This is a genomic window from Paenibacillus sp. P2(2022), from assembly GCF_029522175.1.
In the GTDB taxonomy this organism is placed as follows: Bacteria; Bacillota; Bacilli; order Paenibacillales; family Paenibacillaceae; genus Paenibacillus; species Paenibacillus polymyxa.
In genome coordinates this window covers 519043-749728 of sequence record NZ_JAKWFI010000001.1, presented here as the reverse complement: position 1 = coordinate 749728, position 230686 = coordinate 519043, and the positions used below count along the sequence as shown (strand labels likewise).

At 45.7% G+C, this 230686-nt stretch carries 166 protein-coding genes, 2 tRNA genes, 1 other RNA gene, 1 pseudogene and 1 other annotated feature (1 of these 171 cut by a window edge); of the genes and pseudogenes, 26 read left to right on the top strand and 144 right to left on the bottom strand.

Going from position 1 to position 230686, the window contains the following annotated elements:
• Window positions 1-11: 11 nt before the first annotated feature.
• On the bottom strand, window positions 12-341 hold the full coding sequence (gene nirD / locus MMB75_RS03105; RefSeq protein ID WP_016822403.1) for a nitrite reductase small subunit NirD: 330 nt from the start codon (window positions 339-341) through the stop codon (window positions 12-14).
• 12 nt (window positions 342-353) lie between these two features.
• Complete coding sequence (gene nirB, locus MMB75_RS03100) at window positions 354-2786, bottom strand: nitrite reductase large subunit NirB (RefSeq protein ID WP_090889984.1); 2433 nt, start codon at window positions 2784-2786, stop codon at window positions 354-356.
• A gap of 443 nt (window positions 2787-3229) precedes the next feature.
• Here nirB (MMB75_RS03100) and MMB75_RS03095 point away from each other — a divergent pair, with 443 nt between their 5' ends.
• Window positions 3230-3832, top strand: coding sequence for an ANTAR domain-containing response regulator (locus tag MMB75_RS03095; RefSeq protein ID WP_045244414.1), 603 nt, complete (start codon window positions 3230-3232; stop codon window positions 3830-3832).
• A gap of 20 nt (window positions 3833-3852) precedes the next feature.
• Window positions 3853-4926 carry an anthranilate phosphoribosyltransferase gene (locus MMB75_RS03090; protein WP_045244413.1) on the top strand — a complete coding sequence of 358 codons (1074 nt, stop codon included), beginning with the start codon at window positions 3853-3855 and terminating at the stop codon, window positions 4924-4926.
• Between the two features lie 132 nt (window positions 4927-5058).
• On the opposite strand, the gene nasC is transcribed toward MMB75_RS03090, so the two are convergent.
• Both nasC and nirB (MMB75_RS03080) read right to left on the bottom strand, forming a co-directional pair.
• Complete coding sequence (gene nasC / locus MMB75_RS03085) at window positions 5059-7239, bottom strand: assimilatory nitrate reductase catalytic subunit NasC (protein ID WP_045244412.1); 2181 nt, start codon at window positions 7237-7239, stop codon at window positions 5059-5061.
• Window positions 7240-7283: 44 nt separating this feature from the next.
• Complete coding sequence (nirB, locus tag MMB75_RS03080; RefSeq protein WP_045244411.1) at window positions 7284-9458, bottom strand: nitrite reductase large subunit NirB; 2175 nt, start codon at window positions 9456-9458, stop codon at window positions 7284-7286.
• A 433-nt stretch (window positions 9459-9891) separates the two neighbouring features.
• Here nirB (MMB75_RS03080) and MMB75_RS03075 point away from each other — a divergent pair, with 433 nt between their 5' ends.
• From MMB75_RS03075 to MMB75_RS03060, 4 genes are all read left to right on the top strand, one after another.
• Window positions 9892-11133 carry a nitrate/nitrite transporter gene (locus MMB75_RS03075; protein WP_045244410.1) on the top strand — a complete coding sequence of 414 codons (1242 nt, stop codon included), beginning with the start codon at window positions 9892-9894 and terminating at the stop codon, window positions 11131-11133.
• 377 nt (window positions 11134-11510) lie between these two features.
• Window positions 11511-13229, top strand: a complete 1719-nt coding sequence (locus tag MMB75_RS03070) for an NAD-dependent malic enzyme (RefSeq protein ID WP_045244409.1) — start codon at window positions 11511-11513, stop codon at window positions 13227-13229.
• A gap of 100 nt (window positions 13230-13329) precedes the next feature.
• Window positions 13330-14289: an AEC family transporter gene (locus tag MMB75_RS03065; protein ID WP_016822411.1), complete on the top strand. Its 960-nt coding sequence runs from the start codon at window positions 13330-13332 to the stop codon at window positions 14287-14289.
• 324 nt (window positions 14290-14613) lie between these two features.
• Complete coding sequence (locus MMB75_RS03060) at window positions 14614-16377, top strand: methyl-accepting chemotaxis protein (protein WP_019687983.1); 1764 nt, start codon at window positions 14614-14616, stop codon at window positions 16375-16377.
• 93 nt (window positions 16378-16470) lie between these two features.
• Here MMB75_RS03060 and MMB75_RS03055 read toward each other — a convergent pair whose 3' ends face one another.
• From MMB75_RS03055 to MMB75_RS03025, 7 genes and pseudogenes are all read right to left on the bottom strand, one after another.
• Window positions 16471-17523 carry a glycoside hydrolase family 53 protein gene (locus tag MMB75_RS03055; protein ID WP_016822413.1) on the bottom strand — a complete coding sequence of 351 codons (1053 nt, stop codon included), beginning with the start codon at window positions 17521-17523 and terminating at the stop codon, window positions 16471-16473.
• A 97-nt stretch (window positions 17524-17620) separates the two neighbouring features.
• Window positions 17621-19708, bottom strand: coding sequence for a beta-galactosidase (locus MMB75_RS03050; protein WP_103042516.1), 2088 nt, complete (start codon window positions 19706-19708; stop codon window positions 17621-17623).
• 28 nt (window positions 19709-19736) lie between these two features.
• The gene (locus MMB75_RS03045) at window positions 19737-20615 is read right to left on the bottom strand and encodes a carbohydrate ABC transporter permease (RefSeq protein WP_016822415.1); all 879 of its coding nucleotides are present in this window, start codon (window positions 20613-20615) and stop codon (window positions 19737-19739) included.
• A 27-nt stretch (window positions 20616-20642) separates the two neighbouring features.
• Entirely contained in the window at window positions 20643-21533 is an 891-nt protein-coding gene (locus MMB75_RS03040) for an ABC transporter permease (protein WP_016822416.1), read from the bottom strand.
• Between the two features lie 189 nt (window positions 21534-21722).
• A complete protein-coding gene (locus MMB75_RS03035; protein ID WP_017427838.1) occupies window positions 21723-23405 on the bottom strand; it encodes a type 2 periplasmic-binding domain-containing protein in 1683 nt (560 codons plus the stop codon).
• 120 nt (window positions 23406-23525) lie between these two features.
• Window positions 23526-25151 carry a response regulator transcription factor gene (locus MMB75_RS03030; protein WP_039276118.1) on the bottom strand — a complete coding sequence of 542 codons (1626 nt, stop codon included), beginning with the start codon at window positions 25149-25151 and terminating at the stop codon, window positions 23526-23528.
• A pseudogene (locus tag MMB75_RS03025) lies at window positions 25126-26947 on the bottom strand (sensor histidine kinase). The gene MMB75_RS03030 and the pseudogene MMB75_RS03025 overlap by 26 nt, the downstream one beginning before the upstream one ends.
• A 114-nt stretch (window positions 26948-27061) precedes the next feature.
• Between MMB75_RS03025 and MMB75_RS03020 the strand changes: the two are divergent.
• On the top strand, window positions 27062-27238 hold the full coding sequence (locus MMB75_RS03020; RefSeq protein ID WP_016822419.1) for a hypothetical protein: 177 nt from the start codon (window positions 27062-27064) through the stop codon (window positions 27236-27238).
• On the opposite strand, the gene MMB75_RS03015 is transcribed toward MMB75_RS03020, so the two are convergent.
• Window positions 27231-27668 (bottom strand): NucA/NucB deoxyribonuclease domain-containing protein, encoded by a 438-nt coding sequence (locus MMB75_RS03015; protein ID WP_016822420.1) that lies wholly within the window; start codon window positions 27666-27668, stop codon window positions 27231-27233. The genes MMB75_RS03020 and MMB75_RS03015 overlap by 8 nt on opposite strands.
• A 141-nt stretch (window positions 27669-27809) precedes the next feature.
• Between MMB75_RS03015 and MMB75_RS03010 the strand changes: the two genes are divergently transcribed.
• Window positions 27810-28004: a hypothetical protein gene (locus tag MMB75_RS03010; RefSeq protein ID WP_016822421.1), complete on the top strand. Its 195-nt coding sequence runs from the start codon at window positions 27810-27812 to the stop codon at window positions 28002-28004.
• A gap of 385 nt (window positions 28005-28389) precedes the next feature.
• Window positions 28390-28692 carry a hypothetical protein gene (locus MMB75_RS03005; RefSeq protein ID WP_013371923.1) on the top strand — a complete coding sequence of 101 codons (303 nt, stop codon included), beginning with the start codon at window positions 28390-28392 and terminating at the stop codon, window positions 28690-28692.
• Between the two features lie 77 nt (window positions 28693-28769).
• On the opposite strand, the gene MMB75_RS03000 is transcribed toward MMB75_RS03005, so the two are convergent.
• The 20 genes from MMB75_RS03000 to MMB75_RS02905 all read right to left on the bottom strand — a co-directional run bounded on the left by MMB75_RS03000 (window position 28770) and on the right by MMB75_RS02905 (window position 99500).
• Window positions 28770-30656, bottom strand: coding sequence for an Ig-like domain-containing protein (locus tag MMB75_RS03000; RefSeq protein ID WP_019687986.1), 1887 nt, complete (start codon window positions 30654-30656; stop codon window positions 28770-28772).
• Between the two features lie 120 nt (window positions 30657-30776).
• Entirely contained in the window at window positions 30777-31199 is a 423-nt protein-coding gene (locus MMB75_RS02995; protein ID WP_016822423.1) for a YolD-like family protein, read from the bottom strand.
• Between the two features lie 16 nt (window positions 31200-31215).
• Window positions 31216-31884, bottom strand: coding sequence for a uracil-DNA glycosylase (locus MMB75_RS02990; RefSeq protein WP_016822424.1), 669 nt, complete (start codon window positions 31882-31884; stop codon window positions 31216-31218).
• A gap of 259 nt (window positions 31885-32143) precedes the next feature.
• Entirely contained in the window at window positions 32144-32806 is a 663-nt protein-coding gene (locus MMB75_RS02985) for an S-layer homology domain-containing protein (protein WP_019687987.1), read from the bottom strand.
• A gap of 225 nt (window positions 32807-33031) precedes the next feature.
• Window positions 33032-34801: an aspartate--tRNA ligase gene (gene aspS / locus MMB75_RS02980; protein ID WP_103042518.1), complete on the bottom strand. Its 1770-nt coding sequence runs from the start codon at window positions 34799-34801 to the stop codon at window positions 33032-33034.
• 167 nt (window positions 34802-34968) lie between these two features.
• On the bottom strand, window positions 34969-37320 hold the full coding sequence (gene fabD / locus MMB75_RS02975) for an ACP S-malonyltransferase (RefSeq protein WP_404303983.1): 2352 nt from the start codon (window positions 37318-37320) through the stop codon (window positions 34969-34971).
• 31 nt (window positions 37321-37351) lie between these two features.
• Window positions 37352-38305 (bottom strand): acyltransferase domain-containing protein, encoded by a 954-nt coding sequence (locus tag MMB75_RS02970; protein ID WP_016822428.1) that lies wholly within the window; start codon window positions 38303-38305, stop codon window positions 37352-37354.
• Between the two features lie 62 nt (window positions 38306-38367).
• Window positions 38368-39243, bottom strand: coding sequence for an SDR family NAD(P)-dependent oxidoreductase (locus MMB75_RS02965; RefSeq protein WP_016822429.1), 876 nt, complete (start codon window positions 39241-39243; stop codon window positions 38368-38370).
• A 59-nt stretch (window positions 39244-39302) separates the two neighbouring features.
• Window positions 39303-48221 (bottom strand): hybrid non-ribosomal peptide synthetase/type I polyketide synthase, encoded by an 8919-nt coding sequence (locus MMB75_RS02960; protein WP_016822430.1) that lies wholly within the window; start codon window positions 48219-48221, stop codon window positions 39303-39305.
• Window positions 48222-48252: 31 nt separating this feature from the next.
• Entirely contained in the window at window positions 48253-61659 is a 13407-nt protein-coding gene (locus MMB75_RS02955; protein WP_103042522.1) for an SDR family NAD(P)-dependent oxidoreductase, read from the bottom strand.
• A 50-nt stretch (window positions 61660-61709) separates the two neighbouring features.
• The gene (locus MMB75_RS02950; RefSeq protein ID WP_103042523.1) at window positions 61710-81479 is read right to left on the bottom strand and encodes an SDR family NAD(P)-dependent oxidoreductase; all 19770 of its coding nucleotides are present in this window, start codon (window positions 81477-81479) and stop codon (window positions 61710-61712) included.
• A complete protein-coding gene (locus tag MMB75_RS02945) occupies window positions 81463-92592 on the bottom strand; it encodes a non-ribosomal peptide synthetase (RefSeq protein ID WP_103042524.1) in 11130 nt (3709 codons plus the stop codon). Before MMB75_RS02945 ends, MMB75_RS02950 begins: the two co-directional genes overlap by 17 nt.
• A gap of 232 nt (window positions 92593-92824) precedes the next feature.
• Window positions 92825-93574: a polyketide synthase gene (locus MMB75_RS02940; protein WP_031461756.1), complete on the bottom strand. Its 750-nt coding sequence runs from the start codon at window positions 93572-93574 to the stop codon at window positions 92825-92827.
• Window positions 93575-93620: 46 nt separating this feature from the next.
• Window positions 93621-94382 carry an enoyl-CoA hydratase/isomerase gene (locus MMB75_RS02935; RefSeq protein WP_019687993.1) on the bottom strand — a complete coding sequence of 254 codons (762 nt, stop codon included), beginning with the start codon at window positions 94380-94382 and terminating at the stop codon, window positions 93621-93623.
• A complete protein-coding gene (locus MMB75_RS02930) occupies window positions 94379-95641 on the bottom strand; it encodes a hydroxymethylglutaryl-CoA synthase family protein (protein WP_016821483.1) in 1263 nt (420 codons plus the stop codon). The genes MMB75_RS02935 and MMB75_RS02930 overlap by 4 nt, the downstream gene beginning before the upstream one ends.
• A 15-nt stretch (window positions 95642-95656) precedes the next feature.
• Window positions 95657-96904, bottom strand: a complete 1248-nt coding sequence (locus tag MMB75_RS02925) for a beta-ketoacyl synthase N-terminal-like domain-containing protein (RefSeq protein ID WP_019687994.1) — start codon at window positions 96902-96904, stop codon at window positions 95657-95659.
• Window positions 96882-97121 carry an acyl carrier protein gene (locus MMB75_RS02920; RefSeq protein ID WP_016821485.1) on the bottom strand — a complete coding sequence of 80 codons (240 nt, stop codon included), beginning with the start codon at window positions 97119-97121 and terminating at the stop codon, window positions 96882-96884. Before MMB75_RS02920 ends, MMB75_RS02925 begins: the two co-directional genes overlap by 23 nt.
• A gap of 25 nt (window positions 97122-97146) precedes the next feature.
• A complete protein-coding gene (locus MMB75_RS02915) occupies window positions 97147-97902 on the bottom strand; it encodes a 4'-phosphopantetheinyl transferase family protein (RefSeq protein WP_225164909.1) in 756 nt (251 codons plus the stop codon).
• 113 nt (window positions 97903-98015) lie between these two features.
• The gene (gene loaP / locus MMB75_RS02910) at window positions 98016-98546 is read right to left on the bottom strand and encodes an antiterminator LoaP (protein WP_206704151.1); all 531 of its coding nucleotides are present in this window, start codon (window positions 98544-98546) and stop codon (window positions 98016-98018) included.
• Window positions 98547-98864: 318 nt separating this feature from the next.
• The gene (locus MMB75_RS02905) at window positions 98865-99500 is read right to left on the bottom strand and encodes an MBL fold metallo-hydrolase (RefSeq protein ID WP_019687996.1); all 636 of its coding nucleotides are present in this window, start codon (window positions 99498-99500) and stop codon (window positions 98865-98867) included.
• Between the two features lie 464 nt (window positions 99501-99964).
• On the opposite strand from MMB75_RS02905, the gene MMB75_RS02900 reads away from it, so the two are divergent.
• Window positions 99965-100525, top strand: coding sequence for a carbohydrate binding domain-containing protein (locus tag MMB75_RS02900; RefSeq protein WP_019687997.1), 561 nt, complete (start codon window positions 99965-99967; stop codon window positions 100523-100525).
• A gap of 221 nt (window positions 100526-100746) precedes the next feature.
• Here the strand turns inward: MMB75_RS02900 and MMB75_RS02895 are convergent, their stop codons facing one another.
• The 3 genes from MMB75_RS02895 to MMB75_RS02885 are packed head-to-tail and all read right to left on the bottom strand — an operon-like array spanning window position 100747 to window position 101962.
• The gene (locus MMB75_RS02895) at window positions 100747-101019 is read right to left on the bottom strand and encodes a barstar family protein (protein ID WP_016821490.1); all 273 of its coding nucleotides are present in this window, start codon (window positions 101017-101019) and stop codon (window positions 100747-100749) included.
• A gap of 13 nt (window positions 101020-101032) precedes the next feature.
• Window positions 101033-101473 (bottom strand): ribonuclease domain-containing protein, encoded by a 441-nt coding sequence (locus tag MMB75_RS02890; protein WP_017428096.1) that lies wholly within the window; start codon window positions 101471-101473, stop codon window positions 101033-101035.
• A gap of 51 nt (window positions 101474-101524) precedes the next feature.
• The gene (locus tag MMB75_RS02885) at window positions 101525-101962 is read right to left on the bottom strand and encodes a GNAT family N-acetyltransferase (protein WP_031461761.1); all 438 of its coding nucleotides are present in this window, start codon (window positions 101960-101962) and stop codon (window positions 101525-101527) included.
• An 84-nt stretch (window positions 101963-102046) separates the two neighbouring features.
• Here MMB75_RS02885 and MMB75_RS02880 point away from each other — a divergent pair, with 84 nt between their 5' ends.
• Entirely contained in the window at window positions 102047-102865 is an 819-nt protein-coding gene (locus MMB75_RS02880) for a MerR family transcriptional regulator (protein WP_019687998.1), read from the top strand.
• A 394-nt stretch (window positions 102866-103259) separates the two neighbouring features.
• On the opposite strand, the gene MMB75_RS02875 is transcribed toward MMB75_RS02880, so the two are convergent.
• A tRNA-Leu gene (locus tag MMB75_RS02875) sits at window positions 103260-103345 on the bottom strand.
• A 248-nt stretch (window positions 103346-103593) separates the two neighbouring features.
• Here MMB75_RS02875 and MMB75_RS02870 point away from each other — a divergent pair.
• Together MMB75_RS02870 and MMB75_RS02865 are read left to right on the top strand one after the other, a co-directional pair.
• The gene (locus MMB75_RS02870) at window positions 103594-103752 is read left to right on the top strand and encodes a hypothetical protein (RefSeq protein WP_013311032.1); all 159 of its coding nucleotides are present in this window, start codon (window positions 103594-103596) and stop codon (window positions 103750-103752) included.
• A gap of 125 nt (window positions 103753-103877) precedes the next feature.
• Window positions 103878-104069: a hypothetical protein gene (locus MMB75_RS02865; RefSeq protein WP_025365320.1), complete on the top strand. Its 192-nt coding sequence runs from the start codon at window positions 103878-103880 to the stop codon at window positions 104067-104069.
• A 35-nt stretch (window positions 104070-104104) separates the two neighbouring features.
• Here the strand turns inward: MMB75_RS02865 and MMB75_RS02860 are convergent, their stop codons facing one another.
• The 3 genes from MMB75_RS02860 to MMB75_RS02850 form a co-directional block, all read right to left on the bottom strand.
• Window positions 104105-104257, bottom strand: coding sequence for a hypothetical protein (locus MMB75_RS02860; RefSeq protein WP_164964474.1), 153 nt, complete (start codon window positions 104255-104257; stop codon window positions 104105-104107).
• A 95-nt stretch (window positions 104258-104352) separates the two neighbouring features.
• Window positions 104353-104679: a YnfA family protein gene (locus tag MMB75_RS02855; RefSeq protein WP_013371956.1), complete on the bottom strand. Its 327-nt coding sequence runs from the start codon at window positions 104677-104679 to the stop codon at window positions 104353-104355.
• Between the two features lie 43 nt (window positions 104680-104722).
• On the bottom strand, window positions 104723-104905 hold the full coding sequence (locus tag MMB75_RS02850) for a hypothetical protein (RefSeq protein ID WP_016821496.1): 183 nt from the start codon (window positions 104903-104905) through the stop codon (window positions 104723-104725).
• A gap of 663 nt (window positions 104906-105568) precedes the next feature.
• Here MMB75_RS02850 and MMB75_RS02845 point away from each other — a divergent pair.
• A complete protein-coding gene (locus MMB75_RS02845) occupies window positions 105569-106600 on the top strand; it encodes a glycosyl hydrolase (RefSeq protein ID WP_044785305.1) in 1032 nt (343 codons plus the stop codon).
• Window positions 106601-106671: 71 nt separating this feature from the next.
• On the opposite strand, the gene MMB75_RS02840 is transcribed toward MMB75_RS02845, so the two are convergent.
• The 6 genes from MMB75_RS02840 to MMB75_RS02815 all read right to left on the bottom strand — a co-directional run bounded on the left by MMB75_RS02840 (window position 106672) and on the right by MMB75_RS02815 (window position 111269).
• The gene (locus MMB75_RS02840; protein WP_013371960.1) at window positions 106672-106887 is read right to left on the bottom strand and encodes a hypothetical protein; all 216 of its coding nucleotides are present in this window, start codon (window positions 106885-106887) and stop codon (window positions 106672-106674) included.
• Between the two features lie 189 nt (window positions 106888-107076).
• Window positions 107077-108177, bottom strand: a complete 1101-nt coding sequence (locus MMB75_RS02835) for a glycerol dehydrogenase (RefSeq protein ID WP_016821499.1) — start codon at window positions 108175-108177, stop codon at window positions 107077-107079.
• A gap of 133 nt (window positions 108178-108310) precedes the next feature.
• Entirely contained in the window at window positions 108311-108844 is a 534-nt protein-coding gene (locus MMB75_RS02830) for a GNAT family N-acetyltransferase (RefSeq protein WP_016821500.1), read from the bottom strand.
• A 216-nt stretch (window positions 108845-109060) separates the two neighbouring features.
• On the bottom strand, window positions 109061-110047 hold the full coding sequence (locus MMB75_RS02825; protein ID WP_016821501.1) for a ketoacyl-ACP synthase III: 987 nt from the start codon (window positions 110045-110047) through the stop codon (window positions 109061-109063).
• Window positions 110048-110078: 31 nt separating this feature from the next.
• Window positions 110079-110429, bottom strand: a complete 351-nt coding sequence (locus tag MMB75_RS02820) for a hypothetical protein (protein ID WP_016821502.1) — start codon at window positions 110427-110429, stop codon at window positions 110079-110081.
• A gap of 186 nt (window positions 110430-110615) precedes the next feature.
• Window positions 110616-111269: a cell wall hydrolase gene (locus tag MMB75_RS02815; RefSeq protein ID WP_016821503.1), complete on the bottom strand. Its 654-nt coding sequence runs from the start codon at window positions 111267-111269 to the stop codon at window positions 110616-110618.
• Window positions 111270-111725: 456 nt separating this feature from the next.
• Here MMB75_RS02815 and MMB75_RS02810 point away from each other — a divergent pair, with 456 nt between their 5' ends.
• Together MMB75_RS02810 and MMB75_RS02805 are read left to right on the top strand one after the other, a co-directional pair.
• Window positions 111726-112397: a cupin domain-containing protein gene (locus tag MMB75_RS02810; RefSeq protein ID WP_016821504.1), complete on the top strand. Its 672-nt coding sequence runs from the start codon at window positions 111726-111728 to the stop codon at window positions 112395-112397.
• A gap of 109 nt (window positions 112398-112506) precedes the next feature.
• Window positions 112507-112734 carry an LSm family protein gene (locus tag MMB75_RS02805; RefSeq protein WP_016821505.1) on the top strand — a complete coding sequence of 76 codons (228 nt, stop codon included), beginning with the start codon at window positions 112507-112509 and terminating at the stop codon, window positions 112732-112734.
• 187 nt (window positions 112735-112921) lie between these two features.
• Here the strand turns inward: MMB75_RS02805 and MMB75_RS02800 are convergent, their stop codons facing one another.
• Window positions 112922-113050: a hypothetical protein gene (locus MMB75_RS02800; RefSeq protein WP_016821506.1), complete on the bottom strand. Its 129-nt coding sequence runs from the start codon at window positions 113048-113050 to the stop codon at window positions 112922-112924.
• A 169-nt stretch (window positions 113051-113219) separates the two neighbouring features.
• On the opposite strand from MMB75_RS02800, the gene MMB75_RS02795 reads away from it, so the two are divergent.
• Window positions 113220-113486, top strand: a complete 267-nt coding sequence (locus tag MMB75_RS02795; protein ID WP_045244401.1) for a DUF2642 domain-containing protein — start codon at window positions 113220-113222, stop codon at window positions 113484-113486.
• A gap of 70 nt (window positions 113487-113556) precedes the next feature.
• Here the strand turns inward: MMB75_RS02795 and MMB75_RS02790 are convergent, their stop codons facing one another.
• Together MMB75_RS02790 and MMB75_RS02785 are read right to left on the bottom strand one after the other, a co-directional pair.
• The gene (locus MMB75_RS02790; RefSeq protein WP_045244400.1) at window positions 113557-115101 is read right to left on the bottom strand and encodes a GH25 family lysozyme; all 1545 of its coding nucleotides are present in this window, start codon (window positions 115099-115101) and stop codon (window positions 113557-113559) included.
• Window positions 115102-115337: 236 nt separating this feature from the next.
• On the bottom strand, window positions 115338-116363 hold the full coding sequence (locus tag MMB75_RS02785) for a YeiH family protein (RefSeq protein ID WP_016821509.1): 1026 nt from the start codon (window positions 116361-116363) through the stop codon (window positions 115338-115340).
• A gap of 117 nt (window positions 116364-116480) precedes the next feature.
• Between MMB75_RS02785 and MMB75_RS02780 the strand changes: the two genes are divergently transcribed.
• The gene (locus MMB75_RS02780; protein WP_025365328.1) at window positions 116481-117368 is read left to right on the top strand and encodes a LysR family transcriptional regulator; all 888 of its coding nucleotides are present in this window, start codon (window positions 116481-116483) and stop codon (window positions 117366-117368) included.
• A gap of 58 nt (window positions 117369-117426) precedes the next feature.
• Here MMB75_RS02780 and MMB75_RS02775 read toward each other — a convergent pair whose 3' ends face one another.
• From MMB75_RS02775 to MMB75_RS02745, 7 genes are all read right to left on the bottom strand, one after another.
• Entirely contained in the window at window positions 117427-119004 is a 1578-nt protein-coding gene (locus tag MMB75_RS02775) for a glycoside hydrolase family 43 protein (protein WP_045244399.1), read from the bottom strand.
• On the bottom strand, window positions 118998-119978 hold the full coding sequence (locus MMB75_RS02770; RefSeq protein WP_045244398.1) for a pectinesterase family protein: 981 nt from the start codon (window positions 119976-119978) through the stop codon (window positions 118998-119000). Before MMB75_RS02770 ends, MMB75_RS02775 begins: the two co-directional genes overlap by 7 nt.
• Before the next feature lie 25 nt (window positions 119979-120003).
• The gene (locus tag MMB75_RS02765) at window positions 120004-120888 is read right to left on the bottom strand and encodes a dienelactone hydrolase family protein (protein WP_045244397.1); all 885 of its coding nucleotides are present in this window, start codon (window positions 120886-120888) and stop codon (window positions 120004-120006) included.
• Between the two features lie 24 nt (window positions 120889-120912).
• Entirely contained in the window at window positions 120913-122274 is a 1362-nt protein-coding gene (locus MMB75_RS02760) for a glycoside hydrolase family 28 protein (RefSeq protein WP_025365332.1), read from the bottom strand.
• A 134-nt stretch (window positions 122275-122408) separates the two neighbouring features.
• Window positions 122409-123929: an extracellular solute-binding protein gene (locus tag MMB75_RS02755; protein WP_016821515.1), complete on the bottom strand. Its 1521-nt coding sequence runs from the start codon at window positions 123927-123929 to the stop codon at window positions 122409-122411.
• A gap of 28 nt (window positions 123930-123957) precedes the next feature.
• Window positions 123958-124581: a YesL family protein gene (locus tag MMB75_RS02750; protein ID WP_016821516.1), complete on the bottom strand. Its 624-nt coding sequence runs from the start codon at window positions 124579-124581 to the stop codon at window positions 123958-123960.
• 21 nt (window positions 124582-124602) lie between these two features.
• Window positions 124603-125568 carry an ABC transporter permease gene (locus MMB75_RS02745; RefSeq protein ID WP_016821517.1) on the bottom strand — a complete coding sequence of 322 codons (966 nt, stop codon included), beginning with the start codon at window positions 125566-125568 and terminating at the stop codon, window positions 124603-124605.
• A gap of 269 nt (window positions 125569-125837) precedes the next feature.
• Between MMB75_RS02745 and MMB75_RS02740 the strand changes: the two genes are divergently transcribed.
• Window positions 125838-126737, top strand: a complete 900-nt coding sequence (locus MMB75_RS02740; RefSeq protein WP_016821518.1) for a carbohydrate ABC transporter permease — start codon at window positions 125838-125840, stop codon at window positions 126735-126737.
• Here the strand turns inward: MMB75_RS02740 and MMB75_RS02735 are convergent.
• Window positions 126734-128995 carry a helix-turn-helix transcriptional regulator gene (locus tag MMB75_RS02735; protein ID WP_045244396.1) on the bottom strand — a complete coding sequence of 754 codons (2262 nt, stop codon included), beginning with the start codon at window positions 128993-128995 and terminating at the stop codon, window positions 126734-126736. The two genes, MMB75_RS02740 and MMB75_RS02735, sit on opposite strands and share 4 nt — an antisense overlap.
• 165 nt (window positions 128996-129160) lie before the next feature.
• Here MMB75_RS02735 and MMB75_RS02730 point away from each other — a divergent pair, with 165 nt between their 5' ends.
• The gene (locus tag MMB75_RS02730) at window positions 129161-130657 is read left to right on the top strand and encodes a GDSL-type esterase/lipase family protein (RefSeq protein WP_045244395.1); all 1497 of its coding nucleotides are present in this window, start codon (window positions 129161-129163) and stop codon (window positions 130655-130657) included.
• Window positions 130658-131014: 357 nt separating this feature from the next.
• On the top strand, window positions 131015-131275 hold the full coding sequence (locus MMB75_RS02725; RefSeq protein WP_016821521.1) for a hypothetical protein: 261 nt from the start codon (window positions 131015-131017) through the stop codon (window positions 131273-131275).
• Window positions 131276-131377: 102 nt separating this feature from the next.
• On the opposite strand, the gene MMB75_RS02720 is transcribed toward MMB75_RS02725, so the two are convergent.
• The 12 genes from MMB75_RS02720 to lspA all read right to left on the bottom strand — a co-directional run bounded on the left by MMB75_RS02720 (window position 131378) and on the right by lspA (window position 144132).
• The gene (locus MMB75_RS02720; RefSeq protein ID WP_045244394.1) at window positions 131378-132481 is read right to left on the bottom strand and encodes a fibronectin type III domain-containing protein; all 1104 of its coding nucleotides are present in this window, start codon (window positions 132479-132481) and stop codon (window positions 131378-131380) included.
• Window positions 132482-132874: 393 nt separating this feature from the next.
• Window positions 132875-132948: transfer RNA gene (locus tag MMB75_RS02715), tRNA-Ile, on the bottom strand.
• Window positions 132949-133070: 122 nt separating this feature from the next.
• The gene (locus tag MMB75_RS02710) at window positions 133071-133235 is read right to left on the bottom strand and encodes a hypothetical protein (protein ID WP_010345444.1); all 165 of its coding nucleotides are present in this window, start codon (window positions 133233-133235) and stop codon (window positions 133071-133073) included.
• A 148-nt stretch (window positions 133236-133383) separates the two neighbouring features.
• Window positions 133384-134025, bottom strand: a complete 642-nt coding sequence (gene pyrE / locus MMB75_RS02705) for an orotate phosphoribosyltransferase (RefSeq protein ID WP_040103340.1) — start codon at window positions 134023-134025, stop codon at window positions 133384-133386.
• A complete protein-coding gene (pyrF, locus tag MMB75_RS02700; RefSeq protein ID WP_016821524.1) occupies window positions 134022-134816 on the bottom strand; it encodes an orotidine-5'-phosphate decarboxylase in 795 nt (264 codons plus the stop codon). The genes pyrE and pyrF overlap by 4 nt, the downstream gene beginning before the upstream one ends.
• 66 nt (window positions 134817-134882) lie before the next feature.
• Window positions 134883-138098 (bottom strand): carbamoyl-phosphate synthase large subunit, encoded by a 3216-nt coding sequence (gene carB / locus MMB75_RS02695; RefSeq protein WP_016821525.1) that lies wholly within the window; start codon window positions 138096-138098, stop codon window positions 134883-134885.
• Between the two features lies 1 nt (window position 138099).
• Window positions 138100-139236, bottom strand: a complete 1137-nt coding sequence (carA, locus tag MMB75_RS02690) for a glutamine-hydrolyzing carbamoyl-phosphate synthase small subunit (protein WP_016821526.1) — start codon at window positions 139234-139236, stop codon at window positions 138100-138102.
• A 61-nt stretch (window positions 139237-139297) separates the two neighbouring features.
• Entirely contained in the window at window positions 139298-140620 is a 1323-nt protein-coding gene (locus MMB75_RS02685; protein ID WP_031461768.1) for a dihydroorotase, read from the bottom strand.
• A 60-nt stretch (window positions 140621-140680) separates the two neighbouring features.
• A complete protein-coding gene (locus tag MMB75_RS02680; RefSeq protein WP_016821528.1) occupies window positions 140681-141595 on the bottom strand; it encodes an aspartate carbamoyltransferase catalytic subunit in 915 nt (304 codons plus the stop codon).
• A gap of 2 nt (window positions 141596-141597) precedes the next feature.
• A complete protein-coding gene (gene pyrR / locus MMB75_RS02675; protein ID WP_016821529.1) occupies window positions 141598-142158 on the bottom strand; it encodes a bifunctional pyr operon transcriptional regulator/uracil phosphoribosyltransferase PyrR in 561 nt (186 codons plus the stop codon).
• A 509-nt stretch (window positions 142159-142667) separates the two neighbouring features.
• Window positions 142668-143639 (bottom strand): RluA family pseudouridine synthase, encoded by a 972-nt coding sequence (locus tag MMB75_RS02670; protein WP_031461769.1) that lies wholly within the window; start codon window positions 143637-143639, stop codon window positions 142668-142670.
• A 1-nt stretch (window position 143640) separates the two neighbouring features.
• Window positions 143641-144132 carry a signal peptidase II gene (gene lspA, locus MMB75_RS02665; RefSeq protein ID WP_013372070.1) on the bottom strand — a complete coding sequence of 164 codons (492 nt, stop codon included), beginning with the start codon at window positions 144130-144132 and terminating at the stop codon, window positions 143641-143643.
• Between the two features lie 234 nt (window positions 144133-144366).
• Between lspA and MMB75_RS02660 the strand changes: the two genes are divergently transcribed.
• On the top strand, window positions 144367-145107 hold the full coding sequence (locus tag MMB75_RS02660) for a TraR/DksA C4-type zinc finger protein (RefSeq protein ID WP_016821531.1): 741 nt from the start codon (window positions 144367-144369) through the stop codon (window positions 145105-145107).
• A gap of 12 nt (window positions 145108-145119) precedes the next feature.
• Here the strand turns inward: MMB75_RS02660 and MMB75_RS02655 are convergent, their stop codons facing one another.
• The 37 genes from MMB75_RS02655 to MMB75_RS02475 form a co-directional block, all read right to left on the bottom strand.
• A complete protein-coding gene (locus MMB75_RS02655; protein ID WP_026065489.1) occupies window positions 145120-145512 on the bottom strand; it encodes a DUF5665 domain-containing protein in 393 nt (130 codons plus the stop codon).
• 140 nt (window positions 145513-145652) lie between these two features.
• Window positions 145653-148742 carry an isoleucine--tRNA ligase gene (gene ileS / locus MMB75_RS02650; protein ID WP_045244393.1) on the bottom strand — a complete coding sequence of 1030 codons (3090 nt, stop codon included), beginning with the start codon at window positions 148740-148742 and terminating at the stop codon, window positions 145653-145655.
• 78 nt (window positions 148743-148820) lie between these two features.
• Window positions 148821-149099, bottom strand: a binding site (T-box leader).
• A 170-nt stretch (window positions 149100-149269) separates the two neighbouring features.
• The gene (locus tag MMB75_RS02645; RefSeq protein ID WP_013311075.1) at window positions 149270-149779 is read right to left on the bottom strand and encodes a DivIVA domain-containing protein; all 510 of its coding nucleotides are present in this window, start codon (window positions 149777-149779) and stop codon (window positions 149270-149272) included.
• A gap of 172 nt (window positions 149780-149951) precedes the next feature.
• Window positions 149952-150734 carry a YlmH family RNA-binding protein gene (locus MMB75_RS02640; RefSeq protein WP_017428125.1) on the bottom strand — a complete coding sequence of 261 codons (783 nt, stop codon included), beginning with the start codon at window positions 150732-150734 and terminating at the stop codon, window positions 149952-149954.
• An 8-nt stretch (window positions 150735-150742) separates the two neighbouring features.
• On the bottom strand, window positions 150743-151000 hold the full coding sequence (locus tag MMB75_RS02635; RefSeq protein ID WP_013372075.1) for a YggT family protein: 258 nt from the start codon (window positions 150998-151000) through the stop codon (window positions 150743-150745).
• A 7-nt stretch (window positions 151001-151007) separates the two neighbouring features.
• Complete coding sequence (locus MMB75_RS02630; RefSeq protein WP_013372076.1) at window positions 151008-151460, bottom strand: cell division protein SepF; 453 nt, start codon at window positions 151458-151460, stop codon at window positions 151008-151010.
• Window positions 151451-152152 (bottom strand): YggS family pyridoxal phosphate-dependent enzyme, encoded by a 702-nt coding sequence (locus MMB75_RS02625; protein ID WP_017428126.1) that lies wholly within the window; start codon window positions 152150-152152, stop codon window positions 151451-151453. Before MMB75_RS02625 ends, MMB75_RS02630 begins: the two co-directional genes overlap by 10 nt.
• An 8-nt stretch (window positions 152153-152160) precedes the next feature.
• Window positions 152161-153045 carry a peptidoglycan editing factor PgeF gene (pgeF, locus tag MMB75_RS02620; RefSeq protein ID WP_026065490.1) on the bottom strand — a complete coding sequence of 295 codons (885 nt, stop codon included), beginning with the start codon at window positions 153043-153045 and terminating at the stop codon, window positions 152161-152163.
• An 82-nt stretch (window positions 153046-153127) separates the two neighbouring features.
• Window positions 153128-153472, bottom strand: coding sequence for a YlmC/YmxH family sporulation protein (locus tag MMB75_RS02615; protein WP_173426158.1), 345 nt, complete (start codon window positions 153470-153472; stop codon window positions 153128-153130).
• A 112-nt stretch (window positions 153473-153584) separates the two neighbouring features.
• Window positions 153585-154367, bottom strand: a complete 783-nt coding sequence (gene sigG, locus MMB75_RS02610) for an RNA polymerase sporulation sigma factor SigG (protein ID WP_013372080.1) — start codon at window positions 154365-154367, stop codon at window positions 153585-153587.
• Window positions 154368-154463: 96 nt separating this feature from the next.
• A complete protein-coding gene (gene sigE / locus MMB75_RS02605; RefSeq protein WP_013372081.1) occupies window positions 154464-155204 on the bottom strand; it encodes an RNA polymerase sporulation sigma factor SigE in 741 nt (246 codons plus the stop codon).
• Between the two features lie 104 nt (window positions 155205-155308).
• On the bottom strand, window positions 155309-156295 hold the full coding sequence (gene spoIIGA / locus MMB75_RS02600; protein WP_031461773.1) for a sigma-E processing peptidase SpoIIGA: 987 nt from the start codon (window positions 156293-156295) through the stop codon (window positions 155309-155311).
• A gap of 191 nt (window positions 156296-156486) precedes the next feature.
• A complete protein-coding gene (gene ftsZ, locus MMB75_RS02595; RefSeq protein ID WP_013372084.1) occupies window positions 156487-157611 on the bottom strand; it encodes a cell division protein FtsZ in 1125 nt (374 codons plus the stop codon).
• A gap of 67 nt (window positions 157612-157678) precedes the next feature.
• Window positions 157679-158950, bottom strand: coding sequence for a cell division protein FtsA (gene ftsA / locus MMB75_RS02590; protein ID WP_031461774.1), 1272 nt, complete (start codon window positions 158948-158950; stop codon window positions 157679-157681).
• 199 nt (window positions 158951-159149) lie between these two features.
• The gene (locus tag MMB75_RS02585) at window positions 159150-159914 is read right to left on the bottom strand and encodes a cell division protein FtsQ/DivIB (RefSeq protein WP_017428129.1); all 765 of its coding nucleotides are present in this window, start codon (window positions 159912-159914) and stop codon (window positions 159150-159152) included.
• 56 nt (window positions 159915-159970) lie between these two features.
• Entirely contained in the window at window positions 159971-161281 is a 1311-nt protein-coding gene (gene murA / locus MMB75_RS02580) for a UDP-N-acetylglucosamine 1-carboxyvinyltransferase (RefSeq protein WP_013372087.1), read from the bottom strand.
• Window positions 161271-162176 (bottom strand): UDP-N-acetylmuramate dehydrogenase, encoded by a 906-nt coding sequence (gene murB / locus MMB75_RS02575; RefSeq protein WP_016821542.1) that lies wholly within the window; start codon window positions 162174-162176, stop codon window positions 161271-161273. Before murB ends, murA begins: the two co-directional genes overlap by 11 nt.
• Before the next feature lie 146 nt (window positions 162177-162322).
• Window positions 162323-163432, bottom strand: a complete 1110-nt coding sequence (gene murG, locus MMB75_RS02570; RefSeq protein WP_045244392.1) for an undecaprenyldiphospho-muramoylpentapeptide beta-N-acetylglucosaminyltransferase — start codon at window positions 163430-163432, stop codon at window positions 162323-162325.
• A gap of 6 nt (window positions 163433-163438) precedes the next feature.
• Complete coding sequence (spoVE, locus tag MMB75_RS02565; RefSeq protein ID WP_031461775.1) at window positions 163439-164536, bottom strand: stage V sporulation protein E; 1098 nt, start codon at window positions 164534-164536, stop codon at window positions 163439-163441.
• A gap of 49 nt (window positions 164537-164585) precedes the next feature.
• Entirely contained in the window at window positions 164586-166007 is a 1422-nt protein-coding gene (gene murD / locus MMB75_RS02560; RefSeq protein WP_031461776.1) for a UDP-N-acetylmuramoyl-L-alanine--D-glutamate ligase, read from the bottom strand.
• A 4-nt stretch (window positions 166008-166011) separates the two neighbouring features.
• On the bottom strand, window positions 166012-166980 hold the full coding sequence (gene mraY, locus MMB75_RS02555; protein WP_045244391.1) for a phospho-N-acetylmuramoyl-pentapeptide-transferase: 969 nt from the start codon (window positions 166978-166980) through the stop codon (window positions 166012-166014).
• 22 nt (window positions 166981-167002) lie between these two features.
• Complete coding sequence (locus MMB75_RS02550; protein WP_031461777.1) at window positions 167003-168406, bottom strand: UDP-N-acetylmuramoyl-tripeptide--D-alanyl-D-alanine ligase; 1404 nt, start codon at window positions 168404-168406, stop codon at window positions 167003-167005.
• Complete coding sequence (locus tag MMB75_RS02545; protein ID WP_045244390.1) at window positions 168406-169893, bottom strand: UDP-N-acetylmuramoyl-L-alanyl-D-glutamate--2,6-diaminopimelate ligase; 1488 nt, start codon at window positions 169891-169893, stop codon at window positions 168406-168408. Before MMB75_RS02545 ends, MMB75_RS02550 begins: the two co-directional genes overlap by 1 nt.
• 55 nt (window positions 169894-169948) lie before the next feature.
• Window positions 169949-171865 carry a stage V sporulation protein D gene (locus MMB75_RS02540; protein ID WP_016821547.1) on the bottom strand — a complete coding sequence of 639 codons (1917 nt, stop codon included), beginning with the start codon at window positions 171863-171865 and terminating at the stop codon, window positions 169949-169951.
• Between the two features lie 81 nt (window positions 171866-171946).
• Window positions 171947-174301 (bottom strand): penicillin-binding transpeptidase domain-containing protein, encoded by a 2355-nt coding sequence (locus tag MMB75_RS02535; protein ID WP_019688030.1) that lies wholly within the window; start codon window positions 174299-174301, stop codon window positions 171947-171949.
• Window positions 174302-174361: 60 nt separating this feature from the next.
• Window positions 174362-174742, bottom strand: a complete 381-nt coding sequence (locus tag MMB75_RS02530) for a type VI secretion system membrane subunit TssM (protein ID WP_013372097.1) — start codon at window positions 174740-174742, stop codon at window positions 174362-174364.
• 24 nt (window positions 174743-174766) lie between these two features.
• Window positions 174767-175717: a 16S rRNA (cytosine(1402)-N(4))-methyltransferase RsmH gene (rsmH, locus tag MMB75_RS02525; protein WP_017428135.1), complete on the bottom strand. Its 951-nt coding sequence runs from the start codon at window positions 175715-175717 to the stop codon at window positions 174767-174769.
• A gap of 17 nt (window positions 175718-175734) precedes the next feature.
• A complete protein-coding gene (gene mraZ / locus MMB75_RS02520) occupies window positions 175735-176172 on the bottom strand; it encodes a division/cell wall cluster transcriptional repressor MraZ (protein ID WP_013311099.1) in 438 nt (145 codons plus the stop codon).
• A gap of 328 nt (window positions 176173-176500) precedes the next feature.
• Complete coding sequence (locus MMB75_RS02515) at window positions 176501-177766, bottom strand: adenosylhomocysteinase (RefSeq protein ID WP_019688031.1); 1266 nt, start codon at window positions 177764-177766, stop codon at window positions 176501-176503.
• A 43-nt stretch (window positions 177767-177809) separates the two neighbouring features.
• Window positions 177810-179441, bottom strand: coding sequence for a bacillithiol biosynthesis cysteine-adding enzyme BshC (gene bshC, locus MMB75_RS02510; protein ID WP_045244389.1), 1632 nt, complete (start codon window positions 179439-179441; stop codon window positions 177810-177812).
• Window positions 179442-179563: 122 nt separating this feature from the next.
• Window positions 179564-180502: an ABC transporter ATP-binding protein gene (locus MMB75_RS02505; protein ID WP_016821552.1), complete on the bottom strand. Its 939-nt coding sequence runs from the start codon at window positions 180500-180502 to the stop codon at window positions 179564-179566.
• An 11-nt stretch (window positions 180503-180513) separates the two neighbouring features.
• Window positions 180514-181464 carry an ABC transporter permease gene (locus tag MMB75_RS02500; protein ID WP_016821553.1) on the bottom strand — a complete coding sequence of 317 codons (951 nt, stop codon included), beginning with the start codon at window positions 181462-181464 and terminating at the stop codon, window positions 180514-180516.
• A gap of 4 nt (window positions 181465-181468) precedes the next feature.
• Window positions 181469-182401: an ABC transporter permease gene (locus MMB75_RS02495; protein WP_016821554.1), complete on the bottom strand. Its 933-nt coding sequence runs from the start codon at window positions 182399-182401 to the stop codon at window positions 181469-181471.
• 197 nt (window positions 182402-182598) lie between these two features.
• A complete protein-coding gene (locus MMB75_RS02490; RefSeq protein ID WP_019688033.1) occupies window positions 182599-184299 on the bottom strand; it encodes a peptide ABC transporter substrate-binding protein in 1701 nt (566 codons plus the stop codon).
• Window positions 184300-184452: 153 nt separating this feature from the next.
• The gene (locus MMB75_RS02485; protein WP_013372105.1) at window positions 184453-184842 is read right to left on the bottom strand and encodes a DUF3397 domain-containing protein; all 390 of its coding nucleotides are present in this window, start codon (window positions 184840-184842) and stop codon (window positions 184453-184455) included.
• A gap of 4 nt (window positions 184843-184846) precedes the next feature.
• Window positions 184847-185827, bottom strand: a complete 981-nt coding sequence (locus tag MMB75_RS02480) for a ketopantoate reductase family protein (protein WP_016821556.1) — start codon at window positions 185825-185827, stop codon at window positions 184847-184849.
• A gap of 103 nt (window positions 185828-185930) precedes the next feature.
• A complete protein-coding gene (locus tag MMB75_RS02475; protein WP_016821557.1) occupies window positions 185931-186581 on the bottom strand; it encodes an RsfA family transcriptional regulator in 651 nt (216 codons plus the stop codon).
• A 296-nt stretch (window positions 186582-186877) separates the two neighbouring features.
• On the opposite strand from MMB75_RS02475, the gene MMB75_RS02470 reads away from it, so the two are divergent.
• Window positions 186878-187963, top strand: coding sequence for a coiled-coil domain-containing protein (locus MMB75_RS02470; RefSeq protein WP_045244388.1), 1086 nt, complete (start codon window positions 186878-186880; stop codon window positions 187961-187963).
• Between the two features lie 98 nt (window positions 187964-188061).
• Here MMB75_RS02470 and MMB75_RS02465 read toward each other — a convergent pair whose 3' ends face one another.
• The 5 genes from MMB75_RS02465 to MMB75_RS02445 form a co-directional block, all read right to left on the bottom strand.
• Window positions 188062-189393 carry a PhoH family protein gene (locus tag MMB75_RS02465; protein ID WP_019688036.1) on the bottom strand — a complete coding sequence of 444 codons (1332 nt, stop codon included), beginning with the start codon at window positions 189391-189393 and terminating at the stop codon, window positions 188062-188064.
• Between the two features lie 301 nt (window positions 189394-189694).
• Window positions 189695-190756 (bottom strand): LCP family protein, encoded by a 1062-nt coding sequence (locus MMB75_RS02460; RefSeq protein WP_016821561.1) that lies wholly within the window; start codon window positions 190754-190756, stop codon window positions 189695-189697.
• Window positions 190757-190881: 125 nt separating this feature from the next.
• Window positions 190882-192723 (bottom strand): translational GTPase TypA, encoded by a 1842-nt coding sequence (gene typA / locus MMB75_RS02455; protein WP_016821562.1) that lies wholly within the window; start codon window positions 192721-192723, stop codon window positions 190882-190884.
• Window positions 192724-193016: 293 nt separating this feature from the next.
• Window positions 193017-193508, bottom strand: a complete 492-nt coding sequence (locus tag MMB75_RS02450; protein ID WP_016821563.1) for a hypothetical protein — start codon at window positions 193506-193508, stop codon at window positions 193017-193019.
• 162 nt (window positions 193509-193670) lie between these two features.
• Window positions 193671-194330, bottom strand: coding sequence for a TerC family protein (locus MMB75_RS02445; RefSeq protein ID WP_031461786.1), 660 nt, complete (start codon window positions 194328-194330; stop codon window positions 193671-193673).
• A 217-nt stretch (window positions 194331-194547) separates the two neighbouring features.
• On the opposite strand from MMB75_RS02445, the gene MMB75_RS02440 reads away from it, so the two are divergent.
• Window positions 194548-195243, top strand: a complete 696-nt coding sequence (locus MMB75_RS02440) for a TerC family protein (protein WP_031461787.1) — start codon at window positions 194548-194550, stop codon at window positions 195241-195243.
• 71 nt (window positions 195244-195314) lie between these two features.
• Here MMB75_RS02440 and thiI read toward each other — a convergent pair whose 3' ends face one another.
• From thiI to MMB75_RS02410, 6 genes are all read right to left on the bottom strand, one after another.
• Window positions 195315-196541 (bottom strand): tRNA uracil 4-sulfurtransferase ThiI, encoded by a 1227-nt coding sequence (thiI, locus tag MMB75_RS02435; protein WP_031461788.1) that lies wholly within the window; start codon window positions 196539-196541, stop codon window positions 195315-195317.
• Window position 196542: 1 nt separating this feature from the next.
• The gene (locus tag MMB75_RS02430) at window positions 196543-197691 is read right to left on the bottom strand and encodes a cysteine desulfurase family protein (protein ID WP_039276129.1); all 1149 of its coding nucleotides are present in this window, start codon (window positions 197689-197691) and stop codon (window positions 196543-196545) included.
• 155 nt (window positions 197692-197846) lie between these two features.
• Complete coding sequence (locus tag MMB75_RS02425) at window positions 197847-198545, bottom strand: lytic transglycosylase domain-containing protein (RefSeq protein ID WP_016821568.1); 699 nt, start codon at window positions 198543-198545, stop codon at window positions 197847-197849.
• A gap of 163 nt (window positions 198546-198708) precedes the next feature.
• Complete coding sequence (locus MMB75_RS02420) at window positions 198709-199104, bottom strand: hypothetical protein (protein ID WP_016821569.1); 396 nt, start codon at window positions 199102-199104, stop codon at window positions 198709-198711.
• 41 nt (window positions 199105-199145) lie between these two features.
• Window positions 199146-199373 (bottom strand): DUF1540 domain-containing protein, encoded by a 228-nt coding sequence (locus tag MMB75_RS02415; RefSeq protein ID WP_025365350.1) that lies wholly within the window; start codon window positions 199371-199373, stop codon window positions 199146-199148.
• A gap of 188 nt (window positions 199374-199561) precedes the next feature.
• Window positions 199562-200068: a YpuI family protein gene (locus MMB75_RS02410; protein WP_016821571.1), complete on the bottom strand. Its 507-nt coding sequence runs from the start codon at window positions 200066-200068 to the stop codon at window positions 199562-199564.
• A 185-nt stretch (window positions 200069-200253) separates the two neighbouring features.
• Here MMB75_RS02410 and MMB75_RS02405 point away from each other — a divergent pair, with 185 nt between their 5' ends.
• Window positions 200254-202134, top strand: a complete 1881-nt coding sequence (locus MMB75_RS02405; RefSeq protein ID WP_277506895.1) for a S8 family peptidase — start codon at window positions 200254-200256, stop codon at window positions 202132-202134.
• Between the two features lie 53 nt (window positions 202135-202187).
• Here MMB75_RS02405 and MMB75_RS02400 read toward each other — a convergent pair whose 3' ends face one another.
• On the bottom strand, window positions 202188-202418 hold the full coding sequence (locus tag MMB75_RS02400) for a hypothetical protein (RefSeq protein WP_013372124.1): 231 nt from the start codon (window positions 202416-202418) through the stop codon (window positions 202188-202190).
• An 88-nt stretch (window positions 202419-202506) separates the two neighbouring features.
• The gene (gene pdxR, locus MMB75_RS02395; RefSeq protein WP_045244387.1) at window positions 202507-203982 is read right to left on the bottom strand and encodes a MocR-like pyridoxine biosynthesis transcription factor PdxR; all 1476 of its coding nucleotides are present in this window, start codon (window positions 203980-203982) and stop codon (window positions 202507-202509) included.
• A 116-nt stretch (window positions 203983-204098) separates the two neighbouring features.
• Between pdxR and MMB75_RS02390 the strand changes: the two genes are divergently transcribed.
• On the top strand, window positions 204099-205319 hold the full coding sequence (locus tag MMB75_RS02390; RefSeq protein WP_019688045.1) for an aminotransferase-like domain-containing protein: 1221 nt from the start codon (window positions 204099-204101) through the stop codon (window positions 205317-205319).
• A 276-nt stretch (window positions 205320-205595) separates the two neighbouring features.
• Here the strand turns inward: MMB75_RS02390 and rnpB are convergent.
• The 26 genes from rnpB to rpsU form a co-directional block, all read right to left on the bottom strand.
• An RNA gene (rnpB, locus tag MMB75_RS02385) (RNase P RNA component class A) lies at window positions 205596-205994 on the bottom strand.
• 79 nt (window positions 205995-206073) lie between these two features.
• A complete protein-coding gene (locus MMB75_RS02380; protein WP_016821575.1) occupies window positions 206074-206640 on the bottom strand; it encodes a flavin reductase family protein in 567 nt (188 codons plus the stop codon).
• A 62-nt stretch (window positions 206641-206702) separates the two neighbouring features.
• The gene (locus MMB75_RS02375) at window positions 206703-207818 is read right to left on the bottom strand and encodes a Nif3-like dinuclear metal center hexameric protein (protein ID WP_025365353.1); all 1116 of its coding nucleotides are present in this window, start codon (window positions 207816-207818) and stop codon (window positions 206703-206705) included.
• Window positions 207794-208555 (bottom strand): tRNA (adenine(22)-N(1))-methyltransferase, encoded by a 762-nt coding sequence (locus MMB75_RS02370; RefSeq protein ID WP_025365354.1) that lies wholly within the window; start codon window positions 208553-208555, stop codon window positions 207794-207796. Before MMB75_RS02370 ends, MMB75_RS02375 begins: the two co-directional genes overlap by 25 nt.
• Window positions 208552-209391, bottom strand: a complete 840-nt coding sequence (locus MMB75_RS02365; protein WP_016821578.1) for a hypothetical protein — start codon at window positions 209389-209391, stop codon at window positions 208552-208554. The genes MMB75_RS02370 and MMB75_RS02365 overlap by 4 nt, the downstream gene beginning before the upstream one ends.
• An 87-nt stretch (window positions 209392-209478) precedes the next feature.
• The gene (rpoD, locus tag MMB75_RS02360; protein ID WP_007431230.1) at window positions 209479-210612 is read right to left on the bottom strand and encodes an RNA polymerase sigma factor RpoD; all 1134 of its coding nucleotides are present in this window, start codon (window positions 210610-210612) and stop codon (window positions 209479-209481) included.
• A 42-nt stretch (window positions 210613-210654) separates the two neighbouring features.
• Window positions 210655-212529 (bottom strand): DNA primase, encoded by a 1875-nt coding sequence (dnaG, locus tag MMB75_RS02355; RefSeq protein ID WP_173426142.1) that lies wholly within the window; start codon window positions 212527-212529, stop codon window positions 210655-210657.
• Complete coding sequence (locus tag MMB75_RS02350) at window positions 212522-212998, bottom strand: YaiI/YqxD family protein (protein WP_017428153.1); 477 nt, start codon at window positions 212996-212998, stop codon at window positions 212522-212524. The genes dnaG and MMB75_RS02350 overlap by 8 nt, the downstream gene beginning before the upstream one ends.
• A gap of 122 nt (window positions 212999-213120) precedes the next feature.
• Window positions 213121-215196 carry a glycine--tRNA ligase subunit beta gene (gene glyS / locus MMB75_RS02345; RefSeq protein WP_277506885.1) on the bottom strand — a complete coding sequence of 692 codons (2076 nt, stop codon included), beginning with the start codon at window positions 215194-215196 and terminating at the stop codon, window positions 213121-213123.
• Window positions 215189-216076 (bottom strand): glycine--tRNA ligase subunit alpha, encoded by an 888-nt coding sequence (gene glyQ, locus MMB75_RS02340; protein WP_039276142.1) that lies wholly within the window; start codon window positions 216074-216076, stop codon window positions 215189-215191. Before glyQ ends, glyS begins: the two co-directional genes overlap by 8 nt.
• Before the next feature lie 118 nt (window positions 216077-216194).
• Window positions 216195-216341, bottom strand: a complete 147-nt coding sequence (locus MMB75_RS02335; RefSeq protein ID WP_155399770.1) for a hypothetical protein — start codon at window positions 216339-216341, stop codon at window positions 216195-216197.
• 138 nt (window positions 216342-216479) lie between these two features.
• On the bottom strand, window positions 216480-217232 hold the full coding sequence (gene recO / locus MMB75_RS02330; RefSeq protein WP_016821583.1) for a DNA repair protein RecO: 753 nt from the start codon (window positions 217230-217232) through the stop codon (window positions 216480-216482).
• Between the two features lie 42 nt (window positions 217233-217274).
• Window positions 217275-217412 (bottom strand): YqzL family protein, encoded by a 138-nt coding sequence (locus MMB75_RS02325; RefSeq protein WP_013372137.1) that lies wholly within the window; start codon window positions 217410-217412, stop codon window positions 217275-217277.
• 512 nt (window positions 217413-217924) lie between these two features.
• The gene (gene era / locus MMB75_RS02320) at window positions 217925-218827 is read right to left on the bottom strand and encodes a GTPase Era (protein ID WP_016821584.1); all 903 of its coding nucleotides are present in this window, start codon (window positions 218825-218827) and stop codon (window positions 217925-217927) included.
• A gap of 56 nt (window positions 218828-218883) precedes the next feature.
• Window positions 218884-219258, bottom strand: coding sequence for a diacylglycerol kinase family protein (locus MMB75_RS02315; RefSeq protein WP_016821585.1), 375 nt, complete (start codon window positions 219256-219258; stop codon window positions 218884-218886).
• Window positions 219258-219755, bottom strand: coding sequence for an rRNA maturation RNase YbeY (gene ybeY / locus MMB75_RS02310; RefSeq protein WP_016821586.1), 498 nt, complete (start codon window positions 219753-219755; stop codon window positions 219258-219260). Before ybeY ends, MMB75_RS02315 begins: the two co-directional genes overlap by 1 nt.
• 55 nt (window positions 219756-219810) lie before the next feature.
• Window positions 219811-222057: an HD family phosphohydrolase gene (locus MMB75_RS02305; protein ID WP_031461798.1), complete on the bottom strand. Its 2247-nt coding sequence runs from the start codon at window positions 222055-222057 to the stop codon at window positions 219811-219813.
• A gap of 95 nt (window positions 222058-222152) precedes the next feature.
• Window positions 222153-223124 (bottom strand): PhoH family protein, encoded by a 972-nt coding sequence (locus tag MMB75_RS02300; protein WP_016821588.1) that lies wholly within the window; start codon window positions 223122-223124, stop codon window positions 222153-222155.
• Window positions 223125-223130: 6 nt separating this feature from the next.
• On the bottom strand, window positions 223131-224324 hold the full coding sequence (gene yqfD / locus MMB75_RS02295; RefSeq protein WP_017428158.1) for a sporulation protein YqfD: 1194 nt from the start codon (window positions 224322-224324) through the stop codon (window positions 223131-223133).
• Window positions 224321-224614 carry a sporulation protein YqfC gene (yqfC, locus tag MMB75_RS02290; RefSeq protein ID WP_016821590.1) on the bottom strand — a complete coding sequence of 98 codons (294 nt, stop codon included), beginning with the start codon at window positions 224612-224614 and terminating at the stop codon, window positions 224321-224323. The genes yqfD and yqfC overlap by 4 nt, the downstream gene beginning before the upstream one ends.
• Before the next feature lie 403 nt (window positions 224615-225017).
• Window positions 225018-226427, bottom strand: coding sequence for a branched-chain amino acid transporter BcaP (gene bcaP, locus MMB75_RS02285; protein ID WP_017428159.1), 1410 nt, complete (start codon window positions 226425-226427; stop codon window positions 225018-225020).
• 422 nt (window positions 226428-226849) lie between these two features.
• Window positions 226850-227428, bottom strand: coding sequence for a hypothetical protein (locus MMB75_RS02280; protein WP_031461799.1), 579 nt, complete (start codon window positions 227426-227428; stop codon window positions 226850-226852).
• 43 nt (window positions 227429-227471) lie between these two features.
• Window positions 227472-228473 (bottom strand): flotillin-like protein FloA, encoded by a 1002-nt coding sequence (gene floA, locus MMB75_RS02275; RefSeq protein WP_016821594.1) that lies wholly within the window; start codon window positions 228471-228473, stop codon window positions 227472-227474.
• Window positions 228474-228515: 42 nt separating this feature from the next.
• Entirely contained in the window at window positions 228516-229883 is a 1368-nt protein-coding gene (locus MMB75_RS02270) for an NfeD family protein (RefSeq protein WP_031461801.1), read from the bottom strand.
• A gap of 280 nt (window positions 229884-230163) precedes the next feature.
• On the bottom strand, window positions 230164-230607 hold the full coding sequence (locus MMB75_RS02265; protein ID WP_013372151.1) for a GatB/YqeY domain-containing protein: 444 nt from the start codon (window positions 230605-230607) through the stop codon (window positions 230164-230166).
• A gap of 16 nt (window positions 230608-230623) precedes the next feature.
• A protein-coding gene (gene rpsU / locus MMB75_RS02260; RefSeq protein ID WP_005547957.1) for a 30S ribosomal protein S21 crosses the window boundary here: on the bottom strand, window positions 230624-230686 show its 3' portion. 111 nt of this gene lie beyond the right edge of the window; the window shows 63 of its 174 coding nt (coding positions 112-174); its start codon lies off the right edge, out of view; its stop codon occupies window positions 230624-230626.

Here is a 230686-nt window from a genome sequence, read left to right as displayed (position 1 = left end):
ACCTAATGCCCCTAGATTACGATGTAAACTGCTCCACTCTCACTGTCAATCTCCGTCGGGTAAGTGGTCACACATCCAGTATCCGGCTCTTGCACCTGACCAGTGGACAGGTCGACTTTCCAATCATGAAGCGGACAATGGACCACCGATCCGCATATCATTCCTTCAGATAGCCGTCCCCCTTTGTGTGGACAACGGTTCTCAAGCGCACGCACGCTGCCGTCACTAAGGCGAAATACGGCTATCTCTGCATTATGAATGCGAACTGTTCTTGCTCCACGTCGGTCAATTTCGTTCAGATCTGCTATCCTGATTCTACTGGTTGTCGTATTGCTCTCCATTTAGTCCGCCCCCTATTCCATTACTGCCTTAAGCTCAGGCAGCTGTACAAAGTTTTTGCGCAACTCTTCGTCATGAATGATTTCGTGCCAAGGATCAGTCGTTGTGCTTAACGTCTCCTCAATTCTGCTTACCAGTTGCTGCCTCGTCTCCGCATTTACCAATACCTGTTTGATCGACTCTACGCCTACCCGTTCTACCCAATGAGCTGTTCGCTCGTTCCAATTCGCCTGCTCACGGTAATACTGTAAATAGGCACCAGTCCATTCCATCACTTCATCCTCGGTTTTTACAGTACACAGCAGTTCTGCTGCCCGCACTTTAATCCCGCCGTTACCTCCAATATAGATCCCCCAGCCACCGTCAATAGCGACAACACCCAAGTCCTTGATCGTCGCTTCTGCGCAGTTACGCGGACAGCCCGACACAGCCAGTTTGACTTTGGATGGCGCATTCAGACGTTCGAATGCCTTTTCCAACCGGATGCCCATGCCCATAGCGTCCTGTGTGCCGAAGCGACAAAAAGTGTTACCGACACACGTCTTGACGGTTCGCAATGTCTTTCCATATGCATATCCAGATGGCATATCCAATTCGGACCAGATTCCCGGTAGATCTTCTTTTTTTACACCAAGCAGGTCAAGACGTTGGCCACCCGTAAATTTAACCAAAGGCACATTGTATTTCTCCGCGACAGCAGCAATCTTCTTCAGGTCGGCAGGTGAAGTAACTCCTCCATAAATGCGGGGCACCACAGAGTAGGTGCCATCTTTCTGAATATTGGCATGGTACCTTTCATTCGTAAATCTGGATTCCTTCTCATCCTCATAATCCAGTGGCCACAGCATACCTAGATAATAATTGAGGGCCGGCCGACATTTGGTGCATCCTTCAGCTTCGTTCCAGCCCAGCACGTTCATCACTTCTTTGACGCTCTTCAACCCCATTTCTCGGATACCATCAATAATCGCTTCCCGATCAAGTGTCGTACAGCCACATATCCCCTCTTTAATCGATTCTCCGGCTTCTGCACCTGCGTACAGCTGTAAGAGTCCCTCCACTAATGGCTTGCAGCCGCCGCATGATGCCGATGCCTTCGTGCAGGCCTTAATTTCCCCAAGACTCTTACAGCCAGCCGCAACCGCCTCTCCAATGTCACCCTTGGATACACCATTACATCCGCATACAATTTCGTCTTCAGGCATCTGCTCCAGCATCATGGTGCCACTACCTTCTGATTGACCAGGGTTAAAGCCAAGTAACAACTCTTTCTCTCGACCAACCACCGACTCCCCACTTTTAATCAGAGAAAACAACTTGGCTCCATCAGAGGTATCCCCAAACAGAACGGCACCGATCAGTTTTTCTTCCTTAATGACGATTTTTTTGTAGACGCCATCAATATCATCCTGATACCGCAGTGATCGTGTTCCCGACTCATCCTTGTAATTTCCTGCTGAAAATACATCGACGCCCGATACCTTCAATCTTGTAGAAGTAACGGAACCACTGTAGCCGGGAGTCTCCATTCCCGCGAGTCGCTGAGCCAGGACGCCCCCCTGCTCATATAATGGGGCAACCAGACCGTAAGTGATTCCCCGGTGTTCTGCACATTCTCCAACGGCATATATGCCAGGAATATTCGTTTCCATGTGATCATTTACGATGACACCGCGGTTTACAGGGATTCCCGCTGACACCGCCAGTTCAATGTCTGGTTTGATACCTACCGCCATAACGATCAAATCCGCTTCCAGTTCGCTGCCATCAGCAAACTTTAGCCCTTCCACGCGACGACGCCCGGTAATAGCCGCCGTCCGCTTATTGACCAGAAAAGTCATTCCCTGTTCCTCCAGCTCGCGCCGTAACATAAGGGAAGCAGCCTCATCCAGCTGCCGATCCATAATATAACCGTTAATATGAATAACTGTAACGTCCATCCCCAAATTGAGCAGCCCCCTGGCTGCCTCTAGCCCAAGCAATCCGCCGCCGATAACAGCCGCTTTTTTGTGCGTCTTCGCCGTCTCCATCATCGTCTCGCAGTCACGAATATCCCGGAACCCAATCACACCATCCTTGTCGGCTCCTGGAAGCGGCAAAATGAAGGCTTTAGAACCTGTTGCCAACAACAGTAAATCATAAGAGACGCATACACCGGATCGTGAAGTCACCTGTCGCTTTTCCGTATCGATCGCTGTGACAGGATCATCGGTATACAATCGGATATTATTGTCTTCATACCAATTCCAATCGTTGATGATAATATCCTGCAAACCTGCTCCACCGGCCAGAACAGAGGACAGCATGATCCGATTATAGTTTGGATGGGGCTCGGCCCCAAATACCGTAATCTCATAGGCACCTGGTGCGATCTTCAGCAAATGTTCGAGAGTGCGTATCCCCGCCATTCCGTTGCCGACCAGCACTAATTTTTGGATGTAGTTCATTAGGTCACTCCCTCTCCATTTCTATCCTTAAAACATAAAAAGCCTGCTTCACATACGGGGATGCAAAACATCCCTCCACATGTAAAAACAGGCTCCATTGCCGTTTCATCGAATACGCCGTTGTATCCATCAGAGTATGAATTTAAAGTACTGTAGTCAATATATAACGATTCAAATCACATGTCAATATTCCTTACGCAAAATCTCGTAAAAATAATATTTTATCACTAAGTAACATATTGATGACGTATAAAATATCACTCTTCTACAAAATTAGGATTGATTTTCAGTCCAAAACACGCCAAAATGGTTTAAAAGTCCGTTTCCACTTCATTATGATGGAAAAGAAAACCCATCTCATCAAGTTATATGTTACATTTCTTATCAAGACATACAATCCTCATGCTTATTTACCCTTCATGTTAAAGAGAGGAGGAGCCCGCTTGCGTTCCTTGTTGGTAATTCACTCACATGCTGACCCTGCATCCGAGCAGGCAGACACCATTCCCTCATGGCAGGCAGAACCTGAGCACCTTTTAGAATCCAACGGATACCTGCCTTTGCCCTGCCGCCATGAATCTGAAATCAAACAGCTCATCCATAATGCAGATGCGGCCGTACTAAACATACCTGTCGGCTCAATCAGCATGTGGAGTAGCAGGTTGGAGCAAACCAAAGCAATTCCGTTGCTCTGGTGGTGCAGCGCGACATCAGCGCTGTCATCGACGGAGGCTTGTGAAGCAGACGTGACTGTCGACGGTATTCTAACCCCTTCCATGGCAGCCCATGAGCTGAATTGGGCTCTTCATTTTAGCGCCAAACGCTTTTTTGAACGCCAGCATTGGCAAAGTGAACGCAAACAACTGACCGCTCGGCTGGAAGAACGCAAATGGATTGATATGGCGAAGGGGATACTTGGCGAAGTAAACGGCATCCCCGAAGCGGAGGCATATGATCTGCTGCGTAAAAAAGCGATGAATGAGCGCAAACGAATCGTTGATGTGGCCATCTCCATTGTGAAAGCACAGCAAATGCTAAAAGCATAAATCTGAAAGGGGCCTTGAACATGAATATCATTGAAATATTAAAAGAAGTTGGGCGCGGCAAAAGAGGCGCTCGTGATCTGAACTATGCCGAAGCCGAAGCTGCCGCCGAACTGATTATGACCCGGTCAGCAACCCCAGCTCAAATCGGTGCCTTCTTTGCCGCGGAACGCATCAAAATGGAGAGTATTGCCGAGCTGGAAGCATTCGTTAATGTCTGTCGCAAATATTCCCACCGCTTTCCCATGCAGGAAGGCATTGATTTCGCCGGTCCGTACGACGGTAGGAAGTCATCATTTATTGCTACCTTCGCAACTGCCTTTCTACTTGCCTCATACGGATTACCTGTAACGATGCATGGGAGTGCACCCCTCCCTCCCAAATGGGGGGTTACACTCCCACTTTTGTTGCAGGAGATGGGGGTAGCGACTGCGGACATGTCACACGAAACCGCCATTCATGCTGCGAAGCAGACAGGCGTGCTTTTCGTTGTTTCCGAACAATGGTGCACGCCCCTGCGGGATCTGCGGTCTATTCGCGAAGAGTTGGGGCTTCGCACAGTACTGAACACAGCCGAGAAACTGGTTGATTATGGTTCCTCCCCGTACATTGTATTTGGTGTTTTCCACAACACCGTATTCGACAAGACGGCGAAAGTCATGCAGAATCTAAATTATCGCAGGGCTTTGATCATCCAGGGGAGCGAAGGATCGGAGGACCTGTTCATCGATCGACCGACCCGGACTTACCTGTTTGCTAATGGTAAGGTGTCCCTCCAGGTTATAGATCCCGAAATGTACGGGCTGGATTCGGTAGTACCAGAACACCACTGGACCCCTGCTGAACAGCTGCGCATATCAGAGGAAGTGCTGCAAGGCACAGCTCCTACTGCCTTCTCGAATCAAGTGTTGCTCAACGGCGCGGTACGACTGTTCATTGCAGGGCGGGTCGACTCCATTGAGGAAGGCTTGTACACCTGCAAGCCGCTGCTTGAAAACGGGAACGCCTGGGAGTTGTACTGCCGCTGGCGTGAAGCTATGTTGAGAAAAGAAATAAAAACGGGTGCCAACACATCCGAACCCCATTTTCATTTATAAAACTCGTCTCCTACAGTCCAGCATTTATCGGGACATAAACTGAACTACTCAAAAAGGTCCGCCCCCATGCTCATGCAAAGGGGGCGGGCCTTTTATGCAAGGAAAAAGAAGATGCACTCACACCTTCCTGTTCTAGAACTGTGACCACTCCCCGTTATGTCCACTGGTTGCAGCTACAGCTAGGCGGAGGGGACGGATGCATACAGCTGCCGTCTTGAAGCCGGGCATCCGGCAGAACGGATCAAGGTCTGGACGGGTCGCCCGATTTACATTTTGCGTCCCGCCCCAATGCATGGGCACGAAAAGCGTGTCTTCGCGAATATGTGGCCTGATCCGGCTGCGGACGGTGAAGCTGCCGCGCTGGGATGTTATTTCCACCCACTCCCCGTCCCTGATATACCAGCGCTGCGCAGTACGCGGATGAATTTCTACATAATTCTCAATCTCACGCGCGGCCAGAGAAGGACATCTGCGTGTTTGCGCGCCAGTCAAATAGTGAGCCAGCACGCGGCCATTCGTCAAAGTAAGCGGATATTCCTCGGATATTTCCTCTCCTGCTCCACAGCTTTCAACCACTGTAAAAACAGCCCTTCGGTCGGAAAGAGCAAAACTTTCCCGAAACATCGTATCCGTACCAGCTTCATCCATAGATGGGCATGGCCAATACACCCCTTCCTCGCGACGCAGCCTGTCATAAGTGATCCCGTAATAATCAGCAAGTCCCCCTCGGCTAGCGAGACGCAGTTCTTCAAAGATATCCTCTGCATCCTTATATGCGAAGTACCTCCCCTTGTTCAACCTTGCAGCTATTTGGCATAAAATGCTCCAGTCATCTCTAGCTTCGCCCGGTGCAAGGCGCACCGCTTCCCGCAGCAAAACGCGGCCTTCCAGATTAGTCATCGTTCCCGTATTCTCCAAATAAGACGTCACAGGCAAAACAACGTCGGCCATTCGTGCCGTTTCAGTGAGAAACATATCCGCCACAATCAACAAATCCAGCTTTTCCAGCGCGTCCTCAACCAACCGTGCATTCGGGTTAGACACAACAGGATTAGAGCCCATCACGAACAGCGCTTGAATTTCTCCCTGATTCACAAGCTCCATCATTTCATAGGCCGATACTCCTTTTCCCGGCAAGCTGCTTGGTTCAACTCCCCACACGGACGCAACATAGGCTCGGTCTGCTTCATTCTCAATCGATCTGTAACCAGGAAGCTGATCAGCCTTTTGACCGTGCTCTCGCCCCCCTTGCCCGTTCCCCTGACCTGTGATGGCACCATACCCACACCCTTCTCTTCCAATCTTTCCGGTGGCCAGCACGAGATTAAGAAATGCACGCACCGCCATATGCCCATCTGTCTGCTGTTCGACACCCCTGGCTGTAAAAACGATGCCAGTCTCCACGCCACCGAAGGCACGTGCTGCCTGCCGGATCATTTCTGCCTCAATTCCGCACAACGCAGCCGATTCGTTCAGATTCACCCCATTCAAATGAGTCAACAACTGGTCATACCCGTTGGTCCGCTTGCGGATAAATTCTTCATTTATCAATCCCTCATCCACGACGACCTTTAGCATGGCATTGGCCAGCACAGCATCCGTACCTGGTCTGATTTGCAGGTGCAGATCGGCTATTGCCGCTGTGGGAGTCGTGCGCGGGTCAATTACGATGATAAACGCGCCATTTTCCTTCGCTTGGTGAAAATAAGGCATTAACGTCGGCTGACATTCAGCGATATTCGTGCCTGCAAGCACAATACAACGAGCCAACGGAATATCAGCCAGCCTACAGGTCAGTCCGCGGTCAACACCAAACACTTTGCTGCCAGCAGATGCTGCCGCCGACATGCAGAAGCGCCCGTTATAATCAATATAGCGCGTACCTATAGCCACTCTGGCAAATTTCCCAAGTAAATAAGCCGTTTCATTCGATAGCGAGCCTCCGCCGTAAATGCCGATTCCATCAGGACCCTGCGTGGACAGTAGCGAAGAGAAACTGCTAGTTACAGCATCCATCGCCTCTCCCCATGGGACAGGAACGAGCCTGCCCTCTTTGCGCAGGAGAGGCTGTGTCAGCCTTTCTGCATGAGTTGCATGCTGATGCGCATTCATTCCCTTGATGCACAACCTGCCTTGTGAGGCTGCATTAGGTTTCCCTTCCGCTTTATACACCGTTCGAACGATACCCGCGAGTGCTTCCGTTTCCGTACTAACGGTCATCTTACATTGCACGCTGCAAAATGGGCACTGTGTCTCCACCACAGGGAGGACGTATTGACCGGCTTCCAGTTTGTTTTCTCCTGACTGACACATAAAAGTCACCTTCCCTCTCCATTCACTACAACTCCCACAATCTGTTAACCTGTCAGCATGGTGGACCGCAGGCTACCGGTCAGCTCACTTCGCAGAGTAACGTCGAGCACACTTTCCCGCAGCGCTAGGACGCCAGTCCGTTCAATCCATTCCCACATTTTCTCCCCATACCTAGCACTATGCCTGTATATTTGCAAGCAGGTTACAACCATCAGCACCACTTCTTCCGGATTCTCCTCCAATCCAAGCAGCAACCCCTGACGAACCGGATGTCCTGCATGGCCACCAGCATAAACCTCCCAACCTGCTGGAGATCGGGAGATTCCAATGTCATGAACAAGCACGCCATCGGGATACTCTGAACCCGGACTAACAGCAACCGCAACTGGTGACGGTAATGAAAGACTGCCCCATACTGCTGCCAGCCGCTCTCTCAGCCAGATCACTCCACCAGAAGCCTGATCGATCGGGGCAGGATCAACAAAATCCCTACGTTCAACATCCAAATTTGTAAAACTCAGGCCCACAGAACCCGCTTCCCCTTCGTATGGTACGGTGGGCTGAAGCGCAACGCCTATTCCCAGTTGATTTGTTGCAGATCCGTTCCGCAAACCTAGAGATTCCAGATAATAAAGTACAGCAGGACGACATAATTCACAGCCCTGCTGCCTGGTCCAACCGAGACGAGATACTACTTCCTCTAGAGTTCGACAAACTGCCTCCACCATCGCTGTCTTAAGCGAATCATGATCATAATGCGTACAACCACACACAGGGACAACCTCTTGAGCAGTCGGAGTATCCACAGGTCCAGAAGCTGTCGCTCGGGACAAACCATTTTTGACCAGTGCAGCCACTAGCGGCCGGCAACCACCACAGGAACCGGACGCTTTGGTCCGGCTTTTCACCTCTTCGACTGTTTTCAGCTTATCTGTGGCAATCACTCGCAAGATATCCCCCTTGCTCACACCGTTACATGCGCATACCGTCTCTCCTTCGGGCAATGCTTCCGCAGCATCCTCTGCTTTGCTTTTGCTGTTATTCTGAGGTGTAAGCTCTGTAGTTGGCGCGCCGCGCCGAACCATTCCAAGCAGCGAGGTGCTTTCCGCCGTATCGCCGAATAAAATCGCTCCAGTAATAGCGCCAGCGCGCATCATCACTTTTTTGTACATCTCCTGCATACCGTTATATTCCATGATCGCAATCTCGTTTCCCTCTTCACGAATGTCTCCTGCCGAAAACACATGAATTCCCGCAACCTTGAGCTGCGCATAGGGAACCGTCCCTTCATAAGGAGCCGTTTCACGACCACAAATCACCTTTGCCAGCACTTTGCCCTGCTCATATAGCGGCGCCACCAGCCCATATGAAATTCCACGGTGCTCAGCACATTCGCCAACTGCGTAAATACCAGGAATATTCGTGCGCATATAATCATCCACGACAATGGCACGGTTTACTGTCAGACCACTGCCCTGAGCCAAAGCGATATTGGGCCGGATACCAACCGCCAGCACGACCAAGTCACTTTCCAATCTGTTCCCGTCCGCAAACATCAATCCTTGTGCCCGGTTGCGGCCTATAATATTGACCGTATCCTTCGCCAAATGAAACCGCATGCCCTGCTGCTCCAACCGCCGTTGTAAAAGCACAGCCGCAGTACGGTCAAGCTGACGATTCATCAGATACTGCGCATTATGAACAACGTCAGTTTCCATCCCTAGATTCAGCAAGCCTTGAGCAGCCTCAAGCCCCAATAGCCCTCCTCCGATGACGGTGGCCTTGCGATACGTTTTGGCATATCTGGCCATGGTTTCACAGTCATTTACATCACGAAAAGCGATTACTCCCTCTTTTCGGACTCCGGGAATGGGAGGTATGAAAGGCAAAGAGCCAGTTGCCAGTATGAGAATGTCATAGGGCTCTTGAATGCCGGATTCCGTTTCCACCATACCGGTTGCTGCATCAATACGACACACACGTTCACCGGCTTGCAACTTTACCCCATTTTCTTCGTACCAGTCCCAGCTATGGGTAACAATATGTTGGAACGAGCTCTCCTCCTGAAGCATTTTGGACAGGAGCACACGATTGTACCCGGGACGTGGCTCTGCACCAAATATTGTGATTTGGAACCGCTCCGGCTCCAGACTGAGAATTTCCTCAACACATTTGATGCCTGCCATACCATTACCGATGACGACCAGTCTTTTTATCATAATTAATCCAGCCCCATTCTCTGAACCTAAAATAAGACAGAAAAAGCCCTTCTCCATTCGATGGAAAAGGGCACCGTTGCCGTAAATGTCGGCACATCGTTGTACCGATATGTACTTAAGATTACTGAATTGTGAGTATTATGTCAATATTCAATACATGAAACCTGTATTTAAACCTATTTTTTAATTTATTATAATTTTAATGTTATGTATATTGACACAAGTAGAATGTCTTTTTATAATTTGAATTAAAATCACTACCATGTGATCATACCAAAGCGATGCACAATGAAGTGTGTCAAACACGGCAATGAAGCCGCAAAACGATCCCAATATCAATGACGGGACGATTTGCGGCTTTTTATGTTCAGCAGAGGGCTGAAGTCTAAGGCCTGAGCTCTACAAACCCCAATAAGAACAGGAGAGATGGAGAATGAAGAAAAAAAGTTTCTGGCACAGCGGACACAAGCCCACCCTTTTTGGCTCTTTTTTGTATTTTGATATTAGCTTTATGATATGGGGGATGATTGGACCGTTGGTCGTTGTCATTGCTAATGATTATCCAATGGACCCTGTACAAAAAGCCAACCTTGTCGCTCTCCCGATACTCAGCGGCTCTCTGTTGCGACTTGTGCTTGGATTCATGTCAGATTATATCGGTCCGAAGCTCACGGGACAGATCGGTATGCTTGTCACGATCATTCCTCTCCTGCTCGGCTGGCTGTGGGTTGATTCGCTGGAGCAGTTGTACACTGTCGCCCTGCTTCTGGGTGTGGCCGGCGCCTCATTTGCAGCTGCACTACCATTGGCTGGCCAATGGTACCCCAAAGAGCATCAAGGTCTGGCCATGGGAATTGCCGGTGCCGGCAACAGCGGGACCGTCCTCGCAACTTTGTTTGCCAACCGTATTGCCCAACATTTTGACAGTTGGGAGGTCGTGTTTGGATTGGCCATTATCCCAATTTTTATCGTCTTTGTTCTGTTCAGTATTTTTGCCCGCAACAGCCCTCATCGCCCAGCACCAAAAAGTCTGGCGCAATATGCTTCAGTGCTCAAACAGAGGGATGCCTGGGTGTTCTGTGCCTTTTATTGCGTGACGTTCGGTGGGTTCGTCGGCCTTTCTAATTATTTGACCATTTTCTTCAATACCCAATACGGCCTCTCTGCGGTGCATGCCGCTGATTTTGCAACCGTTTGTGTGATTGCCGGAAGCTTCTTTCGTCCTGTAGGCGGCTTTTTGTCTGACCGGATTGGTGGTTCTCGCATGTTAATGTATTTGTATGCCGGGGCCGGGATGATGCTCGCCAGCATTGCATTTTTGCCACCACTTGCCGTAGTCGTAGTTCTGCTGTTCGTAGGCATGATGTGCCTTGGGGCTGGCAACGGCTCCGTATTCCAGCTTGTGCCGCAGCGATTCGGCAACGAAATTGGGCTTATGACCGGCATCGTCGGGGCTGCTGGTGGCATAGGCGGATACTGTCTTCCTCTTATTCTGGGCCATCTGTACAAATTAACGGGTTCTTACATGCCTGGCTTCATCTGTCTAAGTCTGATCACATTCTGTGCTTTTGTCCTCGTCATTATCATGCAATTGAAATGGCGCAACAGCTGGATGCAACGCTCTGCTCCAGGCGCTAATGAAGCCGTAAACCGAATCGGAGAATTAAATATCTGACTATCCACTAAATAGACAGCCACCAAACGTTTAGATTTTAAGCCTCAATTATCCCTTATAATAAAAAATAGCTTAACTTCATTTATAGAAAAATGAAGTTAAGCTATTCCTCTATACATATTCAATCAAATTATAAGAGCTATGAAAAAAGTCACACTTATTGAATATTTACCGAAAATATTATGAAAATTCAATGAATTTTTCATTTGAAAATCATTGAAAACCGCTTTAATTTTCATATTTTTTCTTATGTAAACACTTATATAACCATTTTTCACACAACATACTTGTTCACTTGGTTTAAAATAAGGCGTATACTTGTTCACGAATTGTTCAAGGATTAACCGAATGTATTTTTTAGAAAGAAGGAATTGGAAATGCGTGCTTTTCATGTTACGGAAAATGGAACTATCGAAACTAAATTAACCGGAAAAGATCTTCTTGCCAACCCACTGCTGAACAAAGGAGTGGCTTTTACGCTAGAAGAACGTCAGCAACTTGGACTTGACGGCCTCCTTCCTCCTACCATACTCACGATTGAGGAACAGGTTCAACGGGTGTATGAGCAATTTCAAAGCCAACCGGATAATTTACGTAAAAACGTTGCATTAAATGATCTTTTTAATCGGAATACTGTCCTTTATTATCGTTTGCTTTCCGAGCACTTGAGCGAGATGCTTCCGATTGTCTATACACCAACAGTCGGTCAGGCTATTCAGGAATACAGTCATGAATATCATAAACCGGGCGGTATGTATCTATCTATTGATAATCTTGCTGGCATCAAAGAAGCTTTTAAAAATTTGAACTTGGGTCCTGATGATATCGATCTGATCGTAGCCACAGATTCTGAAAGTATTTTGGGAATTGGGGACTGGGGAGTTGGCGGTATTAACATCTCTATTGGTAAGCTTGCTGTATATACAGCCGCTGCTGGTATTGATCCTAGCCGGGTACTGGCCGTTGTGCTGGATGCAGGTACAAACAATGAAAAGCTGTTAGAAGATCCTTTATACATGGGGAATCGTCATAAGCGTGTACGTGGAGAACAATATGATCAATTTATTGATACTTATGTTCAAGCTGCACTTTCTTCTTTCCCGAACGCACTGCTGCACTGGGAAGATCTAGGTAACGTCAATGCTCGGAATATTATTAATAAGTACGGAAATAATATCTTAACGTTTAATGATGACATTCAAGGTACCGGTGCAGTTACACTTGCAGGTGTGATGTCTGGTGTCCAATTGTCCGGAATCCCTCTGAGCAAGCATCGGGTTCTAGTGTTTGGTCCAGGAGCTGCCGGAATCGGCAATGCAGACCAAATTAGTGCGGCCATGATGCTGGAAGGATTGTCAGAAGCTGAAGCAAGACGTAACTTCTGGGCATATGATTACCGTGGCCTGCTTACCAATGAAACGGAAGGACTTTTGCCATTCCAGGTCCCTTATGTGCGTGATGCTGCCGAATGCCGTGACTGGGAGCATGCTGAAGATGGCAAAATCCCTCTGCTTGAAGTTATTCGCCGCGTGAAACCGACGATTATGATCGGAACTTCCGGTGTTACTGGAGCATTTAGTGAGGAAATCGTGAAAGAGATGGCCAAGCATACAGAACGCCCTATTATTATGCCAATGTCCAATCCGACTCCTCTGGCGGAGGCAACTCCTGAAGACCTGATCCACTGGACTGAAGGAAAAGCGCTTATTGCAACAGGAAGCCCTTTTGAGCCAGTAATCTACAACAATATTACGTTTGAAATTGGGCAATCCAACAATGCTTTTGTATTCCCTGGTCTTGGTCTTGGAGCAATCGTAGTAAAATCCAAAATTATAACAGATAGTATGTTTGCAGCAGCTGCCCATGCAGTAGCTCAAATGGTTGATTTGTCACAGCCTGGTGCTTCCCTGCTGCCAAAAATCAACGAACTGCGAGAAGTATCTGAAGCTGTAGCAGTGGCTGTCGCCAAGGCAGCCGTTCAAGATGGAGTAGCGCGTCATCAGCCGGATGATATCGTACAAGCGGTTCGGGAATCCATGTGGGAATGCAAATATAAACCCATCAAACAGTATGGACAGGAAGCCGTTCTGGTTTAAAAATAGCGAACAACATCAAAATTTATACTTGCTGTAAGCAAAGTGATTATTTAACTGATGTCCGCCATTTTTGGCGGACATCTTTATTGGAGGCGACATCATGGCTACAGGTCATATCTTTATTATTTTAATTCCTATTTTCTTTGTCATTTTAATTGGTTATTTTGCAGGTTTTTTTAAGGCCTTTAACCCAGCTTCTTCTAAGGGACTAAATACACTGGTAACCAAATTTGCTTTACCTGCACACTTGTTTATTGGTATTACGACGACACCAAGAGAGACATTAATCCAAAAGTGGCCCTTTCTTGTTGCTTTGCTGCTTGGGGTGATTGGCTTTTATATTGTATTGCTCATCTTATATCGCTTGATTGCAAAAAAAGGCCTGACAGAATCCTCCATGTTCGCATTGAATTCGACACAGCCCTCTTTTGCATTCATGGGGATTCCCGTTTTGGGAAGCTTGTTCGGAAGTGCGGCAGTCGCCATTCCTATTGCGATTACCGGCATCGTTGTTAATGCGATTCTTGATCCGCTTGCAAGTATTTTGGGAACGGTCGGCCAGCGCAAATCAACACAATCTGACGACACAAAAGGCAATTTATTTAAAGTCACTATAAAATCTGTCCTTCATGGACTCAGTGAACCGCTGGCTTGCGTACCCTTGATTGGTGTTGTATTGACTTTATGCGGATTCCAAGCTCCGAAACTTTTGCAATCTATGTTTGACCAAATCGGCAATATTACTGCGGGTACGGCTCTATTTGCTATTGGGGTAACTATTGGGATTAAAAAGATTACGTTCAGTCCAAAAGCACTTAGTATCGCTGTGCTGAAAGCGATCGTAATGCCTATGGTTATGCTCGGTATTGCTGTTCTGATCGGACTGTCCCCTGAGGATGTAACCAAAGCCGTACTGCTTGTCGCATTTCCCGGCTCTGCTGTAGCCGCTATGATCGCGACCCGCTATGAATCACTGGAAACAGAAGCGGCATCTGCATTTGTTATAAGCTCAGTATTATCGCTTATTTCGCTCCCTCTGCTCATTTCACTACTTGTATAATGACAGAAAGCTTTCAACGTTCAGCGAAAGACTGTTATATATAATGATTAAGGGCATTCGTTCGCCCGCATTTATCTTATTTTTTAAATATTGTTCAAACAATAAAGTAATTTAGTTGTATTTGAGTTGAAACCAGCTATCCCGTCTTGCTAGCAAGCGGCGACCTACATTTATTGCATGTGGGTTGCCGCTTTTGTTTTTAGTGAAACCAGTAAGTATATCCCAATTGTAATAATTCGCTAACATTTATAAAGGAAATTGACGAAATATATAAGGGATAGCTGTACTGTAGCATTAAATTAAAATTTAAAGGAGAAGAAACTTGTGAAAAACTTGAAGTGGAGCACTATGTCCTTTTTTGGTAAAAATCTATTAATATCTTTTCTTAACATCGTATTAATAGGTGCTATTCTTATCACATCTAGCTATATACTTCAAAAGAACATTCTCACCACGCAGCTGCAAGATCAGGTTAAAGTGCTGACCAAAAAATGGGCAGAAGATGTTGACAAAACAAAAGTACAACAAGCATTAAGCGAAAAAGATTATAACGGTTCTGTTCAACAGGAATTACGTAAATTTCTAGATTCTATTCACACATTTTATCCTAATGTCGCCCAAGCTTACATATTTGGGACAGAACTAAAAGAAGGAAATCAAACCTCCATTATTGGCGTTCCCACTAATTTGGTGCAAGCTTTCCAAGACTCGAAGATGAACATTGGGGATATGTACACTCTGCCTGACGAAAATGCAGAAGCCGTAAATAAAGTGCTTCAATCCAATGAATCAGCATTGAGCAGCTTTTATACGGACGAATATGGCACATGGACTACGATTGTTTACCCGATTACAGATGCAAGTGGTAAAGTCACAAGTGCAATTTACTTTGACGTAGATGCGAGCTCTGTACCTACGGGTCTTCATAAGCTGCTTGTATATGGTGTTTCACTGCTCATTCTGTTTCTTGCTATCTTCTTGACGATTCAATACTTGCTGGTAAAACGCACGCTCTCCCCAATTCGTTCCTTGATGAAGGGAATTGAAGAAGTCAGCGAGGGTAATCTGAATGTGAAAATTAAGACAGGACTAGACGACCTTGGTATTATCAATCAAAAATTTAATTCTATGATCAAGCGCCTTAACGATACAATGGTGAAAGTACAGGATACGACGCAAGAAGTAACGGGATCAGCCCAGGAATTGTTAAGCATCAGCGAGAAAAACAGTACGAATACAAACGTCATTAACAGCAATATCCGGGAAATAACCCAGGGGCTTGAAGCTCAGGATCACGCAGCACTTGAAAGCTCCAGGGCTATGAATGAAATGTCTACAGTGATCCAAACCATCGCTGAAAGCTCCTCTTCTGTTGCGGATCAAGCTTATTCCATGGAAAAGCGCTCCGTTGAAGGCAATCAGGTAGCTCAAAAGCTATCCACTCAGATGGATTCTATCTCCACTACAATGGAAAGTACAGTTGATTCCGTTAATGCATTGCAGAACCGTTCTAACGAAATCAGTAATATTGTAAGCATCATTACCGGTATTGCCAGCCAAACGAATCTGCTTGCCCTCAACGCTTCGATTGAAGCTGCCAGAGTCGGCGAAGAAGGCAAAGGTTTTGCAGTAGTAGCTGGAGAAGTGCGTAATTTGGCTGAACAGTCTCAAGAATCCGCCAAACAAATTGCAGAGCTTATTGAAGAAATTCAAAAAGAGATTGAACAAACTGTAAAAGGCATTAGCCTGGGTACAAAAGAAGTTCACGTCGGACTGGAAGTTACGAAGCAGACAGGCGAAATGTTCTCTGAAATTTTAGAAGCGTCCAACAAAGTGTCGTCACAAATCCAGGAGGTATCCAGTGCAACTGAGCAAATCTCGGCCAGCACGCAGGAAATGTCAGCTACCTCGGACGAGTTGTCTTCCACAGTTAGCAAAACAGTCAACAGCAGCAAACAAATTGAACAAACCATTGGGGAACAGACAGAGTCTATGGCTTCGATTGTCCAAGCTTCGGACAAGCTTACATTGATGTCCGGGGAGCTGGAAGAGCTTATTTCATTCTTCAAGGTAAACCGGGAAGTCTAAACATTATAACTACCCAATCATCATAAAACAAAGAACCTCTAATCTGTATAGAATGCGCATTAGAGGTTCTTTGATATGCTCTTACATCGTTCTTTAGTTTAAAAAGCCTTCCAACGCTGAGGTTGGCTTACCATCAGCCTGCCAAGCACCTTTGTTATAGCCTTGATTATAACCTGGGGTTGCAGCTGGCTCCCAATAAAATACGCCCACGCCTTTACCGCCTCCGATACTCCGAACCTTCGTTTTGATTGCGGAAATAAATGCCTTGGAAGCAGCAGGTTCATTATATTCCATCCCGATTTCACTGATAACAATGCCTTTACCATATTTCGCAATGAGGCTATTGGCATTGGTAATCGTCTGATCCACCTTACCCTGCCAGTCAGAGGAAGACGGATATAAAGACAGTCCAATAAGGTCAAACTGAGCTCCATTATCAATCAGTCCACCAATGTTCCAGTTCAAAACGGAACTGTTATCCCCGTTAGCTAAATGTACGATCGTCTTGGTGCTGCTGCTTACGGATTTAACAGCGTTATTCCCTGTATTGACGAGCCACGCATAGTTTTTCATATTCACTGAGGCTTTGCCGTCATCCCAGAGCATGCCATTGTTCGTTTCATTGCCGATTTGCACCCAATCCGGTGTCACACCCTTGCTCTTCATCGTGTTCATAACATAGACGGTATGGGACCAGACCGCATCCATAAGTTGTGTAAATGTAAAATTGCGCCATGCGTAAGGCTTATTCTGCTGTCCTGGGTCAGCCCATGAATCGCTATAATGCAGGGTCAGCATAACGCTCATGCCTAACTTTTGAGCTCGCTGCGCAAGTTCTGCTGCCTTCTCGGCATTCATGTATCCGCTTGCATAATCCTTCATGTCAGGATTTACCCACACTCGAATACGAACCGAATTGATCTGATAATCGTCCCGTAAAATTTGCAGCACATCCCGGCGAACCCCTTTTTTATCCTTCCAGGTCATACCTTGGGCTTCCATCCCTGCGACCCAGCTTATATCTGCTCCTTTGGCGAAAGCAGGGGCGGCCGAAGCCGCACCCACTCCCACAGAGCCCAATGGGTACAAAAAGCTGGATAACAAGATCAACATCGCAAATACCATAGTACGTTTACCTGTTTTCATAAGTCATCCCCTATCTAAATTGTATACTCACATTGCCTCTGGCCAATCCACCTGCTCCCTCACTCGGGAATCAGCGGCGATCACATGTATAACGTGTCTAATTATTGCGCTCTGTCTTTAGAACCTTAACAGCATAGGCACCCAATTGAACGCTGCTGTCTGCTATCACAAGATTTTCAAGCATATCCGTATAAGTTCGTCCATCCAGTGTAATCTCTTGCGGCTCATGCGTAAAATTCATTACAAAAATATAATCATGAACTCCATCGGTACGAATCGCTGTGTTCACTCCATGTGGCAACTGCACATCGAGTGCTTTACTGAGACCTGCCTCATCAATTAAACTCTTGTAAAAATGACTATGGAATAGTCCGGTGTTGCGTGATGCGATGTAATAAGCTTTTCCCTGTCCCAAACGATTCACCGTCAAAGCCGGACGTCCTGCATAAAAGTCTGTCCCGTACTTAGCCAGTACCTCTGCACCCTCCGTATGAATGAGATCACACAATTCAACAGCTTCATATTCCCCTTGTAGATCCAGCTCATTGCCTTCAATCGGTATAATGTAGTTACGATCGTGATCATGTAATCCATCAATTTCTTCCGACCAGATGCCCAGCGTTTTACGAAGCGGCCCTGGAAAGCCTCCAAGGAAACACAAATCATGTTCATCCACAATGCCAGACCAATAGGTTGCTACGAAAATGCCGCCATTTTCGACAAACTTCTGTATGCGCTCCCCTACACCGCTGCGGACCATATACAACATCGGAGCGACCAAAAGTTTATATTTGGAGAAATCTGCATCCATATGAATGACATCTACCGGCACTCCCTGCTCCCACAATGCCAAATAATGTGCTTCAGCTGTCTCCTCATATTTCACGCCTTTGTTCCGCGGTCCCTGTGAATCGTTGATTCCCCAACGGTTCTCCCAGTCAAAAATGACTGCGGCCTCAGCCGGTACGGATGTACCGACCACCTCTTCCAGTTTTTCCAGCGCATGACCGACATCTGTCACGTCCCCGAATACCCGAGTATGCTCGTGTCCTACATGATCGACGACTGCACCATGCAGCTTTTCACTCGAACCGCGACTTTTCCGCCACTGAAAATATTGAACGGTGTCTGAGCCGTGCGCCACTGCCTGTAAAGACGACAGCAGATGCATGCCCGGTCGCTTCAGCTTGCTAACGTCTTGCCAGTTTGTCAAACTTGGCGTACTTTCCATGAGCATCCAAGGCTTCCCACCTTTAATGGAGCGAATAATATCGTGCATCATTGCCACTCTTGCAGCCTGCCGGCTATCATCTCCTTCACGGTCATGCCAGGTCGGATAACTATCCCAGGATATAACATCGAGCAGATCAGCAAACTTCCAGTAATTCAATCCTTCGAAAAACTCCATTAAATTGGTTGTGACTGGAATGTCCGGATTTGCAGCCTTAAGCGGCACAATCTCATGCTTGATAAAATCTGCGGTCTGTTCGGTTACAAATCGTCTCCAGTCCAAATTCATGGCATGAACCTGCGTTTCACCATGAGGTGCTGGAGATTCGACTTGGCTCCAATCTGTAACTGTATGACTCCAAAATGTTGTCCACCATGAATGATTAAGCTGATCCAGCGTACCATATTTATCCTGCACCCAAGTGCGAAAAGCCTCCTGACAATAATCACAGTGACAGTCTCCACCAAATTCATTGGAAATGTGCCAGCCAATAACAGCAGGATGATTAGCATATCGCTCAGCCAGCTTCGTATTCATGATACGTACTTTTTCCCGGTATACAGGCGACGTATAACAGTGGTTATGTCGAAACCCGTGCAAGTTACGGACACGGTTAACCCCTACACGCAGCACCTCGGGATATTTTTGCGACATCCAGGCTGGTCTTGCTCCGCTCGGAGTGGCCAAAAACGCATAGATTCCGTTCTCAGCAAACGAATCCAGAATACGATCCAGCCATTCAAACGTAAACACACCTTCCTCAGGCTCTAATGAAACCCAAGAGAAAATGCCGACAGACATCACGTTACATTTGGCTAGTTTCATCAAGCGGATATCCTCCGCTAACACCTCGGGATATTGCTGCCATTGTTCCGGGTTATAGTCTGCTCCATGCAGCATACGCGGAACTCGCTCACTAATGGGAGGATACTTGGTTATGTTTGGATATGTCACTGTAAATCATCTCCTTGTATTAGTTCTGTTACTCTTTGACGGAACCTAACGTCATACCTTTAACAAAATACTTTTGTAAAAATGGATATACAATAAGAATAGGCGCTGCACCAATGAAAATTTGTGCTGCATTAACCGTCGTCTGAGACAGTAATTCCATCTCTTTCGGACTCATGCTCATGGAGCTCATATCCTTCTGTATAATTACAGTTTGCAGGAACGTCGCCAGCGGATAATCCTTTGCATTGCTCAAATAGAGCAGACCATCAAACCATGAGTTCCAATGAAATACCATACTGAACAGCGCAATCGTCGCAATGGAAGGCATGGATATCGGTAAGAAAATACTAAACAATGTCCGAAAATGCCCTGCTCCGTCGATCAATGCCGCCTCTTCCATCTCTTTGGGGATACCTCTGAAAAAGTTCAGCATAAGAATGACCAGAAATGTATTGACCGCTCCTGGCAATACAAGTACCCAGAAGCTGTCCATAAGATGAATCTTTTGAATAACCATATAAAATGGAACCAGACCACCGTTAAAAATCATACTAAATACAAACAGCCATGAATAAATGTTGCGACTACGGAACACCGTGGTTTCCTTCGAAAGCGGATAAGCAGCTAAAAAGGTAATCAGCAGCGTCAAGCCGGTTCCCAAGACAGTTCGGCAGACGGAAATCCAGATGGAGTGCAGAAAAATTGGGTTATTCATCGTCTTCTTATAGGCTTCTAAAGAAAATTGCACTGGCCACAGTCCAACCAGATTGGCATCTGCTGCTGATTTAGCACTAAACGATACCGCCAACACATGGATCAGTGGAACGATACACATGATAGACAATATCACAAGCAAGCAAATGTTGAACACATTAAAAATGCGGTATGGCGTTGTTTTATGATACATGACTCTCCCTCTTTCAGCCTCGTGGAATCAGAATATGCGGTAACCTGCCCATTTGTAAGCAAGCCGATAAGATATCAGAATGAGAATCATACTGATAACGGATTTGAACAATCCAATGGCGGTAGCAAAGCCCATCTCCCCATTGATCAATGCTGTCCGGTAGACGAATGTGTCAATAATATCGCCTTTTTGGTATACCAGCGGATTATAAAGGTTGAAAATCTGGTCAAAACCAGCATTCAGAACATTACCAAGGGCAAGCGTCCCAACAACGACCACCATCGGAATCAATGATGGTACAGTAATGTGCAGCGTCTGTCTCCATCGGCTCGCTCCATCCATTTCAGAAGCCTCATACAACGAAGGATTGATACCCGCCAGTGCAGCGAGGAATACGATGGTATTGTAGCCAAACTCTTTCCATATGTCCGATACAATGACGGTAAAACGAAACCAGTTGTTATCTCCCAGAAAGAAGATAGGCTGGATTCCTATACTTCCAAGAATCCGGTTCATAAATCCGTCAGTAGCCAACAGATCAATCAGAATGCCACCCAAGATTACCCAGGACAGAAAGTGTGGCAGATACACCAATGTCTGAATGGAGCGCTGAAGTCCGACCTTGCGAATTTCATTCAGCAGGATAGCAAAAACAAACGGAACCAGCAGATTGAAAAACATCTTTAACACAGCAATAATCAGCGTATTCCATACGACCTGAAGACTGTCCTCCCGTTGGAACAAAAAGCGGAAATTATCCAGTCCAACCCATTCAGAACCAGTTATGCCTAGCCAAGGTTTGTAATTTTGAAAGGCCATCACGATGCCGCCCATTGGAATGTAGCTGAATACAATTAAGAAAATGATGGCTGGCAGCAGCATGATATGAAATGGCCACGTACGTTGCAGACTTCTCATTGCAGTTCCTCCTGTAATTCTCATGGTATACCTCAATTATAAAAGCGTTTTCGCAGTCCCAACAGTTCAAAAAACCAACATACATGGCACAAAAGCAATCATTTTTATTTAATCCATATGAAGCTGAAGTAAAAAGGCTGTCCACCTTGGGACAGCCTTTTTCAATCTGTTTTACACCATCGACAACTTTTACTTTTCGACGCTCTTATACCATTCGTTTACTTCCTTTGTAATTTGTTCGCCACCAGCGGCTTTCCACGTCTGTACAAAGGTATCAAAAGCGGAAATCGGCTGTTTGCCATAAATAATTTCATTGAACGTCTGGCTTTCAATCTTATCGAGATAATCCTTTTTAGCCTTCATCGTTGGCGTGGTTGGTCCTGTAAACTGATCTTTCATAGAGATATCCTTTTGTTCCATAAGCACTTTGGCCGCTGCGGGAGTGTCTTTCCCGTAATTCACCATTACATCTTTCTCCAGTCTGGTTTTCGGTTCTGCACCGTCAGCCAAGCTTAACAAAGCCTTCATTTGGGCATCAGGGATACGTGCACCATCACGAACCAGCAAATAACGAATAGAGTTTACATAACCACCCGGTATTTTATCAATAGACACCAGCTTTCCATTGGCATCTAAATCATAATCGTAGCCCTTAAACAGCCCATTCGACAAATCACCGTCCGGTTTGGCATTTGCATAATGATCAAACAAGTAATTTTGATATGTGAAGAAGGCTTCAGGATGCTGCATTTGTTTGTTGATGAGTACGACACCATTGGTGTACTGCGTTCCATGGCGCATAGCTTTGTTGTCAGGTCCGGCTGGAATCTTGATCGGCTTCCATACAGCACTCGGCGCATTTTTAACCGTATCTTGAAGCGGCCATCCGCTCATCCAATATGGCCCAGGAATCATCCCGGCTGTCCCTGCAACTGTAGGTTCTGTCGTTTTATTTTCATCCCATAATGCTGCTTCCTGAGGGATATATCCTTTTTTGAGCCACTCGCTCAGTTTTTGCAGACCCGGCTTCATGCCAGGCTGGACAGAGCCATATTCCAAGCTGCCGTTTGCACCTTTGTTCCACTGCTGGGGTAGTGTGCCATAAGCCCCGAAAATCCAGGATGGGTCACCCATCCAAGTGTTCATGGATGTTTTGAAACCGATGCTGAGCGGGGTCACTTTGTCCGGAGCCAATCCGTCCGGATTTTTATTTTTAAAGGCATCCATCACTTTTTCCAGATCATCCATCGTCTCAGGAGCCTTCATCCCCAGCTTATCCAACCAATCTTGTCGTACCCACAATACATAATCATGGTTATAGGCGAAATCAAGCACAGGGATACCCATTTTTTTACCATCCCGGCTATACTGATTCCATACATTCGTATCCTGACTCATGGCCTGCTTCCAAGAATCCGAAGCATATTTATCAAACAACGGGCCAACTTCAGCGAACATACCGGAATCGATCATATCCTGGGCCAGCTGCTCATTCTCCGTTCCCAGTACAACGACATCAGGCATCTCCTGGCCAGAGGACATCGCCAACCGCAGCTTGGTAGCAAACGCACCGTTTGTATCCGTGACAGACCAGAGTGATTTTATATTAATACCAAATTTCTCTTTGGCCCATTTCGTCGCAACGTTATTTTCGATAGATTCGCCATTTTTAAATTTTAAGGCGGGATCTACCCCCCATACCGTGGATATTGTAACTTCTGGGTTGTATTTTTCTTTGTATACGTTTTCAGTTTTAGCTGTGCTGTCCGCATTCCCATCATTTCCTGCACCTGAGCAGCCCACAAGGCCAACCCCTAATACCATAGTTGCGGCGAGCAACGACAATAGCTTTTTCTTCGAATGAACTCGCATCTTGTTCCCCCTCTAAAAATCATTTTCTACTCTTTTATTATAAGAGGGCTTTTCTTAGCAGCCTATGTCACAAAATAAATATTTCTGCACCTTTCTCAACTGATCTTTATTCATTCGTCTTTACTGGTCCCGAAATTCATGCGGAGTCATTCCATAATGCTTTTTGAACATCTTGCTGAAATATTGGGGATTCTGATAGCCGAGTTCAGTTGTTATTTCATATATTTTTTTGTTGGAATATTTGAGCAAATAAAGAGCCCGTTCCATTCTCATTCGGATAATATAATCTCCCAGGCCTTCCCCAGTTTCGGCTTTATAGATTTTGGACAAATAGACGGGATGAAGATAGACCTGATCGGCAATCGTCTTAACAGACAGCTCCTGTCCTTTATCCTGAGCGATCAACTCCTGAACCTGCTTGACCACATAGCTTTTGGCGCTTTGCTCGCTTGCGGACCACTCGGCTTTAAGCTTGTTCATCATGGAAAATATCCACTCTTTGAGGTGGGGAAACGAATGAACCAATTTCTGCGCATGTAACGGATCGAAGCCTACCTGGTCCATTTGTGTAATGAAGCGTCCTTGTTTGTGAGCTGTATACATAAAGGCGCTCGTTACCGAAATAAACAGTTCATACAAATGCTCGCGTGTATAACCTGCCTCTTCCATTTTGCCAAATACACGGCTTACTTTTGCTTCGGCCTCTTCCCATTGCCTGGACTCTAGCAGATGAGTAAGCGTAGGGTGCGTATAAAGACCCTCCAGCGACTTCACTGAGCTATGTGACTGTTCTGTCTGCTCTTCTATGAATAGCAGTGGATTCGTTTCCTCCTGTTGGTTCCAATATAAGGATCTGATTGCTGTCTGATATAGCTTAGGCAGCTCATCCGGGAAATGAAACCAATTCGTTAATGTGACGTAAATTTCACCTTTCAAGTAATTGCTCACATTTTTCCGAAAGGTCTCAATCGCTGCACGCAAAAAATGATTCTGTTCATCCACAGTCCTTTCAGCAAATAAATCCCAATTTCCTTCAATTAACACGATTAGGCAATCATGTGGCGCTTTGCAATGCCAAACATGAAAATCAGGAGCAAACACTTCTTCTGCAATATTTCCAATCGCATACTCAATTAAGGAAACTGAGTGATAATCCATATCGGAAAAATGCTTGCCCAGCTGAATAAGCAGCATACTGGCAGGATGTTCTGTACGTAGCTTGATTTCATATTCGGACATTTTGTCCGTTATTTTCTGTACAGTCAAATCACGCCCGAGTAACAAATCGTGCATCAAATGAGTGCGCAGCACACCGAAATCGTTCCTGCGACTGTATTGTAATTGATGAACCTTGTCGAATGCTTCCCATTCTTCCTTTAGCGAATCCATAGCAGCTGACACACATTTGATAAACTCATCATCATCCACCGGCTTTAATATGTAATCAAAAGCCTTAAGCTGGAGCGCTTTTTTAGCGTATTCAAAATCAGCATAGCCTGTCAGTAATAAACTTCGGATGTGCGGCCAACGTTCGTTTACTTCAACAATCAGCTCTAATCCCGTCATGCCAGGCATACGAATGTCCGTAACCAGAATATCAATATCATGCGCTTCCAGCACATCTACTGCTGCCAAGGCTGAAGCTGCTTGATGTACCCTCTCAATTCCCAATGACTCCCACGGTATGGTAGCCGCCAGGCTTTCAGTAACATAACTCTCATCATCGACTAGTAATATCTGAACCATCAGTATCCTCCAATTTAACTATTTCTTGAATTTGATGAAGAATGGATCAACCCGTCTTCCTGCCCTTCTTCAATTGACAGTGGCCATTTTAAAATCACTCTCAATCCTCCCAACGGAGACAACGAGAATTCCAGCCCGGCGTTTTCACCAAAATGTAATCGCATTCTTTGATGCACATTCCATAAACCATAGCCACTTTTCTCCTCTACAGGCTTCTCAAGTGCTAATGTCAGGGATCTTATATCCTCTTCACTCAAACCGAGTCCGTTATCGTCTACAATCAAGTACATGGATGAGCCGATGCACTCAGTCATAATACGGATGATCCCCTCCTCCGCCTGAGGTTCTATTCCGTGCAGCACTGCATTTTCCACCAGGGGTTGCAATACAAGCGGTGGAACCAGCAGACTATGGGCCTGTGAAGAAATGTCAATAGTGAACGTTAACCGTGGCATACGCATCTGCTGAATTTTCAAATAATATTGCACAAACTCGACTTCATCCGATAAAGGAACCAAATCTCTTTCCTGTCTTGTCGTATAGCGATAATATTTGGACAAATTATGAGCCATAGCCACGACCGCCTCATGATTGCGCAGCTTTGCCATACTCGTAATAAAGGAAAAACAATTATAAAAAAAATGGGGATTGATTTGAGACTGGAGCTGCTTTAGACGAGCTTCCTTTACATGCAGCTTCTCAACGTAAACCTTCTCAAACAGCTCTTGAATCTGTTCGACCATCAGGTTGAATTGACGTGACAGAAATGCAAATTCATGACTACCCTTAGGACTCAAACGAACAGCATAGTCTCCATCCTTTAATCTCCTAAACGCCCGCACAAGCTGGAGAATCGGAACTTGTACCTGTGAGTGAAGAAGATAAGCACCAATGATCCCCACCAGTAGCGAGCCAACAACGGTTAGATAAAATAGTCGGTTAGATGAATAAATCGGAGACATCATATCGGACAAAGGCATGTAGTCAATCAAATACCAACCTGTTGTTTGCGAAAGAACGGCGTGAACAAGGTAACTCTCTTCTCCAATTTTCACGGTCAAATTATCAACTTCATGTAATCCCAATTTCTCCAGTTTCGCAATCAACTGGCTTGACAATTCTTCATTTGCAGAGCGATTGTAAATCACGCCTACACCTTTTTTATAATAAAAAGGCTCCTTTCGCCCATCGCCTTTAAAGCGGTCAAGCATGTCCTGAATGTTGCTGCTATCGAATTCCACTTTAATAATTGTGTTAGCGGTTTCTGGATTGGCTAGTGAGGAAAACGGGGATAAGGTATACAATGAAAATATAAATTGATCCTTACCGTACACTCTTTTTTTAGATACCTGCCAGCCGTTTGTAATCGATTGTCTTAATTTCTTCTGATCATAATAACTGGCTCCATTCTCCGATACAACTCGTCCAAGCGAAGGAGAATATATACTCAGCCCTGTTCTCCAGTTCGAAGAGCTTTCCTGAAGCCCAAGCTTGGTTTGAATCCGCTTGACAAGGTTAATTCCATCCAGGTTGAGAGTCTTATCCTTTAAAAAAATTGCTTGGAAACTGGCTACATCAGGATCATGAATCAGCAGATGCGGCCAGGAGGAAATCATTTCAATATTCGTATTCACCTGGTTTTGAAAAAAAGTCAGCTGGTTATAATTGGATTGATTCAGTTCTTCACGTAATACGCCTGTCGTTGTCTGATTAGAGTAGACATACAGAAGCAGCACAGGTATCAGCAATACGATAACGATGGAAACGATTTTAGTATAAAAATTAAATTTTAACATGAGTTTTACACATCCTCTGCACAAAAAACAGGCATACTTAAAAGGTATGCCAGAGCCCTGACCTTCGTTGCCGCCACTACATACTATACATTATTAAGGGTTGGCGGTGATAATATGTTTGACGCTAAGCAAATGGAATGGTTAGATCAACTATCTGCTGAAGACCTGGCCATATTAGGTGCCGGCTTCAATACACTAGGTGATTTTTTTGATTTTTTGGCGCTGATTAAAGCCAAACAGGAAACATCTAAGGAGCTAAAAGGTAAAAACACTAAATCAAAAACTATTTAATAACGAATTTTACACGAGTCCCATCCTCATACTGATCTAACTGGTGACTGACCCATGATCCTGCCCCACGATTATCCTTAGGAGCTATGTATTTGATATTTGCACCCTTACCCCCTTCTGAGCACATAGCCATCGGCCATTCATCACGATCAAACCCTTTACGAGTAGGAACACCCGCAAGTGAATGCTGACGATTTTGCTCGGCTCCTTCCCGGTCAATTGTGCATACTGGTGATTTTCCCGCTTGAATGGCTTCCTTAATATGCTGCGCCGTTTCAGGATAACGACCTGACGGAAATTGCAGCGTTACCTGAGCTGATGAAGGCGGGTTCTCTCCTGTTATTTTCGTAAAAAGATTGTCTCCTTCAAACCAGTACGCTCCCACAGCTAGCAACACTAAGGCTATAAAACTTAGCAACTTTTTCTTCAATTTCCCTCTTCCTTTCAAGCTATTCCAGTAAATGACCTTCAGCTAAGGTAATCCCCAGATTTTATTTTTTGTAACCCCTTACCGACTATAAAAAAAGGTTAAATATCCGACGACAAATAGTATAGAGAGGAGGTTGTACGAATGAACGATGAGATCAAACTGGCCGTGAGCCAAATGCAAGCTGTTGTAATCCGGTTACTGAATGGAAATACCGTAATTGGCTGGCCTAAGCTCCTATCTGACCAAGAAACTCAGCAATTCAAGCTCTACGATGACGAACACGTATATACGATTTCCGTTAATGACGTGGATACAGTCGCAAGAGTTATTGTATAAGATACAGAGAACGACTTAATGAGTCATCCAGCGGACAAGCCCAAACAAGGCGCACCACAGGAGAAGACTAATCAGAATTCCCCAAAATAAACCTTTAAAAAGCTTCATACCATACTGACAACCTTTCCGACTGGGCTTTTTCCCCATTATAGCATGTCAGAAAGACAGCTGTCGCAGCCTGCTTTTACATTGTCTTCGTATCATATATTTTAAATTTTGAAATCACGATACCAAGAAAAAAGCACAAAATTCCGAGATTAGGACTGATTACCATTGAAAATGCAATCATGACATAATAAAAGTCACAATTTAACCGAAATTTAATGAAATTTTTCCGAAAATGATGTATAATTATTGACATAACAAAACGCACGAGGTGATCATCATGGCATTATTAAACAGAGTTAAGGAATTAAAATTACAACTGCCTAACGAGCATCATAGCATTTCACAATACGTGGAGCATGCATTGCATTCGATTGACAGTTTTGTAGAACAACATCGTCAATTTGTAGCTGCTCAAGCTTTATATGGTGAAAAAATCAACGGTACGGAAGAAAGATTATTTCGTGACACAATCGCTGAGATTAAAGCCCAACTAGTAGCTACTCTGGAGAAAACAGTTGAAGATTTCGCGCACAAAGGCGATAAGCACTGGAAAAATCATTATCAGGACGGCGTAGAATAAGCTGAAAATAAAACCCCCGGTCTTTGGACCGGGGGTTTATTTGTTTGGTATACGCCAGATGTGGCAATGTACGTAGACTATTTTAACACTTTGGCAGACGTCGTTACCTTCTTACCACCATAGACTACTTTAATACTGGAGCTTCCGCTATCCAAGGCCTTCACCTGACCAGCTGTAACCTGTACGATCGACGGTTTGGAGGATGTCCACACCGCTGAATTGGTCACATTCGCAGTCGCGCCTGAATCATAAACTGCACTCACGCTAAGCACTTGAGATGAGCCCTTAGGCAGCTTCAGGTTTTTATTGCTCAATACCAGCTTAAGCAACTTAGGTGTAACCTTAATCTCCACGTTAAACGACTTATCCTGGTACGTACCCGTAATGGTTGCTGTTCCAATTCCAACAGCTTTAATGGAAGACCCTTTTACGAGCACTACAGAAGCATTCGATGTTGTCCATTTCACTTTGCTGCTCAGGGTAACTTTTTTACCATCTGTATAATTGCCGACGACTTTGATGGACTTACTTCCCTTCAAATTCATCTCAGCATTCGAAAAACTTGGTGTCAATGTAGAAATGGCTCCCTCCACAATGACAGGCACTTTCACGTATTTATTCATATACATTGCCTTGATTCCCGAGTTTCCACCACTCACCGCTTTTACTTTGCCATTTCCCACTGTAACTGCCGCTGTTGTAGCTACCCAGCTTACCTGGTTGGTCACATCCAGTACTCCGCCACCAGCCATGTGTGCTTTTACAGTCGGAATACTCGTTTCTTGGCCTGCAACCAATACATATTTTTTCTCAGAAGCCGTCAGCTTAAGAACCTTATATTGTACGGTCACTGGAATGTCCAGCTTGAGCGCACCTACTGTCGCTGTCAATGTTGCACTACCTGGGTTTACTGCTACCAGTTTACCATTTGCAATTTTGACTGCACTCTCACTGCTTAAGCTCCATTTTACATCGGATTGAACTGCTTTTTTGGCTCCATTGACCAAATAAGCAGATATACTCGGAAGAGATGTTTTGCTGCCAGTTTCAAGAGCCAGACTGGCTTTGCTTGAGACCAGTTTTTCGACAGTTGGAAGTACATTAATCTTCAGAGTCTTACTCAAACCATGATAGGAAGCTGTAATCGTCGAATTCCCTACATCCATCGGTGTGATTTTCCCTTGCTCTACAGTGGCAACCAGCGAATTAGAGGAAGTCCATTCTGCTGTGTTGGTCACATCTGTTTTGCCGCCAGTCAGGTTCACATCGGTTGCAGTAACCTGAATGGGGGAGCTCCCCATATAGACCGATTTGGAGCCAGTCTCACTCAGTACCAGTGCCTGGGATGAAGAGCGCACATACACGATCAATTGAGCATTAAGGCCATCTTTGGCGGCTTTTATATAAGTCACGCCTTTGGCAAGAGGACGTACAAGTCCATTTTCTACGGTAGCAACAGCTTCATTCGTGGATGTCCATTCCACGCCGGACACATTTTCCGTGCCACCTCCGCTAAGCACACCTTGAGCAGTCAGTTGCTTCGATTCTCCGCCAATAGTCAGATTCAGAGGACCCGTCGGATTGAATTGCAACTTGCTGTAAGGCGATTTTACCGTAATCGTCGTACTTACCGTTTTCTGACCATATGTGGCAACAATCTTAATCTGCCCTTTGGACACTGGGGTAATGAGTCCCTTTTCTACCTTTAAAATACTTGAGTCCCCGGAGATCCATTCAGCTTCTTCGGTTACATCCGTTTTACCAGTCTCCGTCACAGACCACACTTTTAATTGAGCGGGGCTTCCACCCAGATTGATTGTGGTTGGATTTTGACTGTCCCACTGTACCGTAGAGGTCGTTTTCTCCTCAGCCCGGATCAAACCTGCTGGCCATGCTGCGAATACAAACATCAGCAAAGCAAGTAAGAAGGTACTCCGTTTGCTCATACGTTTCATACGCTCCATTCGTTTCTCTCCCTTGGTTTCATTCTATAAAACAGGATATTATTAACAATCCCATTATCTTTTATCGGTAAGCAGCTAACTAAATTGAACCCTTCATCAAAAAAAGGTGAATTATAACAGTTAAAGTTCGCCACGCAGTGACCTCACTACAAATAAATGCTCTGCCTTGGATAAGGTTTGTCCATCCTCAAGAGTCACATGGTCTGCCGAGTGACTAACCAGCTTTACATTATAAGCAATCAGTTGATCATCTCTCCAAATCGTCACCGCCGACTGAAAATGAATGGCATTATCAAACTGTAACGGAACATTCATTACATAACCGAAAGCGTTCAGCCTCGCTGGCTGGCGGCTTTTACGCTCACGTCCCGGAGGAAGCATGGTAATATGCGTAATATTTTCAAAAGGAATAGCCAGCATTTTCGGGCCCAAAATAACGCATTTTCGTATATCATCCCATTTTTCAAGTGTGCCGCGCACCTTCTGGGTATGACCGTTGTTGCCGTGATATAAAATGACCTGACGTCCCTTCCATTGACGCATGTCCTCACCTCCCGTGCTAGCGGTTAGGAATCTCCCACCGAATCGGTTCCATTCCATGCTCTTGCAAAAATGCATTGGTACGTGAAAAAGGCTTGCTGCCAAAAAAACCTCTATGAGCCGCCAATGGACTCGGATGAGCAGATTTCAGCACCAAGTGCTTACTGGTATTCACGAAGCTTGCTTTTTTCTGAGCATGGCTCCCCCACAAAATGAACACTGCCGGCTGTTCACGTTCATTAATCGCTTCAATGACAGCATCCGTGAAACGTTCCCAACCTATTCCCTGATGAGATTGAGGTTGTCCTTCGCGCACGGTCAGCACGTTGTTCAGCAGCAGCACACCTTGCTCAGCCCAAGGAACGAGGTATCCCTGATTCGGAATGGGAGTGCCGACATCATCGCGCAGCTCCTTGTATATATTTTGTAGAGACGGCGGTGTACGCACACCGGGTCTAACCGAAAAGCTCAAGCCGTGAGCTTGTCCCTCTCCATGGTATGGGTCCTGCCCTAATATAACCGCTTTGGTCAGATGATATGGCGTTAATTTGAGTGCTGAAAACAAATCTTCCTTTGGAGGATATACCTTATGTAACTTGTACTCTCGAGCTAACGTATACCTTAATTCATTAAAGTAAGGCTTTTCGACCTCTTCCCGTAGTACATCATCCCAGTCATTCCCAAACATACCGCTGTCTCCTCTCAATATGTAAATCTGTGAAAGCTGTTAACTTTTGTACAAACAAATAAAGCTGACCCCTCATCCGGAGCCAGCTTATTTATTCGTTACTTGTGTTTCTATGCCGAAGGACCAGAAAAGTATTCTTACGATAGTCAACTACCGCGGGGTCTAAATTCGATTTCCTTATTATAGCATTCACGGTATTGATGTCAAGTAACTGAATGCTTAAATTCCTCAGAAGTAAAGCTCTTAATTGCTGTATTGGTTACGACTTTGGATGAGCATTCAGGTATTCCAATGCATTGTATAACATAACAGCAGCTTCGGCACGTGTAATCGCACTTTTGGGATGAAAATTTCCCTTCCCATCCAGGACATTGACCTTGTACACTAGCGAGCGTTGAATGCTGCCTTGGTAAGAAGGCTCCAGCTCGCTGTCATCCGCAATATTTGCAGGTGCGATTTTAATCATGGGAAGAGCACCTGCTTTTTCCATGCCCTGAATCAACATGTGAGTGAACTCTTCTTTGGTTAGTGCTTTGGCAGGATTGATTTCTTTTGGAATGTCTACACCGTTATAATACGCGTTAATAAAAGCTTCGGCGTACCAGGCGGTATCCCTAACCTGGGTAAACAGTCCACTCGCCTGCGGCGCCTGGTTCAAATCAATGGCGGCCAAACTAAGCTGAAGTCCGCCCGAGATCAACTGAATGCCTTGGGCAGCGGTCACTTTAGATGAGGGGAGAAACTGCGTGTCAGAGGCACCTTTAAGTAACCCCCGCTCTTTAAGGGATATGATTTTTTCTTTGCCATTTACATGGCCCAAATCCTTGAATTGACTGTCTGCCGCAGACAAATGACCTCCAATCGAGAAGGACAGCAGAGCTATAGTCGTAAGGGCTGCGATTGCACTTTTTCTCATGCTCATGTTAAGTTCCACCTTGTAGTTGAATTAGGCCGCTTGGCCGTTAACAACTTCTTGACGTGGTTCACGATAGAAAGGTTGCAGCAGTTGCTACTAACCTAAATTGAACAATCTAAGCTACATAAAAAAACTCTCCTCTGCTTCTAGCAGGGAGAGTTTTTAGCTCACTCAATCGGATTTAATTGCGTGCTGGATTCAGCTTTGCTTGCAGTATCTTGTTGAATCCGTTCATTCTGTTTGTGGCTTGGCATTTGCCAATTTTATATGAACATCTCTCAATTGTTTGTCAGTAACCTCTGAAGGGGCTCCCATTAATACATCCTGTGCTTTACTGTTCATTGGAAAGGCAATAACCTCTCGAATATTCGATTCATTTGCAAGGATCATCACAATCCTATCAATTCCAGGTGCTATACCTGCGTGAGGGGGTGGCCCAAATTGAAAAGCATTAAAGAGTGCAGGAAATTTACTCTTAATCTCTTCATATGTATAACCCGCGATCTCAAAGGCTTTTACCATAATCTCTGTATCGTGGTTACGGACAGCCCCCGAGGACAGCTCAATTCCATTACATACAATATCATATTGGTACGCCAGGATCTCCAGAGGATTCATATTCAGCAGCGCATCCATGCCACCTTGCGGCATCGAAAATGGGTTATGGCTGAACTCTATTTTATGAGTATCAGGGTCCAATTCAAACATGGGGAAATCAACAATCCAGCAAAACTTAAACGTATCCTTTTCCAATAAATCCAGCCTTTTGCCTAATTGGTTTCGGACAGCGCCAGCTATTTTTTCGACATTTTTAAGCTCATCGGCAGCAAAAAACAGTGCATATCCCGGACCAGCTTGCGTTACATCGATCAATTCGTTTTTTACCTTCTCCGGTATAAACTTTGCAATCGAGCCGCTGAGAGACATATCATCATTAAACTTAATCCATGAAAGACCTTTCGCTCCAGCTTCAGCAGCAAAGTTTACCATGTCGTCGTAAAAGCTTCTTGGCTGCCCTCCACAATCAGGAACAGCAATAACTCGTATCGTTTTATTTTTAAACACTTTAAAATCACTCTCTGCAAAAAGCTCTGTAACATCATGGATAATTAATGGATTTCTTAAATCAGGTTTATCGCTCCCATATTTGAGCATGGCTTCTTGATAGGGAATTTTACTAAAAGGCTTTGAAATTTTAAAATGTGTAAATTCAGAAAAAACTTCATACAGCATATTTTCAACTACATTAAAAACATCTTCCTGTGTAGCAAAAGCCATTTCCAAATCCAGCTGATAAAACTCACCGGGTGATCTGTCTGCTCTTGCATCCTCATCTCTAAAGCACGGAGCAATTTGAAAATATTTATCAAAGCCGGAGACCATTAATAGTTGTTTGAATTGTTGAGGTGCCTGAGGCAAGGCATAAAATTGACCTGGATGCACTCTACTAGGAACTAAATAGTCTCTGGCGCCCTCTGGAGATGAACTTGCCAGAATCGGTGTCTGAATCTCTAAAAAATCCAAATCAATCATCTTTTTTCGGATACTTTGAATGACTTTAGAGCGAAGTACAATATTATCATGCAGATTTTCATGGCGCAGATCCAGGAAACGATACTTTAATCTTAAATCTTCCCGGGCTTCATGTGCTGAAGATACTTCAAAAGGCAACGGATTCATGACTTTCCCTAGCACTTCTATCTCATTGGCAATGACCTCAATATAACCGGTTTTCATATGAGGACTGATCGTACTTTCGGACCTGTGACATACAGCTCCTGTAACAGAGATGGTTGATTCCCTATTGATCTTGGATACAAAATCCTTTAATTCATTAGGATCAGAGACAACGATTTGCGTAACCCCATAATGATCCCTAAGATCAATAAAAACAATCCCACCGAGGTTACGAATATTTTTAACCCAGCCTGCAATTCTCACGATTTCCCCGACATGCGTCTGATTCAGCTCTCCACAGTTATGAGTTCTATATCTATGCACAGAAACACCCTCTTTCTTTTACCCTAGTATCTACATGGTTTCAATGATGTAACCCATGGTCTGATTGCATATATTGCTACTCTATTCTGCATGAATCCGGCCATGGGCTTATACGGTTAGAACATACTGCACTTCATTATTAGCTTCTTGCCCTAGGTTGAATCCAACTAGATTGTAAGACTAGCAGTTAAAGCTTTAAATCTTTCATTCAGGTACTCTGCAGTCTCAACCATTATTTTTTGTCCTATATCGTCAACATGTCTATTCTTCCAATTCTCAAGATCTGTCCCCTTAACCCATTGATTAAAAGCGCCGAGGGCTGGTCCGCAGTGTACTTGATAATCGACTCTGTTGTTTTTGTCGCCATTAATGGCAAGTCGAGTAGAATAAGTAAAGTACCATCTAAATATCAAGGCCATCTTCCGTTTCGGGATTCTTTCAGCTTTTTCAATGATTTCAGGCGGATAATAAGCTTTAATATCTTCGTAGACTTGTTCAATACTCTTCTTAAAATACTTTTCTTCAATATAGTGTTTTGTTTCTCTATCAATTTCATCTATGGAATTATAATTACGGTAAAGATCATATAATTTATTCGCCCTGGCTGGGAAAAACACTCCTTTTTTCATGACCTGAACTTTTGCGCCCATTTCAAACATATCCCCTGCTGGAGCGTAGTCCGTATCCTGAATGTTTAACTGCTGAAGCAAATCTTTTACTTCATCACTCGTCCCTGCTTCAACTGTGCACTGATTGATTGAACCCGTCATGATAAAATCAGCACCCAGTATAAACGCCGCCGCTGCAGCTTGTGGAGTCCCTATTCCCCCGGCTGCCCCTACCCTTATACTTTTATTGTGTTTATACTTTCGAATCGCTTCATCCCTCATCTGAAGCATCAGCGGGACCAATACATAAGCAACTGCATGGTCAGTATGCCCACCTGAGTCAGCCTCGACGCACAAATCATCTACCATGGGAATTTCCATCCCCATCATCGCTTCTTCCCGGCTGATCCTATTTTCCGCCAGCAGCTTATTGATAATATTCTGAGGCGCAGGACTCAGGAAGGCTTCAACAACCTCTGGCCTGGATACTTTCGCAATAATTCTGTTCTGTGGCGTAACATTTCCCTGTGCATTCCGTCTCAGCCCCTTCAGCCTGTACCTAACCAAAGAAGGTGTGATACTCATAAACGCAGAGGCTTCAATATTTCTAACACCGTATTTTATGTACAAATCAACGATGTTATTTTCTATGTCTGGGTGGTCCGGCACATGAATCAGATTCATTCCATAGGCTTCGCCATGGTTCAATTGCTTCTGAATATACTTTATGGTTTCCTCCAGAACATCCATCTTCACTCCCCCAGTTCCAAAAAATGCCATCATTCCTGCCTTTCCTGCTGTTACGACCATCTCTTTTGAAGAGATTCCCTTGTACATAGAGCCTATAAGATACGCATACTTAATTCCGTAATCTTGTTTAAATTCGCTATGCCCAAGAGACTCTGCCGTAAATCGTTTGCTGGATTCCAGTACGTCATGACCGGATTTTGTTATGGGAGCCTGTCGCTTTTCGGATATCGATTCATCATTTCTCAACGTATCCTTCGACATCCTCTTCTGTACCTGTTCGTTTCGGTCTTCAACCTCTGTCACGATCAATGGCTCGGCTTCTCGTTGTATGGCATTAACCAATCCTGCCACAACATTTCCAGGCCCGATTTGGATAAACTGGGTTACACTTTTACCCATCAGATACCGTATACTCTCCGACCACTTGACCGGGCTTACAATCTGGTTGATCAGCGTACTTCTTAAGTCCTGCTGCTTGTAGGGTCTGGCATGGACATTGGAAATAACGGGTATTTTGATGTTCGAGAATTCAAATGGCGCCGCATAGGCCTCAAATTTCTGTTTGGCATTTTCCATATACCTAGAGTGAAATGCTCCACTTACATTCAAAACCACATAATTTCGGGCTCCTGCATCTTCAAAAATCGGTTTCGCCTGCTCAATCAGTTCCTTTGGCCCTGAAATGACAATCTGGCTGGGCGAATTATAGTTGGCAACATCGAGCTCTATTAATTTATTTTTCTCCATTACTTCCCGAAACACTTCTTCTTTCAAGCCTAAAACTGCCGCCATTCCGCCACCAGTAGCCCGAGCCATCAGCTCTCCTCTTTTTTGGACCAGCTTCAAGCCGGTTTCAAAATCAAACGCTTCCGCGGCAAATAAAGCATTATATTCACCCAAGCTATGTCCTGCAACATAATCGGGTTTTCTTCCGGTCTCTCTTATTTTTTTCAGATAGCTTAAAGCGTTTACGACGAATAGGGCTGGCTGGGTAAAATCCGTTTGCCCGAGCTGGTTGGCAGGGTCTTCAAGGCACAGCTTCTGAATAGAATAACCAAGAACTGCATCCGCTTTGGCAACCAATTCTGGAAATTCATCAAACAGTCCTTCGCCCATACCTTTTACTTGAGCTCCTTGTCCAGGGAACAGATATGCGATCATTGATTTCCTCCTTGTTAGTAATGGATGCATATTAGGCAAATATTTCGAACAGACGATCCAAATTTTTTATGTCCTGTTGAAAAGGGGAGAGAATAGAACAGACGCTTGCCTTTTTCTTGGGGCCAAAATTGTACTTTACAAAATTAGCAAGCGTGCCCGAGGGACCGAGATCAATATAGACAACACCGTCCCTGTCTCCCAGACACTTTAGAGCGCTCTGAAATTGCATAGGCTTTCTAGTAACATCCCAAAGAAAACGGTTGTCAAGCCATGTCATCTTCCCGCCGTACATAGATGAAACCATATTTATTTTAGGGCTTCTTATGGTCATGAGCTTTAAAAATTCCGTATATTCCAATGCGATTGGGTCCATTAAGGAAGCATGAAAAGCATAGTGTACTGGCAGTCTTTGACAGATCATCTCATTTGCCTTCAAATAGTGTTCAATCTCTGACAGACCCTCGCAGCTGCCTGAAATAACAAAATGCGAGTCAAAGTTGATGGATGCCAGCTCTGAGTTGGTATTCAATATGGGTACTTCATCATACAGACCGGGATCACCAATGACGGCCATCATACCCCCTTTCGGACAGTACGTTTCCACCAGCTGTGCTTGCTTGATAATGCATTGAAGTGTGTCCTCATAGCTCATGCAGTCAGCCACAGCACCAGAAACAGACTCACCCAGGCTAGAGCCTAAAACATAATCAGGGTAAATTCCCTTTTCCAATAACACCTGTGTGAGCGCATATTCAACCATAAAAATGGCAGGATGAGTATATAGCAGGTTGTCAAACTCTTCTCCCCTGCGACGCGTGTCATCGAACAGCGTTTTTAATACAGACCTGCCTGTAACATCCATATGAATCTCATCCAACCTGGTCATCCATGTTCGGAAAACCGGGTTGGACATATATAATTCCTTTCCCATACCGTAGTATTGCGAACCTTGACCTGAAAACATAAAAACCACTGATCTGTCCATCCGAGTAACCCCCACAACGTATTGATCAGACTCGCCTAAGCAGTTCCTCTATCATTCACAGTTCATAACAAATTGCGCACTAATTGCATTTGGGATGCCGTAGGATTACTTTCATTAAGGACATTCTCCATATGCTGCCTGATTGCAGGTTTGAATTTCGGTTCTGTGATGATATATAGCTGCCCTTTTCGGATGCCCTCAAAAATTTGATGGGCCACATCCTCTGGAAGTATGCCATTTTGGACAGCCTTGCGAGCCAATTCGGTAATGACTTGTCTTTCGGGCGGAAGATTTCCACTCCCATCTGGCTTACGCAGCTCTGTCGGGCGGTTTCGCTCTGCATCCATAATTTGAGTACGGACGAATCCCGGACACACAACCGACACTCCCACATTAGAACCGATCAATCTTAGCTCTTGGTATAGCGTTTCAGACAGGCTTAAAACGGCATGCTTTGACGCGCTGTATATTCCATTTCCAGGACCGGACAGCAGACCAGCAATCGATGCTGTATTTACAATATGGCATGGAGTTTTTTGTTTCACCATAATAGGAACAAAAATTTCGGTAGCAAACAGAATTCCCCAAATGTTTACGTTAATTACCCACTGCCAATCTGCCACAGTATTCTCCCATAATAAGCGGCCTGTGCCGGCATCCACACCTGCATTATTGAACAAAAGATGCACAGCACCAAAGGTCTGAACTGTTTTTTGCGCTAATAAACGAATATCAGCTTCTTTGGAAATATCGGTCACAACAGATAGTGTAGCTGCGCCCATTTCTTGCAATTCTCGTTCAGTCCTTAGAAGAGCCCCCTCCTCAATATCCGCCAGAACAACCTTCATCCCTTCATTGACACATCGGTCTGCAATAGCTCGGCCAATTCCGCTGGCAGCTCCCGTAATCACAGCTACCTTATCTTTGAACTCCCTCATGTTTACCTCCGGAATATTCGTATTTTTCGTTAGACAGGGTTTTGTTCCCCAATGTGTGCTCAGAAAGGAGAAGTCGGTAAGGGAATTCTACGAACAGTGTGTCCCTCATGGAGCGCCTCCCACGTAATCCTGCCTCCCTGGGTCCAATACATCGCAATATTTTCCAGATTTCTCTCCTCTAGAAGTATTTGAGAAACTTTCTCGCCTACTTTTCCTGACAGAAGTGCACTTTTATTTGAATCTTCTCCGCCTTCTCCGATAAATACTGGAATAGATGCTCTCTCCGGCTCGTTGCCCTGGCCGACTGACTCGATAAGCTCTCTAAGACCAGTTCGCAATTCCTCCCGTGAGCTCGCTACGATTGCCGCCCGGCACTTCATCGCTTCACGGCCTGTCTGAAGGGTGAAAGCAATATCATGTAAGGAAAGCTCGTGCTGCTGCTCTACATATTCAAGTAATTGACTCGCAAGCGCATTTAGTCGCTCCCAGTTTATGTCTGAGAGAACCACTACTTCTGTCTGATCTGCCCCTTGCAACTGGACAGCTTCTTTTGGCGAAGGGATGTATTCTTCCAGAATAAAATGAACATTCGATCCCCCAGCACCGAAGGAGCTTACTGTTGCCCGTAGCGGAAATTCCCGCTCTTCTCCCTCCAGCTCTATTACAGGCCGCTTCCATTCCTGAAGCTCCCGCTGCAAATAAAATGGAGTATTGCTGAACGTAAGATTAGGATTCAGCTTTTCCGCTTTAATGGTGGGAACCAGCTTTCGATGCCACAATTGCAATATGGCCTTGGTAAGCTGCGATATCCCCGAGGCCGCTTCTGCATGGCCTATATTGGATTTAACCGAACCCATGGCACAAAAGTGCTGCTCATCCGTAAATTTCTGGAAAGATTTTTTCAAGGCGACTAGCTCAATCGGGTCTCCTAATGTAGATCCATTGGCTGCTGCCTCTACATAGCTGACTGTCCGAGGGTGAATGCCGGCTTTCAAAAAGTTCTCTTCAACAAGTTGTGCCTGTGCATTGGGATTGGGGACCGTGTACCCATTACTGTGTCCTCCATGATTAGTGGCCGTAGATTTGATGACTGCTAAAATGCAGTCTCCATCCTCCTCTGCCTTATGAAGCGGCTTTAAGAGAACTGCCCCAACACCTTCAGCAGGAAGATATCCGTCTCCATCCGCAAAGCTTCGACTTTCTTCATGGCTTCCGATCAATTGGTTCTGGCTGGATTCAATATACTTTTTGGGGCTTGTCAACAGATTCCCACCGCCAGCTACTGCGATTTGACACTCACCTCTGATCAGGCTTTCACATGCCATATGGACAGCCACAGCAGAGGAAGAGCTCATCGTATCAATGGATATGCTCGGTCCCTGGAAATTGAAATAATGCGACATGGGGTTGGCGACGGCAACAGAACCAAAGGATGTGATCCGAGGGGCATCCGTATTTGTATCACAGGTGCAGTATTTATGATACGTAGCACCAACGTAGACCCCAACCTTGGATTGGTGTTTTTTCTGTAGCATCTCTCGCGTATATCCCGCACTTTCCAGCAGGCTCCATATCATTTCCAGGAAAAGCTGTTCCATAGGGTCCATCAAACTCACCTCATAAGGAGTGAGGTGAAAGAAAGAAGAATCCAACGGATTTATTCTGTTTAGGAAGCCCCCCCACTTGCAGTAGGTTTTTCCCGGTTTATTTCTTTCTTTATCAAAGTAAAGATCGTGATCCCAGCGATCTTTGGGAACTTCGGTAATGCAGTCCTTGCCCTCTTGGAGATTTCTCCAGAATTCTTGAATATTTTCCGCTCCAGGATATTTTCCAGACATCCCGATGACAGCAATGTCCATCGCTCCTGTTTCTGTTTTTGTTTCTATTTTTGTCTTCGTTTCTTTTGCCTCCTCCTTAGGCTCTACTCGCACTGACGAAATAGGTGAGTGCCGAAATAAAGGAGAGGGCGCTTTTGCATGCTCTACGATGCCCATGGATTTCGTGCTGGCTGCCGCGACTAGCTCTTGTTCAGCACCAAACAAAGCGTTCAATTCGTCCCGATGAGATTCCAGGAAGTAAGCCGTTAAACTCTGGATATTCGGATATTCAAACAGTAAGGTTCTGGACAGTGATCCAAACGTTTCTTCCAACTGATCGGTTATTTCCATAGACTTTATGGAGTCAACCCCATAGTTTTCTAAGTTTTTATCCTCTTCAATGCGCTGTTCCGGCAGTCCAGTGGATGAGGAAAGTAAGCCCTTTAGATAACCCGTTATCTGATCACGCAACCGCTCTTCTCCAGCCAGGGATTTTGTCTCATTGGCTACGGAAGCCGTGTCAGCTATTGCACTTACAGTCGCTACCTGATCCAGACCAAACAAAGTGCTTAATTCGTCTCGGTGAGATTCCAGAAAATATTCGGTTAAGCTTCGGATATTCGGATATTCAAACAGTAAGGTTCTGGACAGTGATCCAAACGTTTCTTCCAGCTGATCGGTTATTTCCATAGACTTTATGGAGTCAACTCCATAGTTCTCCAGGTTTTTATCCTCTTCAATGCGCTGTTCCGGCAGTCCGGTAGACGAAGAAAGCAAGCCTTTTAGATAACTTGTCACCTGATCACGCAACTGTTCTTCTCCTGGTCGAAGTTCTGTATCCATTGCTGTCGTAGCGGTGGTGGCTTTTACACCTACAGTTACTGCCTGCTCCAGACCAAACAGAGCGATTAATTCGTCTCGATGAGATTCCAGAAAATACTCGGTTAAGCTCCGGATATTCGGATATTCAAAAAATATCGTCTTCGACACCTGATCGAACGTTTTCTCCAACTGGTCAGTCAGTTCCATGGACTTGATAGAATCCACCCCGTAATTTTCCAACGGCGCATCCTCTTCAATTCGATATGCAGGCAGTTCGATTGACGAAGACAACAAAGTCTTCAAGTAATGGGCCGTCTTTTCACGCAGCAGATGTTCATCTTGGACGGACACTGTCTTATTTTCTGAGAAAGGAGCGATGTTGTCTTCTGATCCGAGTCTCTGATCTCGGGCTGCTTCTCCGCTGTCTTCAAGCTGTCCTTCCATAATCATCATTCTGCTGATCAGCTCAATGTCTCCTTCTACCACCATCGCTTGATTCGATATGCAGGCTATACTTTGATACAACGCACGAATACCAGTCTCTGTCCTCATCGCATACATGCCTACATTCTGCAAAGCTTTTTCCGTCTCCTGGTCAGGTCGCATTCCGCCGTCTTTCCATAACGGCCAATTGATCGACAGCGTTTTGCCCATACGCTCCCAGGAGGATACCAAAGTATTACGATACCAAGCATAGGCATCCATGAACGCATTCGCGGTGGCATAGTCAGACTGACCCGCATTTCCGCCCACTCCGGCAGCTGATGAGAAAAGAATAAAGAAATCTAGGGGCATGTCCTTACTGGCCTGATCCAAATTGGCTAGTCCGACCACCTTCGGTGCCAGAACTTCCCTGAATTCTGCGCTCGTCTTTTTGATAATATAGTTATCTTTAATGATTCCAGCACTGTGCAGAATGCCGTTAATTCCGCCGTATGCCATTTGGATGTCCTCAATCAGGCCAACCACCGCTGCCTTCTGCGTGACATCCACCTGTCTGTATTCCACCTTGGCGCCCAAAGCCTTCAATTCTTCCAATTGGGCCAGCTTGTCCTCGGTCAGCAGGGACCGCCCAGTCAGAATCAAGGTTGCTTCCCTGGTCTGGCGCGCAATTTCTTTGGCAAAAATTAGACCCAGGCCCTTGGCACCTCCAGTAAGCAGGTAAACCCCATGATCTTTCCATGGAATTTGTGGTGTCGCTGGCATTTCAACCTTGTTCCAGGCAGGAATCCAACGTTTACCTTCTACAAAACGGATGCGGCTGTCCTCTGGACGCTGACTGCTCGACCTTAATATTTCAATGAGTCCTTCATTTTTTTCCGTTTCCCCTACTTCAATCAGTTGCCCGTAGAACTTTGGATTTTCCTTATGAGCCGTTTTGAGTATGCCGCACAGCCCGGAGAAAAGTAGTTTCTCATTTCCAGACATCGTTACCATTTGTACCAGCACTTTGCCTTTAGGCTTGTCAATTAGGATGCCTTGTATTTTCTCAAAAACCTGAACGGCATATGTTTCAAAGCGTCGGTTGACCTCTTCCATGCGGGCTTGTAGGGTGATGCATTCCACGCCTGTCAAGGAGGCCTCGACATGTACTGCAGCTATGGCATCTGTCTCACAAAGTATGACCACATGCCGTTCGTAGTCGGTTGCTATGGTTTCCTTATTAGCCGCCTGTTCTTTCCAGAATGGCTGTAGCATCATTGCACCGAGCGGTTGCTCACAAGTCTCCGCTTCCTTATAGGAGACCCCTTTTATGCGCACACAGATTCTGCCTGCCTCGTCGCACAAATCAATATCATACTTGTGCATCTTATGATTAATCTGATTTCCTCTTCCATGCCGTACTAACGCCCACATTTTGCTCGGACATTCCTGAAATATTTGAAGCTTATCTATCGCAGTCGGCAGTATTTTTTCCCGAGAATCAATGCCATTGAACTGCATAACATTTTCATTATTCGAAAGCAGGTATAACGGCAATTGCAGGGCAGCACTTGTCATGAAGGGATGCATAACAAATAGGCCCCCAGTATTCGCAATACCGGAAGGCAGTGATAGCTTGGCCAACACCAAACCCTGACCTATATAAACTTGCTCAGCGGACTGGAATTCCGAATCGTAGTTGGCTCCAGTCGTGCGCAGTGCTTCATCGTCTCCCCTAGGTAAAATATGATCAATGCACTCCATCTGCAAAGCCTGAATATCTAATGTTTCCGTTCTATTTAAAGCCTCCAGCTCGGCACTTCCCTCGCTGTGTAAGACAGGATCTCCTGCTTCGGTTCGTGTGCTGTAAATTTTGAAGCCAATTCCACCTTGATCTCCCGGAAAGAGTCCTATATGTATTTCCGGCTGATCTCCTATGACAGGAGCATGTGTCCATACCATGTCTGTGAGTGTGATGCCTGCCTGACCCTTCTCCTGAACTGTTAACGATTGTTCAACCGCTGCCCGCGCCATTTCAAGACATGCTCCATCCGACAGAACAAGTCTTCCATCAACGACGGAGTTATTCAGATAAAACTCCTGACCGTTGAAGATTGAGCTGAATCTTTGCTCAGAAAGAACGGAGGTATTGTGATGCAGTAAGGGGTGCAGATATGCCGGAGTGACGCCAGCGGGCTTTTCTTCATCTACTGATATCCAGTAGCGTTCCCTAGCAAAGGGATACGTAGGCAAACTGATGCGGAAAGGCTGGACATCACTGTAAAGTCTGTTCCAGTCAATGTGCACACCCTTGACCCACAATTCCGAAAGCCTGCCGTATTTCTCTGCTAGATTCCAGGCATCAGAGGATTCATCCAGCGCTTCTTCCTGCTTAACGACATCTAAACTCTCCTTATCTCGTTTAGCCTGTCCCCGATAAAGCTGTACAATATTCTGCCTTCCCCCAATAAATTCCTGCAGCTTGTTTCTAAGTTCCTCCACTGACTGAACGACCACAGCAAGGCGCTCTTCCATCGCCTCACGCCCTATCTGCAAGGTGTAAGCCACATTTATCAGGTCATTATCCGAGAAGTCATTTTTATCCATTGCAGCAGTCAATTGAACAGCCTGCTCTTTCAATGCTTCATTACTTTTGGCCGACAATACGATGACAACTGGCCTTTGCGGAGTAGAGGCAGCCTGTTCTGCTGGAATGTATTCTTCAAGAACGATATGGGCATTAGATCCTCCGGCTCCGAAGGAAGATATTCCTGCAATTCTCGGGTATTCCCGTTGCTCGCCGTTTTCCTCCAGAATCGGACGTTTCCATTCAGCAAGTCCCTGCTGAACTGCAAATGGCGTCTTGGCAAAATTTATATTGGGATTCAATACTTTGGCATGCAGACTTGGGGCAATTTTCTGGTTTTTCATTTGCAGTATAATTTTAGCGACACCCGCAATCCCTGCGGCCGCCTCCAAATGGCCTATATTTGATTTTACCGAGCCAATCGCACAGAACCCTGTATCCTGTGTATCCTTCTTGAAAGCCTGGGTAAGTCCGGTAATTTCAATAGGATCACCAAGCTCTGTCCCTGTTCCGTGGGCTTCAATATAACTGACTGTTCGAGCATTGACGCCTGCTTTATCCAAAGCCTCTCGGATCAATTCTCCTTGTGCTACCGGATTAGGAACGGTATATCCGTTCGTTTTTCCACCATGATTGATACTAGTAGCCCGAATAACCGCATAAATGTGATCCTTGTCAGCAATGGCCTGAGATAAAGGTTTGAGCAGTACAACGCCCGCACCTTCACCAGGGACAAATCCATTCCCCCCTTCGCCAAAACTCTTGCAACGTCCCTCTGGCGATAGCATTCGCATTGTGCTTAGAAAAACATAGTTGGAAGGATGAAGATATAAGTTGACTCCACCTGCAATGGCAATCTCGCATTCTCCGTTATGAATATGCTCACAAGCCTCATGGATTGCAGTTAATGACGAAGAGCACATGGTATCGACCGAAAAGCTCGGTCCCTTCAAATTCAAGAGATACGATATTCGATTGGCTACCGAACTGAACGATGTGCGAGGAAAGATCGGTTTGCCTTGCTCCCACAGCTTGGGACCGTATAAATTGAAGCCTGTTGCGGTAATGCCTGCAAAGACGCCGATTCGCCCATTGTATTGCACTGCAAGCTGATCTCTGCTATATCCAGCATCCTCGAAGGCCTTCCAGCATTCTTCCAGGAATATCCGTTCCTGAGGGTCCATACTCATCGCTTCCCGGGGCGATATATTGAAGAAAAGAGGATCAAAATCTGCGAAATCCTCTACAAATCCCCCATATTTGCTATAGCTTTTGCCCTTCTCCACAGCTTCCTTGATGTCAGGAGAATAAAATCCTTCCCTCTTCCAGCGATCCGCAGGGATTTCTGTAATACAATCTTTGCCCTGTTGTAAATTGCTCCAGTATTCTTCCATATTTTTTGCTTGTGGGAATCGTCCGCTTATACCAATAATGGCTATTTGCTCGTGTTTCGCACTGCCTGTATCCATAGCTGCACTGCTAGTGCGATGTTTTTCTTCCTTTTGCAGAGTCGACAATGATAATTCGCTATTAACATGCAAGGATGCAGGGACGAAGTTTTCTTCCGGCTCCAGCCGTCTGCCAAGTCCTGTCCACCGTACGCATTCCTCATAGTAGTCAGCAATAAAATATTTCGCTACCGCTTCCAACGTCTGATATTCAAAAAACAGGGTCATCGAGATTTCACCAAAAACTCCCTGAAGCTTTTGATTGAGCCTTGTAATCATGATGGAGTCTATGCCGTAGCTCTCCAAAGGCTCACTGACATCAATCTTTTCAACGCTCAGCTTAGTCACTTCTCCAAACAACACTTTAAGCTGGTGCAAGGTTTTTTCCAGAAGCAGCTCAGGATTTATTGGTGAAGAAGCTGTCTCTTCAACGTACACGTTCTCCTGTGGCTGAGGCTCCAATAGATGCTTCCGCAATCTGGATAAATCCCCCTCTATCACCAGCACCTGCTTCTGGCCAGAGGCCAGGCTATCATATAAAGCCTTAACACCGTTTGAAGTTTGCATGGCCACCATGCCAATACTTTGCCAAACCCTCTCCGTTTCAGCATCCGCATGCATGCCTCCATCCTTCCAGAGAGGCCAATTGACAGACAGCGTCTGCCCTTTGCGCTCCTTGCAAGAGACGAGGCTGTTTCGATAAAAGGCATAGGCATCCATAAACGCATTTGCTGCGGCATAGTCGGCCTGACCAGGATTGCCCATAATCCCTGCGATGGAAGAGAAGAAAATGAAGAAATCAAGATCTAGCTCCTTCGTCGCCTGATCCAAGTTGACCACCCCGGCTACTTTGGGCGCCATTACTTCCTTGAACTCTTCCTGCGTCTTATGAATCATAAAACGATCCTGTATCACCCCTGCGCTATGGAGGATGCCATCAAGCCCCCCGTGCTCCTCTCGGATCTTTAGGACCAGTTGCGAGACCTCTTCCTTTCGGGATACATCCGCTCGTTTGTACTCTACGCGGGCTCCCAGCGCCTTCAACTCCTCCAGTATGACCTGCTTGCCTTCATCAAGCATGGAACGTCCTACAAGGACTAGCGTAGCTTCTCGGACTCGCCGGGCGATATCTCTCGCCAAAACAAGCCCTAAACCTCCTGCACCGCCCGTAATCAAATAAATCCCCTGATCCTTCCAGGGCACTCTTCCCGGAGTTTCAGGGGCTTTCATTTCATTCCAGCTGAGAATCAGACGTTTACCGTTCTCATACCGTATCCTTTTGTCTTTGGGGTATTGACTGTTCTCTTTCAATTTCTCAACGATCTCTTCCAAACCTGTAGCTTCCAATTCAACAAATTGCCCTACGATTTTTGGATTTTCTTTTTCGGCTGTTTGCAGCAATCCCAAAAGCCCAGCAAAGAGCTGCTGCCCGGTTTGTGAAGAAGCAGCAATCTGTACCAACACGCTGCCCCTCAAGTTCTCTTTGAGGAGCATTTGCACTTCTGCAAGCAGTTGAAGGGCATAGCGCTGAAAGCGTTCATCCATGCCGGTCAAACCGGCATGGAGCTTGATGCATCGGGTTCCTTTCATGAGCGCTTCAATACTTCGCTCTGAGATATGATCAAGTTCACAAAGCACCACCAGATGCTGGCTACATTCATGAAGAGTCGCTTTTTGGAGCGCAGCTTGCTCTTTCCATGAAGGCTCAAGCATAAGGACTCCTGTATCCGCCAGAGCCCCCTCCGTGTTCCCTGCTCTGCTGTGCAGAGTTCCATCTGAAGCCATTTGAGCTTGAATTTGGCGTATTCTGAGGAGAGCCTCCTCTTTCTGCATCCGTCCGCTTTTTACCTCACCCAGAATAGTTTGAAAAAAGTCCTTCATCTTCGATTGCCTCCCAGCATGTAGAAACTTCTCATTTACGTATGAATATATTGAAGATTTCATTGGCGGCCTCATCAACAGACATGGCGTCGTTCATCATTTCATCCAAGAGTCTGCCGCACAATTGATCATCAAAATCTACATTGCTTTCATTTTGCGACAGTAATGCGTGGGCTTTTAATTGATCCTTGCTATCCGAAGTCCAATAATGCTCTTTTGCAAATGGGTAGGTTGGCAGGCTGATACGGTGAGGTACCTTCCCCGTATAAACTTTTTCCCAATCCAAATTTAGCCCTTTGGCCCACAGCTCCAGAAGCTTTGTATATTTCCTTTTGGAAATCCAATGTTCAATCAGTTGTTGCAGGTCTTCGTCCCCCGTAAAAATGGACAACGCTTCTTTGTTGCGTTTTACTTGACCTCTATACAGGTTGAGCATGCTGTGGCGTCCGTCCACAAATTCCTTTAATTTCTCCTCAAGATCTGTGATCGAATCCACGAGCATGGCTAGACGCTCCTCCATCGGTTCGCGTCCCACCTGGAGCGTATAGGCAATATCCAATATGCTGGCCGAGGATAGCTGACCCTGAAGAGCCTCAAGCAGCTGTCGTCCTTTTTCCTTAAGCTGCTCCTCACTCTTGGCTGATAGCACGATCATCGCAGGTCCCTGAGAAGCAGGTTCTATTCCTGATGGCTCCTGAACCTCGGGAATATACTCTTCAATCACGATATGAGCGTTGGCCCCACCTGCACCGAAAGACGATATTCCAGCCCGTCTCGGACACTCCTGAGTGATTCCATCGGTTGTAATTACCGGTCTCTTCCATTCTTCTAGATTCTGCTGAACGACAAAAGGAGTATTGCTGAAATGAATTTCAGGATTCAACTTCCTAGAATGTAAGGACGGTACTAACTGGCGATGCTTAAGCTGCAGCAATATTTTAGTTACTCCTGCAATGCCTGCTGCGCTCTCGGTGTGACCAATATTGGATTTGACCGAACCTATGGCGCAGAACTGCTTGTCTTGTGTGAATTTCTCAAAAGCCCTGGTCAATCCGGCAATTTCAATAGGGTCTCCCAAAGCCGTGCCGGTTCCATGGGCTTCAATATAACTGATGGTTCTTGCATCAACATTCGAACGCCGTAGCGCATCCTCAATCAGTTGAGATTGAGCTTGAGGGCTAGGCACGGTATAACCACTGGTTTTACCTGAAGCATTGAGCATGCTCCCTTTGATGACACCATAAATATGGTCACCGTCTGCAATAGCCTTCTCCAGCGGCTTTAACACGATAGCGCCGACGCCTTCCCCATCAACGAATCCATCCGCTTGGTCTCCAAACGACTTACATTCGCCAGTTTTCGAAAGCATCGTCATCGCTGACAGCTTGATATAGTGGATTGGGTCTACGATCAAATTGACCCCTCCGACAATAGCGCACTCGCTGATACCGCTATACAGACTTTCCAAAGCTAGATGGATAGCCGTCAATGAGGAGGAACAAGCGGTATCGATGGTCATACTTGGACCTTGGAAATCCAAATGATAGGATATCCGATTGGAAATGGAATTGTATTGAGGTCCCAAACCGTAATTTCCATTCATCACGCCTGCGAATACGCCCACTTTACGACTCTCACAAAGATTGGCAGGGGTATATCCGGCATCCTCTATACTTGCATATGCAGCTTCCAGAAAGAGCCGTTCCTGCGGGTCCATAGTTTCGGCTTCTGCAGGAGAAATCTTGAAAAATAGTGGATCAAATAAATCGATTCCCTCGATAAAGCCGCCTGATTTCGTATAGATGGTACCTCGTTTTCCTTTTTCTTCGTCAAAGTAGGTCTTCCAATCCCAACGATCTTTCGGAATTTCAGTGATGCAGTTTTTACCCTCTTTTAGGTTGTTCCAATATTCCTCTACATTACGAGCTCCTGGATAGCGCCCGGACAAGCCCACAATCGCAATATCTCTGATATTAGAGGAGTGCTCCTTCGGCTTCTCACCTTTGCTGACAGACGGCTTAAGGAAGCGTCCTTTCTGTGCAAATCTCATCGGGGCAATATCGACTACCTGTGGAGCAGGGACTTCTTCCACTCTGGAAGTTTCTTCGCTCATCTCTGTCTCCTTCATACCTACCAGCTTCTTCAACGAATCCTTTTGCGTTTGAAGCAGGTACGCTACCAGATCATCTATGGTGTTGTACTCAAAAAACAGGGTGCTGGCAAAATCCTCGATCACTTCACGCAGCACATTGGTGATTTGCACAACCAATATCGAGTCGATCCCGTACTCTTCCAGGGCAACCGTAGAGTCGATGCTTCCCGGTTCCATTTTTAGGGTTTCGCCAAGTAAATTTTTAAAGTAGGCCGTACTTTTGCTGCGCAGCACATTTTCTGATTCCGCTGATTCCGCCTGTACTGCCTCTCTTTTGGGCTGAGCTGATTGTTTTATTGATCCTGCTTCAACGGTTCTATTCTCTACCGATAGGGATTTTTGCTTTGGCTGTCGCTTTTGCCGAACCAAGCCATCGCTTTGGGCTGCAACGATCTGCTGGCCCCAATCATGCGCCTCCTGTGCCGGGAAGAACGCTGTGTGAAAGCCTTCTTTGGCCAATACGCTTTTCCATACGTGAGGATAAAGTCCAGGGCAGCCGGGAATACGCAACTCCGAATCCTCATAAGCCCACCAGCCATCCAGCAATCCGAAGGTAAGGTGGGTAAATATGCTGCTGCCCATGAGTTCATTTAATAGAAGCAGGCCGTTGCTTTTCAAAACCGCTTTCGCATTACGCAATGCCTGACGAATATCTTTGGCCGTATGAAGTACATTGGCAGCAATGACAATGTCATATTTACCCGCATCAATACCTTGTCCAGCAATAGGTTCTTCCACATTAAAGATTCGATAACTAAGGTACGGATTGTCTGGCCCATACTCTTTTTCCGCATGCATCAAAAAGGCCTTCGAAATATCGGTATAACAATATTCCTGAATGTGTTTGCAATATGGCCGTAATTTGAGGAATACGGTGTTGCTGGTTCCTCCGGTGCCTGCTCCGATTTCGAGAATTCTGATTTCTGCAGCAGAGTCGCTCATAATTCTCTGCTGAACATAGGCGGCGATCGTATCGGAAAGAACTTCATTAAAATAGTCAGCTACCAGACTGTCTTTATAAATCCCTTCCACTAATTCCATCGAGGAATTGGGGAACATGATTTCCGTTGCAGGACATTGGCCGGTAATAATTTCAGGCAAGGCCCGCAGCGTTGTCTCAGCCAAATGTACCCTCGCCCGCATCTGCGGATATTTTTTCCATGTATGCTTGTGCTCTTCCCATTCCTGCCAGACATCCTCTCGGTAAGCCGGGCTGGAAGCATTTCCATCTGTAAGAGCATCATTCAGCCGTGCCAAAATCTTTACACTCTCACCTAGCCATTTGCCGTATAACTCAGGCAGTCCATGCTTATGTTTGAACTCGTCAACAGACTGATGATCTGTCCCTGACAGCCCCATGGACCAAAGCTGCTCCTGCAACAGCTTGCCCAGAAGGTGTTCCAATTCCTTTTCCTGCAGGCTGCCAGCATCCTCTGCCGCATAATCCTCGGCAAACTGGTCTTTTGATTTGATTACTGCAGCCATACTTTCTTGTATATCCCGAAGATCGGGATCCGTGTTGTGCGGATATAGGCCAATGGCTTCCGCCGGATTAGTCCCTTCCAAATCTAAATGTTTTGTTGTCTTCATCAGCCCTACTTGATTCAATGGTGAAGCAAGCAACGTCTCAAGTGCCTCCATCCCCTCTTGAGGCTCAATAAGTCCGACGCCGATCTGCGCTAGTTTTGAGTAATTTTCCACCTCTTGCTGCCTGTCTTGGGAAGCATTGTTCTCGTCGTTCCCCCAGTATCCCCAGTTCATGACTTTCACCGGGCAATGCCATTCCTGTGAAAGCCGCTGCGCAAACGCATCCTTAAAGGTACATCCGGCAGCATAGCTGCTTTGTCCCGGATTTTTTACATAGGCAATAATGGAAGAGAAAAACAACACGAAATCCAGCGGTTCATTTTGGAAGACCTGAGCCATGCGCACACTCACATCGACCTTTGCCGAAAGCCCGGACCGGAGCTCTTCCTCCGTCAAATCTTCCAAACCCTTCTCCAAAAAGGCAATGGCAGAGTGGACTACGCCGTTGATCTTGGAGTACCGCTGCTTTATCTCCTCATATGCCCCCTGCAGCGACCTTTCATCTGCTGCATCTGCCGTAATATAGTATGGAACAGGTCCGTGGCCTTTAAATTCGTCCAATTTAGCCTGGATGGACGCGTCCTTTGGCCTTCTGCCTATCCACACCATCTGGGCCTGATAGGTCGAAGCCATATACTTGCTCCACGCCACTCCGATGTTGCCTGCACCACCGATAACCACATAGATGCCTCCGGTTTTGTACAGCGTCTGTCCTTTTGAGCCTGGAGTCTGCTTAAACGGAATCAGCTGCTGGCGATACCACTGACCGCCTCTGAAAACCCACATCCGTCCCTGACGGTCTGAAGGCAGCGTAAATAGTTCGGATAACGGCCAGTCATAGTCGGATTGCAGGTCTATGATACGAACCTTCCAGTTCGGATATTCTTTGGCCATCGTGCCTACCAACCCATGCAAACTTGCGTGGGCCGGGTGGACTGTATCGTCCTGATCGATCGACTGAGCCTGGGTGGTTATGGTGGTCCAGCCTAGCTTTTTCGTCCCATACCCCAGCAGGAGCAGCGCCTTGACCATTCTAAAGAAGAGCAAGACTCCGGGCTCCTGTTCCTCAATCAAGGATTCAGCAGTGACCGATTCGACAGAAATCGTAGGTGCAATCCACAGTATATGGTCAACGGCTCCATATTCTTCAACCTTTGAGGCAACCGTTTCTATGGAATCCTGCGCCTGCAGCTCCAAAAAATGCGCCTTCGGATAATATTCCCGGATGGCCTGTCTATCTTTGTCCGTACCACCTGCAATGACCATTCGGTCTGTCGAAGATGGGAAAGCTGATTCTTTTTTAAGCGCAACGGGGTCCCATTTTGGGATGAGCATGACAGCTCCTACAAGCGGATCGGCGGCATGATCTCCTGCAACTACGCCTTGTGCATGCTCAGTGCGGATATCTCCGTCCAGCGCTCGGGTGGATAGTCCCGTTATTCTGACACAAACGTTCCCTTCCTCATCACATAAGTCGATATTGAGCTTCTGTACCTTGTCCTCTCTCTTGCTGCCCTCGCTGTATTGAATCAACGACCACATATTCTGGGTGCATGCCCCATGGATTTCGATCTCTTGAAGGGCGAATGGCATAGAAGGCGTATTGGGTACTGTGCTGTCCGGCAGCTCTCCATCTTGACCCATGATTAATCCAATGGATGCATGCAAGGCCGCATCCATTAGGCTAGGGTGAAGAACAAAGCTGTCAGCCGAATCGGAGAGCACGGAGGGCAATGCCAGCTTGGCCAGTACCTTGCCCGGACGTGTATACACTTTCTCCACGCACCTGAAGGCTGGGCCGTAATCCATGCCAATTTTTTGGAAGATATCGTAGCAACGCTCCCCCTCAAATCCGTGTAGATCAAATTCTGCCTGTAATGCCTCTAGGTTAAGCACTGGCTTTTGTTCCACGTTAAACTGCACCGCATTGCCCTGGCTGTGCACGGTATGTCCGATATCGCTTCCTGCTTGCTTACTATATACCTCAAAGCTGATTTTTCCCGCGTCTTCCAAAAATAGGCCTGTGTGTACTGGGAATGACTGATCTTCGACCACAATTGGCCGAATCCAGTTTACATTTTTCAACCGGATTCCTGTTGTGCAGTTGTCCTCATCTCCTATAGAGCGTTCCACAGCCGCCCGCACCATCTCAAGATAAGCGACGCCTGGTAGAATCCGTTGGCCTTTTACCGTATGATCTCTGAGGAAAAATTCCTCGCCTGTAAACGTTGAGCTGAACCGCTGCTTCAAGAAGTTTGAAGTGTTGTGATGCAGTAAAGGGGACAAAAATGTAGACTGACTCAGAGCGGCTATCAAGCCATCGCCCTTTACCTGGTTTACGGGCACCCAATAGCTTTCTCTGGCAAAAGGATAGGTTGGCAAACTAATTCTGTGAGGCTTCTTTTCCCCATAAAGCCTGTTCCAGTCCAACAGCAGTCCTGTCACCCAAAGCTCGGCGAGCTTTCCATATTTACCTTTGCTCACCCATGCACCCACCATTTTAGCCATATCCTCATCGATTTCCTGAGTGACCAATACTCCTTTGTTGCGCTTTACCTGTCCTCTATACAGTTCTTCTATACCTTCCTTTTCCAGCAGGAAGCTTTCCAATTTCCAATCCAGCTCTTGGATGGATGTGGCGATGATCGCAAGCCGTTCTTCCATCGCTTCTCGTCCGATCTGCAGCGTGTAGGCGATATCTGCGAGACCTATACGCGGGTCATTCAGCTCTCTAATGGCAGATAGCAATCTTTGCGCCTGCTCGTTCAGCCTTTCCCTGTTCTTGGCCGATAGCACAATCATGGCAGGATGAAGAGACGCAGGAGCAGCTTGCAGCTGAGTAGTCTCTGCTGGAATGTACTCTTCAATTACCACATGCGCGTTAGATCCGCCTGCCCCGAAGGCCGAGACTCCTGCCAACCTTGGATACTCCTTGATTTCACCATCCATGGATACGACAGGTCTTTTCCATTCCTCTAATGTCTGCTGTACTTTAAAAGGACTATCACTAAAATCGATGTTGGGATTTAACTTGCTTGAATGCAGTGAAGGCACCAATTGTTTATATTTCAACTGCAACAGCACCTTTGTCACTGCGGCAATACCGGCTGCGCTCTCACAATGTCCGATATTAGACTTGGCAGACCCGATTGAACAGAACTGCTTGTCTCTGGTATATTCCCGGAACACCTTTTGTAAGCCCGCAATTTCAATCGGATCACCCAGAGGAGTTCCTGTCCCATGCGCCTCTATATAGCTAATGGTTCTAGGGTTGATTCCCGCCTCCTGAATAGCCTGCCCAATCACGCTAGCCTGTGCGTTGGGGTTGGGTACAGTATATCCATTGGTTTTTCCTCCGTGATTCACTGCAGTACCTTTTATGACGCCATATATCCGGTCTCCATCTGCTATAGCTTTGGCCAGCGGCTTGAGCAGCAAAGCCCCGACTCCTTCTCCTGGCACATATCCGTCACCCTGTCCGAAGCTTTCACACCGCCCATTGCTTGATGCAAAGCTTCCCTGTCCTAGTAATAGATATTTGTTAGGATGGACGGAAACGTTGACTCCCCCTGCAACCGCCAGTTCACATTCTCCATGCTGCAGTCCGTGACAGGCCATATGGATTGCTGTCAGTGACGAAGAGCACATGGTATCCACAGCGATACTTGGTCCATGAAAATTACAAAAATACGATACACGGTTGGCAACCGCCGAAGCATTCCCGAGAAGCCCGAGCATATTCCCTTTGGCTTGTTCCTGGGCTCCATAAAGCTGATATTCGTGATACATTACTCCGACATAAACGCCAACATTGCCTTCCATGCCGCCAAGTCCCCGGTCTGCACCAAGAGTTTCGCGCGTATAGCCCGCATCCTCTATGGTTTCATACACACATTCCAGGAAAAGGCGCTCTTGAGGGTCCATCGTTTCCGCTTCTCTTGGCGAAATGTTGAAAAACAACGGGTCAAACCAGTCCACCCCATCGATGAACCCTCCCCACTTGCTGTAGGTTTTCCCGGGCTTCCCTTTAGTTTCATTAAAGTACAGACTGTAGTCCCAACGCTCCTTGGGAATCTCAGTGATGGAGTCCTTCCCATCCCTTAGGTTTTTCCAGAACTCCTGGATACCTGCTGCCCCCGGATATCTTCCCGATACCCCTATAATGGCAATGTCCAAGCCCTTCTCTTCCTGATGGGGCTGCGTACCTGTCGGGAAAGGCCATGGACGTCTGCGACTCGCAGCGATCGGAGCCAAAGGCTCTATTGCTGCTTTTGCAGGTTCGTTCGCCACTTTATGAGGAGCCGCATTCTTCTCCTGCGCTTTTAAAACGTCTACCAGCCGGCCATGGTGCGATTCAAGGAAATATCCAGTTAATGAGCGGAGATTATGATATTCAAAAAATAATGTCTTCGGCAGTGAGCCAAACGTTTTTTCCAATTCATTTGTGAGCTGCATGACCAATATGGAATCAATCCCATACCTGTCCATAGGCGCATTTACATTTATACTTTCAGCTGGCAGCTTGATTACAGCCGAAAGCAATGTTTTCAAATAGTCTTCAGCTTTTTCTCTTAGCCATTCTTCGCCGATAATCGAGGCTTCCCCATCTTCCATTCTGGAACGGCCTGAAATCTCTGTTCCTGAAGGCTGTCCCAGAATGGCCGTCTTAATCGTTTGAGGATATCCTTCGATAACCATAACCTGGCTTTTACCGGAAGATAAGCTTTGATACAAAGCCTTTATTCCACTCTCTGTTTCCATGGCAATCATGCCCAGACCTTGCATTGCCTTTTCCGTTTCCCCATCGACATGCATCCCACCGTCCTTCCACAACGGCCAGTTGATCGACAGCGTGTGCCCCTGGCGTTGCTTGCCTGCCGCCAAAGCATTTCGATAAGAAGCATAAGCATCCATAAAGCCATTGGCAGCAGAGTAGTCAACCTGTCCTACATTGCCAACACTTCCGGCGCCGGAAGAAAACAGGATAAAGAAATCCAGAGGCAGGGAGTTGCTGGCCTGATCCAGATGGATCAACCCTGAGACTTTGGGAGTCAGCACTTCTCTAACTTCTTCTATCGTCTTTTTGATGATGAAGTTGTCCCGTATCACTCCTGCTGTGTGTAAAATACCGTTAAGACCGCCATATTGCTCGACGATGCCATGAATTAACTCGGTGACCGCTTCCTTTTGACCCACGTCCACCTGTCTGTACTCTATATGACCTTCCAGCGCTTCCAATTCGCTTAACAAGGTCTGTTTATCCGCTGACAGAGGTGATCGTCCTACCAGTACGACGGTGGAGTCTTTCACATTACACAGGATGTCTCTGGCAAAAATCAGTCCCAGGCCGCCTAGACCGCCAGTGATGAGATAGGTCCCTCCATCTTTCCATGGCTGGGCTGCATCTTCACGCAAGGTTTCAATTTCTTGCCACTTTAAAGCCTGTCGCTTGTCGCCATGATATCGTATTCGTTCGCCGTACTGGCCGTAACGGTTCTCTTGTAATTTTGCAATAATCCCCTCAGGGCCATCCTTGGCATCAAGCTCTAGCAGTTGACCCATGACATTCGGGTTTTCTTTTTGGGCGGTTTGCAGCATGGCAAAGAACCCGGAATAAACCTGTTGGTCATTTCGGGCAGGGACTGCAATTTGCAGCAAAGTTTTTTGTTTGTGTATATCCAGCATTATATTTTGCAATTCTTCAAATATCTGAATAGTGTAGTCTTCAAACCGCGCATCCAAGTCATTACTCGATGACTGTAAAACAATGCAGCGAGTACCATCCATACGAGCTGCAATATCCTTTCTGGAAATACCTTCAAATTCGCACAGGATCACAATATGCCGTATATCTTTGAACGCGTTCTCTCCTGCAAGGACTGCCTCCTCCTCCCAGACCGGCTCCAGCATGAGTGTGCCCACATTCTCGACGAAATCTGCTTGCCCTGCTCCTTTTTCCAGTTCTCTGGATGAGAGCCCTTTGAGCTGCACACAAATCTTTCCGCTCTCGTCGCAGAGATCGATATGTACTATGCTCAATCCATTTAGTGTCTCCTCACTCGCTTGTCTGGAAATCCGTGCCCACATCACAGAAGTGCATTTTTCGAATATTTTCAGTTCCTGCAAGGCAAAGGGTACCGAGAGGTTGCCTTCAGACACATGTTCTTCCCGATCCATCACCAAGCCGATTGTGGCCTGCAAGGCTGAATCCATCAAAGCCGGATGCAATACAAATTCACTTTGAGTATGAGATACATTGGATGGAAGGGACAGCTTTGCCAGCACGAAATCCTTTCCCCGTAAGATGGTCTCGATCCCCTGGTGTCCCGGGCCATAGTCTATTCCCATAGCTCTGAAAGCTTCATAGCATTGGCTTGAAGATAGTGAACTGTGAATACATTCTGCCTGTAAAACATTCAGGTCCAGGTACTGCGGCTCACTGTTTCTCTCCAACACAGCTATCCCCTGGCTGTGTATAATATTTTCGGCGTCTTCTTCCCCCCCGCTGTATATTTCAAACGCAATCGCTCCATCGTCCTGAGGATATAGGCTGGTGTGTACCCTGATCGGATTGTTAGCTACAACGATGGGCTGAGCCCATACTACATTTCTCAGTTGAATACGGGTCTCACCCTCCATGACATCTCCTGCTGCTTCTTCTACGGCCGCTCGCACCATTTCAAGGTAAGCCACCCCAGGTAATGTCGGTTGGCCCATGACTCGGTGATCTGCTAGGAAAAATTCCCGGCCTGTAAAGGTGGAGTCGTAGCGCTGCCCGGAGAGATCGGAAGTATTTTGATGCAACAAAGGGTGAATTTGGGCGGTCATAGCCGGGTTTATATTCTCCTGCTCCATGTCTGTCTCAGACAACCAATAGTGTTCCCTCTCGAAAGGATAGGTCGGCAGACTGATTCGCTGGGGCTTGGTTGCTCCATAAAGTGCATCCCATTCAACAGTTGCGCCATTAGTCCATAATTTGGCTACTTTATCAAGTCTTTTATTTTGAAGCCAGGTCCGAACGAGGGTTCCAGTATCTTCGTCAGAATCAAAAAGTTCAATTTCGCCTCTAGCATCGTCCACTTGTCCAGTTAACACCTTGTCCGACGAGTTGCCATTCACAAAATGTTCCAGCTCATGGATCAGATTTTCTCTTGAATCTGTCAAAAACGCGAGGCGCCAGTTCATAGCCTCTCTGCCCACTTGCAGGGTATAAGTCAGGTCTGACAGCTTAGTGCTTTCGTGCAATTTAACAAATTCCATCATGTCGGCGGCATAGGATTTCAGGGCTTGTTCGCTTTTGGCAGAAAGTACAAATAGCACTGGGTTATCTTGATCGACTGGGTTCAGCTTCACCTCAGAGGCTACAGGCACATATTCTTCAATAACCATATGCGCATTAGTACCGCTAAACCCGAAAGCACTGACGCTTGCACGTCGAGGTATCCCCGGTTTGGACTCCCACTTTTGTAGCCCAGTGTTAATGTAAAACGGGCTTTCCTCCAAAGAAATATGTTCATTTAGGGATTCAAAATTGATGGTTGGCGGCAATTGCCGATGTTTCATGGCGAGGAGCACTTTCATTATGCCAGCTACTCCGGCCGCTGTTAGCATATGTCCCATATTGCTTTTCAGCGATCCCAGCGCGCAATAGCCCTTTTTGTTCGTATAGGATCGGAAAGCTTCGGTAAGCCCTTCCACTTCGATCGGATCGCCCAGTTTGGTACCTGTCCCATGGGCCTCTACCATAGAGATCGTTTCAGGATTAATATTGAACCGCTGGTAAACCTCACTTTCAAGCGAAATCTGTGAATTTACACTTGGAGCGGTAATGCCGTTGGTTTTCCCATCCTGGTTCATTCCCCATCCCCGGATAACTCCATAGATGGAGTCCTTGTCCCTGATTGCATCAGAGAGCCGTTTTAATAAAATAACGCCAACCCCTTCTCCAGGGACAAACCCGTTTGCACGGGCGTCAAAAGTAAAGCATCGTCCATCCTTGGACAGCATTCCTGCTTTGCTGGTCATGACATGCATCCCTGGCCCTGCCATGATCATTACTCCGCCCGCCAAAGCAAGATCGCTTGTTTCTAAAACAAGGCTGTTGCAAGCTTCAGCTATAGCTACCAGAGAGGAAGAGCATGCGGTATCAATCGCCAGAGAAGGGCCCTTCAAATTCAGCAAATACGAAATCCGGGCCGATAAAATGGAAGGTGATCCTCCCATAAGAACCTGCGCATTCAATCCCTGTCCGCTCATGGACCTTCCATAATCACTAGCTGCACAACCTACAAAAACACCGCAACGGCTCCCTGACAGTGAGGCTGGATTCAATCCAGCATCTTCAATGCATTTCCAGCTACTTTCCAGAAATAGACGCTGTTGAGGGTCCATCATCTCTGCTTCCGCAGGAGATATATTAAAGAACAACGGGTCAAATCGATCTATATCCTCTAGCACACCCATCCACTTGCTATAGGTTTTCCCCTCAGCCTTGGGATCAGTATCATAATATTCGTCAATGGACCAGCGTGTTGAAGGAATTTCCGATATACAATCCCTGCCCTGAGCCAGGTTATCCCAGAACTCAGCCAATGTCTTGGATTTGGGAAACTGCCCCGCCATGCCAATAACTGCGATAGAATCCTTCTCCTGACCATGCGGCATACTGGGCACAGATTTTTTCATATCCGCCTGCTTGAGCGGTTTGTGCGTACCATCGCTATTCGGAAGTTGTCCGTAGGCCGTCTGAATCCGTTCCTTGACCTCTTGCTGATTCACAAACGTTTTGTCCTGCATTTTTATTTCTTTCTCAATCGTAGCCGCCAGCTTTTCTCTAATCGGCTGAGCCATATGGTTTTTCAGCTCAATCAATGACTCTCTTGGCGACTCGGACAGTTTCCTTGCCAGCTGCATTGCGTACGGTACCACTTCATTTCTCGGCAGAACAGGAAAAGGAGTCCCTTTGGACTCCAGTTCTGAACCGCTATATCTAGTACCAGTGAATAAAATTTCCTGCGCCATGCTAACTCCGAACTTTTCAGGAAAAATGAGGGTTGAGCCCGCACCGGGAGTAAAGCCGTATTTCATAAAATTAGTAGTGTAGATACTTTCTCTACTCATCACGATAAAATCGCAAAACATCCCCATGCACCAGCCCGCGCCAATCCCATGTCCCTGCATAGCAGCAATGACTGGCAGCTTGCAATCCAGTGCAATCTTGTAAACATTGGTATCGCTATATTTCGCCTTTCCCTCATGAATGGCCAGCAATCCCTCCTGCGTACCCCCTGTGGCAAAATAGGTGTCATATCCCGTCAGAATCACAACTTTATAATTCTCGTTAGCCTGCACCGTAGCGAACGCCTGGTTCAGGCCCACAATCAGTTCATCGGAAAATGTATTTTTGTGCACGGTATCCTTCATTGTTAACAGAACAATGCCATGCTCAAATTCCTGCAATTGAACCACAGGCGGCACTTCCGTTTCGCCATTGCTCTCCTTCTCCGGTCCGTGAAAGCTGTCCAATGGCTGTAGCGAAAGAGACAATTCCTCTGAAGTTGATTCCTGTGACCGGACTTCCAATGATTCTTCCAAAGATTCATCCGAAAGCCCGCCCATCAATTGGCGCAATCGTGCTTCGGCATCTTCAGAATTTATTTCCCCTGTTTGTACCGCACGAAAAATATCTTTTGGATCCATAAAAATGCCCTCCTAGCCGTATGAAATAGGACGAATATCGTGTCGGCAATTTACGAGTGTAATTGCTTGAACAACTGATCGGCCTGCTCAACATTTAATTCACCTTGCAGCACCTTCTGGATCAATGCTTGCATGGGCTGCGTAGAAGTTGACTCTACAGGTACTTGGTTTGAGGCTCCCGCCGATTTGCTTAATTCCTTTGCTAAATATTTGGAAAATTCTTTGATGTTAGGATAGTCATATACTCTGGTTGCTGAAATAGCCGTTCCAAACCGTTTATTCACGTCCTGTACCCACTCTACGCCTATAATAGAATCCAGTCCCATATCGATAAATTTATCGTCTCGGCCAATATCCTTTTCATCCATACTCAAGGATTTCGCAAGACTTTTAATTAGTTCCTTCTCCAATGCATCCACCCGTACAGCCGTAGGTCCGTTAGCAGGTCGCTTGGCCTCGTCCCTGACAGCGGGCTGCGGTGTAGAATTGATAGGTTTAGGCTGCGGGGGAGCAGGCTTCAATTCTGCAGGCTTAGCTGCCTTTTTGGGTGCGACGGCTACCTTCTCGATATCAGAGACTGAGCGCAGCAAAATACCCTGCGGCTTTTCAGGTACCCTTGCCAATGTCTGTACCTGCACATTAGCGTTGGCAGTAGGAGGGCTGAAAACAACGGGCTCTTGCTTTTGTGCTGGAATATCAACTACAGGGAGCTCCGTCTTGACTTCCTTGGACTGGCTTCCAAACGTAGAGATCCAATAGCTTTCCTTGGCAAATGGATAGGTTGGCAGACTCATCCGATGAGGTCTAACCTTTCCGTAAAGCCTGTTCCAATCGAATAGTAGTCCCTGAACCCACAGCTCTGCCAGCTTTGTATACTTGCTCTTGCTTATCCAGATATCCACCAATTGTTCCATGTCCTCGTCTGCTTCAAGAACCGTCAGAATATCTTTATTTTTCTTTGCCTGACCCGAATAGAGTCCGTCGATTTCCTCATTCCCCGCTAGGAAGCTCTCCAGCTTTCCTTCAAGCTCCGTCGTAGACTTAGCTATGACTGCTAACCGTTCCTCCATAGCTTCCCGTCCCACCTGAAGGGTAAATGCTATATCCCCCAAACTGGCATCCGCGTATTCCGGTGCTCTGAGTGCAGAAAGCAATCTTTGCACCTGCTCGTACAATCGCTCCTGATTTTTGGCTGACAGCACGACTATGGCCGAGTTTTGCAATATCATAGGAGCTTGTCTAGTCTCCTGTACCTCAGGGATGTATTCCTCAATAAGCACATGTGCGTTGGAGCCTCCAGCACCGAAAGAAGAAATACCTGCAATTCTTGGGTACTCAACGGTCTTCCCATTTATCGTGGCGACCGGTCTTTTCCAATCTTCTAGCTCCTGCTGAACTATAAAAGGGCTATTGCTAAAGTCGATGTTCGGGTTGAGTGTGCTTGAATGCAGCGAAGGTGCGATCTGTCCGTATTTGAGCTGCAGGAGCACCTTAGTCACTCCTGCAATCCCTGCTGCACTCTCGCAATGCCCTATATTGGATTTTGCCGAACCAATGGCGCAGAACTGGGTGTCTTCCGTGTATTCCTGGAAAACCTTTTGCAATCCAGCGATTTCAATGGGATCACCTAAAGATGTCCCGGTGCCGTGTGCTTCAATGTAACTGATTGTTCTGGGGTTTATACCAGCTTTCTTAAAGACCCTTCCAATTACACTAGCCTGCGCCTTAGGATTTGGAACTGAAAAGCCATTGGTCTTCCCGCCGTGATTCACAGCGGTTCCCTTGATGACCCCGTATATGTGATCGCCGTCTGCTATTGCTTTGGTCAGCGGTTTGAGCAACACGGCCCCTACGCCTTCACCCGGCACATACCCATCTCCGCCTTCTCCGAAGCTTTCGCATCGTCCCTTGCTTGATACGAATCTTCCCTGCCCAAGCATCAGGTATTTGTTCGGATGAATGGAGACATTGACACCGCCAGCAACGGCAAGCTCACACTCGTCTTGCTGTAAGCTCTGGCAGGCAAGATGTATGGTCGTCAATGAGGATGAGCACATCGTATCCACAGCCATGCTTGGTCCGTGGAAATTACAGAAATAAGAAACACGGTTTGCAATGGAGGCCGGATTCCCCGGAACGGCAATCATTTTGCCTCTAGCCTGCTCCTGCGCCCCGTAAAGCTGATATTCTTCGTACATAACGCCGACAAAAACGCCTACATTCCTTTCCAGTCCAAGCCCTTCCCGTGTATAACCTGCATCCTCAATCGTTTCATAGACGCATTTCAGAAACAAGCGCTCCTGTGGATCGATGATTTCTGCTTCCCTAGGAGAAATGTTGAAAAACTTCGGATCAAATTGATCCACGCCTTTGATAAAGCCTCCCCACTTGCTGTAAGCTTTTCCAGACTTGTTCCCTTCCTCGTCAAAGTATATACTGTGATCCCAGCGCTCTTTGGGAATTTCTGTAATACAATCCTTCCCATCACGCAAATTACTCCAGAATTCTCTAACATTCTCGGCCTCAGGATACATGCCCGACAAGCCGATAATGGCAATATCCCCCGTACCACCTGCTGCTTTCGGCTGCGGTTGGAGTTTTTTCTGATCCAGCAATTTTGCCTGAGCCGGCATTTCACGAGCTTGTCTTCGGCTGCTGGAAAGCGGCCTTTCCGGGTTCTCTTTCACAGTGGAAGACGTAAACGCTTGGACGGCGTTGACCTCTTCCTCCATTCCAAGCAGTTGAATCAGCTGCTTCTGGTGAACTTCAAGAAAATATTGGGTCAGCTCCCGGATACTCTGGTATTCAAAAAACAACGTTTTGGGTAATGTGCCGAATGTTTTCTCCAATTCACGTGTCAGCTGTCTGATCATAATAGAGTCAATTCCATACTTCTCCATAGGGGCATCGGCTTCAATCTGCCTTGCTGGCAGTCTGATGGATGTTGCGAGCAATTGCTTTAAATAATTTGCTGCTTTTTCGACAAGCAGGTCTTGACCGATTCCAGGCTCCTTTCTGCTCTCCATGATCATAGAGGAGGCATCTTCAACCTGATTCAGGGATGGCTGCTGCAGGAGCGTTTCTCTGAGCTGGCTGGCATGCCCTTCTAATACCATGACTTGATCTTTTCCAGAAGCCAGACTCTGGTACAAAGCCCGCATTCCTGTGTCGGTCCCCATAGCGAACATCCCCATTTCCTCCATGATTTGTTCCGTTTCACTATCAATACGCATTCCGCCTTCCTTCCAGAGCGGCCAGTTGATTGAAAGCGTCTGCCCATAACGTTGTTTCTGTTCTACAAGTGTATTGCGATATCTGGCATAGGCATCCATAAAGGCATTGGCAGCAGCATAGTCAGCCTGTCCTATATTCCCAAGACTGCCTGCAACAGATGAAAATAGAATGAAAAAGTCCAGCGGAATATCCTTGCAGGCCTGGTCCAGATTCGTTAATCCTGTAACCTTTGGCGCCAATACTTTCTGCAATTCCTCTTCTGTTTTTTTAATCATAAAATTATCGCTGGTTACTCCTGCACCGTGAATAATCCCGTCCAGTTTCCCAAACTCTTCCCGAATATCCCGAACCAAATCCTCAACCGCTCTGTTATCGTCGACATCGGCCTGCCGAAATACGACTCTTGCTCCTAGAGCCTCTATTTCCTCAATCCTTGCTTTGATGTGACCACGGAGTATAGATCGTCCGACGAGAATTAACGCGACATCTTTAGCCTGTCGTGCCATTTCTTCAGCCAGAATCAAACCAAGGCTGCCGGTTCCGCCAGTAATCAAATAAACCCCTTTGTCCTTCCAAGGAATACGGTTCACTTCCTGCGAGGATTTGATTTCCGTCCATGCGGCAGCATATCGTCTGCCCCACTGGTAGCGGATATGTGAACTCATGAAGTTGCGGCTATTTTCTTGCAGGATATTTATAATACCTGCTGCATCTTCCTCCATATCCACTTCGATCAGTTGGCCCACTAGTGTGGGATTCTCAAGCTGTGCTGTTTGTAAGAGTCCGTAAAGTCCAGAGAATACCTGTCTGTGATCCTGTACCGGAATGATAAGCTGAACCAATGTTTTGTGTTTGGATTGGGTTTTGAGCACCTGTTGAATTTGCTCAAACACCTGTGCTGCATAAGTTCTAAAGCGTGCATCCATGCTTTCCTCTTCGGATTGCAGGATAAGACAATGCACCCCGTTCATCTGTGATTCAATCATTTCCCCGGAAATATGTGCTGGTTCACATAAAATGACCAAATGCTGCCGATATTCAGGTGCTGTTCCTCCCGAGACAAGGGCTTGTTCCTCCCATACAGGCTCAAGCATCAAAGTCTCAGATAGCGTCAATTCATCTGAGCCCCCTGTTCCTCCTTCTGCAATTCGTGATGAGAAGCCCTTCATGCTTACACAAACATTCCCCTGCATGTCGCACAAATCAATATCCAGCTTTTGCACTGGACCATCCTGTCTGCTGCCTTCACGATTACGGACCCAAGCCCACATCTCTGATGTGCAGCCACTAAACACCTCAAGCTCTTCCACAGCAAACGGTAAAGCCGGCTTTGACTTTATAGAAGCTTTACCGTCAGACATGGCAGCGCCGTATGTGTCCATCATCAGGCCTATGGACGCCTGCAAAGCGGAATCCATCAAGCTAGGATGCATCACAAACTGTCCCATGGTCTGGTAAACAGAGGTAGGCAAGGACAATTTGGCAAGTACCTGATCCACGCCAGTGTAGATCTTTTCAATTGCTTGATGCCCTGGCCCATAGGAAACCTGCATGGCTGCAAACGCCTCATAACACTGCTGGGATGAATAGGTACCCAGATTGCACTGCTCCAGCAGTGCTTCAATATCTATGGCAGGAATCTCAGCCAACGGAGCAATTGCTGCGCTGCCTTCGCTATGCACAACTAACTCTGTATCCAGTGATTCAGACTTGCTGTAGATTTCATAGACAATTTCTCCGTCTTGCGGGTAGAGCCCGATATTTATAGCAATCGGCCGCTCCCCAGCTACCACAGGCCGGAGCCATAATACATCTTTTAAACGAACACAAATCCGACTTTCTTCCGAAGATGTAGCGACTTGCTCTACTGCCGCTCGCGCCATTTCAAGGAAGGCCACTCCAGGCAAAAGCTTCTGTCCCTTGATCACATGGTCAGCGAGGAAAAATTCTCTTCCCGTAAATGTGGAGCTGAACTGAAGTCCATAAATATCGGACGTATTGCGCTGAAGCAAAGGATGAATGATGGCTGACTTCTCCTGCTTTGGCCCAACATCGTTTGCTCCACTCAGGTTATTGGTATCGGTTACGCAATATCGTTCTTTGGCAAAAGGATAGGTCGGCAGGCTGATACGGTTTGGCTTATGCTTTTCGTACAGCACGTCCCAGTCAAAAACCGCGCCTTTTACCCAAAGACGTGCGATTTGGCCATAGCTGCTTTCACTAACCAACGCCTCAATCGTCGTGCCTACTTCCTCTCGTGTTCCCCGGTCTCTATTTTCTTCTCTATAGCGTTTTGCCTGCCCTACATATAAGCTAGGGATGCCTTCCCGTCCTTCAACAAATCCCTTTAGCTTCTCCTCTAACCCAGAGAGAGACACCGCAGTGAAGGCCAAACGTTCTTCCATCGCTTCGCGCCCCATCTGCAGGGTATAGGCTATATCTCCCAGACTGCCGTCTGTGAACTGGCGCTCCCGGATTGCAGTCAGCAATTGCCGTGCCTGATCTTGCAGCTGTCCTTCAGTCTTGGCTGACAGTACAACAATAGCCGGCTTTTGGGCACTGAAGGTAACTGGCTCTTTCTCCTGATTTTTCGGAACATATTCCTCGATGATCAAATGAGCATTGACGCCGCCGAATCCAAAAGAGCTGACACCTGCTCTCCGAGGAATATTGTGCCCAGAAGCATCTTGCTGCTGCTTCCATTCACTCGTCTCCTGGACGATATAGAAAGGACTGTCTTCAAGTTTGATATAGGGATTAATGGCATCGCAATGAAGGCTTTTAACAAGCTTTTTATGCTTCAACTGAAGCAGAACTTTGATGACACCAGCGATTCCGGCAGCCAGCTCCAGATGTCCAACATTGGTCTTCACCGAACCTAGGCCACAATGGGGCTCTTTGATCCCGGGTCCCTTTGTACTCTCATATAGCTCTTTAAAGGCTGCTTTCAGTCCGTTGATTTCAATAGGATCACCCAACTCGGTGCCTGTCCCATGGGCCTCAATGTAAGAGACTGTTCTTGGGTCGATACCAGCCTTTGTATATGCATTTACCAGTAAATCCGCCTGTGCCCTCGGATTAGGTGCTGTCAGGGAATTAGCCCGGCCACCATGATTGACAGCTGTGCCTCGGATTACGCCGTAAATATGGTCTCCAGCCTTTTCTGCGTCCTTCAGCTTTTTCAGGAAAACCATGCCTACCCCTTCACCACGCACATAACCGTTGGCTTGATCAGAGAAGGTTTTGCACCGGCCATCCTCACACAGCATCCCTGCTTTATTGAAACTGATATGAAGCTCAGGTGTGATAATCACATTGACACCACCTGCAATGGCCATTTCGCAGCTTCCATCTTCTATAGCCTTTACGGCCCGGTGAATGGCCACCAGCGAACTGGAGCAGGCAGTTTCGACAGGCTCGCTCGGACCATGAATATTAAGGAAATAGCTCATACGATTGGGTCCTACCGACGGCGCCATTCCGCTAGAGGAATACGCCTCCACACCCACATCTCCCTGATAGATCATTCCGCTGTAGCCGCTGTTTGCGGTTCCTGCAAAGATACCTGTATGGGTTCCAGATAACCCTGCTGCCGGAATCCCAGCATCTTCAATTGCCTTCCAAATATAAGTCATCAACAGACGCTGCTGCGGGTCCATGAGTGCAGCTTCCCTCGGTGAAATTCCAAAAAATAAAGGGTCAAACTCATAGATCCCGTCAATAAACCCGCCCCACTTGATGTTTGTTTTATTGGTCTCTTCCGCAGGGTCACCGTAATACGCCTTCCAATCCCAGCGATCTTCAGGTATTTCAGTGATACAATCCCTGCCTTCCTCAAGATTTTTCCAAAACTCATCTACATCCCGGGCCATGGGAAAGACGCCGCTTATGCCTACGATTGCAATAGGTTCAGAACCAGCCTGGGTCTGTTGCGGCATAGCTAGCACATTCTCGTTTGCAAATCGGGAACGCTGGCGTCTACTGCGGATGCTGTCTTCCCTATCATCCTCTTCATTCTGCACGGCAGGCTCAGTCCGGGTCTGGACGACAAACTGCTCACCAAGCAAGGTGGCATATTCGTCCACTAAATACCTGCAGAAGTCATGAAGTGTAGTGTATTCAAAGAATACGGCAGGAGTCAGATCAAGCCGATACAAGTGATTGATGTTGTTGGCAAATTGCGTGAGCAAGATCGAATCGAAGCCATACTCACTCAGTTCTACATAGGCATCAATATCTTCAAGCTTGACTTTCAGCAATTTCGATACCGCCTGCATCATGGCGATTTGCACCTTGTCCTGCAGGTCCGGCGCGGCATTTCCGTCAGTCGTGGAAATGGCTGAAATAATTGCTGAAGCACCCGTCGCCTTTTCAAACTGTCCGGTTTCCGGAATATCTAAGCCTATTGCTCTTTTCATTTTTTCGAGATTGCCTTCCAGCACCATAACCTGATCAGCACCCGTAAGCATGGCACGGTACAAGGCCTGAATGCCGGAAGAAGTTGAAATACTGCCCATGCCTGTGTGCTGCTTTACCAGCTTCTCTGTCTCCTCATCAATATGCATCCCGCCTTCTTTCCATAGTGGCCAATTGATAGATATCGTTTGCCCCTGGCGCTGTTGCGATCCTGTCAATGTGTTCCGGTATCTGGCGTAAGCATCCATAAACGCGTTAGCGGTAGAATAGTCCGCCTGTCCCTGATTGCCCAGCCCTCCAGCAACCGACGAAAACAGAATGAAGAAGTCAAGAGGCAGGTGCTTGCTCGCCTGATCCAAATTCACTACCCCTAGAACTTTGGGTGCAAGAACCTCCAGCATTTCCCCGCTATTTTTTTGAAGTATGCGGTTGTCACGAATGACTCCTGCACTATGAATGATGCCATTCAGGCTTCCGAATTCTGCCCCTATTTCCCGAATTAAATCAGCCACCGCCTGCTCCCGGGTCACATCGGCCTGCTTATATGCTATTCGTGCTCCTAATGACTCCAATTTCTTTATCTCTGCCCGCTTGCCCTCATCCAGCGCGGAACGGCCCGTTAAAATCAACGCGACATTTTGTACTTTATTTACAATCTCTTTGGCAAAAATAAGTCCCAAGCCACCGGCACCGCCGGTAATGAGATATACTCCGTTCTCCTTCCACGGAATGTCCGCCGTTTCCAGAGAAAATGGAATCTCGTTCCAGCTGAAAATCCACCGTTTACCTTTCCCATACCGGATCTGGATGTCTCCAGGACTCCAGCTGTTTTCTATTAAAATATCTATGATTGTATTCGGGGCCTTATCCTGTTCAAGTTCTATCAACTGCCCCACCAGTTTTGGATGTTCTATTCTGGAGGTTTTTAAAAGACCTGAGAGCCCTGATACAAGCTGCTGCTCCTCCTGGTCGTTAGTAACAATCTGGATTAACACCTTGCCATGGTTTTTTTCTCTAAAAATTCTTTGTATTAGCTCAAGTATCTGAACGGCGTAATACTGAAACTGTTCCCCGATTCCGTTTTGATCAGGTTGCAATATTATGCACTTTACGCCGCTTATTTGAGCTTCTACTTGTTCACGAGAAATCTGGGACGGCTGGCAAAGGATCACGACATGGCGATCATATACAGGTAAATCGCCCTCTATGCTAACTCCCTGCTCTTTCCACACGGGTTCAAGCATCAAGGTACCAGAATTGGACTGCGCGTCTGTGGGAATAGAGTCTATATCCAGAATTCTTGATGAATAACCCTTTATCCTCACGCAGATCTCTCCGGTTTCGTCGCTCAGGTCAATATCTAGTTTCTGTGCCTTATCTCCTGCTGTACCATCTGCACTGTATCGAATCAGCGCCCACATGGTGGAGCTGCAATGTTTTATAATTTCAACTTCCTGAATGGCATACGGCAGAGCAGGCTTAATCTCGCGAGAGCCCAGCGTCAAGCCTATGGATGCCTGGAAAGCTGAATCAATCATGCTTGGATGCAGGACAAATTGACCGTGATTGTCAGAGACTGAGGAGGGCAAGGATAGCTTCGCCAGCACTTGACCCTCTCCGGCATATACCATCTCAATCCCCTGATGCCCAGGACCATAATCAATCCCCAGCTCTCTGAAAAGGTTATACAATGCTGCCGGATGGAAGCTTCTGCTGCATGTATCCTGCAAATCTTTAATATTCAATGCAGGAACCTCCACCGCTGATCTCCGAACCGCATTGCCGAAGCTATATACCATAAGTTCTGTATCATCGGCTCCGTTATTTCCATAAATCTCATATGAAATTTCTTGATCTTCATTCTGGAAAAGCCCGATATGCAGCTGTATTGGGCCATCCTCTACGGCAATAGGCCGTGCCCAAACCACGTTTTTAAGGCACATTCCGACCAGGCCGCCCTCATCCGTCCCTAGTGACTGCTCCACTGCCGCCCGGGCCATTTCAAGGGATGCGGCCCCAGACAGCACCTTGCGCCCATTCACCACATGATCCTTCAGGAAAAACTCCTGGCCTGTAAAGCTAGAACTGAATCGCTGCTCCGAAAAATCGGAGGTGTTTTGGTGCAGCAAAGGATGAATCGTTGCAGCCATGACAGAAGTTGTACCTTTGCCAACCTTACTGTCTAGCTCGGGCGCCCAGCACCGTTCTTTTGCAAAAGGATAGGTAGGCAGACTCATCCGGCGAGGCTTGATGTTCCCATACAGCTTGTTCCAGTCCATCGTTAGCCCCTGTACCCACAGCTCTGCAATTTTCCCCAATTTTCTCTTCTTGATCCAGGTTTCAAGCAAGGATTTGGCATCTTCATCTGCCTCAAAGAGCACGATCCCGTCCTTGCCCTTTTTCACCTGAGCCGTCAGGACTCCAGCTGGCCGTTGGTGATGAACCAAGCCATCCAGCGCTTGTAGTAGATTCTCTTTTGAATCTGCCACAAAAGCCAGACGGTGGTTCATCGGCTCACGGCTTACTTGCAGCGTATACCCCATATCTGTCAAGTTAAGGTTGGGCTGAGTGGCAATAAAGTTTCTCATGTTTTCGGCATAAGTTACTAGTTGCTGCTCATTTTTGGCAGACAAGACGAAAAGAACGGGACTATGTGACTCGTCGTCTGCTGGTGAAATTGCAGCCTCTGGACGATATTCTTCAATAATAAGATGGGCATTGGTACCGCTAAAACCAAAAGAGCTCACAGCGGCCCGCCTTTTGTTACCTTGAGAAGGTTGCCAGTCCTTCAATTGTGTATTTACATAAAATGGAGAATCATCGAAATCAAAATGTTCATTCGGGTTCTTGAAATTCAGTGTCGGTACCAGTTTCTTATGCTTCATGCATAACAGCACCTTTTGCATGCTTGCTACGCCTGCTGCTGCCGAAGTATGCCCGATATTACTCTTTACCGAGCCTATGGCACAGAACTTCTTCTGATCTGTTTTTTCTTTGAAAGCTGTGCATAAAGCCTCCAATTCAATAGGATCGCCCAGCTTGGTGCCTGTCCCATGCATTTCAACATAGCTAATACTTTCGGGTTCAATCTGATACTTATTGTATATCTCCTGCTCAAGCTCTATTTGGCTGTTCGTGCTTGGAGCGGTAATCCCGTTGGTTTTTCCATCCTGATTAATCCCAGTTCCGATAATAACCCCATAGATGTGATCCCGGTCAGCTTCCGCATCCTTTAGCCGCTTCAGAACCAGCACCCCTGCTCCTTCGCCTGGAACAAAGCCGTTGGCACTATTGTCAAATGTCTTACACTGACCATCTGGTGACAACATTCCGGATGCAGACATACCTATATAGGATTCAGGAGTCAGGTATAAGGACACACCGCCGACCAGCGCCATTTCAATCTCTTTATTTGATAAAGCCTGGCAAGCAAGGTGAGTTGCCACCAGCGATGAGGAGCATGCCGTATCTACGGATATGGCGGGTCCTTTCAAATTAAGGAAATAGGAAATACGAGCCGCTGCAATAGCGTTGCTGTTCCCGGTAGTATTGCTGAACTGTGCTTCATTTTTGTAGCGCATCATACTGTACTCATTATTTAAAATGCCAAGATAAACACCGCATTTTTTATTTCCCAACTGTGAGCCGCTATAACCTGCATCCTCAAAGGCTTTATAGGCTTCCTGCAAAAAGATGCGCTGCTGCGGGTCCATCCCTTCCGCCTCGGTAGGAGATATATTAAAAAATAACGGATCAAAATATTCTATATCCTTCAAGGCACCCAGCCACTTGCAATTTACTTTCCCCTCTTGTGCCGGACGCGGATCATACAACGGGTCTACGTCCCAGCGGTTCTTCGGGATTTCAACAATGGAGTTTTGACCTTGAGCGAGATTTTTCCAATATTGCTGTACATCTTCGGCACCAGGATATCTTCCCGCAATCCCAACAATTGCAATTGCATCTTGATTTTCCGAAGTTGCTGGCACTGATTCCTCTTCTGCTTTTACCCGACGCAATGGCACCGTTTCCTCCTTAGGGAGCTGCGCTGGAGAGCATTGGATCGTGTCTGGTCGCGGTAAATGGACTTCTGCTATAGGTTTGACCGTGTCCGAGACTGTGTTCAAGGGCTGCTGAACGAAGCTTTTCTTGCCCCCGTGCTTATTGATTTCTTGTGCCAAAAACTCGGTAAATTGCAGAATAGTCGGATAGTCGTAGACCTTGGTAGCTGCAATGGATGTGCCGTAGCGCTTATTCAAATTTCGAATCCATTCTACGCCTATAATCGAATCCAAACCGATGTCTATAAAGTTTCTATCTGCCTCAATCTCGCTTTGCTCCATGTACAAGGCTTCAGCTAGGCTTGCCGTCAGTTCTTTCCGTAATTGCTCTGTAGAGACACCAGACGGAATCGTGCCGAATTGCGGCTGCTTTTCAGGCGATATCGGCATTAAATTAATCTGAAGTGAGGCCTCTGTCTGCTTATCCGTTTCCAATGATACGAGCGGCGGTAAATGCTTTGCAGGCGCCTGATCCAGAATAGACGCAGCAGAAGACGGCATGATTAATTGGGCTACACGATTGCCCAATTCCTTTTCTAAAAATTTGCTAAACTCCCGTATGGTCGGATAATCGTAGACTTTTGTCGCTGTTATGGATGTGTCGTAATGTTTATTAATGTTTCGAATCCACTCTACGCCTATAATGGAATCCAATCCAAGATCAACAAAGTTTTTATCCTCATCGATCTCGTCCCGATCTATATATAAAGCTTGCGCCAGACTTGTTGTCAGCTCCTCCTGCAATATTTCTGACGATATGGATAGGGCAGGACTAGCAGGCACCTGCTCTTCCGTCTCGTTGTCATTATCTGACGTGTGCATTACCCCTTCCGGGGAAGTTAAAATAATCGGTGCTGTCTGCTGATTGGCAGACTTGCTAAGCTGCGGCTGACTGTCTGACAAATTCCGCAAAGAAATCCCGCTTGGTTTTTCAGAACTACTCGAAAAACTGGATGGCATTAAAGCTTCAGGAAGAGCAGACTGCATTACTTGAGACTGAACAAGAACTGCTTTTTCCTGAGATTCCATTTGAATTTTTTCTACAGATGGGATCGTAATATCTGTGACCCAATACCGCTCCTTTGCAAAAGGATAGGCTGGCAGGCTCATTCGCTGCGGCTTGGCATCTCCGTAAAGCATGCTCCAGTCCATCGCCAGTCCCTTCACCCACAGATCCACTATCTTCGCGTATTTCCGTTTCCCGATCCAGGCAGCGATTGTTTTCCCCATGTCTTCATCTTCTACCAGTGCGGATAGCGCATCTTTGTTTCGCTTGACCTGTCCTCGATACAGCTCGGAGATCCCCGTCTGGTCTTTCATGAATCCTTCCAGCTTTTCCACCAGCGCTGGCATCGATTCGGCAATGACTGCCAGGCGTTCTTCCATCGCTTCGCGCCCAACCTGAAGCGTGTAGGCTGCATCCGCCAGATTGCTTTCTGTGACCTCTCCTTTCTCGATCACGGACAGCAATCTCTCGACCTGCTGCTTCAGCCGTTCCTCATTTTTGGCTGACAATACGATAATCACAGGATGGTGAGCTGTCACACAGATTGGCGACTGCTCTTCCGGAACGTACTCTTCGATGATGACATGAGCATTGGCGCCTCCTGCTCCAAACGATGAAATCCCCGCCATTCTTGGGTATTCCCGTGTCTCTCCATCGAGCTCAACCACTGGCCGCTTCCATTCCTCCAGCTCCTGCTGGACGACAAACGGCGTCTGCTCAAAAGGAATGTTCGGATTCAGTTCCTGGGCATGCAGACTGGGAACCAGCGTCCGGTTTTTCATCTGCAGGACAATTTTCCCAATCCCTGCGATGCCCGCTGCCGCCTCCAAATGTCCGATGTTGGACTTCACAGAGCCCACGGCGCAAAATCCCTTGTCTGCCGTGTCCTTTCTGAAGGCCTGGGTCAAACCGGTCACTTCAATGGGATCTCCCAATTCTGTGCCAGTTCCGTGAGCTTCGATATAGCTGATGGTCCGGGCATGTACCCCGGCTCGTTCCAGAGCCGACCGGATCAGCTCCCCTTGAGCAATCGGGTTAGGCACGGTATACCCGTTGGTCTTGCCTCCATGGTTGATGCTCGTTCCCCGGATGACCGCATGGATCGGGTCCCCATCTGCTATCGCCTTCGACAACGGCTTCAATAGCACGACCCCCACACCTTCTCCTGGGACAAAGCCGTTGCCTCCCTTTCCGAAGCTCTTGCACTGTCCGTCTACGGACAGCATCTGATTCGCACAAAGTCCGACATAACTCAGCGGATGCAGATACAGGTTCACTCCTCCTGCCATGGCCAACTCGCATTCTCCGCGGTACAGATGCTCACACGCTTCATGAATCGCGGTCAATGAGGATGAACACATCGTATCCACTGGCATGCTCGGCCCCTGCAAATTAAACAGGTACGAAATCCGGTTGGCTACTGAGCTAAAGGAAGTGTGAGGGAATATTTGCGCTCCCTTCCTCCACAGATCAAGACCATATAAATCAAATCCTGTTTTGGTAATTCCCGCAAACACACCTACACGGCTGTTATGTCGTACCGCAAGCTGTTCTCTGGTGTAGCCCGCGTCCTCCATCGCTTCCCAGCAGGCTTCAATAAACAGCCGTTCCTGAGGGTCCATGCTAAGTGCTTCCCGCGGTGCAATATTGAAAAACAATGGGTCGAATTCAGCAAATCCCTCGATAAAGCCACCCCACTTGCTATAGCTTTTGCCATGTGAAGCCGCTTCCTCTTTATCAGGATGGAAGAATCCTTCTAGTTTCCAGCGTTCCTGCGGGATTTCGCTGACACAATCCTTCCCTGCCTTGAGATTTTCCCAATATTCATTCATATCCCTCGAACCTGGATACTTTCCTGCCATACCAATGATGGCGATCGGCTCTCGTGTTTCCTCTGCGACAGACTCCGCGCAGCTTCGAACAGGCTTCACATAGCTACGGCTGGACTTCGTTGTCACCGTCTCCGCAATCGTTTGCTCCGCAACTGGCGTGCTTTCTTCTTCAGCGTACCGGCCTGTCGCAGCCGTTTCCTCTACCAGTTCCTTGTCCAGACTCATTCCAACCCACTGCATGCACTCCGGTGCGTATTCCGACACCAAATATTCCGCCAAGGCACGCAAGGTCTGATACTCATAAAACAGCGTCTTGGATAGCTCGCCAAAGGATTCTGCCAGCTTGGCATTGAGCTGGGTAATCATAATCGAATCAATCCCATAACGCTCTAGCGGTTCTTGGGCTTCAATGCTACCGACGCTCAGACGGGTCACCTCTCCCAATAGCGCCTTGAGATGATACAAGGTTTTATCGTACAGTAAACCCGCATCCAGCTTCGGCGCAGATGCCTGTATCGCACGGATACCGGCCTGCGAGACGGCTTTCGCCAGATAGGCCTCGATTTTCTCAGGCTCTCCTTCCAAGACCATCACCTGATCCTTGCTTGAGGTCAGGCATTGGTACAACGCCTGAATGCCCGACTCGGTCTGTAGAGGCGTAATGCCCATGTTCTGTCTCATGAGCTTTTCCGTATCCGCGTCAATCATCATCCCGCCTTCTTTCCACAGCGGCCAGCGGATGGATAGCGTCCGGCCCCGCCGTTGCTGGGCTTCCACCAGGGTATTCCGGTATGCTGCGTACGCATCCATAAAGGCGTTGGCGGTGGCATAATCGGCCTGTCCCGGATTGCCCATACTGCCCGAGATGGAGGAAAAGAGCACGAAGAAGTCCAAATCCTGACCGCTGCTCGCCTCATCTAGATGAACCAGCCCTTTAACCTTCGGACCCAGCACCTCGATAAATTCTTCCCTGCTTTTCTTGAGAATGAAGTTATCGTGAATGACCCCAGCGCAGTGGATAATCCCATGAACACGCCCGAATTCTTCCTGAATGCTTTCCAACAAGCTGGTAACCGTGTTCCTGTCGGTGATATCCCCCTGCTTGTATACTACTCTGGCTCCTGAGGACTCCAGCTCCTTCAGCCGGGTTTGTCTGTTGCCGTCCAGTGGCGAGCGGCCTGTCAGGATTAAGGTTGCTGCTTGGGTGCGCCGAACCAGTTCTTCGGCAACAAGCAGCCCCAGGCCGCCAGAGCCGCCGGTAATGAGATACACGCCACCGTCTCTCCATGGCAGCTTCTCTTCTGACCGAGATGGCTCCAACCTGTTCCAGCAAGCGGTTTTGCGTTGACCGCCCTCATAGCGAATCCATCCATCCACCGGACTGCGGCTGTTTTCCTCCAGCTTCGCCAGCAGGAGTTCCGCAGATTCTCCCTGTTCCACTTCGATCAATTGGCCGATGAGTTTTGGATTTTCCAGTCGGGCGGTCTTCAGCAGACCCGAAAGTCCTGAAAAGAGCCGCCCTTCTCCAGCCGCCGTCACGACAAGCTGAACCAGCACCCTTCCAGCAGGCTTGTCTTTGAGCAGGCCCTGGATGCTCTCAAAGGCCTGAACGGCATAGGCCTGAAACCGCTCATCCACCCGGCTCTTCCCGGATGAGAAGGCCAAGATCTGCGCTGCTCCGTTCAATCGCGCTTCGAGCCGTTCAGGTAAAGCCTTGTCCGGCTCACACAGCAAGATGATACGGCGGTCGTAGGTAGGTGCTTCCACCTCTGGCGATACGTCCTGCTCCTTCCAAACTGGCTCCAGCAGCAGGGTATGGGTAGCTGTAGCCACAGGTTTTGCCTCTGCTCTAGAAATCGTTGATTTGGTTTCACTTTCTATACTTATGCTTTTAGCCATTTGGGTTTCATTCCCAGGCGCCCAATACCGCTCTTTTGCAAAAGGATAAGTCGGTAGTGGGATTCTGCAATACGGTTCATTTGAAAACAAACGTTCAAAGTCTAACGGATATCCCTGAACATATAAATCCGCAATCGTAGTTAAAAGCTCCAAATACTCGCGGGCTTCACCTGCATTTTGACAGTTTTGAATACATTCATTTCCATATCTCTTCAATGACGTTTGAATGCGTTGGTCTTTTTCGTGTAGTTCAGAATAATAAACTTGAGAAGAATTGCCTTTTTCCAGCCACCTTTTAAGGGACATGACAAGCTCACCTTGATTGCGGGCAACACATGCAAGCCGATGATTGCAGTGCTTTCTCCCAAGCAATAATGTATAGCTCATGTTACCGCAGTCTGCCTCAGGCTCCTGTTCGCAATAGGCAATCAGTTGCTCCACCTGACGGCGTAATTGTTGTGAAGTCCGGGCGGACAGCGGAATGAAATAAGCCGGCTTTTCGCAATGTCTTCGTTTCGTATGTGGAGCCTCTCCGATGACCAGGTGGGCATTAGTACCACTGGCACCAAAGGAGCTGACCGCAGCACAGCGTCTGGCTTCAGGCTCAATCAGCCAATTCTGCAACTGCGTATTGACATAAAAAGGGCTGTCCGCAAACTGAATATTAGAATTGCCTGATTGGAAATGAAGTGAAGGCGGAATCTGCTCATGCTTTAATGACAATAACAGCTTAATTACTCCTGTGATTCCTGCCGCAATTTGCGTATGACCGATATTCGTTTTAATGGACCCGATCGCGCAAAATCCCTTCTTGTCCGTATACTTTCTAAATGTTCGCGTCAATGCCTGATATTCAATTGGATCACCCAATTTGGTACCTGTCCCATGTGCTTCCACCAATTGGATTTGCTCTGGATGAATATGAAAAGTATCGTACACATATTGCTCCAGCCGCTCCTGAGACTTCTGGCTTGGTGCAGTAAGTCCATTCGTGGTACCGTCCTGATTGATTCCTGAGCCTAAAATTACCCCATAGATGTGGTCACCATCGGCAACTGCTTCCTCAAGCCGTTTGAGTACAACCGCGCCAACAGCCTCTCCTGGAACCATTCCGTCCGCCCTGTCATCAAAGGTATAACAGTGCCCTGTGTGAGACAGCATTCCTGCTCTGTCACCGTATAAATAGCAACGAGGGGTTGTATGAATATACACCCCGCCAGCTAAAGCCATATCCGTTTCTCCAGACCATAAGCTTTGGCAAGCAAGATGGGTGGCAACTAGCGAACTCGAACAAGCTGTATCTACAGCTATTGCCGGTCCGTGAAGATTCAAGTAGTAGGAAATTCTGGCGGGTATCACGGAGCCCATATGGCCCCACAGTGCTTGCGGAGGCAGGTCTTCACCCAGCAATCGCTGGTAATCGCCTTCGGCACAGCCTACATAAACTCCGCACCGACGCCCATCCATCCCTGCACCCGCATAGCCCGCATCCTCTAGAGCATGCCATGCTTCCTCGAGAAACAACCGCTGCTGCGGATCCATGTAAGTTGCTTCCAGTCCGGAAATATTGAAAAAAAGCGGATCGAACTTATCAATATCCTCCAAAAAGCTTCCATAATTGCAGTAACTCGTATTTTTTTCCTGGTATTTTGAAAGATCCCACCGAGTTACCTCTTTTACTAAATCGTCGCCATTCTTAAGGTGATTCCAAAGCTCATCTACATTGTCAGACCCGGCAAACCGCCCGCTCATTCCAATAATCGCAATCGGCTCTCTTTGCGCCAAGCTTTTTCCTGTATTCTCCTGTTTAGGTCTTTCTGGCTCAATCGATGCACTTGCCGTTTGAACCGGATTAAACATATATTCCTTTTCCTTAGGCGCTTGGGTTTCACGGCTTGTATCTTTCCCATCCTCTATTGGATCAGCATAGTGTCCCAAAACTGGTAAAACGATGTCGCCGAATTGGCCTAAAATGTATAACGTCAGTTGTTTGACCGAACTGTAATCAAAGATGTCTGTAGTCTGCAAATGAATGCCCAGCCCCTGATTAACATCCTGTACAAAGTTGACGCCAAGAATAGAGTCCAGGCCATAATCTGCGAATGACTCATGGACATCAATCATTGAAATGTCCACATTCAAGGCCTCTGCCAACTTCTCTACAATAAGTTCCCTGACATGCTCTTCAGCCATCTCATCGGTTACATCAGCAGCTGATTGAGTCCCTGTGTCACGCTGTTCTAATGGAGGCTTGCCCTGTTCAAGCTTCTGTTGGTCCCGAAGCATCCCATCGCTAAGCTTACCATCGCTTTCAGCCACAATAATTTGCTGGCCTATTTCATGCGCTTCCTGAGCGGGGAAGAAGACCGACCGGAACCCCTCGCTTTCCAATACCTCCTGCCAACGTTCAGGGTATAAACCGGGAGAGCCTGGAATACGCAGCTCGGGGTCATTATAAAGCCACCATCCCTCCAGCAGGCCAAAGGTTAGGTGGTTTAACAGCGAGTTTCCACTGATTTCATTGATAAGAATCAGGCCGTTTTTTCGCAGCGATGCTTTGACATTGCCTAATGTCTGCCGAATGTTCCTCGTAGCGTGCAGGACATTGGTGGCAATTGCAATATCATATCCGCCCGTGTCGATATCTTGTCCCACAGCCGACTCTTCCACATTAAAAATTTTATAAGTCAAGTAAGGATTTTGCGGGCCGTACTCTTTTTGCGCATGCAATAAAAATGCTCTGGATTTATCGGTATAACAGTATTCACGAATATGCTCCTGATAAGGTCGAAGCTTCCGGAAGAGCATAGCGCCGGTTCCTCCAGTGCCTGCACCAATTTCAATAATTCGAATCGACCCTGACGGGTCATGCTTAAGCCGTTCATTCAAGTAGGAAACTACAATATCCCCCAGCACTTCATTAAAGTAATCTGCTGCAGGACTATTTTTATATATACCTTCTACCAGCTTCATAGAGGACTGAGGAAAAACAATGTCAGTGGCAGGTATGTTTCCGGTTAAAATTTCCGGCAGCTTGCGCAATGTTGATTCTACGAGTACAACCCAGGCCGAGAGATCCGGATTTTTCAGCCATTCCCCTTTCTTCAATTCCCATTCCTTCCATACAGCCTGCAGATCAACCAAAGCTGTATCCGTTACGCTATAAGAGTCTCCTTTACGGTAAAAATAATGATTCCGCGCCAATACCTCTATGCTTTCTTCAAGCCAGCGATCATATAAATTCAGCAATGCTGTTTTGGTTTTAAAATCATTAATCATAGCTTTCTTGTCCATATGTGCATAGGGGCATAATCCCATCAATTGCAAATAACCCCATAGCAATTTGCATAAGACATCATTCATTTCCTTCATCTGTAAGCCTCCTCATCCGATTAGTCCCTCGCGTCGTCCCATCCTGTTCCGAGTAAGCTTGGTTGTCGACCATAGTCGAAGGAATTCTTTCGTATTCAGCCGCTAGATAAGAAATATCTGGCATCTTCTTCATTTTGACACTGGTGGAAATATGGCTCTGAATATTCTGGATATACGAAGGAATAGCTTCGGAATTTGGATCTTCGCTTTCTTTTTCATACTTTTGCGAAATATTTGCCGCTGTCTCAGGTGTTTTTTGATCAACAAATATATCTGTTGGCTGTACAGATTTGGTAGATTCAATGGAAGCCTGCTTGGTTTTAATATCCGTGATCCAATACCGCTCCTTTGCAAAAGGATAGGCTGGCAGACTTATTCGCTGCGGCTTGGCATCTCCATAAAGCATGCTCCAGTCCATCGCCAGTCCCTTTACCCAAAGATTCACTATCTTCGCGTATTTCCGTTTCCCGATCCAGGCAGCGATTGTTTTTTCCATATCTTCATCTTCTAACAGTGCGGACAGTGCCTCTTTGTTTCGCTTGACCTGTCCTCGATACAGCTCGGAAATCCCGTCGTGGCCTTCCAAGAATCTTTGCAGCTTTTCCACCAGTTTCGGTAGCGATTCAGCAATGACCGCCAGGCGTTCTTCCATCGCTTCACGTCCTACCTGGAGCGTGTAGGCTGCATCCGCCAGATTGCCCTCTGTGACCTCTCCTTTCCCGATCACGGACAGCAATCTCTCGACCTGCTGCTTCAGCCGTTCCTCATTTTTGGCCGACAATACGATAATCACAGGATGGTGAGCTGTTACACGAATGGGCATCTTCTCTTCTGGAACGTACTCCTCGATGATGACATGGGCATTGGCGCCTCCTGCTCCAAACGATGAAATCCCTGCCATTCTCGGGTATTCCCGTGTCTCTCCATCGAGCTCAACCACCGGCCGCTTCCATTCTTCCAGCTCCTGCTGGACGACAAACGGCGTCTGCTCAAAAGCAATGTTCGGATTTAATTCCTGGGCATGCAGGCTGGGAACCAGCGTCCGGTTTTTCATCTGCAGGACAATTTTCCCAATCCCTGCGATGCCCGCCGCCGCCTCCAAATGTCCGATGTTGGACTTCACAGAACCCACAGCACAAAATCCCTTATCTGCCGTATCCTTTCTGAAGGCTTGGGTCAGACCGGTCACTTCAATCGGATCTCCCAGTTCTGTGCCAGTTCCGTGAGCTTCGATATAGCTGATGGTCCGGGCATGTACCCCGGCTCGTTCCAGGGCCGACCGGATCAGCTCCCCTTGAGCAGTCGGGTTAGGCACGGTATACCCGTTGGTCTTGCCTCCATGGTTGATGCTCGTTCCCCGGATGACCGCATGGATCGGGTCTCCATCTGCTATCGCCTTCGACAGCGGCTTCAATAGCACGACCCCCACGCCTTCTCCTGGGACAAAGCCGTTGCCTCCCTTTCCGAAGCTCTTGCACTGTCCGTCTACGGACAGCATCTGATTCGCACAAAGTCCGACATAGCTCAGCGGATGCAGATACAGGTTCACTCCTCCTGCCATAGCCAGCTCGCATTCTCCGCGGTACAGATGCTCACACGCTTCATGAATCGCAGTCAACGAGGACGAACACATCGTATCCACCGGCATGCTCGGCCCTTGCAAATTAAACAGGTACGAAATCCGGTTGGCTACCGAGCTAAAGGATATTTGGGGAAATATTTTGGCCCCCATCTTCCATAATTCCGGCCCATAAAGCTCGTAGCCCGTTTTGGTAATTCCCGCAAACACACCTACACGGCTGTTATGTCGTACCGCAAGCTGTTCTCTGGTGTAGCCTGCGTCCTCCATCGCTTCCCAGCAAGCTTCAATAAACAGCCTTTCCTGAGGATCCATGCTGAGGGCTTCTCGCGGTGCAATATTGAAAAACAATGGGTCGAATTCCGCAAAGCCTTCGATAAAGCCGCCCCACTTGCTGTAGCTTTTGCCATCAGCTACCGCTTCCTGTTTGTCAGGCTGGAAGAATCCTTCCAGTTTCCAGCGTTCCTGCGGGATTTCGCTGACACAATCCTTTCCTGCCTTGAGATTTTCCCAATATTCGTTCATGTCCCTCGAACCTGGATACTTTCCTGCCATGCCAATGATGGCGATCGGTTCTCGTGTTTCCTCTGCGCCAAGTTCCGCGTAACTTCGAATCGGCTCCACGTAGCTTCTGGACTTCGCTGCCGCCTCTTCCGCTATCGTCTGCCCCGCAATTTGCGTGCTTTCTTCTTCAGCGTACCGGGCTGTCGCAGCCGTTTCCTCTACCCGTTCCTTGTCCGTGCTCATTCCAACCCATTGCATGCACTCCGGTGCATATTCCGCCACTAAATGTTCTGCCAGGGCACGCAGGGTCTGGTACTCATAAAATAGCGTCTTGGATAGCTCCCCAAAAGACTCTGCCAGCTTGGCATTGAGCTGGGTAATCATAATCGAATCGATGCCATAGCGCTCTAGCGGTTCTTGGGCTTCAATGCTACCGATGCTCAGCCGGGTCACCTCTCCCAATAGCGCCTTGAGATGATACAAGGTTTTATCGTACAGTAAACCCGCATCCAGCTTCGATCCAGCTGCCTCTACCGCACAGATGCCGGCCTGCGAGACGGCTTTCGCCAGATAGGCCTCGATTTTCTCTGGCTCTCCTTCCATGACCATCACCTGATCCTTGCTTGAGGTCAGGCATTGGTACAACGCCTGAATGCCCGACTCGGTCTGTAGAGGCGTAATGCCCATGTTCTGTCTCATGAGTTTTTCTGTGTCCGCGTCAATCCTCATCCCGCCTTCTTTCCACAGCGGCCAGCGGATGGATAGCGTCCGGCCCCGCCGTTGCTGGGCTTCCACCAGGGTATTCCGGTATGCTGCGTACGCATCCATAAAGGCGTTGGCGGTGGCATAATCGGCCTGTCCCGGATTGCCCATACTGCCCGAGATGGAGGAAAAGAGCACGAAGAAGTCCAAATCCTGACCGCTGCTCGCCTCATCTAGATGAACCAGCCCTTTAACCTTCGGACCCAGCACCTCGATAAATTCTTCCCTGCTTTTCTTGAGAATGAAGTTATCGTGAATGACCCCAGCGCAGTGAATAATCCCGTGAACACACCCGAATTCTTCCTGAATGCTTTCCAACAAGCTGGTAACCGTGTTCCTGTCGGTGATATCCCCCTGCTTGTACACTACTCTGGCTCCTAAGGACTCCAGCTCCTTCAGCCGGGTTTGTCTGTTGCCGTCCAGTGGCGAGCGGCCTGTCAGGATTAAGGTTGCTTTTCGGGCGTGCCGAACCAGTTCTTCGGCAACAAGCAGCCCCAGGCCGCCAGAGCCGCCGGTAATGAGATACACGCCACCGTCTCTCCATGGCAGCTTCTCTTCTGGCCGAGACGACTCGAACCTGCTCCAGCAAGCGGTTTTGCGTTGACCACCCTCATAGCGAATCCATCCATCCACCGGACTGCGGCTGTTTTCTTCCAGCTTCGCCAGCATGCTTTCCGCAGATTCTCCCTGTTCCACTTCGATCAATTGGCCGATGAGTTTTGGATTTTCCAGTCGGGCGGTCTTCAGCAGACCCGAAAGTCCTGAAAAGAGCCGCCCTTCTCCAGCCGCCATCACGACAAGCTGAACCAGCACCCTTCCGGCAGGCTTGTCTTTGAGCAGGCCCTGGATGCTCTCAAAGGCCTGAACTGCATAGGCCTGAAACCGCTCATCCACCCGGCTCTTCCCAGATGAGAAGGCCAAGACCTGTGCCGCTCCGTTCACTCGCGCTTCAAGCCGTTCAGGTAAAGCCTCGTCCGGCTCACACAGTAAGATGATACGGCGGTCGTAGGCAGGGGCTTCGACCTCTGGAGGTACGTCCTGCTCCTTCCAGACTGGCTCAAACATCAGAGTTTGGCTGGCTGCAGTCGCAGGTGCTTCCGCCACTGCTCTGACCCTTGCTGCTCCAGCCTCAACCTCAGGAGCCCAGCAGCGTTGCTGAGCAAAAGGATACGTAGGCAGACTGATTCTTTTCGGTCGCATATCGTAATATAGTGATTTCCAATCGATATGGAAGCCTTTGGCCCATAGCTCTGCCAGCTTGTTCATTTCACGATTTGAGATCCATTTGCTCACTAATTCCTTGAACACTTCTTCCTGTTCAAACCATTGCATTGAATCTTGCTGGTTATTTTCTCCCCTCCAGCAATTCTCGATATGTTCTTGTCCATTCGCGAACGAATCCAATTTTTGCACCAGCTCGCTCGTATTCTTGACGATAAACGCTACCCGACATTTCATTGCCATTCGTCCTGTTTGAAGCGTAAAAGATACATCCGACAAATTGATTTCTTGAGAAGCTGTCAAGAAAGCCGAGAGGTCCCCAGCATATGCCTTAAGGCGCTGATCATTTTTGGCAGACAAAGGAACAAGATACTTAGCAGCATCGTTCACCAAACTGGATTTAGAACGTTCGGGTTCATCATTAGCTACAAATTGTTCGAAAATGGCATGAGCATTCGTTCCGCCTATGCCAAAGGAGCTTAGCGCCGCTCGATGGGGAACTGACGCTTGTTCCCATTTCCGCAGTTTATCAACAACATAAAAAGGCGATTCAGATAAATGGATATCGGTATTGGGTGTATCATAATTAAGCGTAGGAGGAATCTCATTATGGTATAAGCTTAAAGCGACTTTAATACACCCCGCCAGACCTGCTGCAGTGTCCAAATGTCCGATATTGGTTTTGACCGATCCAATACCACAAAACTGTTTTTTGGCTGTATACTGCCTGAATGTATCATTCAGGGCAGCAAATTCAACCGGATCGCCCAATTTGGTTCCTGTTCCATGTGTCTCAATATAACTGATCGTTTCGGGATGAATTCCGGTTGATTCGATCGTCTTCTGAATAACTTCAGACTGACCCTTAACACTTGGAGCATAAAACCCTAGTTTGTCAGTCCCATCGTTGTTCACGCTAACCCCTCGTAAAATCGTATAAATATGGTCACCGTCTCTAATGGCATCCAGCGTTTTTTTCAGTAGAACAACTCCAACCCCTTCTCCGCCAATCATTCCGTCTGCCGAATCGTCAAAAGCTCTAATATGGCCATCACTAGAAAAGTTCAAGCCAGGCTGATATACATAACCTAAGCTGTTGAAAGGAAAGATTGTTGACGCTCCAACCAACGCGTATTTTGCTTCACCAGACAACAGGCTTTGCGAAGCTAGACGCAGTCCGACTAACGAAGAAGAACAGTTGGAATGCACAAATAAGCTGGGACCTTTAAATCCTAATTTATGAGAGATCATAGTAGGAATGGTCCCGCCTTGTGCCAAAATCCAGGTTACATATTCATCCGCATTCTTCAGGACATTAGGTGATTGCGATGCCAAATTAGGAATAAAGGCTTGATAAAAGCTGCTGCTCGCCGACATATACACGCTGGTTTCAGGAATCTCTTTGGAAACATAGCCAGCATCTTCAACGGCCTTCCATGCATGCTGTAGCAGCAATTTCATCTGAGGATCCATAAATTCTGCATTTTTCTGGGACAAATTAAAAAACTCAGGGTCGAAATACTCTTTTCCCTCAATCGTGCATTGTCCGGGTACATAGTTTGGATGCTCGACAATCTCTCTCTCCAGCCCTAACTGGGCTAGTTCTTCCTCAGAAAAGTACCGGACACTTTCCACCCCTGCCCTCAAATTGCTCCAAAACTCAACGTGGTTTTTCGCACCCGGAAAATGGGATGAAATTCCTATAATTGCGATACTATCCTCATAATAATCAGGGTAGGATGGTTTATGTTCATCTTTCTCCGAGTCTAATCCCTGTGAAATGGTATTTTTAGCAGTATCTGTTTGTTCTGTTGCAGAAGCTGGTGCCTCGCCTTTTACTTTCGTAATATAGGCACTAAGTTCCCTAACCGTTGGATACTTGAACAATGCTGTCACCGAAATATCACATTCCAGCTTGTCCTTGATCCTTCTAATCATCTCTGCGGCTGAAAAAGAATTTCCGCCCACGTCGAAAAAAGCATCATCCGTACTTAGATGATCGATATCCAGAAGCTTTTTCCATATTGTTAAAACTTGTTGTTCAACATCCGATTGCGGCAAATGGATTTTTCTTGTTGCTGTCGCCAGCTCGACCCTACGACCCATTAATTCCTTCCGATCTATTTTGCCATTCGGGGTCAATGGCAGCTTGTCCAGTTCGATAAAGAATGCTGGAATCATATAATAAGGCAAGAATGCTTTTAAATAATTTCGTACTTCTTTCGGATCAAGTGAGGATTCCCCGAACTGAGAGTTGTTGCGTAAATAGTAGGCGACAAGCTGCTTATCCCCTCCTTGTTCCTTGGCGATCACGACACATTCATCAATTCCCGGATATGTTCTGACCTGACCTTCAACTTCACTTAGCTCAATTCGAAACCCGCGGATTTTCACTTGATAATCCATCCGACCCAAATATTCAATGGAACCGTCAGAAAGCCACTTGCATAAATCTCCGGTTCTATAGAGCTTAGTTCCGGGCTTGAATGGGTTGTCAATAAACTTTTCATCCGTAAGCACCGGCTGATTCAGATAGCCTCTGGCCAAGCCATTGCCCGAAATGAAAAGCTCACCCGGAAATCCGATAGGTACAGGTCTAAGAAGCTGATCCAAAATATAAATCTGGGTGTTGGCAATAGGCTTACCGATCGAAATCGGCTTGTCGGCGGTAATCGTTTGAATTGTAGACCAAATCGTCGTCTCAGTCGGACCGAACATATTCCATGCGTCACCGTTGTTATGCACAAAATAAGATTTCAATGTTTCCGAAAGTGCTTCTCCGCCACAGAGCATTTTCATATTTTCTTCGTTCTTCCAGCCAGCTTGAAAAAGCATGGTCCAAGTCACAGGTGTTGCCTGCATCATTGTCGGTTTTATTTTTTGAATCTCCTGCTTGAGTCTTTCGGCATCCTTAGCTTTTTCAGAACTGCAAACATAGCATTGAGCGCCTTTAATCAAAGGTAGATATAACTCCAGTCCCGCGATGTCAAAGCAATACGTTGTCACTGCAAGCAGTTTATCCTGCTCTGTTATGCCTGGCTTTTCTCCCATGGAAAGAAGAAAGTTGGTCAACGCTTTGTGTGGGATCATGACCCCTTTGGGTTTCCCTGTACTTCCAGAGGTATATATCACATATGCCAAATGGCTAGGCTGCACTTCCCGTTTGAGTGTCTTTCTCCCCTTTATACTACTTGTAAGAAGATCCCAATCGTTATCAAGAACAATGCAGTTCACATGACTCCCTGCCAGCCGAGATACTTTTTCCAACAATCCCGATTGCGTAATGACAAGGGATGCATTGGAATCCTGCAGCATATACTCCAATCGATCCTCGGGATAGTCCGGATCAAGCGGCACATAGGCTCCTCCCGCCAGAAGGATTCCCAACAGCCCAATGACCATTTCTAAAGACCGTTCCATGCAAATTCCTACCAGCGTATCAGGGGTAACGCCCTGATTTTGCAAATATAGAGCGAGCAATGTGCTCTTTTCTTTTAATTCCCGATAGGTAAGCGATTGTTCTTCATACACGACTGCAATAGCGTCAGGCGTTTTCCTTGCCTGTTTTATGAATAATTCAGGGAAGCATTTATCTGGATAACTTATTTCGGTCGCATTCCAGTCATAAAGGACGCTGTTCTTTTCCTCTTGCAAAAGTAATGAATAGTCCTGCAGGGCAGCTGTAGGATTGCTCATAAGTGCTTCCGCTAATCCGATGTAACGCTCAGCCATCTGTACGATGGTTGATTCATCGAACAAACCGGAACGGTATTTGATATTTAATGTCAGCTCTTCTTCCTGCTCCAGCAGCTCCAATACCAGCTCATATTCACCTTCCTGGTGAATTTCCTCTACCAACTCAACGGTAAAGCTATCGCTATACGGCGCACAAAGCTGCTGCAAGCTTGAAGTTTGCAGAAAATTTTGGTAAGAAAAAACTGCCTGAAAAACAGGCGAGCTCGCCTGCAAACGTGGCACATTTAATGCTCGAACCAGAGCCGGAAAAGGATAAGGAGCATGATCCATCCCATTGACTACGGTGATTTGCAATTTTTTCATAAAATCCAGGAATGTCTCTGTTTCCGACACTTGGCTGCGTATTGGAAGCATATTGACAAAATATCCGATTAATTGATCAAAACGCTCCTCTGGTCGTACCATAACTGGCATTCCAACGATGATGTCTTCCTGTTTCGAATACTGGTTAAGCAATATCACATACATACCTAACAAGACGGTAGACAAGCTCATATATTGCGTACGGGCGAAAGATTTTACCCGATTGACCCAATCAACTGGAAGCCGCTTGGTGTATGTTTGTCCTTCCATGCTCGGAGTCAGAAAACCTGAGCGGTTATATGGAAGCTCTAGAGTCGGTAAAGCATCCGACAGTTGTTGCTTCCAATAGGAAAAATGCTTTTCCCCTTCTGCACTCGCCAGCATCGTTTGTTCCCATTCCACAAAATCGTTATAGCTCGCGGCAGGTGGTAAAACGACTGGTCTCTTTCCTTGTCCCAAGTCCTTATATGCATCTAAAAAGCTTTGAATAAAAAGGATGAAAGAACTACCATCAAAAATAATATGATGGATGACCACCAGTATGAAATGTTCTTGTTCGGACCTGGACATCAGATAAACACGCATCAAAGGGTCCTGTTCCAGCGCGAATGGCTGCTTTGCCTTGCTCCGAATAAAGGGAATGATTTCATCCGCTTTCAAGCTTGAAATATCCTCTATCTGCATATTGAACGGCTGAGCAGACTCCAGCTTTTGATAAGGTGTCCCATTATCCTCTTCAATCACACTTTTTAGAATAGGATATTGCTCTAAAACGGTGTGGAAAGCCTGTTTAACGTTCTCTATCTCAACTTTCGTATTAAATCGGAGACATATTGGTACATTGTAAGCATTTATTTCAGGATACATTTTATGTAATAGCCACAACCCTTTTTGAACTTCAGAAAGTGGATTCTGTTGCAAACCATGCAGGATTGTTTCGGTCTTGATCTCTACAACCGGTTTATCTTTTTCAATCTTTTTGGCTAAATAAGCCGATAGTAGTTGAATCGTTGGGTACTCTAGAATTTCTCTTGCATTAACCTTGATCGGATAAGATTTTTCAATGCCGCGTATGAGCTTCATGATAAGAATGGAATCGATGCCATAACCGTGAATATTTTTATTCAAATCCATTGCCTCGGACTCCAAATTCAGTTCCCGTTGCAAAAATTGCACCATATATTCCTGAATCTTCAGCTGTATCAACGAAACAGCGTCTACAGTAGCATCCGTTTCTCCAATACCCGAATACGCTGTTGAGAGTGCACTCCGATATTGATAAAGTGCCCTAAGCTCTTGTTTGATGTAAGCATTACGGCAAACCTTTCTTTGGATTTTCCCGCTCCCCGTTTTGGGAATACTACCTTTTGGCAGCAAATATATATCATAAATCTCAAGTTGATGTGTCCCAGATACGGCATTTAACATCTTTTCGACCAGTCGTTTATATTCCTGCTTATGAAGGGACGTTTCAATCTCTTGTACGACGATTACCTTTTCCTGGCCTTTGACTTCAGAGGCAAATACAGCGATAGGCAAGGTCAACTCCGGCATATTCTTTTGGATGGTCCATTCAATATCGACAGCATGATGATTTTTGCCGTGAATGATAATGACTTCCTTCTCTCTGCCGATGACATAAATATGATTGTCTGCAATAAAGCCAAGGTCACCTGTACGGAAAAAACCGCCTTCTCGTGTACTGGAAAGTACCGCCTCAAAAGTGCTGTCCGTTTCTTGCTTCCTATTTAAATAACCCTCTGCCATCCGATCGGATTTAATCCAAATCTCGCCGATTTCCTCTGGCAGGCATAGCATATGACTTTCAGGATGAACAATCCGTATTTCTGTCGGAGCTTCGATCTCCCCGCAACTGACAACGGACTTCGATGGGTTCTTCTCATCTGTGTATTGGACTCTTCTTTGCTCCAAGCTAGGAATATCCAAATTAAGAAATCTCATCGACTGGCCCGGTTTTACACTGGTAACAGGACACAGCTCAGATAAGCCAAGAAGAGGACAAAATATATCTTCTTTAAGCCCCAATGCCCGGAAATGATGGACAAAATTTTCGTAACTTTCCTTCCGAATGGGCTCACCTGCACATATAATAGCTTGAAGATGGTGCAAAGAATATTCCTGTAGTAAAGCTACGTCCAAGGTGGAGCAGCAGTAATCGAATGCAAAGTTTGGCGCAGCCGTATGGGTAGCCTGATACTTGTCAATCATCTGAATCCAGTGCTCCGGATTTTTAGCAAAGCTTTCTGGCGGGAGAATAATGCTTGAGGCGCCATTCAATAGCGGTACCAAAATATTGTTTTGCAGTCCAAAAGCATGGAATTGCGGCATCCAGGAAACGATACGGCTATTTTGGTCAATTCTCCATTGCTCAGCCTTAACCTGATTCATCAAACATCTATGGCTGAGAATTACACCTTTAGGCAGTGATGTAGAGCCTGATGTGTACAGCAAAAGGGCCATATCTTCAGGTGCTGGCATTCTCATCTTTATATCTTCGTGGGCGGCGCTCTCTTGAAGAATCTCATCAATATTTAGGATACGAAACGTTCTATACTCCGGTTGTGTTTGGAGAAAAGCTTTGAAGGCAGTATTTGTTATGATACATACAGCCCCGGAATCCGTTTGAATAGGCTTTATTTTCTCAAGCATTTTTTCATCTGGCTCTGCTGCTGTAATGGGTGTAGGGATGGCTACGATGTTTGCATAAAAACATGCCAGCATGCTGCTGATATATCCCAGACCCTGAGGAAATACAAGGAGCGCTCTTTCCTGCGCAGCCAGTTCTTTCATTAGAATGTTGCCCAAAGTTTGCACTTGCAGCAAAAGCGTGGTCCCCGTAAGAACGTGAGGATGCTCTCCTTCATTCTCAAAAGTAAACAACTCTGTTTCAGGAAATTGCCGGCAAGTTTCCATAAAAGAAAGGATCGGGATATTAAAGTCTGATCTTTGATCATGTTTACGTGTCATTCATCCACCAACTCCTCAAACACAAAATTTAAATACAACATGAGCCAAATGCTTATCACGATGTCTATTTTGAGCTACTGTTTCACGCTTGAAGCGTTGCCTAACGAAAGTAGCAAAGAAAAAACGAGTGATGAGAAAGGCTATGCGCCCCTTTCACACTCGTTTCCAGATTCCCATGAAAAACCGTAAAAGCGTCCAACAAATATAAATAAATAAGGATGTGAAAAAGTTATTATTTTCCAAACAGGTTGATGATTCGTTCTTTAACCTCGGCTTGGTGAAAGGTCTTCTCATGCATAATCAGCTCTTGTTCTACGATTTTGGGAAGCTGAGCACGGAGTGAAGCAACCAGATGATCCTTTAATGTGATTAATGAAAATCTGGGTTTCTCGGCCAGCTGTCTAGCAAGATCCAATCCATAGCTCATCACTTCTTTGCGAGGCAAAACTGGAAACGGCACTCCTCGCTTCTCCAGTTCTGCGCCTCGGTAATTCCCCCCATTTAACAATAATTCTTCTCCCAGGCTGAACCCGAGTTTTTGGGGAAGAATGAACGTCGCACCCATTCCTGGTGTAAATCCGTATCTCATAAAATTAGTCGTGTACATACTTTCCTTACTCAGGATTACGAAATCAGAAAATAGCCCCATGACAAAGCCCCCACCAACCGCATGGCCCTGCATAGCAGCTATCACTGGAACTTTGCAGTTCAATGCTAGAGAGTAAATATTTTCATCAGTAAACTTTGATGTTCCTTCATGTATAGCCAATAGTCCTTCTTGCGTTCCACCCGTGGCGAAGTAGTTGTCATACCCTGTTATAATTACGACTTTGCAGGTCGAGTCATCCTGGATCGTACGGAACGCTTCTCTAAGTCCATGAGTCATTTCAAGTGTAAATGTATTTTTATGAACTCTATCTTGCATTGTTACTTGGATAATCCCTCGCTCGATCTCAAGTAACTCAACCACAGATTGTGACATGATGATCTACTTCCCCCTCAGCATCCCGTCTTGTGGCAAACGCCCATCAGTCCATCCACGGAAATTGACCTGTTTCGACATATCGGAAAATGCCCTTCAGATTTTGAGCGTCTGAAAACACCTCTTGATTGGACGCCAGCGCCAGTGATTTATACTGACGCAAATCGCTGAGTTCGTCCATAAAGCGTTTGTAGCGTAAAATACCCGTTTTGGACAATCGTCTGAGGCGTAATAAATGCTTGCGCAGCACCGTATCACTCTGGGCATCATATGCATCGACTAATCCCCATGTAAGAGCCTGCTCAACCATAATCGGCTGTGTCATTAATGTCAAATAATTCGCTTTTTGGAATCCAATTCTGCGTACTAAAAAGGGCAGAACACAAGCAGGGAAAAGCCCAAATAACAATTCCGACAGACTGAACTGTGCTGTCTGATCTGCTATCACAATGTCGCTGGCAGCAATAAATCCAATGCCGCCAGCGTTTGCCTTTCCTCGCACATGAGAAATCGTGATATAGGGCCCTGTCGCCAGTTTTAACCACAGATCATATAGAGGTTCTGGATTCTGTGCATGCTCATGTTCATTTGCCATTTTTTCGTACATTCCTTGAAAATCCGCTCCAAGACAAAACACCTCCGGCAGGCCTTCCAAAACAACGATCGTAACCGACTCCTCACACAGTGCAAGCGCATGCATGCATTCCTCAATGAGGGTGTTATTAATCGTGTTATTTGCCTCTGGTCGGTAAAACCGTAAGTAACAAATCGATTCTTGAAACCGAACCTGAATTGTTTGATAATTCATGATTCCCACCGATATTTGCGGTGGAATTCATAGATTTCCTCCAGATATAATCGCTGTCTCCCTTTCCCGGAATCGATCACTCCAGGAACCAATTGAAAATCAAGTTTGGTGTTGCGGGTTCCAAAACGTACAGCGCCACTGCCTTTCAGCAAGGATTCATATTCATCCATGGATAATTGATACCGATCATTCAAATTACGCTCGATCTCAAAACGACGCAGATATTCCTGGCTTTGCGGCATCACTACCCCGCTATAAAATTCCGAGCAGCAGCCTGATCCATAGGAAAAGCAACCAATCCGCTTCGGAGAATCAAATGTGCCCTTATCAATCGTGCCTGCCAAGGACAGGTACAAGGTCGCACCCATAATATTGCCGACTCGTTGGCAATACTCCAATCCTGGCTTGACACGTTGTACATAATCCGCCTCAATCTCATTGGGCTTGGCCTGAGTAATCCTTCGCATCATCGTGCGATGAGCTCCTTTTACCATTCCACCGAATGGAGTATGGAAGGAAAGATACTGGAAGGTATCTTTATAGTCCACTCCTTGTACCCGTTTCTGGTATTCCAAAAATGCTTGCTCGCAGCAGTCCAGATAGGACATTAAAGACAAGTCCGCATCTCCGGCCTCGCTATCTGGTATCGGCCGGCAAGTATCCATCACCTCATAGCCATAATATCCATTAGCGCCCGCATCGACTTGGAATATATGAGGATTTTCACTAATGAGCATGGCCACAGCCCCTGCCCCTCCGCTTGGTTCAGCGTAAGACCAATCCTCACTCAAAACATCCCCGCCTTCAGCGGCAATAAATCGTGAGATATCACTGGCAATAACAAGCGCTTTGGCCCCTGGCGAGACTTGGGATAAAATAAAATTCACCGCCATTTGGAGTCCGGCAGTACCTGAATAGCAGGCTTGCTTGAGTTCAAATAGCCTGCAATTCCGATTCAGTCCCAAATAGTGGTGAATATATGTACTGATTGATTTTCCAAAATCAATTCCTGATTCTGTACAGGTGATGAGCATTTCGATGCGGTTTTTTTCCGCTTCAGAGAGGGCGTCCACCAGCGGTTTTGCCGCATTGACTCCAAAGGTAACCGGATCTTCATAGGGCAGGGCAACAGCCTTTTCTTTCATTAATAAATTTTCAAATCTCGCAGGGTCCAACTGTCTGTGCTGCGCTAATTGCATGACATCTAGATAGGCTGAGCCCCCAAAAACATTCATTGCTTCTATTCCTACCAATACCATAATGCTCCCCCTTTCTTAAATGCCCGACTCATACTTTTGCATACAGATGGCCGTATTGATCCCGCCAAATCCCATGCTCAAATTCATAGTATTGTGAATAACCGCTGGGATGGACTCATTTTTCACCCAGTTGCAATCCACTTTGATCGGCTCCTCCAAATTGCGGGTAGGATGAAGTTTCGACTCTTTCATTTGTAGAAGAGTAGCAATAATTTCAACCGTCCCGGCTGCGCTCAGACCATGCCCGATAATGGATTTGGTTGCATTGATGTAAGCATGTGATAATTGGCAATCCTGTATTGCCTTTATTTCGATCTCGTCCCCAATTACAGAGCCTGTCCCATGGGGATTAATATAATCAATTTTTTCCGGCGACAGTTTCGCTTTCTCTAAGGCCCTTTTAATCACTCGAACCTCGCCCTCATAAGAAGGATTGGGGTTCCGGTTCCGATCCATCCCCATATCCCAGCCTGCAAGCTTTGCATAAGGTTTCCCCTGCCGCTTCATTGCAAAATCCGACCGCTCTATGACGATAACTCCGCAAGATTCCCCGTATATAAATCCATCGTGCATCTTATCAAAGGGGCGACACGCCATTGCTGGTTGGTCGGCATATCGGTCGCTTCCCATGGCTCCCAAAGATCGCAATGCCTGGCATTCCAAATACGAAATATCCATCAACGCCCCCATCGCAATGCACACATCAACCCGATTTGCTTGAATTGCCTCAATCGCTTGAATGATGGCGACTTGTCCGCTCGCGGAAGCCCCGCCGACAGTATACGCTAACCCTTGAATACCGAATTGCTCAGTGCATAATCCGCACAAATCAGTATCCATAAAGGACAGCCCATAGGTCGGAGATACAAAGTGCATTTTTTCCCGATAAGCCTCATAGGTTTGAAATAATTCCCGTTGCTGAAAATTGGAGCCTCCAATCACCAATCCTATGCAGCTAGGGTCCACGTCATCCAATTGAGCATCATCCCAGGCCTCTTGAAGGGTAACCATTGCCACCTGTCCTGAAAATGATGCGGTTCGTAACATTCGTTTGGAAATGGTCTCCGGATAAGACAGAGATGGCAGCTCCGCACCTATAAATGAAGCTTCTCCCTTTCTGCCTGGACGTTGCATAACTCCAAATGCATGTTGCCCTTTGAACAGCGCCGAAGCAAAGGCAGTCTTCCCTTGCCCAATCGACGAAGTAACACCAACTCCCGTAATAACTAACTCAGGCTCTTTATAATTTGGCATAGAGCGCATCTGCCAACTCTCCTACATTTTTAACGCCAGATAACTCAACGCGCGGAATATTAAGAGATAATGCTTCCATAGACTTCATTACAATATCGGCTCGATCTACCGAATCCGCACCCAAATCTACCAAGCGATCGTCATACTGAAACTGGTGATCGTTTAATTCCGGTAGAACTTCACAAATACAACCTTTAACGATTTCGAATACTTCTTCTTTACGCATGTATATCCTCCTAAAATTGGGTTATTTACAAACAGCTTGGATGGAAAATCGGATTAAATTGCTCATACAATTGAGACATATTGATACTCCATTCCGTCTTCCTTGGCGCTGCAATAGTAAAGATGTAGTTACCCAACCGATACGACTGGGCGGCATATTGCGGAAAATGCGAAAATGTACTCCGAAAGCATCCACTATTAAATCTGATCTCGTTAATTTCAAGCACTTGCAATGATGCGGTAAAGCCTGTGCGCAATATTTTCGAAATCGCCTCCTTTACCGTCCAAGAAACCGTCAATAAAACAGAGTATTCCTCTACTCCTCGCACGGCTGCGATTCTTTCCCTTTCTTCCGTCGTCAATTGGCTTTCCATGGTCTTATTTCGGTTAGGACTTATCCTCTCAATATCAATCCCCATAGGATGCGCTTCTGGAAAAACAACAGCGGTCCCGATTTCATCACAGTGGGCAATGCTCACTTGGTAACCAGGGACTCCGGTAGTTCGAAGCAAGGGCTGGCCGAAAACACCTGTCTCCACGCTTATGTTGCGTAGGTTCTGCTCCCTTAACAGCACGGATGCTGCTTGTTTTGCACTTAGCCTGCCAAGCAGAAAGTTGGATTTTCGGCGCTGGAATAGCAGGCTCTCAAAGTAGCTACACTCATCTGAATGAAAAATCTCCGGATCGAGAGCAGCATCGTCACGGCAAACTGCATGTACAAAACTAACAGCCGCCTTCATCACGATATCTTCCCGCTTCAACATGAGCTGTTCCGTATACATGGTCACATGCATATCCCCCTATGAATAGGCAAGCACAAACCAAAAAAACCTTCAAATGCCTTAAGGGCTCTGAAAGCTTCCAAATGGAGAAGATATCCCCACGATTATTCTATTTAAACTTTACTAATAATTTCTAAAGCTACGTTCACTAGTCTGATATCACCCATAAATTCTAGCTGAATAACCGCCTGTCTTTTATGTCTGTCTATCTTCTTAACTATGCTGCTTCTTCCTTTAAGCGGCCCTTCTATGATACGTATATTGTCTCCTTCAATAATTCCAGTTGAGCATTCTATACAATATCTATCATTGCATAAACTCTCTAAAACTTGTCTCTCGCAATCTCGCATAGAAGCTTCTAACTTCGAATATCTCAATAAACGAATGATATCGCTGGAAGTATAAATCATTGAATTTGTACTTGTTACGAACTGCAAGTCAGGTAAGTTGGACTCAATAAACACATAACTGGGGAACAAAGGCGCTAATTCTTTCTTGACTGTTCCTGCTACTTTAAAAAGCCTCTCTTGGAGCGGTATAAATGGTTTGTAAACTTCAGAATCAAACCACTTATTAAAAAGTTGTTTAACCCTTTCTTCCCTACCCGTTCGCACAAAAAGCACGTACCAATTCACTCCGCTCATCTCCTAACAAAACATACTGCCAAAATCAACCCCTATAATGTCTGCTGCCAGTGTATGCATAGCTTCGCCCTTTCACTTATCCTGCTTGATAAGCTACAATCTCTCACGATATGTCCCTCATCAGTGGTTAACGTGACCCGCCAGCGATTAACCGCAAACAAGTTCCTTTATTTTTCATATAATCATATAATTGGAATAGTATATTTCCATTATAATCCTCTGCTCAAACAGTGTCAATTGCCATTTTGGCAACAACCCGGTCTATCTTTAAGGGGATAGAGGCCCCATCACCCTTTAGAACTGCCCCCTTTTACCAACTCATTTAAAATTGAATAAACCTTTTTGGTTGGGGCGCATTCTGAAATTAATAAACGGCTTCATGCTCGTAAATTGAAAATAAATATTTTCATCCATAAGGTGACTGAGTGGGAACCCAGGTGCTTTACCATATGAATGAGCAGGATAAATTTGAATGGAGCTATCAACCTCTCGCTTTATTTTTTGAACGCTATGATATAAGTCTTTCGGATCTCCTCCATTCGGATCACAAAAGCCACAACCTTCAATGAAAATGGTATCCCCCGTAAACAAGTGATTGGATAAAAGATAGCATACACTTCCCACGGTATGTCCTGGGGTCAAAAGACTTCTAATTTCTGTTTCTCCAAGTTTGATAATATCCCCATCTTTAACGGGATGTAAATTATCACATCTAAAATGGTAATAATCGATTTCTTGTATTGACATGAATACGTGCGGTCTATACTTTTCCAGGAGCGGATTTACCAAATTAACATGATCTAAATGTGAATGGGTTAATAGTATGACTCTGAGATTACCATTCAACTGTCGAAGATATGACTCTATTTTCGATAAATCCCATGACGGATCGACAATAGCAATGTCTCCTGTTTTCTTATCCATTACAATATATACATAGTTAATAAAATTCATAAAACAGACTCTTAACTGTTCCATATGGTATGTCAGACTCATATCAGCTTCACTGAACCCACCTTCCCATGGCCAAATCCAAATTTGTGCGTCAAATTCACAGTTCAAATGCGGCTGAATTGATCTACATCACTATGCGTTTGCTATGTTGTAGTCTTTGCTAAGAGTTCCTGAATAACAAGCATTTCTGCGCTTTTCGGGATAATTCTCGTCTCCGATGTCTTTCTGTCAAAAGTTGCTGTACCAATGATTATACCAACTTATGCAATAGAAAGGCTTCGGCCCTCTGTTACAAGATTTTGCTCTATAAAGTCGTAAAACTCTTTCTCGCTGTAATTACGTAACTAAAAAAAATACCGCCATACGGCGGTATTTTTGGTTTCTCTTAATATGAACACTATTATTCACACTTTCATAAACTACTAATACAAAATACATTTTTTACTGAAAGAGAGTTGGCTGAGATGAAACCTAAAAAAACTGGAAAAAGTACAGCTACTGTCCGTAGAGGGATGAATAGATCCCCTATACAATCTCAACCTCACGCATTGAAGAAGAAAAGAATATTGCCTACTCAGGCTGTTGTTAGAAACGGCGGCTTTGAAGATCAGGATTTGACACCTTGGATTGCAAACGTCAGCAACGTGACAGGTCAAATCTTTATTACCAGAACCAACCCGCACAGTGGCAATCAAGCCGTCAGAATCTCAGCTAACCCGGGGCACAGCGTCTCGCTTAGACAAACGATTTCCGATCTGAGAAGAGGAAGAAGATACCGTGTGACCTTCTGGGTACGTAATTTGATCAGTCCTTTCGGTGGTCGGCTTCAAATTAGTTTAGGAGAGCAAACCTACACGATCCAGCTTAACTCGCTACCTTCATCACAATATGAGAGAGTCTCCCGTACCTTCTCAATCTCAGGGAATTCGGGGACAGTCTCTAGAGATTTAGTGTTCCGCGTTACAGCACAGGATACTTTTGCAACCATTCTTTTGGATGATGTATCTATATCCAGATTAAGATAATAAATCATTTGGTAGCAGAATTATCATTACAAAACACAAAACTAAACTGAATTTTATAGCATGTAATTTTTCCAAAATTAAAGCGCCTCTTCCGCATATTAACGGTGAGGCGCTCGTTGGTCCTGTGTACCTACGACTACTGTGATCTATATAAAATACCAGAGTCTGTCCCCAATTCGTCTTTGTTCTCCTAACTAAAAGTGGAAATTTTAAAAAGATAATTATACTTTCACGTCAAAAGTAAAATTCTCCACCTCTTCTTCGGCTTCACGCATTAAATCCAACAAACGATCGGCGTATTCTCCAAGGGATTTCCTGCTTGCGTGAAAATCAAGCCATTGAATTGTAAGTGGCATCGGGATGGAGCCAGTTAAGCAATCCCATAATGCATCCAAATTTCGACCGTAAGTTTGGTCTAATCCAAGCTGGGCTTGAAGTGTATCATGTAATTCTTCTTTTCCATGAATGTTATTTCCATTTATAATTACAACCATCATAAAGCCTCCTTCATTCTTTTAGTTGCTCAAACGTACGGTAATGATCAGTTGTTTTATAGATTAAGCCATCATTGGAGTAGAGAATTCGATCGCTCCCCCTAGTTCCGCCTGAGTAATTAATGTCTGCTTCGTACCAAATTCTCCCTTTTTTCTCGGGCAACAAGCCTTCTCGATTTCGAAATACATCACCGCCTATGCTTTTGCCTGGGGCTACTTTTTCCAAATTTCCTTCACTAGGCTCCCAGCCTAATTTTCTGGCCTCTTTCTTGGTTATATAATTCCCGGGAAGATCATTATGCTCCGAAATATATTTAGCGACTTCATCAAATTGCGTTAGAACAGAACTGCTGTGTGTCGAGTCCTTTAATGAGACCGTTTGGAGCGAACAGCCTGTAAACAGGATGGTCACTAAAATAAAAAGCAAGACACCTAAATATTTTTTAACATTCATTACATTTAATCTCCTTTGATAGTTACATCCTATGTTCAAAACTTATCAATCTCATTGATTTCTTTTATTCATTATTTTTTCTTTTGGTGTATAAAAGTCACCTGTGAAAGTAAATCCAAATTGTTTATATAATTGAATTGCATGGATATTATTTTCATAAACACTTAAATAAATATGGTGGCCAGGGTACTCATTTTCTAAAAATGAAATAAGCTTTTCCATAAAATATTTGCCCAAGCCCATTCCCTGAAATCGCTCATCTATTAGAAACCGATCGAACCAGACTTCGTCTTCAAATTTACCGTACATAGCAAAACCCACTGGTATACCATTTTTATACAGACCTACTGGTACAAAACGAGTATCCTCCCTAGCCTCTTGTAAACACTGTGAGATGGATTCTACAAACTGTCGCTGATCCTTAGCTATGCTTAAGGAAAGTACTTCTTTTTCATTCGAGCTCGTTACAACCCGAATTTCGCTAAACATAATAACAAAACCTTTCCATTTAGTTTGTCTACAAAACGATCATATGGTATATAGTAACTATATAGTCAAGGGAGGCACTCAAAAATGAATGAAAAGTACTTTACTCCGAGGGAATTTTCCGATCTATGTAAAGTTAATAAACAGACATTACTCTATTACGATCAAATTGGCCTTTTTTCTCCGATTTACAAAAACGATAAAGGATATCGTTTTTATTCTATTCGTCAATTAGAATGGTTCAACGTGATTGAATTGTTAAAAGATCTTGGAATGTCACTCAAAGAAATCCAGCAGTATATGAAACACAAATCACCTGCCAGCTTTTTATCTTTAATGCACCAACAGAAAGAGAACATTGTTAAAAAAAGAAAAGAAATTGAAATGACGGAAAGGATCATTGACGCAAAAATAGAACTCATGGAAGAGGCATTGCGGTTAGATTTTCATCAGATTTCTCTTGAAGAACACGCAGAAGCAACACTTTATCTTAGTAAAAATATAAAAAATATTTCGGAAGAAGATTTTGTGAGAGTGGTTTCAGAATTTGTTGACGAATTATATGTATCATTTCTCGATACAGGATATCCTATTGGGGGTATCACAAAAAAAGAGCAAGTATTAAAGGGTGAATATACGAACTACAGTTATCTGTACATAAAGCAACCTAATCCTCGGGAGGACTATCCTTATTTGAAAACTAAGAAAGGATATTTTCTAACGGGCTACCATATTGGTGAAGAAAAGAGCATCCATGAAACCTATGATCGACTTTTTTCGGAAATGGATCGACTAAACTTATCTTTAGGAGATTATGTTTATGAAGAATATATATATGATGCCGTGGTAAAATACCGGGAAAAAGATTATATTACCAAAATTATGATGGAAGTCATATTAGAATAAGGGTAGGCTCCTACTTTACCTCAATCTCTCCTTCATCAGGCTACGAAAAATAATCCTCTAGCGGATATTAGTAACAAGGATAAGAAAGGCGTAAAGAGAACAGAAAAACTATTTTGAGGAAGAAGCAACCAAAGTTATTGATGCGTTAATCAAGAGCGACTCAGTCTGAAGACTTTACCTTTCCATAAAAAATGAAGCCTATGAGGTATGCAGATATGCATATAGAGGAAGTATCCACTCATGTCAAAGCTATGCGTAAATCCAAAAATTTGTCCCCAATCCGTCCCCAAAAGTGAAAATGGCACTCGCCCCTTATGATATGGGTTTTAGATCTCAACCCCTAAAAAAAGCAAAAAGCCCCTGATTATCAAGGGCTTCATGCAATAAACTAGGATGCCGAGGACCGGGATCGAACCGGTACGGTAGTCACCTACCGCAGGATTTTAAGTCCTGTGCGTCTGCCAATTCCGCCACCCCGGCAAGCATTTAGGAACGCTATTTTACACTTACTTGTTCTTGTCTTACAAGTATCTGAGAAGCTTACTTACTAAGAAGTGTTCTCGTTATGTAAATGTCGTTCATCTGGGCACCAACTTATAATACGATATTTTTATCAAATTGTAAAGTGTTTTTTTAAAAAATAATAAAATTTCTCTTTTTGTATAACTTGTGCACATTTGAACTACACTAATAAACGTCTTTCCAAACCACCAGAAGGGGTGTTACGAATGCGTGAAGGTATGATTCCAGCTGTTCTTGGGACGGTAGTATCGGCTTCAGGCGCTGTGTTGCTGAGCAGTAAGTACAAACTTGCAGCTACAGGCATTCTCGGTTTCGGACTGGCTCATGTTGTTCTGGGAGCGATTGATTTGATTGAGCATCGCTAGTTGTTTGGAAAGTACCGGGCGGGATTTATCCTTCCCGGTTTATTTTATAAGCGTTTAATATGGAGCATAAGCGTTTATGTAAAGTGTAGAACTGACCATGCCTAAGAAGGAGCGTGTAATGTGCTATGAAAAAACATAATTCAAAAAAAAAGAGTCTTACTGACGATCAAATCGAATATAAACAATCTCTGGATAAGCGTGAACCAGGATTTGATCGGATTCCTGACCCTGGTGCCGATTCACCTGCAGCTACCGATATGATTGATGAAGCCGTAGGCCGTGGAATAGACAAACTACGTAATGATTTTACAAAATAAAGCATGAATTATAAGTCACAGGTTTTTGTTAAGCATCACTTGAAGATAAGCATGATCCAACCAATAATTGAGATCCACAGCACAATGCTGATGGAGAGTCCACACAAGAGACCAAAAGAGAAATTACCTTCACTCTTCGGCATAGCACTGCCAAATTTCAATCTAAGCTTCATTTGATTCCAGTTCATAGAACCCCCTCCTTAAGTTCTATTTCGGAATATGAAGCTTATTTTTGTAGACCTATAGTCATGTTTTTAAAAATAAAAAAGGGGTTTTTGTCCTATCAACCTGAGCGCGGCAACAGAATTACAGCTATGCCTACTAAACAAATCAATCCACCAATGAAATCGTACAAGTCAGGTGTCTTTTTATCAATCCACCAGCCCCATGCAATGGAAAGAACAATAAAGACACCTCCGTATGCTGCATATACACGCCCAAAGGAGGAGAAAACCTGGAAGGTGGCAATGACTCCATAGACAGCTAAAATCACTCCGCCGCAAAGTCCGACATACCATGTCTTGCCTTCTCGCAGCCACTGCCAGATCAAATATCCACCTCCGATTTCGGCGATGCCAGCCAAAATAAAAAGTAAAGCTGCCTTTAACACTCCATTTCACATCCCTAATCTTTTTGACTTTTCAGTCATCTCATTAAAGTAATCGGCCTATAATAATAATCAATGCAATTACGCCAACCAGAATAAGCAGATTACTGACCTGACGCCAAAGGCTTGAAGCTCCCTCGGAGTGAAGCTTCCGCTGATTGGCATCAAAGTTTGCTTTGGTTCCCTCAGCATCTGCTGGACTAGAAAATGGTCTGTTTTCTTCATTCATATGAAAACCTCCTTTGCAATCCACTTTAATCATACCAAACTTTTCCGTCGATTTCGCGTTGCATTTATGCTTATACTTTACCGCCATTTCCAAACGGAGCTTCATATGTACGTAGTGTACAAACCATATGTCGATATTTCACTGAATATAAAGTATGATGGCGAATCAAGGTAGAGTGGGTATTTAGACGCCTTTCATTGCAGGACGGTAGTTATGGTATAATTTAGTCAACTTGTTCAAGATCATAACCAGAGCACAACAGTTACTCACCCTGTCCTAAAACTTGCATCTAAGAATCCACATCTGCGGTTACAACCTGCATATTCTGTTTGTAGACCTAGGAGGAGGATACGGATGTCCCCTATTTTTATAGCTAGTTTAATGATAATGGGTATATTTTTATTTCAGGCAGCCATCATTTTGGGCATCATACATTGGGTTTCTAAACGTACCAAGCGTCCAGCACAAACCAAAATGTACCTTATAGTGGGTTTGCTTGTTTTTATATCAGGCTTCCTTGTGTGGGACAATTGGATACAATCGCAGGAACTCAATGGGTGGACTATGATTAGTCTGATAATGATCATGATTAGCGCCTACATACAACTTAGAAAACACAAAGAAAAACACTAATCCCATTACCAGCATCAAAGGAGGAGCGCCATGAAATCTCACTCAACACGCTTTTGGTTACAGAGGGTGCTACTGCTAATGCTTGTTTTACTCTTTAGCGGCTCTCAACAATCGTTCATTGTTGCCGATGCCGCCCCGCCAATTAATGCTCATGCCTCTGCCAAAGCCAGGCAATTACTTGCCTATTTAACTAATGTACCGGATGGTATGCTAATTTCTGGACAGCATGATTATTTAGAGGCACCGGATGAACAAAATAACAAGCTGCAACAAATCAGCGGACAATTCGCAGGACTTCACGGCTATGAGTTTGGTGGGTTGGCTAATCAGTCCCGTACTGCTTTACGAGAGCAACGTCAGCGCGTTGTGAATAGTGCTATTGAATGGAGCCAGGACGGCGGAATCGTAGCTATCACCTTTCATCAGGCGTTACCGGGCAAGCCAAAAACGTGGAAAAACGTACAAGCAAAAATTACTCAAGCTGAATTTAATCGTTACATCACGCCGGGTACCCCGCAATATAAGCAGCTCATCGCTGATTTGGACGAGGCGGCTCTGTCCCTTAAGACCTTACGGGATGCGGATGTACCAGTTTTATGGAGACCCTATCATGAAATGAACGGCAACTGGTTTTGGTGGGGGAACAAACAAAATTACGCTAAGCTGTGGGATCTAATGTATGATCGGTTCGTACATGTCCATCATTTAGATAACCTATTGTGGGTCTGGAGTCCCAATGCCCCGAACGCATACAGCACGCCCTATAATCTGTCCTTTCCAGGCATTAACCGGGTAGATGTGCTTGCAGCCGATATCTATAATAATGATTACAAATCCTCCTACTACACTGAATTGCTAAAGCTTGCACAAGGCAAGCCTATGGGAATCGGAGAAAGCGATATTCTGCCAAGTGCGAAGGTGCTACAGAATCAGCCAGCCTGGGCTTATGCTATGACATGGGGAAAGGAACTGTCGGCAACTAATTCGCAGGCAACCATTAGACATTTTATGAACCAAAATAATATTATCACACGAGATCTTCTCCATGAGTCCCTCCGCTGAAAGAAAAAAGCTTGTACTTTGCTCCTAGAGCGAAATACAAGCTTTTTTCATACCCAGTCAAAAGAAACTCTCTAACTATTTCTGATTACCTCTTCAAGATCAAGATCGGCATACGCCTCTTCACCAAGATGTACGGATACAATGGTGTAGATCCGCTTGGTTAATCTAGACATCAGCCGATCACCTGGTGCTACGGAATATTCTTCCCGAAAATCCCCAATCTTGTGAAAACCGCTGGACATGTGGATGTACAAGTTGCCCCTACGTGTTTTACCATGTACCAACATCAAATCTCCTCCTGCTGTGTGACCAACCTAATTTCCCTGTTATATCTATATCGGTCAGAACAAGATAGGATATAAGTCCCTGGTCCCTTCTTTCGTTTCACTCGTTAGTGCACATAAACGAAACGGGCCTGTCAGTGTTATGACAGACCCGTCTTTGTAAAGTTCACTTTTCTAATTAGAAAGAAACTATTATTGATAGGATTCTGCAATCGCATTGGCTGCGATGATTGCATTATACACATCATCAGGACTAACCGGGAACGGCATGTTGATCATCGTATCATTTGCCGCACAAGCAGCTTCAGCCACCTGGCGCCATTCAGCCTCAACAAATTCCTCTACACCCAGGTCACGAAGAGTTAATGGAAGCCCTACATCCTTAACCAGCTTAATCACAGTCTCCAGCTCTTCTTTTGGCGCGTTTTCCAGCACCAGCTGAGTTAACAAGCCAAAAGTAACTTTCTCACCATGCTGTGCTTTGTGGAGCGAAGGAACAGCCGTCATACCATTATGAATAGCATGTGCCGCTGCCAATCCACCTGATTCTGCTCCCACACCACTCAGATAAATAGTCGCTTCAATCGTATCCTCAACCGCACGAGTATACACTTTACGATCCACTGCGCGTTTGGCCTTCACAGCATTTTCCAGCAATGTATCATAACAAAGGCGAGCAAGTCCCAGACCTGTAGTGGAAGGCTTGTTCAGCACCAGATTGTCCCCGTTGGCCTGATAGCAGGCACGAGCTTCAAAATAAGTTGCCAGTGCATCACCAATTCCTGCTGCAAAGAAACGTGCAGGCGCCGCTGCCAAAATACCTGTATCCGCAAGTACTACATCTGGATTCGTAGGCAGGAACAAATATTCATCAAAAGAGCCATCCTTCTTGTAAATAACCGCAAGCGCGGTACAAGGAGCATCTGTAGAAGCAATCGTTGGAAAAATAACAACAGGCAGCTTTTCATAATATGCTGTTGCCTTGGCGGTATCCAGCGTTTTTCCCCCGCCAATCCCTATAATGATGTTCGAACCATGTTTACGTACTAATTCACGGTTACGATCAATCTCTTCTTTTGTACATTCATATTGGAATTTCTCGAAGACCACTTGGTTACCAGCTGCTTCAATCGAAGCACCTGCCTCCTTTTGGGCTCTTTCAAGTATAAACTCATCGCAAATAACATAGGCTTTATCGCCATAATCCTTGATGTAGTCATTTAACGACGAGAGCAGATTTTGTCCAGAAATAAATTTCTTGGGTGAAGTGACGGACCTTACAACATTTGTCATGTAAATTCCTCCTCAGCTTTGACTCATACTCAAATTAATAATGATTTGGGCATGTGACCCCTTAACTATAAACCTCTTTCCACATTATTAAAAGGCTTATTATGGAATATTTTATGAACAAATTGTGTATCTATTATTCTTGAAGAGTCGAAATCCATTCAGAGTACAGGATGCCCATCATAATACGATCATAGCTGTTGCCATCACGGAGAACAGCGGAACGAACTCTACCCTCCAGCTGGAACCCTGCCTTTTCATAGGTACGGATCGCTTGTGTATTGTACTCAATCACATCCAAGCCGACCCGATTAAGATTCAGCTCATAAAACGCATAACGAAGAATGAGACGTATAGCTTCCGCTCCAAACCCCTTGCCACGGTAGTCTGTATTACCTATACCTACTGCCAGCTGCCCGCAGCGATTATTCCACTCAATCCCATGAATAGCAACAAATCCGATCAAGACATCGTCTGCCAATGTTCTTAACCGAAAATAGATCTCGTTAGAGCTAGGAGATCCTTCCGATTCCATCTGTTTCAACGTGTAGGGGAGTGCCAAATCCGTATCTACATTTCGCAAATACTTCGCATCCTCGCCCCATTTGAACATCAGTTCAGCATCTTCTTCCCTAACTGCCGCCAGTTTTATTCGTTCCCCGTAAAACAAATTTTCGATTTTAATAACCCTTCAGCTCCTATTATGAATTGTGTACGATGTTTTCCGTCATCATTGTCATGTTATCCAATGTCCGCAATATGAGCTCTCCCTTATGAATTCAATGTTTAAATTTTACAAAATAATCACCCCTAACACAACCAAATCATTACAATTATCATGGTGGGAAATACAAAAAGACCTTGCAGCTGCAAGGTCTTCGTATTCCTAATATTTGAACAACATAGCAACCAGTTGATATCCAGCTCCGATCGTCCAGAATAGCACATGATCGCCACGCCGGATACGACCTGATCCAATACCTTCATATAGAGCAATGAACGGGCTGCTGGTACCTGTATAACCATAACGATCACCCACATAAATCATCTGATCATCCTCTAGCTCCAAATGATCCTGGATCTTCAACACATTGGCCAATGAAAACTGCGACAGACAATAAGCCCGCACATCCTGAGGCGTCAGCCCATTCTTTTTTATAATGCGTTCAAGCAGCTCAAATGTTGGAGGCAGGGCCATATTGGCGTCGAACGGAAGCCATTGAATATATTTTCCGGGCGCGTTCCTTTGAAGTGTCGCCGCTAACCCCTGAGCTGGGTACAAAATTTTATCTATATTGACGGGGTCCGTAAAATACAGGGAATCTATGAATCCAGTTTCCTCTTCAGTACGCTCCAAAATAACTGCGCACGCAGCATCCCCATAGTTCGCATAAGTAATCTCATCCGCAGGATCGGAAATGAGCGAATTATAATCTGAGCCGATAATAAGCGCTGTCCGTACATCGGGATTAGATAACATCGACCGACTGGCTTGATCGACAGCTACTGTCATCCCTGCACAATTCGCATTGGAATCCATCACTGCCACATCATGTCTGGCCCCAATCGCCTGGTGAACAAACAAGGCATTCATCGGAAACAGCGACTCAGGAACTTGAGTGGAGAACACGATCATATCCACATCACGACCTGTCATACCAGCTTGCTCCAATGCTTTTTGCGCAGCTGCTATCCCCATAGTTAGACCGTTTTCGTTGGGGTCATCAATGATATAGCGGTGTTTTCTTCCCATATGCTCCATGAAGCGCCGGATATCTTTTCCCCGCTCGTCAAAATGGCGAATATAATATTCGTTATTCAACGAGTGGGACGGATGATACGCTCCCAGTGCTTTTATTCTGATATGGCTCATCAGGTTTCCCCCTTACTCATACGTCAGCGCATTATTGTACTACAATATCTACGTTGTTTAATCCTGCTTCACGTGCTACGCGACCAAGCTGCATTTTAATAATCGTTTGCTGGAGGCTGATAACAAAAATTATTTTGGCAAATCCAGTTTCTTTATAACGTGCAAAAGAACCCTTCAGTTTCTCTACTTCACCTGGTCCCAAAAGTGCCATTTGGGTGCAGTCTACCTTGAGTGTAAAGCTCGATGCCTGAATAGATGAAGTTTTGGCGATATAATCCTTTACAAAGCTGTCGTACTCCTCTTGGCTAAAAACTCCATTCACTGCCATATGTACCGTTTTAATGACTTGATCCACTTCGATGGTATAAGGATGTTGACTCATTTTAGAAAGACTCCTTTGATTTCATTTTTTGTCTATTAAGAGTATCGGAATAATAGGTAGAATTTTTAATATAAAACGAGATACATCACCCCTAATATATTACAAAATTGTGAATACACAAAAAGCCGTCACCACTTCTAGAAGAAGCTACTGACGGCTGAAAAAATTACAAATGCTCATATGGAATTAATTCGTAAATGTATGACGACCAAGTGAGATGACAGCCGGACGGCTTTTACTCCATTTGGCTGTGGCAATCGCTGGGTTGTAATAAAACAAGGACCCATTGGTCGGATCAGCCCCATTAAGTGCCTGTCTGGCTGCTCGGTACGCAGTCTTGTTGGGCTTCAGGCGGTATTGACCATCCTGTACAGCGGTGAATTGACCCGGCTGTAAAATAACGTCGGGAATCGAGCTTGGAAACTCGCCGGACTGCACACGGTTTAATACGACAGCGCCAACAGCTACTTGTCCTTCAAACGATTCCCCACGCGCCTCGGAATAAATGATCCGTGCCAGTTGATCCAACGCGGTTACGCGGACCTTTCCGAACGAATCCAGCTTGGCCTGTGTTGCCGCTCCCGCTATACCATCAGGCGTCAGACCGTTATCCCGCTGAAAACGAGCCACCGCTTTGCTGGTCAAAGAGCCATAGTATCCCGTAAAACCAGCTTTGAAGTAACCGAGTGAATGAAGCTGCTGTTGAAGCTCCAGCACCCGTTCGCTTTGAATCCCTTTCTTTAAAGCTGACGATTGTGCCTGTGCTTGTCCTGGTGCGACTGATAATACTGTACCTAACATGCATGCGCAGGACAGGATTAAAATAGATAATTTTTTCATATTCCAGACAACCTCCTCTTTCATGTTCTGTCCGGTGCAACCATTCCGGCCTGTACAACTCAGGGACGTTTATCCGATGATGCTTCTTTTGCCATAACTTATGACTAGCTGCGGAAATGACGCGTGGCTATATATGGAATCGGATATTGATGCATTCACACGTCCGTTGCAGTATACCACAAGCCGCATTTACGTATCATCCGGCTCTGGTCCTAAGAATAACTAAGCTAATAAAACACCATTCCTAAGGGGCTGACGTGTATGAGAGGGCAATAGACCACATTTCGACTACACTTGAATACGTGACTTTTTTCGCTATTTTTCGATTCAATCTACCCAGGACCTGAATCTGACATTTGCTTTTTCAAACCACATTTTGTGCACATAAATATAGGCGAATGCATAGGGTAGCGTACGATCATTCATTTCGAGTAACAGAAAGGCAGGAAAGGACACGTGAATTCATATATGGATTACACCTCTCCCACTGTACAGTTCACCTATGATTTAAGCGACAATATTTTGTTTCAGAAAGATGCTCAGAACTCAGTCAACGAGCTGTCGATCCAGCAGCTGAATACATTAGCAAATGTATCGCTACTGGATATCCGTCTCAGCACTGCTAATGTTGTAGAGCCTCACTACCATCAAAATGCCACAGAACTAATATACTGTATTTCTGGAGCAGTGACCGTGTCACTGATTAATCCCTTTACTCGCGAGTTACGACATTTTCCGATTACACCTGGACAGGTGGCTAACGTCCCTCAGGGATGGTGGCATTATCTAGTCGCCACGGTGGACAACACTCACTTGTTGGCGATTTTTAACGCTCCAGTCCCTGAATTCATTTTAGGCTCCGATGTTTTGCGGCTAACGCCGAGTAACATTATGGCTCATACTTACTGCCTGGATGAGAAAAAGGTTCAGGAAGCGCTCGCCCCTATTAAAAAACCTGTCATCATCGGTCCTCCCAATGACTGCAAGCAGCAGCCACCTCGAAAACCAGGGATTCATGTAAGGCTAAACGATACTTCATCACATCGTCAGATCGCCCCCCAAAGAGGTTACACCTATACTCATGGATACCCTGGCTTTTCCTTTAATCCCTATCAAGAGCAAGATTAACCCTAGTCAGACCTGAAGTACGCCGGAATCCCCCTTCCCTGTATGTTCGCCGTTACCATAAGACTTTCCCTCTCATAAAATGCCAATGTGTATAAGAGGGGGTGATTGAATGGACGCTTACTACAACTGTTTGAACTGTATGAATAAAAAGGTGCGTATTCTCACCATTGACGGAAAACAGTACGAAGGAACCATTACGGATGTGGATCGTAAAAATGTGTACTTAAAAACCGAGCGGAACGGACGTGTACAAACGTCTGCCTTTTATCCTTACGGGTATGGTGATCAAATCTTAACTTTGAGCCTATTTACCCTATTAGCGATTGCTTTAATTTAATCCTCATCCATCTCCCGTTTCGGCTTATTGATGCCAAAACACCCCATTTGACAGCTCCCCAGCCCTGCACAGTTGTGTTGGGCTTGTGCGCTGTTATTTGGGGTGTTTTATCATACAATCCATTCTCTAAAGCACTTAACCCCCCACCGGTAATATACCAATGAGGGGTTAAGCTACTCAATTGAATTTAGATCCAGAAAGACTTTGTAATGATAACGAGCAGAATGAACAATACCAGAATAGCTCCTGTCGATGTCCAAACGCCTGGGTAGCCCCCTACCGAACCGCCACCGCAACCTCTTTCACATTCACTCATGGATCATTGCCTCCTTTAATTCAAGGTACAACATAGCTTATGTATGGAGCTTTCCTATGGACCGGGCTTTTTGGCAATGTTATGAATATTTTCACGGATGGGCATTAGCCTACACCTTTCCTAGGCAGGAGCATAGGATATCACAACTAATCCTGAAGGAGTGAAGCAATTGAATTCAAATCAAATGTTTAATTATAACGTTAACCAACCTTTTCCTCACCATCCTACCTCCCACCATGTCGTGGTACACCCCGTAGATCCATATGTCGTAGAGACATTAAAATCAATGATCGGCAAGTACGTTGTACTTGAAACAACACGTGGCAGAATTGATGGATGTGTAGTAGATAGTAAGCCTGACCATGTCATCTTGGATGTATACGGAAAAAAATTCTTTGTTCGAATCAGCGAAATCGTATGGATCATGCCCAGCTAAACAAATCAGACATTAAAAATCCTCGCAGATCCTATCCGGATTCGCGAGGATTAATCATGACATGAACCTTCTAATCAAGCGAGCCTGCCAATGAAGCACGAAGTTCATCTATCGTTCCATTGTACTCATCTAGATCGACTTGGCCGCTAATACCTGGAACACTGCCTGTGCTACTGTATTGCCAAGCCCACCAGCTATTCCAAGCTGGAACTGCGGTCGGCTTTTGCGTAGTGCTGTATCGCGCTACCCACAATTTATACATAGAAAACGTAGGATCAAACTTGGAAGCAAAGACATTTCCCGTGTATACGATCGGCTCACGTCCGGTAAGCTTCTCCATTTCATCCAAAAATGCATGAGCCACTTCACTGATCTGTGCGGAAGTAAGACCTTTAGGATTATTTTCGTAATCCATCACAGGGGGCAGATCCAGCCTTCCTCCTGCTGAATCTAGAGCCCTGGCGAAATTAGCTGCTTCCTGGCGAGCTCCATCTACGGTAGTTGCGTTTAAAAAGTGATAAGCGCCAACCAGGATGTTAGCATCTCTGGCCCCCTGAACATTTGCTAAAAATTGATTATCTTGATACTTGGTGCCCTCTGTAGCTTTAATAAAAGCAAATGTCTTGCCTGCTGCCGCCACCTGCTGCCAATCAATATTGCCATTATGGTGCGAGACGTCAATCCCCTGCGCGTGTCCGTCAGAAGAAATCGTAGGCTCAACAGGTATAGTAGATATAACAGTATCGGTAGATGCTGACTCCTCCGAAGCCTGATCCAACGCTATGACAACTTTACCATCATCTGCATTAATAAGATGAAAGGGTGTGCTGTGATCAAGATCAACCACAATACGTGCCGAGGCTGGGTTTGTGCTAAACATGGAGTATCTTACCTTGGAAGCATCTAGATCTTCTGTGACTAGAAAGCTTCCTTGTCCACCATTGTTAATAGATTGCGAAGCTGGAAATTCCTCGCCAAACTTCGAATCAGGTATATCTATAACAATACGATCTGGTTGAGTCAATGTGGTTACTTTGGGGCTTACCTTTCCATCCACCGTTATCATCAATTCGTGATTGTTGAAGTTAATTTGGTGTATAGCTGTACGCTCACTCTCTGTAGCATCACTTGCAGCTTGAGTAGCAGAGTGATCATGGGTGGTCACGCTGTTTTCGCTTGAAGCAGACGGAGTCGTCAAAAATACGGTTTTAAGTTCGTTGTTCCAGACCACTTCAACTCCTGTCTGTTCAGATACAAAACGAAGTGGAACATAAGTCGTCCCCCCGTTCAGCAAAGGAGCTACAGCCAGCCCCATCGGTTGATCATTAACTGAGGCAATGGGATTGTTGACCTGAAGGCTCAGGTTGAGATTTTGTTTATGTATAGTTATGGTACCTGTCTTGGATTCCCAATTCACACTATAACCCAATTCCTCTACAATAAGACGGAGTGGAACCAGCACATTGCCCTTTACTTCCTGAATCTGCGCACCCTTGCTGACACTTATATCTTTACCGTCCAGCTGAATATGTGAATTTGAAGACGCAGCGTGACTTTCTCCTGGAAATGCTAATAGAAACAGAAACAAAAAAGCAAATAAACTAATTTTCTTCATATGTACCCTACCAATCTCTAATTTTTCACTATGTAAATTTTACATTCTATGCACCTCTGAAGCCTCCATTTTGATAGACGCGACTCCTATGTAAAAAGTTACGATTCATTCATTATATATTTCAGCCTTGTAATACGAAAGCACTAAAAAGCTCCGCCAGCTATACGCAAGCAGAGCTCTTTCCAGTTTTACTAATCTCATTTGCTACAATCTCATCACAAGCACATACTTCCAATTTATACAGTTACAAACGTTAGCCCTACAAGAATGATCGAAGTAACAGACAGTACAAGTAAGGGCAGCATTGCTTTCTCTCTTAAAGTCTTAAAGCTCACATTCAGCCCCATGCCTACCATAGCCATCGTTAACATAAAGGTAGTAAGCTGAGAAAGTTCGTTCATTAGATTAGGTGGAACTAAAATATATTTTCCAAAAACATAACTTCCCAAAATACTTGCCGCAATAAAGCCAATGAGGAACCAGGGGAACTCCACTTTAGTACCTGTACGAATCTTTCCGGTTCGTTTCATCCAATACATTAAAATAAAGCTAAGCGGTATGAGTAAGAAGACACGCCCCAGTTTGGCTAATAAACCCATGGCAAGAGCATCCTGTCCGGCAGGCGCTGCTGCTAAGGCCACATGTGCAATTTCATGTAAGCTGATGCCCGACCAGATTCCATATTGCATATCCGTCAGAGGAAGCCAAGGTCGAAGCACTGTAAACAAAATAGCAAATACCGTTCCGACCAAGGCAATGAGTCCAACTCCTATGGCTGTATCCTCATCGTCCGACTTTAACAAGGGAGATACAGCTGCTATTGCTGCTGCACCGCAAACTCCTGTTCCAATCCCTAGAAGTAGAGAAAGCGAAGCATCTGCCTTACATCGTTTGGCCAGCCAAACCGTAAAAAAAATGGCGAACACCACAGTGCCTACATCACGTAAAAGCAACCCCAGCCCCTGATGAATAACAACATCCATATTCAGCTTCAGTCCATACAACACAATAGCTCCGCGCAGTATTTTCTTAGCTGAAAATTCAATTCCTGAGCGTACAGCTTCAGGATATCCCCACAACTGTCGGTATAGTATAGCGAGAAACATCGCACATGCCAATGGACCTACATAATGAAAGCCTGGTACTTCATTCAGGACGTATCCCGCCAGTGCGAAGATCATCGTTAGCACAATGCCGAATAAAAACCGAAACAATCGACCTTTGTTCAATAAAAGTTTGCTGTGTTGAATATGACTTTTCATGCTGATTCCCTCCAATTCTACATGCATACAGCTTAATATGTATTTTGTCATAAGAAAAATAAATCATTACAATAATGATAATAAGTAAATAGCATGATTAAATTGGAGGAATAAGCTTTGGATCAATCTTTAGTCGTTTTTGTTAGGGTTGCGGAGAAACAAAACTTCACACGAGCTGCTGAGGCACTACATATGACCCAACCTGCGGTAAGTCAATATATTCAAACATTGGAACGCAGTGTAGGAACCCGGCTCTTGGAGCGAAGTAATAAATATGTGCGCTTAACTAAAGCAGGTGAAATTGTGTATCATCATGCCCAGGAGATTATCCGACTCCATACACGTATGCAGTACTTGGTGGATGAGCTAATGCATACGGCAAAGGGTAACCTGTCTATTGGTGCAAGCTACACGTATGGTGAATATGTATTACCACATGTAATTGCGCAAATGAGAATTCAGTACCCACTCATTCAGCCCTCCATTACCATCGGCAATACATTGGAAATTGAAAAGCTCGTGATCCATAATCAACTGGATGTGGGCATTATCGAAGGAGAATTTCAGCATGACCATTTGCACATTGAATCCTTCGCCGATGATGAAATGGTTATTGTCGTTCCGCAAAATCATCGTTTGGCCGGTAAATCTCAAGTGGATATAAATGAGCTGCATGAGGACATCTGGATTCTGCGGGAAGAAGGCTCTGGAACCCGGGAGGCGGCTGAAAAGATGTTTGCACAGCTTCGATTTTATCCTTCTCATATGATGAATTTTGGCAGTACACAGATCATCAAAGAGTCGGTAGAAGCAGGCTTGGGGATTTCTTTGCTGTCCCAATGGGTAATTCAAAAGGAACTTGCTTTGGGAACATTAGAAGTATTGGATATTCTCAATCTCCCGTTCATTCGGAAATTTTCTTTTCTGACCCCTTCTGCGATATTTGAGACGAAAGCAACCACTGCTTTTTTGGAGATTTTGCGAGATTATAATGTGAAAAGGTAATCTGCGAAAGAAAAAAAGCACCCATTAAGGTGCTTGCAGTATAGTCAGTATTATATTTTTATGAGGAGAGATGGTCCTTACCATGGTATAAGAAGTGGGAGAAATCAGCATGGCTTCCTTGGAATTGTTGCATATCATGAGCTGCAATACCTACAAAATTCCCTGTAAATCCTCCAGACAAAAAGCTGATATCCTGTATTTCAAAAAGTCGCGTCCAGGAAGGTTCATCTCCGACTCCATAATAAAATTGTGCATGGGATGCATGAACCTCTACAGCCAAATGTACAGGAAGATCATTCTGAAGGGCAATCACTTGCGGAATTAGCGTAAATGAATTAGCTTCACAGCGCATCATGCGCAGCACTTTTCCCACTCCCTCTTCATAGCTAACATACGCATACAAATAGTCTTCTTCATTGAGATACAGCAAAAGTCCCGCCATTTGCAAATAGCTGGTTGGCTGATACTCCAGTGCTGTTTCTACCCGGAAATGATGATCCGTTTGCCGAATGGCAAGCACGTGATGCTGGAACAGACTTTGTATGGATTCTCCAGCATGGATTCGAAGATAGCCTGGGCGTTGACTTAATGAACACCAGCTATCGTCCGCCAGGATACGCAATGTGTTCCACGTTTTGTCAAGTGTGGGGCCCTCGAAAAAGTCTTCGAAAATATACTTCTGCTGCTCTTGCTGACCCAAGATTGTCCCTTGAGGCGCAGGCACCTCCAATTGGGGTGTATGGCCCCCGGCGGTTAATCGCAGCCAGCCTTCATCATTCCAATATACTTGCTGTAACGCTGTCTCGCGCCCTAAAATGGCGTATTTCCCCTCCACTGGACGTGTACATAAATGAGCCATATACCATTCTCCGTCCGGTGTTTCCACAAGACTGCCATGTCCTGCGCATTGTAAAGGGAAATTCAGCAGATCACGAGACGTAAGCATCGGGTTATGCGGGTCCACTTCATACGGGCCGGTTATCTGCTTGGAGCGTGCTACGGTAACTGCATGCCCCGTACCCGTTCCACCTTCCGCTGTAACAAGATAATAATAACCGTTCTGCCTGTAGATGTGGGGCGCTTCTGTCTTCTTCAATGGAGTGCAATCAAAAATTTTAATAGGCTCGCCAACAAGCCGCTGTTGACTGCTGTCATACTCCTGCATGACAATACCCGATGACTTATTGCTTTCCAACATGCGGTAATCCCACAACGCGTTCAGCAGCCATTTGCGTCCATCCTCATCATGAAATAAAGATGGATCAAATCCACTACTATTCAGATAAACGGGTTCCGACCACGGTCCGTTGATCGTGGGTGCCGTTATCACAAAATTATGAACGTCCTTGAACGGACGCTTGGTGCTTTTCACATCCGTATAGAGCAGATAAAAAAGGTTATCCGCATAGCTTAATTGCGGTGCCCAAATGCTGCAATTTTTCGGGTTCCCTCTCAAATTAACCTGGTCAGTCAAAATATCCGTGCAGTGCTCCCAATGAGCCAAATCTTTGGACTGATACACCCGTACTCCAGGCAGCCACTCAAATGATGACACTACAATATAGTAAGTATCTTCGACTCGCGTAATACACGGATCGGGATTAAAGCCTTTTAATATAGGGTTTTGGATCAACATGAGACATCACTTCTCCTTACTTTCCAAAATGTGACTCCCTCAAAAACCTGCTTCTTGCTCCATGCTTCTGTCCTCGCTTCAAAGCAATCCGCCCACGGAACACGCTGCTTACGTAATAAAGCTATTTCATCAGATCCGCCATATTCCTGATAGCAGACGGTTTTCTCATTCGCGACATTGTCCCAATTGTCCCAGCCGCGCGGGTCGATATGGTCGCCCATTTTACAATCGACAAATACGGTTTTGGCATATTCCCGCCATGGACGGCCCAAAAAAACAGGAGTAATATCAGGCTCTGCGGTTAAATAGCAATGATCGAATACATAGCCGTACGTTTGTCCTTGCGGTGTAGAGGCGGCTGTAACGTAGCTTGTATGGTTCTTATGATGACGCAAACTACGAATCTCACAATCTTCAAAGTAAGCGGTAGCCCCGCCAAAAATGAAATCTATCGTACCCTCGATGTAACAATGCTGATAAAGCTGGCGATAGTGTGCATGGTGTTCTTTCAAAGGAATTCCACCAAACTTTAATCGTTCTTTGGGTGCAGGAGGCAGAGGGCCTGTAAATAACGTGTCCTGGTACCCTTTAAAGGTGCAGTTTCTAAAGACGGTTTGATCACAATGAGCGTATACCGCAACGGCCTGCCCAATGTGTTCTCCCTGTCCGGCCGTGTTGGAAATGATGAGATTTTCCAAGATCAGATGGCTGCCGCCTATAAATAAAGTCGGTGTCGCAAAGGTTCCTATTTCCTCACCTGCTTCATTCCGCTCCTTGGCATACCGGTCCATACGAATCTCTACCTGCCCGATGCCTATGATATGTAGATTTGAACGGTAAATCCGCACTTCTTCCTCATAGGTACCCGATAAAATAGTTAGCGTTTCCATTTCGTTGGAAGGCGATTGCTCCAATACATGAATCGCCTCCTGAATAGTGTGGAAATCACAAAAGGATTCTTTTCCGACTAGCATGGTTACCCCAATCCTTTCATTTGATTTACAAGTGTTCAGCTAAAAATGACTGCCAAGCCGTTCGCATTTCCAATGTCTCCATATGGCCACCGCCCGCAATCACAGGCTGCCAATGCTCAGGGTGACCTGCTTTCTGATAAGCTTCCAACAACCCCTTGGCCAAATGCTCGACTCCTTCTATAGGACACATCCGATCATTTTGACCTGTTATACTCATCCGTGGACGAGGTGCGATCCGCTTTTGAATATCCAGCGTGGTGAAATGCTTCAACAAGCCGGGGACATAGGAATAGAAGCCATGATGATCCAATCCCCTTTTAGCGATCAGCGTATGGGCATCTACCTGTCCGCAGATATCCACCGTGACCTGTATTCGTTCATCTAAAGCAGCCATCCACCATGCCATAAGTCCACCCATCGACATACCGATCGTTGCGATACGGGAAGCATCAATGTCCTCACGCTGACACATATAATCTACCAAACGACGGTTATCATACAGCATCATGCCCCACAGCACCTGACCCTGCCAGAGCATTTCTTTTACCAGCTCGCTCTCGGTTTTGCCTCCACGCTCATTGAAGCCCCACATGTCGATACAGCACACGCAATACCCCATGTCTGTCAGAGCTGTAGCAAACGAGGGCTGCTGTAGGTAAGAACTGCTATGAAGCAGTTCCTTACGTCCATTCGTATAGTTGCCTCCATGCGAATGGTTAAATACGACCAATGGGAACGGACCGTCCCCATGTAAGGGTGTAGCTACATAAGCGGGTACAGACTCGATCCCGTTCAAGTCCAGCAGGAGACACTCCAGTTGATAACCCTCCCGCTCTTCTTGATTCAGTAGAGTCGCCGTTATAGGGCGATCTGCCGGAAGGTCTCCCAACAATGCTTGCAACTTATCCACGTTTTATGCTCCTTTCATCCCCTCCTATTTCACAACATTTTGTTCAGAAGGTTGTATCGTTACTTGTTCTATCAGCTTTTCAGGCTGAGCTGTATTCTTCGAATGACAACGATTGATTTCAACATCTTCCCCATTTTCAATGTAAAAGGCAGGACCTTCATGATTTTCAATCGTAACCTGTTGAAAACGAATATCCCTCACATTACCTAGATAAAAACCACGGTTATTCATATCTTCAATCCCTGTCATCATGGCCGGACGACCGGGAATCGCATTTTTAGCCATAGATATATCAATATTGGAAAATGTAATTTCAGCAATATATTGTTCTGCAAGTCCGTATAAGAAACCAGCCGCCGCATGAACCTGACGTGCCGTGATATTGGAAAAATGGATTCTTCTAAAGCACGGAGTTTCATCAGTAATTGGATAGGGATTTTTATCCCACACATATTTGTCCTTGCCCCGAGGTCCGCAGAAATAATACAGGTTTAGAATAAATGGACAAATGACCTCCTCCATCACAATGTTGCTGATACGAATATCCTCGATGATTCCACCGCGTCCCCGTCTTGATTTCAGACGTATGCCCCGATCCGTTTGCTTGAACACGCAATTGCTGATCGTAACATTACGAATATCTCCGCTCATTTCGCTTCCCAGTACGACAGCACCATGACCATGCACCATTGTACAGTTGGTAATCGTAATATTTTCACAAGGAATCCGCTCATGGGTATCTTCGGTTCCTGCTTTGATCGCAATACAATCATCACCTACATCAATATTGCAGTTGCTAATACGAACATTGGAACAGGATTCGGGATTAATGCCATCCGTATTGGGAGAGTCAGCCGGGTTAAGAATGGACAAATTGTCAATCGTAACGTTATAGCAAGCAATGGGGTTTACAGTCCAACTGGGGGAATTTTTTAACATGAGGTCTTTAATGGTGACCCGTTGACAGCGGTCAAAGCTGATTAATTTGGGTCTTGGATACTGCAACTCTTCAGGGTGATTCCGATGCTTTTCCCACCACGGTTGACCATTTCCGTCCAATGTTCCGCTGCCTGTAATCGAAATATTCTCAAGGTTCTCTCCATAAATGCACGATGCATGTACTTCCCGCTGAACGCCTTCCCATCTGGATTCTACTACAGGGTAATCTGCCAGTTCCGTACTGAAGGAAAGAATTGCGCCGGGGCTTAAATGCAGCTCAATGTTACTTTTCAGAATAATAGCACCCGTCAGGTATGTTCCAGACGGAACAAAAACGGTGCCTCCACCAGCATTACTTGCTGCTTCAATGGCAGCCGCAATCGCCTCTGTCGCCATCGTCGTACCATCCTGAACTGCTCCATAATCTACAATGTTATATAATTGCATTTCGTTCTCTCCTGTCTTTATTTTAAGTGAATAAAACGCAGTAGGCGGAATGGTGCTGGACAAGTGTCAGCGATGTTAAGCACCATCCGCCTGCGTAGTGACAATTCATGTACACTAATGTTCAGCCTATATCTTTATTTTTTCGTTTTCTTATACGCTTCTTCATACTCAGTGGTAATTCGTGCTCCGCCTGACTTTTTCCAGTTTTCTACAGCTGCTTTAAATCCGGCTTCATCAATTTCACCCATAATAAATTTGAAGGAGGCGTCGGTAATGATTTTCTCCAGCTCTGTTCCTTGTTCATTAGCGGTGGCTGAATCCAGTGGCACTGTCGGGTCCAGAACAGCAAATTTATTATTTTCTCGCACTAATTCATTAGCCATTTCCTTTTCCGGATTGGCATCCTTTAAGTTATAGGTCACTTCACTTGGTCTGGAGCTTGAAAATGGCTGAACGTCTGCTTGCCACAAATCTGTATTCGTAATTTTAAAGGAACCATCCTTTTCGATTTTATAATGAGTACCTTCAATACCACCGGTCATGTACATATATACATCTTTGTCAATTAAATCATCTACAAATTGCAGCAGTCTCTTCAACTCAGCTTCTGTCTTTACTTCAGATTTCGGAAATGCCAGCAAGCCTCCTACCCCGCTTCCTTCAGACCATACGTGATATTGGCCATCTCCATTAGAAATCTTGTTAACAGGTACCAGCTTCAGCCCTTTTTGTAAGCCTTGAGACAAGGTTCTAAGGTTAGAGATATCAATCATGCCTGTATAAATCCCTGCTTTACCTTGTGCAAATTGTTGTTGCTGGTCCGTTTTAGCGGTTACGGCAAAGTCTTTGGAGAGGTATCCGTTTTTGTATAATTTATTGGAATACTTTAAGGTCTCCAAATATTGAGGAGTATCAAATTCCGGCGTAAACTTGCCGTTTTCATCTACTTTCCAGCCATTAGGTGTCCCAAAGTAGGAGCTTAATGTTTTGAAGCTGCTGTAACGCAGATCCGATCTGTCAACAAACCCAGTCGTATCATTTTTTCCATTGCCATCTGGATCATCTTCTGTAAACGCTCTCGCAACTTCATACAACTCATCCAGTGTGGTCGGCACTTTCAGTCCTAAGCGATCGAGCCAATCCTGACGAATGACCAGACCCGCCCGAGCCAGATTTTTCTGGAACGGAACACCATACAGTACCCCTTCAATAGAAGCAGCTTCGCGCACTTCAGGCGGGATCTTCTTCAAATTTTCATAATCATCCAAGTATTTGCCTACATCCCAGAATAATCCTGATTTCAATGAACTACGCACTGATGAATTTGTCATCATCGTCAAAGTCACCATGTCTGCCAATTCACCAGAAGCCAGTGCGGTGGTAATTCTCTCTTCCTTGGAAGCATCCGGCACCCAGTTGAACGTAATTTTGGAATTGGTGTATTCTTCGATTTTGCTTTTAATCGTTTCTGTAGGCGGAGAGGCTGTATGCAATACGTTTAGCCAGGTAAATTCCAGTTTGGATTTGGGATCATAGGTTTGGCTGGCTTGATCCTCAGTCCCCTTGTCACCACAAGCAGTTAGAAAAACACTCATGACCATAAGTCCGGCAAGAAGACCCGATACTCCCTTTTTCATCGCGTTTCTTTTCTTCATCGTGTTTGCTCCTTTTTCGTTTGTATATTCATGCCATATCTTCCTCTTTCACCAGAACCTCTCGTTCTATTTTGCTGAATACCTGATGCGTCATCCACATCACGAGATAACCGATGATGCTCGCTCCGGCAAAAGTTAGAATTCCTGGGTACAAGCCTAGAATCAATGCATAAAGCACGACAATAGCTACAAAAAGAACTAGTGTATATTGTAAATACGAAAATCCAATGACGATCGACATCTTGATCTTCAGCTTGATGCCTTTCCAATCATAGTGAGCCAGTAACGGAAAAATGTATGCCAAAGAGATCAGATACAAAAAGGCACCCATCAGTGTCACCACACGAACATACCAGGATGAGCTGTTGACGATATCCACGTAGAGCACGTAACCCACAAGGCTGTATAGCCCGCCAATGATGGCTGCTTCCTTAAAGCTTTCTTTAAAGTAACGTACAAACGTCGAGAAAATGGCGACTTCCTCATTGCCCCGAATCCACTGCCTTAAAATACTAAGCATAGCAACGGTTGCAGGCCCTACACCTATAAAACCCAAGCCCAGGATTGTCGCAATCGTCCACAGCAAGTTAAGGTAGACCAGGCGTAGCAGGCGCATGCACCATTTGTTCATGTTTTCTACAAATCGTACCATTTTGCATCCTTCCCGTCGTCATTAGTAAACGCCGTCCTCACCAAATTTCTTAGCGAGTCGATTGGAGAACATAATCAGAATTAAGCCTACTACACCTTTGAAAAGTCCTACCGTCGTACTGAAACTTAATTGTCCATTCTTTAAGCCCGCAGTATAAATATAGGTGTCAAAGATTTCGGCAACCTCGCGGTTTAATGAGTTCAATAGCAGATACATATGTTCAAAGCCCAAATCCAGCGTGCTACCGATTTTCAAAATTAACAAAGTAATAATAACCGGGCGGATCGCTGGCAACGTCACGTGCCATGTCTTTCTCAAACGTCCAGCACCGTCCATTTCTGCTGCCTCATACAATTGTGTATCCACCACTGTAATTGCAGATAAATAAATGATGGTAGACCAGCCAAGTTCCTTCCAAATCACTTGCCCGATATAGACCGTTCGCAGCCACTGCGGTGATGTTAAGAAGCTGATCTTCTCACCACCTAGTGCGGCAATCAGTTCATTCAGCACACCGCCGTCCACCGTCAGGAATACATAAGAAATCGAAACGATGATAACCCATGACATAAAGTGCGGAATGTAGATGATGGTTTGAATTATATTTTTGAAAAACATCTTCCTAACCTCGTTCAGCATGAGCGCCAATATAATGGGCAATGGAAAAAAGATTACAATATTCAGTGCAAATAAAACCAGCGTATTGCGAAGCAACATAAAAAACGTAGGCTCTGTAAACAAACGAATAAAATGCTTCATTCCTACCCATGGACTGCCTGTAATTCCCTGAAAGGCTTGATAATCCTGAAATGCAATTACCAATCCTCCCATAGGGAAGTACTTGAAAATAATGAAGTACACCAACCCGGGTAAAACCATCAGATAGAGCAGCTTGTGTTTCTGCATTCGTAAAAGGCTTTCCGTCGTTCTTTTGTTCTTTTTCATTTTCATCTTCATGTTTGGTGCGGGGACACTTGAAACTTTCATTAGTTCGACCTCCTTCAAACGTTCCTGTATACGCTTTCAAGAGTACGTTATTTTCGTCATTACGCATATAATCATCAAATGATAGCGTTTACAAAAATAGGCCAACAGCCTACTTTACAGCCTTTTCACCTTAGCTAATGATTACTACACAACTTAATGATCATCCTCTTTTTTCCACGCTTAGAGAACACCTCAAGATTTGATTATATACGGAATTCTTTGCTCTTGATAAGGTTTACATGTAAACGATTACAAGGAGGTCACCCACATTGGAACAACCATTAATCAAACCAAAATCACGAAAAAAAGAATCACTGGGCAGTCGTATTTTCAACATTGTAAACAGTACACTTTTGATTCTCATTGCCCTCACTTGTCTCTTACCTTTTTTGAATATCATCGCCAGCTCATTTGCTTCAACTGAGGAAGTAGTGGCCAAGAAGTTCATCTTATTCCCTGTAACTTTTTCACTGGATGCTTATCGCTATATCCTATCCACTCCAACGATTTTTAGAGGACTTGGGGTTTCGGTCGGAGTAACGATCGTGGGTACAGTTGTAAGTATGATTTTTACCGCTTTTATGGCTTATGGATTATCCCGAAAATATCTGCTTGGCCGCAATACGATTAACTTCATTGTCGTGTTTTCTATGTTGTTTAGCGGGGGGATGATTCCGACATTCCTCGTGGTCAAAAGCATGGGACTGATCAATTCGTATTGGTCCTTGATTCTGCCCGTAGCTATTAATGCATTTAACCTGATTATCATGCGTAACTTTTTTCAGGCATTGCCGGATGATTTGGAGGAATCGGCCAAGATGGACGGGTGCAACGATTTTGGTATCTTCTTTAAAATTATGTTGCCATTAGCCCTGCCTTCTATTGCAACCATTTCTTTATTCTACGCTGTTGCCTACTGGAATACGTATATGCACGCCATTCTCTATATCAATGACTCTGCCAAATGGCCAATTCAAGTCTTACTTCGCCAAATTGTTATCGTCTCCAGTGGTATGCAGGCAGAAGGAACTGCGGTAGATGTCATCCCGCCTGCGCAGACGATTAAGATGGCGGTCATTGTTATAGCGACCGTTCCGATGTTAATCGTGTATCCATTTGTGCAAAAGCACTTTGTCAAAGGAGCCTTACTGGGGGCGGTTAAAGGTTAATTGGCTTGCTTCATCTTTCGATAAGCCCCTGGTGTAACCTGTTCTTTTTTTCGAAAAGAGCGGATAAAGTTTTGCGAATTATGATATTGCAGCCGCTCGGCGATTTCTTTAATCGTCATATCTGTCTCAACGAGCCATTTCTTGCTCATTTGCAGGCGATAGCCCATCAGATATTCACTAAACGTCGTTCCGTATTCTTTTTTGAAAATACTGCTTAAATAATTTGGATTGTAATGCAGTCGATCTCCAATGAGTTCTAATGATAATTCCTGGTCATATTCAGCACGGATAATCGCGGCAATTTTCTCAGAGAGACAGCGGAATTGCTGGTTGGTCTTCTCCTTCATGCTTTTTACCATGGGGAAAATAACCTGTTCTAACAGCATGCGTTCTATCTCCTCCGGGTTACGGATATCCAGCAAACGGTGATACAAGGCATGATTGTCTTGCGTTAGCAGTACTTCAATCCCTAATAGCTGCTCTAATTGGATGAGGTTATTGACAAAGCGTACCAGCAGCACTTCAAAGTTCATGGAATGGTTGTTCTTTGTCATCATTTCCGCCAATAAAGAGTGCACGGTATGATATACCTGCTCTTCATCTCCTATGCGGATGGCATCAAACAGTTTGGATTCCAATTCCGCAGGATAATGCAGCAGCACCGGACCTGAAATGACCATGGAAATATCCTCATAAAAAATAATCGACTCTTTACCTAGGTTTAAACGGTGATGCAATGCTTGCTTGCTCATCTCACAAGCTTCTTTACTTTCTAATAAGTTATCATACGCTGTGCTAATACCGATGCTGATGGATACATTCAAATACTCTTTTACATTCTGAATCAAAAGGGTCGCATGATCCAGCACTTGCTTTCTCATTTCCTGTGCACTCTTACCTGCCAAAATTAATATGGTAGCCTGGGTGTTATCGTTCAAAATGATGGGAAGCATACGCTGCTGCTCAGGAATCGTTTCTTCTACGATTTTGTTAATAGCCAGCAGTAAAACATCTTTATCCGAAGGTTCTCGATCTCCCAGATTATCCAGTTGAACCAACAAGGTAATATACACTTGATTCTCGATCTGCGGGTAGCCCAAGCGTGGCATTTTTCGTGCCAATTCCTCTGCGGAAACACGTTTGCGAAACAGGTTGAGAATCAATTGCGTTTCCAACTGTGGCATTTCGGACTGAATGAGACTTTCCAAGCTTTCCTTCTCTGTTACAATGTTGTCGATGGAATTAATAATCCACTCAATTTCATTTTTAGAAGGTTCATTTTTGAAAGCGAAATTGGGATTTTTCGGTAAGCTGCGTTTTATTTGCTGGAATGGCTTGGTAAAGTAAATGGCAATGATGTATGCCACCACCACCATTAAAAGCGTTAATACAAGGCCCATCATGATAATCCCAAATTTGGTCGTTTGAAACGCGTTTGCAATCTCTTTTTTATCTAATACCGTTAAGTAAGTCCAATTGTTGTAAGCAGATTTAGCATAAATGATTTGCCGCGCTGGCTGATGCTCCGTTTTCTCCAATGTCAGCATGCCCGTGTTGTTTGATTTAGCAGTAACCTCTGAAATGTGCTGAAGCTGCTGAGTAGACAATAAGGGAGTAGCAGGCTCAGTTTCGTACATTAAGTCGCCTTTTTTATTCAAAATAAACACAGGCATATGATCCTCTGTTTGAATGGTATGGCTTAACGTCTGCGACGAAATATCAGATAGCGCGATGGCCTGTTTCTTTTTGGAAAACACAGGCAAGGTATTCACAAAACGGATTCCTTTATCTGTTTTAATCCAGAATAGTCCCTTATCCTGGTGGTCGATATAGGTACTAATCAGCTTTTCTCGTTCCGTTTTCGTCAAATAAGACAGGCTTCCATTGGAGATTCTCCAATTCTGATTTAGACTTATTAGTGAATACTCGGTTCCTTCTAATCCCATCGTAGCAATATAATTGAGCTGGGTATTTACATTCCGATACGCTACAAAATCTTTTTCTGTAATGGGATTTTTGACAACTTCATTAAAGGAACTGGTCGTGCTATACGTATTAAAAGCGTATTCAATGGTTTGGATTTTCTGTTCCAGGCTATTTCTGATCTGCGCCATGTAGCTTTGCTTGGTATTGGAAACTCTCTCCACAACGGAGCTAATTGTTGTAAAATAGATATAGCTGCCAAAGCTGGCCACCAATCCTATTCCCAAAACCAGAATCGTAATAAAAATAGTGTAGAACATTCTTCCTTTTTTCATTGCGCTCCCCCTTTGGTTCTTGGTATCACACCAAATTATAGCGCTTTCATAACAAGGTTTAAATCATTTTTTTCACGTGTGCATTATTTTTTACATCCGTATCATTCCAATTTAAGTTGATTTTATTTGGTTTGCGGCAGTTAAAAAGAAATTTGGAGGTCTCTTATGCTACATGTCGTTAGTTCTAAAGAACAGATTGTAAAAGAAGAATTTCCGTTGGACACTTCCTTTCTCTCCCTCTATCCCGTAGTGGCTCGTGAAGCTCGTCCTTTTGTATTGGTGTTACCTGGCGGTGGCTACGAGCATTTGGCCTCACATGAAGGAGAGCCAATCGCCCGGTGGTTAAATGATCTAGGTATTCATGCGGGCGTGCTGGAGTATCAGGTCGGTGATTTCGAGATTACCTCCTTGCTGGAGGATGTAGAACATGCCCTGCAATGGATTCGCCAAACACCGCATGACTGGCTAGTGATCCCTGATCAAGTGGGTCTCATCGGTTTTTCAGCAGGGGGTCACCTGGCCTCCATTGTCTCCACGATCGGAGCGGAAAAACCAAATCTTCTGATGTTGGGATACCCTGTCATTTCATTTCATGATCCTTATACGCATCTTGGAAGCCGTACGCACTTTTTAGGGGAACAGCCAACCCTGGAGCAGCTCCAAGCCTTTTCATCCGATCGGCAAGTGACTGCACAGACACCTCCGACTTTTATGTGGACAACGGCCAATGATGGCGCTGTACCGGTAGAAAATAGCCTGTTGTTCGCTTTCTCATTATCCAGAGAGCGTATTCCGTTTGAACTGCATGTATTTGAGGAAGGACGACACGGCTTGGGACTATCCGAGGACAACCTTGAATGCAGACAATGGCTCGACCTGGCGGAAACATGGCTACAAAAACATGGATATGCGCAGGCAAGACAACAGATGACAACTCGACTGTTTATCGCAGGGGACTCTACTGCAGCTCAAAAAGGAGCAACCGAAAAACCGATGACAGGCTGGGGCGAACATTTGCAAGCTCATTTGGACTCTACTGTTCATGTGGATAATCGTGCCGTCAACGGACGAAGCACCAAATCTTTTATAGCAGAAGGGCGATTAGCTGATATTGAAAAAGATATTCAAGCTGGCGATTATTTGTTTATTCAATTTGGACATAACGACGAGAAAAAAGAAGACCCTGCACGCTACACCGATCCTGATGGAGAGTACCGTCTAAACTTAATTCAATACATTCAGTCCGCTCGGGAACGTGGCGGAATTCCAGTGCTGTTAACCTCTGTAAGCCGCCGCCGCTTTACCGCAAACGGTGAACCTGATCCGCTGGCCGTAGGAGCCTATCCCGCTGCCATGAGACAAGTAGCCAAGGAAACCCAGACACCGTTGCTCGATATTTTCGAAGCATCACAGCAGCTTTATCGTTCCATGGGCGAAAAAGAGTCCCAGCTTCTATTTATGCATTTGCCTGAAAAAACGCACCCTAATTACCCAGCTGGTGTAGCAGATAATACCCATTTTTCTGACGAAGGAGCAAGGCAAATTGCCCAGCTGGTAGCAGAAGCGATTCGTCAAAATACGGAGCTGTCTGCATTAAAACAACGCATGGTCGAAAGAAATCTAGATAGTAGCAAGAAGCTTGCACATCAACTTGTCAACTGATATCAAGTGCCATACATGCACATACGAAAAACGGATCTCGGACGAATCACTCCGACGTCCGTTTTTATTTTGTTATGCAAAGATGGCCCAGCTATAGAGAATAGCTCAAAAATACAGTATATTAAATGAGTTTCTTTAATTGTCATATTTTAATTATTTTGTATCTTATAAGACTATAGAATCGTTTCATTGTATTATTTTTACAATATTTATCGAATGAAGTGAAAGCAACCATTTTACACGGTATATTTTAGGAGTTCATATCATACATAAGGAGGATTTTTTTATGAATACTAAGAAAATATTATTATCAACAGCTATCTCTTTGGGACTCATTGGGGGATTATTATCCCTAGCGTGTCCGCAGCAGTAGGCCCTTCTCCAGAAATTACACCTGTTGTACAAGTAAACGGAGTATCCTACAGAACGGCTACGTTGCAAAGTAATTATTCTTATGCGTTGTCAAATTACCCTGGAGATACTTATAAAGTGGCGAGCGGAAATGTCACCGTCTCCGCTTCCGGCGTAGTAACCACCACCACTGCAACGAATGCAAGAGTTGAGATTTACGCCGGTAACGGTAAATTGAGAATGGTGTATACCGTTAAGGTAAACTAACTATTTAGCTGACAAAGGCCTTGGCACACTTGGTCAATGATTAGCAAGAATATCATTGCATTTTCTGAAAAATCCCCTGCCATTATTGCAGGGGATTTCAATTTATTTAGAGTATTCACTTACTTCAAATGTGAGAATCTTATCAAAGATTACATAATCCTTCCGACTGCTGAATGGACCTTTGTTGTTATTGTGTTTATCGATTTTATAATATGATTGACCACGGCCGGCATCTTTTGCATCATACCACGCTATAAAGTTGTTAACTTCTTTCATACTTAAATCAAATTCCTTCTCAAAGCCATTGGTCATAGTTACTACAAGAATTGCTCGATCACCTGTCGATTGAGCTGGCTCAGATGGTTCAGGATTAGGTTGAGATGGATTTTCGGTATCGGAATCTGTTTGCTTTTCTCCTTGTGGAGTAGCTGAAACCTCTTTAGAAAATTCACTTTCGCCATTATTACTTACTGCTGTAACTACGTAATAGTATGTTGTTCCATTGACCACAGATGTATCAGAATACGATGGAGTTTTGACGTTGGAAGCAATTGTATCATACGGTCCTGCAGAAGTAGTGCTTCGTTTTATAGTATATTCTGTTTTATCGGGGCTTGCTGTCCAGCTTAAATCTACCTTGGCGTCTCCTGCCTTTGCAGATAGATTTGAAGGAGCACTGATTTTAGGATTTACTAAATATCCAGTCTCGTTGATATCTAAAGCATCAAATTCGAACAGATTATAAACGTTTGAGTTGCTTGCACTTACTTCTACGGAATGTAATTTATTTTCTAAGTTCCTTTTTTCAAATAAAAGGGTAGTCACTTGTGCTTGACCATTTGCTGAGTAACTATAATTCACACCATCAATATTTACTTGAATAGATGTTTGTCTATCTCCGCCTCTATAACTAATTAATCTTAGATCCGTACCCCAAAATTGAAATTTAACAGTATGTAGAGATGAATTAAGTGTAAACTTTTCACTTCCTCCAGAATAGCTTCCCGCAGTTGGCGTTTGCCATCCATTTCCTTCAAAGATGAAACCAGGTGCAAGTTCTTCATATCGTTGCCACCCACTCTCTGGAGTAGGTAATGCCTGACCAACTGATGCTGCTGCATACGTTCTTAAATTTGAAAATACGATTAGTAAAAACAATGATGCGCTGAACAATATAAAAGTTTTCTTAATGAGATTCTTTTTCATAAATATTCCCCCAGTAATCTATCTCTTGTACAGACACTAAGGTAACATGTTCTTCAAAAATTATCTAAACATAAACTTACTGACTTATAAATATTATCTATATATTAGAATAAATATTTTTTATTGGATACTAATAACGATAAGACTCAGTAAAATAGGAAACAGTTTTAATAACCTACATAAGCTAGAACGAGGTTACATAAGGTCTAGGTCCCATTAAAGAAAGGTGTAAATTTTTAGAGTACTTATCTATTTAAAATGACAGAATCCGATAAAGAAAGCACCATGACCAAAAGGTAAGCAATTAAGTTTAAGCAACTACTCTCCATTCTCTTATAGCACAGAAAAAAAGACGACAAAAAAACCCTTGCTAAGCAAGGGTTTTTGAGGAAATGGGCCCTGAGGGACTCGAACCCCCGACCAATCGGTTATGAGCCGACCGCTCTAACCAACTGAGCTAAGGGCCCTCAAAAAAATATGTATATTCACGCTACATATTCGTAACAGCAACGTTAATTAATATACAACATTTTCTTGTGTTTCGTCAATAGTTTTTATAAATTTCTTTTTAAAAATTATTTTTGTACACCTATGGAATAAATCGGACACCATAACGGCCTTTGCGCGAGCGGTACACCTCCACTGCGCGGGGATCATTGTATCCATACATCCAGCCGTCATGCTCCAGCCTTTTTGCCAAACATCCTGCCTGAAATTTAGTCGTGTACAGTCTGCCATAGTAAACCCAATACATCCGAACTCCCTCTTTTCACATGTATAGTAGGAGTTAGTGTAACCGGATCGAATTCGATTTACACAGCTTGATTACTAACAATCTGCACTAGATGGCAATGAGTCTGTGGCGCACTACTTATTAGCTCCGTTGTCTCTAGTACTCAGCCTTATTTGCCAAAAGAAGCTGGGTCCTGACGCCAGGAACGCAGCAGTTCCATTTCTTCCTCCTGAATGGTTCCTTCACGCAAGGCAACCTCCATCAAGGCGGTGTAATTAGACAAGGTTTGCAGCTTCACACCTGCTTCTTCAAAAGCTTGAGTGGCTTTGTCCAGCTGGTAGCTGAAAATAGCCAGTACAGCTAACGGCTGAGCGCCTGCTTGCTCTACGGCCTGTGCTGCTTTAATGGAGCTTCCCCCGGTAGAGATGAGGTCTTCGATAACCATAACCTTTTGTCCGGCGCTGATACGGCCTTCGATTTGGTTTTCCTTCCCGTGTCCTTTGGCTTTGTCTCTGACATAAGCCATTGGCAGATTTAGCTTTTGTGCCACCCAAGCGGCATGAGGAATCCCTGCTGTGGCTGTGCCGGCAATAACCTCGGTCTCAGGGTATTGTTCACGGATGAGAGCCGCAAAAGAGTCTGCGATTAGTTCACGCACCTCCGGGTAGGACATGGTCAGGCGATTGTCACAGTAGATAGGGGATTTAATACCGGATGTCCATGTGAAAGGCTGCTGTGGACGCAGTGCCACTGCCTGAATGCGTAACAGATGGGATGCAATTTGCTCTGGGATATTGTTTAATGTAGTCATACTTGTATCATCTCCTCAATAATATGTTTTGCTGCGGCGCGTGGGTCTGGTGCCGCCGTGATCGGCCGTCCAACGACAATGTAACTGCTGCCTTGGGCAATGGCTTGTCCGGGTGTAAGCACACGCGACTGATCACCTGTAGCGCTGCCTGCCGGGCGTATGCCAGGAGTTATGGTTTTAAAGTCCGCTCCGCATACCGCACGAATCGCAGGCACTTCTAATGGGGATGCTACCACACCGTCCAGCCCAGCCTCACGTGTCAATTGTGCATAACGAACGACAGCATCCTGCACCGTGCCCGGAATGCCCAACTCTGTATTCATGGTCGTCTGATCCGTGCTGGTCAGCTGTGTGACTGCAATAATGAGCGGCATGGTAAGTGAGCTGTCTGCGGAAATCGCTGCTTCGGCTCCGGATCTGGCGGCCGACATCATACTGCGGCCTCCAGCAGCGTGTACGTTAAACATATCCACCCCTAGACGGGTAATACTCTCTGCCCCTCCCCGTACCGTGTTAGGGATATCGTGCATTTTCAAATCCAGAAATACGGAGTATCCTCTTGATTTTAATTGTTCTACAAAAGCTGGTCCTGCGCTATAAAACAGCTGCATACCCACTTTTATATAACAAGGAATTCCCTCCAGCTGCCGAATTAACTGCTCAGCCTGTTGTGCATCCGGGTAATCTAGCGCAACCATCAGCCGTCCTGCCATCTGCTGAAATGCTTCGTTCACCGTTCTACCGCCCCTTTTCACATCAATTCGGGTATATTTGCCCGTGATAAAGGACATCCGTCAGCAAATGCTGATGAATGTCCTTCCCATTACCACTTATTTTGCTTATCTATTCATAACGCGTTAGTTGCTCAGAACTGGCATCGATTCGGATGTGAAGTTAATCGTCTCCAGCATTTTTAACAGAGCGCGCACTGTATCCAGCGAGGTCATGCAGACAATGCCGTTTTCAACTGCTTCACGGCGGATGCGGAATCCATCACGCTCTGGCGTTTTGCCTTTGGTGAGCGTGTTGAAGACAAAGTTGGCTTCACCTGTACGGATCATATCCAGAATATTCGGATTGCCCTCACTTAGCTTGTTAACAGTGTTCACTGGAATGTGGGCCTGTTCCAAGGCTGCTGCCGTTCCACCTGTAGCAATAATTTTGTAGCCCAGTCTATAAAAGCCCTGCATCAGCTCGACCGCTTCTTCCTTATCCTTATCCGCTACTGTGATGATGATCGCCCCAGTAGATGGAATTTTCATACCTGCGCCTACGAGTCCTTTGTACAATGCTTTCGCATACTGGATATCGCGTCCCATAACTTCACCTGTAGATTTCATTTCAGGCCCCAGTGTTGGCTCTACACGACGCAGCTTGGCAAAGGAGAATACAGGAACCTTAACCGAGACATAATTACTTTCAGGCCATAGTCCTTCTGTGTAGCCTGCATCTTTGAGCTTACCGCCCAAAATGGCCTGTGTCGCCAGGTTAGCCATCGGAATATTCGTTACTTTGCTTAGGAAAGGAACCGTCCGTGAGGAACGAGGGTTAACCTCGATGACATACACCTCATCTTGATGAATGACGAACTGAATGTTTACCAGACCAATCGTTTTCAATTCCTTGGCGATGCTGATCGTAATGTCCACGACTTTTTGCTTCAGCTCGTCAGACAAGTGTTGTGGCGGATACACTGCGATCGAGTCACCTGAGTGAACCCCTGCCCGTTCCACATGTTCCATAATCCCTGGTACTAGGACCGTTTCGCCGTCACAGATGGCGTCAACCTCAACTTCTTTGCCCAGCATATAACGGTCGATGAGCACAGGATGTTCCGGATTGATTTTAACCGCTTCTTCCATGTACCGCAGCAATTCCGTATCTGAGTACACAATTTCCATAGCGCGTCCGCCCAGGACGTAGGATGGACGTACCAGAACTGGGTACCCCAATGCTTGGGCAGTTCCTACCGCTTCATCTACCGACGTGACCGTATTGCCTTTAGGCTGGGCGATAGCAAGGCGAGACAGCAGCTGTTCGAACTTTTTCCGGTCTTCTGCTTCATCGATACTTTCCAGACTCGTACCCAAAATATTCACGCCTGCCGCACTAAGTGGTGCTGCGAGGTTAATCGCCGTTTGACCGCCGAACTGGACGATGACACCAATCGGTTTTTCCTGCTCGATGACATTCATTACATCCTCGAAGAAAAGTGGCTCAAAGTAGAGACGGTCAGATGTGTTGAAGTCTGTAGATACAGTCTCCGGATTGTTATTAATAATTACCGCTTCGTAACCCGCTTTTTGAATAGCCCACACCGCATGCACAGTGGAGTAGTCAAATTCAATCCCCTGCCCGATTCGGATGGGTCCTGAGCCGAGTACGATGACTTTCTCTTTGTTAGATGGAATCACTTCGTTTTCCACCTCATAAGAGGAGTAGTAGTACGGAGTTGTGGCTTCAAACTCGGCCGCACACGTATCTACCATTTTGTAGACAGGACGCAGGTTTTGATTTAGACGGAATTCACGAACCTCGGGTTCGGTTGTCATACTCTTGCGTTGACCCATACTGCGAATCTCAGCAATGGAGCGGTCAGTAAATCCTTTTCGTTTGGCCTGATAGAGTGTTTCATAAGTCAACTCAGACTCTTCTGCGATAGTGGATTCAAATTTGACAATTCCCTCTACCTTGTCGAGGAACCACCAATCAATTTTAGTTATATCCTGAATATCTTGTTGCTTCCAGCCACGACGGAATGCCTCGGCTACCAAGAACAAGCGTTCATCATCTGCTTTACTCAGACGATCCTTAAGCACCTCATCAGATAGTTGATCGGCACCCTTTAGATGCAGGCGATGTACACCAATTTCCAGAGAACGAACCGCTTTATGGATTGACTCTTCAAATGTACGTCCGATGGCCATGACTTCACCGGTTGCTTTCATTTGTGTGCCAAGTTTGCGGTTGGCAGAAATGAACTTGTCAAATGGCCAGCGTGGTATTTTACTCACGATGTAATCCAATGTCGGCTCAAAGCAAGCATACGTTTGTCCCGTTACCGGATTCACAATTTCATCCAGTGTGTAGCCTAGTGCAATTTTGGCCGCCATTTTGGCAATCGGATATCCGGTCGCCTTGGAAGCCAGTGCCGAGGAACGACTCACCCGTGGGTTGACCTCAATCACGTAGTATTGATAGCTGTGCGGATCCAGTGCAAACTGTACATTACAGCCGCCTTCGATATTGAGGGCGCGGATAATTTTGAGAGAAGCGGAGCGCAGCATCTGATACTCACGATCTGACAGCGTCTGGCTCGGCGCTACGACGATACTGTCACCAGTGTGCACGCCGACCGGATCGAAGTTTTCCATATTGCAGACCACGATACAGTTGTCATTGCCGTCACGCATGACTTCATATTCGACTTCCTTCATACCTGCGATACTTTTTTCCACTAAACATTGTCCGATTGGACTGTAACGCAAGCCAGAGCTTACGGTTTCACGCAATTCTTCTTCTGTGGCGCAGATCCCACCGCCTGTACCTCCCAGCGTATAAGCCGGTCGAACGATAATGGGATAACCGATTTCGTTAGCAAATTCCAGCGATTCTTCCAATGTCGTTACAATTACACTCTCCGGCACGGGCTGTTCCAACTCACGCATCAGGTCGCGGAACAAGTCCCGGTCTTCGGCTTTTTCAATTGAATTCAGTTGAGTTCCCAGCAGCTTAACGTTTTCGCGCTCCAACACCCCTGCGCGAGCCAGTTCCACTGCCATATTCAGACCTGTCTGTCCTCCCAGTGTAGGAAGTAGACCATCTGGACGCTCCTGACGGATAATCTGTGTTACAAAATCCAGTGTAATCGGCTCGATATATACTTTGTCTGCCATATTGGTGTCTGTCATGATGGTTGCCGGGTTACTGTTAATCAGTACTACCTCGACGCCTTCTTCTTTGAGCGCTTGACAAGCTTGTGTACCAGCGTAATCGAATTCTGCTGCCTGACCAATAACGATAGGACCGGAACCGATCACGAGTATTTTTTTAAGTTCTGTATTTTTCGGCATATTAGCGCTCTCCTCTCACTGCGGCGGCGATAGCAGCCTGACGCGGTTGCTTTGGTTGATTTCTTTTGTGTTCACGAATCATATCCAGAAAGCGGTCAAACAGGTAGCCATTGTCGTAAGGGCCAGGTGCAGCCTCTGGGTGATATTGCACCGAAAACGCAGGATATTTAGTATGTTTAAGACCCTCGATCGTTTTATCGTTGTTATTAATATGCGTCACTTCAAGCTCAGTTCCTTGGATCGAATCCTCATTCACTGTGTACCCGTGATTTTGTGATGTAATGAAGCAACGGCCGCTCTCCAGTTCTTTCACCGGATGGTTACCACCGCGATGTCCAAATTTCAGCTTTTCCGTATCTGCTCCCGAAGCTAAGGCAAACAACTGGTGTCCCAAGCAAATCCCGAAAATAGGGTATTCTCCTAGCAGTTCAGCCACCGTACGGACAGCATGTGGTACGTCTTTCGGATCTCCAGGACCGTTGGACAGCTGTATACCGTCTGGATCTAAGCGACGAATTTCTTCGGCCGTCGTATCATGCGGAACGACAACCACATCGCAGTCCCGTTTATTCAGTTCGCGCAGGATGCCGCTCTTGGCACCATAGTCAATCAATACGATCCGTTCTCCGTTGCCAGGGCTGCTGTACGGATGAGGTGTAGAAGTCAAAGGAACCTGATTGCGCAGTTCTTCTATGGTCATGTCGGACATCATTTCTTTTAGTTCTTCCACCGGCTGGGAACCAGTCGTCAAAATGCCCTTCATTGTGCCGTGATGGCGAATAATCCGGGTGAGCATGCGGGTGTCGATGTCGCTAATGCCAATGATGCCATATTCCTTCAGCAAATCGCCCACGCTGTATTGAGCACGCCAGTTACTTGGCGCCGGCTCGTAATGTCGAACAGCAAAGCCATGAACATAAGGCCGTACCGATTCAAAATCATCACGAGTAATTCCATAATTACCAATCAGCGGGTAAGTCATGGTTACGATTTGTCCGCAATAAGAGGGATCCGTCAGCACCTCTTGATAGCCTGTAATCCCTGTGTTGAAAACGACCTCGCCTGTTTTTTCACCTTCCGCACCAAATGATGTGCCTGTAAACAGCGTGCCGTCCTGAAGTAACAATCTTGCCTGCATCCCGTCTCACTCCTCTATTTTGTTTCCTGCTATAAGGTTCTATTTTTTAAGTAGTTGTGTATTATTTTGCTTCGTCAGCAGACCATACCAGTTTGCCGTCTACCCAAGTTTTTACCGGCCAGCCTTTGAGCTTCCAGCCTGTAAAAGGAGTGTTGCGTCCTTTGCTGGCAAACGTTTGTGGATCAACTGCCTGTTCCTGCTCCAGATCAATCATGGTCAGATCAGCGGGTGCTCCCTCTTCCAGACGTCCTGTATCAAGGCGGAAGACACGCGCTGGGTCAGTCGTCATACGGCGCACCAGAAAGTCCAGCGTCCATTTCCCGGTAGCTACGAATTTGGTGTACAGCAGTGGAAAGGCCGTTTCAAATCCGACGATTCCAAATGGCGCCAGCTCCAACCCTTTTGCCTTCTCTTCCTCGCTGTGTGCTGCATGGTCAGTTACGATGATATCAATCGTTCCGTCCTCCAGCCCCTCGATGCATGCCTGTACATCACGCGGGGAACGTAGTGGAGGATTCATTTTCCAGTTGGCATCCAGCCCAGGAATGTCCTCATCGGACAATACCAAGTGATGCGGGCATACCTCAGCAGTGACTTTGATGCCAAAAGATTTTGCATGGCGAATCAACCGCACCGATTGCTCTGTGCTGACATGGCATACATGATAATGTGCCCCGGTTGCCTCGGATAGCAGGATGTCACGCCCAACATGGATCGCCTCGGATTCATTGGGGATACCTTTAAGTCCGTGACGCTTGGCAAATTCACCGTCCGTCACCGCTGCTCCTACAACAAGTGTGTTATCTTCACAATGTGCAATGACTGGCATATCCAGCGCTTTGGCTCGTGACATGGCATCTTTCATCATTTGCGCACTCTGCACTCCGACTCCGTCATCAGTAAAGCCGATTGCACCTGCTGCTTTGAGCGCTTCAAAATCCGTCAGTTCTCGTCCCAGTTCGTTTTTCGTGATGGCTGCGTAAGGAAGTACCTTGGCCAGCCCAGCCTCTTGCCCCTTTTTCAGCACCAGCTGAACCGTGTCTACATTGTCCGTAACCGGACGTGTGTTCGGCATGCAGGCAATCGTGGTAAATCCACCTTTCACCGCAGCGCGGCTACCTGTTTCAATGGTTTCTTTATATTCAAAGCCAGGTTCTCTCAGATGCACATGCATGTCGATTAGACCGGGGATGACCAGTTTTCCCTGGGCGTCGATTTTTTCGACTTCGAGCTCTTGCCCAGATGCCCCTTCTTCCACAAGTAGGCTAACACCGGCATCCGCATTGGCGATAGCTAAAATTTTTCCGTCGGCAATTAGGATGGATTTCAATTCAGCCTCGCCCTGCTCGTTCAATACGCTTGCATTCATAATTAATTGTTTCATCTGAAATATTCCTCCGCTCAGGTTTTTTGCAACTTTTTCCTACGATCCTGCTGACAGCTTCTACAGCTTCATTGCCCGTTCCATAACCGCCATGCGGATCGGAACCCCGTTGGCCATTTGCGGAAAAATTCGCGATTGCTCGCTTTCCACAACTGCACTGTCGATCTCCACGTTTCGATTCACTGGAGCCGGGTGCATGATAATTGTTCCGGACTTAAGGCTTGCTGCTCTTTCTTCTGTCAAACCGTACTGCTCTCGGTACTCATCCGCTGAGCGCAACATTCCTTCGGCATGCCGTTCCAGCTGGACCCGCAGCATCATGACTACGTCTGCCTGCAATGCTTCTTGCATCGGCACATAAGGCGCGTACGTTGCAAGATCAGATGCCTGCATATTGTCTGGTGCACAGAAGCTAACCTCGGCTCCGAATTTTTGCAAGGCCCACAGATTCGAGCGAGCTACACGGCTGTGCAAAATGTCTCCTATGATGGATACTCTCAAGCCTTTAAGCTCACCGAAAGTTTTGCGCATGGTGTAGAGGTCTAGCAAAGCCTGCGTTGGATGTTCATTGTTGCCGTCTCCCGCATTAACCAGCGGAACACTGACCTTCTCAGCAAGCTCTTGCAGCACTCCGGCTGGCTTTAAGCGAATGACTCCAGCATCAATGCCCATGGATTCAAGCGTACGCACAGTATCGTAAATGGACTCCCCTTTTTCCACACTGGAAGCCGCAGCGGAAAAGTTCAAAACCTGAGCGCCGAGTCGCTTCTCCGCCATTTCAAAGGAAAAGCGTGTGCGTGTACTATTTTCAAAAAACATGTTGGCCGCGAAGCGTGACTGTAGGACTGGAATCAGTTTTTGCGGCTGTGATTCCCAATACTGAGCACGATCCAGAATCGACTCAATTTCATTTCGGCTAAGTTCTTTTAATCCGAGCAGGCTACGTTCTCTAAGTTGACTGGCTGTTGTGATCATACCTATTCCCCCCGGTTCTGAATGATCGTCACTTCGTCCTTACCGTCCGTCTCCTGAAGTGCAACTACGATTTCCTCAGATTTGGAGGTCGGGATGTTCTTGCCGATGTAATCCGGACGAATCGGAAGCTCACGGTGTCCGCGATCTGCTAGCACAGCCAGCTGGATCATTTGCGGTCGTCCGCAGTCCATCAATGCATCCATCGCCGCGCGAATAGTGCGGCCTGTGTACAGCACATCGTCAAAGAGAATGACTTTCTTATCATGAACCGATACGTCAGCGGGATTCATCAAAAGCTCTTTTCCATTTCCTTTAGCCTCGGCAACGCTGCTCCGGTCATCCCGGTAGGCTGTGACATCTAGCTCTCCCCATGGAATTGGTGCGCCTTCAATTTCAGCAATTTTTTCAGCCAAGCGCTGCGCCAGATGAACTCCGCGTGTTCGAATACCTACGAGTACGCAATCGTCAATACCCTTGTTTTTCTCCAAAATTTCATGTGCAATCCGCGTTAATGCCCGACGAATCGCAATTTCATCCATCAGTACATGTGTTTCAATACTCATGCTTCCAGCCTCCTCAGGTGATGTTCCCTTCAGACCTGGTCCCGTGTTCGGATACAAAAAAGACTCCTTGCCCAAGTTTGGCAAGGAGTCTCGTATGAACAGTCTTCCACTGTTCTCCGATCTGTCGGACACACTGAAGACATACCGCCGCAGCGGATGCACTGATCAGTGATCCATTCACGTTACCTTGCCAGCCTCACGGGACTGATTTAAAGGTGCTATTCAGGATTTCCTTTGTCCTGTTTCTCATAGTGTGAGATGGTTAACCATCTCTCGGACAAAGTCCATCGCAACTACAAGAAGTATGACAGATTGAAAATCTCGTGTCAACACCCGTTCAACCGGAACCACCGGAAGCACTTTAATAATTATACATCCTAATTGTATAATTATCCATAGTTGTTTTTACCCATTCCTATTCAGACAATAAAAAAACCGCCATTTAGGCGGTTATACTTAATAATTTATTCAAGTTTTTGAATAGGAAAGCAGAGCAAATCATCATTATTTTAGCGACTACGCAAGGACGTTAATACGTCCTCCATATCAGGAGGGATCGGTCTGCTAAATTCTAAGTACTCTCCAGTAGTTGGATGCTTAAATCCCAGAACCGCTGCATGCAGCGCTTGGCCATCCATACGAACCCCTTTACTGCGTCCATACATAGGGTCGCCAACCAATGGATGTCCAATGAATTTCATGTGAACACGAATTTGGTGTGTCCGTCCTGTCTCCAATTGAAGTTCAAGCAGGGTATAATCACCTAACCGTTCAATGACGAGAAAATGGGTAACTGCATGCTTGCTGTTGCGTTCCGTAACCGTGAACAATTTACGGTCACCTGAATCACGACCAATCGGAGCATCTACGGTTCCCTGATCGTGACTCAAATGACCGTGGACCAATGCTATATATTTCCGAGTCACGCTATGATCCTTCAGCTGTGCTGCAAGTGATGCGTGGGCCTGATCATTTTTAGCTGCCATCAGCAGTCCTGATGTATCTTTATCAATACGGTGAACAATACCAGGACGTAATTCCCCGTTAATGCCGGAAAGGTCATGGCAGTGGTACATCAGTGCGTTGACCAGTGTTCCCGAGGAGTGTCCTGGTGCAGGATGCACAACTAGACCACGTTGCTTGTTAATGACAATAACGTCCGAATCCTCGTATACGACATCTAGCGGAATATTTTCCGGCATAATATCTACACTTTCTGGTTCAGGTACCGATAGTACGATATGATCTCCTTCAGCCAGCTTGTAGTTCGCTTTGACCGCCGCACCGTTCACCAGTACCCGACCATTCCCGATCCACAGCTGGATCTGGGAACGAGACACTTCCTTCATTTCTTCGGCGATGTATTTATCTATACGTGTTTTGACATCCCCTGAATCCGCTGTCCATTCCAGAGATTCACCCTCCAGTTCGTCCTCATAAGACAGACCTATGGCTTCGCCGTTTTCATTCACTTCGTTCATGCTATGACTTCCCTTCAACGCTATCATTGCCATTCCCTTTTTCCCGACGCGATTCCAGCAATGTATCCAAAATAATCAGTGCAACACCGATGACAATTGCCGAGTCTGCCACATTAAAAATCGGGAATGTGTAGCTTCCAAAATTGAACTGTGCAAAATCAACTACTTCTCCAGAAATAGCTCGATCCAAAAAATTACCAACCGCTCCCCCAAGCACCAAACTTAGCGCAACAGGAAGTAGTTTTTGCCCAGCTCTGACCGTTTTTCTCAGGTACCATACGATACCGATCACAACTACAATTGTAATCACGATAAAAAGCCAGCGTTGCCCTTCCAAAATCCCAAAAGCGGCTCCGCGATTACGATGAGAGGTGATTAAAAAGAAATTGCCGATGACTGGTATTTGCTCGTACAATTCCATCCGCGTAGCCACCAAATATTTGACACCCTGATCAATCAAAAAAATAATTAGCGCAATACCAAAATAAATCACAGTCCTTCGTCACTCCGATCCGCTTATATCCGTTGTCGAACCCATTTATTGTAGCATAAGCCTTCTCAGATCGTCCACGAGTCCTGCAAGCTATCGAGCATAGTCCTTAAATGGAATGAACTCAATCACATTTGATTAGAATTTCCTATGTAAAAGAGGTCTTCCCGGTGCACACTACAAGGAGCATACCTGACACATTGCATGCATGTAAATCTAGAACAAGGAGAGGATTCCATGTCCCCATTGACGGAGCAACAATTGCAGGGCTTGCGTAACGAACTGCTGGAACGCAAAAAGGAAATTGAGCATCGTTTGCAAAACAACGACCATTATGGACTCGGCGATTCTCAACGCGACCAAACCGGTGAGCTTTCTCCCATCGATAACCATCCAGGCGATCTAGCTACCGAAACCTATGAGCGAGCCAAAGATATTTCCTTACTGGAGCATGACGAGTTTCAATTGGAACGTATCAAATCAGCCTTGATGGCTATGGATAAGGGAACCTATGGCATTTGCGCCGCCAGCGGCAAACCCATCCCCTATGAACGCCTGTTGGCTGTTCCCTATACCATTTATTGCAAAGAGTACAGTCCTGAGACAGAAGTATCCAACAACCGTCCGGTGGAGGAAGAATTTCTCGCTCCCGCGTTCGGTAGAACAAGCCTGGATGAGCGTGAAGAACAAAACGGCTTTGACGGTGAAGATGCTTGGCAGATCGTTGAAAATTGGGGAACCTCTAACACCCCGGCCATGGCGGAAAGTGGTGAAATCCACCGCTATGATGATATGGAAATTGAAGCTGGCGATGATAATATGGGCTTCGTAGAACCATATGAAAGCTTTGTCGCTACTGACATTTATGGCAGAAATGTATCCATTGTCCGCAGTTCTATTTATCAGCGTTATATAGAAGATGGCGAGGGTGAAGGTCTGCTGGAGCCAGATTTGCACGAGGACGAATCGGAAGCTTAAAAGTGAAACGCCCTAGTAGGTAGTAAGCTCTAATTGTCGCTGTACGATCCGTACAATATCAGCGATATAATCACCGATAATCGGCAAATTCAACGCTCCGAGCACTTGCAGCACATAAATTATGGTAGCGGCAAAAAAAGTAAACCCTAGCGCAATGCCGATTCCACGGGAAACACCTGATATTAGGTTTAGCCAAAGTAATCGCCAAGGCTTATTCAGCAGCAAAGCGTAATCTGCAATACGTGTTCGTTCCATCTGCTCTGATACAGCTTGCACCAGCTTTTCCACACGACTTAGTTTCTCTGCCTGGTCACCTGCTATTCCCTTATCTGAGGCTATGGCGGCCCCTTCTCCGTTCATCCCTCGGAGACTCCTTCCCAGTCTGCGCCTTGACCGTGCTGTCATATGCACAATCCCCCTTTTCCCATGGCTGCCCCGAAAGCAGCAAACGAGCCGAAGCACGTAACGGAGGAAACCCGTTTCCGATGCTTAGGCTCGTTTTTATATGCTGCCTGTTATTGTATTATGGGACAGGGGGCTTGTAATTATTCCCCAATATGAACGCCGATCGTTTTGCCATTCACTTCTACATGTTCCGCTGGTTCGGCTTGACCAAATGTCACCGTGGTTACCAATACGTTCTCACGCAACACAGAGTCGAAGCTTTCGATCGCCTGACGCAAGTCGTTGTCTACATCCAACGTCAATGCTACATACTTTTCAATCGGCAGATCCAGCTTTTTGCGGTAGTCTTGTACCGCACGAACCACTTCACGTACCCAGCCCTCTTGCTCAAGCTCCGGTGTAATGTCTGTGTTCAACGCTACCGTTAAGCCATAGCCAGAAGCAGAAGCGAAGCCTTCTTTCGCTTTTTTCTCCACCAGCAATTCCTCAGCTGTAACTTGCAACTCTTCTCCTTCTGGAGAAGCCACGTTCAGTACCCCTTTTTCTACAACAGAACGAGTTTCTTCAGCAGACATTCCCTTGAAAAGATTTTGTAGGAATCCGACATTTTTGCCGTATTTCTTGCCTGCCACTTTCAAATTCAGCTTCAATGTAAAATCTACAAATCCGCTATCGTCCGTCTCAACATGAATATGCTTCACATTGATCTCATCTTTGATAATTTCCTCATAGCCACCCAGGTCAAAATCCTGATCCATAGACAGAATCAACTCAGACAACGGTTGACGTGTTTTCAAACCCGTTTCGTTACGGACATTACGTGCTAATTCAACGACGCGACGTGCCGTTTCCATATCTCGCTCCAGTTCCAGATCAATTAAGGATGCATTGGCAGACGGATAGTCATCCAGATGAACACTTTCCCCATTGCTCAGGTTGAGGTAAATATCCTCAGCAAGCAGCGGTGTGAACGGTGCAAGCAGCTTCGCCGTCGTTAACAGCACCTCCGTCAGTGTGCGGTACGCATCCAGCTTATCTTCTGTAAGCCCGTTACCCCAGAATCGATCACGTGAACGACGGATATACCAGTTACTCAGTTCATCCACAAACGACTCAATCGCTTTGGCAGAGTTCAGGAAGTCATTGACAGACAATGCTTTGTCCACAACCAAAATTAAGCTGTTCAGACGGGACAAAATCCAGCGATCCAATTTGTGTGCCGATGGCTTGAACGGATGCTGTGCCGGATCAAATCCGTCAATATCTGCATACAAAGTCAGAAATGCGTGTGTATTGACAAGCGTATCTACCAGCTTCGATTTAGCTTCGCCTACGATGCCTTTGGAAAAACGTTTGCTATTCCATGGTGCGCTATCGGAGAGCAATGCCCAGCGGAAAGCGTCTGTACCGTACTCGTCAATTACTTCCCACGGATCGATAACATTGCCCTTCGATTTGGACATTTTCTGACCCTGCTCATCCAGTACATGGCCTGTTGCCATGACAGCTTTGTAAGGAGCTTTGCCAGTCAGCATAGTCGAAACCGCAAGCAAGCTATAGAACCAGCCACGAGTCTGGTCAATCCCTTCACAGATCATATCTGCTGGAAATTGCTGCTCGAACGTTTCATTATTCTCAAAAGGATAATGATGCTGTGCAAACGGCATAGAACCGCTATCGAACCATACGTCGATGACTTCCGGTGTGCGAGTCATTTCGTATTTACCGCATTGGCTACGAACCTTGATATCATCTACATATGGTTTGTGTAGCTCGATATCCGCCGGCACGTCCCCAATCGCACGTTCTCTCAACTCAGCAATACTGTGGGGTGCGAACTGTTCTCCAGTTTCCTCACAAACCCAGATATTAAGCGGTGTACCCCAATAGCGATCACGACTGATGTTCCAGTCCACCAGTTCCTCCAAAAACTTGCCAAAGCGTCCTTCGCGTACATGACCTGGGTACCATTCAACTTCGCTGTTGTTGGCAATCAGTTGATCCTTGATCGCAGTTGTTTTGATAAACCAGCTGTCCATAGCATAGTACAGTAATGGAGTATCGCATCGCCAGCAGAACGGATAGCTATGCTCGTATTTTTCCTTGCTGTACAGCAAACCTTTTTCGGATAGCATTTTCACAATATCTACATCGCAATCTTTCACAAAACGGCCTGCAAAATCAGTGATTTCAGCTACATAGTTACCTTCAAGATCCACTACGTTGATAAACCCAACACCATTTTCACGACATACGCGATAGTCATCCTCACCATGTGCCGGAGCCATATGAACGATACCTGTACCGCTGGAGTCTGTTACGAACTTCGCACCCAGAATTTGGTTACCCTTTTCCACCTGAAAATAAGTAAATGGCGGGGTATAGGTTTGGCCTACCAGTTCAGAACCCGATAGTGTGCCAATCACTTCATGATCACCTTTAATTACGGTCTCAACCAGATTTTTAGCAACGATGTATACACCATCTTCTTGCTTCACACGTGCGTATTCCAGCTCAGGGTTGACAGCGAGCGCCACGTGGCTCGGCAAGGTCCAAGGTGTTGTCGTCCAGGCCAGTACATATTCACCACTGCTATGCAGCTTGAATTTGGCCGTGGCACTCAGATCCTTTACATCTTTGTAGCCCTGTGCTACTTCATGGGAACTTAGCGTCGTCTGACAATCCGGGCAATACGGACTCACACGATGACCACGATACAGCAGGTCTTTCTCATGAATCGTCGCCAAAATGTTCCATACGCTCTCGATATAGTTATTGTCCAAGGTAATGTACGGGTGATCAAGGTCTGTCCAGTATCCGATCGCTTCGGTTAAATCGCGCCATTGCTGCTCGTATTCAAACACGCTCGCTTTACATTTTTTAATAAATTTCTCAACACCATATTCTTCAATTTCAGGTTTGTGGGAGATCCCCAGTTGCTTTTGCACACCCAGTTCCACCGGCAGGCCATGCGTATCCCAACCCGCCTTCCGTACGACACGATATCCCTTCATAGTCTGATAGCGGCCGACGAAATCCTTAATTACGCGACCCAGCACATGACCGATGTGTGGTTTGCCGTTAGCTGTTGGTGGGCCCTCATAAAACACAAAATTGGGCTTTCCTTCACGATTGGTAATGGATTTACGGAATGTGTCCTCCTGTTTCCATTTGCTCAGGATGCGTAGGTCACGTGACCGTGCTTTTTCTTTAACATCCACTCTGTTCATAACGTTATACTTCCTCTCTGCTCATCATTGATTGTTCTAGCGCACTTAAAAAAGCAACAAAAAAAGCCCCATCCCTGTAAAAGGGACGAGACTGTGCTCGCGTTACCACCCTGATTCCGTAAATAGACCAATCTAAAAAGACGATCTTGTCACGACTCTCTGAGCCCTACTCTACTTCAGCAGGGCGCCATTATAACGCATGGCAAACGGTGATCGCTTACACACGCCCCAAGTTTAAGCGCTTCAGCTCACTTCTCCGGGAGGATCTTCAGTCATGTTCTGAACGTTGGCTTGCACCGGTAGGCCAACTCTCTGAGGGACAAATCATGACGTACTCGTTCCCATCAACGAATTAAACATGTTAAATTCATCGAAATCTTAAATCAGCAACATCGTTGCCTTGAATAACAACCATCAACCGATAGACGGATAATCGTTGAATTCAGTATAGTATTTACAGTTATAGCCTGTTTAAAGATAAAAGTCAACCCTAACAAGACCTAATATAAGCTTGTCAGAAATCAAAATTAGTAAATTTCTTTCATTTCACGCTCGCGCTCCAGCACTTCGCGTTCACGGTTTTCAAGTGCTTCCCAGCCATCTTGGCTTAACAAGTCGAGCTGCGCTTCCACCAATGTACGAAACCGTGCTCGGTAAATTGAAGCCTGTTTTTTCAGCTCTTCAACCTCCAACGCGATTTTACGGGATTTGGACAATGCTTCGTTCACAATACGATCCGCATTTTTTTCCGCTTCCTTCACGATCAGTTGAGATTCTTTCTTGGCGTTGTTGCGAACTTCATCAGCTGCTTCCTGCGCGACAATAATTGTCTTGCTCAGTGTATCCTCAATCGTCGCGAAATGATCGAGCTTCTCCTGTACGTTCAACAACTGGGTGCTCAATTCTTTATTTTCACGGATAACGCCCTCGTAGTCCTTGATCACCTGATCCAAAAATTCATTAACCTGATCCTCGTCATAACCGCGAAGCCGGCGGGCAAATTCCTTATTATGTATATCCAATGGCGTTAATGGCATGCCGTCCACCTCCTATAAGATTGACAAAAAATTCATTTTCCGCGTCACGACGCTCAATATCATCTATCGGTCATCATACCCCGTTTTGTGAATACTGTACAGAGCAAAATCGTTCCAGTTCAACGCTATAGGTTAATTCTTTCGACAGAAATCTCATGAATCCTGCCTTCAGCTATACAAACTTACCAATTTTGACACGGAATCTACCCTTTTTTGTCATCCCGTCTGTTTCAAGCACTTTAAAACGCCCAAATCCCTGCATGGAAATAACGTCCCCAACTTTAAGTGAAGTCGATGGATTCTCCTCCACCTTCCAGTTTACCCGACATCGTCCCGCTCGAATCGGTGTTAATATTTTACTGCGGCTCAATTTGTAGACGTCACTAGCAATCCCGTCCAGGCGCAAAGAAGCCACCGTCAGATCCATCGCCTCTAATGCAACTTCCTTCGTTCGGAGACTTGCTACTGGCAACAGTTCTGTCCATACATGAACACGATGTACCTGCTGCAAATGCATGGTCATAAAATCTCCAATCTCTGACGCCACCAATACATGACACCCATCATCCAGCACATGAATGTCCCCGATTTTTCCACGCTTGATTCCAAGCCCCAAAATGGCACCTAGATAATCACCGTGCTCAAGGGTATTGATTTTATGATCATCAGAAGTGATGGACAGGACCTGAATTCCCATTTCCTCATCGTCCAAATACGAATAATCGGGCGCAATCAGCGCCCGCTTTCGTTCCGAAGCCATGTATCCGCCATCTACCCTAATCGTGACCTTGTCTTCCTTCGAAGCAAGTGTCTCCAATATGTACTGTTGCCGCGGATCCAAAAAATCAGTCAGCTTCTGCTCATGATAAGCTCCCGCATGACTGATCCATTCGGAAGCACGATCCACATAATCCCGTTCATCCGGGTGAAAATGCTCATAAATCTCAGTCCGCATAAATCCTCCTAGACGAAATTGCCGATTAAAGAAATCAAACCGTACGATGCAAAACGCAGAGCAATCAGCGCTACGATAGGTGAAATATCAATCATCCCGAAGATTGGCGGTATAAACCTGCGGAAAGGAGACAAATATGGCTCCACAAACCTGGCAAGTAAATCACCGATCACACTCTCTCTGGCATTAGGAAGCCATGACAGCAGGACATATGCAATGATCATGTACGAATAAATCTGAAATAGCCAGTAAATTACCTCGATCAAGAAAAGCTCACCTCATTCTGTTAAGTTCTTGTTCAGTGTCAGCCAGTATCTCCGTAATGGAGCCTTGAATTTCAACCGTATCCGGTGTGCACAGAAAAATATTGTTACCGACCTTCGAAATGCCGCCACTCAGTGCATACACAGTGCCACTCAAAAAATCAATGATGCGTAGCGCCTGATCCTTGCGAATTCGTTGCAAGTTAACCACGACGGTCCGGTGGGAACGGATATGGTCGGCGATTTCCTGTGCTTCATCGTAAGAACGCGGCTCATACAGAACAACTTTCACATTTTTTTGTGAATGGATGCTGACAACATTCGTGCCCTTCTGGTTCTTACGTTTATCAAAGCTTGGGGTTTCAATTTCTTGATCTTCCGGCGTATTCATAACCTCTCGCTCTATAACTTCCTCTTCTTCCTGAAGGCCCAGAAAGTTCATGAACTTATTCATTACGCCCACTGAAAATCCTCCTCTCGTCCGACCAGTACGGAACCAAGCCGCAACCAAGTCGCTCCTTCTTCAACCGCCACTTCAAAATCATTGGACATCCCCATAGACAAGTGAACGATAGGTTCTCTAGTCAAAGCTTGTCCATTTAACCGATCACGCAGTTCACGTAATCCCCGAAACACAGGTCGAGTATGTTCTGGGTTTTCCTCATGAGGAGCCATGGTCATCAGGCCGATTACATCCACATGTTCCAACTCGCGAATTTGTTCTAGGAAAGGGGCAACTGCCTCGGAGGATAAGCCGTATTTTGAAATTTCCCCAGAAATATTGACTTGCACAAAAGCTTTGACTCGCAGTCCCAAAGCGGCTGCCTTCTTGTCCAATTCCTGAGCAAGCGATAAGCGATCAAGCGAATGTATAAATTTAAATTTTCCAATTACATCTTTAACCTTATTCGTTTGGAGATGACCAATAAAATGCCACGTTCCCCGATCACCCAACTTGCTCCATTTATCCGCAGCATCCTGCCAGCGATTTTCGCCCACATGCTCCAAGTCGTTATCCAATACGGATGCCATTGCCGCCGCCGAAACATATTTCGTGACAGCGATCACATTTACTTCATCACGCGAACGTCCGCTACGGGCACATGCCGCTTCGATACGGGCGTTAACTTCTTTAATTCGTTCCTCCAAAGACACGGGAGGACTCACCTCTCTTCCAGACCAATCCAACTCGCCATTCTTCCTGTAACGCCGCCTTCCTTGCGATATGAAAAAAATAAATCGCTGCGGCTACTCGTGCACAAGGTAGTACATTCGATATGGCTCGGCAATATTCCTGCTTTCATCATAATGTGTCGATTGCATTGTTTCAAGTCGAGTAGTGTTTTTCCACCAGTTAAGGGGAAATAAACAGAACCTTCCCATTTATCATTACCCGGGCAATCATGCTCTAAAACCCGGATTTGATTCATCACATGCTCATCTACCTCATAGGATTCAGGACCAATAGAAGGACCAATAGCTGCTAGTATATCGGACGGCTGAGATCCATATTCAGTTTGCATGGTCTGTACCATTTTCAACGCAATCTCCGCAACTGTTCCCTTCCAGCCTGCATGCGCCAATCCAATCACACGATGCACGGGATCACAAAAATATAAGGGTACACAGTCCGCATAAAAGGACGTCAGCAAAATGCCTGGTATATTCGTCAGAAGTCCATCTGTGTCCTGAAAAGCTGATGCACGATCCATAAAGCCTCGCCCACGATCAGCAGCGTGGACAACAGCAACATGATTACCGTGGACCTGTTCGCCGCACGTCCACGCTTCAGCAGCAAAACCAAGCTGCTCAGCAATTAATTGGCGATTGCGAATGACTTTCTCCGGGTCATCCCCTACATGAAACGCACAGTTCAGATTATCGTATGGCGCTTCGCTGACACCGCCATGACGCCCTGTAAACCCCACTGTTAATCCCTGAACCTGCCGCTCCCAAGATTGGATATATAACAACTCTGGCACGGGACGTCCGCCATCTTGCATGGGCGTAGTCCCTCTAGCCTCGGTATTCACTATAAACGGTTCCATTTCGTTCTCACCTCTACTGCCCAGTGTACCAAAAAGCCGCCGCTGTGTCTTCACAACATACTAAATTACGTGTACCTGCTGTTCAAAAGCCCCGTCGGTCATTCCGCTCCTGACGTTCGATATAAGACTTTTCCTCCCTCTCATCCGGCGGCTCATGCAATCCCTCCAGTCGAACAAGCACAACATCCGAACCAATTTTCACAATGTTGCGCCACGGAATAACCAATTCGCTTCCCCCTCCAAACCAACCCATGAATCGGCTGCTGCCCGGAACCACAATAGCTTCAATTTTCCCTTGTCGTACATCAATCTCCAGATCACTGATTTGTCCTAGACGTCGTCCATCTACAATGTTAATGACATCCTTGGTTTGAAACTCGGAAATTTTCATGGCTCTTACTGACGTTTCCGGTGCATTCACACGCATCACATCCTTTATTTCACTATATGAGTGGGAGAGCCCAAAAAATGTCCTGCAAACGCAAAAACGATCCACACGGGATCGTTTTTATCACTGAATCATTCAAGCATTCATTTCATTAGGACTTTACATGTTTTTGCATTTGCTGTATAGCCGACTTCTCTAATCTCGAAACCTGGGCTTGAGAGATACCGATTTCGTCGGCAACCTCCATTTGCGTCTTTCCTTCATAAAAACGCATAGACAATATCATCTTTTCACGCTGGCCCAGGCGATGCATCGCTTCCCGGAGAGCGATTTCCTCAATCCATGAGACGTCTTTATTTCTGTCATCACTGATCTGATCCATCACATAGATTGGGTCGCCCCCGTCGTGATATATCGGCTCGAACAGCGAAACTGGATCCTGAATCGCATCCAATGCGAACACAACATCTTCTTTAGGCACGTTCAGCACCTCTGATATTTCAAAAATCGTTGGTTCCCGCGAGTTCAGATTTGTCAGACTGTCCCGCACCTGAAGCGCCTTATATGCAATATCCCGCAACGAACGGGACACACGGATCGGATTGTTATCCCGCAAATAACGGCGGATCTCTCCGATGATCATCGGCACCGCATAAGTGGAGAACTTTACGTTTTGCGAAAGGTCAAAATTATCAATCGCCTTCATCAGGCCGATGCATCCTACCTGGAACAAATCGTCCACAAACTCCCCCCGATTGTTAAAACGCTGAATCACACTCAGGACGAGCCGGAGATTGCCGTTGACCAATTTTTCTCTGGCTGATCGTTCATTATTTTGCTGAAGTGATGTGAACAGCTCGCGCATCTCTGCATTGGTTAATACCGGCAGTTTGGCGGTATCCACACCGCAAATTTCCACTTTGTTTCGGGTCATCGTGTCTTACCTCCCAAGGAGCAACATTAATGTACATTATCTCCTGAGGGCATTTTTTTATTCGCCGTTTCCATCGCTTCCGGATATCCCCAAGCATTATACCATTTTATTGAATTCTTTTCGTAAGCGCTTTATAATTCGTTTTTCCAGACGCGAAATATACGATTGCGATATACCCAGCAGGTCAGCAACATCCTTCTGTGTCTTCTCTTCTCCGTCTTGTAAGCCGAAGCGCAGTTCCATAATCAAACGCTCTCGATCCGTCAACTTATCCAGTGCCTTATGCAATAATTTACGATCTACTTGCTCCTCAATATTACGGTAAATGGTATCATTTTCCGTGCCCATCACATCGGAAAGCAACAACTCATTACCATCCCAATCGATATTAAGAGGCTCATCAAAAGAAACTTCCGTTCTTGTTTTGCTATTACGACGCAAATACATTAAAATCTCATTTTCAATGCATCGAGATGCATAGGTGGCAAGTTTGATTTTCTTCTCTGGATCAAAAGTGTTCACCGCTTTGATCAGCCCAATAGCACCGATGGATACGAGATCCTCAATGTTGATTCCCGTATTTTCAAATTTACGGGCGATATACACGACTAACCGCAAGTTTCTCTCAATTAGCATCGACCTCACTGCTGCATCTCCAGAAGAAAGCTTTCCAAGCAAATACTCTTCCTCGTCTCTTGTTAATGGAGGGGGGAGCGCCTCGCTACCGCCAATATAATAAATTTCTTCACTTTTCAGCCCGAATAAAAATAAAATACGATAATATTGCAGTTGCCATGCTAGCCTAAATTTCATCTTTAAATTCATTTGTTCCCTCATATCATTCTCCCCCTTTTGGAAATAGTACAAGTCTTACTGGCTCCGTCCATTTCAGCATCGAATGTTTCTCCTCGTCTTTAAACCTTGTCCTGTACTCTTCTCCATTATCCTGATTCTGTAAAATGATCACTAGCATATGCTTCTCGTTTCAAGCTTGAATCAGCACCCCCCTCTTCGTGTGCCGTCACATCTGGATGGATGATGGCATGGTATTTGCCCTCTGCCGACAACTTTCCCCCGTCCAAGCCAATCAGCACTCGATGATGTACAAAATGAATCCCATTCATCACCACCTCTACTCGATCTGGTTTGAGTGCGAGCATAAAGGAATGACTTTTGTTAATTCCACGATAGGGAACGAGACGAACACGATCCTGCCAGTTGAACGGTTCCTCCCCCAGATCCATCACTAGTTGATCAGCATTACCCTCAGAACATTTTTGGAGCCAGGAAGCGGGTAAATACGATTCCCACAAAGCCGCCTCCATCACCATTACTGGGGTTCGGGTCAAAGGATCTTGCAGTTGGTTACCTGTATCCAACAAGCCTGTACACTCAATATGATCCTGCCCAATCCACACCTGTACTTGCCCCAAAAAGCCACTCATCCTTTCTGTGCGCTGCTTCGAGGACTGCACAATACGAAAGAAAAGCATCACTCCGCCAAATGCGCATAAAATAAACCAGAATGCGATTTTCAATTCAAAAGACATTCCACCTGATGCGGTATACCAGATGCCATTAAACAATTCCCCCGTATTTTGGAGAAAATAATGCATCCCCAAAATGCCACCTGCTGCTACAAAATTGATCATGTAAAAGGCACCCATTGTACGAAGATACTTTTGCATGCTGCCAAAACCAAAGGCCACCAGCAGCATGATGACCGATAAGGCCAGCTTGATTAGAAACGTAAATAAAAATGACAGTTCCGGCACAAACATCATGACTACGTACATTGCGCCAATTCCAGCTGAAGTCATCAATCGCCACCACACTGGACGAATCTTTCTCATCCAGGCGGTGGCCATTAGCAACACAGCATCAATGAACAAATTGGCCAAGAAAATTAAATCGATATAAACAACCAAGGATTCACCCGCCCAGCATTTTGCAGGATAGGCTTAAGTATAGTAGTCATATGATTCAAAGTCTGTCTAACGGTGGGGACGGTGTCCGACTAATTTTGTCGGAAAGAGGAGAAGCACTGGCCGTACGGGATGCGGAGAAAACAGAAAGAAGCCCGCATCTCCAAAGAGGATGCGGGCTGTCTAGATATAAACTAGTTATCGTTATTATTATTGCGTGAACGGTTACGTAAGAATGTCGGAATATCCAATTGGTCACTGCTTTGAGTGTTACCGAATGGACGCAAGTTAGGAGAGGACTTTTCCGTTGCTTCGGAAGCCGCTGGGTTAGCTGCTGGTCTACGTCCCGGTGCTGGTTGGCTCGGCTTACCTTCAAAACCAGTGGCGATCACGGTAACCTTAATCTCTTCTTTCAAGTCTTCATCAATGATAGCACCGAAAATCATGTTCACTTCCGGATCGGAAGCTGATGTTACAATTTCAGCCGCCTCATTGACTTCGTATAGAGACAAATTGGTGCCGCCAGTGATGTTCATAATGACACCACGCGCACCTTCTATGGATGTCTCTAGCAACGGACTCATGATAGCCTTGCGCGCTGCTTCAGCCGCACGATTTTCACCCGTCGCTTCGCCAATCCCCATCAACGCGGAACCACGCTCCGTCATGATCGTTTTTACGTCAGCGAAGTCAAGATTGATCAGACCCGGTACAGCGATCAAATCCGAAATACCTTGTACGGCCTGACGTAGAACATTATCTGCTTCACGGAATGCTTCCAGCATCGGAGTTTTCTTGTCCACAATTTCAAGCAAGCGATCATTCGGGATTACAATCAAGGTATCTACTTTTTCTTTCAATCCCTCAATGCCAAGTTCAGCTTGATTGGAGCGTTTACGCCCTTCAAATGTGAATGGTCGGGTTACCACGCCTACAGTCAGCGCACCGCACTCCTTAGCAATTTCAGCAATGACAGGAGCCGCTCCGGTTCCTGTACCGCCACCCATTCCCGCAGTTACGAATACCATATCCGCGCCTTTGAGCGTATTCATAATGAGCTCACGCGACTCTTCAGCCGCTTTTTTACCCACGTCAGGGTTAGCCCCGGCACCCAAACCACGAGTCAGCTTATCGCCAATTTGAAGCTTATGCTCAGACTTCGCCAAGTGAAGCGCCTGGGCATCTGTATTGACAGTAATAAACTCTACACCCTGAACTCCATTTTCGATCATTCGGTTAACCGCATTGCTGCCGCCGCCTCCGACGCCGATCACTTTAATTTGAGCCAAGCTCTCCATTTCAAAATCAAATTCCAACATACTATTCCATCTCCCCCTCAATGTGCATGGATGGCCCGTCCATGATTGGCATAATTAGCAATGAACGTTATATAAATTCACTGAACATATTTTTTAAGCGTTCAATCAACCCCTGCTTCTGCTCGCCTTCCGTAACGGGACTGCTGCTCTTGGTTCGGTTAGTCGGCTTCTTGGTACTACCGCCACTGTTGCTAACACTAGTCGATCTCCCGCGATAGTAACGAATAGCATTATGCAAGATACCAACTCCGCTCGTGTATCCCGGATCCCTTACACCGATAAAATCAGGTACAGCGATCCTTACGGAAGCGGCCAGTTCGCTTTGTGCCACCTGAAGTACACCAGGCATGGAGACGGTGCCTCCGGTAAGTATATAACCCCCCGGAAGCTCTGTGTAACCCAAGCGCTTAACTTCCGCCTGAATGAGTTGAAAAATTTCCTGTACTCTCGGCTCAATAATAGCAGCCAAATCCTGTTGGTTGAACTCCTTATCTACATTACTGCCGATACGGGTCACTTTAAAGACGACATCGGCTGCTGCATCATCATACCAAGCGCAGCCGTATTTGAGTTTAACTTTTTCGGCTTGATCGGTAAGGGTTCTCAGTCCGTAGGCAATATCATTGGTTACAAATTCTCCGCCGATTGGGAGTGTTGATGTGGCAACAATCGTTCCTTCCTGGAAAATGGCCACATTCGTAGAACCTGCACCAATATCCACCAGCACGGAACCCATCACCTTTTCATCCTTCGAAAGAGACAACTGTCCAGCTCCGAGAGGCAACAAGACGAGATCTTTAATCCTCAGGCCAGCTTTCTCAACGCAGCGCAACAGATTATGTATTGGGGTTTTGCCTCCAGTAACAATCGTAGCCTCTACTTCGAGACGAACACCGATCATACCACGAGGGTCCTGAATTCCTTCAAGGCCATCCACGACATACTGCTTGGCTACCACGTCAATAATTTCTCTCTCCGGTGGTACAGCAATTACTTCTGCTGCCTTCAGTACACGTTCAATGTCCTCCTCACCGATTTCACGGTCCTCGTTGGACACGGCTACTACGCCATGACTATTTTGCAGACCAATATGGTTGCCTGAGATCCCCACATACACTTCTGTTATTTGAATACCAACCATGCGTTCTGCGTGATCCACGGCGTTACGGATTGATTGCACGGTTTGATCAATGTCTACAATTGCACCTTTGCGAATCCCTTCCGAGTCGGCAGATCCAACTCCAATAATATTAAAGGTTCCATTATTCATTTCCCCAATAATAGCCCGAACTTTGGATGTACCGATGTCCAAACTAACAATGATGTCATTGTTGCTCAAGTCTGTGGCACCTCCTGACTCCAAAATGAATTTCGTTCTTTAAACACACTCTGTACATATTCAACATACTCCATGCTTTCCCTCTTTTTTCTACAAATTTTTTAGAAGCCAATTTATGGTTGCAGTCACATAAAAATTTGAAGAAAAAAGAAGGAGGCAAGTCTATTACCCATAAAATCAATTCTAGCATTTTTTCACATCACTGAGTAGTATCTTTTTCTTGGCCCTCTTCGCTCGTATCGGGTTTGAATGGAACGTAGGAATCCGCCTCCAGCATTGTGATCACACCAGGCTCTTCTGTTTCTAGCACCTGGTTCAGATAGCTGATTTTAGAGTTCAACAGTGAAACAGTTGTAATAACCTCAAACTGGGAACGCGTGTACATTTTTATACGGTCTGGAAAAGAAGGAATCGGCGCCGGAATGATTTCCGAAATATCAGCTGTCCATTCTCCCGGAATGCGTGATAAAGCATCACACAGCTTCGCTTTGTAGGGATCATCTGATTTCCATTTAGTCAAAATAGGCTTTTCAACCGCTATCCCACTGCTTCCTACGCCCACGCTTGTCCCATTTGCTAGAATAGCACGCAGGCTACCGTCACTTTGCAACTCGTAAGCTACTGTAGCAAACTCCTTAATGTGAATCGTAATGATGCCCGGAAACTGCTTGTCCACTGTGACTTGCTGAATCGACTGAATTTCCCGCAGCTTCTCAGAGACGTCGGAAGCACTGACTCCGAAATATTGATCTCCGACAGCGAGACCACTTCGATTGAGAAGTTGCTCCCGGGTCGAAAATACATTACCATCAAAACGAATTTCAGAAACCTGACTCAACGAAGAACGGAAAAAGAGAACAGCGAGCAGTACAATAAACAACAAAATGAGAAGAATAGCAATCTTCCGGCTTGTTCTTTTTTTCGTTCTGTTCTTTTTAAGAACAGGTATTTGAGCATTTGGCATAGCTTCTCTCCACAAAAGCCCTTTGTCCCCCCGTTAACGGAGGGACATTATAGGCATTAATTTACGAAATCCAGCTGCTCGGGCACCGGAGACTGACGGCTCATTCGGGCACCCAATCCCTGGAAAAGACGTTCGATCCGGTCATATCCTCTGTCAATGTGATGAACCTGCTCGACAATGGTACGTCCCTGAGCGGCTAGACCGGCTATAACCAGTGCAGCCCCTGCCCGCAGATCGGTAGCCTCTACTGTAGCCCCGTACAGACGAGAAACCCCTCTTATAAAAGCAGCATTCGCATCGACCGTAATATCAGCACCCATTACATTCAGTTCATCTACATGTTTAAATCGGCTTTCGAAGACAGTCTCTTTCATGACACTGAAGCCGTCCGCCAAAGATAATAGAACCATGACCTGAGATTGCAAATCCGTCGGAAATGACGGATAAGGTGAGGTAACGATCCTCTCCACTGCTTTGGGACGACTCATACAACTTACGGTCATTATATCATTCAAGATGCCAATTTGAACACCAGCCCGCCTGAGGACGTGAATCAGAGCAGACAAGTGGGAAGGATTGCAGTGTGTCAATGACACACTACCTCGTGTAGCTGCCGCTGCGATCATAACCGTTCCAGCTACTATGCGGTCAGGAATGACCTCATACGTACAAGGATTGAGTTGACTGACCCCCGTGATTGTAATTGTGTCTGTTCCAGCACCGATAATATGGGCTCCCATGGCATTCAGAAAGTTTTGAAGATCCTGAATCTCTGGTTCCCTCGCTGCATTGGTAATCGTTGTTCGTCCTTCGGCCAGCGCGGCAGCCATCATAATATTTTCTGTTGCGCCTACGCTCGGAAAATCCATGTGGATGTCCGAGCCGATCAGCTTGCGGGCTCGAAACGTAATTTGCTCGTCTTTCTCCTCGATCTCTGCGCCAAGAGCTTTTAAGCCCTCCAGGTGAAGATCAATTTTGCGCTCACCTATGGCGCAGCCTCCGGGCTGATAAATGGAAACTTCTCCGTATCTAGCGAGCAACGGTCCCATTAGAAAGATAGATGACCGCATTTGCTTCATCAAATCCTCAGGAATTTGGAACGTTCGGACGGACGATGTATCCACATATACCGTTTCCTCTTCATGTCGGCATGTGCAACCAAGTCTTTCTAGGATGTGCAGCATGACCTTAATGTCTAAAAGATGGGGGACATTCCGAATTTCCACCTTACCTTGTGCAAGCAAACTTGCTGCAAGAATAGGTAGTGCCGCATTTTTTGCCCCATGGATACGTATGGTGCCTGACAGGGGACGGCCTCCCTCAATCACCAATTTGTCCAATGTATCACCTCCGAGTTTACCGCTCACCCACTACGAAAACCTCCGGAATTAGCTTGATGCCGGTTTGAGATGATATTGTACTTTGAATATGCTTCATTAGGGTAAGCACGTCCTCTGCTGTCGCTTGACCGGTATTTACAATGAAATTAGCATGCTGTACTGATACCTCAGCGCCTCCCGCCTTCAAACCTTTGAGACCTGCGCTTTCAATAAGCCGGGCAGCATAGTCTCCTGGTGGATTACGGAACACGCTTCCTGCACAAGCTAACTGTAGCGGCTGGGTCAGCCTACGGCGGTCTTTAAAAGCCGCAAGCGCTGTTGAGATTTCCTCTCGGTCCCCCCGCTTCATCTGGAACACTGCCTCTGTCACCATTCCACGTTGCTCATGCAGCACGGAGTGACGATAGCTAAAGTGCATATCCTCGGCATTGTACACAGCCAATTCCCCTGTATCCAGCACAATCTCAGCGGACTGGAATATTCGTGACACATCAGACCCGTGGGCACCGGCGTTCATGTAGACAGCCCCACCGACCGATCCTGGAATACCACCAGCAAACTCAAGGCCTGACAGACCCTGCTTGCTAGCCATAACACATAGTTTAACCAGTGAAACGCCTCCACCAGCAACGATCTGTTCATCCTCAAAACGAACATAATCAAATCCTGGTCCAAGCTTGATCACCAGTCCCCGAATCCCTTTGTCAGAGACGAGCATGTTGGAGCCCCGCCCCAACTGCATCCAGGGAATTCCGTGCTCGCTAGCAAGCTTCAAAATCCTTGCCAACTGCTCTTTGGTATCCGGGATCACAAGAGCATCGGCAGGGCCTCCGATCTTCCAGGTCGTATATTTGGACAGCGGCTCATGCTCCAGCACTTTTCCGATATCATGCTCCGCTAATAATGGCATCCATTGCTGCATTGTACTGAAACCTCCTTGTTGCTTGCCCCGCATCGTTATAAGGCTCTCACCTAACAACCGGCAGCCTGGGTGATGGTCACAATCTATAGGGTATCCTATGTAAATACCGTCCAGTGTGTGACAACCGCCCAAATCTGCGCTGCGGACTACCTATTATGGGCAAGACGCTCCATTTCTTTTACTAAAATATCTGCTGAGTCAGGCTTGCCAAGCGCAGATGCCAGCTCCGCCATTTGGCTCCGCCTTGCCTCATCCTTCATAATTTCTGCTATAGATTGAAACAGAGCATGGCCACTTAATTCCTTTTCTGTGATCATGACAGAAGCCCCTGCCTTTTCAAGTGTACGAGCATTAGCCTCCTGATGGTTATTCGTCACATTGGGTGATGGAATCAGAATGGACGGAATGCCGAGCGATGTAATCTCTGCCAAGAAGGAGGCACCTGCACGATTAACAATTAAAGAGGTACAAGCTAGCACCTCAGGCATATTGTGAATATAGGGGAGCACGTGAAGATGATTGGGCAATGAGCCGATCTGATTTCGTATGCTGTCCAGCGTTTGCTCATAGTAAGATTCGCCGGTCACATATACAAAATGGACGTCTTTCAGTTGCGAAAGTTGCGGAACCATTGCAATCATGGCATCGTTAATGGCCTTTGCCCCTCTGCTGCCGCCAACCACCAGGACCACAGAGCTGTTCATAGGAACCCCTATAGTTGCAAATCCCCGATCCCGGTTAGCCAGACGAACTGTTGTAGCACGTGGGTTCCCAGTGTATAGTACATTTTTAGCTTTAGGAAAAGCTCCTTCCGAGCCTTCAAAGCTAACAGCCACTGTATCCACATAGCGACTCAAAAATGCATTGGTCAACCCAGGAATTGCATTTTGTTCATGAATAATGCTGGGGATTCCCAACTTGGAAGCTGCATAAACGACAGGGCCGCATACATATCCTCCGGTGCCAATCACGATATCTGGCTTAAATTTCTTTAATAATGCTTTGGACCTGCGAACTCCTTTGAAAAAGCGCATGATCGTTTTTATATTTTCCACAGACAAGCTGCGACGAAATCCTGTGATATCAATAGCCTCAAATGGAATTTTTTCCTGAGGAACCAATTTACTTTCAAGTCCTCGTTGACCGCCAATGTATAAAAATTCAGCGTCCGGATCTATTTCTTCGCACTGTCTGGCTACGGCCAGCGCTGGATAAATATGCCCTCCAGTACCGCCGCCGCTCAACACGACGCGCATAAACGTTCACCTCGCATAACGTGATAAATTTAATAAAATGCCCAGAGCAGTTAGCATTAAGGTCAGTGAAGAACCTCCATAGCTGATTAAGGGCAATGTTATTCCTGTCACTGGCATTAGACCGATAACAACACCAATATTAATAACGACCTGTACCGCCACCATTCCGACAATACCGACTGCAAGCAAACTGCCATAGGTGTCCGGAATGGTAATAGCGACACGCATCCCTCTCCAAACAAGGACCAAAAAAAGCCCCAGCACTGTCATTCCACCGATAAAACCAAGCTCCTCCGCCAGTATAGAGAAGATAAAGTCCGTCTGTGGCTCAGGAACGTAGCTATATTTTTGCCGACTCATGCCAAGCCCCAGGCCCGCCAATCCGCCAGGACCAATCGCATATAGCGATTGAATAATTTGATAACCCGCGCCAAGCGGATCAGACCATGGGTCCAGAAACGCGGTAATACGCTGGAGTCGATAAGGGGCAGCCGCAATCAATGCAGCAAAACCCGCTGCCCCAGACAAGGCCAGTAGACCCAGATGCTTCATACGCGCGCCTGCCGTAAATACGATCAGCATGGATGCTCCCATCATTACCGTGCCTGTGCCCAAATCGGGCTGGAGCATGATGAGCCCAAAGGCCAGTCCCATGAGCCCAAGCGGAGGCAACAGCCCGCGCGTAAAAGAGCTAATATCATAGTCAGGACGACTGAGCCATTGAGAGAGAAAAAGAATCATACCCAGCTTCATAAACTCGGAAGGCTGAATGCCGAAAGAGCTAATACCGAGCCAGCTTCGTGCTCCTCCTCTTACTACACCAATGCCAGGAATTAAAACGGCAACCAGTAGAGCCAGACAGATCAACAATACGACCTTGGCATATTTCCGCCAAATCCGATAGTCCGTTCTGGCCGTAAAGTACATGGCTACAAGGCCGAGCCCCGCAAACAGCAATTGTCGTTTAACAAAATAGTAGGAGTCCCCGTACTCGTGAAAAGCGAGGACGGCGCCCGCGCTGTATACCATAACCATGCCGATGGCTAACAAGCTTACAATACAGACGAAAAGCCATATATCTGGCGCCGGACGAGATTGCTTCATCAGGAGGCCACCCCTTGCATAAAAGTAGGGGCTTATCCAACCCCCCTACTTACAATTTATGCGCCGCCTCTTTAAAAATACGTCCACGCTCTTCATAGGATTGGAACATATCCCAACTTGCACAGGCGGGTGAGAGTAATACCACATCTCCCGTCTCAGCAAATTCAGCTGCCTTGTTTACAGCCTCCACGAGCGTAGCGGCGGCATCCTCCCCATTATCGACGACCTTGACATGCTCTATTCCAGCCTGACGAGCCCGATCTGCCAGCTTATGCCGTGTCTCACCCAAGAGCACAACGGCTTTCACACCATCCTGCAAGGACGGTACAAGCTCCGCATAATCAGAGCCACGATCCAATCCTCCGGCAATGAGTACGATGGGTTGCTTAAAGGAAGATAAGGCCATCATGGTCGCTTTGGAGTTGGTTGCTTTGGAATTGTTGTAATAAGCTACTCCACCGTGTTCTAAAACATATTCAAGCCGATGTTCTACACCGCGAAAAGAGCTTAATGGTTCCACCAATTTTGCTGGTTCTGCGCCTGCGGCTATGGCGATTGCGCAAGCAGCTAGAGCATTTTCTACGTTAAAACGACCTGGAAGCCCAATATCGGTCACGCCTATAATGGGTTGCAGTACCCCATTTCCATCACGGTATACGATGTTTCTTTCAATATCATCCGTTACATCCGGTATGTATGGCGGGTCAGCGAACACCCCTTCCTGCAAACGTTCCGTCATTGAGAAAGGAAGCAGCTTCGCTTGAATATAGGGCACAAGCTCCCGGCAGACGGGATCATCCCAGTTCACCACCGCGGTATCCGACGCTGTTTGATTGGCAAATAGACGTGCCTTGGATGCAACATAGTCCTCCATGCCTCCGTGGTAGTCCAAATGGGTCTCAGCTACATTGAGCAAGCAGGCTACAGCGGGCTTGAAATCCTTTGTTCCTTTTAACTGAAAGCTGCTCAGCTCCACAACCATCCACTCGTCCGACTTGGCGTCCACAGCCGCCTCGCATAACGGCGTACCGATATTACCAGCCACGATCGGATTCATGCCGGATGCCTCCAACAACTTGCCCACCCAAGTGGTCGTGGTCGTCTTTCCGTTGGAGCCAGTAATTCCAATAATCGGAGCTTTACATAGATGGTAGGCGACCTCAACCTCGGTCACGACCTCAATGCCGAGCTCGACAGCTTTCTGTACGGGAGGGGCCGCGTAAGGAATTCCTGGATTTTTGACAACCAGTTTCACTCCAGGATGAATCAGTCCTTCCGGGTGACCCCCGCATAAAACGGAAATTCCCAAAGCCTCTAACTCAGAAGCTTCGGGACATTGTTCCCTATCTTTTTTATCATTGACTGTGAGCTTTGCCCCGGCCTGATGTAGCACCTTGGCCACTTGTACGCCGCTTTTGGCCAGACCGATAATGACGACTTCCTGATCTCGGTATGCGTCTGGATGATTCATTTGTCTACAACCCCTTGTTGAGATAAAGTCCGAGTCCTGCCAACAGCAGTCCTACAGCCCAGAATGTGATAACTACGCGCCATTCGGACCAGCCGGACAGCTCGAAATGATGATGAATCGGGCTCATTTTGAAAATACGCTTGCCACGGGTTTTAAAGGAAGCTACCTGCAAGACCACGGACAGCATTTCAATCACGAATACACCACCGATGATGAGAAACAAAATTTCGCTTTTCGTAACAATGGCGATGGCACCAATGGCTCCGCCGATTCCCAGCGAGCCTGTGTCTCCCATAAATACCTTGGCAGGATGAGCATTATATACGAGAAAACCAAGTACAGCACCAATCATGGCCGCTGCGCAAACGGCAGCCGGAAGCGAGGTTGCTTGAATCGCCACAATGGCATAAGCAGCAAATGCAATCGCACTTGTACCGGACAGCAGCCCGTCCAGCCCATCTGTAAAATTGACAGCGTTGCTGATCGCCAACATCATGATAATAATGAACGGATAATAGAACCAGCCGCCCCAATCAAATGACCATGAGCTGCCTGGGATACCGATCGCCGTGCTGTGATCATTGCTAATCAGAAGCCAGCACATAATCGCGCCAAACAATAACTGCCCGAACAGCTTTTGACGTGCCGTCAGACCGAGCGAGCGTTTGAATACGATTTTAATATAGTCGTCCAAAAAGCCGATCAGCCCAAAACCGAGCGTAGCAACCAGTAGAACGTAAAAGTCCGTATTTTTGATAGCTGAAAACTTAAGAAAGGTCAGCGTAAAAGCCAGCAAGATTACGATACCGCCCATTGTAGGCGTACCTATCTTTTTAAGATGGCTTTGTGGCCCGTCATCCCGGACCTGCTGGCCGAATTTCATTCGCCGCAGCAGCGGAATGAGCAGTGGAGCGGCAATGACCGCCAGTATAAACGATACGACGATCGTCAGCAGTAATAATTGAATATCCATGGGAGTCTCCCTCTCGTCAACATCAGTTCTGTAGCGGACCGTTTTTCAGCGCATCCACAATTTCTTCTAATCGCATCCCTCTGGATGCCTTAACCAGCACAATATCATCGGCATGGAGATAAGACCGCAAATGCTGGATCAGCTTTTGCTTATCAGTATAAGCGTGTACGTTAGCAGTTGGCATTGTCCCTTGCGCACCCTGCGCAATCGAAGCGCCTAACGCACCATAGGTAAACAGTGCCTCTATGTTATGCTTTGCAGCAAAACGCCCAATTTCCTCATGAAATTGCTTTTCCTCAGCGCCCAGCTCCAGCATATCCCCAAGCACGGCAATTTTACGTCCACCCGTTTGATATGCAGACAACGTCTGAATTGCAGCCTTCATTGAAGCAGGACTGGCATTGTAAGCGTCATTTAGCACGGTAAGTCCATCCGAACACTTCACGACCTCAATGCGCATGCCCGTCAGCTTTAAAGACGACAATCCTTTACGTATATGGTCTGCATCCACATTGAAATGACGTGCTACCGCCAGCGCTGCCAATCCGTTTACAACATTGTGCTGTCCGAGTAAGGGAAGCCGGAAAGCCTCTTGGCCGGATTGGGCTGTTATGAATGAGCTACCTTCTTCATCCGAAGTGATTTCAATTGGATAATCATCATTGTCCGCAGCTAACCCGAACGTGAATAATTTTAATCCTTCAGGCTTGACCGTTTCAGGTTCTGCCAACACTTGTGGAAGTAGTGGTTCATCCCCATTATAAATAAGCAATCCACCAGATTTAATCCCACTTGCAATTTCCAGCTTTGCACGAGCAATTTCAGTGCGAGAACCAAGCTGAAGTAAATGCGATTCGCCAATGTTAGTTATGACAGCTACATCTGGTTGGGCAATATTAGCCAACAGACGGATTTCCCCGCGTCCACTCATGCCCATCTCCAGAATCAGGATATCTGTATCCTGCGGCATGGACAGTACTGTTAAAGGCAACCCGATATGATTGTTATAATTTCCTTCGGTTTTGTGTACTTTAAAAGTCGTGCCCAATAGAGCATTTACAATATCTTTCGTCGTTGTCTTGCCGTTGCTTCCCGTGATTCCGACGACAGAAACGTCAGTTTCGCGCAAGTATGCGGCCGCTAGATGCTGAAGGGCTTCTAACGTATCCTCGACCTCAATAGCATTGACGGACGGAGGTGTTCCATGATCCTTTTGCCATAAATATGCTGTTGCCCCTCCCTCGCTTACGATCTGCTGAACATAATGATGTCCATCAAATCGTTCACCCGCGAGTGGAACGAACAGTCCCAGACTCTGCGGCCTGCGTGAGTCTGTAAAAACGCCCTCAATCATCCGTTCAGCGTCCGCCTGTGCGTGAAGTGTTCCTCCACACATGGATGCAATCTGACCGATTGTTCTTTTCATCACTTGGATAAACCCCTTATCGCTTCTTTGGCTACGATGCGATCATCGAATTCATGCACCGTTTTCCCGATCAACTGGTAAGTCTCATGACCTTTTCCCGCAATCAATACTACATCGTCAGGGCTTGCCATTTCAACAGCTTTATAAATTGCAGTTCTGCGATCCACGATCAGTTCATAACGTTCGGCAGGTACACCTTCATCAATCAACCCTTGTTCGATGTCTTTCAAAATCAATATCGGGTCTTCTGTTCGCGGATTGTCGGAAGTAATAAACGAATGATCGCTGTATCGTGCAGCAATTTTCCCCATCAACGGACGTTTCGTACGATCCCGATCTCCGCCGCATCCAAATACACACCATACTTTACCAATCGCAAATTCCTTTACGGTACGAAGGACATTTTCCAATCCGTCTGGCGTATGGGCATAATCAACGATTACAGCAAAGGGTTGACCCGCATCAACAGGCTCTACGCGCCCATCTACGCCTGCGATGGATTCCAGACTCCGCTTGATATCCACCAACGAGATTCCTTCCAGCAGAGCAGCTGAAATGGCTGCTAGTGCGTTGTACACATTAAACTTGCCTACCATTCGAAGCTCAATATCAGTATCTCCTTTAAAAGTGGAGACATGGAAGGAGGTTCCCTTGGCACTTATAGTGATACGAGACGCTTGCACATCCGAATCCTTTTCTACGCCGTAGGTAATCACTTGGGCCGCAGTTTGAGCCTGCAAATAGGAAGAGACCGGATCATCTGCATTCAGAACAGCATATTTACTATTGGATGCATCACGCGAGAAGGCATTTCCCAATCTGGAAAACAAAAGTCCCTTGGCAGCGCGATACTCCTCCATCGTGTTGTGATAGTCCAAATGGTCCTGCGTTAGGTTTGTAAATATAGCGGTACGAAAATCTGTTCCTTTGACACGGCCCTGCTCCAAAGCATGTGAGGATACCTCCATGACACAGCATTGAACCCCTTGCTCTGCCATATTCCCGAGATAACGTTGCAGTTCTACTGCTTCAGGCGTAGTGCCGGACATAGGATAAGACTGGCCATTGTAACGCATTTGGATGGTACCAATCAGCCCGGTGTTCACCCCGGCGTCCTTCATAATTTTTTCAAGCAGGTATGTTATCGTTGTTTTCCCGTTCGTTCCGGTTATGCCGATCATACGCATACGGCGGCTTGGCGAATCAAACATATAATCCGCCAAAACCGCCATGGCATGTCGCGCATCCTTAACGACAAGCTGCGGGACAGGCACATCCAGTTCTCTCTCTACGACCAAAGCCGCCGCCCCAGACGCAACGGCCTGCTCAGCATAAACATGTCCGTCCACTGTAAAACCAGGCAAGCACAGAAATAAGTCTCCCGGCTGGACACGACGTGAATCCGCCCCGATTCCTCGGCAATCCACTGTACCGTCACCCACCACTCGGGAAACGGCCAGCAGTGAAGCCAATTGTTGAAGCTGCATCTTACATTCCTCCATTGCTCTCTCGTTATTCATAGTATGGTATAAAAAGAACCTATCAATCCCCCATATATATACGGATCGTTGATCCTCGTTCCAATCGAGAGCCTGGCTTCGGTGCCTGACTTACGACCGTCTTGCCTGACCCAGATTTCACGAGCATAAAGTTCATATTCATATCTTCATATAAATCAGCTGCAGTGGCACCTACCAGATCAGGTACCGTTTCAATCGGATTTTCGCCATACTTGTACTCTTTGGCAATTTGGTTGGTACGAGGTGGTATTTTCAAGGCAATCAGTGCATCCTTTAAAATATTTTGCACGATTGGAGCAGCAACCACACCGCCGAATTGAATCCCTTTCGGATTATCGACAGCAGTATAGACGACGATTTGCGGATCATCCGCCGGAGCAAAACCAATAAAGGATACAATATGCTCCGAGGAAGAATAACGTCCGTTAATTACCTTTTGTGCTGTCCCCGTTTTACCTCCAACCCGGTAACCCTCAATAAAGGCAGGGCGACCTGTACCTTTAGCGACGACACTTTCCAGCGCTTCCCTTACCTGTCGAGAGGTATCCTCTGAAACAACTCTACGCACCAGTTCCGGCTCCACTTTTTCGAGAACCTTTCCAGTTCCGGGCTGAATCCAGCCTTTTGTAATGTGAGGCTTATAAAGATTGCCACCATTGATTGCTGCCGATACAGCCGTAACCTGCTGAATCGGAGTGACAGATACCCCTTGACCAAAGGCCGTAGTAGCCAGCTCTACAGGTCCGACCTGAGGTAGCTTGAACAAAATGCCATTGCCCTCACCAATCATGTCAATTCCTGTTTTGCTGCCGAAGCCGAAATTGCGAATGTACTTGAACAGTGTTTCTTTGCCCAGACGTTGTCCCAACGTTACAAAACCGGGATTGCATGAATTTTCCACCACTTGAAGAAAGGTTTGGCTGCCATGCCCGCCTTTTTTCCAACAACGCAGACGTGCTCCACCAACTTCAATATATCCCGGATCAAAGAAACGGTCATTTTTGAGATTGACCTTCTTTTCTTCCAAGGCAGCGGCAAGTGTAATAATTTTAAAAGTAGACCCAGGTTCATATGTCATCCAAATCGGCAGATTTCGATTATAAATTTCAGGCGCATATTGCTTGTAAAGCGCTGGCTCATAGCTTGGCCGTCCAGCCATGCCTAATATTTCACCCGTTTTGGGGTTCATTGCAATAGACAACGCGGACTTCGCCTGAAATTTGACCATGGCTTGGTCAAGCTCTCGTTCCATAATGGATTGCACCGATTTATCAATGGTTAATTGTAAATTCAGTCCATCCTTCGGTTCAATGTACTTTTCAGAAGAACCAGGCATCAGACGGCCACCTGCGTCTGATAAATACGCGATGCTTCCATCGATTCCCCGAAGCTTACTGTTTTGCTGCTTCTCTACGCCTGTCAGCCCTTGATTATCGATTCCGGTAAATCCAAGAATATGAGCCGCTAGATCACCATAAGGATAATAACGTTTGTTGTCTTCAGCAACAACGATACCCGGCAGCTTCAAATCACGAATTTTCTGGGCTTTCTCCATCGTAATTTTTCGTCCACCGGGCTGAAGTTTTTGGCTTGCTGTTCGTTTGGTAATCAGCTTGAGCACTTTATCCTCACTCATATCTAGCAACGGCGCCAGCCTGCGAGCCGTTTCTTCCGGCTCCTTAATCTGTACTGGTATCGCCATGACAGTCGGCGAACTGACATTATAGGTCAGCGCAGTACCCTGTCGATCCAAAATTTCGCCACGCTTGGCGGCAAAAGGAATATTGCGGCGCCACGAATCCTCAGCCTTGGCTGAGAGCTCGCCTCCTTTACCCAATTGAACATAGGCGAGCCGGATCGACAAGGCCGCAAACAGTACAAACAATCCCAGTAGCCCCCATACCAGCCTACGCCGCATGGTCACGTTAGATTTTTTCAAACGCGCCCCCTCCGTTCCTCAAATACTCATGACATGTCTTACCTCATGAATATTCAAAAGAACGGACATTAGAACAAGCTATCAGTTATCTTCGCCTTTAATCGCGGCAGCACTTTTCTCATCTGCTACAGCAGATATTCCTCCCTTTGGAGTTCCCGCATTTGTTTCAGTATTCGCAGTAGTATCGGCTTTGGTTTTAGTATCGGCTTCCGTTTTCGTTGCATTGCCTGTCTCGTTAGCTGCAACTCCAGTAGTCGAGTCCTGTGTTTCCTCCGGCTTCACTCCGGTCACTGTTTCTTTGGCCGGCTGAAGCGTCACACTGACGACCCGCTTGCCATTTACCATTTGTGCCTTTTGAGAGACAACATACCCTTCCCCGCTTACCTGAACACCAACCTTCATAAGCGTCAGAACTTGAAGTGTGTCACGCAACGAGACACCTGTAAAATCGGGAATCGTCATGTTGGCACTATCCTCTGTCAGCAAATAGATGCGCTGTCCCGGTTTCATTTTGACGCCTGCTTCAGGATACTGACGAACAATTTTGGAGCCTTTACCTACCGTTTCGTAAGCAATCCCCTGTTTGAGCAATGCGTTTTGCGCATCCTTCTTCACTTGGCCTGTTAATTGTGGTACCGTTGGCAAATTCACCGTTTTCGCTGCAGCCCCACCTGATTTATTCGTTTTGGTTCCCGTTTTGGGAACCCCCATATATTGCAGCGATTGGGACACGATTTTTTTAAACACAGGTGCTGCTGCTGTACCGCCGCCTACCGATTTGTTAGGTTCATCCATAACTACCAAGACAGCTATTTTCGGATCATTTACTGGTGCAAAACCGATAAAAGACACGACATCCTTCGAATGATCGTAAACTTTTCCGACGACTTTCGTCGCTGTCCCTGTTTTACCAGCAACACGATATCCGTCGATGTAAGCTAGACGTCCCGTACCAATTTCCTGGTCAGACACGACCTGCTCCAGATAGCTGCTTGTCTGAGTTGCCGATTCCTGAGTAATCACTTGGCGGACTTCCTTCGGTCGAATCGTCTGCACTTCGCCTGTATCTGGGTTTATAATTTCCTTCACCAGATGAGGCTGCATCAACTTCCCACCGTTAGCAATCGCCGAGATCGCTGCCACCTGCTGAATTGGCGTTACCTGAACCCGTCCGTGTCCATATGAAGCCGTCGCGACTTCGGATTTGTACTGGGTATGGAATGTGATAGCACCGGTAGACTCACTCGGAAGATCAATGCCTGTTTTGACACCAAACCCAAAGTTATTGATATACTTCTTCAGTCTCTCGCCACCCAGCTTATCCAGCCCCAAATGGACAAAACCGACGTTACTTGAACGCTTGACCCCTTGAAGATAGGTTAATGTTCCCCAGCTACGGCTTACGTCACGAATATCCCAGCCTCCGACACGAATCATACCAGATTGGTAGGTCTCATTCGGATTAAATACCTTTTCTTGAACCGCAGCAGCCAAGGTTACTATCTTAAACGTGGAGCCCGGTTCGTAGATAGACTGAGTAGCATTATTACGGAAATTTTCCAAAGGTGTACTCCCATATGTATTGGGATTAAAATTCGGATAAGTTGCCAAACCGAGAACATCCATCGTTTTGGGATCAGCCGCTACGACAGTCATCGTTTTGGGATTATACTTTGCGATAGCTTCCTGCATGGCATCCTCTATATAATACTGAATCGTATCATCAATCGTCAGCTTTAAATTTTTACCATTTTGTGCCGGCTCATAGACACTTTCCGATCCCTGAAGAGGAACTCCCTTTCGGTCCCGCTGATATAGAAGCTTTCCAGCCGTGCCGGAGAGCTCTTTATTGTAATAAGCTTCCAACCCCATACCTGCTGTACCATCTTTTCGCAAATAGCCAAGGACATGAGAAGCCAGCTTATTTTCTGGATAATAGCGTTTGGATTCCTGAACAGTGTCCACAGCTCCAACTACCTCATACTTATCCTTCAAATACTCTTTGAATGTATCCACCTGTGCCTTCACCTCAGGGTCTACCTTCCAGCCTCCATTACGAATCTCACGGTTTTTTAAATAGTTACCCTTTTTATCCTTTGCAGATAGATGTCTTCTCAGTTCATCCTCAGGCGTTTTGAGAAGCTGATGCAGCTTGGCTACAACCTCATTCTCCAGATCATACTCCTGAATGATGCTAGGGTTGACAACCACCGTGTAAGCCGGTGCATCCGTAGCTAGTACATTCCCTTTACGGTCCATTATAGTTCCACGCTTGGGCTGAATCACCTGGTCTCTTTCTATCTGTGCAACTACCTGATTATGCCAGTATTCCCCACTCACAACTTGAATCCAAAATACTTTAAGTAGCAGAACAAGAAAAAAGAGGGTAATACATCCCCCTATCAGCAGTGTGCGAAGCTTTATTCTTTTGACCATAGCTCAAACCTCTCTGCAAAAAAATATACGTCAGAGCATAGCTTGATGCTATGCTCTTAACTATTTGGCAGCCTGCTTTTCCACACGAATGGGCTCTCTTGTTGGTTCGATATATCCCTGTTCCTTTGCAGTAGGCACAATCTGATTCTCCAGACGTTCCTTCTGAATCTTCAATTGGGCGATATTGGTCTGTAATTTGGAAATGTCCTTGCTGGCTGTATTAATCGCATAATTAATTTGATAAATGTGCGCATATCTGCCAATCAACGTCCCCGCAATGACAATGCATGCTACAAGTGTCAATAGATACAGCAGCTTTTCTCGAATCGGCAGCTCTCTGCGGCGTGTAACGACTTTAGTGGTCTCACGATACCGTTGTTGCTGAACCTGTTCCTGACGGGCTCTTTCTTTTACAGCCAAATTACCGCGTGTATAAGCCATGTCGCCTCTCCTTCTCCATTAAATTTACAATTTTTCGGCAACTCTCAGCTTGGCTGACCGGGATCGTGGATTAAGCTCTAACTCTTCTTCTGATGCCACAATCGGCTTACGATTCACCAGCTTTAGATCGCCTACCATTTTGTCATCCAGAATCGGCAAGTCAGACGGATAGATGCTTTTCGCCAAATACTCCTTGAAAATATGCTTGCATATCCGATCCTCCAAGGAATGAAACGTAATAACCGAAATTCTGCCCCCTGGAGCCAGACATTTTACTGCCTGATGCAAAGTATCTTCCAGTGCACCCAGCTCATCATTCACAGCAATCCGCAAAGCCTGAAAACTGCGTTTAGCCGGATGTCCCCCGGTTCTGCGTGCCGCAGCCGGAATTCCTTCTTTGATAATATCGACAAGTTCCCCCGTTGTGTGAATAGGCTTGTTCATTCTACGTTCAACCATGATCTTCGCGATCCGCCTGGAGAACTTCTCTTCTCCATATTGAAACAGGATACGCGCAATCTCCGCCTCCGGCCATTCATTAACAATTTCATATGCCGTAAGCGAACTGCTCTGATCCATCCGCATATCTAGCGGTGCATCATGATTGTAACTGAATCCCCGCTCCCCCTCATCGAACTGGGGCGAGGATACACCCAGGTCGAACAAAATACCCTGGACCTGCGGGACGCCGTCTTTTTCGGGCAATCCCAGTTCGGCCAGCTTGTCCTGCAAGTGGCGGAAGTTGGATTTCACTAATGAAATCTTTCCTTCATAGGCTGACAGCTTCTCTCGTGCATTGTTCAATGCCCAGTCGTCCTGATCAAAGGCAATAAGCCTCCCCTCAGGGCCAAGCTGTGATGCAATGACGGAACTGTGTCCTGCCCCTCCCAACGTGCAGTCCACATAAATCCCGTCCTGCCTGATGTTTAGTGCCTGTGTTGCTTCTTCCTTGAGTACGGTAATGTGGTGAAACAAACGGCTGACCTCCTAAATTACAATTCAAAGTTGAAATCAACCAATTTCTCAGCAATGTCGTTAAATGCTTCTTCTGATTGGTTGAAATATTGCTCCCAAGTATGCTTACTCCAAATCTCTACCCGGGTGGACACTCCCAATACGACGCACTCTTTTGTAAGCTTGGCGTATTCGCACAAATTCCCCGGTAAATTTACCCTGCCCTGTTTGTCCAATTCGCATTCAGTCGCTCCCGAGAAAAAAAACCGGGTAAACGCACGCGCATCAGCCTTCATCAAAGGCAGTGCTTTAAGTTTTTTCTCCATGACAGCCCACTCATCCATAGGATACACGAAGAGGCATTGGTCCAGCCCGCGGGTAACCACGAACGAGGCACCGAGAAGTTCACGAAACTTGGCCGGGACAGTAAGCCGACCCTTCTCATCAATGCTATGTTGGAACTCCCCCATAAACATTGGTTTCGTCACCCCTTACCCCATTCTCCCACTTTGGCCCACTTTCCACCACCTAAGCATAATAGATTCGCTTTAAAAAATCAAAGACCTCTTTTTCATTACAAAAAAGTGATAAACCTAGAATTCGGGCATATGTCTGTTATTGTTGCCCCGCGTCATAAGATGCCAAAAAGCCCCTTATCCCATGAAGTCGAACCCCCGACAATATGCATCAGGTTTCGAAACAACACGGAATAAAGGGCTTATTCTCTATCCATCATGTCAACCTATACAAGTACTTGCTTAAAAATGCACCATTTCTGCAGCGGACATCGTGACCGAAAATAGATTAGGCGTTCCAGCTGTCCAGATAGACCTTTTGGTCTTCTGTTAATGTATCAATCTTGATTCCCAGACTATCAAGCTTGAATCGAGCCACTTGCTCATCAATTTCATAAGGTACATTAATCACAGCTTTACCCAGCTCGTTGTAACGATCATTCATATATTTCAAGCCAAGTGCCTGAAGAGCAAATGTCGTATCCATAATCTCTGCTGGATGACCGTCAGCGGCAGCTAGATTCACGAGGCGCCCTTCTGCGAGCAAATACATTTTACGTCCATCTTTAAAGCGGTATTCTTCGATATTGCGACGCACTGTGCGAATGGATTCGGAGCGTTTAGCGAGCTCAGGCTTGCTAACCTCCACATCAAAATGCCCTGCGTTACACAGCACAGCTCCATCCTTCATAACATCAAAGTGTTCCCCTGTAATTACAGCTTTATTTCCAGTTACTGTAATGAAGAAGTCGCCCAGTTTGGCAGCTTCCACCATTGGCAATACATGAAAACCATCCATATGGGCTTCTACAGCCTTGATTGGATCAACTTCCGTTACAACCACGTTGGCTCCCAGCCCTTTCGCACGCATTGCAACCCCCTTGCCGCACCATCCATAACCCACCACAACCACTGTACTTCCTGCCACAACCAGATTAGTCGTACGAATAATACCGTCGAAAGCTGACTGGCCTGTACCATAGCGATTGTCGAACAAATATTTACAGTAAGCATCATTTACAGCTACCATCGGAAAGTGAAGTTGCCCTTCTTTTTCCAAGGCCTTCAAACGAATAATCCCTGTAGTGGTCTCCTCTGCTCCTCCACGGATCGTAGAAATCAGATCAGGCCGTTCAGATTGCAACAGAGTAACCAGGTCACCACCGTCATCTATAATGAGATCTGGCTTAGTTTCCAGAGCCTTGATTTGCAAATTCTTGAATTCCTCTGGATCTGGATTGTATTTAGCTAATACCGTAACGCCATCTTCTACTAATGCGGCGCAAACATCATCTTGTGTCGACAAAGGATTACTACCCGTAATGGTGACCTGTGCTCCACCTGCTTGTACCACTTTAGCTAGGTAAGCCGTTTTGGCCTCCAGATGTAAACAAATCGTTACCTTCAGACCAGCAAAAGGCTGCTCTTGCTCGAATTGTTGACGTATACGGTTCAATACCGGCATATGGGCTTCTACCCAATCAATTTTCAAATGACCTTCAGGGGCCAAGTTAAGATCGTGAATAATGCTATTTTGCAGAGAATGGGAAGTCATATGTTATTTCCTCCTAAATATTAGTTAAATTCGTTTATGATCATTATACATAAATCACACGATGCGTTCCCGACAGATCCAATGGTACGTTCATAATCATATTCATCAGGTCGAGACCATAACGATTCAGAAAATGATAGATCGTAAATGCACGCTCCTGCGGCTGTCCAAATGGGAAAAGCGACCACTCGATATGATCCCAGTGGCGAAGTGCTGTTCCATTTTGCCGAAGCAGCGCTTCCTCCACCTTTGCCTCCAGATAGGAAATCTGCCCCAGAATTTTCTCGCAGTTGGTTTCTCCGAGCTGTAGCAAACCTTTCTCTATCATCCCTGTCTGCTGTATAAGCGGTTTATAGATGCGGACAAAAGCATCCTTAGCCTCGGAAAACTGATCCTGCATTCCAAGCTGATCTTGAGTGGCGATCCATTGCTTTTTTCGTTCCTCAAGCCCGTCTCTAACTTGGCCAAAAGTTAGTTCGTACTTAAGCATATGCTTTTCCACGCCCGGCTCCAGTAATGTAAAAGACATACGCGGCAGCAGTATCGGCATCTGCATCCCGAGCACTTCGAAAGCGTCCCGTGTAATTGCCCAGTAGGCAATTTCTCCTAGACCCAGCACAGACCCCAGTACCGGGAACAGCGAATCCTGCATGAGCGGACGAGTTAGTACATTGTTACTAAAACGTTCGGGGTGTCTATCTATCTCTTCAAGCAGTTCAACCGCTGTAAATGCCACCAAACCGCGTCGATCTGTGAATAATCCAGCTTTTTTGAAAAGCAGTAGGCGTTCCTCTTCATGAATGTAAAAAAGGTTCGCACCACCTTCATGCACATCCGCTTGTAAGTGATAACCATAGTCCACGATCCGCGTAGCGGTTGTCCTATACGCTGTCTCCAACTCATCATTGTGCTGAACCAACTGTCTAAAAACGGATGCCTCTAGCTTGCGCAGCAAAGGATCTGCAGAATCCATGAGCACCAATCCATAGGTACCAAACAAACGACCCATCAGCTTGGCAAAGGCATCACTTAGTCCATATGACTCTGTCAAACCCTGCTCAATCATGTGCATAATATCGGTCTTATGTTCTGAATCTGGCAAGCATTGCTCTATATCCGCCATCGCTTGCTTCCACTCAACCGTATCGACTTTAATAGCACTAACTGAAGAACGACGTTCAGGCTGCTTATTCAGCTTGATTTTAACTGCTTGCGGGTCTTTTGCCATTACGTATGTATGATTGACCTCGTCCCAGTCATGATCTTCACCAGCAATCCAGAAAATTGGAATAACCGGACGTCCAAGCCGTTCTTCAGCTTCTCTAGCTGCTTTAATAATCGTAGCGGCTTTATAAATGACCAGCATTGGGCCTGTGAACAGTCCACTTTGCTGTCCGCCAACTACTACTAAAGCATCTGGGCTTTCCAAACGGTCCAATGAAGTATGAACCGCCTCATGCGAATTGTGTTGCTCATTGTATATACGAAGACATGCTACGACATCCTTACGATTTAATCGCAGATGCTCCGTCTTATCCAGCCACTTCGCCCGTTGGGCATAAGCATCGGCGTGCAGAATATCATATTCATACAAATCGCTTGCGCGTCCTGTACCCTGTATATAGTCTTCTGCCAAAGCCGACCCTCCGCGAAGCGTTTCCGGAACTATTTTCATGGGTCTGCCTCCTGTCTCCACCAAAACCTTACTGCTTGATTGTACCGAAAGCCCATGTCCACGTCAAAGCTTCCTACAAAAAAAACCGCCGAATAACTCGGCGGTTGGTATATAGAACAAGATCAAGCGTAAGGTTCAGCTACAAAATGCCCTTTAGACACTTCGATAAGCGTGGCATTTTCCAGGTTATAAGCCCCTGCCTTATTATCGGACGCGTTATGAATCGGTCCGCCTTGATCGTCAGGCATAATAATTCGCTTTTTGTTGGCTTCAACTTCCGGATCAGGAAGTGGAATCGCCGACAAAAGCATTTTCGTATACGGATGAATCGGATTGGCATATAATTCAGAGCTTTCAGCAAGCTCCACCATTCTGCCTCTATACATTACAGCTACCCGATCACTGATGTGCTTGACCATTGACAGATCATGCGCAATGAACAGGTACGTCAGGCCAAGTCGTTCTTGAAGCTCTTTCAACAAGTTGACAACTTGAGCCTGAATAGATACGTCAAGCGCTGAAATCGGCTCATCACAAATGATGAACTTAGGATTAACAGCCAATGCACGGGCAATACCGATCCGCTGACGTTGGCCACCAGAAAACTCATGCGGATAGCGCGTTGCATGGTCAGGGTTCAAACCAACCAGATCGAGTAACTCCTCAATCCGTTTCTTACGTTCTGCACGGCTACCAGCCATATTGTGAATATCTAGTGCCTCACCAATAATATCAGACACGGTAAAACGCGGGTTCAATGATGCATACGGATCTTGAAAGATCATCTGCATATCACGACGCATTGCTTTCATTTTCCCCGGTGATAATTTGTAAATATCTGTGCCGTTAAAACGTACGCTACCTGCTGTAGGCTCATACAAGCGCAAAATAGTACGACCCGCTGTAGACTTACCACAACCGGATTCGCCAACCATACCCAGCGTTTCACCCTCACGAATATAGAAATTCAGGTTATCCACCGCTTTGAGCACACGGTTTTTGCCAACATTAAAATACTTTTTAAGGCCTTCAACTTCAATTAAATTGTTGCTACTCACCATGATCTCACCTCCTATTTCTTCAACTTCGGATCAAGCGCATCACGCAAGCCGTCGCCAAAAAGGTTGAACGCAAGCATAATCAAACTGATCAAACCTGCTGGGAAAAGCATCCGCCAAGGGTAATACATCCACCCTGTCAGAGCTGATTCAATCATTGAACCCAGCGATGCCTGAGGAGCCTGTACCCCTAATCCAAGGAAGCTCAGGAATGCCTCGGAGAAAATAGCACTTGGAACCGTCAAGGTCAATGTGACAATGATTGGTCCTACCGCGTTAGGCAACAAGTGACGGAACAACAAACGACCTGCACCAGCACCCATTGAACGGGAAGCAAGTACGAATTCTCGGTTTTTAAGTTGCAGCATTTCACCACGTACAATCCACGACATGTTAATCCACCCTGTTACACAGAGCGCAATAATAATGGTGGTGATACTTGGCTCCAGTACAACCAGCAACAGAATTGTAACAAGCAAGTAAGGAATGGAATACAAGATTTCAGAAAATTTATTCATGATTTCATCAACGCGGCCACCAAAGTAACCCATAATTCCACCATAAATTACACCAATCATCAAGTCAATCATTGCAGCAGCCAAACCAATAATCAATGAAATCCGAGCGCCCATCCAAGTACGTACAAACATATCACGCCCCAGATCATCTGTTCCGAACCAATGTTCCGCCGATGGAGGAAGATTGGTGCTCAACAAATCATTCGTGCGGTCATCGTATGGCGACAGCATCGGACCAATAATTGAAGCAAGCACTATGAGAACCAAAACGCTTAAGCTCGTCATAGCCAATTTATTTTTACGAAGACGCTCCCAAGCATCTCGCCAAGCGGATAAGCTTTCACGCTGAATAACTTCAGACTGCTTTTCATCCGCTCCGACCCTCTGGAAATCTTCCGGTTTCACCTGAAGTTTATCCAAGTTCACAGCATTATCTTTAACAGACATAAAGTTATCCCTCCTTCCCGCCAGTAAGCTTAATCCGCGGATCAATAAATCCATATGCAATATCCGTAATAAAACGTGCCACCATCAACAAAATACCGTAAAAAATAGTAACTCCCATAATCATCGTATAATCACGGGTTGTAATACTATCTACGAACACCTTACCGATACCGCCAATCCCGAAGATTCGTTCAATAACAACCGAACCCGTAATAATATTGGCTGTCATTGGTCCTACATAGGTAACAACTGGAAGAATGGCATTACGTATAACGTGTTTGAACATAATTGTAATGGATTTCAAACCTTTAGCCTTGGCAGTCTTAATGTAATCTGCATGGAGTACTTCCAGCATGCTGGAACGCGTTAGTCGAGCGATAAACGCAATCGGTGAAGCAGATAGAGCCGCAACTGGCAAGAAGTAATCCATCGGGCCTTCAAAGCCCATAACATTAAACCAGCCTAACTGTTGAGCAAAGAAAAATTGAATTAACGATGCCAGAACGAAGCTGGGAACCGCAATCCCCATGATAGCTAATACCATAGCGACGTTATCTATGAGCCTACGATGATACAAAGCTGCTAGCATTCCTAGCAAGATACCGACAATTATCGACACGATTATGGCAACAAAACCGAGTTTGAGGGAAACCGTAAACGTTTGTCCGATAATGTCAGTTACACTTTGATTCAGCTTTTTCATAGAAATACCAAAATCACCTGAAGCAATATCACCTAAGTATTTAAAATATTGGACATATACAGGCTTATCCAGCCCATATTGCTCCATTAACCGGGCTTGAATCTCAGGAGAAGTCGCTTTTTCACTCATGAAGGGGTTACCCGGAATTGCTTTCATGAGAAAAAACGTCGCAGAGATCAGAATGAACAAAGACAGCAACATATAGAAAAATTTACTGATCAAATAACGCGTCATTGCCCGTTTACACCCCCCATAAATTATTTTCGACACCATTCGATTTTATCGAAATAGAATTGGACTGTCCAATCTACTTATTTGCATGGTTACATGATGATGGAAAAGACTAGGACACACAAAAAAAACGGGATATATATGGTTCAATCCACATATATATCCCGAAGTAACTATCAAACTTCAGAATTAAGCTTCAGTTACTGTGTAATATACGCTCTTGTGAAATCAATTGCTCCACTAAAGTCAAGTCCAATGTCTTTAACATTCGGTTTCGTTAAAGAAACATTTGAATAGTAATAGATCGGAAGCATTACCATATCATCTTGAACCAAAATTTTCTCTGCTTTCGCAAAATCTTCCATGCGTTTAGCTGGATCAGTTTCTGTTTTAGCAGCTTTAATCAATTCATCATACGCAGGGTTAGCATAACCTGAGTTGTTGTTACCATTGCCTGTTGTCCACATATCCAGGAATGTCATTGGATCATTATAGTCAGCAGACCAACCACCACGAGCGATTTGGAAATTCAGCTTGTTACGTGTTTGGATAAATACGCCCCACTCTTGGTTTTGAGTTTTAACATCTACACCAAGATTTTTCTTCCACATATCAGCTACTGCCAAAGCAATCTTTTGGTGACTTTCACTGGAGTTGTACAGCATAGTTATTGTAGGAAGCGTAGTCATGCCTTCTTCTTTCATACCTTCTTGAAGCAATTTTTTCGCTTCAGTGAAGTCTTCTTTGAAGAAATCGTCTTTATGCTCGCTACGGAATTCTTGAGAAACTCCTTTTATGCCTGGAGGTACAAAGCCGTAAGCAGGAATTTGACCGCCCATTGTTACACGTTCAACGATCGGTTGGCGTTGAATAGCCATCGCAAACGCTTTACGGATTTTAGCATTGTTAAATGGTTTTTCTGTTACATTAAACAGATAGTAGTACGTACTTGCAATTCCTTTAGCCTTAAATTCATTAGGCAATTCGTTTTTCACAGCCGTAATTTGGTCAGTAGGAATTTCACCTGTTGGCATACCTGAATAATCAAGTTGTCCACTTCTGTACGAAGCCAGTTCAGTTGCTCCACTGTTTACAAGGGACATAGTGATTTTGCTCAACTTGATTTCGTCTTTACCCCAATAGTTTTCGTTCTTGGAAACTTCGATCTTTTGACCGCTATCCCAAGCCGTTAATGTGAAAGGTCCGTTAGTAATCATGCTATCTTTCTGAACTGCCCACTTGTCATTACCTTTAATAGAAGGGTTTACAGGATAGAAAGTGTAGAAAGAAGTCAATCCCAAGAAGTAAGGAGTTGGGTGTTCCAGCTCTACTTGCAATGTATGGTCATCAACAGCTTTGACACCTACATCTTTAAAGTCTGTAACTTTTGTTCCTTTATAAGATTTCGAAGTGCTCAGGTTGTAGCCCTCAGCATTCTTGATATAGTACAATTGGTAAGCATATGGAGGTGCAGGAGCCGTTGAAGGATCCAATACCCGTTGCCAAGCGAATACGAAGTCGCTTGCTTTGACTGGGTCGCCATTACTCCATTTTGCAGTATCACGAAGTTTGAACGTGTAGGTTTTGCCGTCATCGGAGATTTTCCAAGATTCAGCAACGCCAGGGATTTCTTTGCCGTCAGGACCCATACGTACGAGACCTTCATACAAAGTTTTCAGAACCGCGTTGGTTTGACTATCCTGAGCTTGTGCCGGATCGAAGGTTGGCGGCTCGGAAGAAAGGTTAACGCGCAAAATTTGCTTGTCGGCCGGGGCCGGCGTAGTCGAGGTGTTTTCTTGTGCGCCCTTACCATTGGTATCATTCTTGCCGCCGCAACCTGCGAGCAGTGCGCCAACTGCAAGAACGAGTGTCAAAAGGACTAAAAAGCTTTTCCTTTTCATCTAGCGTTTTCCCCCTAGTTCTAAAGTGGTATATGTTTATAGATTATACAACCAGCGGTCAAAAAAATCTACATTACATTTCTTCAAATTGAGCTTTTTTTTCAAAAAAACATGATTAATTCATATTTTTTCATCATTTCATGTCATATTTCATCACATAGAGTTGAATATATTTTTAAATATACCAACAACAGTCAACAAAGTATACGCCAATGTCATCGCCATAAAAGTTAATCTCCAGACCGCTCTACATAATCTTTTACCATCAACCTTTCCTTTTATTCGGTTTTGAGCTCCTCCAATTAAACCCAATGCCAGTAACAAGAGCAGTAGAATCAAATAAAAACCGAATCGGGATGTAAATAGGACATTAAAGAGTGCTGCGACGGAAAATATCAGAAAAAAAGTGGTAATATCCATAGAAGTAAGCAATGATTTCTTCTTTTCCATTTTCAGAATGTAGCGACAAACCGCAAACACGATCAAAAACGGAAAAAAGGGAAGAATACTGAAAGTGATAATAGTACCTTGTATAAGACTCAACTGATCACCCCTCTTTTAGCCGCATTCCTTCAATTAATTGCCACAATACCTCATGAGTTGGCGCACTAATCCCAGCTCGCTTTGCCATCTGCACCAGTTGCCCGTTAATGGAAGCAACTTCGGTCATGGAATGTGCAAGTACATCAGCTAGCATAGACGAGTGATTCTCTGCCGTTGCCCGGCAAACATCCATAATTTGATCCCACCATGCGCTTTCCCAGCGGATACCATGAGCTTCATATACTTGAATGCCTTCATCATACAGCTTACGCATCATATGTATTCGAACAGGCTCCGATAGCAGCTCGCCATTCCGAACTCGCCATACAGCTGTCAGTGGATTGATCACAGCGTTAATCAACAACTTGCGATAAATCCCTTTCTCGATTTCTTTCGACAAGCAAACGTCAAATCCTGCTGCAAGCAGCCGATTTAACACATATTGTTTGAAATCAGTGTTGTGCTCTCCCTCTACTTCCTCCGAATATCCAATTTCAGTCACGCCCGATCCTGCATGCACAATGGATGCTGCGCCTTGTTTCTTGGCTCCTTCGGTTGTCACAGCAGGATATACTACAGCTTTAGGCCACGCCTGCCTGATGCGTTCTATATGACCGATTCCATTCTGTAAACAAATAATCCCTGTACCTGTTTCCGTTTGAGCTACAGGCTGGATCTGCTCCAATACTTCTTCTATCGCCCCCTGTTTAGTCAAAAACATGATCCACCGTGCCGAAGTTTGTGAATTTAACCGTTGCCAATCTGCCAATGGCGCTACCTTTAATTGGTCCCCCGATACATGAACAGCCACCTGTCCCTCCTTATCAAGCACAGTAATCCCTTCACGAGCAATGATGTGTGCCTGTTCAAGTGTTCGTGTCCACAGCCTTACTGTAGCACCCGAGGCCGATAATCTCCCGGCAAACAGCAATCCCAGCGAACCCGCTCCAATAATATCAATCACTTTGTATCGTCTCGCTTCCATCTTTTTTTCTACTATATCATATGCACTCCAATGTAATAACAAAAAACGCCAACTACGGCCAAGCGATAGTTGACGTTTTATTTAGATAGCTATTGTAATCTTGCTACTCAATGCGCTCCAGATTCCCATTAGCGTCCATTTTGAACCTGGATTTAAGCTCTTCCTCATCTTCAGTGATTAAAGCCAAACGCCGGGCACGGTCCATAATCTGAATCAGAGCTTTATAATCATCATTTACAACACGATAGTCGGTCTGCACATCATTCACTTCTTTGGACAGCCGGTCATTAATGGAGCGAAGCTGATTTAATTCTTCTTCCTTTTCCCGCAAATCTTTCTCCAGCATCTTAATCTGCCGATTAGTCTCCTGCACAGATCCCTTCCATTGACGCAAGAAGCGAATTACGGCATCAATAGATAACGTATCTTCACTCGTGCCATCGGTTCTGTATCCCCCTTCGACTGTATCGAGCGTGGCAAAGGCCGCTACCTGCGATACACCTACTGGGCTCTGCTTGCGAATATAACTGCGCTTCTGGCGCTGCGCTTTGGCAATGCTAATCGCTTCATCGTAACGTTTGCGCACGCAGCTATTCCAACGAAAGCCGCATGCCGCAGAGGTTCTACCTATTTTTTGTCCAACCTCCTCAAACGCAGCGAGCTGTGTTCCACCTTCCCGGATATGCCGCAATGTCACCTCCGCCAATATCAAGTCATCTTCCGCACTCCATGCATCTTGTCTTATTGCAGTCATGCCTCTAGCCCTCCTAACAACATCCTGAAATAACCGTCTTCATGAACCGATCTTGCCGGTATTTGAATAGGGTATAAAAGCTGTTTATTCATTCCTATGCCTCTCGTAGAGTTCATAGAATCTATTTGATACTAAATTGTATTTCCATTTCTGCCAGAACTCATACGTGAAGTAAACAGTTTCGGGTTTCACGCATGCTCTGACTGCTGTACAATAAAATGAATGGTTAAAGAATAAAAAAGGATCATATACATTACCATTAGTCTTTTTCTGGAATACATAAAAGGGGAAACTAAATGAATAAACGAATAAAAATCGCGATCTGCACCCTGCTGGTCCTCATAATGATGCTGACTTCCATATATGTACGTCCTACTTTGGCCGCTCCCTCTCCTGAAGAAAATCAGATTTTACAAGATAGCCTGTCTATCGTGGAGATCGACCATGAAATCGAGCGGATTAGTCAGGAACAGCAGGCTCTTTTACAGCGTCAGCAGGAACTGCGTAGTAGTCTAGCTGATCAACAGGAGCAAATGAACCTACAACGTAAGCGTGCAGGTTCTGTGCTGCGATCTTACTATATGGGAGAAAGGGACAAGCTGCTGAGTGTAGTGCTAGGGGCTAAAAGTATAAAGCAACTTCTCTCTTTGTACGATTATTACTTATTATTGATCAGTCACGATCAGGATGTGCTTCAGGAATACGAAGCCAATTATCAATTTATGCGAAAAACAGAGCAGCAAGTCGCCCAAGCCACGACGGAATTGGGGACGGTTAAAACAAACCTACTGGCACAACGTAAACGGATTCTCCAACTTCAGTCGCGTGTAGATGACGGCGTTAACGCTAGCGATAATCCTGATACTCTACGCAAGTTAATTGGCGAAATGACAGCTTATTGGGAGAATGTAGGGGTATACGAGGTAAATAAACACTTTAAAGCATTAGCTCAAGCAATGCAGGATTTACCCCAATTCATTCAACAACAGCAAGGTGCTATGATTACAAATGGAAAAATCATTACGATAAGCATTCGTGAAGAAGAATTTAACCGTTTTTTAAAGTCAGAGAATGAATTGTTTAATCACTTCAACTTTTCCTTCGTGCAGGATCAGATTGTGGTAGAAGGTCAGCAAGGAACGATGAAATTGAGGGTAGAAGGTCACTATACAGTAGAGAATGAACCCAAAAATGCCATTCTATTTCATGTAGATCGACTGGTATTTAACGGACTGGAATTGCCGGACACGACTCGCAACAAACTGGAAGAAGATTTTGATCTCGGCTTCTATCCACAGCAGCTTATATCATACGTCAAAGCTACAGAAGTACATGCTTTAAAAGGTATTCTTGAAGTTAAGCTCGAATTAAGTTTTAAGTAAGTTTTGCTCACCTACATTGTTCTGATTTTTGATATGAACAAAACAAAAGACCTCGGGATGTTCCCGAGGTCTTCATTATTTGTAATAACGATCAGGGGTTATAACAGATCAGCTGCCAACTGCGCGAGCTTGGAGCGTTCTCCTTTTTCCAACATAATATGTCCGCTAATCCCTTCTTGCTTAAACCGCTCCACCACATAGGTCAAGCCATTACTGGCTGCATCTAGGTAAGGATGATCAATTTGCTCTGGATCTCCCATCAGAATAATTTTACTTCCCTCACCTACCCGAGACACAATCGTTTTGATCTCATGTCGGGATAAATTTTGCGCCTCATCGATAATAATAAATTGCCCAGGTATCGAACGTCCGCGAATATAAGTGAGCGCCTCCACCTGAATACTGCCCAAGCCCATCAAAATTTTGTCGATATCCCCAGATTTTTTGGCATCAAACAGATACTCCAGATTGTCGTAGATTGGCTGCATCCAGGGGCGAAGCTTTTCTTCCTTTTCTCCCGGTAAATAACCGATATCCTTGCCCATAGGAACAACAGGCCGAGCAATTAACAGTTTCTTGAAGCGATGCTCATCCTCTACTTTAAGCAGCCCCGCCGCCAGTGCCAGTAGCGTTTTGCCTGTACCTGCTTTTCCAGTAATCGTCACAAGAGGGATATCATCATTAAGCAAAAGCTCCAATGCCATCCGTTGTTGAGCATTACGCGCGCTGATTCCCCACACCGATTCGTTACTTAAGTACAAAGGTTCTAATCGCTCTGCCTCCTGATTTACTTTCAGCAGTGCTGATTTTCCAGTGCCCATTTCATCTTTCAAAATAACAAATTCATGTGGATACAGCGTATAAGGTAGTTTCAGTGGTTTGATTGGTAAAAAACGGTTAGAGTAAAATTCATCTATGATGGACGGATGCACCTGTATCGCTGAGTATCCGGGGTACAACTCACTTGGATCGCCCGTTCTATCGGATAGGTAGTCTTCAGTCAGCAGCCCCAATACATCTGCCTTGATTCTGACTAATACGTCTTTACTAACCAACACCACTGAACGCGGATCAGATTGCTCCTGTTCTTCCAAATGATAATTTAAAGCAACTGCCAAAATCCGGTTATCGTTCGAAACCTCCCCGAACATCTCCTGAACTTTCAAAAAACTCCGGTGGTTTAACTCAACCTTAAGCCTTCCCCCTTGGGGAAGTGGAACTCCACTGTGAAGATGCCCCACTTCTCTCAACCCGTCCAACAATCGCGATACATTACGGGCATTCCGTCCAATCTCATCCGCGTTGCGTTTTTTGGAGTCGATTTCTTCCAGAACAACAGCTGGAATAACAACTTCATGTTCTTTGAAGGTAAAAATGGCTTTCGGATCATGCAGTAGCACATTCGTATCCAGCACAAAAATTTTCTTCATTAAATCCCCTCCAAAGCGGCGTGGACAATCTCATGTTTCATACCTATACCTATTCACTGGCTACCCAATACTTGCTGATTCCCTGAAAAAAGAACCCCAAAACAGCATAATGCAACGAAAAGTGTAGCTGAAGATAGCCTCAGAGCCTGTACATTTTTAAAATTAGACACAAAAGGCCCAGTGATTGCTCACTGGACCTAGACTGGGTTCACTTTAAATTTAGACATACCTCAACCCCCTTATGCTATATAAGAGCTTTACTCGCTGCGAGTATAACATAAGCGGGGAAAAAGATACATACTCAGGAATTGGAAGAAGCTTCAGTGCTGTCGCTTGCTTTTTTGGCTAATTCCTCTTGTAGCGCTTGTTTGGCCAAATCGAGCTGTTGCTCATCAATGTACACATAAGGGCTACGCCACGTTCCTGATACAGGATTGTATTTTACATTTTGCTTGGAAATATTCCAATAGGTTTGTACGATATTTTTCATTTGCTGTGACTCGATATCAGTCATCATATTCTTATCAACCGATTTAATAATTGCACTAAACTTGGTCAAAGCATTAAAGGATTGCATTTGGTCAATTAGGGAATGAAGCACCTGATTTTGTCGACGATTGCGATCAAAGTCGTCAGATTCAGCCGTTCTCGGACGACAATTCGACTTGCGGTAGCGAACAAAATCAAGAGCTTGGTCACCGTTCAAATGCTTGGCCCCAGCTGTCAAGTTAATATCGGTGCCATCAGCACGGTCTCGATAACACATATTTTTGTCAACCGTTACATCTACGCCACCTAGATTATCTACAACATCTCTAAAGCCCTGGAAGTTAATAACCGTTACATAATCAATATTAATGTTTAAATATTTGCCGATCATCTTCTTCATTTGCTCTTCAGCAACTTCACCAGAGTCTTTCTCTCTAGCCTTAAACACCGGATAATACTCATTCAGCTTGCGTGGTTTATACCCATCCATTTCTAGACGCGTATCACGAGGCAAGGACACAATGGTAGACGATTTTGTACTAGGGTTCAATGTAGCTACCATAATAACATCTGACAAATACGTCGGATGGTCAGGGCGATAGTCGGTTCCAAGCAATAAAATAGTCAAAGGCTTAGCCTCAGCTAATTGCGTTTTGGGCACTTCCTTGTTGATTCCAGTATCCAAAACTTCCTCTACCTGATTGTAAATATAGTAGGTATAACCACCTGCTGCCAAGATACCTATAATGAGTAGAAATAAGACAAACTTCATAAACGATCTGAAAAAGCTTTTTTTCTTTTTCGTTTTTTTCGGTTTGGCGGATTTTTTCCCGCTTTGTGTCCGGGGAGGCAATCCATTCGAAAGATTACTCATGCTTCAACACCTTTTCCTGCGTTTTGAGAAATATAGCTTTCTCCAAGTTTACAATCCTAAAACACATACAGCGGCGCATCCCATTTCCGGGCGTCGCCGCTGTGGCCAAAGACCAATCCTATGAATTAACTATTTGCTTGTGCTGTTTTACGTTGTTTCTCCGCACGCTCGCGCTCACCTTTGTTCAAGATCTTTTTACGCAAACGAATGGATTTAGGAGTGATTTCACAATACTCATCATCATTCAGGTATTCAAGCGCCTGCTCCAGAGAGAAGATAACAGGTGTTTTCAATTTAACTGTATCATCTTTTGTTGCGGAGCGAACGTTTGTTAATTGTTTTTCCTTACAGATGTTAACGACAATGTCGTTATCACGTGTGTGCTCACCAACGATCATACCCTCATAAATTTCAGTCCCTGGCTCCAAGAACAAAATACCACGATCTTCTACGCCCAGCATACCATAAAATGTAGAGGTGCCGTTTTCCGTGGATACGAGTACACCTTGATGACGTCCACCTACTTGACCGCCAACAAATGGTCCATAGCTGTCAAATGCATGGTTCATTACACCGTAGCCACGAGTCAAAGTAAGGAAGTTTGTAGTGTAACCGATCAAACCACGTGCAGGGATCAGGAATTCCAAGCGAACCTGTCCAGTACCGTTATTAATCATGTTGACCATTTCGGCTTTACGGGAGCCCAGGCTTTCCATAACTGCACCCATGCTTTCTTCCGGAATATCAATGAGGAGACGTTCGATTGGCTCCATTTTTTTACCGTCAATTTCCTTAACGATAACTTCCGGTTTGGACACTTGCAGTTCGTAACCTTCACGACGCATGTTTTCAATCAGGATTCCCAAATGCAATTCACCACGTCCAGATACAATAAAGGCATCCGGGCTATCGGTTTCATCAACACGCAAGCTGACATCTGTTTCGAGTTCTTTCAGAAGACGCTCACGCAATTTACGAGATGTTACCCACTTACCATCGCGACCTGCGAATGGACTGTTGTTAACCAAGAAGGTCATTTGCAGTGTAGGTTCATCAATTTTCAGTACAGGCAACGCTTCAGGATGATTTGGATCGGCAATGGTTTCACCAATGTTGATGTCCTTAATCCCCGCGATCGCCACAATGTCACCAGCGCCTGCTTGATCGGTTTCAATCCGTTTCAGTCCTTGGAAGCCGAACAACTTCTCAATACGCGCTGATTTACTGCTGCCATCACGTTGGATAACTGTGACCGCTTGTCCCTGCTTGATGATACCGCGGTTCACCCGACCTACTGCAATTCGGCCCAGGTATTCGTTATAGTCCATCAGTGTTACGAGGAATTGAAGAGGCTCATCTACTTTCTCAGTTGGAGATGGAATATGCTCTACCACTGTTTCGTACAATGCTTGCATGTTGTCATCTTGCTTTTCAGCATCCAAGCTGGAGGTTCCGTTCAGTGCCGAAGCGTACACAACAGGGAATTCTAATTGATCGTCATTCGCACCCAGCTCGATGAACAGATCGAGTACTTCGTCAATGACTTCTGCTGGACGAGCTGCCGGACGGTCAATTTTATTGACTACAACGATAGGCGTCAGATTTTGTTCCAGCGCTTTACGCAGTACGAATTTCGTTTGCGGCATGCAGCCTTCGTAAGCATCAACGACGAGCAAAACGCCGTCAACCATTTTCATGATCCGTTCCACTTCACCACCAAAGTCGGCGTGTCCCGGTGTATCTACAATGTTAATCAGGTAATCTTTGTAAGTGATAGCTGTATTTTTAGCCAAAATCGTAATACCGCGTTCACGTTCCAGATCGTTGGAGTCCATGGCGCGCTCCTGAACAGCCTCGTGTTCTCTAAATGTTCCAGACTGTTGAAGCAACTTATCGACAAGTGTCGTTTTTCCGTGGTCGACGTGGGCAATAATCGCAATATTGCGAATGTTCTCTCTTGCATGCATGGTTTGTATCCATATCCTTTCCGTATATCAAAATAGTGTCTCTATCCTGAAGCAATGCTCATTCAAGGCTAACAATCGTTCTTTAGGCCCACTCCCTGCCAGCCTTCTATATGTTTCAGGCTTTATACAGACAGCTTCTCTCTCCGATTCGCGTGAAAACCTTAAAATAAGCGTCAGAAATCATTCCGACGCTCTTTTCATATCCATTATATTATAGTAGAAATATGTCATAAAGCAAGACATTATTGCCTGTTCCGTAATTTACCGCCATGAAATCTGCACAGCTTGTCGGTTTACCAGTTGCGTTTGCTACGGTTGTTTATGACCAACCAGATTCCAGCTCCAATCAGCAAAACGGCAATAATATACATGATGCCTGTACTTAGCAAGGTAATAATTAATAATAGCACCGATATCAAGCCTAATAGCACGCTCCCTGTGTATACATTGCGAGAAAGCGAAATATCATTAATGGCATACTCCCATAATCCAATCGCCACACCTAGAAGGAACATAGGCCATAAGTAGACCATTAAATGCCATCCCCAAGTATTGCAGAGAAAAAAGAGGAAGCCGTATACCGACAAAATCCCTGCCGGCAGCAACATAAAGGGTGATACCTTGCGCATCATATACATTGCATGCAGCACGATTCCAGGTATTAAAATCAGCAAGGGCCAAAGGTTGCGTCCCAAGAAGGAGAACGTCCCCAATTTCCCCAACAAAATAATCAGTCCTACGGCAACAATGCCTACTCCGATCATACGCTCTTTTCCGGAATTCATCGTGGTCTCCTTTGTTTGCTGGATTTGTTTTTGAGTCATTAAATGTAGTTATTTTTAAGTACACTTTTATGAATATAGAGTTTTTACAAAAACCGAGCAAACTCCCCGGCATCTGCAAAACCCTATGTCTAGTTTAGCCGATGTTTTCCAAAAAAACCACGTTCAAATATGACGGGTCCGTAGCTGTCGATATATTCCTGCAATGAGAACTGCTACGGCCAGCAAGAGCGGTAACCATGCATGTATAACCTCACCCATGTCTGCTAACCATATGCCCAATTTGGGATCACGCAGTAGCATTTCTCCTGCCGTAAAGGCCAGAATGGCAGATCCCAGCAGAACAAGGATCGGGAATCGATGAAGCCAGATTGCTATCACATTGCTGCCCCAGACGACAATCGGAATACTAATTGCAATACCAATGACTATAATAGCAATGTCCCCATTGGCTAGAGCTGCAATAGCTAACACGTTATCTAGACTCATCACAAAGTCTGCTACTAGTATCACTTGTATTGCCTTCCAAATGGTTGTTTCCGCTCTTACTCCTACATGATCATCATTCTCATACAGCAACTTGAATGCAATCCATAACAGAAGTAAACCGCCCGCCGCCTGAATAAAAGGTATGCCCAGCAAAATAACAGCTACAAAAGTCAACACACAGCGCAGAAGGACCGCACCGACTGCCCCCCACCATATTGCTTGACTTCGCTGCCTTGCAGGCAAGTTTTTGCTCGCCATGGCTATAACAACTGCATTATCACCGCTTAGCACCAAATTAATCATTAATATTTTCAATAGCAAAATGATATGCTCCATATGTACAAACACCCCCATCCTACATGTATGCGAAATCGGACGAGGCTATGCTTGCAGGCATTTCAAATAAGTCATCATTTATTAATAACTGATATCCAATTTGTTGAGTATATACCTTGAATTCAATAACAAACAGCAATATAATGAATCGTATTTCCGAAAAACGGGTATTAACATAAACAACATGCAATGTTTTTGATGATGTTTAATCAGGGAGATGAGAACGATTGACATGTCTGTACTTCAGTTCTTTTGGCTATTGCTTAATGTAATATTTATTGACCTTCTACTCGCAGGAGATAACGCGATTGTAATTGGGCTTGCCGCCAGAAAGCTGCCTCCTACAATGCAAAAAAAAGCGATTCTATACGGCACCGGGGGTGCCCTGCTCATCCGCATAGCAGCCACTATTGTGGTACTTTGGTTGCTCCAAGTACCGTGGTTGTTACTCATTGGGGGTATGATGCTAGTCTGGATCGCGTATAAGTTGCTTGTGGACCAAGAGGATCATGCTGAAGTTAAAGCAGGCACAACGCTATGGGGTGCTATCCGCACCATTATTGTCGCCGATGCGGCAATGGGTCTGGACAACGTGATTGCTGTTGCTGGCGCGGCCCAGCAACATTTGATACTTGTAGTGCTGGGCCTGTTAATCAGTGTGCCGATCGTTGTATGGGGAAGCACTCTTTTTATCAAGCTGATCAACAAATTCCCCTGGATCATCTATTTAGGATCGGCTGTGCTTGGTTATACGGCCTCTAATATGATCACTGAAGAACGTAAGCTGGCACCATACTTTACGGAGCATCCGGCGCTGCGTATCTTGTTTATTGCCACCGTTATGGCTGGCATTTTGCTCACAGGGTATCTTCAAAATCGCAGAGCAGTATCCCGTCGAGAAAAAGCCATCTAAAAGAGGTTTCAAAAGGACCTCACCCAAATAGAAAGGCAGACCCCAACATTGTTGCGGGTCTGCCTTTTTTATTAAAACCAATCTTCCTGTATAACTTCCTCTTTACGCCCCTCTACAGCTCCACCTGCCTCAAGGACAACCGTCTCCGTTGTAGCTACAGCCTGATCGATCAAAGCATTTAAATCCCGAATAGAGGCTTCAATCTTCTGCACTACCCACAAATTCGGATTGGTCGTGGGAGATTTGGGAACAAACAATGTACAGCAATCCTCATACGGGAGAATGGATAAATCGTAGGTGCCAATTTGCTTAGCGATTTCTGTGATCTCCTGCTTATCCATCATGACGAGAGGTCGCAGCAAGGGGAGTTCCGTCGAACGACCAATCACATTCATGCTGGATAGCGTTTGACTAGCAACTTGACCCAGACTGTCGCCCGTCACGAGTGCCAATGCTCCTTCACGCTCTGCCAGCATTGTTGCAATTCGCAGCATAGACCGCCTCATTAGCGTAATAATCAAATTATCCTGCCCAGTGCGAGTAAAGGCCGTCTGCACCTCTGTAAACGGCACAAGGTGGATTTTGATTCGGCCCGCGTATCCTGCTAATACTTTTGCCAAATCAATAACCTTTTCTTTCGCACGCTCACTTGTAAATGGATAGCTATAAAAATGTACACATTCGATTTCCAAGCCTCTACGCATGGATGACCATCCTGCTACCGGACTGTCAATTCCACCGGACAGCAGCAGCATAGCTTTGCCGTTCGTCCCTAACGGAAAGCCCCCTACAGCCATAATAACATCACTAAAAATATATGCCGCCTGCTCTCTTACCTCCACACGCAGCTCAATATTAGGTTGACGTACATCGACCCTCAGCGCCGGAAAATTCCGCAATATAGGAGAACCAATTAAATGATTCATCTCTTGTGAAGAATGGGGAAACTCCTTCCATACTCTGCGGGCATTTACCTTGAATGTCGTTCCCTCGTCTACGTTCAGCTCATGCATTAAAGCTACAGCCGTCTCAATGATAGCATCCAACTCAACAGGAGCCATTTTGACAGGACTAATCGTCGTGATGCCAAACACCTTTTGCAATACTTGAATGATCTGTTCATAAGGCTCTCCTCCGAGAACCACATAAATCCGTCCAAATTCCTTGCGCAAAGAAGCACCTGGAAAAGGCTTAAGCAACAGTTTTACGTGTTTCAGTACAGCCTTTTCAAAACGAGCACGATTCTTCCCTTTTAATGTAAATTCGCCGAAGCGAAGTAACAGCATATCATAGTGCATTTTAACGTTTCCACCTTTCAAGGGATTCCAGCTTGGCTACAGCCTGTCGAAGTGCGAGTATGAGCTCGTCGATATCCTGTTCCGTATGTTCATCACCAAAGCTGATACGAATGCCGCCGGCTGCTTCTGCCTCATTGCGGCCCATCGCCAGCAGTACCCGGCTGGGCTCGGCTAATTTTGAAGAGCAAGCCGATTTGGTGGACACTGCCACACCCAATTGCTCCAGCGTATGCAGCAGTACCTCGGCCTTCATGCCCGGATACGAAAAGTGGACAATATGCGGCGCTTCTTTCCCACTGTTCAGCCGCAGTTGTGGGATTGTTTTCAATTCTGCAGCCACTCGTTCTCTCCACTCAATCATGCGCTGTGCTGTCTCTGCTTGTCGTTCGCCCGCCAGCCGTACCGCCTTGGACATACCGACAAGCGATGGTACATTTTCGGTACCCGCACGAACCCCTTGCTCCTGAGAGCCGCCACTAAGCAGTGGGAAAAGCTCTACACCTTCTCGAACGAATAGCAACCCCACACCTTTGGGTCCACGTAGCTTATGCGCTGAAAGGCTATACAGATCAGCTTGCCACCCCCGGATATCAACCGGCAGCTTTCCAAACCCCTGTACACCGTCAATATGAAATAGGACTCGGGGGAACCGCTTTTTCAGCGCGGCTCCGATATCATGTAATGGTTGCACCCTTCCCGTCTCATTATTGACATGCATGATACTGACTAAAATCGTATCTTTACGAACAGCTGCACAAACCTGTTCGGCAGTCACATGACCTTCTTCATCCACAGGTAAAAAAGTAACCTCAAAACCCAAATTTGTTAGCTGTTTGCATGCTTCATACACAGACGGATGCTCTGTCGATACAGTAACGATATGTTTGCCTCTAGTCTGATACTGCAAAGCTGCTCCCTTAACGGCAAGATTATTACTTTCCGTTGCCCCGGATGTGAAGACAATCTCCGAAGGAGATACTCCCAAAGCTGCAGCGCATACTTCGCGCGAGCGCTTAATCAACTTAGCCGCGTCCTCTCCATACCGATGCATGGAAGATGGATTGCCATAATGGCGTCTCATTACCTCGGCAACGGTTGTAATCACCTCTTCAAAAGGCGGAGTTGTCGCGGCATAATCAAAATATTTCATCAAACTCCCCTTTCTGCCCCACAACTGCTACAACAAAAAAAGACCAAAACAGGGAAAGGCCGCTTCATTACAGCGACACCCTTTCCCCATATTGATCCTGTCTGCGGACCTAATCGAATTGAAATTACGCACTTTTATGCTATAAGCTATAGGGCTTAGATGGTATATTTTTCACGTGCATTCTGAATTTTGGAAATATATCTTTGCGTTTCTACCGGAAGCTTGTCCAGTACAGACATCAACTGCTCATCACTACTTACTCCAAGCCGCTGCACCCGTCCGGGACCTGCATTGTACGCAGCCAGCGCCATATTTTCCTGTCCGTTAAAACGTTTAATCTGGTAAGACAAATAGCGTACGCCAGCATCAATATTTTGTGCAGGATCATAGGGGTCACTAACTCCCAGACCTTGAGCTGTAGCATCCATCAACTGCATAAGTCCTTTGGCTCCGGCCGAAGAAGTAACCGATGGATTAAATGAAGATTCCGTATCAATAACTGCTTTAATCAAAGCTACCGGAACGCCGTATTTCTGACTTGCCTCATTAATCAAACTATCATACGCTGTAGCTTTTGTAGGTCCGTCCGTTGCCGCATTGGAAGAAGCCGGATAGACTGCCAATGGCGAAGCCGTTCCCCTCGAAGGTCCCAGTTGTAGCCAGAGCAAGCCGTTTTCATCTCTGGTAACATCGCCTGAATTTTCTTGGGTGACAGCATCATCTGTTTCCAGCTGACCTACTTGTTCCAGCAATCCAGAAAAAGCATCCGCTGTACCCGTCTGGGTCGTAGCACTCATATTATTTAACAGCTGCATGTCTAACATAGATTTGGACACGCGCGGATCAATTTGCATGTGGTGTTCCCAACTTTCTATAGTTGTTATATCCCAAATAGCTTGTCGTTATTGCTATGATACAACTTTTTACTATGTACTTCCATACTTTTTAATGAAAAAAAGCTCCGTTTCTGTCGAAAAGACAGCGGAGCTAAGATATCGGAACCTTTACCCAACAGGGTTAGCGCACAAACGGGATAAAAGCAAAATAACTCAAGGTTGCCAATGCGCCAAGACCAATCGACCAAATACCGGTTGTTTTACTGCCATTTACATAAGCAAAAAATCCTAAAACTGCCGCAATGGGTCCCAGCACAATAGACCACATAAACAATGATGCGATACCAGCAGCCAGCCCAATATAGCCGGAAATACGACCACTATTGTTTATAACCTGCTCTTCACCCTTGTTCTCATGTTTGGTCACAACTGGCGAGCCAGGAGCAACCTCTGCGGCATATTCCTCACGATGATGGCGGCGCTTGGCAGAGCGCTCCTGAACGTGACGAGGATAATCTACACGTTCACGGCTAACATGCTCTTCATTCTTATGCTTATCGTTTTCATGATCTTCCATAATTCCTGCACCTCCAAATGGAAATGAATCGCGTAATAAATCTACAGAGACTTCGGCTTAAAGGTGTGGCAACAGGTTGCAGCAGACGTTGCAGCCTTATCACGTTCTTCTGAACTAAAGCTTTCCCCCGCATATTCTTCTTTAAATTTTTTCCCGGCATGACCATCTACTTCAATCATGATCAAATCTGCCTTGCAAAAGTTGTTTTCTCCCCAATAATGGCAATTGGCTACACTGCACTTTACGATTGGCTTGGCCTCTTGGCTCATGATCATCACCTCGGATTCATTGTCCCCCCGCTCGTCTGCACCTATGCGTTCATGGCATATGGCAGTTGGTGACATACGAAAAAAGCCGCTTCCCTTCGTCTCCTCCAAACTGGCAGGAAACAAGTAGAAAACGGCTTGCTTGTCTTGTTTTAGTTTTTGATTAGAAATGAATTTCTGGATTGAATGCTTTAGGCATGAGTACGACGAGTCTGCATCCGGCGCTGTGTCAAATAATCACTTTCATAATAAGTCAGATCATCACGCAATTCTTCAAAATTTTTCGTAATGTCCATGATCACTTCGCGTGCGGCTGGCACAGGCGTTTTACGGAAGCGGATAGCATCTTGTCCCGTATAAGCATAGCGTCCGTCCTCTGCGTAAGATTCATTTTTGGGATAAAAAAAGCTGTTCACGCAGTCATGGTATACGTTATACAATGCCTTTTCCGCAAAATCGACGTCAAAGTTGGCACGGCGCAAAGCCACACCCAGCTTTTCATAGGATACTTCGGAAAAAACAAGGACATGGCGGAGATCCGATAAAAAACCTTTGTAAAAAAGTACAGACTCCTCATTGCCATCCACAGCCAGTTGCGGCAGAGCATGCTCATTGAGAAATGTTTCCACACGTTTTACGGCAGTTTTCAGTCTCTCCTGCGCCGACTCACATAATTTTTGTACGTTGACTGCTGACATCAAGGCAGCTCCCCCTTATTTGTTGCTTGTTCATCAATTTGGTTACCCGAAAATAGTCCCTTCTAACCGAAAGAGCTGTAATTTTCAGTATTTATCCTACCACAAATAAGCATTGAAAGGTATAAAAACATGCCAACCTCCTCACGCTAAACCATAAATTTATGAATACTTAAGGAGGACGGTTCATGTCTCGGCGAAAATGGTTAAAACCCCTGCTTGGAGCAGCTGCCGGGGTGCTTCTGATCACACTGATGCTGCCTTCACGCGATCACCGCCACACACCACAGCCCGAATATACGACCAAGATGGTACCACAGCAGGAGAAGCAGCTTAAAAAAGGAATGTTGGCTTTGGACCTGTCCGCTACAGATACCCTCACACGGATGGACGCAAGACAGGATATTCAATACGTAATGCGGGAGCTGAATGGTAAAACTGCCGATCAGAAAAGACAGTTCACCCACACATTGCAGCAATCACACAGTCATCTTCATACGCTCCAGTGGATTCACATTAGGGACGGAAAGACTAACACCTATACAGGTAGCAAAGCACAGACAAGTCTGCTAAGCCATCCTCAAATTCAAAGCAGCTTGGCTGCAGCTCGTCGTTCCGTCACGCAAAATAAATCCTATGAATCGGCTGCTTTTCAGATTGAAGGCGGTAAATATTTCGTCATGGCTGAACCATCGGCTGACGGAACATGCGGTGTTGCTGCTCTAGTCAGTCAGCAAGTATTGCGTGACGTGGAGAAGCACCAGCGCAAAAATTTGCGTTTAATTCCCTATCCAAAAGAAGGTAGCTACAAAATCGAATCCGTACATCCCGACACATTGCACGATATCACGGTCAAAACGGGACACGACAACGAAAATGCAAGCCATTATTTTGAAAACGAAATTGTGGTTCGCTTCCGTCACAATCCTGATTCACGACAACTGCAGGAAATTGCAGCAGACTTACATTGTGAGCCAGGTCGCAAGCTTGGTTATACTTATGTATTTCATTCGGATAAGATGAACTTTAAAGAGCTAAAGCAATACTTTTCACGAAAGTGGAATCCACTTTATGCTGAGCCTCACTATGTGTATCTGACTAATGAGAAAGCACCTATCAAAGCGGACAGCTCTATTCCTAATGATCTGCTTTTTTCTCGCTATCAATGGAACCTGCCTGCTACCGAAACCAACAGAGGTTGGAAACTAAGCAAAGGCAGCAAGGATGTAATTGTCGCGGTTGTAGATACAGGAGTGGATTTGGATCATCCTGATCTAAAAGGTCAAATTCTTTCAGGGCATAACGTGGTCAACCCGTCTGAAAAGCCTTATGATGACGTCGGTCACGGAACGCATGTCGCTGGCATCATTTCTGCGCTCGTAAATAACGGTGAGGGAGTCGCCGGTATGACGTGGTACAACAAGGTCATGCCGATCAAGGTACTTGACCAATCTGGCTCCGGTACGACTTACTCGGTTGCAGAAGGTATTATATGGGCAGCTGATCACGGGGCCAAGGTCATCAATTTGAGTCTCGGCAACTATGCACAAGCTTCATTTTTGCATGATGCAATCAAATACGCTTATGACAAAGATGTTGTATTAGTTGCAGCCACAGGCAATGATAATACGGAGCGACCTGGTTATCCAGCAGCATACCCTGAAGTATTTGCCGTTTCTGCTACAGATTCTTCTATGCACCGCGCATCCTTTTCTAACTACGGCGATTACGTGGACGTCATGGCTCCAGGTGCAAGTATTGCCAGTACGTATCCAGGGAATCAATATGCTGCGCTGTCGGGTACTTCAATGGCCAGTCCACATGTATCAGCGCTAGCTGCCCTGATTCGATCCATTAACCCTGATCTAACCAATAAAGAGGTAATGGATTTAATGAGAGACAGCGTAATTGATTTGGGCACACCAGGACATGACAAATATTTTGGGTATGGTCAAATCGACGTGTATAAAGCATTGAAAGCAGCACAACGTCCGTATGTTCCCCTGCAATTCTATCCACAGCATTTCAGTGACAAGTTAAAATCCCTATTGAGGAAACTGGAAGCCTAGGATACCCCAGAAAAAGCAGCCATGTTGCTCCATGGCTGCCTTTTTAGGCTTTCTTAACGCTTGGAACTGGTACGGACAGGCCGCTTTCCATGACTGCGAGTATGACAGCATGGGTCACCAGGATCCTTGACAACCACCGGAAATACGTGGTGGGGCACAGGTATAACATGCGCCTGATTGATAATTTCAATCGGATGAACAACAGGCACCACCTGTGGGTAAAATTGATGATTTACAAATTGGATCGGCGGGCACACAACCGGGTCGTAATGGCAATGACTCATAATGTGCAACTCCTTTCGGTGAATTAGTACAGCATATTAAGAAGGCGTATGCTGTGCTTGGATGTTTACCCCCTAATACATTTATCCCTTATAAAATAGGCTTTCGTTCCACAATGACCGAATGATCAAGAATTTCGCCCAACATACGACATAGCTTGCGCAGACCTGATTTAAGTGTTTCCTTGTCCGCATACGAAAAAGAAATACGGATATGATTACTATCCATACCACCTGCATAGCACACCGCACCAGGCAAAAAGGAAATGCCTTCACGGTCAGCTACCCGCTCCAATTCTGGAATATCCACCATAGAGGGAAGTTTAATCCATAGATTGAGACCACCTTCAGGAGCATACCAGGCAACCTCTGGCGGAGCATAGCGCTGGAGCGTATTCAATGCGACAGTTAGACGATCACGAATTTGTTCTCGCAATGAAACAAAATGCTGATCAAGTCGATTTCTGATAAAGGGTAGCAGTGCTTTTTGCGTTAATAGAGGGCTTCCCAAATCCGTAGTTGACTTGGCAGCCACTAAACGATCCATTACGCTCCCAGTTGCCGCTACACAAGCTATACGGCAACCGGGAGCAACAGTTTTACTGAAGCTTTTGATATAGACAACATGCCCGGATTGATCATGCGCCTTGATAGAAAGCGGTGGTTTTGCTTTGTAATACAGGTCGGAAAATGGATCATCCTCAACAATGAGACAGTGATAACTTTGAGCCAGATCTAGTAATTGTGTGCGTCTGGCCATCGTCAAAGTTACACCGGTAGGATTATGAAAGGTAGGTATCGTATAGATCAATTTTGGGGGATGGGTATCACAGAGACGTGTCAAAATATCAATCCGCATCCCCTGCTCGTCCATCGGAATCATAATTACTTTGGCACCACGACTAGTGAACACATCAATGGCCCCAGTATAGGTAGGAGCTTCCATGTAGACCACATCTCCCGGGCCAACAAACGTACGCGCCACTAGGTCAATCCCCTGTTGAGCTCCGCTGGTCACAAGCAGTTGCTCTGCCACTGTAGGTATACCACGTTCACTCAAGTGGTCTGCAAACACTTCTCTTAGTTCTAAATCACCTTCAAAAGTCCCATATGCAGCCATTACATCGGAATGTTCAGAGGATAAACGTTGAGTATCTGCGATGATTTCGCGCGTGGGAAGAAGCTCCGGTTGTATTGCGGCTATATGAAAAGAATAGGTAGCCTTTCGGCTATGATTAAAGTTTCTCCATAACTGCGCGCGCGGCAAATAATCGATGAGCGACATCTGCCAAGACAAATCCTGCGTCCGCTCACGATAAATCGGTACTGAAGCTTCCGCCACATAGCAACCTTTTCCCTGTGTACACGTAACCAGATTCATGGACTCCAGCTCGGCATACGCTTTGCTTACAGTTACAGGACTCACCGCAAGCAGACTGGACAGATGACGGATAGAGGGAAGCTTGGTACCTTGAGGTAGGAGCCCTGACTGAATGCGATCCGCTAATGTTTTGGTAATCTGTAAATATAATTTGACACTGCTGTTGCGGCTGAGATCAATATGCATCGGAACCCTTCCCTCCAAAAATCAACTGTTACATTTAGACGTTTACTGTTATACTTCATTATCGATATAATACAACAAATTTCTTAGCACAGTATAGAACACAGGAGATGATTGGATTGGAATACAAATTTTCGGGTATGGCTCGTACTCAGGGCTCGTCCATGGTAAGGGACATTTTGAAGCTGACACAGGGAACAGATGTATTATCTCTCGCAGGTGGCCTTCCGGCCGATGCCTTCTTTCCCGTCGAAGCGGTTGCTAAAGCCTATGAGCGGGTATTCCGCCTCGGCGGTACTACCGCACTTCAATACGGCCTAACCGAGGGATACATTCCTCTACGGGAACGTCTGGCAGCAATCATGTCATCCCAAGGCATCTCCGTCACCAGAGATAACATCCTCATGACAACAGGCTCGCAGCAGACCATTGATCTAGTTTCACGTGTGTTGCTTGATCCGCAGGATACTGTATTGGTGGAGTCCCCTACTTATTTGGCAGCTCTTCAGGTATTCAATTCCTATGGCGCTAACATTGTAAGTGTAAATACAGACGCTAACGGTATGCAATTAGATGATCTTGAGGCCAAAATCAAACTGCATCAGCCAAAATTTGTGTATGTCATCCCTACCTTCTCCAACCCAGCAGGAAGTGTATGGAGTATGGAACGCAGAACAGGTGTTGTTGAGCTATGCCGTAAATACGGAACTTTAATTTTTGAAGACGATCCTTACGGGCGACTCAAATTTGATGAGAACCTTAACTTCCCATCCCTATTTTCTATTGATCAACAGCTAGGTGGCGACGGTCATGTAATGTACACTTCTACATTCTCTAAAACTGTCGCTCCAGGTGTTCGCTCTGGATGGTTGGTGGCCGATCAAGCGATCGTCGTTAAGACCGCGAATGCCAAACAATCTGCTGATTTGCACTCCAGCAGTATTGACCAGCGTGCTTTGAATGAACTGTTGGACTTCTTTGATTTGGAGGGACATATACGTACCGTGTCCGCTGAGTATCACACTCGTATGCTGCGTCTTACATCGTTAATGAAAGAACGCCAATGGGAAGGAATCACTTGGAATGATGCACTTGGTGGCATGTTTATGTGGGTTACCTTACCTGAAGGCTTCCGTTCTGAGCAGTTGCTGCAACTCGCGATTCAGGAAGGAGTCGCATTTGTGCCTGGACAAGTTTTCTATGCTGACCTGAGCGGCAGCAACCATATGCGAATCAACTTCACGCATACCGATCCAAGCCTGCTTCCAAAAGCAGTTGACCGATTGGATCGGGCGTTGAAGATGTATATGGAGGAAAATGTAGTAAGAAACGCGCGTTAATAGAGTGCTGATTGCAAGTCTCATCCTCGCACGTTTATACGACACAGGATTTGTAAGTCAAAAAAACAGAATGAAGCCTCCAGTGCTATGCTGGGGGCTTCATTCTATAAATGTACGGATTTTGCGCAATCCGGCTGTGCATTAAAAAGGGTGCTTCATCATTCCCACAGGAATATGACGCACCCTTTTTAATGCAATAAATACATTTGGATTAAAGATTTCTCATGCAAACAGGTCATTAATAAAATAGATTCATACATTTTAAGGTGTTGCAGTGGGGAAAGTTTTCCGTAAGCCGGGTTCTGTGCTATTCGTGGTACAGACGGGAACTACCCTCCCACTAAAAGCGACAATCATCTATCTAGGCCGAACATTGCTATCCAGCTCCAGCGACCAACCTAGACACACCTCGGGCTAAGGCTGCTTCGCGAAGAAGCTGTGTCCCTTTAGGTCTTGCTCCAGATGGGGTTTACCAGGAACGAAGTCACCAGCGTTCCTCGGGGTCTCTTACACCTCGGTTCCATCCTTGCCTGTGCCGCAAGCGGCCATCGGCGGTCCATTTCTGTGGCACTATCCTTCAACTCGCGCTGACTGGACGTTATCCAGCATCCTGCCCTATGGAGCCCGGACTTTCCTCTCGTGGCTTACGCCACCAGCGATTGTCTGTTAAACTTTCCGAACAACATTACATAGTATACAGGGAACGCGTGCATGATACAACCCTGAAAATATTGTAAATTATAGAGCACTCTTTTTACTTGCTCAAATAAAACGGATGTACCTTTCTCTGTAATGAATCATCTGCCACGTAATAAGCAGACCTTCCCACGTATAACGGAATTGAAAGCTTACTAAAATCAGGAACGTCCTCATCTAGGAATAGTTCATCATCCCGGTAGGTCTGCTGTATTTCGCCGACAATCCAGTCATGATCTCCGTAAGTATGAATATCCACTACTTTACACTCATAAGCGAGATACGCTTCCAGCAATATAGGCACATCCACTGAAATTCCGTCTTCATATGCAATCCCAAACTGCTGAAACTTATCTACATCTCTACCACTAAAGGTACCTACAGCCTGAATCCATTCCGATCTGTGCGCAGGCAGAAACTGAACACCAAAGCCTCCGCTTTTCTTAATCAGTCCGTAAGAATACGTTTCCTTCCTCAATGAAATGCCATACATGCCCGGTGATGATCCGATATATGTATGCCAGCCTGAGGCCATTACATTATTTACTCCCTCATAACGGGAAGTAACAATTGCAACCATGCCTGGATAGGCATGAATCGCAGAATCGGCTATCATCGTTCGCATACAACCTCTCCCTACGAAAAAATGTAATAGTACGCCTTTATTTTCTCATAGATGTGAAGGTTTTACAAAAATTGAAAAGGATCGGTGTCTACTTCAGATACATATACTTCCGTTGAGTATCGACCTTCTGCCAAGCGTTTGCGCATCCATTCTGCGGTTTTAGGCTTCATAATCTTTTCTGCGTTATGTCCAGGGTCAATAATAGCAATGCCGGCCATCAGGGCATCGTGAGCCGTGTGATAGTCGATATCCCCCGTCACTAATACGTCAGCGCCTTTAAAAAGCGACTTATTTACATAGCGACTGCCAGAGCCTCCAAGCACGGCTGCTTTTTTGATCCTACGGTCCAAGTCACCCACCACACGTACATGCTCAACGTTGAGACCGTTTTTCACAACATCTACAAACTCCCGCAACGTGCGGGCTTCCTTGAGCTTGCCCACTCGTCCCAATCCAAAGGTACGGCCTTTCAAATCCATAGAGTAAAGGTCATAAGCCACCTCTTCATAAGGATGAGCCTTCAGCATCGCTTGGACAACTTTATTGCGTACACCCTGCGGTACAATAGTCTCAATACGAACCTCTTCACTACGTTCCATTTTACCTGGCTCACCCAAAAACGGCTGTGTGCCTTTACCCGGTACAAAAGTTCCATAACCATCGATGTTAAAGCTGCAATGGCTGTAGTTACCGATATGTCCAGCTCCCGCATTCAGTACGGCATCCAGTACACGTTGATGATGTGTTTTGGGTACGAAAACAACAAGCTTAAATAATTGCTCGGTGTGAACATCCTCCAGCGTACCTTCACTTTGAATACCCAGTGCTTCTGCCATCCAATCATTCATGCCATCCTCTGCCGTATCCAGATTCGTATGACTGATGTAGACAGCAATATCATTCTTGATCAGCTTTTCATACAATCTGCCTGCAGGCTGGTCCGTGTTCAAAGCTTTAAGTGGGCGGAATATAATCGCATGATGCGCAATAATGAGATCAGCTTTTATGCGGATCGCCTCTTCAACAACCTCATCATTGACATCCAGGGCTACTAATATGCTTTTGATTTCCTTTTGCAGGCTACCCAGTTGAAGACCAATTTTATCGTCTGGAACTGCCAAGTATTTCGGAGCCAGCTGCTCCATATAGCTAATTACTGTCTGTCCTTTGGCAAACATGCAAGTACCTCCTTCAGCTGTTCAATTTGCTTGCGCAATTGCTCCTGCTTATGCTGCGCGGATGCCTGATCTGACCGTGCCACTTGCGCCAGCACATCCTGAAGCTTGCGAATCTCCAATTGCCATTTAGAAAAAAAGATTTCATTGGGTGCTTTGACCAATAACGGTCCGAGTAGTATCAACAAATCCTCTGTCAGCACCAGCGAACTACCAGGAAGTTCCCATGGCCGATACAGCTCGTCCTGTTTCAGTGCGCTTTCGGAAGCAGGTACTGCTGTCAGAACTTCATATATTTTACCGTCTTCTTCCATAATATGTTCGTTTATTAATACCCATTGATGCTTGATTAGCCAGCGTCGTAAAATATCCTCGCCTACGTTGGGCTGTAAAACAAGCTGTTTCACTGAAACAAGCTTGTCTTTCCCTTGCTCCAAAATGGAAGCGATCAAGGCACCACCCATGCCCGCTATCGTAATAACATCTACCTCATTGACCTTAACTACAGCCAAGCCATCCCCTTTTCTAACCGCAATGCGATCTGTAAGGCCTGCTTCAGCCACCTGCTTTTGAGCCGCACGCAATGGTCCATCGTTGACCTCACCCGCTACGGCTTGTGATACTCTGCCAGAGCGCACTGCAGCCACAGGGAGTAATCCGTGATCCGAGCCAATATCAGCCAGTCTGCTACCGGCAGGAATTTGTTCCAAAATATATTGTAATCGCTGAGAAAGTTTCATGACGTCACCCACGTAATCCATTTTTTTCGAGTCCAAAATAAAATCCCTACGACAAAAGCCAACTTCAGTATGCTAAAAAACATCACTTCGCCTGCTGCTTGATGGCGCAGGACGACCGTGTCTGCTTCCGCCATAAACACAAGGGTCAGTCCTATAGTAAAATAAACCAACGCGAGACGGGGAAAGCGGCGATGTACCCACCAGCTTAATCCAATCAACAATACTGCGTGTAAAATCCAAAATACCTCAAGCATCACTAAAGTAGCTGTAGGCCAATAGCGGCCTATAAGCACCGCATACACTAAAAGCAGCCCAGCAAGACCACAGTAATGAAGCAAGCTGATGCGCAAAGTTAATCCTACGAGACACCATATCAAACCGCACAGGCCCACCAGCACTAGAAACCAAACCTTAGCTTCACCCTGATGAAGCTGAATGATCCATACACCTGAACCCAGCATAATTGCACTGCCTAAAGTGCTCAACATTGCACTCATACTCTTTTCGGAAGACCGCCAAACCGCGGCCATTCCATAGCAAATGGCAGTAACTGCACTTGCCGAGCATATTTGCATTGCCAACGGAAAAGCGGTAAAATAAAAACCGATCAAACAAATGCAGGAAATAATGACAAAACCAAGAAGCCAGGCGATCCCATGCCCGTGTCTAAGATATGTAAGCAGCCCAGTGTTGTTACGGTTCTGGCTTTGTGCCGGATTTTCATCGTCCCGATACAGGTTGGATAGAAAATCGCAATATTGCTCAGGGAGCAGTCGACTCTGCCGCCAATGCTCAATTTCATGTAACAGTATTGTCCGTTTTTTCTCCTGGTCCAAGCTTCTTCCCCTCCACCAAGGCTGCCATGAGATAAAAAAAGACCTTCTGCGCGCTTCAAGCCGCAGAAGGTCCGCAATGTTACGCTTCTATTCGAGGAAATCCTTCAGTCGCTTACTGCGGCTTGGATGGCGCAACTTACGCAGCGCTTTGGCCTCAATCTGACGAATACGTTCACGTGTAACACCGAACACTTTACCCACTTCTTCAAGAGTTCTGGTTCTTCCGTCGTCCAAACCAAAACGGAGACGCAAAACATTCTCTTCCCGTTCGGTCAACGTATCCAGTACATCCTCGAGTTGTTCCTTCAGAAGCTCATAGGCAGCTGCGTCTGCAGGCGCCAATGCTTCCTGATCCTCAATGAAATCCCCCAGATGTGAGTCATCCTCTTCACCAATTGGTGTTTCCAATGAAACCGGTTCTTGGGCAATTTTCATGATTTCCCGTACTTTTTCCACGCTTAGCTCCATCTCGGCAGCCACTTCTTCCGGCGTAGGTTCGCGCCCCAGCTCTTGCAACAGTTGACGCGATACGCGAATTAGCTTGTTGATCGTTTCCACCATATGCACCGGAATACGGATCGTTCTAGCCTGATCGGCAATTGCGCGTGTAATCGCCTGACGAATCCACCAGGTTGCGTACGTACTGAATTTAAAGCCTTTTTCGTAATCAAATTTTTCTACTGCCTTAATCAAACCCATATTACCTTCTTGAATTAGATCCAGGAAAAGCATGCCACGACCAACATAACGTTTGGCAATACTTACAACCAGACGCAAGTTTGCTTCAGCCAACCGACGCTTAGCTTCTTCATCGCCGTTATTGATCCGTTTGGCAAGCTCCACCTCATCATCAGCAGAAAGCAGCGGTACACGACCGATTTCCTTCAAGTACATCCGGACTGGGTCATTAATTTTAATACCGGGAGGCAGGCTCAGATCGTCATCGAAATTAAAATCATCCCCGTCATTGTTTTCCGGGTCGTCATTTTGACGCAATCTGGTAACTTCTTCGTCGTTGTCATTTACAACCTCAATCCCCAAGTCACCCAGCTGCTCATAAAACTCATCCATTTGCTCGGGGTCCTGATCAAACGGCGACAGTTTTTCCATGATATCTTTGTAGTTCAGAGAGGAACTTTTTTTACCCAACTCAATCAGTTGATCTTTGACCTGATCCAGTGTTAATTCCGTCTCCAGTTCAGTATGCTGATCATTCGCCATCTTTCGACTCCCTCCTCCTAGAAACATCCGACCTCTGTGTGTTCATTGTCTCTCTAGGGCTATAATCTCACTTGCAATTTGTGCTGCACGCAAAAAATCACCTAAGCGCTCAGCGGTTCTCATTTCTTCCCTTTTCAAATCCAGTTGCTCCTGCAATGGAAATTTTCGCACTTGACGAATATAATCATCCAAAATGTGCGGTGCCCATACGCCTGGAGCATCCATCATCATGATCGAACTTACGTTCTTCTCCAGTCGGTCGTCTTGCAAAGATGAAATAAAACGGCTTGTATCCGGTAACTTCCCTTGCGCGTAATAGGCATATAGATAAGCAGCAATTGCTGCATGATCCTCAATATTAAAGGCGTCCCCCAGATGCTTCTCTACATACTCTGCAGCTTCTAAATCCTGCATCATCCAGTGAAGCAGCCTACGTTCAGCCACATGGTAAGCCGGCAACAGATTAGGCGTAGAAACCTGCCCTTTTTTATGCCTACCATTATTCCACCCATTTTCGTTATTATCCCCAAAGTTCTGTTTTTTTTGCAGGGTTTGGCGGAGTAAATTGCATTCTTGCTTTAAGGTTTCAAAATCAACCTTGACTTCGGCTGAAACTTCGCGCAGATACACTTCCCGCTCAGTCGGGGATGACAGAGGTGCAATGACATTTAATGCTTCGCGGGAATACGCGATTCTTCCTTCTTCCTCTTGCAGTATATGGTTTTTTTTCAGATATATAAGCTTAAATTTCACCGTTGAAACAGCACTTTCGATAATTTGGCGTTGAAATCGTTCGGCGCCGTATTGCCGGATAAAATCATCCGGGTCCATACCGTCGCTGACTATCGCTACTTTCACGTGAAGTCCCGCATTTTCCAACAGTGGAAAATTTTTAAGCGCTGCCGCTTGTCCTGCCCGGTCACCATCATAACAAATAATAACCTCGTCGCACAGTCCCTTTAACATCGTAGCATGATGCTCCGTTAGAGCTGTCCCCATGGCGGCCACTCCATTTTGTACGCCAGCTTCCCATGCCGAGATCACATCGCCATAACCTTCAAAAAGAACACTTTGACGAAGCTTGCGAATTGAGGTTTTAGCATGATGGAGATTGTACAGCGTTCGGCTTTTGTTAAATAGCTTGGTCTCCGGTGAGTTCAAATACTTCGGCTGCCCCTCGCCAAGTATACGGCCCGCAAAGGCAATAACTTTTCCGTTTCGATTCCAAATGGGAAACATGATACGATCTCTGAATCGATCTACATATCCGTCACCCTCATGTCGGGGAGAAATAAGCCCTCCCTTCTCCATCTCGACAGGATCAAAAGAACGCTTCTCTAGAAACTGAACGATCGTATCCCATCGGTTGGGTGCATAGCCAATTTGGAATTGGTCAATGATCTTGTCACTGAATCCCCGTGAACGCAAATATTCCATGGCTGGTTTGCCGTGCTCCGTATTTTTAAGCAAAAAATGGTACATCTTAGATGTTAGTTCATACGCTTGCAACAGCCTGTCCAACTCAGGATGCTGATGCGATGAATCACGTCCCTGCCATTCGCCGAGCGGAATATGACTTTCTTCTGCCATTGTCCTGACAGCTTCGGGAAAGGATAGTCCTTCGATTTCCATCATGAACTTGATGGCATTGCCTCCCGCGCCGCAGCCGTAGCAGTAAAAAATCTGACGATCCGGTGTCACGGTGAATGAAGGGGTTTTTTCGGAATGAAAAGGACAGAGGCCTTTCATATATTTCCCCTGTTTGGTCAAATGCACGTACTTGCTTACCGTATCTACAATATCATGATGTTGTAAAACTGACTCGATGATATCGTCCGGTATGTTACCTTGTCCGGCACTCATATTAACCACCTTCATCTCTTTAGCACGTAAATATAATTCGATACCGTTATTCATTCTCCTGCAAGCGAAGTAAAAGTTTTGTCAGTTTATGTTGAAAAACTTCACGATCCTCTAATGTAAACGGTTTAGGACCTTTTCCATAACGTCCTTTTTTCCGTTCTTTGGCAGAAGTGTGGCGTCGGTCCAGCATGAAGTCTATCGAATCGTTTCGATACATCGTTCCGCGAAAAGACATCACTTCACACCCTTTTGCCAAGGCAAGTGCAGCAAGACCATAGTCGTTGGTTGTTACAATATCTCCGCGGCGGATATGATTGGCAATATAGAGATCGGCACTCTGGTCGCTTCGGTCTACTTTAACAACGCTTACGCCTTTGCTGCCCTGAATGAGATGATCATATGAAGATACCATAATAACGTCAATATGAAAACGGGAAGCTGTCTCTGCTATTTCACTTTTAACCGGACAAGCGTCCCCGTCAACAACGATCCGTATATCCGGGAAATTTCCGGACCCTCCCATGAACATCCCCCATCTCGCATCCGCATTCGAGTAAAATACGGAACGGCTGCAAGATCACTCTTACACCGTTCCGTATATTTATACCCATTTTTTCAAGTTGTTCATACTACCACAACCGACGTTTAAACTACAAGCTTGGAAAAATCAGCAAAACGCTTCAATTCTGAGTCAATAGCAGCCAGCAATGCCAAACGATTATTACGTACAGCATCATCCTCAGCCATAACCATAACGGAATCAAAGAACGCCGTCACCGCAGGAGTAATGGATGAAGCAAGCGTCAATGCTTGTGTCGCATCACCTTCCTGTAAAGCTGTACAATAAGACTCATAGGCGCCATACCATGCTTCATATAGGTTTTTCTCGCCCTGTTCCGTAAATTCACCCGTATTCACTGACTTATGAACTGCTTTAGCAGCCAAATTACCTACGCGATTAAAAGACTCGACTGTTGCCTTGAAGGCATCCCCTGTTTGTACAGCAGTCATTAACGCAGCTCCGCGGTTAACAACGGAAGCAACATCGTCATATCCAGCTGAAAGCACAGCATCCACAACGTCATAACGAAGTGTCTCGGACAATAGTTTCTTCACGCGTAATCCGAAAAACTCATGTAATTCTTTACGTATTTCATCTGCAGAACGTTTCATATTTCCAAAGTTGCTGTGCACATCAAGCGCGATATTGAACACATCAGACAACGTAGCCGAAAGCTTACGATCTAACAGGATCTGCACGATACCCGCTGCCTGGCGACGAAGCGCGTAAGGGTCCTGTGAACCTGTCGGAATAATGCCGATGGAGAAGCAGCCTGTAATGGTATCTATCTTGTCTGCGATACTTACAATCGCTCCAGCGTTCGTTGAAGGAACCGTTTCACCTGCGAATCGCGGCTGGTAATGCTCAAACACCGCTCTTGCCACTTCTTCCTTCTCTCCAGCCTTACGAGCATAATCTTCGCCCATAACCCCTTGCAGTTCCGGAAATTCATAGACCATTTGTGTTACAAGGTCAAATTTACAAATATCTGCTGCTCGGCTAACCGATTCCTGTGTATCTTGGGAAACACGTAGCTTCTCTGCCAGAGCATCGGCAATGCGGCGAATCCGGCGCACTTTGTCTCCAACCGTTCCGAGCTCTTCGTGGAAAACGATGCTTTCCAGCTTGGAGAGTGCATCCTTAATTTCCAGCTTCTGATCTTCTTCATAGAAGAATTTGGCATCAGACAGCCGCGCACGCAATACTTTTTCGTTTCCTTTTGCAATGACTTCCAGTGATTGACTGCCACCATTACGTACCGTAACAAAGTATGGCAGCAGCTTTCCTGTGCGATCCAGCACTGGGAAATAGCGTTGATGTTCACGCATGGAAGTAATCAATACATCCTTCGGAATGTTCAGGAACGCAGGGTCAAAGCCTCCGAACAGCACTGTTGGAGTTTCCACCAGATACAGCACTTCTTCCAGCAAATCGTCCTTGACCGCAATCGTCCAGTCTTTTTCGGCTGCAAGTGCTTCAATCTGCTTCACAATAAGCGATTGACGTTCCTCAATGTCCACAATGACATGCTGCTTGTGAAGTACTTCGACATAGTCCGCCGGGCTTTCTACAATGGCCTCCTGTCCAAGGAAACGATGTCCTCTTGTCACATTCCCTGACTGTACGCCAGCAATCTCCAAATTAACAATATCGTTGCCAAACAAGGCTACCAACCAGCGGATTGGACGAACAAATTTAAAGTCATAACTCGCCCAGCGCATAAATTTAGGGAATGTCATGGCATGTAAAATGTGTAGTAAACCTTCAGACAGCACATCTGCCGTCGGTACACCTATGCAGCTCTTGGTCGCGTAAATATATTCCACGCCTCCAAGCTCTTTGAACGTGAACTGTTCAGGATCAACACCTTGGCTACGGGCAAAGCCTAGAGCAGCCTTACTCCAGTTACCGGCTTCATCAAGTGCGATTTTGCGGGAAGGTCCTTTAACTTCTTCGTTAATATCTTCCTGCTTCTCCGCTACTTCCTTAACAAGTACTGCCAAACGACGAGGTGTAGCATAAGCCTCTACAGCACTGTAAGCAATACGCGAGCTGTCGAGCCACGCTGTCATACGTTCCTTCAACTGCTGAATCGCATTCGGGATAAAACGTGCAGGAACTTCTTCCAATCCGATTTCAAATAATAAATCCTTAGACATTTGCCGCACCTCCTTTCTTCAACAGCGGGAAGCCCAGCTTCTCGCGCTCCTCTAGATAGGTCGCAGCGACCTGGCGCGCCAAATTGCGTACTCGTATAATAAAGCCAGTCCGTTCCGTTACACTGATTGCTCCGCGAGCGTCCAGCAAGTTGAACGTGTGAGAACATTTCAGCACATAATCATAGGCTGGGAATACAAGATGCTGCGCCATCGCTTTATTCGCCTCTTCTTCATACATATTAAAAAGAGTAAATAGCATTTTGACATCAGATACTTCAAACGTATACTTGGAATGTTCGAATTCTGGTTGATGGAAAACATCACCGTACGAGATTCCAGTGACCCATTCCAAATCGAACACATTTTCCTTGTCCTGGATGTAGGAAGCAAGACGCTCCATACCGTAGGTAATTTCAACCGCAACCGGACTGGCATCAATACCACCCACTTGCTGGAAGTAGGTGAATTGGGTAATTTCCATACCGTCCAGCCATACTTCCCAACCTAACCCCCAGGCTCCCAGCGTCGGTGCTTCCCAGTTGTCTTCCACGAAACGAATATCATGCTCCAGTGGGTTAATCCCCAAACGGTTCAAACTCTCCAAATACAATTCCTGAATATTATCAGGTGAAGGCTTCAAAACCACTTGAAACTGATGATGCTGATACAGGCGGTTCGGGTTCTCACCATAACGTCCGTCAGACGGACGGCGAGAAGGCTCAACGTAAGCTACGTTCCACGGCTCAGGTCCAATTGAACGTAAATACGTCATCGGGTTCATCGTACCTGCCCCTTTTTCCGTATCATAAGGCTGTACAATAATACAGTTGTGTTCAGACCAAAATTGTTGCAGCGTTAAAATCATCTGCTGAAAATTCATGGGCACACGCTTCCTTTCCAATTCCCTAAAATGTTGGTGATTTCTAAACATTAAGCTCATATGTACAGGGCTAATTTATCCCATAAGCCTTGCTAGAGACAGCAAAAAGCCCCCGCCTCTACGCCTGTACAGACGTAGGGACGAGAGCTGACTCCCGCGGTTCCACCCTACTTGATTGCGATCCTACATCACCAGTCAGATCGTAATCCTCTTTTCCGTGTCCATTCAGACGCTCCAGAGTGCCATGTTCACGAACAATTCCCACTGGGCTTACACCGTCCCCAACTCGCTAACTACAGAGAATACGTCTCGTTACTTTCTCGTTCAATGCATCTGCTCCCAAAGGAGATATATAGTAGGATATTACACGTTTTCAGGGATACAGTCAAGAGAACACCGTATTTCACATATCGTACTTATCAAGCTGATCCAGGAAATTACGGGATTTCAGCTTAACCTCCAACTGCATATCCATGAACTGACGCATGACATGTTTGATCTCCAGCTTGGTGGAGTCCTTCACGTCGATATTGCCGAGTCGATTTAGATCCATTTGGGCGAACAAGCGCAGCAGCTTCAACGTACGTGGAGCAACACTCAACGCAGCTGGATCAAAATGCTTGTAGCCCCGACACAAAACCCCACCTAACCTCGGACTGATAAACATATCCTCATCAGCACATTGTTGACCGCTTGAAATACAAGCATCAAGCTGAGGTGCATATCCGGCCGCCTGCAATATTTTAAATTCATAAATACTCATGACGATCAGCGGATCTTTGCCACTCTCCAATGCCTCCAAACAGGCTTTGAGCTGCTTAAACCAAAATGCACCTGTTTCCTCATCCTGTAATACCCGATCAAGCAGTTCACAAGCATAGGAAGCGTAAGCAGCCTTTGTAATATCCTCGCGCAGTGTATGGTGGGATTGGATAATTTCACCGGCATTCAGTGTGCCTAAGCCTGTGTTACGAAAAAAAACAAATTCACCGTACGTAAACGGCTGCGTTAAAGCAGCATGACGGCTTTTGGATTTTTTCGCGCCTCTGACCAGCACACCTACTTTGCCTCCGCTTTCGGTGCAAAGCGTAATAATTTTGTTCCCCTCACCGTAATCCATGCTGCGGATGACGATTCCTTCCATCCTGTAAAGCATGCTTCTTCCCCCAAACATTCGCGAAGAAGCCAGTGGTTCGCTCTATTCACGGGCTTCTTCATGCTCGTCCGACTCTCCTTCATCCGTGTCTTGCTCCCTTGTCACGGCGCTCTCCCTGTATAACAGATACGCACCGACATCTCCAGTCATCGCAAAATACTTCCACGAAAAATCTCGCATTCGTATTCATCCTTTCTTCGGAAATGACGTCTGCATCTCAAAAATAGGATGATGCGAAGAGGGAAGAAGTATGCGATGAAATTAATGGATTACGTTGAAAAAGGCTACTGTGTACGGTCTGGTCACCGCTTCGCGAATGATTTGATCTTACGATCGCTGTTACCCCTGAATTTATTTTATCCAATGAGAAAAGGAGTAAATCAGGAGTAAAGGCGAACGCTGACGCTTCTTCAGATTCAAATTCTTCGCTCCGCTACAACGTGCATACAGTTACAATAGCTCTTTTAAAAAGCACTCCTTATTTCATCGCTGGAAGAAAGGGTAAGAGCAAGAAGTTAAGCGCCGCTTATGCGCGGCGCTTGGGATGATTAGAAGACTGATACTTATCTCCGTCGTAGAGATCGGTACGGCTTTTTTATGATACTTACAACAACTATACATATTATTTAACATCAATTTTAGCCTCAATAAACCTTTGACGACCAAAGTGATGGTAGAATCGATATCTGCTTTTAAGCGTCGCGATGGAAGCCCAGATCACGAAGGACACGTTCCTGGTTACGCCAGTCTTTTTTGACTTTAACCCAAAGTTCCAAGAAAATTTTGGAGCCTAGCAAATTTTGGATATCCTGGCGAGCTTGTTTGCCCACCTCTTTGAGCATGGCTCCCTGTTTGCCGATAATGATCCCCTTCTGGGAATCACGCTCTACAAAAATAACCGCCATAATATGCACTACACCATTATCCTGTACTTTCATGTCTTCAATCATAACCGCAATAGAATGGGGTACTTCCTCACGTGTCATGTGCAAAATCTTTTCCCGAACCAGCTCGGCAATGACAAACTGCTCTGGATGGTCGGTAATTTGGTCATCAGGATAATATTGCGGACCTTCTGGCAAGTATTTTTGAATCTGGTCCAACAGAGTGTTTACATTATTGCCCATTTTGGCCGAGATCGGCACAATTTCCGCAAAGTCATACAACTTGCGATACTGCTCAATCAGGGGCAACAATGCCTCCGGCTCAATGCGGTCAATTTTATTCAACACCAATATAACTGGTGTTTTGACTTGTTTAAGCTGTTCCGCAATAAAACGGTCGCCTCCGCCCAAACCTTCAGCAGCGTCAATCAGAAAAAGTACCGCTTCTACCTCACCCAATGTATTAAAAGCGGTCTGATTCATATAATCGCCCAGTTTTGACTGGCGCTTGTGAATCCCCGGTGTATCCAAAAATACAATTTGTGTGTCCTCTGTGGTGTATACACCGTGAATTTTATTCCGTGTCGTTTGGGGTTTGTCTGACATGATGGCAATCTTCTGCCCAATGACATGGTTCATCAATGTTGATTTTCCGACATTGGGTCTGCCAACAATTGCGACAAAGCCGGATTTAAACTGTTTCTTAGCCATTTTTTTTATTTCCTCCAGCGCGATTAAGCACCTAATTTTTATTTTTGTTTTTTTCATTAAAGCAGCTGACTCATTAACGTCAACAAAGGTCTATAAAATACAAATATGCCAATAATTACAGCAAAAACCGCTGCCAGGAGCACGGCTCCGGCGGCGGTGTCTTTAGCCGCTTTGGCCAGCGGATGAATATCAGGTGAGATTAGATCCACCGCTGCTTCAACAGCGGTGTTGATCAGTTCGGCTACCATGACTATGGCAATGGCCATGCACACGAATAACCAGTCGAGCCGGGAGATGCGCAGAGTTAACCCTGCCACAATGACAAGGAGCGCCACGACCGCATGTATCCGCATATTTACTTGCGTACGCAGAGCGTATACCACGCCTTCTGCGGCATAGCGAAAGGTCATTCTCCAAGGCTGACGTCTCATTACCGTGTCAACCCCACTTGAGCCAGCACAGCTTCCTGCTTACCCATCATTTCCGCTTCACTTGCATCGTCTTGATGATCATAGCCTAACAGATGCAGAAAACCGTGAACAAACAAAAAACCGATTTCACGCTCAATCGAATGTCCATATTCTTCGCTTTGAGCTTGGGCTGTCTGTACAGAAATAATAATATCTCCTAGAACATCCGGTACATCGTTTAAAGGATTTTCTTCCGTCGGTTCGTAAATTATTTCAAGCTCTTCATCTAGTGTTTCCTTCATAGCAAAAGACAACACATCAGTAGGACGATCAATTCCGCGATAATCCCTGTTCAACTCATGTATTTGATCATCATTCACGAAAGTAAGGGCAACCTCACCGTCCATAACCCCTTCCGCTTTGCCAGCCTCCTCTAATAAGGTGTTCAGCAGCGTGATCAACGATTCGTTAATTACCATATCGTTTTGTTCATTATTCCAAGCTAATTGAAGGCCCATGCCAACCGCTCCTTTTAATTCTAATGCTTTAGCTGTGCTTCATGCACAAGTAATATTAAGCTTTTCCACTTTCGGGCTTAGGTCTTTCCTCTGGATATTCAATACGGGAATGAAAAATTCCCATTACTGTTTCCTTGAGCGTTTGGGCCACGATATCAAGCTCCCTCATGGTCAGTTCACAGTCGTTAAACTGGTGATCATCAAGACGGCTCTTAATAATTTTTTCAATCATGGATTCTACCTGCTCCACCGTAGGTTTTCGCAAGGATCGAACTGCTGCTTCCACACTATCAGCAATTCCTACTACAGCAGCCTCTTTCGACTGAGCCTTCGGTCCCGGATAACGGAAATCATCCTCTGTGAAGTCAGGCTCCACCCCCCGTTCTTCCGCCTCACGCAATGCCTTGTGGTAAAAATAGTGCAGAAATGTCGTTCCGTGGTGTTGTTCGGCTATATCACGAATCGGCTTGGGTAGCTTGTAATCCAATTGCATTTCCACACCATCACGGGCATGGGCTATAATGATGGATTTACTAAGCTTGGGCTCTATTGTATCATGCGGATTTTCCATCCCATTTTGATTTTCAATGAAGTATGAAGGCCTTTTGGTTTTACCAATGTCATGATAATACGAACCAACCCGGCACAACAACCCATTTGCTCCTATAGCCTCCGCTGCGGCCTCCGACAGATTACCTACCATTACACTATGATGATATGTTCCGGGAGTCTCGGTAAGTAGCTTGCGAAGCAATGGATGATTAGGATTTGACAATTCGACAAGCTTCAGTGCCGACAAGATGCCAAAGGTGGATTCAAAAAATGGCATTAGCCCTATAACAAGGATCGCTGTAACCAGACCACCTGCAAAAGCAAAGGCTACCCCATAGAGTGTCGTTGTTTGAGTCCAGTTCCCTTGGTCAATCAGCGCCAAAGAAAAAACAGCCAGAGCCCCGAACAGGCATACCATAATAGATCCCTTGAACAGCGTTGAACGCTGGCTGGCCCGGTGGGTAGAAAAAATCGACGCCAGACAGACCACAAGGGCAAAAAAACCAAAATTAAAATCAAAAATTTGTCCCTGACGAACATTCAAAATAACACTTGCCAATATACTGAATATAACGGCACATACGAATGCCAGCGACATATCAAGCAACAACGTTACAAGCATAGCTCCAAGTGCGATAGGTGCCAGATAGCCGAGGTAGGATCGTTCACTAGTCTGCAGTATAGAAATTAACATCATAGCTCCCACTGTAATCACAAAGATTAACACCAGCATGAGCAACTGTGCATTATTATACTTGAAGTTTCGTGTTCGTGATTGAAATTGACGAATATACATAAACAGACCCAATGCCAGCATCATAGACAGCAACAGCAGGCCAAATTGTGGCCAATAGTTGATTTTATCCTTGAGCAGCTCATTCTCATCAAGCAGTGTATAGATTTCCTGGGTAATAATCTCACCCTTTTTAACAAGTACTTCACCCTGTTTAATGTAAACTGTAGGTGTATCTTCACGAGCCTGTACTTTAGCGTCCTTCGTAGCTGTATCATCATAAAACTTGTTGGCTGTAATCACAAGCCTTGCAAGTTCCTGAACAACCTCCCGGGAGGTACGTTTAGTAAGAGAGCTTGTACTCACCCGTTCAGCTACCTTGGCTCGAGCCGTCTGGGCATCCGTAATTTGATCATTCATCAATCCTGTTACAATCTCACGGGCTACGGGCCGCATTTCGGCAATATCCTCAGATGTAAGTCGCGGAATTTTGATGTATGTCTCCTCTGGGATTCGGTACGTTTGCTCTTTCGTTTTTTCCAGCACCTCATCCAGCAATTTATCTGGGTAGGCATCCGCATTACGGCTGTTGTTCACAAAATTTTGCACGAATTCCCGTGCACGTTGAGGAATCTCATCCTTATAAATCGAAATCTTATCTGCTCTGGAGACCTGATCATCCTGATTGAGCCGTTCAATTCGATCCAAAATACCGGTAATCAGGTTATCGTTGCGGATCGGTACAATGGTATACATGGGCTGCACGCGCTCAGCAGATTCCTCTTGGGCCTTCAAAGTCGCCTTACTGTTAGGAAGCTGCATTGGAGCGACAATTTCCTTTTCACTCGGTTGATTCACCCGGATGTCATAGCGTTCGGGAAGCAGCTTGGACGCAAAACCCACATAAAAAAGAACCACCAAAAATAAAAACAGAAGATAGCGTGTCGCCACGCTATACTTCCATCCATTCATTCTATGCTGGAACGTTTTTCCTTTAGATAATTCCTTCGAGGTCATCTAAAACAATCCCTCTCCATCATCTTTTTCAAGGCAGCTATGCTGCTCATTTTGTTCGTTTTCTGATCATACCCACTATACTCGTGCTCAAGGGCTTATGCTTGATTTTCAGCAACACGGTCATAAGCGACGATGATTTTTTGAACCAGGGAATGACGGACAACATCCTCTTCCGCAAACTGGACAAAGCCTATTTCCTCAATCCCTTTTAAAATCGCATTTGCTTCAATTAGACCGGATTTTTTGCCACGAGGTAAATCAATTTGTGTAACATCGCCGGTAATAACCATTTTGGAACCGAAGCCAAGTCGAGTCAAAAACATTTTCATTTGTTCTGGTGTGGTATTTTGGGCTTCATCCAAAATAATAAATGAGTCATCCAGCGTACGACCCCGCATATAAGCCAGTGGCGCAATTTCTATCAACCCGCGCTCCAACGCTTTTGCCGTCTGCTCAGGACCCATCACATCATATAGGGCATCATACAACGGGCGTAAATACGGATCAACCTTTTCCTGTAAATCCCCGGGCAAAAAGCCCAAGTTTTCACCAGCTTCTACCGCAGGACGGGTCAGTACAATACGCTTGACTGAACCTTCCTTTAGAGCAGCTACGGCCAGCACTACAGCCAGATAGGTTTTACCAGTACCCGCTGGGCCAATCCCAAATACAATATCGCGTTTTTTAATCGTGGTTACATAGTGCTTCTGTCCAATCGTTTTGACACGAATCGGTTTGCCCCGAAACGTTGTCGTAATTTCTCCCTTGAACAAATCAAGCAACTGATCGGCGCGCAGATCTTTTGCCAGCTCAATCGCATAATGGACATCCCTTTCGGTCAGTATATACCCATTACGAATTAACTGGAGCAAAACATCGAACAATTGTTCGAGCACTTCCACTTCGTGAGCATCTCCAAAAACATTAATTTCCGCCTCACGAGATGCTATTTTTGCAGGAATAGCTGCTTCGATCAATTTTAAAAAGGAATCCTGCGGGCCGAATAACGCCTGACCTTCTCCCGCACTGTTCAATGCAATTTGTATGCTGCGTTGTTGTTCTGCCAAATAGCCTCATTCTCCTTGGTTATGAACTAACGGAAGTTCTTCCGCAATATCCTGTTCCACTTCAAAAAGTACTTTCATATAAACTTTACCATTCTCTCTCTTCTCATGCAAAATTTTTTGGCTCATTATTTTCGTTCCTTTGCCGTATTTAGCTAAAATATCCGCGCGTGCGCCTTCTATTCCTGACATTTTGGCTTCTGTTTCCGTTAACTTCTGCTCTTGTATCTTGGTCTCCCTCACACTTTCATTCATCCAACCCATCGGAAGTTTGTAAGAACGCCATGTTAGCGGATCATGTTCAACGGTCGTTTTATGTGTAGAATAAGGTATTTTCCCATATCCCCACAATTGTATCGCACGGTTGCCTAGCACCAGATACAAGCGATCGTGGCTATTCCCCGTATATGTGCTGCTGCGTCGTACCATGGGACTACTAATTTCATATTCATGCCACACAAGCCCCTTAATCTCTCCTTTGGCTACGACCTGTTGCTGATTCTCCTCATCTCCAAGCGTTCCTGAAATGAGAATAGCTCCTTTTTTGACCCGTGTATTTTTATGCACAACAGGACGTCCCTGCTCGGCAAAAATTTCAGTGACTACCGCGTCCGCCTTACTGATGAGATGACGTGGACTGTAGAGCGGCGGGGGAGTAGGCTGTGAAGCTTCAACGACCTGAATTGTCACCAAGGTTCCCTGCCTTTCCACACCGATCCAGGATGCCTCTGGAAGCTTCTGCATGAGTGCGCGCGAAAGCTTGTCCTGGCTGGAAAGGCGAAAACTCCATTGAAACGGATAAAGCCCCTCCTGTCGGGCTGCTTTGAGAACAGCTTCCGTTGGGAGCTTGTCATTCCCCTTCACTTCAATGTCCCAGATGAGCGATGACATCAGCAGGAGTCCTATCCAGAACAAGGCCAGTCCTGCGAGAAAAAATTTACGTTTGGCGAGTCGTACAGCAGTAAAAGGAAGTCCTTGACGTTTGAGAACATGCATTTTGCAGCCTGTCCTTCTCAAAAGCGGACGCAACAGGAAGACGTGCGGCAGCAGAAGGTTCATTTCTGCAAGTCTAGTACCCATCGGCCGCACGTTCCAAACAGGTATATGGTGATCAGTGAGTAAATTAATGAAAGCTTCCACACTTTCGCCCTCGACAGCTAGGGTAACCGTGCCACGCAGCTTTGCTAAAGCGGGATGTTTCACGAGCCTTCCTCCGTTCCTTCCAATTGAATATCCGTAATATGTCCCTCTACACTTACCTGGTCTGGCAGGATAGACGTAATGATTAGATCATGGCCTGACACTCTTAGCCTGCCTTGCGCAAGTGCAAGTACGAGCTGGTCTGGTGTAAAATCCACCACACCCCGGTGATTTTCTACATAAAGCTGGCGGCTGCCGATGAGGGTTAACCGCGGCAGATCAAATAGAATATCCTGCGGAAGCTCCAACGTCTCGCTGGCCCACTTTCGCAGTTTGCGGCTCATCCGGCTCATACGGCGAAATCTCCTTTCCTGTCATCAGAACAACTGTTATCCAACGGCTAATAGTTGTTTTGATGGCAGCTATGCTGCTTTTTTTATAATCTTCTGTTATTACCACTAGCACTCCATCGTTGTTACGACAGCAGCTATGCTGCTTTTTTAATCGCTTGTTATGACTATTCGGTTTATCCTATGTCTCGATCATCACTGGACACTGTTACACCAGCGTCACAGATATCTGTACTGTACATTTTATGATCCAGTCATCGCATTTATGAGGCTAAACTTACAATTCGTAGCAACTGCAATATTAAAGAGGAAAAAGACCATGCTTTATAAAAATTCACATAAAAAAAGACAACCTCGTTTTCATATCAAAACAAGGCTGTCTTTTTAGTTTCACAGTATGAAATGGTTAGTTTTCGGAATCCTGATTCAAAAGAGAGTTTTTTCGGGAGTATAAAAAGTAAATAACCATACCAATAACAAGCCAAATGATAAAACGAATAAACGTTTGACCATTCAGATTAAGAATAAGAACCCCACATGAAATGATAGCCAGAATAGGAATAAATGGAACCCCAGGACATCGGAAGGCTCTTGGCAAATCAGGTTGTGTTTTTCTCATCACTATGACAGCGACTGAAATCAGAATAAATGCTGATAAGGTTCCAATGTTCACCAAGCTTGCTAACTCATCCAGCGGGATCAACCCACCCATTAATGCAGATAAAGTACCAAAAAACAACGTGTTAATATAGGGTGTTTTATATTTGGAATGAACCTTTGACAATACTTTAGGTACTAAGCCATCACGTGACATCGCAAACATAATACGGGTTTGACCATATAACATTACCAGCATGACCGTTGTCATCCCCAAGATGGCTCCGATATCCACAATACCCGCCACCCAATTCTGACCGGCAACCTGCAAAACTAATGACACCGGATGGGAGATACCTTCAAATTGCATAAACGGCACAATACCTGTCATAATCGCGCTAACGATCACATACAAAAGCGTACAAATAGCAAGCGAGAAAATAATGCCACGTGGTAAATCACGAGCTGGATTTTTGGTTTCTTCAGCAGCTGATGAAACAGCATCAAAGCCAATGAAAGCAAAAAACACAAGGGCTGCGGCTCCAAACACCCCACTGAACCCAAACGGCATAAATGGTGTCCAGTTGTCTGGCTTCACATATTTAACAGCAACAATAATAAACAATAAAACGACAACAATTTTTACAATAACCATGATGTTGTTAATTCGTTTGGATTCTTTTATTCCAAAATAAAGCAAGAATGTGATAGCCATCAAAATTAAAAAAGCTGGAAGGTTAAAATAAGTAGTTTGGTCTTTTAAAGCTCCTGGCGCAGCAGTGAATTCAACCGGGATATGAAGACCAATTCCTTTCAAAAAGGATACAAAATAACCCGACCAACCTGCTGAAACAGCGCTGGCAGCCAACATATATTCCAAAATTAAATCCCATCCGATAATAAAAGCCAATAGCTCTCCCATCGTAGCATATGTAAAAGTGTAAACAGAACCGGATACTGGAACGGTGGAAGCAAACTCAGCATAAGCCAATGCTGCGAACAAACAAGCGAGCCCCGCAATCACAAAAGACATTACCAAACCCGGACCAGCCGTAACTGCTCCCGTACCTGTCAAAACAAAAATTCCCGTTCCGATAATGGCTCCAATCCCAAGCATTGTTAAATCAAACGCACCCAATTCCCTTTTAAGTGCTTTTTCCCCACGTGTAGCAGCGATCAGTTGATCAATGTTCTTCTTTCTGAACAAGCTATTCCCCATCCATCCCATCCTCCTAAACATAAATTTTTACTTTTTGTATAACCCTGTGACATCACCTCGATATAAATCAAATTTTAGCTAAATATGGGGTAAATTTTCATAAGTTCTATCGTTGAGAACATTATATATAAAAAAGAAAAAATGAAAACGACTTTTGGAAGGCTTCGTTCATATTGTTACATTTGATCATTTTTTACATAAGTATTTTCACAAATGAGATTCTAAATTAGACAAAATGCCGTCTTTTTAGATGACAGTAAATGTGAGAAAAATGTAGCATATATAAGATCATCACATTCGTTGTTAGGTAATTTGAGCATTTGTCGTTAGGTCTTTTTTTATTCTAGCAAGTTTATGTATTGCTAAAAACATCGCAAAAAAAAGATCCGCCACAGCCAAAGCCGTGACGGATCACTATCATTTTAACGTCTTCCTCCACCCATGTAACGCTTGGAACGCGGAGGGCCTAATATCTCTGCCCAAATTACACCTCTGCGTAGGTCAGCTGCATTCACGGTACCCCGTTCTTGAGAAGTTTGCTCTAGCCCATCTGTAATTTCCTCCGAATCACTCGCATTGGATATACGATCGAGTCGGGCTAAAACCATCCTTCGCTCTTCTTCCATAATACGAATCCGATCCTCTAAAGTCGTACCGTTATCTAATGAATCTTGGTCCATCTGTTCTTCCTTTTTCAGCCCGTCTCCCACTTCTTCTATAGGACGAGCTTCCATCTCCGCCCGTCGCTCATTAGGAAATTGACGTTGCAGCTCTCCAGTAACATCTTGCTGACGTCTCTCTATCTCAGGTTCCGTTGTGAAAGGTCTGGACGACGTCGAGGACCCGCGCGAACCATGATCACCACCAAAGGTAGGCATACCTTGCCGCGGGGAAGATTTCCGATCTCCACCTTGAATGCTTTTCCCCAAAAAGGACACCAGTGCAAAGCCAATCACGATCAAGATATACAAATGGTCAAAGATCCAGCTGATAAAATTCATTACTCACCGCCTAACTGCTATAGTTCATCGGCCCGTCCGTTAGTTAATCCCGGTTCTTGTTATCATTCCCCGAGTTCTCATTCGGTTTGCCTAAGGAACTACGCATTTGCGTATCTGCCTCAATATTTTTTAAATTCATATAGTCCATGACGCCAAGTTTACCGCTACGCAGCGCTTCAGCCATTGCCAGAGGCACTTCGGATTCAGATTCCACCACGCGCGCTCTCATTTCTACAACACGTGCCTTCATTTCCTGTTCTTGCGCTACAGCCATCGCACGCCGTTCTTCGGCTTTTGCCTGCGCAATACGTTTGTCTGCTTCCGCCTGCTCTGTTTGCAGGAAGGCACCGATATTTTTACCTACATCAACGTCTGCAATATCAATCGATAGAATCTCAAATGCTGTCCCTGCATCCAAACCTTTGGACAATACGGTTCTCGAAATGGAATCTGGATTTTCCAGCACGTCTTTATGCGAGTTACTGGAACCAACCGTTGTTACGATACCTTCACCAACCCGAGCAATAATCGTTTCTTCTCCTGCACCACCGACGAGTCGATCAATGTTGGCACGCACCGTAACACGAGCTTTAACCTTCACTTCGATACCATCCTTGGCGACCGCAGCAACAATAGGCGTCTCAATAACACGCGGATTAACGCTCATTTGGACCGCTTGCAGAACATCCCGTCCCGCAAGATCAATCGCAGCCGCACGTTCAAATTCAAGCGGAATGTTAGCGCGCTGCGCGGCAATCAACGCATTGATCACTCGGTCTACATTCCCCCCTGCGAGAAAATGACTTTCCAGCTGATTGATATTCAAGCCCAGACCAGCTTTGGTAGCCTTAATGAGGGGATTGACAATTCGGCTTGGTGTGACGCGCCGCAACCGCATAGCTACTAGCGTAATGATACCGATCCGCACACCCGAAGCCAGCGCCGAAATCCACAGCATCACCGGGAAGAAACTAAAAAACACACTCAATACAATAATCACTACTACGGCAATCAGCAAAATACTGACAATACCCGATTCGAACACTCGCATCATCCTCCATTAATCTAATTCTTCGTTGTTAGCTTGCTAGACGCTCGCGTCTGCCTTGACTACAATTCGCCCGCCTTCTACTTTGGATACGATAATCGGCATATCCGGGGCGATAAACTCCCCATTCGTTACGACATCCACTCGCTCGTCAGCGATTAGCACCGTTCCAGCTGGACGTAATGGGGTCAGACTGACACCCCTCTGACCTAGTAACGTTTCCCGATTCACAACCGAAGAAAACCCTTGGTCAGCCGTTAAACGTTCCTGAAGTATAAAACGGTTCCATATCCCTCGGTCCTTAAAGACAACCGCGATGATCGCCACCACGGCAACAGCCGCTGCAAAAGCAATCCCCAAAGATATAAACGCATGCTGCATGTTGTATGCTGCACGGACTACACCCGCGACAAGGCTGATGGAACCCAAAATACCCAGAATGCCAAAGCTTGGAATGAACATTTCAAGTATAAGCAGTGCCAGACCGATAATGAACAACAGCCACGTCTCCGAACCTGCAAAGCCAGCGATATAATTACCAAAGAAATACAAACCAAATCCAAGTACACCTAAAATTCCCGGTACACCAAAGCCAGGTACAAGCAGTTCAATAACTACACCCGCGATACCAACAAATAAAAGCAATGTCTGCACGATCGGGTTGGTCAATATCTCGGCTGCTTTTTCAGCCCATGTGCGCTCCACATGGATTACATCATCTGTACTGTAGCCCATCCACTGGATAACTTCTTGTTCCGAAGACGCGATGTGATCCGCGTACCCCAATTTCAGCGCTTCCTCACTGGTTAAAGAAATGATCTGGCCATTTTCCTTATTAAAATTCATCTCCGGGATAGATACAGTCGATTTGGAGTCGACCATGCCTCTAGCAATATCGGGATTGCGCCCGCCAGCTTCTGCGGCAGATGCCATGCTGCTCTTCCACCAAGCTATCGTTTTTGGGTCTGTAATAGCATTCCCCCTGCCGTCTACTAACGCTGCTGCTCCGATAATACTCCCCGGTTTCATAGCAATCTTGTTAGCACTCAACGCAATATAGCTACCCGCTGAGGCCGCTTCTCCCTTTATATAGGCTACGGTCGGTATGGGACTGTCTTTAATCAGTTTGCCCAGCTTCTCCGCTGTATCTACCCGTCCGCCGGGAGTGTTAATATCCAGTAAAATCAGACCTGCTTTGGAATCAACCGCTTCTGCAAATCCACGCTCCATAAATTTGCCCAGACCCTGTTCAATTTCCTGATCAACTGGTATAACAAACACAGCTCCACCCTTTGTTTGAGCTGCCGCTGATCCAGAATGAACTAAGGGTAACAACAGAACGGATATCATAATCCACAACGTTAAAAAGACCAATTTGCGGCTGGAGTGGTGATGTTCTCTATGCATTTCTTTCCCCCCTTTCGATCTTTCCTTGTTACAGCATACCAAACTTTGTTAGACAAACTATACAGTTTTCAGGATTTAATGTGAAATTATTGGGTATATTGCTAATCCTGACGCCTGTCAAATACTTTACGCCCCTAATGGACATCACGTTTCACACAATTGCGAGAAGCGCTTTCATAAAGGCGTTTTCCACCATTCTCTTTTATGACAGGCGTCACACATATAGAAATAACACCCTCTGTAAACAGAGGGTGTTGTGTTTTCCTGTTTGTCGCAGGGTTTATTGCAGAAATTGCTGAACCGCCTGGTTCACGAGCTTACCGTCAGCACGACCTTTTACCTTAGGCATTAAGGCCGTCATTACTTTCCCCATCTCGGCTTTCGAAGAAGCACCGGTTTCCTGGATGGTCTGCTGTACAATAACTTTAATTTCTTCTTCAGAAAGTTGTTCAGGAAGGTACTGAGCGATGATCTCTATTTCTGCTTTAGTGCTTGTCGCAAGTTCATCACGACCGGCTTTTTCAAACTCATGGAGGGCATCTTTTCGCTGTTTGATCTCACGACTCAGAATATCAAGCACTTCGTTGTCGTCCAAATTCCGTTTCAAATCTATTTCAAGATTTTTAATCGTAGAACGAACCATTCGAATGGTGGAGAGTTTGAACTTGTCCTTACTCTTCATTGCTTGCTTCATATCTTCGTTCAATCGTTCGCTCAAATTCATGATTACTTAGATCCTCCTAGAACTTTCTCTTACGAGCAGCCTCGGACTTTTTCTTGCGCTTTACGCTTGGCTTTTCATA

Excerpts from the sequence above, each read along its gene's own strand:
- MMB75_RS02930 (WP_016821483.1), bottom strand. The coding sequence starts at position 95,641 with ATGGTATTGGTAGGAATAGAAGCAATGAATGTTTTTGGGGGCTCAGCC.
- rpoD (WP_007431230.1), bottom strand. The coding sequence starts at position 210,612 with ATGGCGAATGATCAGCATACTGAACTGGAGACGGAATTAACACTGGAT.
- MMB75_RS02445 (WP_031461786.1), bottom strand. The coding sequence starts at position 194,330 with ATGGAGCATATCATTTTGCTATTGAAAATATTAATGATTAATTTGGTG.
- MMB75_RS02925 (WP_019687994.1), bottom strand. The coding sequence starts at position 96,904 with ATGCGCTCTATGCCAAATTATAAAGAGCCTGAGTTAGTTATTACGGGA.
- MMB75_RS02535 (WP_019688030.1), bottom strand. The coding sequence starts at position 174,301 with ATGGTCAAAAGAATAAAGCTTCGCACACTGCTGATAGGGGGATGTATT.
- MMB75_RS02735 (WP_045244396.1), bottom strand. The coding sequence starts at position 128,995 with ATGAAAAAAGGAAGAATGTTCTACACTATTTTTATTACGATTCTGGTT.
- thiI (WP_031461788.1), bottom strand. The coding sequence starts at position 196,541 with ATGCACTATGATATGCTGTTACTTCGCTTCGGCGAATTTACATTAAAA.
- MMB75_RS02640 (WP_017428125.1), bottom strand. The coding sequence starts at position 150,734 with ATGCGGACTGAGATTTATGAGCATTTTCACCCGGATGAACGGGATTAT.
- MMB75_RS02770 (WP_045244398.1), bottom strand. The coding sequence starts at position 119,978 with ATGCTAGTCGGAAAAGAATCCTTTTGTGATTTCCACACTATTCAGGAG.
- MMB75_RS02430 (WP_039276129.1), bottom strand. The coding sequence starts at position 197,691 with ATGAAATATTTTGATTATGCCGCGACAACTCCGCCTTTTGAAGAGGTG.
- MMB75_RS03035 (WP_017427838.1), bottom strand. The coding sequence starts at position 23,405 with ATGCGAGTTCATTCGAAGAAAAAGCTATTGTCGTTGCTCGCCGCAACT.
- typA (WP_016821562.1), bottom strand. The coding sequence starts at position 192,723 with ATGCATGCAAGAGAGAACATTCGCAATATTGCGATTATTGCCCACGTC.
- MMB75_RS02950 (WP_103042523.1), bottom strand. The coding sequence starts at position 81,479 with ATGAAGGAAATGAATGATGTCTTATGCAAATTGCTATGGGGTTATTTG.
- MMB75_RS02840 (WP_013371960.1), bottom strand. The coding sequence starts at position 106,887 with ATGTTGGTACATGGTAAAACACGTAGGGGCAACTTGTACATCCACATG.
- MMB75_RS02530 (WP_013372097.1), bottom strand. The coding sequence starts at position 174,742 with ATGGCTTATACACGCGGTAATTTGGCTGTAAAAGAAAGAGCCCGTCAG.
- MMB75_RS03090 (WP_045244413.1), top strand. The coding sequence starts at position 3,853 with ATGAATATCATTGAAATATTAAAAGAAGTTGGGCGCGGCAAAAGAGGC.
- MMB75_RS02415 (WP_025365350.1), bottom strand. The coding sequence starts at position 199,373 with ATGAGCCAAGAGGCCAAGCCAATCGTAAAGTGCAGTGTAGCCAATTGC.
- MMB75_RS02820 (WP_016821502.1), bottom strand. The coding sequence starts at position 110,429 with ATGAGTCAACATCCTTATACCATCGAAGTGGATCAAGTCATTAAAACG.
- MMB75_RS02985 (WP_019687987.1), bottom strand. The coding sequence starts at position 32,806 with ATGAGCATGAGAAAAAGTGCAATCGCAGCCCTTACGACTATAGCTCTG.
- MMB75_RS02710 (WP_010345444.1), bottom strand. The coding sequence starts at position 133,235 with ATGTATTGGGTTTACTATGGCAGACTGTACACGACTAAATTTCAGGCA.
- MMB75_RS02955 (WP_103042522.1), bottom strand. The coding sequence starts at position 61,659 with ATGGATCCAAAAGATATTTTTCGTGCGGTACAAACAGGGGAAATAAAT.
- nirB (WP_045244411.1), bottom strand. The coding sequence starts at position 9,458 with ATGATAAAAAGACTGGTCGTCATCGGTAATGGTATGGCAGGCATCAAA.
- MMB75_RS02400 (WP_013372124.1), bottom strand. The coding sequence starts at position 202,418 with ATGAGTCATTGCCATTACGACCCGGTTGTGTGCCCGCCGATCCAATTT.
- MMB75_RS02755 (WP_016821515.1), bottom strand. The coding sequence starts at position 123,929 with ATGAAGAAAAGAAACGCGATGAAAAAGGGAGTATCGGGTCTTCTTGCC.
- MMB75_RS02655 (WP_026065489.1), bottom strand. The coding sequence starts at position 145,512 with ATGACAGCACGGTCAAGGCGCAGACTGGGAAGGAGTCTCCGAGGGATG.
- MMB75_RS02835 (WP_016821499.1), bottom strand. The coding sequence starts at position 108,177 with ATGACAAATGTTGTAAGGTCCGTCACTTCACCCAAGAAATTTATTTCT.
- MMB75_RS02880 (WP_019687998.1), top strand. The coding sequence starts at position 102,047 with ATGAATGAAAAGTACTTTACTCCGAGGGAATTTTCCGATCTATGTAAA.
- MMB75_RS02425 (WP_016821568.1), bottom strand. The coding sequence starts at position 198,545 with ATGCAAATTGATCCGCGCGTGTCCAAATCTATGTTAGACATGCAGCTG.
- MMB75_RS02505 (WP_016821552.1), bottom strand. The coding sequence starts at position 180,502 with ATGGTGAGTAGCAACAATTTAATTGAAGTTGAAGGCCTTAAAAAGTAT.
- pdxR (WP_045244387.1), bottom strand. The coding sequence starts at position 203,982 with ATGCATATTGATCTCAGCCGCAACAGCAGTGTCAAATTATATTTACAG.
- glyQ (WP_039276142.1), bottom strand. The coding sequence starts at position 216,076 with ATGAATTTTCAGCAGATGATTTTAACGCTGCAACAATTTTGGTCTGAA.
- MMB75_RS02420 (WP_016821569.1), bottom strand. The coding sequence starts at position 199,104 with ATGGAAGATCATGAAAACGATAAGCATAAGAATGAAGAGCATGTTAGC.
- MMB75_RS02800 (WP_016821506.1), bottom strand. The coding sequence starts at position 113,050 with ATGAGTGAATGTGAAAGAGGTTGCGGTGGCGGTTCGGTAGGGGGCTAC.
- MMB75_RS03040 (WP_016822416.1), bottom strand. The coding sequence starts at position 21,533 with ATGAGAAGTCTGCAACGTACGTGGCCATTTCATATCATGCTGCTGCCA.
- recO (WP_016821583.1), bottom strand. The coding sequence starts at position 217,232 with ATGCTTTACAGGATGGAAGGAATCGTCATCCGCAGCATGGATTACGGT.
- dnaG (WP_173426142.1), bottom strand. The coding sequence starts at position 212,529 with ATGAATAACGGTATCGAATTATATTTACGTGCTAAAGAGATGAAGGTG.
- MMB75_RS02615 (WP_173426158.1), bottom strand. The coding sequence starts at position 153,472 with ATGCGTGTGAATGCACCGGAAACGTCAGTAAGAGCCATGAAAATTTCC.
- MMB75_RS02380 (WP_016821575.1), bottom strand. The coding sequence starts at position 206,640 with ATGCGAACGATGATAGCCGATTCTGCGATTCATGCCTATCCAGGCATG.
- MMB75_RS02720 (WP_045244394.1), bottom strand. The coding sequence starts at position 132,481 with ATGAAAAAGAATCTCATTAAGAAAACTTTTATATTGTTCAGCGCATCA.
- MMB75_RS02860 (WP_164964474.1), bottom strand. The coding sequence starts at position 104,257 with ATGAACTGGAATCAAATGAAGCTTAGATTGAAATTTGGCAGTGCTATG.
- MMB75_RS02895 (WP_016821490.1), bottom strand. The coding sequence starts at position 101,019 with ATGGTTGTAATTATAAATGGAAATAACATTCATGGAAAAGAAGAATTA.
- carA (WP_016821526.1), bottom strand. The coding sequence starts at position 139,236 with ATGCAGGCAAGATTGTTACTTCAGGACGGCACGCTGTTTACAGGCACA.
- MMB75_RS02315 (WP_016821585.1), bottom strand. The coding sequence starts at position 219,258 with ATGAGACGTCAGCCTTGGAGAATGACCTTTCGCTATGCCGCAGAAGGC.
- MMB75_RS02750 (WP_016821516.1), bottom strand. The coding sequence starts at position 124,581 with ATGGTACGATTTGTAGAAAACATGAACAAATGGTGCATGCGCCTGCTA.
- MMB75_RS02350 (WP_017428153.1), bottom strand. The coding sequence starts at position 212,998 with ATGGGAGGGTCCGGAAATTTCCCGGATATACGGATCGTTGTTGACGGG.
- era (WP_016821584.1), bottom strand. The coding sequence starts at position 218,827 with ATGGCTAAGAAACAGTTTAAATCCGGCTTTGTCGCAATTGTTGGCAGA.
- yqfC (WP_016821590.1), bottom strand. The coding sequence starts at position 224,614 with ATGAGCCGGATGAGCCGCAAACTGCGAAAGTGGGCCAGCGAGACGTTG.
- MMB75_RS02490 (WP_019688033.1), bottom strand. The coding sequence starts at position 184,299 with ATGAAAAGGAAAAGCTTTTTAGTCCTTTTGACACTCGTTCTTGCAGTT.
- ybeY (WP_016821586.1), bottom strand. The coding sequence starts at position 219,755 with ATGGGCCTTCAATTAGCTTGGAATAATGAACAAAACGATATGGTAATT.
- sigE (WP_013372081.1), bottom strand. The coding sequence starts at position 155,204 with ATGAGGGAACAAATGAATTTAAAGATGAAATTTAGGCTAGCATGGCAA.
- MMB75_RS02730 (WP_045244395.1), top strand. The coding sequence starts at position 129,161 with ATGCTACATGTCGTTAGTTCTAAAGAACAGATTGTAAAAGAAGAATTT.
- MMB75_RS02375 (WP_025365353.1), bottom strand. The coding sequence starts at position 207,818 with ATGTTTGCCAAAGGACAGACAGTAATTAGCTATATGGAGCAGCTGGCT.
- MMB75_RS02305 (WP_031461798.1), bottom strand. The coding sequence starts at position 222,057 with ATGACCTCGAAGGAATTATCTAAAGGAAAAACGTTCCAGCATAGAATG.
- spoVE (WP_031461775.1), bottom strand. The coding sequence starts at position 164,536 with ATGAAGCAATCTCGTCCGGCGCCAGATATATGGCTTTTCGTCTGTATT.
- MMB75_RS02495 (WP_016821554.1), bottom strand. The coding sequence starts at position 182,401 with ATGACGCGTTATTTGATCAGTAAATTTTTCTATATGTTGCTGTCTTTG.
- ftsZ (WP_013372084.1), bottom strand. The coding sequence starts at position 157,611 with ATGTTGGAATTTGATTTTGAAATGGAGAGCTTGGCTCAAATTAAAGTG.
- MMB75_RS02965 (WP_016822429.1), bottom strand. The coding sequence starts at position 39,243 with ATGAGGGAGTTCAAAGATAAGGTAGCTGTGATTACGGGAGCTGCCAGC.
- MMB75_RS03065 (WP_016822411.1), top strand. The coding sequence starts at position 13,330 with ATGGCTACAGGTCATATCTTTATTATTTTAATTCCTATTTTCTTTGTC.
- MMB75_RS02265 (WP_013372151.1), bottom strand. The coding sequence starts at position 230,607 with ATGAATTTGAGCGAACGATTGAACGAAGATATGAAGCAAGCAATGAAG.
- MMB75_RS02270 (WP_031461801.1), bottom strand. The coding sequence starts at position 229,883 with ATGCATAGAGAACATCACCACTCCAGCCGCAAATTGGTCTTTTTAACG.
- MMB75_RS02585 (WP_017428129.1), bottom strand. The coding sequence starts at position 159,914 with ATGCCAAATGCTCAAATACCTGTTCTTAAAAAGAACAGAACGAAAAAA.
- fabD (WP_404303983.1), bottom strand. The coding sequence starts at position 37,320 with ATGATCGCATATCTGTTCCCTGGACAAGGAGCTCAAGTAAAAGGTATG.
- MMB75_RS02410 (WP_016821571.1), bottom strand. The coding sequence starts at position 200,068 with ATGTCAGCAGTCAACGTACAAAAATTATGTGAGTCGGCGCAGGAGAGA.
- bshC (WP_045244389.1), bottom strand. The coding sequence starts at position 179,441 with ATGAAAATAGTTCCGGAAACGCTTCGCGGAGGGTCGGCTTTGGCAGAA.
- glyS (WP_277506885.1), bottom strand. The coding sequence starts at position 215,196 with ATGTCTAAGGATTTATTATTTGAAATCGGATTGGAAGAAGTTCCTGCA.
- sigG (WP_013372080.1), bottom strand. The coding sequence starts at position 154,367 with ATGACCCGAAACAAAGTGGAAATTTGCGGTGTGGATACCGCCAAACTG.
- MMB75_RS02280 (WP_031461799.1), bottom strand. The coding sequence starts at position 227,428 with ATGAATTTTATCAGCTGGATCTTTGACCATTTGTATATCTTGATCGTG.
- MMB75_RS03055 (WP_016822413.1), bottom strand. The coding sequence starts at position 17,523 with ATGAAAACAGGTAAACGTACTATGGTATTTGCGATGTTGATCTTGTTA.
- MMB75_RS02450 (WP_016821563.1), bottom strand. The coding sequence starts at position 193,508 with ATGAATTCCGGAAAAGAGCGTATGATCGGAGTAGGCATTGTTGCCGTA.
- MMB75_RS02660 (WP_016821531.1), top strand. The coding sequence starts at position 144,367 with ATGTCCCCATTGACGGAGCAACAATTGCAGGGCTTGCGTAACGAACTG.
- MMB75_RS02850 (WP_016821496.1), bottom strand. The coding sequence starts at position 104,905 with ATGAATGAAGAAAACAGACCATTTTCTAGTCCAGCAGATGCTGAGGGA.
- loaP (WP_206704151.1), bottom strand. The coding sequence starts at position 98,546 with ATGAGCGGAGTGAATTGGTACGTGCTTTTTGTGCGAACGGGTAGGGAA.
- MMB75_RS02745 (WP_016821517.1), bottom strand. The coding sequence starts at position 125,568 with ATGAAAGTTTCAAGTGTCCCCGCACCAAACATGAAGATGAAAATGAAA.
- MMB75_RS02685 (WP_031461768.1), bottom strand. The coding sequence starts at position 140,620 with ATGAAACAATTAATTATGAATGCAAGCGTATTGAACGAGCAGGGCGAG.
- pyrF (WP_016821524.1), bottom strand. The coding sequence starts at position 134,816 with ATGTCCTTTATCACGGGCAAATATACCCGAATTGATGTGAAAAGGGGC.
- MMB75_RS02915 (WP_225164909.1), bottom strand. The coding sequence starts at position 97,902 with ATGTATACGGAACAGCTCATGTTGAAGCGGGAAGATATCGTGATGAAG.
- MMB75_RS02500 (WP_016821553.1), bottom strand. The coding sequence starts at position 181,464 with ATGTCTGTTAAAGATAATGCTGTGAACTTGGATAAACTTCAGGTGAAA.
- MMB75_RS03075 (WP_045244410.1), top strand. The coding sequence starts at position 9,892 with ATGAAGAAAAAAAGTTTCTGGCACAGCGGACACAAGCCCACCCTTTTT.
- MMB75_RS02785 (WP_016821509.1), bottom strand. The coding sequence starts at position 116,363 with ATGAAAAGTCATATTCAACACAGCAAACTTTTATTGAACAAAGGTCGA.
- bcaP (WP_017428159.1), bottom strand. The coding sequence starts at position 226,427 with ATGGGGAATAGCTTGTTCAGAAAGAAGAACATTGATCAACTGATCGCT.
- MMB75_RS02970 (WP_016822428.1), bottom strand. The coding sequence starts at position 38,305 with ATGGACAGATCAGTGGTTTTTATGTTTTCAGGTCAAGGTTCGCAATAC.
- pyrE (WP_040103340.1), bottom strand. The coding sequence starts at position 134,025 with ATGACTACATTAAACAATATCCCAGAGCAAATTGCATCCCATCTGTTA.
- MMB75_RS02805 (WP_016821505.1), top strand. The coding sequence starts at position 112,507 with ATGGACGCTTACTACAACTGTTTGAACTGTATGAATAAAAAGGTGCGT.
- MMB75_RS02680 (WP_016821528.1), bottom strand. The coding sequence starts at position 141,595 with ATGATCACAACAGCCAGTCAACTTAGAGAACGTAGCCTGCTCGGATTA.
- MMB75_RS02790 (WP_045244400.1), bottom strand. The coding sequence starts at position 115,101 with ATGAAGAAAATTAGTTTATTTGCTTTTTTGTTTCTGTTTCTATTAGCA.
- MMB75_RS02885 (WP_031461761.1), bottom strand. The coding sequence starts at position 101,962 with ATGTTTAGCGAAATTCGGGTTGTAACGAGCTCGAATGAAAAAGAAGTA.
- MMB75_RS03045 (WP_016822415.1), bottom strand. The coding sequence starts at position 20,615 with ATGTATCATAAAACAACGCCATACCGCATTTTTAATGTGTTCAACATT.
- MMB75_RS02405 (WP_277506895.1), top strand. The coding sequence starts at position 200,254 with ATGTCTCGGCGAAAATGGTTAAAACCCCTGCTTGGAGCAGCTGCCGGG.
- MMB75_RS02845 (WP_044785305.1), top strand. The coding sequence starts at position 105,569 with ATGAAATCTCACTCAACACGCTTTTGGTTACAGAGGGTGCTACTGCTA.
- nirB (WP_090889984.1), bottom strand. The coding sequence starts at position 2,786 with ATGAACTACATCCAAAAATTAGTGCTGGTCGGCAACGGAATGGCGGGG.
- carB (WP_016821525.1), bottom strand. The coding sequence starts at position 138,098 with ATGCCGAAAAATACAGAACTTAAAAAAATACTCGTGATCGGTTCCGGT.
- MMB75_RS02960 (WP_016822430.1), bottom strand. The coding sequence starts at position 48,221 with ATGAAGGACTTTTTTCAAACTATTCTGGGTGAGGTAAAAAGCGGACGG.
- MMB75_RS03005 (WP_013371923.1), top strand. The coding sequence starts at position 28,390 with ATGGCATTATTAAACAGAGTTAAGGAATTAAAATTACAACTGCCTAAC.
- nasC (WP_045244412.1), bottom strand. The coding sequence starts at position 7,239 with ATGTGTCAGTCAGGAGAAAACAAACTGGAAGCCGGTCAATACGTCCTC.
- MMB75_RS02545 (WP_045244390.1), bottom strand. The coding sequence starts at position 169,893 with ATGCAGCTTCAACAATTGGCTTCACTGCTGGCCGTTTCCCGAGTGGTG.
- MMB75_RS02370 (WP_025365354.1), bottom strand. The coding sequence starts at position 208,555 with ATGAAACTTTCTCAGCGATTACAATATATTTTGGAACAAATTCCTGCC.
- mraY (WP_045244391.1), bottom strand. The coding sequence starts at position 166,980 with ATGGATATTCAATTATTACTGCTGACGATCGTCGTATCGTTTATACTG.
- MMB75_RS02995 (WP_016822423.1), bottom strand. The coding sequence starts at position 31,199 with ATGCGTCAATGGAAGGGACGTCAGGTCATTTTATATCACGGCAACAAC.
- MMB75_RS03010 (WP_016822421.1), top strand. The coding sequence starts at position 27,810 with ATGAACGATGAGATCAAACTGGCCGTGAGCCAAATGCAAGCTGTTGTA.
- MMB75_RS02990 (WP_016822424.1), bottom strand. The coding sequence starts at position 31,884 with ATGTTTGGGAATGACTGGGATGATGTACTACGGGAAGAGGTCGAAAAG.
- MMB75_RS02865 (WP_025365320.1), top strand. The coding sequence starts at position 103,878 with ATGAAAAAACATAATTCAAAAAAAAAGAGTCTTACTGACGATCAAATC.
- MMB75_RS02515 (WP_019688031.1), bottom strand. The coding sequence starts at position 177,766 with ATGACTTCCCATTCTCTGCAAAATAGCATTATTCACGATCTTAACTTG.
- MMB75_RS02480 (WP_016821556.1), bottom strand. The coding sequence starts at position 185,827 with ATGGAAGCGAGACGATACAAAGTGATTGATATTATTGGAGCGGGTTCG.
- MMB75_RS02325 (WP_013372137.1), bottom strand. The coding sequence starts at position 217,412 with ATGCGAGATTTTTCGTGGAAGTATTTTGCGATGACTGGAGATGTCGGT.
- MMB75_RS02760 (WP_025365332.1), bottom strand. The coding sequence starts at position 122,274 with ATGCAATTATATAACATTGTAGATTATGGAGCAGTTCAGGATGGTACG.
- MMB75_RS03070 (WP_045244409.1), top strand. The coding sequence starts at position 11,511 with ATGCGTGCTTTTCATGTTACGGAAAATGGAACTATCGAAACTAAATTA.
- MMB75_RS02670 (WP_031461769.1), bottom strand. The coding sequence starts at position 143,639 with ATGAACGAAGTGAATGAAAACGGCGAAGCCATAGGTCTGTCTTATGAG.
- MMB75_RS02920 (WP_016821485.1), bottom strand. The coding sequence starts at position 97,121 with ATGCGTAAAGAAGAAGTATTCGAAATCGTTAAAGGTTGTATTTGTGAA.
- mraZ (WP_013311099.1), bottom strand. The coding sequence starts at position 176,172 with ATGTTTATGGGGGAGTTCCAACATAGCATTGATGAGAAGGGTCGGCTT.
- pyrR (WP_016821529.1), bottom strand. The coding sequence starts at position 142,158 with ATGAGTATTGAAACACATGTACTGATGGATGAAATTGCGATTCGTCGG.
- MMB75_RS02945 (WP_103042524.1), bottom strand. The coding sequence starts at position 92,592 with ATGACACGTAAACATGATCAAAGATCAGACTTTAATATCCCGATCCTT.
- murD (WP_031461776.1), bottom strand. The coding sequence starts at position 166,007 with ATGAATCATCCAGACGCATACCGAGATCAGGAAGTCGTCATTATCGGT.
- MMB75_RS02940 (WP_031461756.1), bottom strand. The coding sequence starts at position 93,574 with ATGTCACAATCTGTGGTTGAGTTACTTGAGATCGAGCGAGGGATTATC.
- ileS (WP_045244393.1), bottom strand. The coding sequence starts at position 148,742 with ATGAACAGAGTGGATGTTAAAGAAAAAGCACGGTCACGTGACCTACGC.
- murB (WP_016821542.1), bottom strand. The coding sequence starts at position 162,176 with ATGCAGCAATGGATGCCATTATTAGCGGAGCATGATATCGGAAAAGTG.
- MMB75_RS03000 (WP_019687986.1), bottom strand. The coding sequence starts at position 30,656 with ATGGAGCGTATGAAACGTATGAGCAAACGGAGTACCTTCTTACTTGCT.
- MMB75_RS02890 (WP_017428096.1), bottom strand. The coding sequence starts at position 101,473 with ATGAATGTTAAAAAATATTTAGGTGTCTTGCTTTTTATTTTAGTGACC.
- MMB75_RS03020 (WP_016822419.1), top strand. The coding sequence starts at position 27,062 with ATGTTTGACGCTAAGCAAATGGAATGGTTAGATCAACTATCTGCTGAA.
- nirD (WP_016822403.1), bottom strand. The coding sequence starts at position 341 with ATGGAGAGCAATACGACAACCAGTAGAATCAGGATAGCAGATCTGAAC.
- MMB75_RS02900 (WP_019687997.1), top strand. The coding sequence starts at position 99,965 with ATGAAACCTAAAAAAACTGGAAAAAGTACAGCTACTGTCCGTAGAGGG.
- MMB75_RS02465 (WP_019688036.1), bottom strand. The coding sequence starts at position 189,393 with ATGAAGAAAATTTTTGTGCTGGATACGAATGTGCTACTGCATGATCCG.
- MMB75_RS02775 (WP_045244399.1), bottom strand. The coding sequence starts at position 119,004 with ATGTTGATCCAAAACCCTATATTAAAAGGCTTTAATCCCGATCCGTGT.
- murG (WP_045244392.1), bottom strand. The coding sequence starts at position 163,432 with ATGCGCGTCGTGTTGAGCGGCGGCGGTACTGGAGGGCATATTTATCCA.
- MMB75_RS02905 (WP_019687996.1), bottom strand. The coding sequence starts at position 99,500 with ATGAATTTTATTAACTATGTATATATTGTAATGGATAAGAAAACAGGA.
- MMB75_RS02825 (WP_016821501.1), bottom strand. The coding sequence starts at position 110,047 with ATGAGCCATATCAGAATAAAAGCACTGGGAGCGTATCATCCGTCCCAC.
- MMB75_RS02470 (WP_045244388.1), top strand. The coding sequence starts at position 186,878 with ATGAATAAACGAATAAAAATCGCGATCTGCACCCTGCTGGTCCTCATA.
- MMB75_RS02870 (WP_013311032.1), top strand. The coding sequence starts at position 103,594 with ATGCGTGAAGGTATGATTCCAGCTGTTCTTGGGACGGTAGTATCGGCT.
- MMB75_RS03030 (WP_039276118.1), bottom strand. The coding sequence starts at position 25,151 with ATGGTTCAGATATTACTAGTCGATGATGAGAGTTATGTTACTGAAAGC.
- MMB75_RS02550 (WP_031461777.1), bottom strand. The coding sequence starts at position 168,406 with ATGAAAAGAACAATCGGTCAGATTGCATCCATGTGTGGAGGAACACTT.
- MMB75_RS02440 (WP_031461787.1), top strand. The coding sequence starts at position 194,548 with ATGAGAACGATTGACATGTCTGTACTTCAGTTCTTTTGGCTATTGCTT.
- MMB75_RS02460 (WP_016821561.1), bottom strand. The coding sequence starts at position 190,756 with ATGAGTAATCTTTCGAATGGATTGCCTCCCCGGACACAAAGCGGGAAA.
- pgeF (WP_026065490.1), bottom strand. The coding sequence starts at position 153,045 with ATGGAACCGTTTATAGTGAATACCGAGGCTAGAGGGACTACGCCCATG.
- MMB75_RS02935 (WP_019687993.1), bottom strand. The coding sequence starts at position 94,382 with ATGAATTATCAAACAATTCAGGTTCGGTTTCAAGAATCGATTTGTTAC.
- MMB75_RS02475 (WP_016821557.1), bottom strand. The coding sequence starts at position 186,581 with ATGACTGCAATAAGACAAGATGCATGGAGTGCGGAAGATGACTTGATA.
- MMB75_RS02815 (WP_016821503.1), bottom strand. The coding sequence starts at position 111,269 with ATGAAAAAATTATCTATTTTAATCCTGTCCTGCGCATGCATGTTAGGT.
- MMB75_RS02645 (WP_013311075.1), bottom strand. The coding sequence starts at position 149,779 with ATGCCATTAACGCCATTGGATATACATAATAAGGAATTTGCCCGCCGG.